202 protein-coding genes, 5 tRNA genes, 4 pseudogenes and 1 riboswitch (1 of these 212 only partly in view) are annotated in these 213,359 nt (G+C 69.8%); of the genes and pseudogenes, 88 read left to right on the top strand and 123 right to left on the bottom strand.

The window, feature by feature from the left end; translation table 11 throughout:
* The 12 genes from IEX13_RS13225 to IEX13_RS13170 all read right to left on the bottom strand — a co-directional run.
* The coding region (locus IEX13_RS13225; RefSeq protein ID WP_188665275.1) for a GTP-binding protein at positions 1-104 on the bottom strand (104 nt) is incomplete at its 3' end.
* Between the two features lie 33 nt (positions 105-137).
* Positions 138-213, bottom strand: a tRNA-Thr gene (locus IEX13_RS13220).
* A 36-nt stretch (positions 214-249) separates the two neighbouring features.
* Positions 250-323: transfer RNA gene (locus IEX13_RS13215), tRNA-Gly, on the bottom strand.
* A gap of 31 nt (positions 324-354) precedes the next feature.
* Positions 355-440: transfer RNA gene (locus IEX13_RS13210), tRNA-Tyr, on the bottom strand.
* 72 nt (positions 441-512) lie between these two features.
* Complete coding sequence (gene ychF / locus IEX13_RS13205; RefSeq protein WP_188665272.1) at positions 513-1,604, bottom strand: redox-regulated ATPase YchF; 1,092 nt, start codon at positions 1,602-1,604, stop codon at positions 513-515.
* Positions 1,605-1,619: 15 nt separating this feature from the next.
* Complete coding sequence (pth, locus tag IEX13_RS13200; RefSeq protein WP_188665270.1) at positions 1,620-2,201, bottom strand: aminoacyl-tRNA hydrolase; 582 nt, start codon at positions 2,199-2,201, stop codon at positions 1,620-1,622.
* Between the two features lie 51 nt (positions 2,202-2,252).
* Positions 2,253-2,939, bottom strand: a complete 687-nt coding sequence (locus IEX13_RS13195; RefSeq protein ID WP_188665267.1) for a 50S ribosomal protein L25/general stress protein Ctc — start codon at positions 2,937-2,939, stop codon at positions 2,253-2,255.
* Positions 2,940-3,071: 132 nt separating this feature from the next.
* Positions 3,072-4,028 (bottom strand): ribose-phosphate diphosphokinase, encoded by a 957-nt coding sequence (locus IEX13_RS13190; RefSeq protein WP_188665264.1) that lies wholly within the window; start codon positions 4,026-4,028, stop codon positions 3,072-3,074.
* A 47-nt stretch (positions 4,029-4,075) separates the two neighbouring features.
* Positions 4,076-4,153, bottom strand: a tRNA-Gln gene (locus IEX13_RS13185).
* A gap of 26 nt (positions 4,154-4,179) precedes the next feature.
* Positions 4,180-5,046 carry a 4-(cytidine 5'-diphospho)-2-C-methyl-D-erythritol kinase gene (ispE, locus tag IEX13_RS13180; protein ID WP_188665261.1) on the bottom strand — a complete coding sequence of 289 codons (867 nt, stop codon included), beginning with the start codon at positions 5,044-5,046 and terminating at the stop codon, positions 4,180-4,182.
* Positions 5,043-5,651, bottom strand: a complete 609-nt coding sequence (gene lolB, locus IEX13_RS13175; protein ID WP_188665258.1) for a lipoprotein insertase outer membrane protein LolB — start codon at positions 5,649-5,651, stop codon at positions 5,043-5,045. The genes ispE and lolB overlap by 4 nt, the downstream gene beginning before the upstream one ends.
* Complete coding sequence (locus tag IEX13_RS13170; protein WP_188665255.1) at positions 5,648-7,303, bottom strand: tetratricopeptide repeat protein; 1,656 nt, start codon at positions 7,301-7,303, stop codon at positions 5,648-5,650. Before IEX13_RS13170 ends, lolB begins: the two co-directional genes overlap by 4 nt.
* A 101-nt stretch (positions 7,304-7,404) precedes the next feature.
* Here IEX13_RS13170 and hemA point away from each other — a divergent pair, with 101 nt between their 5' ends.
* From hemA to ppk2, 4 genes are read left to right on the top strand one after another with little or no spacing between them, the layout of a single operon-like run.
* Positions 7,405-8,676: a glutamyl-tRNA reductase gene (hemA, locus tag IEX13_RS13165; protein WP_188665252.1), complete on the top strand. Its 1,272-nt coding sequence runs from the start codon at positions 7,405-7,407 to the stop codon at positions 8,674-8,676.
* Entirely contained in the window at positions 8,654-9,739 is a 1,086-nt protein-coding gene (gene prfA / locus IEX13_RS13160) for a peptide chain release factor 1 (protein WP_188665249.1), read from the top strand. The genes hemA and prfA overlap by 23 nt, the downstream gene beginning before the upstream one ends.
* Positions 9,736-10,257: a molybdenum cofactor biosynthesis protein B gene (moaB, locus tag IEX13_RS13155; RefSeq protein ID WP_188665246.1), complete on the top strand. Its 522-nt coding sequence runs from the start codon at positions 9,736-9,738 to the stop codon at positions 10,255-10,257. The genes prfA and moaB overlap by 4 nt, the downstream gene beginning before the upstream one ends.
* Positions 10,254-11,030 (top strand): polyphosphate kinase 2, encoded by a 777-nt coding sequence (ppk2, locus tag IEX13_RS13150; RefSeq protein ID WP_229668559.1) that lies wholly within the window; start codon positions 10,254-10,256, stop codon positions 11,028-11,030. The genes moaB and ppk2 overlap by 4 nt, the downstream gene beginning before the upstream one ends.
* Here ppk2 and IEX13_RS13145 read toward each other — a convergent pair.
* The 6 genes from IEX13_RS13145 to IEX13_RS13120 form a co-directional block, all read right to left on the bottom strand.
* On the bottom strand, positions 11,024-12,172 hold the full coding sequence (locus IEX13_RS13145) for an efflux RND transporter periplasmic adaptor subunit (RefSeq protein WP_188665240.1): 1,149 nt from the start codon (positions 12,170-12,172) through the stop codon (positions 11,024-11,026). The two genes, ppk2 and IEX13_RS13145, sit on opposite strands and share 7 nt — an antisense overlap.
* On the bottom strand, positions 12,169-15,291 hold the full coding sequence (locus tag IEX13_RS13140; RefSeq protein WP_188665238.1) for an efflux RND transporter permease subunit: 3,123 nt from the start codon (positions 15,289-15,291) through the stop codon (positions 12,169-12,171). The genes IEX13_RS13145 and IEX13_RS13140 overlap by 4 nt, the downstream gene beginning before the upstream one ends.
* 119 nt (positions 15,292-15,410) lie before the next feature.
* Positions 15,411-16,220, bottom strand: coding sequence for a LytR/AlgR family response regulator transcription factor (locus IEX13_RS13135; protein WP_188665235.1), 810 nt, complete (start codon positions 16,218-16,220; stop codon positions 15,411-15,413).
* Complete coding sequence (locus IEX13_RS13130; RefSeq protein ID WP_188665231.1) at positions 16,217-17,296, bottom strand: sensor histidine kinase; 1,080 nt, start codon at positions 17,294-17,296, stop codon at positions 16,217-16,219. The genes IEX13_RS13135 and IEX13_RS13130 overlap by 4 nt, the downstream gene beginning before the upstream one ends.
* 97 nt (positions 17,297-17,393) lie before the next feature.
* On the bottom strand, positions 17,394-17,960 hold the full coding sequence (locus IEX13_RS13125) for a TlpA family protein disulfide reductase (RefSeq protein ID WP_188665229.1): 567 nt from the start codon (positions 17,958-17,960) through the stop codon (positions 17,394-17,396).
* Positions 17,957-19,234, bottom strand: a complete 1,278-nt coding sequence (locus IEX13_RS13120; protein WP_188665383.1) for a YihY family inner membrane protein — start codon at positions 19,232-19,234, stop codon at positions 17,957-17,959. Before IEX13_RS13120 ends, IEX13_RS13125 begins: the two co-directional genes overlap by 4 nt.
* A gap of 81 nt (positions 19,235-19,315) precedes the next feature.
* Between IEX13_RS13120 and wrbA the strand changes: the two genes are divergently transcribed.
* Genes wrbA through IEX13_RS13105 form a run of 3 tightly spaced genes read left to right on the top strand, consistent with a single transcriptional unit; the run spans position 19,316 to position 20,785 of the window.
* Positions 19,316-19,909: an NAD(P)H:quinone oxidoreductase gene (gene wrbA / locus IEX13_RS13115; protein WP_188665225.1), complete on the top strand. Its 594-nt coding sequence runs from the start codon at positions 19,316-19,318 to the stop codon at positions 19,907-19,909.
* Entirely contained in the window at positions 19,906-20,271 is a 366-nt protein-coding gene (locus IEX13_RS13110; protein ID WP_188665222.1) for a DUF2069 domain-containing protein, read from the top strand. The genes wrbA and IEX13_RS13110 overlap by 4 nt, the downstream gene beginning before the upstream one ends.
* Before the next feature lie 22 nt (positions 20,272-20,293).
* On the top strand, positions 20,294-20,785 hold the full coding sequence (locus IEX13_RS13105) for an asparaginase domain-containing protein (protein ID WP_188665219.1): 492 nt from the start codon (positions 20,294-20,296) through the stop codon (positions 20,783-20,785).
* A 65-nt stretch (positions 20,786-20,850) separates the two neighbouring features.
* On the opposite strand, the pseudogene IEX13_RS14285 reads toward IEX13_RS13105, so the two are convergent.
* From IEX13_RS14285 to sufT, 3 genes and pseudogenes are all read right to left on the bottom strand, one after another.
* Positions 20,851-21,081 (bottom strand): annotated as a pseudogene (locus tag IEX13_RS14285) (proprotein convertase P-domain-containing protein); the annotation flags it as partial.
* 132 nt (positions 21,082-21,213) lie between these two features.
* Positions 21,214-22,974 (bottom strand): annotated as a pseudogene (locus IEX13_RS13100) (S8 family peptidase); the annotation flags it as partial.
* A 332-nt stretch (positions 22,975-23,306) separates the two neighbouring features.
* Positions 23,307-23,861 carry a putative Fe-S cluster assembly protein SufT gene (sufT, locus tag IEX13_RS13095; RefSeq protein WP_268235906.1) on the bottom strand — a complete coding sequence of 185 codons (555 nt, stop codon included), beginning with the start codon at positions 23,859-23,861 and terminating at the stop codon, positions 23,307-23,309.
* 61 nt (positions 23,862-23,922) lie between these two features.
* Here sufT and IEX13_RS13090 point away from each other — a divergent pair, with 61 nt between their 5' ends.
* A complete protein-coding gene (locus tag IEX13_RS13090) occupies positions 23,923-24,357 on the top strand; it encodes a hypothetical protein (protein ID WP_188665213.1) in 435 nt (144 codons plus the stop codon).
* A 57-nt stretch (positions 24,358-24,414) separates the two neighbouring features.
* Here the strand turns inward: IEX13_RS13090 and secF are convergent, their stop codons facing one another.
* From secF to IEX13_RS13045, 9 genes are all read right to left on the bottom strand, one after another.
* A complete protein-coding gene (secF, locus tag IEX13_RS13085; protein ID WP_188665367.1) occupies positions 24,415-25,347 on the bottom strand; it encodes a protein translocase subunit SecF in 933 nt (310 codons plus the stop codon).
* A 57-nt stretch (positions 25,348-25,404) separates the two neighbouring features.
* A complete protein-coding gene (gene secD, locus IEX13_RS13080; RefSeq protein ID WP_188665210.1) occupies positions 25,405-27,282 on the bottom strand; it encodes a protein translocase subunit SecD in 1,878 nt (625 codons plus the stop codon).
* Between the two features lie 56 nt (positions 27,283-27,338).
* Positions 27,339-27,677: a preprotein translocase subunit YajC gene (gene yajC, locus IEX13_RS13075; protein WP_188665208.1), complete on the bottom strand. Its 339-nt coding sequence runs from the start codon at positions 27,675-27,677 to the stop codon at positions 27,339-27,341.
* Positions 27,678-28,290: 613 nt separating this feature from the next.
* The gene (tgt, locus tag IEX13_RS13070; protein WP_188665206.1) at positions 28,291-29,418 is read right to left on the bottom strand and encodes a tRNA guanosine(34) transglycosylase Tgt; all 1,128 of its coding nucleotides are present in this window, start codon (positions 29,416-29,418) and stop codon (positions 28,291-28,293) included.
* A complete protein-coding gene (gene queA, locus IEX13_RS13065) occupies positions 29,415-30,449 on the bottom strand; it encodes a tRNA preQ1(34) S-adenosylmethionine ribosyltransferase-isomerase QueA (protein WP_188665204.1) in 1,035 nt (344 codons plus the stop codon). The genes tgt and queA overlap by 4 nt, the downstream gene beginning before the upstream one ends.
* Positions 30,450-30,515: 66 nt before the next feature.
* Positions 30,516-31,118, bottom strand: a complete 603-nt coding sequence (locus tag IEX13_RS13060) for a response regulator transcription factor (RefSeq protein WP_188665202.1) — start codon at positions 31,116-31,118, stop codon at positions 30,516-30,518.
* Positions 31,115-32,245: a sensor histidine kinase gene (locus IEX13_RS13055; RefSeq protein ID WP_188665200.1), complete on the bottom strand. Its 1,131-nt coding sequence runs from the start codon at positions 32,243-32,245 to the stop codon at positions 31,115-31,117. Before IEX13_RS13055 ends, IEX13_RS13060 begins: the two co-directional genes overlap by 4 nt.
* A gap of 20 nt (positions 32,246-32,265) precedes the next feature.
* Positions 32,266-33,030: an ABC transporter permease gene (locus IEX13_RS13050; RefSeq protein WP_188665198.1), complete on the bottom strand. Its 765-nt coding sequence runs from the start codon at positions 33,028-33,030 to the stop codon at positions 32,266-32,268.
* The gene (locus IEX13_RS13045; protein WP_188665194.1) at positions 33,027-33,947 is read right to left on the bottom strand and encodes an ABC transporter ATP-binding protein; all 921 of its coding nucleotides are present in this window, start codon (positions 33,945-33,947) and stop codon (positions 33,027-33,029) included. Before IEX13_RS13045 ends, IEX13_RS13050 begins: the two co-directional genes overlap by 4 nt.
* Positions 33,948-34,180: 233 nt before the next feature.
* On the opposite strand from IEX13_RS13045, the gene IEX13_RS13040 reads away from it, so the two are divergent.
* Positions 34,181-35,683 (top strand): aminotransferase class III-fold pyridoxal phosphate-dependent enzyme, encoded by a 1,503-nt coding sequence (locus tag IEX13_RS13040; RefSeq protein WP_188665191.1) that lies wholly within the window; start codon positions 34,181-34,183, stop codon positions 35,681-35,683.
* Between the two features lie 30 nt (positions 35,684-35,713).
* Here the strand turns inward: IEX13_RS13040 and IEX13_RS13035 are convergent, their stop codons facing one another.
* Positions 35,714-36,895 (bottom strand): FAD-dependent oxidoreductase, encoded by a 1,182-nt coding sequence (locus tag IEX13_RS13035; protein ID WP_188665188.1) that lies wholly within the window; start codon positions 36,893-36,895, stop codon positions 35,714-35,716.
* Positions 36,892-38,103, bottom strand: coding sequence for a 2-octaprenyl-6-methoxyphenyl hydroxylase (gene ubiH, locus IEX13_RS13030; protein ID WP_188665185.1), 1,212 nt, complete (start codon positions 38,101-38,103; stop codon positions 36,892-36,894). The genes IEX13_RS13035 and ubiH overlap by 4 nt, the downstream gene beginning before the upstream one ends.
* Before the next feature lie 97 nt (positions 38,104-38,200).
* Between ubiH and IEX13_RS13025 the strand changes: the two genes are divergently transcribed.
* The 10 genes from IEX13_RS13025 to IEX13_RS12980 all read left to right on the top strand — a co-directional run bounded on the left by IEX13_RS13025 (position 38,201) and on the right by IEX13_RS12980 (position 47,423).
* Positions 38,201-38,791, top strand: a complete 591-nt coding sequence (locus tag IEX13_RS13025; protein WP_188665183.1) for a hypothetical protein — start codon at positions 38,201-38,203, stop codon at positions 38,789-38,791.
* 7 nt (positions 38,792-38,798) lie between these two features.
* Positions 38,799-39,353 carry a cob(I)yrinic acid a,c-diamide adenosyltransferase gene (locus IEX13_RS13020; protein ID WP_188665180.1) on the top strand — a complete coding sequence of 185 codons (555 nt, stop codon included), beginning with the start codon at positions 38,799-38,801 and terminating at the stop codon, positions 39,351-39,353.
* A gap of 2 nt (positions 39,354-39,355) precedes the next feature.
* A complete protein-coding gene (locus IEX13_RS13015; RefSeq protein WP_188665178.1) occupies positions 39,356-40,273 on the top strand; it encodes a histone deacetylase family protein in 918 nt (305 codons plus the stop codon).
* A 75-nt stretch (positions 40,274-40,348) separates the two neighbouring features.
* Positions 40,349-42,562 (top strand): LPS assembly protein LptD, encoded by a 2,214-nt coding sequence (gene lptD / locus IEX13_RS13010; RefSeq protein WP_188665176.1) that lies wholly within the window; start codon positions 40,349-40,351, stop codon positions 42,560-42,562.
* A gap of 28 nt (positions 42,563-42,590) precedes the next feature.
* Positions 42,591-43,892 carry a peptidylprolyl isomerase gene (locus IEX13_RS13005; RefSeq protein WP_188665164.1) on the top strand — a complete coding sequence of 434 codons (1,302 nt, stop codon included), beginning with the start codon at positions 42,591-42,593 and terminating at the stop codon, positions 43,890-43,892.
* 3 nt (positions 43,893-43,895) lie between these two features.
* Entirely contained in the window at positions 43,896-44,867 is a 972-nt protein-coding gene (gene pdxA, locus IEX13_RS13000) for a 4-hydroxythreonine-4-phosphate dehydrogenase PdxA (RefSeq protein ID WP_188665161.1), read from the top strand.
* Positions 44,864-45,688 carry a 16S rRNA (adenine(1518)-N(6)/adenine(1519)-N(6))-dimethyltransferase RsmA gene (gene rsmA / locus IEX13_RS12995; RefSeq protein WP_188665159.1) on the top strand — a complete coding sequence of 275 codons (825 nt, stop codon included), beginning with the start codon at positions 44,864-44,866 and terminating at the stop codon, positions 45,686-45,688. The genes pdxA and rsmA overlap by 4 nt, the downstream gene beginning before the upstream one ends.
* 9 nt (positions 45,689-45,697) lie before the next feature.
* The gene (gene apaG, locus IEX13_RS12990) at positions 45,698-46,078 is read left to right on the top strand and encodes a Co2+/Mg2+ efflux protein ApaG (RefSeq protein ID WP_188665154.1); all 381 of its coding nucleotides are present in this window, start codon (positions 45,698-45,700) and stop codon (positions 46,076-46,078) included.
* Positions 46,078-46,923: a symmetrical bis(5'-nucleosyl)-tetraphosphatase gene (locus IEX13_RS12985; protein ID WP_188665151.1), complete on the top strand. Its 846-nt coding sequence runs from the start codon at positions 46,078-46,080 to the stop codon at positions 46,921-46,923. Before apaG ends, IEX13_RS12985 begins: the two co-directional genes overlap by 1 nt.
* Before the next feature lie 17 nt (positions 46,924-46,940).
* Positions 46,941-47,423 carry a hypothetical protein gene (locus IEX13_RS12980; RefSeq protein WP_188665149.1) on the top strand — a complete coding sequence of 161 codons (483 nt, stop codon included), beginning with the start codon at positions 46,941-46,943 and terminating at the stop codon, positions 47,421-47,423.
* On the opposite strand, the gene IEX13_RS12975 is transcribed toward IEX13_RS12980, so the two are convergent.
* The 5 genes from IEX13_RS12975 to IEX13_RS12955 are packed head-to-tail and all read right to left on the bottom strand — an operon-like array spanning position 47,416 to position 50,732.
* Positions 47,416-47,928 (bottom strand): dihydrofolate reductase, encoded by a 513-nt coding sequence (locus IEX13_RS12975; protein WP_425489107.1) that lies wholly within the window; start codon positions 47,926-47,928, stop codon positions 47,416-47,418. The two genes, IEX13_RS12980 and IEX13_RS12975, sit on opposite strands and share 8 nt — an antisense overlap.
* Positions 47,925-48,719, bottom strand: a complete 795-nt coding sequence (locus tag IEX13_RS12970; RefSeq protein WP_188665146.1) for a thymidylate synthase — start codon at positions 48,717-48,719, stop codon at positions 47,925-47,927. Before IEX13_RS12970 ends, IEX13_RS12975 begins: the two co-directional genes overlap by 4 nt.
* Positions 48,719-49,609 (bottom strand): prolipoprotein diacylglyceryl transferase, encoded by an 891-nt coding sequence (gene lgt / locus IEX13_RS12965; protein WP_188665144.1) that lies wholly within the window; start codon positions 49,607-49,609, stop codon positions 48,719-48,721. The genes IEX13_RS12970 and lgt overlap by 1 nt, the downstream gene beginning before the upstream one ends.
* Before the next feature lies 1 nt (position 49,610).
* Positions 49,611-50,333, bottom strand: coding sequence for a TerC family protein (locus tag IEX13_RS12960; RefSeq protein WP_188665142.1), 723 nt, complete (start codon positions 50,331-50,333; stop codon positions 49,611-49,613).
* Positions 50,334-50,348: 15 nt separating this feature from the next.
* On the bottom strand, positions 50,349-50,732 hold the full coding sequence (locus IEX13_RS12955; RefSeq protein WP_188665140.1) for a diacylglycerol kinase: 384 nt from the start codon (positions 50,730-50,732) through the stop codon (positions 50,349-50,351).
* Between the two features lie 115 nt (positions 50,733-50,847).
* Between IEX13_RS12955 and IEX13_RS12950 the strand changes: the two genes are divergently transcribed.
* Both IEX13_RS12950 and IEX13_RS12945 read left to right on the top strand, forming a co-directional pair.
* Positions 50,848-51,495: a DUF533 domain-containing protein gene (locus IEX13_RS12950; protein ID WP_188665138.1), complete on the top strand. Its 648-nt coding sequence runs from the start codon at positions 50,848-50,850 to the stop codon at positions 51,493-51,495.
* Positions 51,496-51,516: 21 nt separating this feature from the next.
* The gene (locus IEX13_RS12945) at positions 51,517-52,542 is read left to right on the top strand and encodes a TIGR00266 family protein (RefSeq protein WP_188665135.1); all 1,026 of its coding nucleotides are present in this window, start codon (positions 51,517-51,519) and stop codon (positions 52,540-52,542) included.
* Between the two features lie 48 nt (positions 52,543-52,590).
* On the opposite strand, the gene IEX13_RS12940 is transcribed toward IEX13_RS12945, so the two are convergent.
* Together IEX13_RS12940 and IEX13_RS12935 are read right to left on the bottom strand one after the other, a co-directional pair.
* Positions 52,591-52,968, bottom strand: a complete 378-nt coding sequence (locus tag IEX13_RS12940) for a VOC family protein (RefSeq protein WP_188665132.1) — start codon at positions 52,966-52,968, stop codon at positions 52,591-52,593.
* 18 nt (positions 52,969-52,986) lie between these two features.
* On the bottom strand, positions 52,987-53,619 hold the full coding sequence (locus tag IEX13_RS12935) for an RNA polymerase sigma factor (protein ID WP_188665119.1): 633 nt from the start codon (positions 53,617-53,619) through the stop codon (positions 52,987-52,989).
* Between the two features lie 67 nt (positions 53,620-53,686).
* Between IEX13_RS12935 and IEX13_RS12930 the strand changes: the two genes are divergently transcribed.
* Positions 53,687-54,103, top strand: a complete 417-nt coding sequence (locus IEX13_RS12930) for a hypothetical protein (protein WP_188665116.1) — start codon at positions 53,687-53,689, stop codon at positions 54,101-54,103.
* On the opposite strand, the gene IEX13_RS12925 is transcribed toward IEX13_RS12930, so the two are convergent.
* From IEX13_RS12925 to nudE, 10 genes are all read right to left on the bottom strand, one after another.
* Positions 54,104-55,090, bottom strand: a complete 987-nt coding sequence (locus IEX13_RS12925; protein ID WP_188665112.1) for an isoaspartyl peptidase/L-asparaginase family protein — start codon at positions 55,088-55,090, stop codon at positions 54,104-54,106.
* Positions 55,091-55,121: 31 nt separating this feature from the next.
* Positions 55,122-56,393, bottom strand: coding sequence for an ABC transporter permease (locus tag IEX13_RS12920; RefSeq protein ID WP_188665109.1), 1,272 nt, complete (start codon positions 56,391-56,393; stop codon positions 55,122-55,124).
* Complete coding sequence (locus tag IEX13_RS12915) at positions 56,390-57,103, bottom strand: ABC transporter ATP-binding protein (protein ID WP_188665106.1); 714 nt, start codon at positions 57,101-57,103, stop codon at positions 56,390-56,392. The genes IEX13_RS12920 and IEX13_RS12915 overlap by 4 nt, the downstream gene beginning before the upstream one ends.
* Positions 57,100-58,314, bottom strand: a complete 1,215-nt coding sequence (locus tag IEX13_RS12910) for an efflux RND transporter periplasmic adaptor subunit (protein WP_188665103.1) — start codon at positions 58,312-58,314, stop codon at positions 57,100-57,102. The genes IEX13_RS12915 and IEX13_RS12910 overlap by 4 nt, the downstream gene beginning before the upstream one ends.
* 97 nt (positions 58,315-58,411) lie before the next feature.
* Complete coding sequence (locus IEX13_RS12905) at positions 58,412-59,719, bottom strand: sensor histidine kinase (RefSeq protein ID WP_188665100.1); 1,308 nt, start codon at positions 59,717-59,719, stop codon at positions 58,412-58,414.
* A 4-nt stretch (positions 59,720-59,723) separates the two neighbouring features.
* Positions 59,724-60,437 carry a response regulator transcription factor gene (locus tag IEX13_RS12900; RefSeq protein WP_188665098.1) on the bottom strand — a complete coding sequence of 238 codons (714 nt, stop codon included), beginning with the start codon at positions 60,435-60,437 and terminating at the stop codon, positions 59,724-59,726.
* A gap of 110 nt (positions 60,438-60,547) precedes the next feature.
* The gene (locus tag IEX13_RS12895; RefSeq protein WP_188665095.1) at positions 60,548-60,856 is read right to left on the bottom strand and encodes an Mpo1-like protein; all 309 of its coding nucleotides are present in this window, start codon (positions 60,854-60,856) and stop codon (positions 60,548-60,550) included.
* Positions 60,857-60,882: 26 nt separating this feature from the next.
* Entirely contained in the window at positions 60,883-61,719 is an 837-nt protein-coding gene (gene mazG, locus IEX13_RS12890; RefSeq protein ID WP_188665092.1) for a nucleoside triphosphate pyrophosphohydrolase, read from the bottom strand.
* Positions 61,712-62,503: a 3'(2'),5'-bisphosphate nucleotidase CysQ gene (gene cysQ, locus IEX13_RS12885; protein WP_188665361.1), complete on the bottom strand. Its 792-nt coding sequence runs from the start codon at positions 62,501-62,503 to the stop codon at positions 61,712-61,714. The genes mazG and cysQ overlap by 8 nt, the downstream gene beginning before the upstream one ends.
* Positions 62,504-62,508: 5 nt before the next feature.
* Complete coding sequence (gene nudE, locus IEX13_RS12880; RefSeq protein WP_188665089.1) at positions 62,509-63,054, bottom strand: ADP compounds hydrolase NudE; 546 nt, start codon at positions 63,052-63,054, stop codon at positions 62,509-62,511.
* An 87-nt stretch (positions 63,055-63,141) separates the two neighbouring features.
* Between nudE and bioA the strand changes: the two genes are divergently transcribed.
* Entirely contained in the window at positions 63,142-64,518 is a 1,377-nt protein-coding gene (bioA, locus tag IEX13_RS12875; RefSeq protein WP_188665086.1) for an adenosylmethionine--8-amino-7-oxononanoate transaminase, read from the top strand.
* On the top strand, positions 64,515-65,249 hold the full coding sequence (locus IEX13_RS12870; RefSeq protein ID WP_188665082.1) for a 16S rRNA (uracil(1498)-N(3))-methyltransferase: 735 nt from the start codon (positions 64,515-64,517) through the stop codon (positions 65,247-65,249). The genes bioA and IEX13_RS12870 overlap by 4 nt, the downstream gene beginning before the upstream one ends.
* Before the next feature lie 8 nt (positions 65,250-65,257).
* Here IEX13_RS12870 and IEX13_RS12865 read toward each other — a convergent pair whose 3' ends face one another.
* From IEX13_RS12865 to pilG, 6 genes are all read right to left on the bottom strand, one after another.
* Positions 65,258-65,734, bottom strand: a complete 477-nt coding sequence (locus IEX13_RS12865; RefSeq protein WP_188665080.1) for a chemotaxis protein CheW — start codon at positions 65,732-65,734, stop codon at positions 65,258-65,260.
* A 21-nt stretch (positions 65,735-65,755) separates the two neighbouring features.
* Positions 65,756-67,384 (bottom strand): chemotaxis protein CheB, encoded by a 1,629-nt coding sequence (locus tag IEX13_RS12860; RefSeq protein WP_188665077.1) that lies wholly within the window; start codon positions 67,382-67,384, stop codon positions 65,756-65,758.
* Complete coding sequence (locus tag IEX13_RS12855) at positions 67,377-73,910, bottom strand: FimL-related protein (protein ID WP_188665074.1); 6,534 nt, start codon at positions 73,908-73,910, stop codon at positions 67,377-67,379. Before IEX13_RS12855 ends, IEX13_RS12860 begins: the two co-directional genes overlap by 8 nt.
* Positions 73,911-73,989: 79 nt before the next feature.
* Positions 73,990-76,035 (bottom strand): methyl-accepting chemotaxis protein, encoded by a 2,046-nt coding sequence (locus tag IEX13_RS12850; RefSeq protein WP_188665071.1) that lies wholly within the window; start codon positions 76,033-76,035, stop codon positions 73,990-73,992.
* A gap of 61 nt (positions 76,036-76,096) precedes the next feature.
* Positions 76,097-76,657: a chemotaxis protein CheW gene (locus tag IEX13_RS12845; RefSeq protein WP_188665068.1), complete on the bottom strand. Its 561-nt coding sequence runs from the start codon at positions 76,655-76,657 to the stop codon at positions 76,097-76,099.
* A 7-nt stretch (positions 76,658-76,664) separates the two neighbouring features.
* Positions 76,665-77,054 (bottom strand): twitching motility response regulator PilG, encoded by a 390-nt coding sequence (gene pilG / locus IEX13_RS12840; RefSeq protein ID WP_034221726.1) that lies wholly within the window; start codon positions 77,052-77,054, stop codon positions 76,665-76,667.
* 175 nt (positions 77,055-77,229) lie between these two features.
* Between pilG and gshB the strand changes: the two genes are divergently transcribed.
* Together gshB and IEX13_RS12830 are read left to right on the top strand one after the other, a co-directional pair.
* Positions 77,230-78,189 carry a glutathione synthase gene (gene gshB / locus IEX13_RS12835; RefSeq protein WP_188665065.1) on the top strand — a complete coding sequence of 320 codons (960 nt, stop codon included), beginning with the start codon at positions 77,230-77,232 and terminating at the stop codon, positions 78,187-78,189.
* A 1-nt stretch (position 78,190) separates the two neighbouring features.
* Positions 78,191-79,054 carry an energy transducer TonB gene (locus tag IEX13_RS12830; protein ID WP_188665062.1) on the top strand — a complete coding sequence of 288 codons (864 nt, stop codon included), beginning with the start codon at positions 78,191-78,193 and terminating at the stop codon, positions 79,052-79,054.
* Between the two features lie 16 nt (positions 79,055-79,070).
* Here IEX13_RS12830 and IEX13_RS12825 read toward each other — a convergent pair whose 3' ends face one another.
* The 6 genes from IEX13_RS12825 to IEX13_RS12800 form a co-directional block, all read right to left on the bottom strand.
* Positions 79,071-80,033 carry an aspartate carbamoyltransferase catalytic subunit gene (locus IEX13_RS12825; RefSeq protein WP_188665059.1) on the bottom strand — a complete coding sequence of 321 codons (963 nt, stop codon included), beginning with the start codon at positions 80,031-80,033 and terminating at the stop codon, positions 79,071-79,073.
* Positions 80,030-80,494, bottom strand: coding sequence for a Holliday junction resolvase RuvX (gene ruvX, locus IEX13_RS12820; protein ID WP_188665056.1), 465 nt, complete (start codon positions 80,492-80,494; stop codon positions 80,030-80,032). The genes IEX13_RS12825 and ruvX overlap by 4 nt, the downstream gene beginning before the upstream one ends.
* Entirely contained in the window at positions 80,491-81,054 is a 564-nt protein-coding gene (locus tag IEX13_RS12815; protein ID WP_188665053.1) for a YqgE/AlgH family protein, read from the bottom strand. The genes ruvX and IEX13_RS12815 overlap by 4 nt, the downstream gene beginning before the upstream one ends.
* Before the next feature lie 37 nt (positions 81,055-81,091).
* Positions 81,092-81,916: a hypothetical protein gene (locus IEX13_RS12810; protein WP_188665051.1), complete on the bottom strand. Its 825-nt coding sequence runs from the start codon at positions 81,914-81,916 to the stop codon at positions 81,092-81,094.
* Between the two features lie 5 nt (positions 81,917-81,921).
* The gene (locus tag IEX13_RS12805) at positions 81,922-83,052 is read right to left on the bottom strand and encodes a PilT/PilU family type 4a pilus ATPase (RefSeq protein WP_188665048.1); all 1,131 of its coding nucleotides are present in this window, start codon (positions 83,050-83,052) and stop codon (positions 81,922-81,924) included.
* An 80-nt stretch (positions 83,053-83,132) separates the two neighbouring features.
* Entirely contained in the window at positions 83,133-84,170 is a 1,038-nt protein-coding gene (locus tag IEX13_RS12800; RefSeq protein WP_188665045.1) for a type IV pilus twitching motility protein PilT, read from the bottom strand.
* 86 nt (positions 84,171-84,256) lie between these two features.
* Between IEX13_RS12800 and IEX13_RS12795 the strand changes: the two genes are divergently transcribed.
* The 6 genes from IEX13_RS12795 to IEX13_RS12770 are packed head-to-tail and all read left to right on the top strand — an operon-like array spanning position 84,257 to position 89,191.
* The gene (locus tag IEX13_RS12795) at positions 84,257-84,952 is read left to right on the top strand and encodes a YggS family pyridoxal phosphate-dependent enzyme (protein ID WP_188665042.1); all 696 of its coding nucleotides are present in this window, start codon (positions 84,257-84,259) and stop codon (positions 84,950-84,952) included.
* Between the two features lie 25 nt (positions 84,953-84,977).
* Entirely contained in the window at positions 84,978-85,796 is an 819-nt protein-coding gene (gene proC, locus IEX13_RS12790) for a pyrroline-5-carboxylate reductase (protein WP_188665039.1), read from the top strand.
* Positions 85,797-85,835: 39 nt separating this feature from the next.
* On the top strand, positions 85,836-86,267 hold the full coding sequence (locus IEX13_RS12785) for a DUF4426 domain-containing protein (RefSeq protein WP_188665036.1): 432 nt from the start codon (positions 85,836-85,838) through the stop codon (positions 86,265-86,267).
* On the top strand, positions 86,264-86,947 hold the full coding sequence (locus IEX13_RS12780) for a histidine phosphatase family protein (RefSeq protein WP_188665033.1): 684 nt from the start codon (positions 86,264-86,266) through the stop codon (positions 86,945-86,947). The genes IEX13_RS12785 and IEX13_RS12780 overlap by 4 nt, the downstream gene beginning before the upstream one ends.
* Positions 86,948-86,954: 7 nt before the next feature.
* Complete coding sequence (locus tag IEX13_RS12775; RefSeq protein ID WP_188665029.1) at positions 86,955-88,184, top strand: acyl-CoA dehydrogenase family protein; 1,230 nt, start codon at positions 86,955-86,957, stop codon at positions 88,182-88,184.
* The gene (locus IEX13_RS12770) at positions 88,181-89,191 is read left to right on the top strand and encodes a phosphotransferase (protein WP_229668548.1); all 1,011 of its coding nucleotides are present in this window, start codon (positions 88,181-88,183) and stop codon (positions 89,189-89,191) included. Before IEX13_RS12775 ends, IEX13_RS12770 begins: the two co-directional genes overlap by 4 nt.
* Here the strand turns inward: IEX13_RS12770 and IEX13_RS12765 are convergent.
* Entirely contained in the window at positions 89,188-89,988 is an 801-nt protein-coding gene (locus IEX13_RS12765) for an ABC transporter substrate-binding protein (protein ID WP_188665026.1), read from the bottom strand. The genes IEX13_RS12770 and IEX13_RS12765 overlap by 4 nt on opposite strands.
* Entirely contained in the window at positions 89,985-90,602 is a 618-nt protein-coding gene (pdxH, locus tag IEX13_RS12760; protein ID WP_188665023.1) for a pyridoxamine 5'-phosphate oxidase, read from the bottom strand. The genes IEX13_RS12765 and pdxH overlap by 4 nt, the downstream gene beginning before the upstream one ends.
* A gap of 35 nt (positions 90,603-90,637) precedes the next feature.
* Between pdxH and IEX13_RS12755 the strand changes: the two genes are divergently transcribed.
* On the top strand, positions 90,638-91,453 hold the full coding sequence (locus IEX13_RS12755; RefSeq protein ID WP_188665020.1) for a kinase: 816 nt from the start codon (positions 90,638-90,640) through the stop codon (positions 91,451-91,453).
* On the opposite strand, the gene IEX13_RS12750 is transcribed toward IEX13_RS12755, so the two are convergent.
* Positions 91,446-91,652 carry a dodecin family protein gene (locus tag IEX13_RS12750; protein WP_188665017.1) on the bottom strand — a complete coding sequence of 69 codons (207 nt, stop codon included), beginning with the start codon at positions 91,650-91,652 and terminating at the stop codon, positions 91,446-91,448. The genes IEX13_RS12755 and IEX13_RS12750 overlap by 8 nt on opposite strands.
* Before the next feature lie 49 nt (positions 91,653-91,701).
* A complete protein-coding gene (locus IEX13_RS12745) occupies positions 91,702-92,529 on the bottom strand; it encodes an NAD-dependent epimerase/dehydratase family protein (protein WP_188665014.1) in 828 nt (275 codons plus the stop codon).
* A 64-nt stretch (positions 92,530-92,593) separates the two neighbouring features.
* Between IEX13_RS12745 and IEX13_RS12740 the strand changes: the two genes are divergently transcribed.
* From IEX13_RS12740 to hemE, 4 genes are read left to right on the top strand one after another with little or no spacing between them, the layout of a single operon-like run.
* Positions 92,594-93,133 carry a shikimate kinase gene (locus IEX13_RS12740; protein WP_188665011.1) on the top strand — a complete coding sequence of 180 codons (540 nt, stop codon included), beginning with the start codon at positions 92,594-92,596 and terminating at the stop codon, positions 93,131-93,133.
* Positions 93,130-94,209: a 3-dehydroquinate synthase gene (gene aroB, locus IEX13_RS12735; RefSeq protein ID WP_188665007.1), complete on the top strand. Its 1,080-nt coding sequence runs from the start codon at positions 93,130-93,132 to the stop codon at positions 94,207-94,209. The genes IEX13_RS12740 and aroB overlap by 4 nt, the downstream gene beginning before the upstream one ends.
* 36 nt (positions 94,210-94,245) lie before the next feature.
* Positions 94,246-94,500, top strand: coding sequence for a WGR domain-containing protein (locus tag IEX13_RS12730; protein WP_188665004.1), 255 nt, complete (start codon positions 94,246-94,248; stop codon positions 94,498-94,500).
* Positions 94,501-94,525: 25 nt separating this feature from the next.
* On the top strand, positions 94,526-95,608 hold the full coding sequence (gene hemE, locus IEX13_RS12725) for a uroporphyrinogen decarboxylase (RefSeq protein WP_188665001.1): 1,083 nt from the start codon (positions 94,526-94,528) through the stop codon (positions 95,606-95,608).
* Here the strand turns inward: hemE and IEX13_RS12720 are convergent.
* Positions 95,605-97,278, bottom strand: a complete 1,674-nt coding sequence (locus IEX13_RS12720) for an ATP-binding protein (RefSeq protein WP_188664998.1) — start codon at positions 97,276-97,278, stop codon at positions 95,605-95,607. The two genes, hemE and IEX13_RS12720, sit on opposite strands and share 4 nt — an antisense overlap.
* Positions 97,279-97,374: 96 nt before the next feature.
* Between IEX13_RS12720 and IEX13_RS12715 the strand changes: the two genes are divergently transcribed.
* From IEX13_RS12715 to IEX13_RS12705, 3 genes are read left to right on the top strand one after another with little or no spacing between them, the layout of a single operon-like run.
* Positions 97,375-98,001: a YceI family protein gene (locus IEX13_RS12715; RefSeq protein WP_188664995.1), complete on the top strand. Its 627-nt coding sequence runs from the start codon at positions 97,375-97,377 to the stop codon at positions 97,999-98,001.
* Positions 97,979-98,548 (top strand): cytochrome b, encoded by a 570-nt coding sequence (locus tag IEX13_RS12710; RefSeq protein WP_188664992.1) that lies wholly within the window; start codon positions 97,979-97,981, stop codon positions 98,546-98,548. The genes IEX13_RS12715 and IEX13_RS12710 overlap by 23 nt, the downstream gene beginning before the upstream one ends.
* Positions 98,548-99,093: a YceI family protein gene (locus IEX13_RS12705; protein WP_188664989.1), complete on the top strand. Its 546-nt coding sequence runs from the start codon at positions 98,548-98,550 to the stop codon at positions 99,091-99,093. Before IEX13_RS12710 ends, IEX13_RS12705 begins: the two co-directional genes overlap by 1 nt.
* On the opposite strand, the gene IEX13_RS12700 is transcribed toward IEX13_RS12705, so the two are convergent.
* Positions 99,090-99,320: a glutaredoxin family protein gene (locus tag IEX13_RS12700; RefSeq protein WP_188664986.1), complete on the bottom strand. Its 231-nt coding sequence runs from the start codon at positions 99,318-99,320 to the stop codon at positions 99,090-99,092. The genes IEX13_RS12705 and IEX13_RS12700 overlap by 4 nt on opposite strands.
* A gap of 88 nt (positions 99,321-99,408) precedes the next feature.
* On the opposite strand from IEX13_RS12700, the gene IEX13_RS12695 reads away from it, so the two are divergent.
* The 6 genes from IEX13_RS12695 (at position 99,409) to IEX13_RS12670 (ending at position 109,956) form a co-directional block, all read left to right on the top strand.
* Positions 99,409-100,791 (top strand): L-serine ammonia-lyase, encoded by a 1,383-nt coding sequence (locus IEX13_RS12695; RefSeq protein WP_188664984.1) that lies wholly within the window; start codon positions 99,409-99,411, stop codon positions 100,789-100,791.
* A gap of 93 nt (positions 100,792-100,884) precedes the next feature.
* Positions 100,885-103,983, top strand: a complete 3,099-nt coding sequence (locus IEX13_RS12690; RefSeq protein WP_188664982.1) for a ligand-binding sensor domain-containing diguanylate cyclase — start codon at positions 100,885-100,887, stop codon at positions 103,981-103,983.
* Between the two features lie 33 nt (positions 103,984-104,016).
* Positions 104,017-106,224, top strand: a complete 2,208-nt coding sequence (locus IEX13_RS12685; RefSeq protein WP_188664980.1) for a putative bifunctional diguanylate cyclase/phosphodiesterase — start codon at positions 104,017-104,019, stop codon at positions 106,222-106,224.
* A complete protein-coding gene (locus IEX13_RS12680) occupies positions 106,221-106,994 on the top strand; it encodes a M23 family metallopeptidase (protein ID WP_188664979.1) in 774 nt (257 codons plus the stop codon). Before IEX13_RS12685 ends, IEX13_RS12680 begins: the two co-directional genes overlap by 4 nt.
* A gap of 93 nt (positions 106,995-107,087) precedes the next feature.
* Positions 107,088-108,266, top strand: coding sequence for an NHL repeat-containing protein (locus tag IEX13_RS12675; protein WP_188664976.1), 1,179 nt, complete (start codon positions 107,088-107,090; stop codon positions 108,264-108,266).
* Positions 108,267-108,399: 133 nt separating this feature from the next.
* Positions 108,400-109,956, top strand: a complete 1,557-nt coding sequence (locus IEX13_RS12670; RefSeq protein WP_188664973.1) for an inorganic phosphate transporter — start codon at positions 108,400-108,402, stop codon at positions 109,954-109,956.
* Between the two features lie 15 nt (positions 109,957-109,971).
* On the opposite strand, the gene IEX13_RS12665 is transcribed toward IEX13_RS12670, so the two are convergent.
* The 3 genes from IEX13_RS12665 to metX are packed head-to-tail and all read right to left on the bottom strand — an operon-like array spanning position 109,972 to position 113,254.
* Positions 109,972-111,054, bottom strand: coding sequence for a homoserine dehydrogenase (locus IEX13_RS12665; RefSeq protein ID WP_188664969.1), 1,083 nt, complete (start codon positions 111,052-111,054; stop codon positions 109,972-109,974).
* Positions 111,051-112,244, bottom strand: coding sequence for a cystathionine gamma-synthase (gene metB, locus IEX13_RS12660; RefSeq protein ID WP_188664966.1), 1,194 nt, complete (start codon positions 112,242-112,244; stop codon positions 111,051-111,053). Before metB ends, IEX13_RS12665 begins: the two co-directional genes overlap by 4 nt.
* Positions 112,241-113,254 (bottom strand): homoserine O-succinyltransferase MetX, encoded by a 1,014-nt coding sequence (gene metX / locus IEX13_RS12655; RefSeq protein WP_188664963.1) that lies wholly within the window; start codon positions 113,252-113,254, stop codon positions 112,241-112,243. The genes metB and metX overlap by 4 nt, the downstream gene beginning before the upstream one ends.
* A gap of 75 nt (positions 113,255-113,329) precedes the next feature.
* Positions 113,330-113,458: riboswitch (SAM riboswitch) on the bottom strand.
* 171 nt (positions 113,459-113,629) lie between these two features.
* On the opposite strand from metX, the gene IEX13_RS12650 reads away from it, so the two are divergent.
* Genes IEX13_RS12650 through trhA form a run of 3 tightly spaced genes read left to right on the top strand, consistent with a single transcriptional unit; the run spans position 113,630 to position 117,063 of the window.
* The gene (locus IEX13_RS12650; RefSeq protein WP_188664960.1) at positions 113,630-114,736 is read left to right on the top strand and encodes an NHL repeat-containing protein; all 1,107 of its coding nucleotides are present in this window, start codon (positions 113,630-113,632) and stop codon (positions 114,734-114,736) included.
* Positions 114,737-114,752: 16 nt separating this feature from the next.
* Positions 114,753-116,357 carry a peptide chain release factor 3 gene (locus tag IEX13_RS12645; RefSeq protein WP_188664957.1) on the top strand — a complete coding sequence of 535 codons (1,605 nt, stop codon included), beginning with the start codon at positions 114,753-114,755 and terminating at the stop codon, positions 116,355-116,357.
* A gap of 55 nt (positions 116,358-116,412) precedes the next feature.
* Complete coding sequence (trhA, locus tag IEX13_RS12640) at positions 116,413-117,063, top strand: PAQR family membrane homeostasis protein TrhA (protein ID WP_188664954.1); 651 nt, start codon at positions 116,413-116,415, stop codon at positions 117,061-117,063.
* Positions 117,064-117,075: 12 nt separating this feature from the next.
* Here the strand turns inward: trhA and IEX13_RS12635 are convergent, their stop codons facing one another.
* From IEX13_RS12635 to mtgA, 3 genes are read right to left on the bottom strand one after another with little or no spacing between them, the layout of a single operon-like run.
* Entirely contained in the window at positions 117,076-117,504 is a 429-nt protein-coding gene (locus IEX13_RS12635) for a CBS domain-containing protein (protein WP_188664951.1), read from the bottom strand.
* Between the two features lie 39 nt (positions 117,505-117,543).
* Positions 117,544-118,482, bottom strand: coding sequence for a glycosyltransferase family 2 protein (locus IEX13_RS12630; RefSeq protein ID WP_188664948.1), 939 nt, complete (start codon positions 118,480-118,482; stop codon positions 117,544-117,546).
* A gap of 21 nt (positions 118,483-118,503) precedes the next feature.
* Positions 118,504-119,214 (bottom strand): monofunctional biosynthetic peptidoglycan transglycosylase, encoded by a 711-nt coding sequence (mtgA, locus tag IEX13_RS12625; protein WP_188664946.1) that lies wholly within the window; start codon positions 119,212-119,214, stop codon positions 118,504-118,506.
* Positions 119,215-119,247: 33 nt separating this feature from the next.
* Between mtgA and hslO the strand changes: the two genes are divergently transcribed.
* From hslO to IEX13_RS12605, 4 genes are all read left to right on the top strand, one after another.
* Positions 119,248-120,141 carry an Hsp33 family molecular chaperone HslO gene (gene hslO / locus IEX13_RS12620; protein ID WP_188664943.1) on the top strand — a complete coding sequence of 298 codons (894 nt, stop codon included), beginning with the start codon at positions 119,248-119,250 and terminating at the stop codon, positions 120,139-120,141.
* A 108-nt stretch (positions 120,142-120,249) separates the two neighbouring features.
* A complete protein-coding gene (locus IEX13_RS12615) occupies positions 120,250-121,251 on the top strand; it encodes an XOO1806 family protein (protein ID WP_188664940.1) in 1,002 nt (333 codons plus the stop codon).
* Positions 121,252-121,362: 111 nt separating this feature from the next.
* Positions 121,363-121,533 (top strand): hypothetical protein, encoded by a 171-nt coding sequence (locus IEX13_RS12610; RefSeq protein WP_188664937.1) that lies wholly within the window; start codon positions 121,363-121,365, stop codon positions 121,531-121,533.
* Positions 121,530-122,681, top strand: a complete 1,152-nt coding sequence (locus IEX13_RS12605; protein ID WP_188664934.1) for a sensor histidine kinase — start codon at positions 121,530-121,532, stop codon at positions 122,679-122,681. Before IEX13_RS12610 ends, IEX13_RS12605 begins: the two co-directional genes overlap by 4 nt.
* On the opposite strand, the gene IEX13_RS12600 is transcribed toward IEX13_RS12605, so the two are convergent.
* The 10 genes from IEX13_RS12600 to IEX13_RS12555 all read right to left on the bottom strand — a co-directional run bounded on the left by IEX13_RS12600 (position 122,620) and on the right by IEX13_RS12555 (position 132,014).
* Complete coding sequence (locus IEX13_RS12600; protein WP_188664931.1) at positions 122,620-122,898, bottom strand: hypothetical protein; 279 nt, start codon at positions 122,896-122,898, stop codon at positions 122,620-122,622. The two genes, IEX13_RS12605 and IEX13_RS12600, sit on opposite strands and share 62 nt — an antisense overlap.
* 61 nt (positions 122,899-122,959) lie before the next feature.
* Entirely contained in the window at positions 122,960-123,970 is a 1,011-nt protein-coding gene (locus IEX13_RS12595) for an NAD-dependent epimerase (protein ID WP_188664928.1), read from the bottom strand.
* An 82-nt stretch (positions 123,971-124,052) separates the two neighbouring features.
* A complete protein-coding gene (locus IEX13_RS12590) occupies positions 124,053-125,462 on the bottom strand; it encodes a mannose-1-phosphate guanylyltransferase/mannose-6-phosphate isomerase (protein WP_188664925.1) in 1,410 nt (469 codons plus the stop codon).
* A gap of 36 nt (positions 125,463-125,498) precedes the next feature.
* Positions 125,499-126,608 carry a GGDEF domain-containing protein gene (locus tag IEX13_RS12585; protein ID WP_188664922.1) on the bottom strand — a complete coding sequence of 370 codons (1,110 nt, stop codon included), beginning with the start codon at positions 126,606-126,608 and terminating at the stop codon, positions 125,499-125,501.
* A 134-nt stretch (positions 126,609-126,742) separates the two neighbouring features.
* Positions 126,743-127,429 carry an N-acetylmuramate alpha-1-phosphate uridylyltransferase MurU gene (gene murU / locus IEX13_RS12580; protein ID WP_188664921.1) on the bottom strand — a complete coding sequence of 229 codons (687 nt, stop codon included), beginning with the start codon at positions 127,427-127,429 and terminating at the stop codon, positions 126,743-126,745.
* On the bottom strand, positions 127,426-128,424 hold the full coding sequence (locus IEX13_RS12575; protein WP_188664918.1) for an aminoglycoside phosphotransferase family protein: 999 nt from the start codon (positions 128,422-128,424) through the stop codon (positions 127,426-127,428). Before IEX13_RS12575 ends, murU begins: the two co-directional genes overlap by 4 nt.
* On the bottom strand, positions 128,421-129,113 hold the full coding sequence (hda, locus tag IEX13_RS12570) for a DnaA regulatory inactivator Hda (protein WP_188664915.1): 693 nt from the start codon (positions 129,111-129,113) through the stop codon (positions 128,421-128,423). Before hda ends, IEX13_RS12575 begins: the two co-directional genes overlap by 4 nt.
* Positions 129,110-130,273, bottom strand: a complete 1,164-nt coding sequence (locus IEX13_RS12565; protein ID WP_188664912.1) for an AI-2E family transporter — start codon at positions 130,271-130,273, stop codon at positions 129,110-129,112. Before IEX13_RS12565 ends, hda begins: the two co-directional genes overlap by 4 nt.
* The gene (locus IEX13_RS12560) at positions 130,270-130,830 is read right to left on the bottom strand and encodes a CDP-alcohol phosphatidyltransferase family protein (RefSeq protein WP_188664909.1); all 561 of its coding nucleotides are present in this window, start codon (positions 130,828-130,830) and stop codon (positions 130,270-130,272) included. The genes IEX13_RS12565 and IEX13_RS12560 overlap by 4 nt, the downstream gene beginning before the upstream one ends.
* The gene (locus tag IEX13_RS12555) at positions 130,827-132,014 is read right to left on the bottom strand and encodes a DUF2066 domain-containing protein (protein WP_188664906.1); all 1,188 of its coding nucleotides are present in this window, start codon (positions 132,012-132,014) and stop codon (positions 130,827-130,829) included. Before IEX13_RS12555 ends, IEX13_RS12560 begins: the two co-directional genes overlap by 4 nt.
* Before the next feature lie 86 nt (positions 132,015-132,100).
* Here IEX13_RS12555 and purM point away from each other — a divergent pair, with 86 nt between their 5' ends.
* The 3 genes from purM to IEX13_RS12540 are packed head-to-tail and all read left to right on the top strand — an operon-like array spanning position 132,101 to position 134,551.
* Positions 132,101-133,162: a phosphoribosylformylglycinamidine cyclo-ligase gene (gene purM / locus IEX13_RS12550; RefSeq protein WP_425489106.1), complete on the top strand. Its 1,062-nt coding sequence runs from the start codon at positions 132,101-132,103 to the stop codon at positions 133,160-133,162.
* Positions 133,163-133,164: 2 nt separating this feature from the next.
* Positions 133,165-133,842 carry a phosphoribosylglycinamide formyltransferase gene (gene purN, locus IEX13_RS12545; protein ID WP_188664900.1) on the top strand — a complete coding sequence of 226 codons (678 nt, stop codon included), beginning with the start codon at positions 133,165-133,167 and terminating at the stop codon, positions 133,840-133,842.
* Positions 133,835-134,551, top strand: a complete 717-nt coding sequence (locus IEX13_RS12540) for a DUF3108 domain-containing protein (RefSeq protein ID WP_188664897.1) — start codon at positions 133,835-133,837, stop codon at positions 134,549-134,551. Before purN ends, IEX13_RS12540 begins: the two co-directional genes overlap by 8 nt.
* Here the strand turns inward: IEX13_RS12540 and murA are convergent.
* Together murA and IEX13_RS12530 are read right to left on the bottom strand one after the other, a co-directional pair.
* On the bottom strand, positions 134,548-135,807 hold the full coding sequence (murA, locus tag IEX13_RS12535) for a UDP-N-acetylglucosamine 1-carboxyvinyltransferase (protein ID WP_188664894.1): 1,260 nt from the start codon (positions 135,805-135,807) through the stop codon (positions 134,548-134,550). The genes IEX13_RS12540 and murA overlap by 4 nt on opposite strands.
* Positions 135,808-135,820: 13 nt before the next feature.
* Positions 135,821-136,066: a BolA family protein gene (locus tag IEX13_RS12530; protein ID WP_188664890.1), complete on the bottom strand. Its 246-nt coding sequence runs from the start codon at positions 136,064-136,066 to the stop codon at positions 135,821-135,823.
* A gap of 70 nt (positions 136,067-136,136) precedes the next feature.
* Between IEX13_RS12530 and IEX13_RS12525 the strand changes: the two genes are divergently transcribed.
* From IEX13_RS12525 to IEX13_RS14420, 16 genes and pseudogenes are all read left to right on the top strand, one after another.
* Complete coding sequence (locus IEX13_RS12525; RefSeq protein ID WP_188664887.1) at positions 136,137-137,138, top strand: KpsF/GutQ family sugar-phosphate isomerase; 1,002 nt, start codon at positions 136,137-136,139, stop codon at positions 137,136-137,138.
* An 8-nt stretch (positions 137,139-137,146) separates the two neighbouring features.
* Entirely contained in the window at positions 137,147-137,686 is a 540-nt protein-coding gene (locus IEX13_RS12520; protein WP_188664884.1) for a KdsC family phosphatase, read from the top strand.
* The gene (lptC, locus tag IEX13_RS12515) at positions 137,683-138,240 is read left to right on the top strand and encodes an LPS export ABC transporter periplasmic protein LptC (protein WP_188664881.1); all 558 of its coding nucleotides are present in this window, start codon (positions 137,683-137,685) and stop codon (positions 138,238-138,240) included. The genes IEX13_RS12520 and lptC overlap by 4 nt, the downstream gene beginning before the upstream one ends.
* Entirely contained in the window at positions 138,224-138,730 is a 507-nt protein-coding gene (gene lptA, locus IEX13_RS12510) for a lipopolysaccharide transport periplasmic protein LptA (RefSeq protein ID WP_188664878.1), read from the top strand. The genes lptC and lptA overlap by 17 nt, the downstream gene beginning before the upstream one ends.
* Entirely contained in the window at positions 138,730-139,449 is a 720-nt protein-coding gene (gene lptB, locus IEX13_RS12505; RefSeq protein WP_188664875.1) for an LPS export ABC transporter ATP-binding protein, read from the top strand. The genes lptA and lptB overlap by 1 nt, the downstream gene beginning before the upstream one ends.
* A gap of 32 nt (positions 139,450-139,481) precedes the next feature.
* Complete coding sequence (locus IEX13_RS12500) at positions 139,482-140,906, top strand: RNA polymerase factor sigma-54 (RefSeq protein WP_188664872.1); 1,425 nt, start codon at positions 139,482-139,484, stop codon at positions 140,904-140,906.
* Between the two features lie 131 nt (positions 140,907-141,037).
* On the top strand, positions 141,038-141,364 hold the full coding sequence (gene hpf / locus IEX13_RS12495) for a ribosome hibernation-promoting factor, HPF/YfiA family (protein ID WP_188664869.1): 327 nt from the start codon (positions 141,038-141,040) through the stop codon (positions 141,362-141,364).
* A gap of 3 nt (positions 141,365-141,367) precedes the next feature.
* Positions 141,368-141,838 carry a PTS sugar transporter subunit IIA gene (locus IEX13_RS12490; RefSeq protein WP_188664866.1) on the top strand — a complete coding sequence of 157 codons (471 nt, stop codon included), beginning with the start codon at positions 141,368-141,370 and terminating at the stop codon, positions 141,836-141,838.
* Between the two features lie 4 nt (positions 141,839-141,842).
* On the top strand, positions 141,843-142,793 hold the full coding sequence (gene hprK / locus IEX13_RS12485) for an HPr(Ser) kinase/phosphatase (protein ID WP_188664862.1): 951 nt from the start codon (positions 141,843-141,845) through the stop codon (positions 142,791-142,793).
* The gene (gene rapZ, locus IEX13_RS12480) at positions 142,790-143,665 is read left to right on the top strand and encodes an RNase adapter RapZ (RefSeq protein WP_188664859.1); all 876 of its coding nucleotides are present in this window, start codon (positions 142,790-142,792) and stop codon (positions 143,663-143,665) included. Before hprK ends, rapZ begins: the two co-directional genes overlap by 4 nt.
* On the top strand, positions 143,665-144,057 hold the full coding sequence (locus IEX13_RS12475) for a PTS sugar transporter subunit IIA (protein WP_188664856.1): 393 nt from the start codon (positions 143,665-143,667) through the stop codon (positions 144,055-144,057). The genes rapZ and IEX13_RS12475 overlap by 1 nt, the downstream gene beginning before the upstream one ends.
* A complete protein-coding gene (locus IEX13_RS12470; RefSeq protein ID WP_188664853.1) occupies positions 144,050-144,319 on the top strand; it encodes an HPr family phosphocarrier protein in 270 nt (89 codons plus the stop codon). The genes IEX13_RS12475 and IEX13_RS12470 overlap by 8 nt, the downstream gene beginning before the upstream one ends.
* Complete coding sequence (gene ptsP / locus IEX13_RS12465) at positions 144,319-146,034, top strand: phosphoenolpyruvate--protein phosphotransferase (protein WP_188664850.1); 1,716 nt, start codon at positions 144,319-144,321, stop codon at positions 146,032-146,034. The genes IEX13_RS12470 and ptsP overlap by 1 nt, the downstream gene beginning before the upstream one ends.
* A 555-nt stretch (positions 146,035-146,589) precedes the next feature.
* A complete protein-coding gene (gene mgtE / locus IEX13_RS12460; RefSeq protein WP_188664848.1) occupies positions 146,590-147,948 on the top strand; it encodes a magnesium transporter in 1,359 nt (452 codons plus the stop codon).
* Positions 147,949-147,951: 3 nt separating this feature from the next.
* Positions 147,952-148,338, top strand: a pseudogene (locus IEX13_RS14425) (NUDIX hydrolase); the annotation flags it as partial.
* Positions 148,327-148,683, top strand: a complete 357-nt coding sequence (locus tag IEX13_RS14420; protein WP_229668556.1) for a cupin domain-containing protein — start codon at positions 148,327-148,329, stop codon at positions 148,681-148,683. The pseudogene IEX13_RS14425 and the gene IEX13_RS14420, both read left to right, overlap by 12 nt.
* A gap of 3 nt (positions 148,684-148,686) precedes the next feature.
* Here IEX13_RS14420 and tsaB read toward each other — a convergent pair whose 3' ends face one another.
* Genes tsaB through mrcB form a run of 4 tightly spaced genes read right to left on the bottom strand, consistent with a single transcriptional unit; the run spans position 148,687 to position 154,338 of the window.
* Positions 148,687-149,376 (bottom strand): tRNA (adenosine(37)-N6)-threonylcarbamoyltransferase complex dimerization subunit type 1 TsaB, encoded by a 690-nt coding sequence (gene tsaB / locus IEX13_RS12450; protein ID WP_188664842.1) that lies wholly within the window; start codon positions 149,374-149,376, stop codon positions 148,687-148,689.
* The gene (yoaA, locus tag IEX13_RS12445) at positions 149,373-151,457 is read right to left on the bottom strand and encodes a DNA repair helicase YoaA (protein ID WP_188664839.1); all 2,085 of its coding nucleotides are present in this window, start codon (positions 151,455-151,457) and stop codon (positions 149,373-149,375) included. The genes tsaB and yoaA overlap by 4 nt, the downstream gene beginning before the upstream one ends.
* Positions 151,458-151,979, bottom strand: a complete 522-nt coding sequence (locus IEX13_RS12440) for a hypothetical protein (RefSeq protein ID WP_188664836.1) — start codon at positions 151,977-151,979, stop codon at positions 151,458-151,460.
* Position 151,980: 1 nt separating this feature from the next.
* Positions 151,981-154,338 (bottom strand): penicillin-binding protein 1B, encoded by a 2,358-nt coding sequence (gene mrcB / locus IEX13_RS12435; protein ID WP_188664833.1) that lies wholly within the window; start codon positions 154,336-154,338, stop codon positions 151,981-151,983.
* 72 nt (positions 154,339-154,410) lie between these two features.
* Between mrcB and IEX13_RS14270 the strand changes: the two are divergent.
* Together IEX13_RS14270 and IEX13_RS14265 are read left to right on the top strand one after the other, a co-directional pair.
* Positions 154,411-155,967, top strand: a pseudogene (locus tag IEX13_RS14270) (glycosyltransferase); the annotation flags it as partial.
* 654 nt (positions 155,968-156,621) lie between these two features.
* Positions 156,622-158,733: a glycosyltransferase gene (locus IEX13_RS14265; protein ID WP_229668555.1), complete on the top strand. Its 2,112-nt coding sequence runs from the start codon at positions 156,622-156,624 to the stop codon at positions 158,731-158,733.
* Positions 158,734-158,740: 7 nt separating this feature from the next.
* Here IEX13_RS14265 and IEX13_RS12425 read toward each other — a convergent pair whose 3' ends face one another.
* Both IEX13_RS12425 and IEX13_RS12420 read right to left on the bottom strand, forming a co-directional pair.
* Positions 158,741-160,354 (bottom strand): hypothetical protein, encoded by a 1,614-nt coding sequence (locus tag IEX13_RS12425; protein ID WP_188664829.1) that lies wholly within the window; start codon positions 160,352-160,354, stop codon positions 158,741-158,743.
* 61 nt (positions 160,355-160,415) lie between these two features.
* A complete protein-coding gene (locus IEX13_RS12420; protein WP_188664827.1) occupies positions 160,416-162,548 on the bottom strand; it encodes a RelA/SpoT family protein in 2,133 nt (710 codons plus the stop codon).
* A 92-nt stretch (positions 162,549-162,640) separates the two neighbouring features.
* Here IEX13_RS12420 and IEX13_RS12415 point away from each other — a divergent pair, with 92 nt between their 5' ends.
* Complete coding sequence (locus tag IEX13_RS12415) at positions 162,641-163,102, top strand: hypothetical protein (RefSeq protein WP_188664825.1); 462 nt, start codon at positions 162,641-162,643, stop codon at positions 163,100-163,102.
* 18 nt (positions 163,103-163,120) lie between these two features.
* Here IEX13_RS12415 and hrpA read toward each other — a convergent pair whose 3' ends face one another.
* Entirely contained in the window at positions 163,121-167,128 is a 4,008-nt protein-coding gene (gene hrpA / locus IEX13_RS12410) for an ATP-dependent RNA helicase HrpA (RefSeq protein ID WP_188664823.1), read from the bottom strand.
* 93 nt (positions 167,129-167,221) lie between these two features.
* Here hrpA and IEX13_RS12405 point away from each other — a divergent pair, with 93 nt between their 5' ends.
* The gene (locus tag IEX13_RS12405) at positions 167,222-167,737 is read left to right on the top strand and encodes a Dps family protein (protein WP_188664821.1); all 516 of its coding nucleotides are present in this window, start codon (positions 167,222-167,224) and stop codon (positions 167,735-167,737) included.
* A 6-nt stretch (positions 167,738-167,743) separates the two neighbouring features.
* Here the strand turns inward: IEX13_RS12405 and IEX13_RS12400 are convergent, their stop codons facing one another.
* Positions 167,744-168,391 carry a YiiX/YebB-like N1pC/P60 family cysteine hydrolase gene (locus IEX13_RS12400; protein WP_188664818.1) on the bottom strand — a complete coding sequence of 216 codons (648 nt, stop codon included), beginning with the start codon at positions 168,389-168,391 and terminating at the stop codon, positions 167,744-167,746.
* A gap of 4 nt (positions 168,392-168,395) precedes the next feature.
* The gene (locus tag IEX13_RS12395; RefSeq protein ID WP_188664816.1) at positions 168,396-168,785 is read right to left on the bottom strand and encodes a DUF4878 domain-containing protein; all 390 of its coding nucleotides are present in this window, start codon (positions 168,783-168,785) and stop codon (positions 168,396-168,398) included.
* Between the two features lie 112 nt (positions 168,786-168,897).
* On the opposite strand from IEX13_RS12395, the gene recQ reads away from it, so the two are divergent.
* Both recQ and IEX13_RS12385 read left to right on the top strand, forming a co-directional pair.
* Positions 168,898-170,730, top strand: a complete 1,833-nt coding sequence (gene recQ, locus IEX13_RS12390) for a DNA helicase RecQ (protein ID WP_188664814.1) — start codon at positions 168,898-168,900, stop codon at positions 170,728-170,730.
* Between the two features lie 100 nt (positions 170,731-170,830).
* On the top strand, positions 170,831-171,832 hold the full coding sequence (locus IEX13_RS12385; protein WP_188664811.1) for a lipid A deacylase LpxR family protein: 1,002 nt from the start codon (positions 170,831-170,833) through the stop codon (positions 171,830-171,832).
* 48 nt (positions 171,833-171,880) lie between these two features.
* On the opposite strand, the gene IEX13_RS12380 is transcribed toward IEX13_RS12385, so the two are convergent.
* The 18 genes from IEX13_RS12380 to IEX13_RS12295 all read right to left on the bottom strand — a co-directional run bounded on the left by IEX13_RS12380 (position 171,881) and on the right by IEX13_RS12295 (position 185,218).
* A tRNA-Lys gene (locus IEX13_RS12380) sits at positions 171,881-171,953 on the bottom strand.
* A 32-nt stretch (positions 171,954-171,985) separates the two neighbouring features.
* Positions 171,986-172,669 (bottom strand): 7-cyano-7-deazaguanine synthase QueC, encoded by a 684-nt coding sequence (gene queC, locus IEX13_RS12375; RefSeq protein ID WP_188664810.1) that lies wholly within the window; start codon positions 172,667-172,669, stop codon positions 171,986-171,988.
* Between the two features lie 19 nt (positions 172,670-172,688).
* Positions 172,689-173,345 carry a 7-carboxy-7-deazaguanine synthase QueE gene (gene queE / locus IEX13_RS12370; protein ID WP_188664808.1) on the bottom strand — a complete coding sequence of 219 codons (657 nt, stop codon included), beginning with the start codon at positions 173,343-173,345 and terminating at the stop codon, positions 172,689-172,691.
* Between the two features lie 25 nt (positions 173,346-173,370).
* Positions 173,371-174,210 (bottom strand): tol-pal system protein YbgF, encoded by an 840-nt coding sequence (ybgF, locus tag IEX13_RS12365; protein ID WP_188664806.1) that lies wholly within the window; start codon positions 174,208-174,210, stop codon positions 173,371-173,373.
* Between the two features lie 3 nt (positions 174,211-174,213).
* On the bottom strand, positions 174,214-174,720 hold the full coding sequence (gene pal, locus IEX13_RS12360; RefSeq protein WP_188664804.1) for a peptidoglycan-associated lipoprotein Pal: 507 nt from the start codon (positions 174,718-174,720) through the stop codon (positions 174,214-174,216).
* A 71-nt stretch (positions 174,721-174,791) separates the two neighbouring features.
* Positions 174,792-176,102, bottom strand: a complete 1,311-nt coding sequence (gene tolB, locus IEX13_RS12355) for a Tol-Pal system beta propeller repeat protein TolB (protein WP_188664800.1) — start codon at positions 176,100-176,102, stop codon at positions 174,792-174,794.
* Entirely contained in the window at positions 176,099-177,052 is a 954-nt protein-coding gene (locus IEX13_RS12350; RefSeq protein WP_188664798.1) for a protein TolA, read from the bottom strand. The genes tolB and IEX13_RS12350 overlap by 4 nt, the downstream gene beginning before the upstream one ends.
* Positions 177,042-177,482: a protein TolR gene (tolR, locus tag IEX13_RS12345; protein WP_188664797.1), complete on the bottom strand. Its 441-nt coding sequence runs from the start codon at positions 177,480-177,482 to the stop codon at positions 177,042-177,044. The genes IEX13_RS12350 and tolR overlap by 11 nt, the downstream gene beginning before the upstream one ends.
* A 44-nt stretch (positions 177,483-177,526) precedes the next feature.
* Complete coding sequence (gene tolQ, locus IEX13_RS12340) at positions 177,527-178,177, bottom strand: protein TolQ (protein WP_425489112.1); 651 nt, start codon at positions 178,175-178,177, stop codon at positions 177,527-177,529.
* A gap of 141 nt (positions 178,178-178,318) precedes the next feature.
* Entirely contained in the window at positions 178,319-178,717 is a 399-nt protein-coding gene (gene ybgC / locus IEX13_RS12335) for a tol-pal system-associated acyl-CoA thioesterase (RefSeq protein ID WP_188664793.1), read from the bottom strand.
* Positions 178,714-179,751: a Holliday junction branch migration DNA helicase RuvB gene (ruvB, locus tag IEX13_RS12330; RefSeq protein WP_188664790.1), complete on the bottom strand. Its 1,038-nt coding sequence runs from the start codon at positions 179,749-179,751 to the stop codon at positions 178,714-178,716. The genes ybgC and ruvB overlap by 4 nt, the downstream gene beginning before the upstream one ends.
* A 20-nt stretch (positions 179,752-179,771) precedes the next feature.
* Positions 179,772-180,368: a Holliday junction branch migration protein RuvA gene (gene ruvA / locus IEX13_RS12325; protein WP_188664787.1), complete on the bottom strand. Its 597-nt coding sequence runs from the start codon at positions 180,366-180,368 to the stop codon at positions 179,772-179,774.
* On the bottom strand, positions 180,365-180,892 hold the full coding sequence (gene ruvC, locus IEX13_RS12320; RefSeq protein ID WP_188664785.1) for a crossover junction endodeoxyribonuclease RuvC: 528 nt from the start codon (positions 180,890-180,892) through the stop codon (positions 180,365-180,367). Before ruvC ends, ruvA begins: the two co-directional genes overlap by 4 nt.
* Positions 180,889-181,620: a YebC/PmpR family DNA-binding transcriptional regulator gene (locus tag IEX13_RS12315; protein WP_188664783.1), complete on the bottom strand. Its 732-nt coding sequence runs from the start codon at positions 181,618-181,620 to the stop codon at positions 180,889-180,891. The genes ruvC and IEX13_RS12315 overlap by 4 nt, the downstream gene beginning before the upstream one ends.
* A 65-nt stretch (positions 181,621-181,685) precedes the next feature.
* A complete protein-coding gene (locus IEX13_RS12310) occupies positions 181,686-182,285 on the bottom strand; it encodes a lipase family alpha/beta hydrolase (protein WP_268235909.1) in 600 nt (199 codons plus the stop codon).
* Positions 182,286-182,325: 40 nt separating this feature from the next.
* Entirely contained in the window at positions 182,326-184,101 is a 1,776-nt protein-coding gene (aspS, locus tag IEX13_RS12305) for an aspartate--tRNA ligase (protein ID WP_188664779.1), read from the bottom strand.
* Between the two features lie 111 nt (positions 184,102-184,212).
* Positions 184,213-184,869: a hypothetical protein gene (locus tag IEX13_RS12300; RefSeq protein ID WP_229668546.1), complete on the bottom strand. Its 657-nt coding sequence runs from the start codon at positions 184,867-184,869 to the stop codon at positions 184,213-184,215.
* A 40-nt stretch (positions 184,870-184,909) separates the two neighbouring features.
* Positions 184,910-185,218, bottom strand: a complete 309-nt coding sequence (locus IEX13_RS12295) for an FmdB family zinc ribbon protein (RefSeq protein ID WP_188664777.1) — start codon at positions 185,216-185,218, stop codon at positions 184,910-184,912.
* A gap of 131 nt (positions 185,219-185,349) precedes the next feature.
* Between IEX13_RS12295 and IEX13_RS12290 the strand changes: the two genes are divergently transcribed.
* Positions 185,350-186,606 carry an MFS transporter gene (locus IEX13_RS12290; protein ID WP_188664774.1) on the top strand — a complete coding sequence of 419 codons (1,257 nt, stop codon included), beginning with the start codon at positions 185,350-185,352 and terminating at the stop codon, positions 186,604-186,606.
* A gap of 20 nt (positions 186,607-186,626) precedes the next feature.
* Positions 186,627-188,984, top strand: a complete 2,358-nt coding sequence (gene ggpS / locus IEX13_RS12285) for a glucosylglycerol-phosphate synthase (RefSeq protein WP_229668545.1) — start codon at positions 186,627-186,629, stop codon at positions 188,982-188,984.
* Here ggpS and IEX13_RS14345 read toward each other — a convergent pair.
* Positions 188,891-189,586: a sodium:solute symporter family transporter gene (locus tag IEX13_RS14345; protein WP_268235903.1), complete on the bottom strand. Its 696-nt coding sequence runs from the start codon at positions 189,584-189,586 to the stop codon at positions 188,891-188,893. The two genes, ggpS and IEX13_RS14345, sit on opposite strands and share 94 nt — an antisense overlap.
* A 20-nt stretch (positions 189,587-189,606) precedes the next feature.
* The gene (locus IEX13_RS14340; protein WP_268235902.1) at positions 189,607-190,431 is read right to left on the bottom strand and encodes a sodium:solute symporter family transporter; all 825 of its coding nucleotides are present in this window, start codon (positions 190,429-190,431) and stop codon (positions 189,607-189,609) included.
* A 183-nt stretch (positions 190,432-190,614) separates the two neighbouring features.
* Here IEX13_RS14340 and IEX13_RS12275 point away from each other — a divergent pair, with 183 nt between their 5' ends.
* Positions 190,615-192,234, top strand: a complete 1,620-nt coding sequence (locus IEX13_RS12275; protein WP_188664771.1) for a diguanylate cyclase domain-containing protein — start codon at positions 190,615-190,617, stop codon at positions 192,232-192,234.
* Here IEX13_RS12275 and IEX13_RS12270 read toward each other — a convergent pair.
* Positions 192,231-194,099 (bottom strand): ABC-F family ATP-binding cassette domain-containing protein, encoded by a 1,869-nt coding sequence (locus IEX13_RS12270; protein WP_188664757.1) that lies wholly within the window; start codon positions 194,097-194,099, stop codon positions 192,231-192,233. The genes IEX13_RS12275 and IEX13_RS12270 overlap by 4 nt on opposite strands.
* Positions 194,100-194,156: 57 nt before the next feature.
* On the opposite strand from IEX13_RS12270, the gene ybaL reads away from it, so the two are divergent.
* A complete protein-coding gene (gene ybaL / locus IEX13_RS12265; RefSeq protein ID WP_188664742.1) occupies positions 194,157-195,845 on the top strand; it encodes a YbaL family putative K(+) efflux transporter in 1,689 nt (562 codons plus the stop codon).
* A 73-nt stretch (positions 195,846-195,918) separates the two neighbouring features.
* Here ybaL and clpB read toward each other — a convergent pair whose 3' ends face one another.
* From clpB to rluD, 4 genes are all read right to left on the bottom strand, one after another.
* Positions 195,919-198,501, bottom strand: coding sequence for an ATP-dependent chaperone ClpB (clpB, locus tag IEX13_RS12260; protein WP_188664739.1), 2,583 nt, complete (start codon positions 198,499-198,501; stop codon positions 195,919-195,921).
* A gap of 82 nt (positions 198,502-198,583) precedes the next feature.
* Positions 198,584-199,549, bottom strand: coding sequence for a tetratricopeptide repeat protein (locus tag IEX13_RS12255; protein WP_188664736.1), 966 nt, complete (start codon positions 199,547-199,549; stop codon positions 198,584-198,586).
* 76 nt (positions 199,550-199,625) lie between these two features.
* Complete coding sequence (gene pgeF, locus IEX13_RS12250) at positions 199,626-200,378, bottom strand: peptidoglycan editing factor PgeF (RefSeq protein WP_188664731.1); 753 nt, start codon at positions 200,376-200,378, stop codon at positions 199,626-199,628.
* A gap of 2 nt (positions 200,379-200,380) precedes the next feature.
* Positions 200,381-201,376 carry a 23S rRNA pseudouridine(1911/1915/1917) synthase RluD gene (rluD, locus tag IEX13_RS12245; RefSeq protein WP_188664728.1) on the bottom strand — a complete coding sequence of 332 codons (996 nt, stop codon included), beginning with the start codon at positions 201,374-201,376 and terminating at the stop codon, positions 200,381-200,383.
* Between the two features lie 112 nt (positions 201,377-201,488).
* Here rluD and IEX13_RS12240 point away from each other — a divergent pair, with 112 nt between their 5' ends.
* Positions 201,489-202,328, top strand: coding sequence for an outer membrane protein assembly factor BamD (locus IEX13_RS12240; RefSeq protein WP_188664725.1), 840 nt, complete (start codon positions 201,489-201,491; stop codon positions 202,326-202,328).
* Here IEX13_RS12240 and IEX13_RS12235 read toward each other — a convergent pair whose 3' ends face one another.
* From IEX13_RS12235 to sucC, 4 genes are read right to left on the bottom strand one after another with little or no spacing between them, the layout of a single operon-like run.
* A complete protein-coding gene (locus tag IEX13_RS12235) occupies positions 202,329-203,966 on the bottom strand; it encodes an NAD+ synthase (protein WP_188664722.1) in 1,638 nt (545 codons plus the stop codon). It lies immediately after the preceding gene.
* An 8-nt stretch (positions 203,967-203,974) separates the two neighbouring features.
* Positions 203,975-205,972, bottom strand: coding sequence for an acyltransferase family protein (locus IEX13_RS12230; RefSeq protein WP_268235900.1), 1,998 nt, complete (start codon positions 205,970-205,972; stop codon positions 203,975-203,977).
* Positions 205,973-206,024: 52 nt separating this feature from the next.
* A complete protein-coding gene (gene sucD / locus IEX13_RS12225; protein WP_188664714.1) occupies positions 206,025-206,900 on the bottom strand; it encodes a succinate--CoA ligase subunit alpha in 876 nt (291 codons plus the stop codon).
* 20 nt (positions 206,901-206,920) lie between these two features.
* Complete coding sequence (sucC, locus tag IEX13_RS12220; RefSeq protein ID WP_188664711.1) at positions 206,921-208,081, bottom strand: ADP-forming succinate--CoA ligase subunit beta; 1,161 nt, start codon at positions 208,079-208,081, stop codon at positions 206,921-206,923.
* A gap of 115 nt (positions 208,082-208,196) precedes the next feature.
* Between sucC and IEX13_RS12215 the strand changes: the two genes are divergently transcribed.
* From IEX13_RS12215 to IEX13_RS12195, 5 genes are all read left to right on the top strand, one after another.
* The gene (locus IEX13_RS12215; RefSeq protein WP_188664708.1) at positions 208,197-209,831 is read left to right on the top strand and encodes a sensor histidine kinase; all 1,635 of its coding nucleotides are present in this window, start codon (positions 208,197-208,199) and stop codon (positions 209,829-209,831) included.
* A gap of 50 nt (positions 209,832-209,881) precedes the next feature.
* Positions 209,882-211,267, top strand: a complete 1,386-nt coding sequence (locus IEX13_RS12210; protein ID WP_188664704.1) for a sigma-54-dependent transcriptional regulator — start codon at positions 209,882-209,884, stop codon at positions 211,265-211,267.
* A 282-nt stretch (positions 211,268-211,549) separates the two neighbouring features.
* Positions 211,550-211,960 carry a pilin gene (locus IEX13_RS12205; protein WP_188664703.1) on the top strand — a complete coding sequence of 137 codons (411 nt, stop codon included), beginning with the start codon at positions 211,550-211,552 and terminating at the stop codon, positions 211,958-211,960.
* 108 nt (positions 211,961-212,068) lie between these two features.
* A complete protein-coding gene (locus tag IEX13_RS12200; RefSeq protein WP_188664701.1) occupies positions 212,069-212,479 on the top strand; it encodes a pilin in 411 nt (136 codons plus the stop codon).
* Positions 212,480-212,572: 93 nt separating this feature from the next.
* On the top strand, positions 212,573-213,359 hold the 5' end (the start) of the coding sequence (locus tag IEX13_RS12195; RefSeq protein ID WP_188664699.1) for a hypothetical protein. Its footprint extends 1,103 nt past the window's final position; only the first 787 of its 1,890 coding nucleotides appear in the window; the start codon lies at positions 212,573-212,575; its stop codon lies off the right edge, out of view.

Below are 213,359 nucleotides of genomic sequence, written 5' to 3'. Positions count from 1 at the left end.
ACCTTCGTCAGCGCCGCCGTCAGCGTCGTCTTGCCGTGGTCAACGTGACCGATGGTGCCCACGTTCACGTGGGGCTTGGTGCGCTCAAACTTACCCTTGGACATTAGCGTGTACCCGGTGGATTCAAGGAGGGGTGTTGGTGCTCATGACTGGAATCGAACCAGCGACCTCTTCCTTACCAAGGAAGTGCTCTACCGACTGAGCTACATGAGCGGAATTTTGGGTCGAACGGTGAAGCTTTCAATCCAATGGAGCGGGAGACGGGAATCGAACCCGCATGATCAGCTTGGAAGGCTGAGGTTCTACCATTGAACTACTCCCGCCCTGCGGAACCGATGCACCGGCCCTGCGGAGTGGTGGAGGGAGGTGGATTCGAACCACCGAAGGCGTAAGCCAGCAGATTTACAGTCTGCCCCCGTTGGCCGCTTGGGTATCCCTCCGTCAGGGAGCCCGTAATTTTCAGGGCGCGACGCCTAAATGTCAACGCCCTTGGCACACTCTTCCCGGAATCCCTACACGTTGAAGCGGAAATGCAGGACGTCCCCCTCCTGCACCACGTAGTCCTTGCCCTCCAGGCGCAGGCGCCCGGCGTCGCGGGCCCCTGATTCGCCCCGGTACTTGATGAAGTCGTCGAAAGCGATGGTTTCGGCCCGGATGAAGCCTTTTTCGAAGTCGGTGTGGATCACCGCGGCCGCCTGCGGCGCCGTGGCGCCCTTGTGCACCTGCCAGGCCCGGACTTCCTTCACGCCCGCGGTGAAGTAGGTCTGCATGCCCAGCAGGGCGTAGCCGGCGCGGATGACCCGGTTCAGGCCAGGCTCCTCCAGGCCCATTTCGGCCAGGAACTCGGCGCGGTCGGCGTCTTCGAGCTGGGACATCTCTTCCTCGATGGCCGCGCTGACCGGCACCACCTGGGCACCCTCCTTTTCAGCCCGGGCCCGGACCAGGTCCAGCATCGGGTTGTTCTCGAAGCCGTCCTCGAGCACGTTGCACACGTACATGACCGGCTTGAGGGTCAGCAGGAACAGGTCGCGCACCACCGCCTTGTCCTCGGCCGACAGGCCCAGGGCGCGGGCCGGCTGGCCCTGGTCGAGGCCGGCGCGCACGCGCGCAAGCACCTCCTTCCGGGCGATAGCGTCCTTATTACCGGTCTTGGCCTCACGTTCGGCGCGGTTAAGCGCCTTTTCGACGGAGTCCAGGTCGGCCAGGGCCAGTTCGGTGTCGATGGTCTCGATGTCCGAGATCGGGTCCACCTTGCCGGCGACGTGCACGATGTCGGTGTGCTCGAAGCAGCGCACCACGTGGGCGATGGCGTCCACCTCGCGGATGTGGGCCAGGAACTTGTTGCCCAGGCCCTCGCCCTTGCTGGCGCCGGCGACCAGGCCGGCGATGTCCACGAACTCGAACGAGGTCGGGATCACCTTTTGCGGCTTGACGATCTCGGCCAGCTGGTTCAGGCGCGGATCCGGCACCGGCACCACGCCCGTGTTGGGCTCGATGGTGCAGAACGGGAAGTTGGCCGCGGCGATGCCCGCCTTGGTAAGCGCGTTGAACAGGGTGGACTTGCCGACGTTGGGCAGGCCGACGATGCCGCATTTGATGCCCATGATGGGGGTGTTTCCTCAGGGTTTTGGGGTGTGCAGGCGCTTCATGGCTTCGGGGAACTCCCCCGCCACCGCCAGCGGCATCACCGCCAGGGCGTCGTCGATGGCGCGCAGGATGCTCGCCTCGTCGTCCTTGCCGGGCTTGCCCAGCACCCAGGGGGTGACCTTGTCCTTGTGGCCGGGATGGCCGATACCCAGGCGCAGGCGATGGAACTTGCCGTGGCCCAGGTGCTGCATGGTGTCGCGGATGCCGTTCTGCCCGCCGTGGCCGCCGTCGAACTTCAGCCGGGCCAGGCCGGGGGCCAGGTCCAGGTCGTCGTGGGCCAGCAGGGCCTGTTCGGGTTCGATCTTCCAATAACGCAGCGCCGCGGCGACGGACCGGCCGGAGGCGTTCATGAAGGTGGCCGGGCGCAGCAGCCAGACGCTATGGCCGGCGATTTCGACCTTGGCGGTCTCGCCGTGCAGCTTCGATTCCAGGCCCAATCGCGCCCCGGCCTGCGCGGCCAGGGCGTCCAGAAACCAGAACCCGGCGTTATGCCGGGTCCGGGCGTGTTCGGCGCCGGGATTGCCCAGGCCGACGATGAGTCGTAGCGATGACACGGATGCGGTCCTCGTTTGCCGCCCCGGCACGAGCCGGGGCGGCAAAGGGGATTACTTCTTCTTCGCCGCGTCGCCGGCTTCGGGCTTGGCGACCTTGGCGGCCGGCACGTCGGCCGAAGCCTCAGGCGCGGCTTCGGACTCTTCCTCGACTTCGACGCGGGCATGGCGGGCGATGACGATCGCCAGGTCATGTTCCTTGCCGCCGTGGGCCAGGGCCGGGATCGTGACGCCCTTGGGCAGCTTGATCTGCGAGAGGTGCACGATGTCGCCGACGACCAGGTCGGCCAGGTCGATTTCCAGGAACTCCGGCAGGTCCTTGGGCAGGCAGCTGACTTCGACTTCGTTGAGCTCGTGGGTGACCACGACGCCCGCGGACTTGCCGGCCGGGGAGGTTTCCTGGTTCACGAAGTGCAGCGGCACCTTGGCGCGCAGGGCTTCGTTTTCGGAAACGCGCAGGAAGTCCAGGTGCAGGATCTGCTGCTTGAACGGATGGCGCTGCATGTCACGCAGCAGCACCTTCTGGACCTGGCCGTCGACGGCCAGGTCGACGATGGCCGAGTAGAACCATTCGTTCTGGCTGGCGATCCACAGGTGGTTGTGTTCGATCTGGATGCTCATGGGGTCCTGGTGACCGCCATAAACGATGGCCGGCACGTGACCGCTGCGACGGAGGCGGCGGCTCGCACCCTTGCCCTCGTCCTTGCGGCCGGTGGCCGTGAGATTGTGATTGGTAGCCATGTTGGTGTTGCCTTCTTCAAGTGATGCGCCCTTGAGCGCGTACCGCGATGCCCGCGACCAGGCCCCGCGTCGTTCCCGTTCCGGGAATCGGGCATCGGCGCGACACGCCGATGCCCGATGCCCCGCCCGGGGTCAATCCACGTACAGCGAACTCACCGACTCGCCGAAGGCGATGCGGCGGATGGTTTCGGCCAGCAGCTCGGCGACGCTGAGCTGGCGGATGCGCGGGCAGGCCCGCGCGGCTTCCGACAGCGGGATGGTGTCGGTGACCACCAGTTCGTCGAGCTGCGAGTTGGTGACGTTGGCGATGGCCGCGCCCGACAGCACCGGGTGGGTGCAGTAGGCCAGCACCTTCTTGGCGCCGTTGGCCTTGAGCGCGGCGGCGGCGGCGCACAGGGTACCGGCGGTGTCGACGATGTCGTCGACCAGCACGCAGGTCTTGCCTTCGACGTCACCGATGATGTTCATCACCGTGGCCACGCCGGCCTTCGGGCGGCGCTTGTCGATGATGGCCAGGTCGGCGTCGTCGAGGCGCTTGGCGATCGCGCGGGCGCGCACCACGCCGCCGACGTCGGGCGAGACCACGATCAGGTCGTCGGTGCCATGGCTGCGCCAGATGTCGGCCAGCAGCAGCGGCGACGCATAGACGTTGTCCACCGGGATGTCGAAGAAACCCTGGATCTGGTCGGCATGCAGGTCCACCGTGAGCACGCGGTCGGTGCCGACGGCGCTGAACATCTTGGCGGCCACCTTGGCGGTGATCGGCACGCGCGCCGAGCGCATGCGGCGGTCCTGGCGGGCGTAGCCGAAATACGGCACCACCGCGGTGACGCTGGCGACCGAGGCGCGCTTGAGCGCGTCGATCAGCACCAGCAGCTCCATGAAGTTCTCGGCGGTCGGCGCACTGGTGGACTGGATGACGAACACTTCCTGCCGGCGCACGTTTTCTTCGATCTCGACCTGCACCTCGCCATCGGAAAACTGCCCCACCTGGGCCTTGCCAAGCGGAATGCCCAGCTGTCGGCACACCGCCAGCGCGAGCGGCCGGTTGGCGTTGCCGGTGAAGACGAGCAGGTTCTGCTTGCTCATGGTGGCTGGCTTCCGCGTTGGAGGTGGATGACGAGCGAAACGTCGGATGGCTGGGGCGGTAGGATTCGAACCTACGAAATGCCGGGATCAAAACCCGGTGCCTTAGGCCACTTGGCGACGCCCCACCGCTGGATTTTCTTGCTTCACGGCCCTAGGCCGCGGACAGCGCCCGGTGCAGGGGCGACACGTCCACGCCATCGGCCACCCAGGCACGCATCCCGTCGGGAAGGCGCGCCAGCGCGGCCTCGGCATCGGCGCGTGCGTCGAAACGCACGAAACAGCCGCCGCCGGTCCCGGTGAGGGCCGCCGTGCCGAACTGCGCGAGGGTGTCCAGGACCGTGGCAACGGCTTCCGAACGACGACGCAGCACCGGCTCGAAGGCATTCCCGAGGCAAGGGCCTGAAGCGAAGTCGGATATTGTCGCTGGCGGCGCATCCCGGGTCAAATCAGACGCTTGGAACAACTCCACGGTGGGCACCGATTCCCCGGAATCGACCAGCAGGTAACTGGCCGGCGGCAGGGTGATCGGGCTCAGCACCTCCCCCACCCCTTCGGCCCAGGCGCTGCGGCCGCGCACGAACACCGGCACGTCGGCACCCAGCGCCAGGCCCAGCACCGCCAGCTGGTCCTGGCCCAGGCCGGTGCCCCAGAGATGGTTGAGCGCCACCAGCACGGTGGCGGCGTCGGAAGACCCACCGCCGAACCCGCCGCCTAGCGGGATGCGTTTTTCGACGACGATGTCGACACCAAGCGGTGTTTTCGACTCGTATTTAAGGAGTTTTGCCGCCCGGACCGTCAGATCCTCGACTTCGGGCACCGCATACCCTTCGGTAGCCTCGCGGCAGACCCGGCCATCGTCCCGCAGGCGCAACTGCACCGTGTCTCCCCAATCGAGAAGCTGGAAGACGGTCTGCAGCCGGTGGTAACCGTCGGGGCGGCGCCCGACGATGCGCAGGAACAGGTTGAGCTTGGCCGGGGCCGGCCAGCGGGTCCAGTCGCCGACCGCGGCCCCGGTCACGGGGCCTCCCAGGCGTCGACGGCCAGGCGCACGGAGGCGTCCTGGCGGGTGGCGAAGACCCGCTTTGGGCGCGGCGACGGGCCGGCGGTCCAACCGCGGTATTCCACCGACCAGCCCTGCTGCACGATCAGCGCCGGCAGGCCGTCGGGGCCGAACTCGATATGGGCCTGGCCCGGCGCGCGGCCGCCGCGAACCCAGTGCGACAGGGCCTGTACCGGAATGTCCCAGCCGGTGGCGTCGGCCAGCAGGCGGCGGGCATCGGGGCCGGCCAGCGGGCCGCCGTCGAGCCCGTCCAGGCGCGCCTGGGCCGGACCGCCCTGCAGGCGCCAGCTGGCACGGGTGACCGGTGCCGAAAGCTTGATGTCGTAGCTGTCGCCGCGCTGGACCCAGTCGATGCGACCACTGCCACCGTCGCCGCCGGCGCTGACCGCCAGGCGCCCCTGCAGGCGCCAGTCGGGCTCGGCCGCCAGCGCCGCTTCGTGGGCGGCCTGCCCTGCCAGCAGGCTGGCGTCGGCACCGGTCCGCACGGTTGCCGGTACGCAGGCCGCCAGGGCAAGCACCAGGCCAGCGAGCGCCAGGCAGCGCGGGAAACGGGTCGGACTCATGGGGCGTGGGACTCCAGCGCGTGCTTGAGGGAAGGATTGTCGGGATCGAGCCGCAGGCCGGCACGCCAGACCTTGCGGGCTTCGGCGCGTTCGCCGGCCTGCCAGAGCACTTCGCCCAGGTGGGCGGCGATTTCCGGGTCACGCCTGGCCGCCCAGGCCTTTCGCAGCAGTGCCAGGGCACTGTCCCGGCGGCCGAGCTTGAAATGCACCCAGCCGACACTGTCGAGGATGGCGCCTGAACCCGGCGCCAGTTCGAGCGCCCGTTCCAGGTAGGGCAAGGCTTCCGCCCAGGCTTCCCGATGGACCGCCAGGGCATAACCGTAGGCATTGAGCGCCTGGGGGCTGTCGGGGTGCTCGTCGAGGATGCGCTGCAGGTCGGCCAGGGAGGCATCGATGCGTCCGGCCCGTTCGTGCTGCATGGCACGCGCGTACAGCAGCGCCGGATCGCCTTCGAAGATGTCCAGCGCCCGGCCCAGGCTGGCGAGCGCGTCGTCGCCGCGACCACGGCGCTCGAGCAGTTCCGCCTCGAGCAGGTAGGCGTCGCGGATGTACTCACCGTCGGCGGCTTGGTCGACCTGCAGTTCGTGCAGGGTGGCCAGCGCTTGGTCCAGGCGGCCGAGCCGGCCCTCGGCGCCGGCGCGGCGCAGCATCGCCTGGTCATGCCCCGGCCCGCGCGGCACCGAGGCATACCAGGCCCGGGCTTCAGGCCAGCGCAGCAGGCTTTCGGCCAGCAGCCCCAGCAGCAGGCGGCGCTCGGGCGTGGGCGTGTCGGCCAGGCCCACCACTTCGGCGTACAGCTCGCCCAGCGCCTTGCGGTCGCCGTCGGCGATCAGCCAGCGGGCGCGCTGGCGAAGGCTGTCTTCGTCCTGCGGGCCGTGGCCGAGGGTGGCGGCGGCCGCCAGGCGGTCGCCGAGCAGCGCGTACTGGCGTGCGGCGGAGCGACGCAGCTCCGGGGCCAGGGCGGCGGGGTCACCCAGCCCGGCCAACTGCCCGCGGGCGGCCTCGTCGCGGCCCAGCTCGCGCAGGCGGGCCGCTTCGAGCAGGAGGGCGCGCGGATCGTCGGGGAAACGCTCCACCCCTTCCACCACCAGTCGTTCGGCCAACGGGCGGTCCTCGAGCCGACGGGCCAGGCCGGCCACCGCCAGCCAACCGCCGAGGGTGGCCGGCATGTGGTTGCTTTCGTACAGTCCGCGCAGCACCTTGCGGGCCACGCCGGCGCGTGTGTCGCGGGCATCGCCCAGGGCCGAAAGCAGTACCGGGAAGCCGGCGGGGCGGGCCGGGTCCATCAGCGCAACGGCTTCGGCGACCGCCCGGTCGGCATCGCCCAGGTCCAGGGCCAGCTGGATGGCTGCCGCGGCCGCCGGCAGGGAGTCGGGCGACAGTTCCCGCCAGCGGGCAATGGCCGCGGCCGCCGGCTCCGGCTGCCCGGCCAGCAGCGCGATGCGCGCCGCCCGTTCGGACAGGCCGGGATCCCGGGAGCCTTCGGCAGCCCGCAGGTAGTGGCCGGCGGCCTGGCCGAAGTCGCCGGCCTGCAAGGCGAATTCACCCGCCATCACCGGTTCAAGCACGTCCGCGGGGCGGGCGGCGGCCGGCATGGCCCCGGCAAGGGCCAGGGCGAGGACGGCGATCGGTCGGGATTTGCTCCAGATCATGGGGTTTTGGCGGGCACCGGCTAGACTATGGGCCGGAATCCACGAGAGCCCAGCCCGTCAGAGCTTAGCGCATGGCGGGCCGCCAACGACCCAAGCCAGCCATGCCCCTGCTCGCCCTAGGCCTCAACCACCAGACCGCGCCGCTGACCCTGCGCGAACGGGTGGCCTTGGACGCCGGCCAGCTGCCCGCCGCGCTGCACGGCCTGGGTGCGGTGCCCGGGGTCGCCGAAGCCGCCCTGCTTTCCACCTGCAACCGCACCGAGATCTATTGCCAGGTCGAAGACGGCGCGGAAGCGGGCGTGGCGGACTGGCTCGCGAACTACCACGGCCTGGCGCCCGCCACCTTGTCGGACTACCTGTACGTGCATCGCGACGACGACGCCGTGCGCCACCTGTTCCGGGTCGCGACCGGGCTGGACTCGCTGGTGCTGGGCGAACCGCAGATCCTGGGCCAGGTGAAGGACGCCTGGCAGGCCGCGCGTGGCCAGCAGCGCCTGCGCACGCCGCTCGACCGCCTGTTCCAGCAAAGTTTCCGGGTCGCCAAGCGCGTGCGCACCGACACGCGCATCGGCGCCCACCCCGTGTCGGTGGCCTATGCGGCCGTGCGCCTGGCGCGCCAGGTGTTCAGCGAACTCGACCGCGCGACGGTGCTGCTGGTGGGCGCCGGCGACACCATCGAACTGGCCGCCCGCCACCTGGTCGATGCCAAGGCCAAGCGCCTGCTGGTCGCCAACCGCACGCTCGAACACGCCCAGGCCCTGGCCAGCCGCTACGGCGGTTATGCCCTGCCGCTGTCCGAATTGCCGCGACACCTGCCCGAAGCCGACATCGTCATCACCGCCACTGCCTCGCGCGAACCGGTGCTGCGCCGCGACACCGTGCAGGCCGCGCTCAAGGCGCGCCGCCATCGCCCGGTGTTCATGCTCGACCTGGCGGTGCCGCGCGACATCGAAGCCAGCGTCGCTTCGCTGGCCGACGTCTACCTGTACACCGTGGACGACCTGGAACAGGTGATCGAGGAAAATCGCGCCTCGCGCCGCGAAGCCGCCGAACAGGCCCAGGCCATCATCGACCTGCAGGTCGAACACTACATGGCCTGGTGGCGCGCGCAGGGACGGCAGGACGCACTCAAGGCCCTGCGCAGCCGTGGCGAATCCGCCCGCACCGAAGCCCTGGCCCGCGCCCGCGAACAGCTCGCCGCTGGCCGCCCGCCCGAAGAAGTGCTCGACCGGCTGGCCCACCAACTGACCAACAAGCTGCTGCACGGACCGTCCAGCGCGCTGCGCCAGGCCGCGCTGGACGGCGACCTGGACCTGCTGCGCGCCGCCGAGCGCCTGTACAAGGACGACGATGACACCCGGCCTGCGCCGTAAGCTCGAAGCCCTGGCCGAGCGCCACGAAGAAGTCGGCCGCCTGCTGGCCGACCCCGGCGTGCTGGCCGACAACAACCGATTCCGCGCGCTCTCCAAGGAATACGCGCAGCTCGAACCGGTCGCCGCCGGCCTGGCCGCCTGGGCCCAGGCCCAGCGCGACCTCCAGGCTGCCGAGGGCATGCGCGACGACCCGGAGCTGCGCGAACTGGCCGACGAGGAAATCCCGGCCGCCCGCCAGCGCCTGGCCGAACTCGATCAGTCCCTGGCCCTGCTGCTGGTGCCACGCGACCCGCGCGACGAGGCCAACCTGTTCCTGGAAATCCGCGCCGGCACCGGCGGCGACGAAGCGGCGATCTTCGCCGGCGACCTGTTCCGCATGTACGCGCACTACGCAGAAAGCAAGCGCTGGAACGTGGAGGTGGTGTCGGCCAGCGAAGGCGAACACGGCGGCTACAAGGAGATCGTCGCCCGCATCGAGGGTCGCGGCGCCTATTCGCGGCTGAAGTTCGAGTCGGGCACCCATCGCGTTCAGCGCGTGCCGGCGACCGAGTCCCAGGGGCGCATCCACACCTCGGCGGCGACGGTGGCGATCCTGCCCGAACTGGACGAAGTGGACGAGATCGAACTGCGCGACGGTGACATCCGCGTCGACACCTTCCGCGCCTCCGGCGCCGGCGGCCAGCACGTGAACAAGACCGATTCGGCGATCCGCATCACCCACCTGGCCTCGGGCATCGTGGTCGAATGCCAGGACGAACGCAGCCAGCACAAGAACCGCGCCCGCGCGATGTCGCTGCTCAAGGCCAGGCTGCTCGACGAGGAACGTTCGAAGCAGGCCGCGGCGCAGGCGCAGTCACGCCGGCTGCAGGTCGGCAGCGGCGACCGCAGCCAGCGCATCCGCACCTACAACTTCCCTCAGGGCCGCATCACCGACCACCGCGTCGAGGGCCTCACCCTGTACGCGCTGCCACAGGTGATGGCCGGCGACCTGGACGACCTGGTCGACCGCCTGACCCGCGAACACCAGGCCGACGAACTCAAGCTGCTGACGGAGGCCGCATGAGCGCCGGCGAAACCTTCATCCCGCTGTCGCTGTGCGTACTGACCGTGTCCGACACCCGCGGGCCGGCCGAGGACACGTCCGGCGACTACCTTTGCGCGGCGCTGGCCGAGGCCGGCCACCGACTGCACGAACGCGCCATCGTGCGCGACGACAAGTACGCGATGCGTGCGCTGGTGTCGCGCTGGATCGCCGACGAGGCCGTGCACGGCATCCTGGTCACGGGTGGCACCGGCTTCACCGGCCGCGATTCCACGCCCGAAGCCATCGCACCGCTGCTGGACAAGGCCATGCCGGGATTCGGCGAAATGTTCCGCGTGCTCAGCTTCGACGACATCGGCACCAGCACCCTGCAATCACGCGCCTTCGCCGGCCTGGCCAACGCCACGTTCGTATTCGCCCTGCCCGGCTCCACGTCGGCCTGCCGCACCGGCTGGGAACGGCTTATCCGCGCCCAGCTCGACGCCCGCACCCGCCCCTGCAACCTCGCCAGCCTGCGTCCCCGCCTCCGGGAGTCCTGACAGCCATGAAGCGCAAGGAATACGAAAAGGAACTCGAGCCGCTGCAGGTTGAACTCAACCAGGTCGCGCGCTGGCTTGAACACACCGGCAAGCGCCTGGTGGTGCTTTTCGAAGGCCGCGACACCGCCGGCAAGGGCGGCGCCATCAACGCCATCGCGCAGACGCTCAACCCACGCCAGACCCACATCGCCGCGCTGGCCAAGCCCAGCGAACGCGAGCAGGGCCAGTGGTACTTCCAGCGTTACGTGCCGCACCTGCCGGCGGCCGGCGAGATCACCCTGTTCGACCGCAGCTGGTACAACCGCGCCGGCGTCGAGAAGGTGATGGGTTATGCCACGCCCGAGCAGGTAAAGGCCTTCCTGCGCCAGGTGCCGGTGTTCGAGAAGATGCTGGTGGACGACGGCATCCTGCTTTTGAAGTACTGGCTGGCGGTGGACCAGGAACAGCAGGAGGAGCGTTTCGCCGAACGTGCGAAGGACCCGCTCAAGCGCTGGAAGCTTTCGCCCATCGACGTCAAGGCGCGCGAGAAGTACGCCGAGTACGGCAAGGCGCGCGACGCCATGTTCAAGGCCACCCACCGCCCCGAGGCACCGTGGACGGTAGTGGACTTCAACGACCAGAAGCGCGGTCGCCTTACCCTTATCCGGCACCTGCTCGACCAGCTCCCCGACCACGACGTGCCGCGTTCGCGGATGTCGCTGCCGCCGCTGAAGTCGCGCCCGGGCAAGGAGCGCTACACCGGCCCGGTGAAACCGATCCCGATGGCCTACTGAACCGGCGCGCCCGCCAGCGCCGCCACGGGCAACTCCCTGCGGTCCGGGACCGCCACCCGTTGGCCGGGCTGCAGGCGCTCGGCGCCGCGCACCACCAGGCGGTCGCCCGGGCGCAGCGCGCCACGCACTTCAACCAGGCCCGCTTCGCTCGCGCCCAGCTCCACGGGCACGCGTTCGGCCAGGTCACCGTCACCTACCCGCATCACGTGGCTGCCTTCGGCACGCATCACCACCGCGTCGCCCGGCACCGCCAGGACCTCGCGCGGCGCCGCGCTGGGTACGCCCAACTGCACGGCGCTGCCGACCACCAGGCTGGCTTCGGCGGCGGGCCCCGGGTCCAGCGCAACCCGAAGTTCGAGCTGGCGCGAAGCCTCGTCACCCACCGGCACCAGGGTCTGCAGCGGCAGCGTGCGCACCTGGCCCTGGTGGCGCAGGCTCACCGGCACGCCCTCGCGCAGGTGCGAGACCAGGGTCACCGGGGCACGCGCCCGGATCTCCAGGGCCTGGGTGTTGACCAGGCGCGCGACCGGCGCACCCGGCACCAGGAATTCACCGAGTTCGACCGAGCGCTCGACGACGACGCCGTCGAAGGGCGCCCTTACGATCGACCGCCGCAGCGCCAGGCGCGCCTGTTCGAGCGCGACGACCGCCGAGGCCAGGTCCTGTTCGCGCATCCGGCGGTCGGCGACCACCTGGTCGAGCTGCGCGCCGGAAATGCCGGCGGCCGCGACCAGGGCCTGGTAACGCTCTTCCTGCCGCCGCGCCAGCTCGACCTGGGCGCCGAGGCGCTGGCGATCGGCCAACGCCTTGCGTTCGGCCAGTTTCAGCGCCGAATCGTCCAGGCGGGCCAGGGTATCCCCGCGACGCAGCACGGTGCCGACCTCGGCGACCGAGACCACGCGCCCCCCGGTTTCGGCGGCGACCCGCGCGTCCTCGCGGCTGGCAACACTGGCCGGCGACCAATGCAGCGGCGCGAAGTCCGCTTTCACGGCCAGGGCGAGGTCCACCGGCACCGGCGGGGGCTCCGGGGCGGCGGCTTCCTGGGACCCGGAGGTGACCGGCAGCAGCCACCCGGTCGCGACGACGGCAAGCACCAGGCCGGGCAGCCAGGCGCGGCGGGAAATCGAGGTCAGACGGGTCATGGGCGGACTCCAGTATTCCAGGCGGAATGGACAGGGACGGTGCCAGCAGGTGCCGGCGCCGGCATGGCGGCGCGTGCCGGGCGGTCGAACAGGCGCATCAGGGCCGGCACCAGAACCAGGGTGAAGACCAGGCTCAAGGCCACACCGCCGACCGCCACCGCGGCCAGTCCGCGATAAATCACCGCTCCTGGGCCCGGGTTGATGGCCATGGGCAGCGCGCCCAGGACGCCGGTGAGCGTGGCGATGAGGATCGGCCGAAGGCGCTGCGAAAGGGCCTGTGCCAGCGCCTGGTCCAGGTCCAGGCCATCCGCCTGGCCGGCACGCGCCTGCGCCACCAGCAAGATGGCGTTGTTGATCACCATGCCCAACAACATGATGAAGCCGATCATCGACAGCAGGTCCAGCGTCTGCGTGGTGAACAGCGAAACCAGCTGCAGGGCCAGCACGCCGCCGAGCACGGCCATCGGCAGCGTCGCCAGGACGAACGCACTGTCGCGCAGCGAACGGAACAGGGCAGCCATCAGCAGGAACAGCACCACCAGCGCCATCGCGAAGTTGCCCGCCATGGTCCGCACGACTTCGCCCAGGCGATCGGCGCTGCCGGAGACGCGCAGGCCGGCATCGGCGGGCAGCGCGGCGCGCAGGGCCGGCACGATCTTCTCGTCGACGATGGCCAGCGCCTCCTCCAGCGACAGCGTCGACGGCGGATCGACGGTCAGGCTGACGGTGCGCCGGCCGTCCACGCGGCGCAGCTGGTTGGGCGCCAGCGTCGTCTGGACCGCCGCCAGCTCGCCCAGGCTGAGCACGCCACCGAAAGGCGTGGCCAGCGGCGCGGCAGCGAATTCCTGCACCAGGTCGTCCGTGTCCGCGCGCCGCGACCGGAGCACGATCGGCAGGCGCCGTTCGCCATCGAAATGTTCGCCCAGCCAGGCGCCCTGCCCCAGCACCCGCACCACGGTGCCCAGCTCGGGCCGGCGCCAGCCCACTTCGGAAAGGCGGCGGTCGTCGGGCTGCACGCGCAGCTCCGGCGCGGCGCCGTCGGCATTGGGCCAGGCCTGGACGTTCGCCCCGGGGAAGTGTTCCGCCAGCAGCGCCCGGCCGGCTTGGGCCGCCCGGCCCAGGGCTTCGCCGTCACCGTGCTGCAGGTGGATGGCGATGGCGCGGCTGGAGCCGCCGAAGCCGCCGAACAGGTTGCCTTCGGCGGTGAAGGCGCGGGTGTCGGGCAGGCCCGTGACTACTTCGTCGCGAATGGCGCTTTCGAGGGCGCCGATCTGGCTTTCGTCCACGACTCGGGCGCCCAGGGTGCCGCCGTTGGGCCACAGGTTGAGATACCAGTTGCTCAGCTGGGGCGATTTTTCCCCGTCCATGTAGGGGCGCATGCGCTCCATCAGCAGCGGTCGGATCTCGCGGTCGACGGCGGCCGGACTCATGCCCGGCGGCAGGTTGAACCAGACGTCGATGGCCGCGCGCTTGACCGGCGGCAGGTAGTCCAGGCTAGGCATCAGCACCAGGGCGCCGAGCACCGGCGCCAGTACGCCACCCAGCACCCAGGCAAGCTGCCGGCGACGGCCCTGGGTGGCCCGCAGCAGCCAGGCGGTGGCCCGCGCGTAGCCGGCCGGCTGTGCCACGCGTCCGGTGGCGCGCAGCCAACCACCGGCGGCCGCGGGCAGGACCGTCAGCGCCAGCACGAGGGAAATGCCCACCGCGATCGATATCGTCAGCGCCAGGTCGGCGAACAACTGGCCTTCGACGTCGCGCATGAAGATCACCGGCAGGAAAACCGCCACCGTGGTCAGGGTCGAGGCGAACAGCGCCCCGCCAACCTGGCGCGTGCCCTCGAGCGCGGCTTCGTGCGCGGGCTTTCCGGCCTCGCGCAGGCGCAGGATGTTCTCGGCAACCACCACCGCGGCGTCCATCACCATGCCGACGGCGAAGGCCAGGCCGGCCAGGGAAATGACGTTCAGGCTGCGGCCCGTCAGCTGCAGCACGATGAAGGTGGCCAGCAGCGAGATCGGTATCGCGCTGGCCACCAGCAGGGTCGCGCGGGCATTGCGCAGGAACCACCACAGGCAGGCGACGGCCAGCAGCACGCCGGCGAACAGGCTGCCCGAGAGCAGGCCGATGGCGCGGTTGATGAACACCGAAGCGTCGAAGCTCTGTTCAATGGCAAGGCCACGCGGGGCCAGTTCGCGTTCGCGCACTTCGGCAACCGCGCGTTTGACTTCGCCCAGCACGGCCAGCACATTGGCGCCGCTTTCGCGACGGATGCGCAGGCCGATGGCGGGGTTGCCGTTCTGGTAGGCGAAAAAGACCTGCTCGGGCCGCTTCACGGCAACCGTGCCGACGTCGGCCAGCCGAACCGGCCGGCCGTCCCGCCAGGCCAGGATCAGTTCGCCCAGCTGCTCGGGCGGGTAGCGTCCGGCAAAGCGCAGCGTGTACTGCCGGCGGCCGGCATCGAAGCTACCGCCCGACACGTCGGTGGCGCGACCGGCGACGTCGGCGATCTGCGGCAGGGTGACGCCGAGCGCGGCGGCGCGGTCGAGGTCCACCTCGATCACCAGCTCCTCCGCGCCGGCGCCATTGATGTCGACGCCGGCAACGCCGTCCACGGCCATCAGCCGCGGCACCACCCGGTCTTCGATAAGACGCCGGTAGTCGTTGATGTCACCCGGCGTGCCGGGCAGCTTCTGCACGAAAAAATACGTCAGCGACTGGTTGGCGTCGTCCGAGCCCAGCGCCAGGCGCGGCGGCGTCGCGTCACGCGGCAGCGGCTGCAGTCGGTTGAGCCGCGCGAGTATTTCCACCAGCGCGGCCTGCATGTCGGTGCCGACGGCGAACGTCAGGTTGATGGCGCTGAAACCGGCGTTGACCGTCGAATCCATTTGCTCCAGGCCCGGCAGGCCTTCAAGCACGGTTTCGATCGGCTCGACGATTTCCGATTCCATTTCCTGCGGTGATGCCGCGCGCCAGAGCGTGGTCACCGACGCCTGCGGGCGGTCGATGTCCGGGAACAGCTGCAGCGGCAGGTCGAGCAGGGCCAGCAGGCCGAACAGCATGACCAGCGCAACGGCAACGGCGACGGCGGCGGGATTGGCGAGCGAAGCTTCGGTGGGTTTCATGGCGAAGGCACGGGGGACGACGGCGCCACTTTGCGCGGGCACGGTTGCCTGGCCACATGACGATGGTCACGAGTCGCGCCGGAACGTGCTGGCGCCGCGCCGGACCGTTGGCCGACGGCCTATTTCAGTACGACGATGCGATCGCGATAGCTGCGCGAAAGCTTTATTTCATGCCCGCAATCGAGCGTGAGGAACTGTTCGCCGTTCAGATGCGGGCGCATCGCGACCACGCGCGCGGCGTTGACCAGGGTGGAACGATGCACGCGCGGGAATTCGCGCGGTTCGAGCCGGTTCTCGAGTTCGCGCATGGTGGCGCGCAGGACGAAGGTTTCTTCGTCGGTGTGGATGCACATGTAATCGCCCGCCGCGTCTATCCAGCGCACGCTGGACAGTTCGATGCGCAGGGTGCGGTTGCCGTCGCGGATCGCCAGCCGGTCCTTGCCGCCCAGGCGCCGCTCGCCGGCGCCGTGCAGCGCCTCTTCAAGCCCCATCTGCGGCTTGCCGCTGAGGTCGCCGAGCAGTTTGAGCAGCCGGGCGCAATGGCCCTGCGCCTCGCGCTGGCCCAGCTGTTCGCGCACGCGATACAGGGCCTGGTGCAGGCGGCTGTCTTCCACCGGCTTGAGCAGGTAGTCCACGGCGCTCGATTCGAAGGCACGGATCGCGTAGTGGTCGTAGGCGGTGACGAACACCACCAGCGGCATCTGCGGCGCGGGTATGGCGCGCAGCGTGCCGAAGCCGTCGAGCCCCGGCATCTGCACGTCCAGGAACATCAGGTCGGGCGAGTGTTCGGACACGGCCTTCATCGCCGAAAGTCCGTCGCCGCACTGGCCCACGATCTCGACGTCCGCCTGCTCGGCCAGGCGCAGTTCCAGGCCCCGCCGGGCCAGCGGCTCGTCGTCGACGATGAGCGTACGGATCGGACGGTTCATTCGCGTGGGGCTCCGCCGGTTTCGAAGGGCAGCGTCAGTTCGACCTCCAGGCCGCCCTCGTCGCAGGCATGCACGCGCACCGACTGCGCGTCGCCGTAGAGAACGCTCAGGCGCTCGCGGGTATTCGCCAGTCCGACGCCCGTGCCATTGTTCTCGCGACCGCCGCGAAACACGTCGCCGGGTCCGTTGTCGGCGATTCCCAGCACCAGCGATTCGCCCTTGCGGCGCGCACGCACCCACAGGCGCCCGCCGGACACCCGGTGCGAGATGGCGTGTTTAATGGCGTTTTCCACCAGCGGCTGCAGCAGCAGGCTCGGCAGCAGCGCCGAATAGCAGGCCGGCTCGACCCGGGTTTCCACCTCCAGCCGCTCGGCGAAGCGTATCTTCTCGATGCCCAGGTACAGGTTCAGCGCGTCGAGCTCCTGCTTGAGGGTCACGCGCTGCATCGGGTCGCTGTCGAGCGAGTGCCGGAGGAAGGCGCTCAGGCCCTGGACCATCCGGTTGGCGATGTCGTTCTGGCGATCCAGCACCAGGGTGGAGATCGCGTTGAGGGTGTTGAACAGGAAATGGGGATTGAGCTGGTAGCGCAGCATCTTTAGCTGGGCCTGGTGTGCCATCGCGGTGGCCGCGAGCATCTGGCGGGACTGCTGCTGGAGCTGCCGGTAGTACTTGATGCCCGTGTACAAACCGACCCAGCTAAGCACCACGTACAGCTGGCCGGTGCCCGAGGCAAGATAGCCCAGGCTCGACGCCGGCCGGCACTGTTCGCCGCACCAGTCCAGCACCAGGGTGATGTAGGCCACCCCGATCAGGCCGGTGGCCAGCACCACGCAGGCACCCGCCAGCGGCAGGAAGACGCGGGGCGGCAGGCCCCAGCTTCGTTTCAGAACCTGGCGTACGCCCAGCGTGACCAGGAAACCGGCCAGCGCCACGCCGAAGCTCAGCCGCCAGTAGTCGGGGGACTTCCCATGGGCCAGCGCCTGCAGGTAGGACAGGCAGGCGTAGCCCAGCCAGCCGCCGGCCTGCAGCCACCAGAACAGGCGGCGGGAGCGAAGATCGTCGGCAAGTGGCGGCACGGGACAGTCCGGGGCGGGGTCGCCGGCATGCTACCAAGCCGGGCGCGCCTGGCCACACGGCCCGGCGCGGATAAAAAACGCTTCGTCGCAGCCCCGGTCAGGCGCCAGTGATGGCCGCGATGTCGGCGGCCAGCTCCTGGGACGTGATCGGGCCCAGGTACTTCTTCGCGACCTTGCCCTCCGGATCGACCAGGTAGGTCATCGGCAGGCCACGCGGCGTATCGAAGTCGGCCGGCGGGTCGTAGACGTCGAGCAGCGCGATCGGGTAACCCGCGGGGTGTTTTTCCAGGAACGCGCGCATGTCGGCCGGCTCGATTTCCTCGTAGGCCAGGCCGATCACCAGCACGTCGTCGCGGGCGGCGTCGAAAGCCGTCAGGTCCGGGATTTCCTTCAGGCAGGGTTTGCACCAGGTCGCCCAGAAGTTCACCACCACCCAGTGCCCGCGCTGCCGGGCCAGGTCGAAGGGGCCGTGGTCGAGCGTTTCCACCACCAGCTGCGGATGGCTGGGCATGCCGGCTTCTGCGGGCTCCGGCGCGGGCTCGGGTTCCGGGGCAGGCGCGGCGGCGGGCCCGGGCGCGGCGGCCGCGGCGGGTTCGGGATCGGCGGCTGGCTGGCAGGCGGCCAGCAGCGTCGCCACGAGCAGGGCGGGCACAAGGGTCTTCATGGCTTGGCATTGTCCGGATTGGGGGTGAAGAAACTGCCGACGCTGCGCGACAGCGGAGCGGCCAGCGGTTCCTGCAGGTTGGCCAGCGCGCGCGCGGCATCGCGACCGATGCGGTCATCGTAGCCCGGCAGGCCATGGATCGGCCCGGGCACGCGCAGGGCCAGGCCCTCGTGCAGTTCGCCCAGGCTGACGGTGTCCAGGTCGCGGGCGAGCAGCCAGGCGCCGTCCTCGGCGCGGCGCAGGATGTTCAGGCCGGACAGGCCGGCGAGCATGCGCTGGAGCAGGTCGTCGGTGAACATGGGTTCGCACGCCTGCAGTTCGGCGATGTGCAGGCCCTTCCCCTCGCGGCGCGCCTGGTTCAGCCGCCCGAGCAGGCGAAGGTAGGCATACATTTCCATGCCTTCGGGCAGCTGCAGCGCCTTGGGTTGGTATTTGAACGACGACAGCGAAGCCGCGAAGCTGGCGCCCAGCAGCACCACCACCCAGCTCAGGTACAGCCACAGCATGAAGATGGGCACCACGGCCAGCGCACCGTAGAGCTGTTCGTAGGTCGGTACGCCCAGCAGGTAGGCCGCGAAGCCTCGTTTGGCCAGTTCGAACAGCACCGTCGCGAACAGGCCGCCGGCCAATGCGTAGCGCAGCGGCACGCTGCGATGCGGGATAAGCCAATAGGCCAGAGTGAACACCGCCAGTTCGACCACGTTGGGCAGGTAGCCCAGCAAGCGCGTGCCCCAGGTGGTGGCCTCGCCCGACCACACCGGCAGCGAAAACAGGTAGGACGTGACCGCAAGGCTGGCAACGGCGCCCAGGGTGCCGAGCGTGAGCAGGGTCCAGTAGATGAGGAAACGCAGCAGGCCCGAACGCGGCGTCGGCACCCGCCAGACGCGGTTGAAGGTCGATTCGATGCTCCACATCGTCAGCAGCAGCGAGATCAGCAGCGCCACCACGCCGGTGGCGGTGAGCTGCCGGGCGCTTTGGGCGAAATCACGCAGGTGGCTTTCCACCACCCGCGCCGAACTGGGCACGAAGTTGGAGAACACGAAGTTGGTCAGCATCCCGCTCCATTCCTCGAACACCGGGAACGCCGACAGGATGCCGAAGACCACCATCGACAGCGGCACCAGGGCGAACAGGGTGGTGTAGGACAGCGCGCCGGCCGTTTCGAAGCAGCGGTCGTCCAGGAACCGGTTCCAGAGGAAGCGGAAAAAGGACTGGACCTGCTCACGGCCCAGCCGGTGCCACCATAACCGGACCGTGTGGGTGACCTGGGATATCTGCATCGGCCAAGACTAGCAAACCGGTCGGGGCGGGGAATATCCGCGATAATGGCGGCCCCTGAATCCGGCAGGACACGCATGCCCGACATCCTGGTCCTCTATTACAGCCGCGGCGGCTCGGTTGCCGCGCTTGCACGCCAGGTCGCCCGGGGCATCGGCGAAGTGCCGGGCATGCAGGCCAGGCTGCGCACGGTGCCGCCGGTGGCGCCGGTCACCGAATCCGCCGCGCCGCCCGTGCCCGACGAAGGCGCGCCCTATGCCCGCCGGGCCGACCTGGACGAATGCGTGGCCCTGGCCATGGGCAGCCCCACCCGCTTCGGCAACATGGCCGCACCGATGAAACACTTCATCGACGGCCTCGGGGCCGAATGGGCCTCGGGCACGCTGGTCGGCAAGCCTGCCGCGGTGTTCACCTCCACCGCCACCCAGCACGGCGGCCAGGAATCGACCCTGCTGAGCATGATGCTGCCGCTGCTGCACCACGGCATGCTGGTGCTGGGCATCCCGTTCACCGAGTCCGCGCTCAACACCACCGGTACCGGCGGCACGCCCTACGGCGCCAGCCACGTGGCCGGCGCCGAAGACGACCCGGGCCTGTCGGACGACGAAAAGCAGCTGGCGCGCGCCCTGGGCCGGCGCCTGGCACAAACCGCCCGGAAGCTGCAGGCATGAGCCGTTCGGGCAAGCTGGCAGCCGTGTCGATCCTGGCGCTGTTCGCGCTGCAGCTGGCCTGGCGCCTGTGGCTGGCGCCGCCGACCCAGGCCGCACCCTGGATGATGGCGCTCTATTTCAGCCTGCCGATCCTGCCGGCGGTGGTGCTGGTGCTGCTGCGGCACCGGCGTGCGGGATTCTGGGGCGCGCTGGCCGCCCTGCTCTATTTTTGCCACGGCGTGATGCTGGCCTGGTCGGCGCCGGAAGTGCGCGGGCTGGCGCTGGCCGAGACGCTGCTGTCGGCGGTGCTGGTGCTGTCGGCCAGCTGGGACGGCATGCGCGCCCGCTTCGCGGGCCGCCGCGCCGGCAAGCCGGCCGTATAATCCCGCCGCGAAGGAGAATCCCATGCAAGAACTTCTGGTGGTCACCACCGGCGGCACCATCGACAAGGTGTATTTCGACGACAAGTCCGATTTCCAGATCGGCGAGCCGCAGATCGGCAGGATCCTGCAGGAGCTGGGCGTGGCCTTCCGCTTCACGGTGATCCCGATCCTGCGCAAGGACAGCCTGCACATCACCGCGCAGGACCGCGAACTGCTGCGCGCGACCATCGCCGCCCAGCCGGCGACGCACGTGCTGGTGACCCACGGCACCGACACGATGGTGGATACGGCCAAGGTGCTGGCGGCGATCCCGGGCAAGACGATCATCCTCACCGGTGCCCTGAACCCGGCCCGCTTCCGCGGCTCGGACGCCGAGTTCAATGTCGGCACCGCCGTCGGCGCGGTGCAGTCCCTGCCGCCGGGCGTCTACATCGCCATGAACGGCCGCATCTGGGACCCGGCGGCCGTCCGCAAGAACGTCGCCGCCAATCGCTTCGAGGCGATCGGCGGCTAGCAGGCCCCGGAAAAAAAGACCCCGGCGCAAGGCCGGGGTCCAGGGGTGTTGCCTGAAGCGCTGGATCAGAAGGTGATCGACCAGCTGTTGATGTAGCCCGTGTCGCCGCGGGCATTGTCGTTGACGCGCAGCTTCCAGGTGCCGTTGAGCGCCTCGGAGGACAGGTTGACGGTGTAGGTGCCGATCACGTTGTCGGCACTGCCGCCGCTGCGGTTGTGCAGGTTGTAGGTCGAACCATCCGGGGCCACCAGGTCGACACGCAGGTCACCCTTCCAGGTGTGGCGGATGTCCACGGCCACCGAGGTGTTGTTCGGGGCGTTGCCGCTGCGGCCAGAGACCGAAATCGGGCTCTCGACGGTGGAGTTGTCGCGGATCTGGTAGTCGGCGGTGTTGCTGTAGGTCTGCGGCTGGCTGCCACCACCTTCGGTGTAGTCGCCGACCAGGCTGACGCCGGAGAAGCTGGTGTAGGCCTTCACGCGCACGTGGTAGGTACCGGCCGACGGCGCCGCGATGGTGCAGGTCTCGGTGTTGCCGTTGAGGTACGGGCGGCAGATGTACGAGCTGTCGGTCGGCTGGCTGCCGAACTGCACGTACAGGTCGGCGTCACCGGTGCCACCGGACATGTTGAAGACCAGGTTGCTGGCGCCGGCGGGCACGGACAGGGTGTAGTACAGCGAGTTGCCCTGGGTGGCCGACAGGCCGGTCACGGCCACGCCCTTGGTCAGCGAACCACCGGTCGGCGGCGGCGGCGGCGGCGGCGGGGTGCCGCCACCGGCGGCGGCCACGAGGGCGTTGGCGTCGATGATGCCGGCGCCGCAGCCACCCGAGCACGAACCGGACAGCGGGTAGGCCGTGGCCTTGAGCTGGGCCTCGACTTCCGCCGGGGTCCACAGCGACAGGCCCAGGGCCAGGCGGCGGCTCTGCGCCAGCGCGACGGCGCCGGCCACGTGCGGGGCCGCCATCGAGGTGCCGTTGTAGGACGCGTAGGACTCGCTGCCCGGCGAGGTGCTGCCGCTGTTGAGCGTGGACAGGATGTTCGAGCCCGGGGCCGAGACGTCGATCAGCGTGCCGTAGTTCGAGAAGCTCGAACGCGAGCTGGAGCTGGTGACCGAAGCAACGGCGATCACGTTGTTGCAGCTGGCCGGCGAGAAGTTGGCGACGTTGGCATTGCTGTTGCCGGCCGCCACCACGACGGTGGTGCCGCGGCTGACGGCGCTGTTGATGGCGTTCTGGGTCAGCGAATCGCAGCTGCCGCTGCCGCCCAGGGACAGGTTGATGACGTCCGCGGCCTGCGAGGCGCTCAGGGTCGGCACGCCGGAGACGCTGCCGCCCGACGCCCAGATGATCGCGTCGGCGATGTCGGAGGTGTAACCACCACCGCGGCCGAGCACGCGCACCGGCATGACGGTGGCGCCCCAGGCGGTACCGGCCACGCCCTTGGCGTTGTTGGTGACCGCAGCGACCGTGCCGGCCACGTGGGTGCCGTGCCAGCTGGACGGGTTGCCACCGTAGTAGTCGCCCGGATCGCTCGGGTCGGAGTCACGGCCGTTGCCGTCGCCGGCGACCGTGGCATCGTTGATGAAGTCGTAGCCGCCCGAGACGTTCGCGTTCAGGTCGGAGTGGCTGACGTGGCCGGTGTCGAGCACGGCGACGATGATGCCGCTGCCGTTGGCGACGTCCCAGGCCTGGTTGGCGCGGATGCCGGCGTCGGCGTCGAAGAAACCCCACTGCTGGCTGTAGCTGCTGTCGTTGGGGGTCAGGGTGTGCTGCATCAGGCGGTCAACCTGCACGAACTCGACGTTCGGGTTGGCGGCGATCTGGCGCATCAGCGCCTCGGCATCGGCCGCGCTCAGCTTCTGGGAGGTCGAGATGACGTCGGCACCCAGGGACATGCGGCGCAGGTGGCGCGCTGCCAGCGGCTTGGGCGCGCGGGCGTCGCCACGCTGGAGGCGGCTGGCCTGGATCAGCTGGTTGGCGCCGATCGACGCGACTTCCAGCGAACGGCGCAGGGCCGCGGGATTCTGCGCCTCGGGCGCGTCTTCCTTGAACTTGACCACGAATCGGTCGAACTGCTTGCCCGGCTCGAGGCCGGCGGTCTGGACCTGGGCGGCGAACGCGGAGCCGGCGAGGGCCAGCGAGGTGGCCGCGACGATTCCGCGCAGGCGGAGCTTGCGAGAGATATTGCTCACGATTTTTGGATCCCCGAAAAGGTGATGGCAACGAAGGCCGAAAAGACGGCCGTGCTTGCATCCATGCCCCGGGTCCCCTGGGAACGCCCTCCCCCGCCGGGCCATGCTTGGCCTCGAATTAATGCTGGAGGGGGTGCTTACCACCCGGATGTGTGATGAACATCTCAGGTTCATGACACCCAACCGACGCTAACGTGACGAAAGTCACGGGTCAAGCGGGCGCCCAACGAAAAACCGACCGTCCGTCGGCCAGTTTTCGATCGGTTAGGGGATGCCTACATGGCGCCGCAGGGGGACAGGATCACTGTCGCGACGCGTAAGTCACGACCAACTCAGAAGATGCCGGTTTCCAGGCGCGCGGCGTCGGACATCATGGTCTGGTTCCAGGGCGGGTCGAAAACCAGCTCGACGTCGGCTTCCGCGATCGTCGGCACCTGCTCGACCTTGTCGCGCACGTCCTGGACCAGGATGTCGCCCATGCCGCAGCCGGGCGCGGTCAGGGTCATGCGGATGTTGACGATGCGGTCGCCCTCGTCGTTGCGGCCCAGGTCGCAGTCGTAGACCAGGCCGAGCTCGACGATGTTGACCGGGATCTCGGGATCGAAGCAGGTGCGCAGCTGGTCCCAGACCAGCTTTTCGACCTCGGCGTCGCCCGCGCCTTCGGGCAGCACCAGCGGCTCGGGGCGCTCCTTGCCGATGGCGTCGGCGTCCGGGCCGGCGATCCGGAACAGGTTGCCGTCGACGAAGACGGTGAACGAGCCGCCCAGGGCCTGGGTGATGTACCCGGCGGTGCCGGCCGGCAGGGTGACTTCTTCACCCTGGGGCACCATGACGGCGGCGCAATCGCGCTCGAATTTGACCGGCTCGCTGGTTCGGGAATAACTCACTCGGGTATCGCCTGGCGGGAATCGCGGCTATTTTAGCCCGCCCTGACCCCGGTAAACCGCCTTGAGCCCGACACAGCGTTCCCGTTCCACCCTGGCGATCGTCGTCGACGGGCTGCTGCCGGCACTGGCCTGGGTGGCGGGCGTGCTGGGCATGGTGGCGCTGTGGACGGCGGTATCCCTGGCCCTGCGCAGCCCCAGCGGCTGGCTGGCGCTGGTGGCGGCGCTGGACATGGTCCTGCTGCTGCGGCTGGCGGCGATGCCGGCGGGCCCGGCGCGGGCCTGGGCGGCCGTGGCCGGCACGGCGCTGGCGATCGCGCTGGGCTACTGGTTCCATGCGGCGATCACGATGGGCGTGATGCTTGGCCTGCAGCCGGTCGAGTCGGCGCTGCGCCTGGGCCCGGTGCTGGCCGGCGAATTGCTCCGCCACACCACCAGCGCCTGGGACATCGCCTGGGCGGTGCTGGCCCTGCCGCTGGCCTGGAAACTGGCGCGCTGAGCCAAGAAAAAAGGCCCGCGCGAGGCGGGCCTTTCCGGGTGCCGCGACAGCGGATGCTCAGGGACGTCGGGCGAGTTCGGCTTCGACGTCGGCCTTGGCCTTGGGCATCAGGTCCTGCTTGGTGACGCCCAGCAGCAGCAGGATCGGGCAAGCCAGCAGGATCGAGCTGAGCGTGCCGATGACCACGCCGATCATCTGCGATTCGGCCATGCCCTTGAGCGAGTGCCCGCCGTAGACGTACAGCGCCAGCACGGTCAAGAAGGCCACGAAGGAAGTGATGATCGTGCGCGACAGGGTCTGGTTGATCGACCGGTTCAGCACTTCCTTGGGCTCGAGCTTGTTGAGCAGGCGGAAGTTCTCGCGGACGCGGTCGAAGACGACGATCGTGTCGTTGATCGAGAAACCCATCACCGACAGGATGCCGGCGAGCACGGTCAGGTCGAACTCGTGCTGGGTGATCGCGAACCAGCCGCAGACCACCAGCACGTCAGCCAGGGTGGCCAGCACCGCGGCGATGGCGAACTTGAACTCGAAGCGGATGGCGATATAGGCCAGGAAGCCCAACGCCACGAAGATGGTCGCGTAGACGCCGTTGAGCGCCAGCTCGTTGCCGATCTGCGGACCGACGAAGTCGCTGCGGATCACCTGGCCGGGATTGTCCGGCGTCTGTGCGACCTCGAGGATCGCCATGCCCGACTGCGCGGTGTTGTCGGCGTCCTGCGGCGAGCCGCCCTCTTCCATCTCAGGCGGCTGCAGGCGGATGACGATGTCGTTGCCCGAACCGAAGGTCTGCACGACCGGGCTGTCGTAGCCCGCGGCATCCAGACGCGAACGGATCTCCTCGACGTTGGCCGGCTTCTCGAACTCGATCTCCACCAGCGTGCCGCCGGTGAAGTCGAGCGCGTAGTTGAAGCCCTTGGTCGAAAGCGCGACCACGGAAACGAGCATCATCAGGACGAAGATGCCGACCGTGATGTACCGCGTCCCCATGAAGTTGATCTTGGTATTGGACGGGAAGAGTTCCACGCCGTCTCTCCTGGAAGTCGTTTAGATCGAGACCTTGGCAAGCTTCTTGCGCTTGCCATAGATCAGGGTGGCGATGCCGCGCGAGACCGAGACCGCGGTGTACATCGAGGTGCTGATGCCCAGGATCAGGGTGATGCCGAAGCCGCGGATGGGGCCGGAACCGAACACCGCCATCGCCAAGCCGGCCAGCAGGGCCGTGGTGTTGGCGTCGGTGATCGTGCCTGTGGCCTTGTCGTAGCCGTTGGCGATCGACGCGAGCGGCGTGTTGCCGTTGCGCAACTCCTCGCGTATGCGCTCGTTGATCAGCACGTTCGCATCCACCGACAGGCCGACGGTGAGCGCGATGCCCGCCAGGCCCGGCAGGGTCAGCGTGGCGCCGATGATCGACATCAGGGCCACCACCATCAGCAGGTTCAGCAGCAGGGCCATGTTGGTGACGATGCCGAAGGTCTTGTAGTAGATCAGGAAGAACACCAGCACGAACATGAAGGACCAGAACACCGCCTGCGTGCCCGCGGCGACATTCTCGGCGCCCAGGCTCGGGCCGATGATGCGTTCCTCGATGATCACCATCGGCGCCGCCAGCGAACCGGCGCGCAGCAGGCGGGCCAGGTCGGTGGCTTCCTGCTGGCTGTCCAGGCCCGTGGTCTGGAAGTTCTTGCCGAACACGCCCTGCAGGACCGCGACGTTGATGACTTCCTCGCTGACCCGCGAGGTGATCACTTCCTTGCCGTCCACCATGCGCACGTCGGGGATGGTCTCGATGTAGACCGCGGCCATGTACTGGCCGACGTTCTCACGGGTGTGGGCCAGCATGCGGTTGCCACCCGAGCTGTTGAGTTCGATCTGCACCGCCGGGCCGCCACCCTGCGGGTCGGGATTGGAGGTGGCGTTGACCAGCTGGTCGCCCGAGGCGATGACCCGGCGCGAGAGCAGGATCGGTCGGCGGTTGCCGGCGGCGTCGAGTTCGCGGCTTATGTACAGGCGCGCGTTGGGCGGCACCACGCCGGTGGCGGCGGCCTGCTGGGCCTGGTTGCCGTAGTCGATGACGTGACGGTACTCAAGCGTGGCGGTGGCGCCGATCAGCTTGCGGGCCTCGGCGGTGTCCTGCACGCCGGGCAGCTGCACGACGATGCGGCTTTCGCCCTGGCGCTGGATGACCTGCTCGCCGACGCCCAGGCTGTTGATGCGGTTGTCGAGCGTGGTGCGGTTCTGTTCGATCGCGCCGTCCATGATCGTCTGGATCAGGGTGGGCGTCAGGCGGGCCAGCAGGCGGCCGGGCTGCCTGTCGTCCACCTGGATCTGCAGCTCCGGCGCCTCGCGCTGGATGGCCGAGTACACCGCCGGCACGTCGGCCGGATCCTTGAGCAGCACCTGGATGCCGTCGGCGGTGCGCGAAACGCTGGTGTAGGCGAACTTGCCATCGCGCAACACGCCGGAAATCTCGTCGGCGAACCCGTTGCTGCGCTTTTCGATGGCGGCCTGCTGGTCGACTTCCAGCAGGAAGTGCACGCCGCCCTGCAGGTCCAGGCCCATGGACATGGACCTGGCGCCGAATGCCCCCAGCCAGTCCGGCACCGTCGAGGCCAGGTTCAGCGCCACGGTGTACTGGCTGCCCAGTGTCTCGCGAAGCGAGTCGGCCGCGACGGTCTGCTCGTCGGTGCTGTTGGTGCGCACGACCAGGCGCTCGCCCTCGATGGCGACGGACTTGGCTGCCAGGCCTTGCTGGTCCAGCGCCGCCCGGACCCGGATGACCAGGGCATCGTCGACGGCACCGCCGCGGTTGGCCGCGATCTGCACCGCCGGGTCCTGGGGGTACAGGTTTGGCAGGGAGTAAAAGGCCGAGAGTGCGATCAGGATCGCGGCGAGGACGTACTTCCAGGTGGCGTACTGAAGCATGGGCGACAACCGTTGGCGGCCCCGTCAGGGCCGTGGATGGATCGGATGGGGACGAATCAGGCCGACTTCAACGTGCCCTTGGGCAGGACGGCGGTGATGGCGCCCCGCTGGACCTTGATGCTGACCTTGTCGGCGACTTCGACGGTGACGAAGGATTCGCCCAGGTCTTCGATGCGGCCGGCCATGCCGCCGCTGGTGAGGACCTCGTCGCCCTTCTGGAGCTTGGCGATCAGTTCGCGGTGTTCCTTGGCCTTCTTCATCTGCGGGCGCAGCAGCAGGAACCAGAAGACGACGAACAGGAGGATGAGCGGCAGCAGGCTCATCAGGGGGTTGCCTTGGGCGGCGCCGCCGGCCTGGGCGGCCGCGGGTGAAACCAGGAAATCGAGCAGGTTCATGGACTTGCGTATCCGTTGGAAAAGGCCAGCGGGCAAGTATGCCACAGGCGCCCCGGGGGCCTGGGGCCCTGGGAGTCAAGCCACCTCCCGCGGGAGGGACTTCCGTCCCGAGGCCCTTGGTCTTGGCCTTCGGCCAAGTGTCGCCCCCGCTCGGTTCGCGGGTGGAGGCAGCGTGCAGTCGCCCTGTCCGACACGCCGTGAACCCATCCATGGGGGCTTCTCGTCGACATCCATGTCTCCGAGAGTCGGCCAGGGCGACTGCACGCTACCTCCTGGAATGAGCGTCGGGGCCGCCAGGAGATCAACAGCGCAACGCGCGCCCGCGCCGCAAGCTCTGGGCATCGCCCCGATTTGCCGGGGAGCCGCTCTCCCATCGGCCTCCACGTGGCGTTGAGGAGGTGTCGCGTCTTCGCCCCGGCCGACCTTCGGAGACATGGATGTCGACGAAGAGCCTACATGGACGTACTTGCGGCGTGTCGGCCGGGGCGAAGACGCGGCGCCTCCACTCGCGGCAGCTGCGACTAAGGCGCCTTGCTTGGCCGAAGGCCAAGACCAAGGGCCTCGGGACGGAAGTCCCTCCCTTAAGGCTAAAGATTCGCGCCTGAAGGCGCTGCTACAGGGGAGGGGCGGGCTGGGCGGCGCGGGCGGCGTGGAAGGCGGCGCGGAAGTCCTGGAAACGGCCGGCTTCGATGGCGGCGCGGATGTCGCGCATCAGCTGCTGGTAGTGGTGCAGGTTGTGGATGGTGGCCAGCATCGAGGCCAGGATTTCGTTGCAGCGCTCCAGGTGGCGCAGGTAGGCGCGCGAATAACCACTGCGGCAGGTATAGCAGTTGCAGCCTTCCTCGATCGGGCGCAGGTCCTTTTCGTACTGCGCGTTGCGGATGCGCACCTGGCCACCGCGTACGAAATAGTGGCCGTTGCGCGCATTGCGGGTCGGCATCACGCAGTCGAACATGTCGATGCCGCGCGCCACCGCCTCCACGATGTCCTCGGGCTTGCCCACGCCCATCAGGTAACGCGGCTTGTCGGCCGGCAGCTGCGGGCACAGCGCGTCGAGCGTCGCGTCGCGCTCCTCGGGCGGCTCGCCCACCGCCAGCCCGCCCACCGCATAACCATCGAACCCGATGTCCACCAGCCCCGCCGCCGAGCGCGACCGCAGCTCCGGCCAGGTCCCTCCCTGCACGATGCCGAACAGCGCCGCGTCGTTGCCCTCGTGCGCCCGCTTGCTGCGCTCGGCCCAGCGCAGGCTCAGCTCCATCGACGTGCGCGCCACCGGCTCGGTCGCCGGGTACGGCGTGCATTCGTCGAAGATCATCACGATGTCCGAGTCCAGCGCGCGCTGCACCTGCATGCTGACCTCGGGCGACAGGAACACCTTGGCACCGTCGGTCGGCGAAGCGAAGGCCACGCCTTCCTCGCTGATCTTGCGGCGCTTGGCCAGCGACCACACCTGGAAACCGCCGCTGTCGGTCAGGATCGGCCCGTTCCACTTGCAGAAACCGTGCAGGCCGCCATGCGCCTGGATCACCTCCATGCCCGGCCGCAGCCAAAGGTGGAAGGTATTGCCCAGGATGATCTCGGCGCCGATCTCGCGCAGGGTTTCGGGCAGCATCGCCTTGACCGTGCCGTAGGTGCCCACCGGCATGAAGGCCGGCGTTTCCACCGTGCCGCGCGGGAAATGCAGGCGGCCGCGGCGGGCCAGGCCGTCGCCGCCGAGGTGTTGAAAGCGCATGCGGCTCACTCCGCGCCCTCCGGGAACAGCAGCATGGCGTCGCCGTAGCTGAAGAAGCGGTAGCGCTCGCGCACGGCGTGGGCGTAGGCGGCCAGCACGCGCTCGCGCCCGGCGAAGGCGGAGACCAGCATCATCAGCGTGCTTTCCGGCAGGTGGAAATTGGTGACCAGCGCATCCACGGTGGTGATGCGGTGGCCCGGGAAGATGAAGATGTTGGTGTCGCCGGCGTAGGGCCTGAGGCCGCCGTCGCGGGCCGCGGTTTCCAGCGCCCGCACCACCGTCGTGCCGACCGCCACCACCCGGCCGCCGGCGGCGCGGGTGCGCGCCACCTGCTGGCACAGTTCGGCGCCAACATTGAGCCACTCGCTGTGCATCTTGTGTTCGCGCACCGACTCCACGCGCATCGGCTGGAAGGTGCCCGCGCCCACGTGCAGGGTGACGTGGCCGAAGTTCACGCCCTTGCCCTGCAGCGCCGCCAACAGCGGCTGGTCGAAGTGCAGGCCGGCGGTGGGCGCGGCCACCGCGCCGGTGTGGCGGGCGAACAGGGTCTGGTAGCGCTCGAGGTCCTCGCGGCCGGCCTCGCGCTGGATGTAGGGCGGCAGCGGCATGCGGCCGGCGCGCAGCAGCAGTTTTTCCAGCGGCTCGTCGGTGAGGAAGCGCAGGCGGTAGAACTCGCCATCGCGGCCGATCACCTCCAGCACCGTGCCTTCGTCGAGCGTGATGCGGCCACCGGGCTTGGGCGACTTGCTGGCGCCGACCTGGGCCAGCACCTCGTGCCCGCCCAGCAAGCGCTCGAGCAGGATTTCCACGCGGCCACCGCTGTCCTTGATGCCGAACAGGCGGGCCGGGATCACCCGCGTGTCGTTGAACACCAGCAGGTCGCCCGCCTGCAGGTAGTCCGGCAGGTCGCGCACCTGGCGATCTTCATAGGCGCCCTGCCCCGGCGGCACCACCAGCAGGCGGCTGGCGGAACGTTCGGCGAGCGGCGCCTGGGCGATCAGCTCGGGCGGCAGGTCGAAATGGAAATCGGACTTCTTCAAGGCGGCGTCGGGGCGTGGCGGGCCGGCATTATCGCCCAATTGGCGCGCGCGGCCCCGCCCCGGCAGCTACAGCCAGCCTTTGGCGCGGGCGCTGCGGTAGGCCTCGATGCGGTTCTCGGCGCCGAGCTTGCCGATCGCTTCGGACAGGTAATTGCGCACCGTGCCCTGGCTCAGGTGCAGGCGGTCGGCGATGTCGGCGGTCTTCACGCCCTCGCCGGCCAGGCGCAGCACCTGGCGTTCGCGTTCGGTCAGCGGGTCGTCCTCGCCCCAGGCGGCGACCGCCAGCTGCGGGTCGATGGCGCGGCCACCGGCATGCACTTCGCGCAGGGCGCGCGCCAGTTGGGCCGAAGGCGCGTCCTTCAGCAGGTAACCGCGCACGCCGGCCTCCAGCGCCCTGCGCAGGTAACCGGCGCGGGCGAACGTCGTGAGGATCACCACGCGGGTCGGCAGCTGCGCGGCCTGCAGCTTCAGGGCCAGGTCCAGGCCGGTCAGGCCGGGCATTTCGATGTCGGTGACCAGCAGGTCGGGCTGGTGCGCCTGCACCGCCTGCCAGGCGGCGTCGCCGTCGCCGGCTTCGGCCACGACCTGCAGGTCGGGCTCCAGGCCCAGCAGCGCGGCCAGCGCGCCGCGCACCATGCCCTGGTCCTCGGCCAGCACCAGGCGGATCACGGGTTCGGCCCCTGCAGGGCCGGGCGCGGCAGGCTGAGCACCAGGCGGGTGCCGGAGCCTGGCGTGGAGTCGTACTGCAGGCCACCGCCCAGGGCGACCAGGCGTTCGCGCATGCCGGCCAGGCCGGTATTGGGTTCGATGGTACCGCCGCGGCCGTCGTCGCTGATCAATAGCTGCACGCCGCCGGCATCCGCGCTCAGTTCGACGTCCACCCGTTGGGCCTGGGCGTGGCGCAGGATGTTGGTCACGGCCTCGCGCAGTCCCAGGGCCAGCACCGACTCGGCCTCGGGCGATAGCGCCACCGGCGCGATGCGCTGGTCCAGCCGCACTTCCGCCGACAGCAGGGCCAGCCGCGCCGCCGCCAGTTCGGCCTCCAGGCCGGTGGCGCGGATGCCGGCCACGGCCTCGCGCACCTGCGCCAGCGCCTTGCGCGCCACCGATTCGACCTCCGCCATTTGGGCCTTTGCCTCCAGCGGGCTGCGATCGACCAGGCGGCCGGCCAGTTCGCTCTTGATCGCCACCAGCGACAGGGTGTGCCCCAGCAGGTCGTGCAGGTCCCGGCCGATGCGTTCGCGCTCGGCCATGGCGGCCAGGCGCGCGACTTCCTGCTGGGTGAGCCGAAGCTCGGAATTGCGCCGGGATCTTTCCCGCGAATACAGGGTGCCCGCCAGCACCAGCCCGCCGACCACCGCGGCCATGCCGGCCCAGGCCACGGCCAGCCGCACCGTCGGCATCACCCACCAGAACTCCGCGGCCAGCAGCGCGACCAGCGCCGCCGCCACGAGCGCTGCGATGCGCGGGCGGAACGACCAGCCGGCCATGGCGCAGGCGTAGATGAGGAAGGTGTTGCCGCCGGGGTTGTAGGGCACCAGGCCGTAGCCAACCAGGGCCACGGCCAGCACCAGCCAGGGGCGGACCGAGGACGATGAGTGGTAGAAGCCAAAGTGCAGCGGCAGGAACACCGCGATCGCCAGTGCGCTGGCCAGCAGCGCGCGCATCGGGTCCGGCAGGAAGGCCAGCGGCACGAACACGAACAGCAGGTAGGCCAGGGTGACCCAGGGGCTGTCGTGGATGTCGTCGCTGCGACTGGGCGGCGGCGCCGATTCGTGGTGGGCCAGGCGTTCCATCAGGGGCGACCTTAGCCGATTCAAAGCCGGCGCATGCGGTACGCCGCCAGCGCCAGCAGCGCCACCGTCATGCCGGCCAGCACGACCGCGTGCAGGCCGTAGTTCACGCCTTGAATCTGGCCGATCACGCCCAGGGCCATCTGCGCCAGGTGCCAGGCCGGCCAGACCACCGCCAGCTTCTGTACCAGCACCGGGAAGGCGAACAGCGGCATCCACAGGCCCGACAGCACCGACATCGGCAGGTAGACCAGGTTGACGATGGCCACCGCCGCCTGGCCCTTGACCAGGGTGCCGATCAGCAGGCCCAGCGCGCAGAACGGCGCCGTGCCCAACAGCAGCACCGCCACCAGCTTCAGCCAGACCACCGGGTCGACGCGCACGCCGCCGAAACCGATGGCGGCGATGGACAGCAGGCACAGCACCGCCAGCCCGAACACCAGGCTCATGAATATCTTGGCCAGGAAATAGGCGAAGGCCGGCATCGGCGACACGCGCTTGAGTTCGAGCCAGCCGTTCTCTCGCTCGATCGCCAGGCCGACGCCGAAGCCGAACAGGGCCGGGCCGATCACGCCGAAGGCGCCATAAGTGGCCAGCAGGTAGGCCGACTTCTGGTAGTCGCCCCACTGCCCCGGCAGCAGGATCGCGAAAAGCACGTAGAACACCACCGGGAAGGCCAGCGACGGGATCGCGAAGGCCGGGGTGCGCAGCACGCGCAGGAATTCGAACCAGGCTTCCAGCGCCTGGATGCGCCACAGCGAAGGCGCGGCGTGGGCGAGCGTGTTCATGCGGTTTCCTCCATCGAAGACTCGGCGGTAAGCGAAAGCACGGCGTCCTCGAGCGGCAGGGGCCGCACCTCGAGGTCGGCAAGCGTGGTGTCGGCGGCCAGCCAGCGGCGCAGCAGGACTTCGGTGTCATTGCTCACCAGCTCCACGCGGCCTTCGTGTTCACGTGCGCTGGCCACGCCCGGCCACTGGCGAAGGTCGGCGGCGGCCAGGCGGCTGCGCGCGCTGATGCGTTTGCCCTCGGCGCGTGACTTGATCTGCGCAGGGCTGCCTTCGGCCAGCACCCGGCCGCCGGCCATCAACACGATGCGCTGGGCCAGGGCGTCGGCTTCTTCCAGGTAATGGGTGGTGAGCACGATCGCCGTGCCCTCGTCGCGCAGGCGCCGGATGACCGCCCAGAATCCGCGGCGCGCTTCGACGTCCAGGCCGACCGTCGGTTCGTCCACGAACAGCAGCGGCGCGCGGCCGCAGATCGCCAGCGCAAACTGCACGCGCCGCTTCTGCCCGCCCGACAGAGCGCCATAAGGGCGGCGCGCCAGGTCGGTAAGCCCGGCCAGTTCAAGGGTTTCGTCCAGGTGCCGCGGCGCCGGGTAGTAGCTCGAGTACAGGCGGATGTGTTCGGCCACGCGCAGGGTGTCGGGCAGGTCGCCGTCCTGCAGCATCACGCCGATGCCCCGGCGCACCTCCGGGCGACGCGGGTCCTGGCCGAACAGTTCGACCGTGCCGGCATCGGCGCCGATCCGGCCGGTCAGCAGGCCCAGGGCCGTGGTCTTGCCGGCGCCGTTCGCGCCCAGCACGGCCAGCACTTCGCCGGCACGCACGACCAGGTCGACCCCGGCCAGGGCCTGCACCGGGCCATAGGATTTCCGGGCACCGGCGAGGCGGGCCAGTACGGGGCGGGGAAGGGTGGAAACGGACATGGCGGGCTCCTTGGTGGCCTGCCCGCAGTCTCCGGCGCCGGCCCCGGCCGGAGCAGTGGCGGTCATCAGCCAGGCCGGGTGACAGCTGTCATCCGCGACCCGGAAATTCAAACGCCCGGGGGTTACGCGGCCCCGGGCGCGGTGGTAATATCGGCCACAAGTCTTTGATTTTCAACGCAAGACCCGACGCGCGAGGGCCCACCTCGCGTTTTGTTTTGGGTCCGGAGAACGCCATGAACGTGATCGAAATCCTCGCCCCGCTGCGCAAGCACGCCGGCACCGTCCGCACCCCCGGTCTCGACGACGAAAGCCTGCTCAGGCTCGCCGGTCGTTTCCCCGAGCTGGTGGAAGCCGCGAAGGCCGCCGTGGAAGCGCACGACGCGATCGCCGCGGAGTTCGCCGACCTGCTCGACCTCGACGAACAGGCCCAGGTGGAAGCCGTGCAGGGCAACTTCGTCAACTTCTACCCCGACGACGCCATCAACCCCTACGTCGCCCTCGCCGCGCGCGGCCCCTGGGTGGTCACGCTCAAGGGTGCGGTGGTCCACGACTCCGGTGGCTACGGCATGCTGGGCCTTGGCCACACGCCGGCGCCGCTGCTGGCGGCGATGTCGCGGCCGCAGGTCATGGCCAACATCATGACGCCGTCGCTGTCGCAGCTGCGCGCCGCGCGCGCCCTGCGCAAGGAAATCGGCCACACCCGCGGCGACTGCCCGTTCGCGAAGTTCCTGTGCCTGAACTCGGGTTCGGAATCGGTGTCGCTGGCCGGCCGCATCGCCGACGTCAACGCCAAGCTGCACACCGACGCCGGTGGCCGCCACGCCGGCAAGCGCGTCAAGCGCGTCGCGGTGAAGGGCGCCTTCCACGGCCGCACCGAACTGCCGGCGCTGTACTCCGATTCAAGCCGCAAGACCTACCTGCAGCACCTGGCCAGCTACCAGCACCACAACGACCAGCTGCTCATCGTCGAACCCTATTCCATCGAGGGCCTCAAGCAGGTCTTCGCCGACGCCGACGCCAACGGCTGGTACATCGAGGCGATGTTCCTGGAGCCGGTGATGGGCGAAGGCGACCCGGGCCGCGCCGTGCCGCCGGAGTTCTACGCCGCCGCGCGCGAACTGACCAAGGCCCACGGCACCCTGCTGCTGGTCGATTCCATCCAGGCCGGCCTGCGCGCCCACGGCGTGTTGTCCATCGTTGACTACCCGGGCTTCGAAAAACTCGAGGCACCGGACATGGAAACCTATTCCAAGGCGCTCAACGGCGGCCAGTACCCGCTGTCGGTCCTGGCCGTGAACGAACGCGCCGCCGGCCTGTACCGCAAGGGCGTGTACGGCAACACCATGACCGCCAACTCGCGCGCGCTGGACATCGCCGCGGCCATGCTCGACGCCCTGACGCCCGAGCTGCGCACCAACATCCGCGAACGCGGCCAGGAATTCCTGGACAAGCTGGCCAAGCTGCGCGACGAACTGGGCAATGGCCTGATCACCAAGGTCCAGGGCACCGGCCTGCTGTTCTCCTGCGAACTCGACCCGTCGTACAAGTGCTACGGCGCCGGTTCGACCGAAGAATTCATGCGCGAGCGCGGCATCGGCGTCATCCACGGCGGCACCAACTCGCTGCGCTTCACGCCGCACTTCGGCGTCACCAGCGAAGAAGTCGACCTGGTCATCGACCACATCCGCATCGCCCTGCTCAAGGGCCCGCGCAAGACCCAGGCCGCCGCTGCCTGATTCCTCCGGGCGCGGCGAAATCCGCCGCGCTCAGATCCCCGCCGCCCGGCGCCACAGCAGCTGGGTCAGCGGCGGGATGCGGCCGGCGAGGCCCAGGACGTGGCCGCGCAGCAGGGTCGGCAGCATCGCGTCGTTGCTGAAGGCGCGGTTGATGGTTTCGAAGGAGTAGGCCGCCAGCGTGTTTTCGCTGCGTCGCGTGCGCGCCCAGCGTGCCAGGCGGTGCGGGCTGGCGAAGTCGCTGCCGCGCGCCTGTGCCTGCCGCCACGAGGCGCGCAGGGCCGCGACGTCGCGCAGGCCCAGGTTCACGCCCTGCCCCGCCAGCGGATGCACCACGTGCGCGGCGTCGCCCGCCAGCGCGACGCGCCCGGCCACCTGCGCGCTGGCCAGCTGGCGGCGCAGCGGGAAAGCCGCGCGCGCCGACACCGAGGTCACTTCGCCCAGGCGCGCGTCGAAAGCCCGCGTGAGTTCACGGCGGAAGGATTCTTCATCGGCATCGAGCAGGCGCTGCGCCTCGGCCGCCGGCAGGCTCCAGACGATCGAACAGCGCCCGTCCGCGCACGGCAGGAAGGCCAGCGTCCCGGTCGTCAGGAACCGCTGCCAGGCCGTGTCCTCGTGCGGACGCTCGGTGCCGACGTAGGCGACCAGGCCACGCTGCCCGTAATCGTGGGCATCGGCATCGAGGCCGGCGCAGGCGCGCACTTTCGAGGCGGCGCCGTCGGCGCCCAGCACCAGCCGCGCGTGCAGCACGGTGCCGCTGGCCAGCCAGACCGCGGCCAGGTCGTCCTGCTGTTCGATCGACTCAAGCTTGTCGGGGCAATAACGGTGGATGCCGGCTTCGCTGGCGCAGGCCGCCCACAGGCGGTCGACCAGCAGCGCGTGTTCAACGATGTGGCCCAGCGCCGGACGGCCGAAGGCGTCGGCGTCGAAGCACAGCTCGCCGCCGCCGGCCGCGTCCCAGACGCGCATGCGCCGGTAGGCCATCGCACGGCTAGCGCGGATGTCGTCCCAGACGCCCAGGTCCGCCAGCAGCGCGGCATTGTCCGGCGCGAAGGCATAAACACGCAGGTCCGGTGCGTCGGCACTCCAGGCCGGCGGCGCATGCGCTTCGACCAGGGCCACGCGCAGGCCGTCGCGCGCCGCCGCCAGCGCGGCCGCCGCGCCAACCACGCCGGCACCGACCACGATGAGGTCGAAGGGATCGCGCCGGCTCATGCGGTCGGCCTCGACAGGGCCGGCACCTGGCCGCGGTAGCCCATCGCGCCGGCCGCCAGCGGCGCCGCCAGCCCCGGCACGTGGCCAAGGGCCAGCAGGCCCAGCGAACGCAGCACGTGCATCGGGAAACCGTCGTTGGCGGTGGCGCGCGCCAGCCCGTCGCTGAAGGCCAGGGTGCGCTCGCGGTCCTCGCAGCGCGCCTGCGCATAGTCGGCCAGGCGCGCGGCGTCGCCCGGGTCGCCACCGTCGAGCCGCTGGGCCAGGGCCAGCGCATCGCGCAGCCCCAGGTTGAAGCCCTGGGCGCCGATCGGGTGGATCGACTGTGCGGCGTTACCCATCAGCACCGCTCGTGGCGCGACCAGACGGTCGGCGACGATGCGCGCCAGCGGGTAGCCGCTGCGTTTGCCGACCCGGCGCACACGGCCGGCGCGCCAGCCGAAGCGCTGCTGGAAATAATCGGCGTAGGCGGCGTCGGAAAGCGCCAGCACGGCGTCTGACTGGTCGCGCGCGACCGCGCAGATCGCGCCGTAGTGGCCGCCGGCCATCGGCAGCAGCGCCACCGGCCCCTGGTCGGTGAATCGCTCCCAGGCGGTGCCGTCCGGCGCCCGCTCGGTGGCCAGGCTGCACACCACCAGGGTTTGTCCGTAATCGTGTTCGCTGGCGGCGATACCCAGGGCGGTGCGCGCCAGCGACCGGCTGCCGTCGGCGGCGACCAGCAGGCGCGTGCGCAGCTCGCGGCCACCGGAGGCCGGGTCGAGCCGCACGCGCGGGCCATCGGCATCGGGCTTCACCTCAAGTACGGTCGCGGGGCGATAACGCTCCAGTCCCTTCACGGTGGCCAGGCGCGATTCCAGCGCCTCGCCCAGTTCGCGGGCGAGCACCACGCCGCCGAAGGCTTCGTGGCCCATCTCGGCGGCTTCAAGGCGCACGGCGCCGAAGTCGCCGGCACGACTGACGTGCACGCGCCGGATCAGCGCCGGCGGCGTGGCCAGGCGCGGCAGCACGTCAAGCGCCGACAATGCATTCAGGCTGGCCGCGGCCAGCGCCAGCTTGCGCTCGTCGAAACCGGGCGCGCCCGCCGCCGGGGCGCTGGCCTCGACCTGGCCGACACGCCAGCCGCGGCCGTCGAGCGCACAGGCCAGCGCGCTCCCCACCAGGCCGCCGCCGAGGATGAGGATGTCGTGGTCGAAGCCGTCGTCGGATGACATGCCGCGCATGATACCCGCCCGGGACAAGCGCCCGGCGATGGCCGGGCACTTCCGCTAGAATGCCGGCCTGGCCGTTGCCTTCCGGAATCCTTAGCCCATGACCTCGAACACCCGCTCCCGCCTCGCCGTCTTCACCGCGCTCGCCCTGCTGATGGCCGCCACGCGGCTGAACCATTTCGGCATGGTGCCCGACGCGTCCTGGGCGGTGTTCGCGCTGGGCGGCTTCTACCTGGCCGGCAGTGTGCGCTGGGCCTTCCCGGCGCTGATGGTGCTCGCCGTGGCCGTGGACTACGTGGTCATCACCGGCACCGGCGCCAGCTTCTGGAGCCATTACTGCGTGTCCCCGGGTTACTGGATGCTGCTGCCGGCGCACTTCGCGCTGTGGGCGGCCGGCGCCGGCCTGCGCCGCTTCGGCCAGGACAAGCCACTGCGCCAGCTGGCCGGCCTGGCGCCGGCGCTGCTGCTGGGCGTGGCGGTTTGCCACCTGTTCGCGCAGGGCGGTTTCTACTGGCTGTCCGACGCCGTGGCCAACCCCAGCGTCGCCGGCTGGGCGAAAAACTATGCCGACTGGTTCATGCCCTACCTGGGCACCACCGCCCTGTACGTGGGCCTGGCCGTGGTCGCGCATGCGCTGGTAAGCCTGCTGCGCCGTGCCGGCGCCGCCAGCGCCGGCAAGCTGGCCGACTGACCCGGTCATGGGCAACCGCCTGTCAAAGATCTACACCCGCACCGGCGACGACGGCAGCACCGGCCTGGGCGACGGCACCCGCGTGGCCAAGGATTCGGCCCGCGTCACCGCCTACGGCACCGTCGACGAGGCCAATTCGGCGATCGGCATCGTGCTGGCCTGCGACATCCCCGACGACATCCGCCAGGTGCTGGTGTCGGTCCAGCACCAGCTGTTCGACCTGGGCGGCGAGCTTTGCATCCCGGGCCACGCGGCCATCCACGATGCCGACATCGACCGGCTCGAAGCGCAGCTCGACGGCTTCAATGCCGACCTGCCGCCGCTGAAGGACTTCATCCTGCCCGGCGGTGGCCTGCCGGCCGCGCACTGCCACCTGGCACGCACGATCTGCCGGCGCGCCGAGCGCGAAACGGTGACGCTGTCGCACCACGACGCGGTGCGGCCGCAGGCCATCCGCTACCTCAACCGGCTCTCGGACCTGCTCTTCGTGCTTGCCCGGGTGCTGGCCCGCGCCAGCGGCCACGGCGAGACGACCTGGAACCACGAGCGCCGCAAAGGCTGAGCGTGCTGCTCTATACCCATCCGGCCTGCCTTTCGCACGACCCCGGCGCCGGGCACCCTGAATGCCCTGCGCGGCTCGAAGCCGTGCTGCATGCCGTGCGCGCCGCCTACCCGGCCCTGCCCTGGCGCGAGGCACCGCCCGCCAGCCGCGACGCCCTGCGTCGCGTGCACGCACCGGCGCTGCTGGCCGAGGTGCTGGACGGCGACAACTCCGGCCCGCGCCGCCTGGACGAGGACACCGCCATGTCGGCCGGCTCGGCCGAAGCCGCCCTGCGCGCCGCCGGCGCCGGCGTGGCCGCCGTGGACGCGGTGATGGCCGGCGAAGGCCCGCAGGCCTTCTGCGCCGTGCGCCCGCCGGGCCACCACGCCACCCGTGGGGTCGCCATGGGCTTTTGCCTGTTCAACTCGGTGGCGGTGGCCGCCGCGCATGCCGTGCACGCGCACGGCCTGCACCGGGTCGCCATTGCCGACTTCGACGTGCACCACGGCAATGGCAGCCAGGACATATTCGCCGGCGACCCGCGGGTGATGTACCTCAGCTCGCACCAGTCGCCGCTCTATCCCAACACGGGCGACCCGGCCGAACGCGGCGTCGGCAACCTCGCGAACGCCACCCTGGCGCCCGGCGCCGACAGCAAGGCCTTCCGGGCCGTCTGGCAGGACCTGCTGCTGCCGCGCCTGGAGGACTTCCGCCCGCAGCTGCTGCTGGTTTCCGCCGGTTTCGACGGCCACCGCCTCGACCCGCTGGCCGACCTGGCGCTGGAAGCCGACGACTACCGCTGGCTGTCGGCCGAACTGGCCGCCCTGGCCGGCCGCCATGCCGGCGGACGCCTGGTGTCGCTGCTCGAGGGCGGCTACAGCCTGTCGGCGCTGCGCGCCTGCAGCGTGGCCCATCTGCAGGGCTTGCTCGACGCCGCCTGAACCCGGCAACACGGCCCGTGTTGCCCCGCCCGGCGGCATGGGCGAAGCTATCGCGTCTTTTCCCCGGAAGTCCCCGTGCGCCGCCCAGCCCTTCGCCTGCTCCCGATCTGCCTGGCCATGGCCTGCGCCGCCCGCGCCCAGGACCCCGCCCCGCCCGCCTGGGAGTTCTGTCCCGACACCGGCACGCTGCCGCTGTATCGCCCGCTGCCGGCCGAAGGCGAGGCACCGGCCAACCCGCCGACCGACGTCAGCGCCCTGCACCTGGACGTCAGCGAACAGGAAGTGACGGTGCTCACCGGCGAGGTCGAGCTGCAGCGTGGCGACCAGTGGCTGGGCACCGAGAAGCTGACCTACGACCACGGCAAGGAAACCTTCCGCACCGGAGGCCCGGCCCGCTACCAGGACCGCGGCCTGCGCCTGCGTGCGGCCGGCGTACAGGGCGACCAGCGCAGCGACGTGGTGCAGCTGCAGGACGTCGAGTACCAGTTCAACACCCAGGCCGGCAACGGTCGCGCCGACAGCATCGAACTGCGCGGCGAAGAAGGCACGCTCACGGGCGCCAGCTATTCCACCTGCCCGCCGGCACGGCGCCAGTGGGAATTCCGCGCCAGCCGCATCGACGTGGACCAGGCCGAAGGCATCGGCACCGCACGCAACGCCACCCTGCGGGTCGGCGGCGTGCCGCTGCTGTGGCTGCCCTGGGTGCGCTTCCCCATCGACGACCGTCGCCGCACCGGCCTGCTCAGCCCGACCATCGGCCACGACGACCGCAACGGGTTTGAGTACGAGCAGCCGATCTACCTGAACCTGGCGCCGAACTACGACGCCACCCTGTCGCCGCGCTGGCTGTCCGACCGCGGCCTGATGCTGGGCGCGCAGTTCCGCTACCTGGGCCGGCGCGACGCCCGCGGCGAGCTCGAAGGCACCTGGCTGCCCGACGACGACCTGACCGGCAACGACCGCGGCGTGCTGCACTGGCGCCACTTCGACCGCCTGGGCCGGCACTGGAGCCTGCGCGCCAACATCAACCACGTCAGCGACGACGACTACTTCACCGACTTCGGTGATTCCCTGCCCAATTCGACCATCACCCTGCTCGAGAGCTCGCTGGGCCTGTTCGGCCGCGGCCGCGGCTGGGACGCGAGCCTCCAGGTCCAGCGCTGGCAGATCGCCAATCCGCTGCTGCCCGACTCCGCCACGCCCTACCGGCGCCTGCCCGAGGCGCGCCTGCAGTGGTCCCGGCCCTTCGCGCGATGGATCGAAGCCGGCGTCGATGCCGAAGCGGTGCGCTTTGACTCCGAGTTCCGGGATGGCGGCAACCGCCTCGACCTGACGCCCTGGGTGGAACTGCCCTTCGGCGGCGCCGCCTGGTTCGCGACCCCACGCCTGGCCTGGCGCTACACCGCGTATTCGCTCGACCGGTCGCTGGTTCCGCCGGGGGGTGACGACAACCCGGACCGCAGCCTGCCGGTGATGAGCCTGGACATGGGCGCGTTCTTCGAGCGCGAGTTTACTTTCGGCGACGGCAACTACCTGCAGACCCTCGAGCCCCGGCTGTACTACCTGAACGTGCCTTACCGCGACCAGGACGACCTGCCGCTGTTCGACGCGCGCCCGCTCACCTTCTCCTGGCCGGGCCTGTTCCGCGACAACCGCTTCGCCGGCGCCGACCGGGTCGGCGACGCCGACCAGGTCACCGTGGCGGTCACCAGCCGGGTGCTCGATGCCGGCGACGGCCGTGAGCTGCTCAGCGTCGGCCTGGGCCGCATCCATTATTTCGAGCCGCCGCGCGTGGATTTCCGCCGGGGATCGCTGCCGCCGGAGGACGGTTCTTCCTGGGTCGCCGAGGCCAGCCTGTCCCCGAGCAGCCGCTGGTCGCTGGGCCTGGCCCACCAGTGGGACCCCGACGGCAAGCGCACCGAGCTTTCCGCCGTGCGCGGCCAGTGGCGCTTCGGCGAACGCGGCCTGGTGAACGCCGCCTACCGCTACCGCGCCGACCTCATCGAACAGACCGACCTGTCCTTCGTGCTGCCGGTCCACGACCAGTGGACGCTGCTGGGCCGCTGGAACTACTCGCTGCGCGACCGCCAGAGCCTCGAGGCCCTGGCCGGCGTCGAATGGAAGAGCTGCTGCGTCGCGGTCCGGGTGCTGGGCCGCCGCTACCTGCGTGAATTCAGCGACGAGCAGAGCACCGGCATCTATCTTGAGATCGAACTGAACGGCGTCGGCAGCTTCGGCCGCAACACGGGCCGCCTGCTTGATGATGCTATTCTTGACTATTCCCGTTGATACCCGTGGCGCCGGAGCCGCAGACTGCATGAACAACGCTTTCGCCCCCGTCCTGGCCGCCCTGCTGGCCCTGTCCACCGCCTTCGTGCCCGGCCCCGCCGCGGCCCAGGCCACCACCCCGATCGACTCGATCGCCGCCGTGGTGGACGAGGACGTCATCCTGCGCAGCGAACTCGACCGCGCCGTGGCCAACATCACCGCCCAGTACGCCAGCCAGCCCGGCCAGCTGCCGCCGCGCGACGTGCTCGAACGCCAGGTGCTCGACCGCCTGGTGCTCGCCCGCCTGCAGCTGGCGCGCGCCCGCGAGTCAGGCATCCGCGTCAGCGACGGCGAACTCGCCCAGGCCATCGAGTCGGTGGCCTCGCGCAACCGCATGACCCAGGACCAGCTGCGCGCCCGCCTGGTCCAGGACGGCCTGAGCTACGAAGAATTCCGCGACAGCCTGCGCGACGAACTGCTTCTAGAGCGCCTGCGCCAGCGCTACGTGCAGAGCCGCGTGCAGGTCAGCGAGGCCGAGATCGACCAGCTGCTGGCCGTGCGCGAAATCGGCGGCCCGGAAGTGCGCCTGGCCAACATCATCGTTGCCCTGCCCGACGGGGCCACGGCCGAAGACATAGCCACCGCCCAGAAGAAGGCGCGCGACATCAAGAGCGTGGTCGAGCGCGGCGAAATCGACTTCGCCGCCGCCGCCATCCGCTTCTCCGACGCGCCCAATGCGCTCGAAGGCGGCAACATCGGCTGGCGCGCACTCGACGCGATCCCGCCGGCCTTCGTCGGCCTCATCCAGCAACTCAAGCCCGGCGAGATCTCCGAGCCCGTGCGTGGCCCGGGCGGCTACCAGCTGATCCAGCTGGTGGAGACCCGCGAGCAGGGCACGCAGACGATGACCGAATACAACGCCCAGGGCATCCTGATCCGCGCCACCCCGACCGTGCCGTCGGAAACCGCGCGCCAGAAGGCCCAGGCGCTTCGCGACCGCATCGTCGCCGGCGAGGATTTCGCCGCGATCGCCCGCGAACATTCCGAAGACACCATGAGCCGCAACGACGGCGGCGACATGGGCTGGTTCCCGGTCAACGCCTGGGGCACCTCGGTCGGCGCGCAGCTCACCCAGCTGCGCGACGGCGAGATTTCCCAGCCCTTCCAGAGCGAAGTGGGCTGGCACGTGATCAAGCGCCTGGGCACCCGCGAACAGGACGTCACCGAACAGAACCGTCGCAACCAGGCGCGCGAAATCATCGCCCAGCGCAAGGCCGAGGAAGAATTCGAGCGTTTCCTGCGCCAGATGCGCGCCGAAGCCTTCGTCGAGAGCCGCCTGACGAAGGACTGAGCCATGCGAGCACGGCTGGCTCTCGTTCCGGGTGAGCCGGCCGGCATCGGTCCCGAACTCTGCGTCCGGCTTGCCCAGCGGCCACGCACGGCCGAACTGGTCGCCTTTGCCGACCCCGACACCCTGCTCGCCGCGGCGCAGGCCCTTGGCCTGCCGCTGCGCCTGCGCTCGCCGGGCCAGGACTGCGGCGACGGCGAACTGGCCCTGCAGCCGGTGCCACAGCCGCGCCCGGTGCACTTCGGCCAGCCCGACCCGGCCAACGCCGCCGCCGTCATTGCCTCGCTTGAACGGGGCGCGGCGGCCTGCCTGGCCGGCGACTGCCAGGGCCTGGTCACCGGCCCGGTGCACAAGGCCAGCATCAACCAGGGCGGCATCGCTTACTCCGGCACCACCGAACTGCTGGCCAGGCAGGCCGGCGTGGACGTGGTGATGATGCTGGCCCGGCCCGGGCTGCGCGTGGCGCTGGCGACCACCCACCTGCCCCTGCGCGCCGTGCCCGATGCCATCAGCCACGCATCCCTGGCGCGCTGCCTGCGCATCACCCACGCCGCCCTGCGGCGCGACTTCGGCATCGCCGCGCCGCGCATCGCCGTGCTGGGCCTGAACCCGCACGCCGGCGAAGACGGCCACCTGGGCCACGAAGAAATCGACGTCATCATTCCCTGCCTGCAGGCGCTGCGCGCCGAAGGCCTGGACCTGGTCGGCCCGCTGCCGGCCGACACCGCCTTCCTGCCGGGCAAGCTGGCCGGCTTCGACGCGGTGATGGCCATGTACCACGACCAGGGGCTGCCGGTGCTCAAGCACGGCGGCTTCGAACAGGCGGTCAACATCACCCTGGGCCTGCCCTACCCGCGGGTGGCGGTGGACCATGGCACCGCGCTCGAGCTGGCCGGCAGCGGCCGCGCCGACCCGTCCAGCCTGTTCGCCGCCACCGACCTGTGCGCCAAGCTCGCCGCCCGGAGGATTCCCGCATGAGCCCGTTCAAGGCACCGCCGAAGAAGAACCTGGGCCAGCACTTCCTCACCGACCGCCGGTTCATCGACCTGATCGTGCTGGCGGTGGACCCGCAGCCCGGCGACCGGCTGGTGGAAATCGGCCCCGGCCAGGGCGCGATCACCTTCCCGCTGCTGCGCCGGCACGGCGAGCTGACGGTGATCGAGTTCGACCGCGACCTGATCACGCCGCTGATGGAAGCCAGCGAGGGCCTGGGCCGGCTCACCGTCATCCACAAGGACGTGCTGCAGGTCGACTTCGGCAAGCTCGCCTCCGACGACGGCCACGGCGCCGGCCAGATCCGCCTGGTCGGCAACCTGCCCTACAACATTTCCTCGCCCATCCTCTTCCACGCGCTTGAACATGCCGCCGCCGTGCGCGACATGCACTTCATGCTGCAAAAGGAAGTGGTGGACCGCATGGCCTGCGGCCCGGGCAGCAAGGTCTACGGACGGCTGGGCGTGATGCTGCAGGCCTACTGCACCGTCACTTCGCTGTTCGACGTGCCGCCGGAGGCCTTCCGGCCACCGCCGAAGGTGGACTCGGCGGTGGTGCGGCTGGTGCCGCTGCCGGCCGCCGAGGTGGGCATCCACGACCACGCCCTGTACGCCCGGGTCGTGCGCGACGCCTTCGGCCAGCGCCGCAAGACCCTGCGCAACGCGCTGTCGCAGGTTTGCAGCGGCGCCGACATCGAAGAAGCCGGCCTGCGTCCCGACGCCCGCGCCGAACAGATCGCCGTGGCTGAATTCAAGCACCTGGCCAATCACCTGTCGGCGCTGCCCCCGGACCGCCGTCCTGCGTAGAATGGCGGCATGGACACGCCCCAGCACGCCATCCAGGTCGTCGTCGCCACCCGATTCCTCGAAGACCAGTCGATTCCCGAGGATGACCGCTACGTCTTCGCCTACACCATTCGCATCGAAAACGCCGGCGAGGTGCCCGCGCGCCTGATCAGCCGGCACTGGGTGATCACCGACGCCAACGGAAAGGTCCAGGAAGTACACGGCGAAGGCGTCGTCGGCGAACAGCCCTGGCTGCGTCCGGGCGAAAGCTTCGAATACACCTCGGGCGCGGTGCTCGAGACGCCGCTGGGCACCATGCACGGCAGCTACCAGATGCTCGCCGACGACGGCACCCGGTTCGACGCCGAGATCTCGCCCTTCACCCTTTCCATCCCGCGGACCCTGCACTGATGGCCACCTACGCCATCGGCGACGTCCAGGGTTGTTACGACGCGCTGCAGCGACTGCTCGAAAAGATCAGGTTCGACCCGGCGGTGGACCGCCTGTGGTTCTGCGGCGACCTGGTCAACCGCGGCGGCCAGTCGCTTGAAACCCTGCGCCTGGTGCACTCGCTGGCCATCCACAGCACCATCGTGCTGGGCAACCACGACCTGTCGCTGCTGGCCATCTCGACCCGCCGCGAAGCCGACCAGCGCAAGGTCAACCCCGACCTGCAGCGGGTGCTGTTCGCCGAAGACGCCGACGTCCTGGTGAAGTGGCTGCGCCAGCAGAAACTCTTCCACGTCGACCGCACGCTCAACTTCGCGATGGTGCACGCCGGGCTGGCGCCCAAGTGGACGATCGCCCTGGCCGAGGCGCGCGCCCGCGAAGTCGAGGAAAAGCTGCGCGGAGACGGCTTCAACAAGCTGGTCAAGATCATGTACGGCGACAAGCCGGCCTGGTCGCCCAAACTCATGGGCCCCGACCGCTACCGCGCGATCATCAACGTCTTCACCCGCATGCGTTATTGCACGCCGGGTGGCCGCATCGGCTTCGAGGACAAGGGCCGGCCCGGCACGCAGCGGCCCGGCGTCTATCCCTGGTTCGAAGTGCCCGGCCACGCCGAGCGCGAAATGCCGGTGGTGTTCGGCCACTGGTCGACGCTGGGCCTGTTCATGGGCCTGGGCGTCTACGCCATCGACACCGGCGCGGTCTGGGGCGGCAAGCTCACCGCGCTGGAGCTTGGCCCCGAACTGCGCCTGCACCAGGTGGCCGGGCGCAACCCGCCCGACAATGCGCCGCGCGGCGACGACTGAAACACAAGGAGACTCCCATGACCCGTCCCCTCATATTCCTGCTGCTGGCCACGCTCGCCCTGCCGGTCCTGGCCCAGAACACCGGCGGCGACGCCGTGGCGCGCGTGAACCAGCTCAAGGCCGCCGTCGCGCCCGGCAAGCAGATCTTCATGGCCCGCCAGCTTCAGCTTTCCAACGCCGACGATGCTGCGTTCTGGCCGGTCTACGACGCCCACCAGGCCGGCCTGGCCGACCTGGCCGAACGCCGCTCGCGCCTGTTGGCCCGGCACGCGCAACGACTCGCTGACGGCCAGGTGGACGACGGCGACATCGAGGACCTGGCCGAGGAAATGCTGGCCCTGGAAGCCGACGAAGCCGACCTGCTCGAGTCCAGCTTCGCCCGCCTGGGCCGGACCGGCCTGCCGGTGGAAAAGGCCGTGCGCTACATCCAGCTGGAAAAGGACCTGCGCGCCCTGCGCCACTTCGAGAACGGCAACGACGCCGACTACCGCTTCAACTGAGCGCTTCGCCCGCGCGCCGGTAGTCCACGAACTCGAATGCCAGCGCGTGCCGGTCGTCGGCCGCGCGGGCTTCGCGCCACACCGGCCGCCACTGGGCCGGGTCGAACGCCGGGAAGAACGCGTCGGCCCCGTCCACCACGGTGTCCACGTGGGTCAAGTGCAGCTGGCTGGCCAGCGGCAACGCCAGCGCATACACCTCGCCACCGCCGATCACCATCAGCGCCTCGTCGGCGCAGCCCGCCATCGCGTCTTCCAGCGTCGCCACCGGCTCCATGCCATCGAAGGGCACGCGACCCGAGCGGGTCAGCACCAGATTGCGCCGGCCCGGCAGCGCCCGGCCCAGCGACTCGGCGGTCTTGCGGCCCATCAGCAGCGGCCGGCCAAGGGTGAGCGCCTTGAAGCGCCTGAGGTCGTCGGGCAAGCGCCAGGGCAGCTGGTTGTCGCGGCCGATGCCGCGGGCGCGGTCGAGCGCCGCGACCAGGCGCAGCTCGGGCCGGCCGCTCACACCGCCACCGGTGCCTTGATGGCCGGGTGCGGGTCGTAACCTTCGATGGCGATGTCCTCGAAGCGCATCGCGAACAGGTCGGTTGCTTCCGGTGCCAGCACCAGCCGCGGCAGCGGCCGCGGATCGCGCGAAAGCTGCTCGCGGGCCTGGTCGACGTGGTTCGAATACAGGTGGGCATCGCCCAGCGTGTGCACGAAGTCGCCCACTTCCAGGCCGCAGTGGCGCGCCACCATGTGCGTGAGCAGCGCATAGCTGGCGATGTTGAAGGGCACGCCCAGGAAAATGTCGCCTGAACGCTGGTAGAGCTGGCAGCTGAGCCTGCCGTCGGCCACGTAGAACTGGAACATCGTATGGCAGGGCATCAGCGCCATCTGCGGCAGCTCGGCCACGTTCCAGGCACTGACCACGAGCCGGCGCGAATCGGGGTTGCGCCGGATCTGTTCGACCACCTCGCGCAGCTGGTCGATTTCGCGGCCATCGCTGCCCGTCCAGTGGCGCCACTGCCGGCCGTACACCGGGCCGAGCTCGCCGTTTTCATCGGCCCACTCGTCCCAGATGCTGACCTTGTTTTCGCGCAGGTAGGCGATGTTGGTCTCGCCGCGGATGAACCACAGCAATTCATGGATGATCGAACGCAGGTGCAGCTTCTTGGTGGTGACCAGCGGGAAGCCCTCGGCCAGGTCGAAGCGCATCTGCCAGCCAAACACGGAACGCGTGCCGGTGCCGGTGCGGTCGTCCTTGAGCGTGCCCTTTTCAAGCACGTGCCGCAGCAGGTCGAGGTAGGCGCGCATCAGGCCTCCTGCGCCGGCGGCGGCACCGGCGCCAGCGTCGGCGAGCGGTGCGAGAGCCACAGCAGGAACAGGCCGAGCGCGATCAGCGGCAGCGACAGCAGCTGGCCCATGGTCAGCCAGCCGAAGGCCAGGTAGCCCAGGTGGGCATCGGGTTCGCGCACGAATTCCACCGCGAAGCGGAACAGGCCGTAGCCCAGCGCGAACAGGCCCGACACGGCGTAGCGCGGCCGCGGCCGGCGCGAGTAGAACCACAGCACCAGCCCCAGCACCAGGCCCTCGAGCGCCGCCTGGTAGAGCTGCGACGGGTGCCGCGCGAAAGCGTCGAGCGCGCCGCTGGCGTGCAGCGCGCGAAGCTGTTCGGCGGGCAGCGCCGCGTATTCGGCCGGCAGGCTGGACGGGAACACCACGCCCCAGTCGCCGCCGGTGGGTTTGCCCCAGAGTTCGCCGCCGATGTAGTTGCCAAGGCGGCCAAAACCCAGGCCGGCCGGCACCAGCGGCGCCACGAAATCCATGGTGTCGAAAAAATGCAGGCGCTGGCGCCGCGTCCACCAGGCGGCCGCCGCCAGCACGCCCAGCAGGCCGCCGTGGAAGCTCATGCCGCCCTCGTTGACCATGAACAGCATCAGCGGGTCGGCCAGGAAGGCGTCGAAGGAATAAAACAGCACGTAGCCGACGCGCCCGCCCAGGATGACGCCCAGCATCCCGTAAAACAGCAGGTCGCCGAATCCATCCTCGTTCACCCCGGGCAGCCGCCCGGCCCGCACCCGCCGGCGGCCCAGCCACCAGGCCGTGAAGAAGGCCAGGGCGTACATCAGCCCGTACCAGTGGATGCCATGCGGCCAGAACGGCAATTCCAGCGCCAGCGGATCGATGTCGTGGAGGATGGTCATGTCAGCCCGGCCTTGGTCGCTTGCGCTTGGACAGGATGTTCAGCGCCTCGACGCCGGCCGAAAAGGCCATGGCGAAGTAGAGGAACTTGCGGTCGATGTGGAAATCGAAGCCGTCGGCCACCAGGGCCACGCCGACCAGGATGATGAAACTCAGCGCCAGCATCTTCACCGTCGGATGACGGTCGATGAAGTCGCCGATCGGGTTGGCGGCGAACAGCATCACCGCCACGGCGATCAGGATGGCCGCGACCATGACCCAGCGGTTGTCGACCATGCCCACCGCGGTAATGACCGAGTCGAGCGAGAACACGATGTCGATGATGGCGATTTGCATGATGACGTAGCCAAACACCGCCGAAGGCTTGGTGCCGATGTCTTCTTCGTCGGCCTCGCCTTCGACCGTGTCGTGGATTTCCATCGTGCCCTTGACCAGCAGGAACAGGCCGCCGGCGATCAGCACCAGGTCGCGCACCGAGAAGTCCATGCCGAACAGCGCGAACAGGTTGTTCTGCATGCTCGCCAGGAAAGCCAGCGACAGCAGCAGCATGATGCGGGTGATGCAGGCCATGGCCAGGCCGAACCGGCGCGCGCGCGGCCGCTGCTCGGGCGGCAGCTTGCTGACCGCGATCGAGATGAACACCAGGTTGTCGATGCCGAGCACGATCTCGAGCGTCGCCAGCGTAAGCAGCGCGATCCAGATTTCAGTGCTGAAGATCCAATCCATCGTCCAGGGTCCCGGTCAGAAATAACGTGGGCCGAGGATCAGTCCCCAGCAGGCCAAAACATTGAGGTCGGCCAGGAACACGGCGGCCGAGCCCATGTCCTTGGCGCGCCCGGCGAGTTCGTGGTGTTCGGCGCCCCAGCGGTCGACCACCGCCTCGACCGCCGAATTGAGCACTTCGACCACCAGCACGAGCACCATCGAGCCGACCAGGATCGAACGTTCGACCCCGTCCGCGCCCAGCCACAGCGCCAGCGGCGCCAGCAGCACGAACAGGTAAACCTCGAGCCGGAACGAGGACTCGAGCATCCACGTGGCGCGCAGCCCCTTCAGGGACCAGGTGAACGCCCGCCAGACCCGGAACGGGCTGCGGGGCACCAGGCTGTCGTAGCTGTCGGCCATCGGGACTCTTGGAGCTGCAAAGGCCGTGATTCTGCCACATCCGTGCCTTTCGGCCTTGTGCGGCCGGGCGGGCGCCCGCACCATCGAGGCCTCGGGAAATCGCCAGGAGCACCGCATGTTCAACGCCGAACGCCTGCTGGGCCAGCTGATGGGCCAGGCCATGGGAGGCCAGCTGGGGGGCCGGAGAAAGAAGCGTCGCGGGGGCCTGGGCCTGCCCAGCGGCGGCCGGATGGCCCTGGGCCTGGGCGTGCTGGGCGTGGCCATGGCCGCCTACGAACACTACAGCCAGAAGTCCGCCGCGCCGGCGGCCCTGCCGGTGGCCGGTGCCGGCCCGGGCGCCATGGTGCCGCCCCCGCCGCCGGGCCGGGCCGTGCCACCGCCGGCCCCGCCCGCCGCCGCGGACACCGCCCTGCGCACCGAGCAGGCCATGCACCTGCTGCGCTCGATGATCACCGCCGCCCACGCCGACGGCCTGATGGACGCCGATGAACGCGCCGCCATCCTCGACCGGGCCCGCGCGGCCGGCCTGGACACTGATGAACTGCAGATGCTCGACGCCGAAATGCGCGCGCCGTTCACGCTCGACCAGCTGGCGGTGCGCACGCCGGTCGCGCTGCGCCAGGAAACCTACGCCGCCGCGCTGGTGGCGATCACCGCCGACACCCAGGAGGAGCGCGCCTTCCTCGACCGCCTCGGCGCCGCCCTCGACCTGAACCAGGACACCCGCCGCGAACTGCACGATCGGCTGGGCCTGGACGCCTGACCCCCCGCAAGGAGATCTCGCATGCACCAGTGGTACCTCAGCTACGACGGCCGGCAGATGGGCCCGCTAGACCACGCCGCCGCGGTCGCCCAGGCCGGCAAGGATGCCAGTGGTCACTGCTGGCGCCAGGGTTTCGCCGAATGGATCCCGATCAGCGCCTGCGCCGAACTGCGCGCCGAATCGGCGCCGGGCAACCAGCTGGCGCCGACCCCGCCGCCGGCGACGTCGATGGCCAGCCACGGCCAGCGCGCCGACGTCATCGACTACAGGATCTTCGGCGAGGACATGCAGTTCGTCGAAGTCGAACTCGACCCGGGTGAAAGCGCGGTCGCCGAGGCCGGTTCGCTGATGTACAAGGACGCCACCGTCAGCATGGAAACCGTGTTCGGCGATGGGGCGCACTCGGCCGGCACCGGCTTCATGGACAAGCTGGTCGGCGCCGGCAAGCGCCTGATCACCGGCGAAAGCCTGTTCACCACGGTCTTCACCCACGGCGGCGGCAGCGGCAAGGCCAGGGTGGCCTTCGCCGCACCCTACCCCGGCACCATCGTGCCGATGACGCTGTCGAACTACGGCGGCACGATCATCGCCCAGAAGGACAGCTTCCTGTGCGCCGCGCGCGGCGTGCAGATCGGCCTGCACTTCCAGAAGAAGGTGATGACGGCGCTCTTCGGCGGCGAAGGTTTCATCATGCAAAAGCTCACCGGCGACGGCTTGGTCTTCGTGCATGCCGGCGGCACCATCATGGAGCGCGAGCTTCAGCCCGGCGAACGCCTGGACGTGGACACCGGCTGCGTGGTCGCGATGACCAGCACGGTGAACTTCGACATCAAGCCGGTCGGCGGCGTGAAGTCCATGCTGTTCGGCGGCGAAGGCGTGTTCCTGGCCACGCTGACCGGCCCGGGCAAGGTCTGGCTGCAGTCCCTGCCGTTCTCGCGCCTGGCCGGCCGCATGATGTCGGCCGCCTACCAGAAGGGCGGCAGCAAGGGCGAAGGCTCGGTGCTGGGCGGCCTGGGCGGCATCATCTCGGGCGACCGCGGCTTCTGAGCCGCCCACCGAAGCGTCCGGCGCAGCAAGCGCCGGACGCCTGCATCTTCAGCGTCGCCTGGGTGCTTCAGCGGGCTGGTAGAGGCTGAGCACGTTGCGATCCGGATCGACAAAATCCAGCGAAAGACCGCCATCGGGCGCTTCGCTGACCGGCACCACTATTTCCACGCCGCGCGCCGCCAGCGCCTCGGCGTAGTCGTCGATGCCGCCATCGAGGTTGAAGACCACCACCGGGCTTTCGCCGGCGCGCACCTGGCGGGCGATGAACACCAGCGTCAGTCCGCCCGCTTCGCCCACGCCAAAGGGCCCGTCATGGCCATCGACGGCCTGCACCGGCAGTCCCAGGGTGTCGCGATAAAAAGCCAGCGCCCGCTCGAGCTGGCTGACGAAAAAAACGATGGCGCCGACCTTGCAGTCCTGGAGCATGGGAGTCCTCCTTTTTGGCTATCCCACCTGGCCGTTGCCGCCGGGGGGCGTTTTGTGAGCACGCCGGTGGACCACCAGCAGGTGCCCGTCGACGTCGTGGGTGCCAAGTCCCGGCCGCAGCCCGACCACCGCCAGCAATGCCCGGCGCACGAGCCCGAACTGAAGATCGGCGCAGCGCGCCGGGTCGCGCACATAAGCCAAGGCGGCAGCCTCGGCACGCTGCGCGGGCGGGAGTTCACCCAGGGCCTTCCGGATGCGGCTCAGCCGCTGGCGGAAGGCGGTGTCCCGGATGTCCAGGATCCATCGGATCTCGTCGGCCGACAATCCGTGAAGGGCCAGCACCGCGACCCGCCGGGCGGCCGGTGGCAGCGCCGCGAGCAGGGGCAACGACGGGGCCGGGGGCGGTTCGGGGCTTGGCGGCCCGACGTCCGGGCCGTCGCCGGCCGCGTGCTCGCGGCGTCTCCGGCGGGCGTTGCTGCGCGCCGCCAGTGCCGCCAGGTTGCGCAGGGTGCCCGCCAGCCAGGCCGGATCGTCGCGACCGGCCTCCAGGCCCGCCAGCAGGGTCTGCTGCACCAGGTCCTGGGCCTCGTCGGCGCGGCGCGAGTGGCACCGGGCCTGGGCCAACAAGGAACGGTAGGTGGCGACGTCCATGACGCGAGTCTGGCAGAAGCTGGCAGGGACTGGCGATGCAGCCGCACATCTGGTCTAGTCCTCGGTCATGAACGACCCGACCCCACCCCTGCCCGCCCCGTCCGAAGACCAGCTGCGTCTGCTGTCGGTCTTCCACTACATATTCGCCGGCTTCGCCCTGCTCGGCATGGGCTTCCTGGCCCTGCACTACGGGCTGATGAGCCAGATGATGGACAGCGCCAACTGGGAAAACCAGGCCAATCCACCGCCGGAAGGTTTCTTCGACTTCTTCGTGTGGATCTACGTCGTGATGGGCCTGATGCTTCTGGCCGGACTGGTCCTGAACCTTGTCGCCGCGCGCGCTCTGCGCGCGCGCCGGTACTGGATGTTTTGCGCCGTGGTCGCGGGACTGAACTGCCTGCAGGTGCCCCTGGGCACCGTGCTGGGCGTGTTCACGCTGGTGGTGATCAACCGGGCCGAGGTGCGCGCCAGCTTCCGCGACTGATCAGTCGTCGGCGAAGATCGCGGTGCCGCGGCTGCCGTCGGGCCTGACCCAGCCGCGGTACATGCCCGAGGTGTTGAAGGGCATGGCGATGTTGCCCTTGGCGTCCAGGGCGATCGCGCCGCCATCGCCGCCGAGCTTCGGCACGATGCCGTTGATGACTTCTTCCGAGGCCGCCGCCAGCGAATCGCCGCGGTAGGCGACCCGGGCGCAGATGTCGTGCGCCGCCGCCGAACGGATGTAGAACTCGCCCCAGCCGGTGCCGGAAACGCCGCAGCCGGCATCGGCCCAGGTGCCCGAGCCGATGATCGGCGCGTCGCCGATGCGGCCCCAGCGTTTGTTGGTCATGCCGCCCGTGGAAGTGGCGGCGGCGATGTGGCCGTGTTTGTCCAGCGCCACCGCGCCGACCGTGCCGAAGTAGGTGACCGGCAGCGTCGCCTGGCCGGCCTGCTCGCGCTGCCGGGCCTTTTCCAGCTGTTCGCGGCGGCGCTCGGTGTCGAACCAGTCCGGCGCCACGCGCTCGATGTCGGGGTGTTCGTCGGCGAACTTTTCCGCACCGGCGGCGGCCAGCATGACGTGCTGCGAACGCTCCATCACCGCGCGCGCGAGCAGGATCGGGCTGCGCACGGTGCTGACGCCGGCAACGGCGCCAGCGCGGCGGGTGTGGCCCTGCATGACGGCGGCGTCGAGTTCGTGCCCGCCTTCCGCGTTGAAGACCGCGCCCTTGCCGGCGTTGAACCAGGGGGATTCTTCCAGCACGCGAACCGCGGCCGTGACCGCGTCGAGCGCCGTGCCCCCGTCGGCGAGCACCGCGTGGCCGGCGTCGAGCGCACGGTCCAGGTCGGCGCGCACGGCTTTTTCTTCTTCCGCAGACAGCGCGCTGCGTTCGATCACGCCGGCACCCCCGTGGATGACCAGGGCGGTCGGGCGCTCCTGGGCCCAGGCGGGCGCGGCGGCGATGGCGAGGGCAATCAGCAAGGAGCGGGACATGGCGAACCTCGGTTGGCGGACAGGGGCGAGTCTAACCCTGGTGGCGCAGCGCTTCGATCGGATCCAGGCGCGCGGCCTTGCGTGCCGGATAGAAGCCGAAGAACAGGCCGGTGGCGACCGAAAACGCGGTCGCCATCGCCACCACCTGCAGGTCCAGCTGCACCGGCAGTGCGCCGAACTTGCTGGCCAGCAGCGCGCCGGCCACGCCCAGGGCGATGCCGATGGCGCCGCCGCCCAGGGAAATCAGCATGGCTTCGGCCAGGAACTGCAGCTGGATCTCGCGCGGCCCGGCGCCCACCGCCATGCGCAGGCCGATCTCGCGGATGCGTTCGGTCACCGACACCAGCATGATGTTCATGATGCCGATGCCGCCGACGATGAGCGAAATGCTGGCCACCGCGCCCAGCAGCAGCGACATCAGCCGCGTGGTCTGGGTGCGGGTGGCGACGATCTCGGCGATGTTGCGCACCTGGAAATCGTCCTCGGCGCCGGGCGCGATGCGATGGCGCTGGCGCAGCAGGGCATTGATCTCGTCTTCGACGAAAGCCAGGTCTTCGGCCCGGCCGACGCCCACCGAAATGCGGTTGACGGTGTCGGCCCGGCGCGGCGTCGCCACCGCCCCAGCGGCGGGCGCGGCTTCGGGAGCCGCGGCCGCGGCCATGCGCCGTCGGCCGGTTTCCAGCGGCACCAGCATGATGTCGTCCGAATCCTGGCCCCAGTTGCCCTGGCCCTTGGCCGAAAGAACGCCCACCACCTTCAGCGGCACCCGGCCGAAACGAATGGTGGCCCCGACCGGGTCGCCGTCGCCGAACAGTTCGCGGCGCACGGTTTCGCCCAGGATCACCACCTTGTTGGCGGTGTTGTAGTCACGCGGCGAAAACTCGGCGCCCGAGGCGATCCGCCAGTCGTTTACGGGGAAATAGTCGGCGTTCACCCCTTCCCAGCGCGACGACCAGTTGTTCTCCGCGAACACCACCTGGCCGCCACCCGACACCGAGGTGGCCACGTACTGCACGCCGGGGATTTCGTTGCGGATCGCATCGGCGTCCGAATCGGTGAGGCTGGCCTGGCTGCCTGCGCCGCCGCGGGCGGGGCCGCGCGAGGCGCCGCCGAAAACCTCCAGCCGGTTCGAGCCCAGGCGCGAAATCATCTGGTCGAGCTCGGACTGCGTGCCCTGCCCGACCGACACCATGACGATGACCGCGGCGATGCCGATGATCACGCCCAGCGCGGTCAGAATGCTGCGCAGCCAGTTGCCGCGCAGCGAGGACACCGCGGAACGGAGCACGTCGGTAAGCGTCATTTGCCTATCCCCGGGGCCTGCCAGCCTTCTTCGTGCAGTTCGCCGTCGTGCATCACCACGATGCGGTCCGCGTGTTCGGCCACCGGCCGTTCGTGGGTGATGATGACGATGGTGCGGCCGCCGGCCTGCAGGCGTTCGAACAGCGCCATGATTTCCTCGCTGGTGCGCGAATCAAGCGCACCGGTGGGCTCGTCGGCGAGCAGCAACGGCGGCTGGTTGATCAGGGCACGGGCGATGGCCACGCGCTGCTGCTGGCCGCCGGAGAGTTCGCTGGGCTTGTGGCCGGCGCGGTCGGCCAGGCCCACCTGGTCCAGCGCCGCACGCCCGCGTGGTTCGCGCTCGGCCACCGGCACGCCGGCATAGACCAGCGGCATCATCACGTTTTCCAGCGCGGTCTGCCGCGACAGCAGGTTGAACCCCTGGAAGACGAAGCCGATCTTCTCCAGCCGCAGGCGCGCGCGGCCGGTCGCGTCGAGGCTGGCGACATCGATGCCGTCGCAGAGGTAACTGCCCGCGGTCGGCGTGTCCAGGCAGCCGATCAGGTTCATCATCGTCGACTTGCCCGAACCCGAGGCACCCATGATCGCCAGGAACTCGCCGTGCTCCACCCGCAGGTCGACGCCGCGCAGCGCCACCACTTCGGCGGGCGTGCCGGGCGAATAGACCTTGGTCAATCCGCTTGTCTCGATGACCGGGGCGCGGGCCGTCATTCGGTCGGGCGCTCCTGGCCGATCACCACCTGCTGGCCTTCCTGTACGCCGGTGACTTCGGTGAGCGTGCCGTCGGAAACGCCGACCTCGACCGCCACGGCGGTGGGCGCCTTGCCTTCGAGCACCCACAGGGTCCGGCGCGCACCGCCGCGACCGGCACCGGGCCGACCCGCGCCGCCCGCAGCGGCCCCCGGCGCGCCACGCTGGCGGCCTTCCCCACCGGCGCGCGCCGGCGGTGCATCCGGCGGCGTGTAGCGCAATGCCGCATTGGGCACGCGCAGCACGCCCTCGCGCCGGTCCACCACGATTTCGGCGCTGGCGGTCATGCCCGGCAGCAGGCTCAGGTCGGCGTTCTGCACCTGCACCACCACCGGGTAGGTGATCACGTTCGAGGTCGCCGTCGCCGCCAGCCGCACCTGCCGCACCTCGCCGTCGAACTGCCGGTCAGGGTAGGCATCGACGGTGAAGGACACCGGCAGGCCCTCGCGGATCTGGCCAACGTCGGCTTCGTCCACGCTCAGGTCGATCTGCATCTGCGCCAGGTCCTCGGCGATCTGGAACAGCACCGGCGTCTGGAAGCTGGCCGCCACGGTCTGGCCGGGCTCGATGTCGCGCAGCAGCACCACGCCGTCCACCGGCGAGCGGATGACGGTGTAGTCCACGTCCAGGCGGGCATTGCCGACCGCGGCCTGGCGCTGGCGCACCGAGGCTTCGGCCGACACCACGCGGGCCCGGGCCTGGTCGCGTGCGGCCAGGGCGAGGTCGGCTTCGCTGCGCGCGATCAGCTGGCGTTGCACCAGGTCGCGCTTGCGGTTGTAGTCGGCCTCGGCATTGGTCACGCCGGCGCGGGCTTCGTTCACCGACGCGCGGGCGCTGGCCAGGTCGGCCTCGGCCTGTTCGAGCCGGGTTTCCAGCGGCGCGGGATCGAGGCGGGCGATGGCCTGGCCGCGGCTGACCTGGTCGTTGTAGTCCACCAGTACTTCGAGCACCTGGCCCGACACCTGCGAGCCCACGTCCACGGTGGTGGTGGCGCGCAGCGTGCCGGTGGCCGAGATGACCACGCGCACGTCGCCGCGTTCGACCGGGGCGGTACGGTACTGGCCGGCGGCTTCGCCACCGCGCCCGAACAACCACCAGGCCGCCAGCAAGGCCAGCGCGACCACGGCGATGGCCGCGAACAGGCGGAAGGGGCGTCGGCGTTGGCTCGGCATCGTGGCTCCGTGGACTCTTGGGCGGGTCGGCAATCAGGAGGTTAACGCGGGCCCGCGTGCGCGGTTGACGCACCGGGCCCGCGGCGCGGGGCGGGGTTCAGCCAGCGGCGGTGGTGGCGTGCGGGAAACTCAGGGTGGCGGTGGTGCCCTCGCCAGGCCGGCTTTCCAGCCGCACCGGCCAGCCGTAGCGATGCGACAGGCGCTGCACGATGGACAGGCCGATGCCCTGGCCTTCCTTGCCCGGGTTGGCGGCGCGATAGAAGGGCTCGAACACCCGCGCCAGCACGGTTTCGTCCATGCCCACGCCGGTGTCGGCCACCGATATCTCGCCGTGGCGCACCGTCACCGTGACGCGGCCGGCGTCGGTGTAATTGCAGGCGTTGCGCAGCAGGTTGCTCAGCATCACCGACAGCACCCGGGCCGGCGCCTGCAGGTGGAATCCCTGCTCGACCCGGCAGCTGACCTCGACCGGCTTCGCGGCGACCAGCAGCCGGGCCTTTTCGACTTCTTCCTGCACGACCTCGGCGACGTCGAAATCCACGTCCGGCAGGCCGGTGTCGCCCTCGCGGGCCAGGATGAGGAAGGCTTCGATCAGCGCCTCCATGTCGCGGCCGGCGCCCTGGATGCGGCCCAGGGACTTGCGCGCCATGGGCGACAGGCTGTCGTCGCCGGCCATCATGTCGCCGGCCACGCGGATGACGGTGAGCGGCGTGCGCAGCTCGTGCGAGGCATCGCGGGTGAAGTCGCGCTCGCGCTGCACGAAGTTTTCGATGCGGCTGGCGAACTCGTGCAGCGACTGCGCCAGCACCAGGGTTTCGCCTTCGACGTCGGTGGGCAGGTTTTCAGGGCTCAGCAGGGCCGGCTCGGGCTGCTTGGGATCCCAGCGCTGGACCTGCGAGGCCAGCCAGATCACCGGCGACACCGCGCGCCGCGAGGCGCGGTAGGTCGTCCAGGCGATCACGTAGATAACCACCAGCACGATCGCCAGCGGCGCCATGCCGAACCAGAACGCCAGGCTGTCCACCTGTTCTTGCTTGAACAACAGGTACAGGCGGTGGCCGTGGCGGTCCTGGTCGACCAGCACCAGCGACCCGCCCTGCGCGCGCGGCAGGGCATGGAAACCCGGCGCCAGGCTGCGGATGGTTTCCGGCACGCGCTTCGGGTCGGCGCCGGCGGGAAGCAGGTAGCCGGTCATGTTGTAGGTGTCGGGCACTTCCGCGCCCGGGTTGGCCTGCATGCGCTGCCAGTAGTGCGCGGCCTCTTCCTGCAGGGCCTGCTGGATCAGCACGTGCTTGAGCACGGCCGAGGCGCCGTAGACGCCCAGCACCGCGGCGAAGCTGATCGCCGCGGCCTGCAGGATGAAGGCGGTCCAGATCTTGCGCCGCAGTCCCTTGCGATGCGGCATGGCGTCAGCCGGCCGGGGGGGCATCGAGGTCGGCGATGCGGTAGCCGGCGGTCTGCACGGTGTGCAGCAGCGGGCGGTCGAACGGCCGGTCGATGGCCTTGCGCAGGTTGTAGAGGTGGCTGCGCAGGGTGTCGGAATCGGGCAGGCCGTCGCCCCAGATCTCGCGTTCGATGTCGCGGCGGGTGACCACGCGCGGCGATTCGCGCATCAGGATGGTCAGCAGGCGCAGGCCGATGGGCGAGAGCTGGATTTCCTGGCCGGCGCGGGTGACCCGCAGGCTGGCGGTGTCGAGCACCAGGTCGGCCACCTTCAGCACCTCGGCGCTGACCTGGCGGCGGTCGCGGCGGATCAGGGCACGCACGCGGGCCTCGAGTTCCTGGATCGCGAAGGGCTTGACCAGGTAGTCGTCGGCCCCGGCCTCCAGGCCCACCACCTTGTCGTTGAGGGTGTCCCGGGCGGTCAGCATCAGCACCGGCGTGGACTTCTTGGCCTCGTTGCGCAGGCGGCGGCAGACTTCCAGGCCGTCCATGCGCGGCAGCATCAGGTCCAGCACGATCACGTCGTAGCTGTTGTCGGCGGCCAGGCGGAAGCCGTCCTGGCCGTCGGTGGCGTAGTCCACGCCAAACCCCTTGGATTCGAGGTATTCGCCAACCATCTCGGACAGGTTGCGGTTGTCTTCGACCACAAGGATCAGGCCGGCCGGGTCATCGCGTCGCATGGGGTGCTCCTTCAGGGATGTGAAGAGGGTGTCTTCAGCTTTGTGAAGATTAGACCCCGGCCCCGGTGATTCGGGCGTGAAGCCGCCGGCAAGGCGGCGTCAACGCGGGCTCAGAAGCGGATCTTTCCGGTCAGCATGTCCTTGAACATGACCCAGTCGCCGGCAAAGGAATAAAACGGGTGCTTGAAGGTCGCCGGGCGGTTGTGTTCGAAGAAGAAGTGGCCGACCCAGGCGAAGGCATACCCGCTGACCAGGGCGGCCAGCAGCCACCAGGGATTGAGCGTGGCCACCGCCGCGGCGATGAAGCCCAGCGCCACGCAGCTGCCGGCGAAGTGCAGGCGGCGGCAAGTCGGGTTGGCGTGTTCGCCCAGGTAGAAGGGGTAGAACTCGCGGAAACTGCGGAATCCGGATTCGCTCATGGCGCGCCTCTCCTGTGGGAGGGACTTTAGTCCCGATGCTTTCCGGTGGAAAGCTTCTCCTCGGCCTTGGCCCGGTTCCAGTAGGCGTCCTGGTCTTCGAGGGACAGGCTCGACAAATCCACGCCCTCCCCGGCCGCCAGCTGCTCCATGCGCCGGAACCGGCGTTCGAACTTGGCATTGGCCCGGCGCAGCGCGGCGCCGAAATCGACCTTGGCGTGGCGGGTGAGGTTGGCGACCACGAACAGCACGTCGCCCAGTTCGTCCTCGAGCCGGTCGCGGGCGGCGGCATCGGCCGGGTCGGCGGCGACGGCGTCGAACTCCACCCGCACCTCCTCGATTTCCTCGTGCAGCTTGGCGATCACCGGCGTCGGGCCCGGCCAGTCGAAGCCAAGCGTGGCGGCGCGCTTCTGCAGCTTCACGGCGCGCTGCCATTCCGGCAGGCCGCGGGTGATGCCGGCCAGCACGCTGGTGTCCTGCGTGCCGCTGGCCTGGCGCTCCTGGCGCTTGAGCTCTTCCCAGTTGGCCAGCTGCGCGTCGGCGTCCGCCTGGCAGGCGGCGTCGCCGAACACATGTGGGTGCCGGCGGACCATCTTGTCGTTGATGGCGGCGGCGACGTCGGCGAACGCGAAGTGCCCGGCCTCTTCGGCCATGCGTGCGTGGAAGACCACCTGCAGCAGCAGGTCGCCCAACTCGTCCTTGAGGTCGTGCATGTCGCCGCGCTCGATGGCATCGGCGACTTCGTAGGCTTCTTCGATGGTGTACGGCGCGACGGTCGAAAAATCCTGGGCGACGTCCCAGGGGCAACCACGCTCGGGGTCGCGCAGCCGGGCCATGATCGCCAGCAGTTCGTCGATTTCAGCCATCCACGCCCTCGTCCAGCCAATCGCGCCAGGGCAGCGACACATCACCGAGCGCGATGAAGTGCGGGTTGAGGATGTTTTCCTTGCGGTTGTAGTCCAGCGGCGTGCCGTCCAGGCGCAGCACGGCGCCACCGGCCGCCTCCAGCACGCACTGCGCCGCGGCGGTGTCCCACTCGCTGGTGGGGCCGAAGCGCGGGTAGACGTCGATGCTGCCCTCGGCGATGCGGCAGAACTTGAGCGACGAGCCCAGGCCGTGGCGTTCGGTGTCGCCCATGCGTTCGAGCGCCCGTGCGGTGCGTTCGTCCAGGTGCGAACGGCTGGCGGCGACCCGCAGCGGCGACGACGCCGGCCGCCGGGTCTGCAGGGGGATGTCCTGCCCGCGCTCGCGCAGGAAGGCGCCGACGCCGGCCTCGGCATGCAGCAGGTAGTCGGGCACCGGCGCGAACACCACGCCCAGCACCGGGCGGCCGTTTTCGACCAGCGCGATGTTGACGGTGAACTCGCCGTTCCTCTTGACGAACTCGCGGGTGCCGTCGAGCGGGTCCACCAGCCAGTGCCGCGTCCATTGGCGGCGAACGTCCCAGGGGATGTCCGCGTCTTCTTCGCTCAGCACGGGGATGTCCGGGGCCAGGCGACGCAGGCCGTCGACGATGATCCGATGCGAGGCCAGGTCGGCCTGGGTGAGCGGGGAGTCGTCGTCCTTCGTTTCCACGCTGAAATCGCGCGCATACACGGACAGGATGGCGTCGCCGGCCTCGCGGGCCAGGCCGATGCAGGCCTCGCGCATTGGATTCACTCTCGCTCCCTGAGCAGTTCGCGCACGATGAACAGGGCGGCCAGCGAGCGGCCTTCCGAACAGTCCTCGCGCAACATCAGGTCGGCCAGGCGGTCGAACTTCCAGGGCACGACCTCCAGTTCCTCGGGTTCGTCCCCGGGCAGGCGCTCGGGGTAAAGGTCTTCGGCCAGCACCAGGTGGATCTGGTGGCTCATGTAGCCGGGCGCCAGCGTGATCGAGCGCACCAGGCTGAGCTTGCGCGCGCCCATGCCCACTTCTTCCTTGAGCTCGCGGTTGGCCGCTTCCTCGACGGTTTCGCCGGCGTCCATGCGGCCCTTGGGCAGGCCCAGTTCGTAGCGGTGGGTGCCGGCGGCGTATTCGCGGATCAACAGCACGGTGCCGGGCTCGGGCACCGCGGCGATGATGACCGAGCCGTGCCCGCCGCTGACCAGTCGTTCGTAGCGGCGGCGCTCGCCGTTGCTGAACTCCAGGTGCAGGATTTCCCGGCGGCCGCTTTCCAGCGGCTGTTCTTCACGGGCGTGGATGGTCGGCAAGGGACGCATCCAGCGATTCTAGCCGCTGCCGCCGCCGGCGTCCCGGCGAACCCGCCGCGGTTGGACAGGCGGCGCCGGGCACCGGATCATCCGCGCATGGACAAACAAGCCCGGATCCACGGCCTGGACGAAGCCGCCTGGCGCCAGCGCGACCTGGACATCGTCTGGCACCCCTGCACCCAGATGAAGGAACACCCGGGCACCCTGCCCCTGGTGCCGATCCGCCGTGGCCGTGGCGCCTGGCTCGAGGGCGTGGACGGCAAACGTTACCTCGACGCCGGCAGCAGCTGGTGGACGAACCTGTTCGGGCACGGCGAAACGCGCATCGCCGAGGCCATCGGCAGGCAGGCGCTGGAGCTCGAGCACGTCATCTACGCGGGCTTCTCCCACGCCCCGGGCCTGGCCCTGGCCGAGTCCCTGCTCGAGCGCGCGCCGCCGGGCCTGGCCCGGGTGTTCTACGCCGACAACGGCTCGGCGGCGATCGAAGTGGCGCTGAAGATGAGCTTCCACAGCCACCTCAACCGGGGCGACGGCCGGCGCACCCGCTTCATTTCGCTCACCAATGGCTACCACGGCGAAACCATCGGCGCGCTGTCGATGGGCGACATCCCGCTGTACCGCCGGGTGTACGCGCCGCTGCTGCTCGAACCCCTGTTCGCGCCTTCGCCCGATGCCTACGAGGCCGAACCCGGCGAATCCGCCGAGGCCTGCGCCCTGCGCCGCGCCGATCAACTGGCCGCCCTGCTCGAGGCCAATGCCGGCAGCGTCTGCGCCCTGGTGCTCGAACCCCTGGTGCAGTGCGCCGGCGGCATGCGCATGTTCCACCCGGCCTACCTGCGCCGGGCCCGCGAACTGTGCGACGCCCATGGCGTTCACCTGATCGCCGACGAAATCGCCGTCGGCTTCGGTCGAACCGGCACGCTGTTCGCCTGCGAACAGGCCGGCATCACGCCCGACTTCCTGTGCCTGTCCAAGGGCCTGACCGGCGGCTTCCTGCCGATGTCGGCGGTGCTGACCACGGCGCATGTCTACGAAGCCTTCCTGGATGATTCGCGCGAACGCGCCTTCCTGCATTCGCACAGCTACACCGGCAACCCGCTGGGCTGCGCCGCGGCGCTGGCGTCGCTGGCGATCTTCGACAGCGACGACGTGCTGGCGCGAAACCGCGGCACGGCCGCGCGCATGGCCACGCTGGCCGCGCCCCTGGCCGCGCACCCGAACGTTGCCCAGGTGCGCCAGACCGGGATGATCCTGGCGATCGAACTGGTGGCCGACCGCCGCACCCGCGCGCCCTTCCCCGCCGCCGACCGCCGCGGCCTGCGCGCCTACCGGCACGCGCTGGAGCGCGGCGTGGTGCTGCGCCCGCTGGGCGACATCCTGTACTGGATGCCGCCCTACTGCGTCGGCGAAGAAGAACTGGCGCTGCTGGCCGACGTCACCACGACCGCCATCGAGGAGGCCTGCCGGCCATGAGGACCATTCGCTGCCACGTCGACCAGCCGCTGGCGCCCGGCGGCCTGGCCACCCTGTCGGAAACCGCCACCGGCCACCTGGTGCGCGTGCTGCGCCTGGGCGTGGGCGATACGGTGGTGCTGTTCAACGGCGACGGCCATGACTTCGTGGCCCGGCTGGTGTCGGTGGGCAAACGCGGCGCCCAGGCCGAAGTGATCGACGCGCGACCGGTGGCGAACGAATCTCCGCTGCGCATCACCCTGGCCCAGGGCATCGCCCGCGGCGACAAGATGGACCTGATCTTGCAAAAAGGCACCGAGCTGGGCGTGGCGGCCTTCGTGCCGGTCAGCACCGAACGCACCGAGGTGAAGCTCGACGCCGAACGCGCCGCCAAGCGCCTGGCGCACTGGCAGGGCATCCTGGCCGCGGCCTGCGAACAGAGCGGGCGGGCGCGCCTGCCCGGGCTGGGCGAACCGGTGTCGCTGGCGAACTATGCGGTTGCCGAAAGCGCGCCTGTGAAGCTGGCGCTCGACCCGGACGCCGACCTGGGCCTGCACGACCTGGCGCTGCCGGCTGCGGCCGAAGTCGCGCTGCTGGTCGGCCCGGAAGGTGGTCTGTCGGAACGCGATCTCGCCGCCGCCCGCGCCACCGGCTTCAGGGGACTGCGCCTGGGCCCACGCATCCTGCGCACGGAAACGGCGGGGCTGGCGGCGATCGCCGCCCTGCAGGCGCTTTACGGCGACCTGGCCTAAAGCCGGGGTCAGGCGGCGGCCTGGGCCTGGTCGAGGGCTTTCTGGATCAGCAGCTCGACGCTGAGCAGGTCGGGAACCACCGCCGGGTCGTCGTTGAGCGTGACGCGGGCCTGCACGCCCAGCGGCAGGTCCTTGATGTCGTGCGACTGCTTCAGGCCCTGGGCCGAAACCGTGACCAGACGCGGGAAGCCCTGGGACAGCACGGCGAAAAACGGCAGCTTGGCGTTGCCGCCCAGCGCCTTGAGCACGGCGACCTTGGCGCCCATCTGGCCGTCTTCCTCCGACCAGCCGGCCAGGCGCGAGAACGACAGCAGCGGCAGGCGCCAGCCACGCCAGCGCACGCGGCCAAGCAGCCACTGCGGGGCGTTGGCCAGGATCTCCGGCTCGGAATAGGTGATCACCTCGGCCACGCTGGCGTTGGGCAGCAGCAGCCGGCTACCGGTCACCGAGATCAACACGCCGCGGATATCACGCTGGGCGTTCATGCCATTCCTCCGGGAAACACGTTAATGCCACCGCTCGACGATGCGGGCGGCGAGATCGGCCGGCGCGCCCGAGGCGGCACCGGCCTGGGCCACCGCTTCGGCGGCGACCGGGTCGAAACAGCCGGACGGATCCTGGGCCAGGACCAGGCCGCCGGCGGCGTGGATTTCAAGAACCGCCGGCACCAGGCTCGCATCCGCGCCGCTGAGCACCAGCACGCCGCTGTCGGCGGGCGGCAGCGCCGCCAGCACCGCGGCCAGGTCGCCGCCGGTGAAGGCCAGGTTGCTGCCTTCCAGGCAGGCGCCCATGCCCGGCGGCAGCACCGCGACGCGGCCGGGGTAGGCCAGCTTGCCTTCCTGGGCCAGGTCGAGCGGCAGCCGGCTGGCCTTGGCCAGCTGGTCGACGAGGCGCTCGTGCTTGCCAGTGTCCAGGTGCTGGTAAAGCAGCACCGGCAGCGGCAGGTTCACCGGCAAGGCGGCCAGCAGCTGGCGCACCGCGTCGGGGCCGCCCAGGCCGGCCAGCACCAGCAGGGCACCGGCATGGGTCGCCTGGCTGGGCGGGGCGTCGTGATCGACCAGGCTCAGGCGGCTGGCCGGCTGCCCGCCACTGCCTGAAGAAGGGGCGAACGCAACGTCCACCGCGGCCTCGGGCGGCGCATCGTCCATCGGCGCCAGTTCGAGATTGCCGAAGCCGCCGAATCCACCGACCCGCGGAGCGGCGGCAGGCGGCGGGGGCGCGGGTGATTCCGGCGCGGGAGCGGCTTGCTCGGGGGCCGGTTCGACGCCGAGGTCGTATTCGGGGTCGCGGGCTTCCTGGCGCTGGTCGCTGGCTTCGAAGGCCTCGAGCTGCGCGGCCAGCGCGGCGACGTCGTCGTCGAGCGTGTCGGCGGGCGGCACGTCGTCGTCGGAAAAACTGGAGAACCTGACCGGTCCGTCGGCAAGTTCCATGTCGGCCAGCAGGGGTTCTTCGCCCGGGTCGGCCGCGCCGAGGCCGGCTTCCGGTTCTGGCTGCGCGGCGCCGTCGCCCGGGGAGCCGCCGCCGGCCAGGGCCTGTTCCAGGCCGCTGAGATCAAGGTCGAGGTCGAGGTCTTCGGCCGGCGCCTGCGCGGCACCGGGGTCCGGCGCGTCCTCGTCCCGGGGCTCGTCCGACAGCTTCGGCTGGGTCGGCACCCATTCGGACAGGTCCAGCGACTCCGAGGCGTAGTCCTCGAGCTTCGCGTCGGCCATCACGTCGGACGGCTTGGGCGGCGCGCCCGGCTCCATGCGGGAAAGGTCCATCTGCGGCAGCGGGTCGGCATCGCCCGGCACGGGTGGCAGCACGTCGGTACCGACCAGCTTGGCCGCCAGGTGGCGCGCCCAGCGGGCCAGGTCCCAGCCGTCGAGCTGGCGGGTGACTTCGGCGTCGTCGTAGAGCACCTCCACGCCGGGTTGCGCAAGCAGGTCGTCGAAACGCTCCAGGGCGTCTTCGATGGCGGGTTCCAGGCTCACCAGCACCACGCGCGGCGAATGGCCGGCGACGGTGGCGGGGTCGAGTTCGGACGGGTCGCCCTCGGCGACCAGTTCGGCGCCCAGTTCGGCCAGGGCCCGGCGCAACTGGTCGCGGGCATCACCCGGCCGGGCGAGCAGCGCAACGCGCACCGCTGCCTCAGCCATTGACCTGCTCCTGTTCGATACCCAGCATCTCGAGCACGTTCCGCATCAGCTCGACTTCCTGGTAGGGCTTGCCGAGGTAGCGGTTGACGCCGATGTCGAAGGCGCGCTGGCGATGTTTTTCACCGGTGCGCGAGGTGATCATGATGATCGGAACGTCCTTCATGCGGCCGTCCGAACGCATGTTCTGCGCCAGCTCGTAGCCGTCCATGCGCGGCATCTCGATGTCGAGCAGCATCAGGTCGGGGATGCGTTCGGCCATCTTCTCGATGGCATCGACGCCGTCCTTCGCGGTCATGACCTCAAAGTTGTGGCGCTCGAGCACGCGGCCGGTGACCTTGCGCATGGTGATCGAGTCGTCCACCACCATCACCACCGGCACGCGGTGGACCTTGGCCGGCGGCGCGGCGGCGACCGCGGCGGCCTCCGCGGCATGGTCGATCGAGGACTGGCGGCGCACCAGCGGGGCGACGTCGAGGATCACGACCACGCGGCCGTCACCCATGATGGTGGCGCCGAAGATGCCCGGGATCGAGTTGACCTGCGGACCGACCGGCTTGACCACGATTTCCTTGCTGCCCAGCACCTGGTCGATGCAGATGGCGGCGCGCAGGTCACCCGAGCGGGCCAGCAGCAGCGGCATCTGCAGGCTGTCCTGGGCCTTGGCCGTGGCATGCCCGATCAGGCGGCCCAGGTCGTGGATGGCATAGGGTTCGCCGGCGTAGCTGAAGGTGGGTTCGCCGCTGGCGAGCTGCTTGTCGAGCTCGTCGCGGGTGATGCGGCCCACGCCCTGCACCGATGCAATGGGCACCGCGTAGCTGGTGTCGCCGATCTTGACGAACACCGCCTGGGTGACCGCCAGGGTGAAGGGAAGGCGGATGGTGAAGGTGCTGCCCTTGCCCTGTTCGGAGTCGATGATGAGCGTGCCGCCAAGCTGGCGGATTTCGCTGTACACCACGTCCATGCCGACGCCACGGCCGGCCAGGCGGCTGACCGAAGCGGCGGTGGAAAAGCCGGTTTCCAGGATGAAGCCGTACAGCGCCTGGTCGGAGACTTCGGTCTCGGGCTTGAGCAGGCCACGCTCGATGGCCTTCTTGCGGATCGCTTCCTTGTCCAGGCCGCGGCCGTCGTCGCTGATCTTGAGCACGACTTCCGAACCTTCGCGCAGCACCTGCACGCGGACCGTGCCTTCCTCGGGCTTCTTGGCCTTGCGGCGGTCGGCCGGGGTTTCCAGGCCATGGGCGACGGCATTGCGCAGCATGTGTTCAAGCGGCGCGGTCATGCGGTCGAGCACGTTGCGGTCCATTTCGCCGCTGGCGCCGTCGACCTTGAGGTTGACCTGCTTGCCGGTTTCGCTGCCCGACTGGCGCAGCACGCGACGCAGGCGCGGCACCAGCGCGTCGAAGGGCACCATGCGCGTGCGCATCAGGCCTTCCTGCAGGTCCGAGCTGACGCGCGACTGCTGCAACAGCAGGGTTTCGTACTGGCGCACGAGGTCGTCGAGCGAACCCTGCAGGCTGGTCAGGTCGGCCGCGGACTCGCCCAGCGAACGCGAGAGCTGCTGCTGGGTGGTGAAGCGGTCGAGCTCGAGCGGGTCGAAGGTTTCTTCGGAGACGTCGCCTTCGCGCTGGTAGCGCGCGATGATCTGCGCTTCGGTTTCGATGTCGAGCTTTCGCAGCTGGTCGCGCAGTCGCGTGGTGGTCTGGCCGAGTTCGCCGAGGTTGCTGCGGAACGCGCCGAGCTGCTGCTCGAGGCGGGCGCGGTAGATGGCGACCTCGCCGGCGTAGTTCACCAGGCGGTCGAGCAGGTCGGCGCGGATGCGGACCTGTTCCTGCGGGGCGCGCACTCCCGACCCGTCGTCTTCCTCGCCCAGGCCTTCGATGGGCGCCGACAGCGGCGCCAGGCCGTCCGCGGACGGACCGATGGAGAACTGCGCGGCGCGGCTGATCGCCGCTTCCTCGGCTTCGGCCGCCTTGCGGTCGAGCGCCGTTTCGCGCGGCACCGCCGGCGCCTGTTCGGCGGCCGGCGCCTGTTCGGCGGCCGGTTCGCTGGCGTCGAGCGGCTTGCCCTTGGCCAGGGCATCGATTTGCGCGATCAGGTTGGCCGGCAGCGCGATGGCCTTGCGGTCGCCGACGCGGGTGACCATGACATGCAGGCGGTCGAAGGCGCGCTCGAGCACGACCACGCCGGCCGGGTCGAGTTCGCGGCGGCCTTCCGCGACGACCTCGAGCAGCGACTCCATGGCGTGGCCCAGTTCGCCGACCGGGAAGATGCCGGCCATGCGGGCGCCGCCCTTGAGCGTATGCAGGTCGCGCTGCAGGCCCACCACCAGCTCGCGGTCGGCGGGATTTTCGCGCAGGTCGGCCAGCATGCCGTCGGAATGGTCGAGCAGGTCTTCGGACTCTTCCAGGAAGATGTCCAGCAGTTCGACGTCCAGGTCGGTGGTGTCGAGCGCGGCGTCCGGGTCTTCGGGGTCCACGGCCAGGGGCACGTGGGCGCGCGAGCTGGTGTCGATTGCTTCGGCGGCTTCCGCTTCGGCTTCGGCTTCGGCAGCTTCCGGCTCGACGACCTCGGGCTCGATGACCTCGGGCTCGATGACCTCGGGTTCGATGACTTCGGGTTCGGTCACCTCGGGCTCGATGACTTCGGGCTCAGTCACCTCGGGCGCGGCGGCGTCTGCGTCGGCCGCTTCGGGCGACGTCAGCTTCTCGAGCTCTTCGAGCGACATCCCGTAGAAATCATCGGCCGGCGCGGCGGCGTCCGCCGATGCACTGGCAGCGGCTTCGGCGGCGGCAGCGGCTTCGGCAGCGGCGGCAGCTTCGGCGGCAGCGGCCTCCTCCGCCAACCGGGCTTCTTCTGCCTGGCGCGCTTCTTCGGCGGCACGGGCCTCTTCGGCGGCGCGCGCTTCTTCAGCGACACGGGCCTCTTCGGCGGCACGCGCCTCTTCGGCCAGGCGGGCTTCTTCGGCAGCGCGCGCTTCGGCTTCGGCCGCTTCGGCAGCCGCTGCTTCGGCAGCCAAACGGGCTTCTTCGGCGGCGGCCTGGGCCGCGGCTTCTTCGGCCGCACTGGCCTGGGCGGCTTCGGCTTCGCGGGCGGCCTCTTCGGCGGCTGCGGCTTCGGCGGCGGCCTCCGCGGCGGCGGATTCCGCGGCCTCGGCGTCAGCGGCCGCCTTCAGTGCGGCCTCGGCAGCCTGCAGCTCGTCGTCGGAGATCGCGTCGCCGGTGTCGGCTTCGCTGATCGAAAGCATCGGCGCCCCGCCCTCGTCGGCCGGCATGCCGGCTTCGGACAGGAAGCCTTCGAGCGAAATGCGCTCGGACTCCGGGGTTTCGCCCGGCATTTCCGCCGCTTCGCGGGTTTCGTCCCCGGTCGCGACGGAATCGTGCTCGTCGACGGGAAGGTCGAAGCTGGGCAGGCCGGACAGGTCCGGCGCCTCGAGCGCAACGGCCGTCGGCAGTTCGCCGGTGGTGTGGGCGTCGTCCGGACCCATCGGGGACAGCGGCGCCATGGCCTCGGGCATCGCATCGCGCAGCGCGGCGACCCTTGCAGCCAGTTCGGAGTAGTCGGGCATCGTCGCGCCGGGGCGCTCGAGCACTTCGATGGTCTCGCGGATGGCCGCGGCAACCTGGGACACGGTGTCCACGCCCCCCTGGTCGGGGACGACCTGGGCCGCCAGCGAGCGCTTGAGGAAGCCTTCCAGCGGCGAGGTGATGCTGGTGAGCGCGGTGACTTCGGTCATCGCGAAGGCACCGTTCATGGTGTGCACGGAGCGCAACAGCGGGTCGCTGACCGGCTGCGGCCCGCCGGCGGCGCAGGCGGCCAGCCAGGTGTCGATGGTTTCCAGGTGGCCGGCGACTTCCGGCTTGAGGATCTCGAACAGCACTGGATCGATGGCAAATCCCGAGTCCGGCGTCGGCGGCACCAGCGGGCCGGTATCTGCGTCGGCGCCTGGCACGGCGGCCTCGGCCTCGAAGACCGGCAGGTCCACCTCGGGTTCGGGCAGCACGGGCTCGACGGCGGCCGCCGGCGCTTCGACGCCGGCCGCGGACACGGGCTCGTAGAACGCTTCCTCGCCGGCCGCGACGCGTTCGGCCACGGCCTCGATGCCGGCCAGGTCGGCATGCACGGTTTCGCCCTGCAGGGCGGCACGAAGCAGCGGCAGCGTGTTGAAGGCGTTTTCGATCAGCGAGACCACCGCCGGGCTGGCGGCGCGCGTGCCGTCGAGCACGCGGTTGAGCATGGACTCGACCTTCCAGCTGAACTCGCCCAGGGTCTTGGCGCCGACCAGGCGGCCACTGCCCTTGAGGGTATGGAACACGCGGCGGATGGGCCGCAGCTGTTCCATGTTGTCCGGCTGCTTGCGCCAAGTGGGCAGCAGCTGTTCGAGGTTGCCGATTTCCTCCTGGAATTCCTCCAGGAAAACCTCGCGGATTTCGTCGTCGATCTCGTCACTGGCGCCGTCGAAACCACCGATGACGGGCAGGCCGGCGCTGGCGGTGGCGACTTCAGCTTGCGGTTCGGGTACGGGTTCGGGCGCCGGTTCCGGGGCCACGGGTTCGGGGGCCTGGGCCACGACCGGCTCGGGCTCGGGCTCGGGCTCGGGCTCGGGCTCGGGCGCAGGGGTCTCCTCGGGCGCGGAAAGCTCCGGCGGCAGCGCCAGGTCGATGCCCAGGTCGGGATAGGCGTGCTCTTCGGGCGCCACGGCTTCCGGGCCCGGGCCCGGTTCCGCTTCGGCAGCCTGCGGGACCTCCGGCTCGGCCGGCGGCGGCGCGGCTTCGACGGACGCCGTCGGCACCACCGATGCCGGCGGCGCCAGGTCTTCGGCCGGCAGCGGCCAATAACCCAGGGACTCGAGGTTCTGGCGCGCGACGTCGAGGATCTGCTCGCGCTTGGGGCGCCGGTCGCGCAGGGCTTCGAGGTAATACTCCAGGCTCGCCAGGGCGTCGGCCAGGCGGTCCATCTGCTGGCCATTGGGCACGCGGCGGCGGCGCAGCAGTTCGTTTTCGGTGAACTTGCGCACGGCGGCCAGGTACTGCGGCGCGTCCTGGATTTCCAGGATGCGCAGCGCGCCGGCGACTTCTTCGACCAGGCGCGGCACGTCGGCCAGCTGGGCGTGGTCCCAGTGCGTTTCGACGAAGGCCACGAAACACTGGCGGGCCTGGGCGAAGTTGGCGATCGCTTCCTTCACCAGCACTTCCAGCACCTGCCGCGCTTCGCTGCCGGGCAGCGTGCGTTCGGTGCTGGCCGGTTCGTCCTCGGCATCGGACTCGCCGAGGCGGGCGACCTGGTCGTCGAGCGAGGCTTCGACGTAAAGCAGGGCACCGGCGATGTCGAGCAGCGCCGATTCGTCGGCGGCGCGCTGGCCGCTGGCGATGGCGTTCATGGCGGTGCGCTGGTCCTGCACCACGCGGCGCGGCACGCCCAGGCCCAACATGCCCAGGGTGTCGGCGACGCGGTCCAGGGCCTCGGCCTGTTCGCCGAGGTCGGCCGGGGTGGCCTCCGGCGTGCGCAGGTGCAGGTCGAGTGCGTCCTTGACCCGCAGCAGGTCTTCCTTGATGGCGCCGGCGACGGTGGACAGCAGCGCCTTGTTGCGGCCGCTGAGGCTGCCCCGGGCATGCGCGAGCTCGGATTCGCTGGGCATGTACTGGCCCAGGCCGAACACTTCGCGGATCTCGCCGATGCGGCCACCTTCGGTGGGGGCATGGGCGACGAAGTACAGCAGCTGGCGGGTCAGCTCCAGCGGCGGATTGCTGCGGAAGGCGGCGTCGCCGCCCTCGGCCAGGCGCTTGATTTCCTGTTCGACCTTGGCCAGCGCCTGCTTGAGCGGCTTGCTGGCTTCGAACGCACCCTTGGCCAGGGCGTCGAGCGTGCCCGCGGCGACCCAGAACAGGCGGCGGGCGTGTTCGGCGTCGGTGATCGGCACCAGCTGTTCGCAGACGTCGGTCAGGTCGCGGATGGTGTTGGCGCTGTTGTCGTCCTTGAGCCAGCGCAGCAGCGCCGACTGGAACAGGCCGCGCATGCCGTCGGCGCGGCGGCGCAGTTCGTCTTCGGCCAGCGGTTCGGCCGGGCCTGCCGCCGACACCGGCAGCGGGCGGGAAAGGTCGGGCGAGAACAGCACCGACTCCGAGAGGCCCTTTTCGCCGCGCGGCTCGCGCAGTTCGTTGAGCAGCGGCAGCAGCACGATCGGAATGTCGCGATGGCCCGACTGCAGGCGCTCGAGGTAATCGGGCAACTGCACGATGCCGCGCATCAGCGCGGCGTAGCCCACGTCGCGGTCGGCGACCTTGCCTTCCTGCAGCGCCTTGGCCAGTTGCTCCATCTCTTCGGCCACCATGGCGGCGCCGTAGAGTTCGACCATGCGCAGGGTGCCCTGCACCTGGTGCAGGAGCGACGAGCAGGCCTTGAGCTGGCCCGGATCCTCGCCCTCTTCGACGTAGGCCTCCAGGGCCTGCCGCGCCTGGCGCAGCGTCTCGTCGAGCTCGGGCTTGACCCAGGTGAGCGTCGTGAAATCTATGTTTTCATGCAGCCTCATGCCGAGGTCCTGTCTAGGCGGGACCGTCCGGGGGGACGGCCATGCCGGTGTGTGGCCAGGGGCGGGCCGGGAAGGATGATCAACCCGGCAGCTTGAAGTCGGCGACCGAACGACGCAGGTCCGCCGCCAGCTGTGCCAGGTTTCCGATCGACTCGGCCGTCTGGTTCGCGCCCTGCGAGGTCTGGGTGGTGATCTCCTGAATCACGCTCATGGTGGCCGTGATGCTGGTCGCCGCGGTGGACTGCTGGCGGGCCGCCTGGGAGATGTTCTGGATGAGGTCGGCGAGATCGTTCGACACCTTTTCGATCTCGCCCAGGGCCAGGCCCGCGTCTTCGGCGAGTCGGGCACCGGCGACCACTTCCGCAGTCGTCTGCTCCATCGAGCTGACCGCCTCGTTGGTATCGGACTGAATGGTCTGGACCAGGGCCTCGATTCGCTTCGTGGCGTTCGAGGCGCGCTCCGCGAGTCGCTGCACTTCGTCGGCCACGACCGCGAAGCCGCGGCCCGCTTCACCGGCGGACGCCGCCTGGATGGCCGCGTTGAGCGCCAGGATGTTCGTCTGTTCGGAGATGTCGTTGATCAGTTCGACGATGGAACCAATTTCCTGGGAGCTTTCACCCAGTCGCTTGATTCGCTTCGAGGTTTCCTGGATCTGGTCACGGATGTTGTCCATGCCCTGGATCGTCTGGCGCACCACTTCGGCGCCCTTGGCGGCGATCTGCACGGAACGCTGGGCCACGTCGGCCGATTCGGCGGAGTTCTTGGAGACCTCGTCGATCGAGCCCGCGATTTCGTTGATCTGGGCCGAGGCGCTCGTGATCTGTTGCGCCTGGTGTTCCGCGGCTTCGGCCAGGTGCATGGCGGTGGCCTGCGTTTCCTGGGCCGAGGCGGCCACCTGCACGGCGGTCTCGTTGATCGTACCCACCAGTCGGCGCAGCTCGTCGACGGTAAAGTTGATCGAGTCCGCGATCGCGCCCGTGATGTCCTCGGTCACGGTCGCCTTCACGGTCAGGTCGCCTTCCGCGAGCGCGCCCATTTCGTCGAGCAGCCGCAGAATGGCTTCCTGGTTGCGCTGGTTCAGTTCCTGCGTCTCCGCGGCGCGGCGGCCCTGGTTGCGGAAGATGGTGAACAGCAGGAAGAACAGCGAAACGATGACGCCAGCGGCGCCGCCGATGGCGAAGTAGTTGTTCGGGAAGACGCGCTGGTAGTTGATGCTGTCGAAGCTGGAGAACAGCGCCTGGCTGTTTTCGAGCAGCACGTTGGATTCTTCCGAGATCTGGGTCGCCGCGCCCTGCACTTCGGCCAGGTCGGCCGAGGCGCCCAGGATGATGTCCAGGTCGGTCTGGGCTTCGGCCCAGAGCTCTTCGGCGATGCGCAGGTTTTCCCGGCCCGCGTCGGTGTTGATGCGCAGGTAGCCAGCCTCGGGGTTGCCTTCGCGGAAACCGTCGAGCACCGAGGAGAACACCGTGGCGTCGCGCGACAGCGCGTCGGCCGCGGACACCGTGCCTTCGCCGCCGGCGACGATTTCCGTCACGCGGCGCGACATGCGGTCGGCCAGCACGATCTGGCGGTTGGCGATGGAGATCTGCGAGGCCGATGCGTTGGCGTCCGACAGCGAGCGCACCACCTCGTCGAGCTGGAAGGCCAGTCGCGGCACGCGCGAAATGAACTGGTTGGCGGTGTCGGTGAGGTTGAGCACCTGATCTTCGGAGGCGTTGATGGTCTCGGCCGCCTGGGACATCGGTTCCCAGGTGTCGGTCACCTTCTCGAGCGCACTGGCGACGCCGCGGGCGTTGGGGTCGCCTTCGTAGCCCGGCACGCCCTCGGTGGTCGAGCCGGTGCGCAGGGCGGCGACGATTTCGTCGACGCGGGCCTTGGTGGCCTTGAACTCGGCGAAGGCGTCGGCGTTGCCGTCCACGGCCTCCTGGGCGTACTTCGCAAGCTGCTGCGAAAGCACCTGCAGGTCGGCGGTGAGGCCTCGCGCGTTGTTTTCCTGCTCGTTGAGGTAGCCGGCGTAGATGAAGTTGGCACCGAACAAGGCCAGCGAAATGATCAGGATGATGGTCCAGAATCGAATGCCGAAGTTGGTGAACTTGTCGGTGATCGAGCGCGAGTTAGTGCTCATGACTGAACCTCATCCCCTGATTTGAAAAACTGCAAGAACAATCTGGTTTCGTATGGCCGCGTCAGGCGGTGGCCTGGCGGAATTCGGGCGTGCGCGTCAGCAGCGACATGTTGAACACGCCCCAGGTCTGGTCGGCCAGGCGATAGGCCTGGCCAACGAAGTGGCCGTAGCGGCCGTCGACGTGGCCGGCCGCCTCGGCCCGGTGCGAATCGTTGAAGGTGCGCTGGCCGAAGAGTTCGTCGATGGTGACCGCGACGTTGCCGCCGGCCTGGCGAACGACCAGCACCCGCTGGCCCTCGTGCACGACCGTGCGCTCGCCTTCCAGGAACATCTTCAGGTCGACGACCGGCAGCAGGCTGCCGCGTACGTTGGCAACGCCCATCATCCAGTTCTGCGCCCCCGGCACCGGGGTGACCGGCGGCAGCGGCAGGATTTCGACCACTTCGTCGAAGGACGAGACCAGCCGGCGCTTGCCGAGCCGGAAGCCGACGCCGCGCCAGTGCCCCGGCGCTTCGATCATTTCGGGGCGACCTGCCTCGTGGGCCAGCGAGCGCTCTTCGTAGTCGAGCAGGACCTCGAAGGGTCCGGGGCGCTTGTTCTGGTTGGAGGAGTTCTTGGCCATGGCCGCCTCAGCCACCCGGGACGTAGGTGCGGATGGCCGAGAGCAGCTCATCGCGGGTGAAGGGCTTGGTGAGGTATTGCTCGGAGCCGACGATGCGGCCCCGCGCCTTGTCGAACAGGCCGTCCTTCGAGGACAGCATGATCACCGGCGTCTGCTTGAACATCTGGTTGTTCTTGATCAGCGCGCAGGTCTGGTAGCCATCCAGGCGCGGCATCATGATGTCCACAAAGACGATCTGGGGCTGGTGGTCGGCGATCTTGGCCAGGGCCTCGAAGCCGTCTGTTGCCGTCACGACGTCGCAGCCCTCCTTCTTGAGCAGGGTCTCGGCGGTGCGCCGGATGGTCTTGGAATCGTCGATGACCATGACCCGCAAGCCGGCCAGGCTGTTGTCGTCCATCTCACTCCCCATAACGATGCTGTCCCTGGCAATACGGGCCTCCGGGAAGCCCGCAGAATGACAGCTTATATCCCAGCCAGCGCCGAATGTGTCAAGCCGGCCGCGGATTGCGACATGGATCACGCCGTCGTCCTGCTAGTCTAGTAGCTCCCCGACGACAATGATGCAGGCGCCGATGTCCCTGGACGTGGCCGTGGTGATGGACCCGATCGGCAAGATCAAGATCGGCAAGGATTCGACCTTCGCGATGCTGCTGGAAGCCGCCAGGCGCGGGCACCGGCTGCATTACGTGCTGCCGGGCGGGCTGTGGCTCGACGCAGAGCGCCCCATGGCGCGCATGGCGCCGTTGCAGGTGCGGGACGACCCGGCGGACTGGTTCGGGCTCGGCGAGGCCGTCTCGCGGCCCCTGGCGGCCCTGGACGTGGTGCTGATGCGCACCGATCCGCCCGTGGACGCCAATTACCTGCACGACACCCTGGTGCTGTCCCTGGCCCAGGCCGCGGGCGTGCTGGTGGTCAACGACCCGGCCGGCCTGCGCGACCTGAACGAAAAACTGGCCGCCCTGCTCTTCCCCCAGTGCTGCCCGCCCACCCGGGTGGCCCGGGACCCGGCGGTGCTCAAGTCCTTCGTGACCGAACACGACCAGGTGGTGCTCAAGCCCCTGGACGGCATGGGCGGCCGCTCGATTTTCCGGGCCTCGGCCGCCGACCCGAACCTGAACGTGATCCTGGAAACCCTGACCCAGGGCGGCCGCGACCTGGCCCTGGCGCAGCGCTTCATCCCGGAAATCAAGGACGGCGACAAGCGCATCCTGCTGGTGGACGGCGAGCCGGTGCCCTACTGCCTGGCCCGCATCCCCCAAGGCGGCGAGTTCCGCGGCAACCTGGCCGCCGGTGGCCGCGGCGAGGGCCGCCCGCTGACCGACCGTGACCGCTGGATCGCCGCCCAGGTCGGCCCGGAGCTAAAGCGCCGGGGCATGATCTTCGTGGGCCTGGACGTCATTGGCGACTACCTGACCGAAGTGAACGTCACCAGCCCGACCTGCATCCGGGAAATCGACGCCCAGTTCGGCCTGAACATCGCCGGCCTGCTGTTCGACGCCATCGAGGCCCGCCGGGCCGCCGCCCGGGCCTGAGATGGCCGCCCGACCCGGCACCGGCCCCGGAGACCGGCTTGGCGCCACCCTGGCGCTGTCGGCGATCCTGTTCGGGGTGCTCATCCTGGGCGTGGGCTTCGCGCTGGACCCACCGGCGCCGGTGGCACCGACCCTGGACGTCATCCTGACCGAAACGCGCAGCGACACGCCGCCCAGGGACGCCGACTTCATCGCCCAGGCCAACAACCAGGGCGGCGGCGACAGCGACCGGGCCGAGCGGCCGCGCGAGGAACAACTGGCCCCGGTGCCCAAGCCCGACCAGGGCCTGGCCCCGGAACCCCTGGTGGCCCAGGCGCCGCCGCCCGAGCCCGAGCCGGTGCCGCGCCTGCTCACCACCACCGGCCCCAGCACCGAGGTGCTGCCCCGGCCCGAAGACCAGCGCGAAACCCCCACCGAGCCCCTGCCGACCGGCCAGGAGCTGGTGGAACAAAGCCTGGAGATGGCCCGGCTGGCGGCCGAGATCGAGCGCCGGCAGCAGCTGCTGGCCAAGCGCCCGAAGCGCAAGTTCGTGTCGGCCAGCACCCGGGAATATGAATACGCGGCCTACCTGCGCGCCTGGGTGGCCCGGGTCGAACGCGTGGGCAACCTCAACTACCCGGAAGAAGCCCGCAGCCGCGGGCTGTCGGGCCGGCTGGTGATGACGGTGGCGGTGCGCCGCGACGGCAGCATCGAAAACGTGCTGCTCAACAGTTCGTCGGGCCTGGGCATCCTGGACCAGGCGGCGATGCGCATCGTGCGCCTGGCCGAACCCTACCCGCCCCTGCCCGAAACCAGCGAACGCGTGGACGTGCTGCACATCACCCGCACCTGGCAGTTCCAGAACGGCAACGTGCTCTCGGACTGAAGTCCGTCCTGCAGATCTAGCGGGAGTCGGCGCCGAGGAGGAGGTCGATGGCGGCCATGCGGACGGGGACGCCGTTGGCGACCTGCTGGAGGATCACCGACTGCGGGCCGTCGGCGACGCCGCCGTCGATTTCGACGCCGCGGTTCATCGGGCCCGGGTGCATAACGATCGCGTCCGGGGCCGCGCGCGCCAGGCGGTCCGGGGACAGGCCGAAGTCGCGGTAATAGCCTTCCAGCGACGGCACCAGGCCCTGTTCCATGCGCTCGCGCTGCAGTCGCAGCATGATCACCGCGTCGACCCCGGCCACCGCCTCGTCGAAGTCGTGCAGCACCCGGCAGCCGGCCAGTTCCGCCTCGCCCGGCAGCAGGTTCGCCGGGCCGCAGACCCGGATTTCGCCGCAGCCCAGCGCCCGCAGCGCGTGCAGGTCCGAGCGCGCCACCCGCGAATGTTTGACGTCGCCGGCCACCAGCACCTTCAGCGCGCTGAAGTCGTCGCCCTTGAGCTGCCGCAGGGTCAGCATGTCCAGCAGCCCCTGGGTCGGGTGCGCCGCCCGGCCGTCGCCGGCGTTGATGACCCGGGTGCCCGGATTGGCGCCGGCCGCCAGGGCGGCCACCGCGCCGTCGTCGGCGTGGCGGATCACGAACAGGTCCACGCCCATCGCCTCGATGGTCTTGAGCGTGTCGAGCGCGGATTCGCCCTTCTTGGTCGACGACGTCGCCACGTCGAAGTTCAGCACGTCCATGCCCAGCCGGGTCGCGGCCAGCTGGAAGCTGCTGCGGGTGCGGGTGGACGGCTCGAAGAACAGCGTGCAGCAGGTCCGTCCCGGGTGCCGGCTGCGTGCGCCGGTGCCGGCGTGCGCGTGCGGGCGCAAGAGTTCGGCCTGGTCGAGCAGCTGGCGCAACAGCGGCGCCGGCAGGCCGTCGAGGCTCAGAAGGTGGCGCAGGCGACCATCGGACGTCAGCTGGAAATCGTGGTTCATGAGTGGGCTTCAGGCATCGGGGGAAGGTGGGAACCGGGGTCGGCCAGCCAGCGTTCGAGGATGATCACGGCGGCCAGGGCGTCGATCTGTTCGGCCTGGTGGCGCTTGCGGGTGCCGGCGGCGCGACCCGCGGCGAAGCGACGGCTGGCTTCCTTCGACGTGCTGCGCTCGTCCACCGGGTGCACCGGCAGGCCGTATCGCCGGCCCAGTTCGCGCGCGAATCCGCGGGCGCGCTGCCGGGCCGGCTGGTCGCCGCCGTCGAGCGTGGCCGGGTCGCCGACCACCAGGGCGTCGGGGCGCCATTCCCTGAGCCACTGGTCCAGGCGGGCCCAGTCCGGACCCGCCTCGCGCACGTCCAGCACGCCCAGCTCCCGCGCGGTGCCCGACAGGGTATTGCCAAGCGCCACGCCGATGCGGCGGGCGCCGACGTCGAAGGCCAGCAGGGTCACGGGGCCGGTCATGCGTGGCCGGCGTAGTCGGCAAGGCGGTCGATGTCCACGCCCAGGCAGCGCGCGGCGGCGTGCCAGCGCCCGGCCATCGGCGTGCCGAACAGCACCGCCTTCTCCGCCGGCACCGTCAGCCAGCTGTTGGCGGCCAGTTCGTCTTCCAGCTGGCCGGCTTCCCAGCCGGCGTAACCCAGGGCCACCAGCAGGTTCGCCGGCCCTTCTCCCCTGGCCGTGGACTCGAGGATCTCGCGCGAGGTGGTGACCGCCAGGCCGTTGGCCAGCCGCAGCGTCGAGGGCCAGTCGCGCGGGTCGTCGTGCAGCACGAAACCGCGGTCGGGCTGCACCGGGCCGCCGGCCAGGACATCCTGGGAGGCCAGCACGAGGTCGGCGGTCGGCAGATGCATCTGCGCCAGCATCTCGCCCAGGCTGAAATCGGAGGGCAGGTTCACCACCAGGCCCATGGCGCCGTCCTGGTCGTGCTGGCAAACCAGGGTGACCGAGCGGGAAAAATTCGGGTCGTCCAGCGCCGGCATGGCGATCAGGAAGTGCTCGGCGAGGGACCGGGGCGCGGACATGCGCGCATTCTAACGTGCGGCCGGCGCCCGCCGGCGCTCAGCGCAGGCGCAGCAGCAGCGACGGGCCGCGCAGCTTCAGGTCGAGGCGGGCATCGAGCCGGCCCGCCTCGCCATCCCGGCGGCGATCGAGCCGGATCTGGGTGCCGCCGTACTCCAGCGCCAGGCCCAGGCGCTCGAAGGGAAACCATTCCAGGCCCAGCGAGGTATCGACGATGTGTCCGCTGAGCCGGCCGCCATTGCGGGCCACCCCGGAAATCTCCGCGTACAGGCGCAGCCGGTCGTTCACGGCGTGCCGCCAGCCCAGGGTCAGCAGCGGGGCGAAGGCTCGGTCGTCGCTGGCCACCCGCCCGTCCACCATCACTCCGTCGACGCTGGCTTCGCCCTCGAAGAGGGTGCGCACCCGGTAGTGCGCGACGCCCAGTCCAAGCCCCCAGACCATTTCGCCCTCGCCCAGCCACCAGCGCCAGGTGGCGCTGGAGAAGTCGTAGTCGAAGCGGCTGCTCAGTTCGGCGGCGGCGGCGTAGGTGCGGCCGTCGTACTGGATTTCCCGGGCCAGGCGCATGCGGTTGCCGCGCTCGAAGCCGAAATATTCAAGGCCAAACCCGCTGTGCTCGCCCACCAGCAGGTCCAGCCGTGCCTGGGTGACCGGCTGGCGCCTGTCCAGGCCGAGGTCGCGCTCGAGGTTGACGCGCCCGCCGGCGCTGTAGTCGCCGCTCTGGGCACGCGCTCGCAGCGTGGTGTCGGTGTGGGTGTCGAAGACCCCCAGGGACAGGCTCCATGCGTCGAGCGGACGCAGGGTCGCGGCGCCGGACGAACCCGACGCCGCCAGCGCGAGGGCAAGGACCGCCGTCCTGGCAGGCAAGACGACTATTTGACTTCGGACAGCTCCACGCCGTCCAGGCCCTGGCTGAGGGTGCGGGCATCGCCACCCTGTGCCAGCTTGATCTTCAGGCGGACTTCGTTGGCCGAGTCGGCGAAGCGCAGGGCGTCTTCGTAGCTGATCTCGCCGGCCTGGTAGAGCTCGAACAGCGCCTGGTCGAAGGTCTTCATGCCCAGGTTGGTCGACTCCTTCATGACGTCCTTGATCTTGTGGATCTCGCCGTCGCGGATGTAGTCCTGGACCAGCGGCGTGCCAAGCAGGATTTCCATCGCGACCCGGCGCGCCTTGCCATCGGGGGTGGGAATGAGCTGCTGGGCGACCACGCCCTTGAGGTTCATCGAAAGGTCCATCAGCAGCTGGCTGCGGCGGTCTTCCGGGAAGAAGTTGATGATGCGGTCCATCGCCTGGTTGGCGTTGTTGGCGTGCAGGGTGCACAGCACCAGGTGGCCGGTTTCGGCGAAGGCGATGGCGTGGTCCATGCCTTCGCGGGTGCGTACCTCACCGATCATGATGACGTCGGGCGCCTGGCGCAGGGTGTTCTTGAGCGCGGCCTCCCAGCTGTCGGTGTCGATGCCGACTTCACGCTGGGTGATGATGCAGCCCTCGTGCTTGTGCACGAACTCGATCGGGTCTTCGATGGTGATGATGTGGCCCGAGGAGTTCATGTTGCGGTAGCCGATCATGGCCGCCAGCGAAGTGGACTTGCCGGTGCCGGTGGCGCCGACGAACAGGATGATGCCACGCTTGGTCATCGCCAGGGTCTTGATGACCGGCGGCAGCGACAGTTCTTCCACCGTCGGGATGCGCGTTTCGATGCGGCGCAGGACCATGCCGACCTGGTTGCGCTGGTAGAAGCACGACACGCGGAAGCGGCCGACGCCGGACACGCCGATGGCGAAGTTGCACTCGTGGGTCTTTTCGAACTCCTCGCGCTGCGAGGGGTTCATCACGTTGAGCACCAGGTCGCGGGACTGCTGCGGCGTGAGCGGGTTCTGGGTGATGGGCGAAAGCTTGCCGTTGACCTTCATTGACGGCGGCACGCCCGCCGTGATGAACAGGTCGGACGCCTTCTTGTGCGCCATCAGTTTCAGGAAGGAGGTGAAATCAATGCTGCTCATGCTAGCTCCTGATTGCCCCCGGGCCTTGGCCCGGGGAACGTGTCACGCGGCGTCCTGCCAGCCCCCTTCCGGCGGGGACGTCAGTCGAAAAGCTTCTTTTCCTTGGCGTAGTCGCGCGCCTGCATCTTGGTGACCAGGCCGCGCTTGACGATGTCCTGCAGGCACTGGTCGAGGGTCTGCATGCCGTACTGCTGGCCGGTCTGGATGGACGAGTACATCTGCGCGACCTTGTCCTCGCGGATAAGGTTTCGGATGGCCGGCGTGGCCACCATGATCTCGTGCGCCGCCATGCGGCCGCCGCCCACCTTCTTGAGCAGCGACTGCGAGATGACCGCGCGCAGCGACTCGGAAAGCATGGAACGCACCATCGGCTTCTCGCCCGCGGGGAAGACGTCGATGATGCGGTCGATGGTCTTGGCCGCCGATGAGGTGTGCAGGGTGCCGAACACCAGGTGGCCGGTTTCCGCCGCGGTGAGCGCCAGGCGGATGGTTTCCAGGTCGCGCATTTCGCCGACCAGGATGTAGTCGGGATCTTCGCGCAGCGCCGAACGCAGGGCTTCGTTGAAGCCGTGGGTGTCGCGGTGCACTTCGCGCTGGTTGACCAGGCACTTCTGCGAGGTGTGCACGAATTCGATCGGGTCCTCGACGGTGAGGATGTGGCCGAACTCGTTCTTGTTGATGTGGTCGACCATCGCGGCCAGCGTGGTGGACTTGCCCGAACCGGTCGGACCGGTCACCAGGATCAGGCCCTGGGGCTGGTTGATCAGCTCGGTGAAGATCTTGGGCGTGGCCAGCTCCTCGAGCGAGAGGATCTGGCTGGGGATGGTGCGGAACACGGCGCCGGCGCCGCGGTTCTGGTTGAAGGCATTGACGCGGAAGCGCGCCAGGCCGGGGATTTCGAAGGAGAAGTCGACCTCGAGGAATTCCTCGAAATCGCGCCGCTGCTTGTCCGACATGATGTCGTAGACCAGCGCGTGCACCTGCTTGTGGTCCAGCGCCGGGATGTTGATGCGGCGGACGTCGCCGTCCACGCGGATCATGGGCGGCAGGCCGGCCGACAGGTGCAGGTCGGAGGCCTTGTTCTTTACCGAGAATGCCAGAAGTTCGGCGATGTCCATTACTGTGTCCCCTTGGCGCTTGATCGGATGGGCGACCGCACGTTCCCGGGGCAGTATAGCGCCAACCACAGAAGGCAATGCCACCCATGGAAACGCCGGAACAGACCCTACGCGGTGTCCTGCAAACCATTGAAAACGCGGCAAAGCTGGCGGGCCGGCCACGGGCCGTCCGGCTGCTGGCCGTCTCCAAGACCCGGACCGCCGGCGAGGTGCGTGCCCTGGCCGCCGCCGGCCAGCGCGCCTTTGGCGAGAATTACGTGCGTGAAGGCGCGGACAAGGCCGCCGAACTGGCCGCGCTGGGCCTGGAGTGGCATCTGATCGGCCACCTGCAGTCGAACAAGTGCCGCGAGGCCGCCGGGGCCTTCGACTGGGTGCAGTCGCTGGACCGGCCCAAGCTGGTGGCGGGCCTGGACCGGGCCCGCCCCGCCGGCAGGCCGCCGCTGAACGTCCTGGTGCAGGTGAACGTGGACGGCGAAGCCAGCAAGTCCGGCTGCGCGCCCGAAGACGTCGGGGCCCTCGCCGGGCTGGTGGCGGGCGCATCGAACCTTCGCCTGCGCGGCCTGATGGCCATCCCGGAACCGCATCCGGATCCGGCGCGGCGACGCGCCACGCTGCGGCGACTGCGCGCCCTGTTCGACCAGCTTGCCGCCGACCACCCCGGCGTCGATACCCTGTCGATGGGCATGAGCGACGATTTCGAGCTCGCCATCGCCGAAGGCGCGACCATGGTGCGCATCGGCACCGCGCTGTTCGGGCCGCGCCCGACGCCTGCCCACGACTGACCCCATCCAAGGACAAGGAGCCCCCATGACCCACGACACCCTGGCCTTCATCGGCGGCGGAAACATGGCCCGCAGCCTCATCGGCGGCCTGGTCGCCCGCGGCCGGCCGGCCGCATCCATCCACGTCGCCGAACCGCAGGAAGCACTTCGCCAGGCGCTGGCCGGGGACTTCGGCGTGCAGGTGCACGCCACCGCCAGCGACGCCGCACGCGACGCCGGCACCTGGGTGCTTTCGGTCAAGCCGCAGGTGATGCGCAGCGTCTGCGCCGAGCTGGCCGCCCTGGCCGCCCGTTCGAAACCGCTGGTGGTGTCCATCGCCGCCGGCGTCACCACCGCCCGGATCGACCAGTGGCTGGGCGGCGGCCAGGCCGTGGTCCGCACGATGCCCAATACCCCGTCGTTGCTTGGCGCCGGCGCCACCGGCCTGTACGCCAACCCGCGCGTCACCGCCGCCGGCAGGGAACTGGCCGGCTCGCTGATGTCGGCGGTTAGCCTGGCGGCCTGGATCCCGGACGAAGCCCAGATGGACGCCGTCACCGCCGTGTCGGGCAGCGGCCCGGCCTATGTGTTCCTGCTGGCCGAAGCCATGCAGGCCGCCGGCGTGGCCCAGGGCCTGGACGCGGACACCGCCCGCGACCTGGCCAACCAGACCCTGCTTGGCGCGGCCCGCATGCTGGTGGAAACCGGTGAGGACGCGGCCACCCTGCGCAAGCGGGTCACCTCGCCCGGCGGCACCACCCAGGCGGCCATCGAGAGTTTCGAAGCCAACGGCCTGCGCCGGCTGGTGCACGATGCCGTCGCCGCGGCCGCCCGGCGCGGCCGCGAGTTGTCGGAAGGCTCATAGGAGCGCGATGATGCAGGCCCGTCTGCAAGGAGCACGACCATGCGCCTGAGGTCCTGGCTTGCCGTTGCCCTCCTGTTCACGCTGTCGCTGCCCGCCGCCGCCAACTCGAAGCGCGTGGGCGACCTGCGCGTGTACTTCAATGCCCTGCCCACCACCGAACTGACGCCCGAGGTCGCGCGCCAGTACGGCATCACCCGTTCGGCCAACCGCGCCTTGCTGAACGTCTCGGTGCGCCGCGGCGAACCGGGTGCCGACGTCGCCGTGCCGGCGAAGGTGCTGGCCGTGGCCACCAACCTGGCCGGCCAGCGCAACGGCGTGTCGTTGCGCGAGGTGCGTGACGGCGAGGCCCTGTACTACCTGGGCAACGTCCCCATCAATGGCCAGGACACGCTCACGTTCGAGATCGAGGTCATCGTCCAGGGCCAGGCGCCGATCAAGGCGTCCTTCAGGCAGGAGTTTTTCCCCCAGTGAGCCTGCTGCTGGTTCGCCACGGACAGGCGAGCTTCGGGGCCGCCGACTACGACCAGCTCTCCGAACGCGGGCAGGTTCAGTCGCGGCGCCTGGGCGACTGGCTCGCCCAGGGCGGGCACCGCTTCGAGGCGGTGGTGGTGGGCGGCATGCGCCGGCACGCCCAGACCGCGCAAGGCGTGATCGACGCCTTCGCCGAACGTGGGCTGCCCCTGCCTGAAGCCGTCAGTGACCCCGGCTTCGCCGAATTCGACCACCAGGCGGTGTTCGGCGCCTTCGTCGAACGCAACGCCGGCAGCCCGGTGGTGCTGGCCAGCCGCAGCGGCCAGCCGCGCGACGTCGCCGCCATGCTGCAGGCGGCGCTGCTGGCCTGGGCCCGCGATGAACTGCCGGGCATGCCGGAAACCTGGCAGGCCTTTGGCGACCGCGTGCGCCGGGCGGGGCAGGGCCTGCAGGCGCTGGCCGGCGACGGCGAGGTGCTGGTGCTCAGCTCGGGTGGTGTGATTTCGCGCCTGGCGCAGATGGCGCTGGACGTGCCCGTCGAACGCGCGGTCGAACTGAACCTGTCGCTGCGCAACAGCGCGGTGAGCGAATTCCATCCGCATGGCCCGCGCTTGCGCCTGGGCAGCTGGAACGCCCTGCCGCACCTGCACGGCCAGCGCGAACTGTGGACCTACTATTGAGGCCGGCATGAAGCAGACGTCGTCGCTGTTCACGTTTTCCGACCGGTCGCTGCAGCTGCAGGCGGACGTCGCGCGATTCGTCGCCGACCGCATCCTGCCGGCCGAAGCGGGTTTCGCCGCCCACGCCGCCGACCCGGCCACGCGTTGGTCGATCCCGCCGCAGCTCGAAGCCCTGAAGGCCGACGCGCGGGCGCTGGGGCTGTGGAACCTGTTCCTGCCCGACGCCGACCGCGGCGCTGGCCTGAGCAACCTCGACTACGCCCCCATCGCCGAACTCACCGGCCGTTCCCTGCACGCGCCCGAAGTCTTCAATTGCAGCGCGCCCGACACCGGCAACATGGAAGTGCTGATGCACTTCGCCACGCCGGAACAGCAGGAACCCTGGCTGCCGCGCCTGCTGGCGGGCGAGATCCGCTCGGCCTTCGCCATGACCGAACCGGACGTGGCCAGTTCCGATGCCACCAACATCGCCCTGCCGATCGTGCGCGAGGGCGACCACTACGTCATCAGCGGCCGCAAGTGGTGGACCACCGGCGCCGCCGACCCACGCTGCGCCATCCTCATCGTCATGGGCGTCACCGAGCCCGACGCGCCGGCGCACAAGCGCCAGTCCATGGTGCTGGTGCCGATGGATACGCCGGGCGTGCGCATCGTGCGGCCGCTGACGGTATTCGGCTACGACGATGCGCCGCACGGCCACGTCGAGCTGGCCTTCGACAAGGTGCGCGTGCCGGTGGTCAACCGCCTGGGCGCGCCAGGCAGCGGCTTCGAGATCGCGCAGGCACGGCTGGGGCCGGGCCGCATCCACCACTGCATGCGGCTGATCGGCCTGGCCCAGCGCGCGCTGGAAGCCATGGTCGAACGTGCGCGCCAGCGCGAGGCCTTCGGCAAGCCGCTGGGCGGCCACGGCATGGCCCAGGAAGCCATCGCGCTGAGCCGCTGCGAGATCGAACAGGCGCGCCTGCTCACCCTGCAGGCGGCCGCGGCGCTGGACGCGCACGGCAACAAGGGTGCGAAGGACCTGATCGGCATGATCAAGATCGTCGCGCCGCGCATGGCCTGCCAGGTGATCGACCGCGCTATCCAGATCCACGGCGGCGGCGGCCTGTGCCAGGACCATTTCCTCGCCCAGGCCTACGCCGGCGCCCGCAGCCTGCGCCTGGCCGACGGCCCCGACGAAGTGCACATCGCCTCGCTCGCCCGATCAATGCTGCGCACGCCGAAGGGCGAATCGTGAGCTTTCCGGAACAGGCGCTGGCCACCTACCTGGAATCGGCGGTCGCCGGCTTCCGGGGGCCGGTGGTGGCGACGAAGTTCAAGGGCGGGCAGTCGAATCCGACCTATCTGATCGAAGCGGGCAGCGGGAAGTACGTGCTGCGGCGCAAGCCCTCGGGAAAGCTGCTGCCGTCGGCGCATGCGGTGGACCGCGAGTTCCGCGTGCTGCAGGCGCTGCACGGTGGACCGGTGCCGGTGGCCGAGCCGCTGCACCTTTGCACCGACGAATCGGTCATCGGTTCGGTGTTCTACCTGATGGCCTTCGTGCCCGGGCAGGTGCACTGGGATCCGTCGCTGCCGGAAATGACGCCGCAACAGCGCGCGGCGCACTACGAAGCGATCATCGCCGCGCTGGCGGCCCTGCATGCCCTGGACCCGGCGGCGATCGGCCTGGGCGACTACGGCAAGCCCGGAAACTATTTCAGCCGCCAGATCCATCGCTGGTCCGAACAGTACCGCGCCAGTGAAATCCAGCCGATCCCCGACATGGACGCGCTGATGGCGGCGCTTGAACAGAGCTGCCCGGCCGACGACGGCCGGGTTGCGCTGGTGCACGGCGACTTCCGCATCGACAACCTGATGTTCGCGCCCGGCGAAGCGCGCCTGCTGGCCGTGGTGGACTGGGAGCTGAGCACCCTGGGCCATCCGCTGGCGGACCTGGGTTATTTCTGCATGGCGCTGCGCCTGCCGCGCAACCCCGCCCTGCCCGGCCTGGCCGGCATGGACCGCACTGCGCTGGGCATCCCGGAGGAAACGGCGCTGCTGGCGCGCTATTGTGAGCTGAGCGGCCAGCCGGTGCCCGCCGACTGGCCCTTCGTGCTCGCCTTCAGCTTCTTCCGCCTCGCGGCCATTGCCCAGGGTGTCGCCAAGCGCGCCCAGCAAGGCAATGCCTCGAGCGAACAAGCCGCCCAGGCCGGCCAGATGACCGCCCTGCTGGCCAAACTCGGCGTGCAGGCGCTTCGGACTTAGTTTTTCGATCCCGCCCAGGCGTGGATGTGGCGCGCCATTTCGTTCAGGCCGTCGGTGAGGGCGGCCGGGCCGGGCTGGAGGATGATGGGCGACTTGATTTCGTGCAGCTGGCCGTCGCGTACCGCCGGCACGTTTTCCCAGCCGGGACGCTCGGCCACCTTGCGGGGCTGGAATTTCTTGCCGCACCAGGAACCGAAGACGATGTCGGGGGCGCGCGCGATGATCTGCGCGTCGTCGGCAAGGATGCGGTGTTTGGCCAGCGACTGCGCGGCCAGCTCCGGGAAGATGTCGTCGCCACCGGCGATGCGCACCAGTTCGGCCACCCAGCGGATGCCGCTGATGCGCGGCTCGTCCCACTCCTCGAAATACACCTTCGGCCGGCGCGGCAGCGTCGCCGCCTGCGCCGCGACGGCATCAATGCCGGCCTGCAGCCGGTCGGCGTAGGCCACCGCCATGTCGGCCGCGCCGACCATCGCGCCCAGGCGGCGCACGTAGTCGACGATGCCTGCGACGCTGCGGTGGTTGCTTATCCAGACCTCGACGCCCTGGCGGATCAGCTCGGCGGCGATGTCGGCCTGGATGTCGGAAAACCCGATCACCAGGTCCGGGTGCAGCTTCAGGATTTCGCCGACCTTGGCGCTGGTGAAGGCGCTGACCTTCGGTTTTTCCTTGCGCGCCCGCGCCGGCCGCACCGTGAAACCGCTGATGCCGACGATGCGGTCCTGTTCGCCCAGGGCGTACAGGACTTCGGTGGGCTCCTCGGTGAGGCAGACGATGCGGCGCGGACCGGTGCTCATGGATACAGCAGCCGCTTGGTCCAGGCCTCGCCGATGCGTTCGTAGTGGTGGCGTTCGTGCAGGCGGTAGCGCGCGCCGTACCAGAACTCGATGCGCTCGGGCACCACGCGGAAGCCCGACCAGTGCGGGGGACGCGGCACGTCGCCGCCCTCGAACTTCTTTTCGAAGGCCGCCACCCGTGCTTCGAAGGTTTCCCGGGACGGCATGGTCTGCGACTGCAGCGACGCCCAGGCACCAATCTGGCTGGGTCGCGGCCGGCTGGCGAAATAAGCGTCGGCCTCGGCCAGGGACACCGGTTCCACCGTTCCTTCGACCTTCACCTGGACCTGGTCGCGCAGGGTCTTCCACAGCAACAGCAGGGCCGCGTTCGGGTTGTGCGTAAGCTGCTGGCCCTTGCGGCTGTCGAAGTTGGTGTAGAAGACGAAGCCACGCCCGTCGAATGCCTTCAGCAGGACCGTGCGCGCCGACGGCCTGCCTTCGGCATCGGCGGTGGCCAGGGTCATGGCTGTCGGCTCGGGGTCGCCGGCCTCGGTGGCTTCGGCCAGCAGCGTGGTGAAGGTGGCCATCGCCTCGGCCAGCAGCGGATCGGTGGCGGTCTGGGTCGCGTCGGTCATCGTGGGTTCCTCGGGCTTGGCGTATTGTCGCGCCGATGAGTCCTCCTTCCCAGCCCATCGCCGGCCACCATCACCCCGACTTCATCGCGGCGCGCCTGGCCGATGGCCTCGCCCTGCCCGCGCGCATTCCCGTTTATGGCCTGACCGGCCTGCAGGGCACGGGCAAGTCCACCCTGGCCGCCGACATGGCTGCGATGGCGCGCCGGCGCGGCCTGCCCGTGGTGGTGCTGTCGATCGACGACTTCTACCTGGGCCGGCGCGAACGCCAGCGCCTGGCCCGCCAGGTGCACCCGCTGCTGGCCACGCGCGGCCCGCCGGGCAGCCACGACCTGGCCCTGCTGGTGGAAACCCTGGACGGCCTGCGCGCTGGCCGGCGGGTCGCGCTGCCGCGCTTTGACAAGATCGCCGACCGCCGCCTGCCGCCATCGCGCTGGCCGCGGGCGCCGGCGGGTGCAAGGCTGGTGGTGTTCGAAGGCTGGTTCCACAAGGTGCCGGCCGAAGTCGAGGCGGCGCTGGCGGAACCGATCAATGCGCTCGAGCGCGATGAAGACCCCGACGGCAGCTGGCGGCGCTACTGCAACCAGGCGCTGGCCGCTTACGGTCCCGTCTGGGAACGCATCGACCACCTGGCCTGGCTGCGCGGACCTGGTTTCGAGGTGGTGCCGGAATGGCGCTGGCAGCAGGAATGCACGCTGCAGGCCGCCAACCCGGGACGCCGCGCGATGACACGGGCCCAGGTCGAACGGTTCGTGCTGTTTTTCGAACGGGTCAGCCGTCAGGCGCTACGCACGCTGCCGGCCATCGCGGACGAGCTATTCACGCTCGACGCCGCGCGTCGCCTGGTCAGCTGACAACGAAACTCACGCGCATGTTCACGCGCCACTCGGTGATGCTGCCATCGTCGCTGGTGATGACCTTGACCTCGTTCACCCAGGCACCCTTGATGCCCTTGACGGTGCTGGCGACCTTCTTGAGGCCCAGCTGCACGGCATCCTCGACGCTCTTGCCGGAAGACGACGAGACTTCGATCACTTTGGTTACGGTACCCATGGTGCTTCTCCTCTTACATGAGTGAAACGCCCTCATCAGGCCCGGCCGACTATACCCCCGGCCCGAGTAACGGCCGGTAACCCGACCGATAGTCCGGGTACGCCGGCTGCCAACCCGTGGCGCGCAGCGCCGCATTGCGTACGCGGCGGCCCTGGATGGGCCCTTCGGCGGGCGCCTCGACCGGCAATTGCCCTGCCGTTTCCCGCAGCCAGGCCAGTACTTCGGTGTCCAGCGCAGGCAGATCGTCGCTGCCCAGGTACAGCGGCGCGGGGGTTTCCAGGGCCAGCAGGTGGGCCAGGGCGCCGGCGGCGTCTTCAACGTGGATGCGGTTGCCCCAGCGCCGGCTGCCGGGATCGCCGGTCAGCGCGCGCCGTATCAGGGACGTGCGGCCCGGGCCGTACAGCCCGGACAAGCGGAGCGTGCTGGCGCCGGCGCGCCCATCGAGCAGGCGTTCAGCCTGGCGCAGCACCCGGCCATTGAAGGCCACCGGGCTGGCCGGCGTCCGTTCGTCCACCCACTCGCCGCGGTGTTGGGCGTATACGGCGGTTGAGGACACGAACAGGATGCGCGGCGCCTCGCAGGCCGCCATCAGCCGGGCCAGGCCGTCGACGTACAGCGCCCGGTAGGCCGTTTCGTCGCGCTGGTCGGGCGCGGCGCAGAACACCAGCGCCGCGGCCTGGCGCGGCAGGGCCGCCAGGCCCTGGCCGGATACCAGGTCCACCGCCATCGCGCGCACGCCGTCGGGCACCTGCCCGGGCAGGCGGCGACGCAGCGCCAGCACTTCGGTGCCCTCGCCGGCAAGCCGCGCGGCCAGGCGCCCGCCGACGTCGCCGGCGCCCGCCACCACCACCGGACCCGCCTGCCCGACACCCGCCATCACCGCTCCTTGCGCACCGGGCGACCCGCGGCCGCCACTGCGCCGGATGCTAGCATCGCGTCCCATGAACCCTGCGCCAAACCTCGTGCTCGTCGGCCCCATGGGCGCGGGCAAGACCTCGATCGGAAGGAAGCTGGCCGAACGGCTTGGACTGGTTTTCGTCGACTGCGACCACGCCCTCGAAGCACGCACGGGCGCCACCGTTCCGGTGATCTTCGAACTCGAGGGCGAACCAGGCTTTCGCGCACGCGAGGCGGCGCTTATCGCCGAGGTGATGCAGGGCAAGGACCAGGTCGTGGCCACCGGCGGCGGCGCGGTGCTCGACCCGGGCAATCGCCGCAGGCTGTGCGAACGCGGCTTCGTCGTCTACCTGCAGGCGAGCGTGCAGCAACAGCTCGAACGCCTGGCGCGTGATCGCAGCCGGCCGCTGCTCGCGGTGCCCGACCGGCGTGAACGGCTCGAGGCCCTGGCCGCGCAGCGCGGACCGATCTACGCCGGCATGGCCGACTTGCCCTTCAATGCCGACGGCCTGGCCGTGGCCACGGCGGCCGAACGTCTTTTCACCGAGGTGGGCAGCCAGTGGCGCCGCCCGGAGGCCGCATGAACACGCAGCATGAACTCGAGGTCGCGCTGGGGGACCGGCGTTACCCGATCCGCATCGGACGTGGCCTGCTCGACCAGCCCGGGGCACTGGCGGCCCTGGTCACCGGCCGGCACGCCCTGGTGCTGACCGACGTCAACGTCGCCCCGCACTACCTGGCCCCCGTTCAGGCGGCCCTGCGCGGCAAGCAGGTGCAAACCTGCGTGCTGCCGCCGGGCGAACAGGAAAAGACCCTGGCGCGCTTCGCCGAAGTGATGGCCGTGCTGGCCGGCATGGGCGCCAGCCGCGACACCACCGTGCTGGCCCTGGGCGGTGGCGTGGTCGGCGACCTGGCCGGGTTCGCCGCCGCCTGCTGGATGCGCGGCGTGCGTTTCGTGCAACTGCCGACCACCCTGCTGGCGATGGTGGACAGCGCGGTCGGCGGCAAGACCGCGGTAGACCTGCCGCAGGGCAAGAACCTGGTCGGCGCCTTCCACCAGCCGTCGGCGGTGCTGGCCGACGTGGCCACGCTCGACACCCTGCCCGACCGCGAACTGCGCGCCGGCCTGGCCGAAGTCGTGAAATACGGCGCGCTCGGCGATGCCGGCTTCTTCGCCTGGCTCGAAGACCAGGCCGAGGCCCTGCTGGCACGTGAGCCGGCGGCGCTGGCCGAAGCCATCGCCCGCTGCTGTGCGCACAAGGCGGCGATCGTGGCCCGTGACGAAACCGAACAGGGCGAGCGCATGCTGCTCAACCTGGGCCATACCTTCGGCCATGCGATCGAAACCGAACAGGGCTACGGCGGCCTGCTGCACGGCGAGGCCGTGGCCGTGGGCATGGTGCTGGCGGCGCGGCTGTCGGCCGAACTGGGCCGGGCGCCCTGGCCCGACGCCGCGCGCCTGGCGGCCCTGCTCGAACGCCTGGGCCTGCCGGTCGCCCTTCCGCCGGGACTGGCCCCGGACGCCCTGCTGGACCGCATGCGCCTGGACAAGAAGGCCGTGTCAGGCGCGCTGCGGCTGGTGCTGTGGCGGGGCATCGGCCAGGCCGAGGTGGTGGACGGCGTCACCGACGAGGCCATCCTGGCCGTGCTCGACGCCTGACCCGCGGCGCGTGGGAGCGGCTACAATTGCGGTCTTATGCGCCTGTTGCTACAGCAAAAACCCAATGCGGGCGAAGCGCCCAAGTTCGTGCAGCTGACCCTGCAGCAGGACTTGCTGGGCGGCTGGACCCTGCTGCGCGAAGCCGGCCAGATCGGCGGCAAGACGCAGCTCCGCCGCGAACAGTTCCTGGAACGCGATGCCGCCGTGTCGGCCTTCGAGAAGGCCCGCGATACGCAAGTGCGCAAGGGTTTCCAGGTGATGTTCGCCCAGGGTGCCCATGCGCCCAGGTAATGACGGGCGCCTGCGCGCCCCGCTGATGGATGATCCCGTGAGCCTCAAAAACGACCGTTTCCTGCGCGCGCTTCGATCCGAACCCGTTGACTGCACCCCGGTGTGGCTGATGCGCCAGGCCGGGCGCTACCTGCCCGAGTACCGTGCCACCCGCCAGCAGGCCGGTAGTTTCATGGGCCTGGCCACCAATCCCGAACTGGCCTGCGAAGTCACGCTGCAGCCGCTGCGGCGCTATGCGCTGGACGCGGCGATCCTGTTTTCGGACATCCTCACCGTGCCCGACGCCATGGGCCTGGGCCTGTACTTCGTCGAAGGCGAGGGCCCGAAGTTCAAGGACCCGGTGCGCAGCGAAGCCGACATCGCCAAGCTGGCCGTGCCCGACATGGGCAGCGAGCTGCGCTACGTGATGGACGCGGTGGCGCTGATCCGCCGCGAACTGGACGGCTCGGTGCCGCTGATCGGTTTTTCCGGCAGCCCCTGGACGCTGGCCTGCTACATGGTCGAAGGCGGCGGCAGCAAGGACTTCGCGCGCATCAAGTCGCTGGCGCTCAACAACCCGGCGGCGCTGCACCGGCTGTTGGAAGTCACCACCGATGCGGTCATCGCCTACCTGGCCGCCCAGCATGCAGCCGGTGCGCAGGCCCTGCAGGTGTTCGACACCTGGGGCGGCGTGATGGCGCCGCATCTTTACCGCGAATTTTCGCTGCGCTACCTGCAGCGCATCGCCGCCGAACTGCCGCGCGGCGAAGGCAAGTCGCGCGCGCCGCTGATCCTGTTCGGCAAGGGCAACGCGCCCTATCTTGAAGAACTGGCCGCCAGCGGCACCGAAGGACTGGGCGTGGACTGGACCGTGGGCCTGGGCGAAGCCCGCCGGCGGATCGGCAAGCAGGTGGCGCTGCAGGGCAACCTCGACCCGGCGACGCTTTACGCGTCGCCGGAGGTGATTCGCGCCGAAGCCGCGCGTGCGCTGGATGACTACGCCGCCGCCAATGGCGGTTCCCGCGAAGGCCATGTGTTCAACCTCGGCCACGGCATGTCCCCGGACATGGATCCCGAGCACGTGCGCGTGCTGGTGGACGCCGTGCACCAGCACAGCCGCCGCGGCTAGGCCACCGGCACCGGCGCTGCCGCCAACGCCTCGGCCAACATCGCACCGGTCACCGGCTTGCGCAGGAACCCGTCCATGCCGGCGGCCAGCGCCTGGCGCTCGGCCTCGCCGTCGGCACGCGCGGTCAGCGCCAGTAGCGGCAGCTTCTCGCCCCGCGAGCGAAGCAGGCGCGCCAGCTCGAATCCATCCAGGCCCGGCAGGTCGAGGTCCAGCAGGGCCAGGTCGAAGCGGCCGGCCGCCAGCGCGGCCATAGCCGCCAGGCCATGCGCGGCGTGCACCACCGCGTGCCCCTGCTGGCGCAGCAGGTCCTGCACCACCGCCGCCACCACCGGGTCGTCTTCCACCAGCAGGACCCGCCGGCCGGGCAGCACCAGCACCGGTGCCACATCCGCCGGTGCGGCCGCGGCCGCGGCCGGCAAGGGCAGCTCGACGCGGAAGCTGGCGCCGCGGCCCGGCTCGCTGCGCACCGAAATCGAGCCCCCCATCGCCGCCGCCAGTTCCTGGCTGATCGCCAGGCCCAGGCCGCTGCCGCCATAGCGGCTGCCGCTGGCCGCATCCGTGCCCTGTTCGAAGCGCCGGAACAGCCGCGCCTGCTGGTCGGCCGCCAGGCCCGGGCCGGTGTCGCGCACGAGGATCACCACGCCGACGGGATCGCGCCGGCTGCAGTGGATGACCAGTTCGCCTTGCTCGCAGAACTTGATGGCATTGCTGGCCAGGTTGAGCAGGATCTGGCGCACGCGGGTGGCGTCGCCGCGCAAGCCCGGCGGCACGTCGTCGTCGCAGTGCAGGTGGAAGGCCAGTCCCTTGGCCTCGGCCAGCGGCCGCAGCAGTCCGGCAAGTTCGTCGAGCAGGCGGCGCAGCGCGAAAGGCGCGGCGTCGAGCACCAGCTTGCCGGCCTCGATGCGCGCCAGGTCCAGGGTGTCGTTGACCAGCCGGAGCAGATGCCGGCCGGCACCCTGGATGGCGTCCACGCGCGCACGCTGCTCGGCGTCCAGGGCGCTGCCCTGCAGGAGTTCGGCCATGCCCAGCACGCCGGTCATCGGCGTGCGGATCTCATGGCCCAGCGCAGCCAGGAAGCGGGTCTTGGCCTCTGAATGCTGCTCCGCCAGCTGCTGGCGGGCGCGCGCAAGCCGCCAGGCTTCCCGGCGGCGCACGCGGGCGCGATGGACCAGGGCCAGCACCGACAGCGCCAGCATCAGGGCCACGCCAAAGCCTGCCAGCGCGCCGCGCGTGGCCCACCAGGGCGGGTCGACCAGCACGGTGAGGCGGCGTGCCTCGGACCATTCGCCGGGTGCCGCTGCCCCGCTGACGTGCAATACGTAGTTCCCGGGCGCCAGGCTCGGAAGAACACGGATGCCGTCCGCGCCCAGTTCGACCCAGCCCGGGTCGTGGCCTTCGAGCAGGAAGCGGAATCGCTGCGTGGACGGATCGCCGGTCGCCGCCAGCCGTACGCCCAGGCGCAGTTCGCGGTCGTCCGGGCGCAGGCGAACCAGCGCGCCGCTTGTCGGCAGGTTCAGCCGGGGGCCGCCCCGGAGCTGCGCCGTTTCGATCGCCGGCGCCGAGGGCGCGGCACCATGCAGTCCGCCAGCCGCCCCCGCCAGGCCCGGGATCCCTGCCCGGGCAAGGCCAGGCAGCCACAGCCCCGCCAGCAGGGCCACCGTGAGGGCCACGCAATGTTGCAGTGGTGAAGACGGCCGCATCGCCCCTCCGGGAGTGGATGCGGCCTAGACTAAACACCTGCCCGACGCACAGAGGTCCGAAAACGGATGAATCGAGTTCGGAAAACGCTGGTCTGTCTACTCCTGCTAAGCGGCGCCGCCCCCGCTGTCGCCGAGGTCGAGGCCTGGCGACTGGACCCGGTGCACACGCGCGTGCTGTTCCGGGTCGAACACGCGGGCTTCTCGCAGGCCCTGGGCATCTTCCCCGACGTACAGGGCGAGCTTTACTTCGACCCGGACGACTGGACCAGCGCCCGCCTGGCCGTCGACATCGAGCTGGCAAAGCTCGAGATCGGCGACACCAACTGGCGCGACAAACTGCTCTCGTCCACCTGGCTGCACGCGCAGGAGCAGCCCGTCGCGCGCTTCCGCTCCACCCGGGTCGAGGCCACCGGCACGGACCATGGCCGGGTTTTCGGGAAGCTCACGCTCAAGGGTGCAAGCCATGACGTGACGCTCGACGTGCGCCTGAACAAGCTGGCCCGCAACCCGCTCACCTTCAAGCGCACCGCCGGCTTCAGCGCCACCGCGGTGCTCGACCGCCGCGATTTCGGCATGGCGGAATGGCCCAACGTGGTTGGCCGGCAGGTGCAGCTCGAAATCCAGGCCGAAGCCGTGCGCCACACCCCGTCCCCCGACCAGGAGAACGACGATGCCGATCCGCAACACGACTGAACGCTGGGGCTGGGTAAGCATTTCCATCCACTGGCTGACCGTTCTGATGGTGCTTTCGCTGGTCGTGGTAGGCCTGGTGATGCAGGAGCTGGCCAATTCGCCCACCAAGATCGAGGTGTACGCGCTGCACAAGAGTTTCGGCCTGACCGTGTTTGCCCTGACCGTGCTGCGCCTGCTCTGGCGCCTGTTCGCAGGCACCCCGGCGGCGGCGGCCGGCGTGCCTCGCTGGCAGCAGCTCGCGGCGCAGGCTTCGCATGCCGCGCTTTACGTCATCCTGCTGGCGATGCCGCTCAGCGGCTGGCTGTACAACTCGGCCTCGGGCTTTCCGCTCAAGTGGTTCGGCCTGTTCGGCCTGCCCAAGCTCAGCGGCTACGACCCCGATGTGAAGGCCTTCGCCCTGGCCATGCACGAATGGCTGTTCATCGCGCTGGCGGTCATCGTCACGGTGCACGCGGCGGCGGCGCTCAAGCACCACTACTTCGACCGCGACGCCACCCTGTCGCGCATGTTGCCCGGCCTGCCCCCGCCCGACACCAAGGACACCTGATGAAGTTCCTGATCCTGCTGCTGGCCGCGCTGGCCGGCACCACCGCCAACGCCACCGACTACCGCGCCGGGGAAGACTCGACGCTGGGCTTCAAGGCCGTTTACATGGGCGACACCTTCGAGGGCCGCTTCGCGCGGTTCACGCCGGCCATCCGCTTCGACCCCGCCGACCTGGCCGGCAGCCGGTTCGACGTGCGCATCGACCTGGCCAGCGCCAGCACCGACAACCAGGAACGCGACGAAATGCTGGTGGGTCCGGACTTCTTCAACGCCGGTGCGCAGCCCGAGGCGCGTTACCAGGCCAGCCGGTTCACCGCGCTGGGTGGCAACCGGTTCCGGGCCGAGGGCACGCTGACGCTCAACGGCGACAGCCGGCCGGTGGTCCTGGACTTCACCTGGACGGCGGGCGCGCCCGCCGTGCTCGAAGGCCGGGCCACCCTGAAGCGGCTTGATTTCGGCGTCGGTGAAGGCGACTGGGCCGACACCGACCTGCTGCCCGACGAAGTCGAGGTGTTCACCCGCCTCGCGCTCCAGCCCGGCGGCTAGGCCAGGAAGGCGCGCAGGCGGTCCACGTCGAAGGGCCAGTCGAGCTCGGCGCCGCTGTCCTCGCGCCGAAGTACGGGGATGCGTTCCCCGTAGCGGGCCTGCAGGCCCAGGTCGTCGTCGATCCACAGCGGGTCGAAATCGGGCACGCCGGCGGCGGCCATCACGTCCCAGGCCTGGTCGCACAGGTGGCAGTCGTCGCGCTGGATGAGGGTGAGGGACGGGGGCATCAATTCGGAGCCGTACAGTCGCCCGACGGGCAAGGCGCATAGAATACGGCCTGCACGCGCCCCCCACCGAAACGGAACCCGACCCGACATGGCAGTCAGCGTCTTCGACCTCTTCAAGATCGGCATCGGCCCCTCGTCCTCGCACACGGTCGGGCCCATGCGCGCGGCTGCGCGCTTCACCAGCCATTGGCTGGAAGAAAAGGGCGTGCTCGAACGCACCGCGCGCGTGCGCGCCGAGGTCTTCGGCTCGCTGGCGCTGACCGGCCGCGGCCACGGCACCGACAAGGCGGTGCTGATGGGCCTGGAAGGGCACTGGCCCAACCAGATCGACCCCGACGTCATCCCGGCGGCACTCGAACGCATCCGCAAGCAAAAGAAGATCAACCTGCTGGGCAAACACGAGATCCGCTTCGACGAAAAGCAGGACCTGGTCCTGAACAAGCGCCAGAAGCTGCCCTTCCACACCAACGGCATGCGCTTCACCGCCTACGACGCCGACGGTGCCGAACTCGCCAGCCGCGACTACTACTCGGTGGGCGGCGGCTTCGTGGTCAATCCGGAAGAGGCCGCCGAAGACCGCATCGTCGCCGACACCACCGCGCTTGCGTACCCCTTCCACTCCGGCGATGAACTGCTGCGCCGCTGCGAGGAAAGTGGCCTGGGCATCGCCGCGCTGATGCTGGCCAACGAAACCGCCTGGCGCCCCGAGGCCGAGGTGCTGCAGGGCCTGCGCGAACTGTGGCAGGCCATGCAGGACTGCACGGCGCGCGGCATTCGCGAAAAGGGCACCCTGCCCGGCGGCCTGCACGTGGCCCGGCGCGCACCCAGCCTGCACGCCGAGCTGTCGTCCAAGCCCGAAGCCGGCATGCGCGACCCGCTGACCGTGCTCGACTGGGTGAACCTCTACGCCCTGGCCGTGAACGAAGAGAACGCCGCCGGCGGCCGGGTCGTCACCGCGCCCACCAACGGCGCCGCCGGCATCATCCCGGCCGTGCTGCACTACTACGATCGCTTCTGCCCCGGCTCGAACGAGAAGGGCATCTTCGATTTCCTGCTCACCGCCGCGGCGATCGGCATCCTGTACAAGGAAAACGCCTCCATATCGGGCGCCGAGGTTGGCTGCCAGGGCGAGGTCGGCGTGGCGTGCTCGATGGCCGCCGGTGGCTTGGTCGCGGCCCTGGGCGGCAGCCCGGGCCAGGTCGAGAACGCCGCGGAGATCGGCATGGAACACAACCTGGGCCTGACCTGCGACCCGATCGGCGGCCTGGTGCAGATTCCCTGCATCGAACGCAATGCCATGGGCGCCGTGAAGGCCATCAATGCCTCGCGCATGGCCCTGCGCGGCGACGGCAAGCACAAGGTGTCGCTGGACAAGGTCATCAAGACCATGCGCGACACCGGCCGCGACATGCAGGACAAGTACAAGGAAACCTCGCGCGGCGGCCTGGCGGTCAACGTCATCGAGTGCTGACGGTGCCTGAAAGCGGCCCCGCAAGGGGAGAGAGGTCACGAAAGTGGCAATGAACGCTTGCCCTGCCCATGCCCGGGGCGTAATAGTCGGTCCATGCCCGCCCCGGACCCCGCCGTGCCCTCCATGCGCCGTGTCCCGAAGCTGACCGCCCTGCTCGCGCTCTTGCTGCTGGCGGGCAATGTGCTGGCCCTGGACCCCGACAAGTCCTTCCACCACTACGTCCGCAACAACTGGAGCATCGAGGAAGGGCTGCCGCAGATCAGCGCCCTGGCCATCACCCAGGACCGCACCGGCTACCTGTGGGTGGGCACCCAGGCCGGCCTGGCCCGGTTCGATGGCATCCGCTTCCAGGCGTTCAATCCCGAAACCACCCCGGGCCTGCGCGGCATCTGGATCCACGACCTGCACGTCGATCCGGCCAACCGGATCTGGATCGCCACCTACCGGGGCCTGAGTGTCTACGAAGACGGCCAGTTCCGGGCGGTCCCCGTGGCCGGCGACGAACCCGGCCGCGCGCTCGACACCACCGACATCGAGGCCATGCCCTCCGGCGACCTGATGGTCGCCGCGCCCGATGGCGTCTATCGCGCCACCGGCAAGGAACTGGCGCTGCTGCACCCGCTGCCGCGCCCGGCCACCGCCCTGCTCGCGCGCGGCGCTGACCTGTGGGTCGGCAGCCGCGGCCGGGTTTACCGCATCTCCGAAGGGGACACCCAGCTGCTGCCGATGCCCGACGGCGACGACGACACCGTGGTGACCCAGCTGCTCGACGCCCACGGGCGGCTGTGGGCGGCGACCAGCAACGGCCTGTTCTTCCGGGAAGGCGACCAGTGGCTCCGCTACGAAGGCGACCCGCGCCTGGCCAACACCCCGATCGAATCGATGTACGAGGACCGCGACGGCAACCTGTGGATCGGCATGGTCGACGACCTGGCGCGGCTGCGCGCCGGCCGGGTCACCGAAGTGGTCCGCAACGACCCCATGGGCTCGGCCGTGCGCGCTATGTTCGAGGACCGCGAAGGCAACCTGTGGCTGGGGTCGCAGTGGGAGGGCATCACCCGGGTCTGGAATGGCTGGACCCGTCGCTACAGCAGCTTCGAGGGCCTGCAGGACCAGATCGTGTGGTCGGTGGCGCGTGGCCAGGAAGGCGAGCTGTGGGTCGGCACCAACAGCGGCCTGAGCGTGATGCAGGACGGCGACTTCCGGGAAGTGATCGCCGGTGCCGACCTGCCCCACCCCAACGCCTACACCCTGCTGCCCGAACGCGACGCCATCTGGATCGGCACCCGGCGCGGCGTCGCCGTGCTGCGCAACGGCGCGGACCTGGAGCTTCCGGCCGTGCTGGCGCCGATGCGCAGCGCCCAGGTCAACGGCATCCTGCGTGACCAGCGCGGTGCGCTGTGGTTTGCCAGCACCGCCGGCCTGTTCCGGCTGACCCGCGACGGCCTGACCGGTTTCGGCGCGGCCCAGGGCCTGCGCGACCCGCGTACCCGGGTGCTGCACGAAACCCGCGACGGCCGCCTGCTGGTGGGTACCCAGTCGGGCCTGTACGAGCTGCAGGGCAACAAGCTTGAACCGCTTGGCCTCGAGGCCGGCCTGCGCAGCGACCTGGACGTGACGGCCATCCACGAGTTGCCCGATGGACGCCTGGTCATCGGCGCCTTGTCCGAGGAAATCTTCCTGGAGCAGGATGGCCGCTGGCATGCGTTCGACGCCGGCCTGGGCATGCCGGTGAACTCGCCGTTCTTCATCACCCACGGCCAGGACGGTTACCTGTGGGTGGCCGGCATCCGCGGCGTGCACCGCGTGCTGCTGCAGGACATGACCGACGTCGCCGCCGGCAACCGCGAGGACGTGCGCGGCGAGATGCTGCTCAATGAACGCGGCGACCGTCGCGGGGGCCAGAAGGGCTTTTGCTGCAACGGCGCCGGCAACGCCAAGGGTTTCATCGAACGCGGCGAACTGTGGCTGCCCACCCGCGACGGCGTCGTCGCCATGGCCACCCGCGGCATCGTCAAGAACGCCACGGCGCCGCGCACGGTGATCGAGCGCATCCAGGTCGGCGGCGAGTGGCGCCCGGCCGACGCCAGCGCCGATTGGCAACTCGCGCCCAACCAGCGCGACCTGGCCTTCGAGTTCACCGTGCTCAGCCTGCAGGACCCCAAGAGCGTCGAACTGCGCTACCGGCTGGTCGGCTACGACGCCGACTGGCGCACGCTCGACGACCCGACCCGGCGCAACGTCAACTACACGAACCTGCCGCCCGGCGCCTACGTGTTCGAGGCCGAAGGGTCCAACAATGCCGACACCTGGAGCCCGGCACCGGCCCAGGTGGGCTTCCGGATCCAGCCCAAGTTCCACGAGACGCCGCTGTTCTACTGGCTGCTGGCGGGACTGGGCGCAAGCATCGTCTATGCCGGCTACCGGCGGCAGCTGGGCAAGCACCGCCGCCAGCGCGAGGCGCTGGAACTGCTGGTGAGCCAGCGCACCGAAGCACTGGAGGTGGCCAACCACCGCCTGGAGGAAGCCAGCCAGACCGATCCGCTCACCGGCCTGCGCAACCGGCGCTACCTGGCCAACCAGATCCCCGCCGACATCGCCTACTACGACCGCGAAACGGTGCGTCGCGGCTCGGCCGACGAAGTGATGGTCTTCGCGCTGATCGACATCGACCACTTCAAGGACGTCAACGACACCCACGGCCACCAGGCCGGCGACCGGGTGCTGCAGCAGGTGGCGCAGGTGCTGGGCCAGATGGTGCGCACCGGCGACTACATCGCGCGCTGGGGCGGCGAAGAGTTCCTCATCGTGTTCCGGCCCATGCCCAACCGGCACCTGCCGATGCTGGGCGACCGCATCTGCGCCTGCGTGTCCGAACACCGCTTCGACATCGGCGGCACCGAGCCCCTGCGCATCACCTGCTCGGTGGGCTTCATCGAATGTCCGCTGTTCCGCGACGCCCGCGGTGGCCTGGGCTGGGAACAGATGATCGAGATGGCCGACCGGGCCCTGTATTACGTCAAGGCACACGGCCGCAACGGCTGGGCTGCCTATCGTGCCCGTGAAGACACCGACCTGGCGCACCTGCAGGAAGCGCTGCGCGGCGACCCCGACGTCCTGCTCGAAGCCGGCCGGCTGGCCCTGCTGACTTCGGACAAGCTCACGCCGCCTCCGGGCGGCCCCGGCCACTAGTCCCGGGCGGGCAGCCGGCCTATGCTCCCGGACATGCCCGCTTCGCTGCGCCGGATAACCATCTTACTGGTCCTGCTGGCGCTTTACGTCGCCGGCGGCGCCTATTCCAGCCTGTTGCGCGGCGGGCCCGACGAAGTAGCCCTGTTCTGGCCCGCGGCCGGTATCGGCCTGGCCGGCGTCCTGCGCTACGGGCTGCGGGTGGCCTGGTTCGTGCCGCTGGGCACCTTGCTGGTGCACGTCCTGTTCGAACCGGTGCCGCGCAGCTTCGTGCCCTGGTCCATGGCCTCGAACTTCCTGGGCGTTATGGCCGGGGCCTGGCTGATGCGCCGGCAGCCCATGGACGACCTGCTGACGGTGCGCTTCGGCCTGCATGCCCTGGGCGGGTCGCTGGTGATGGCGACGGTCAGCGCAATCATCGGAACCACCGGCATGTTGCATGCCGGCATGATCGTCACCGAACAACTGCCCGCCTCGGCCGGGCGCTGGCTGCTGGGCGACCTGCTGGGCGCCACCAGCATCGCGCCGGCCGTGATGCTGCTGCTGCCGGGCCGCGCCGGCCAGCGCCGGCGTTTCGCCGACAGCGAATACGCCTCGGAAGCCGAACGGCTGGGCTGGAACATCGCCCTGATGGCCAGCTACCTGCTGATGGCCTGGGGCGGCAGCTACGGCGGCAACTACGCCCTGGGCCTGGTGGCGCTGCCGCTGGGCGTCATGGTCTGGAGCGCGGTGCGCCTGCCGCCTCGTTTCACTGCCATCGCCAGCGCCCTGACCATGCTGCTCATCGCCGGACTCGCGGGCTTCGGCACCGCCGGCTACCCGCGCGCCACCGACCCGCTCGACAGCCTCTACCTGCTGGTGTTCCTGGTCGAGGTGGCGGCGCTGCCGCTGATGCTGGCCTTCGCCATGCACCAGCAGCGGGTCGCGGCCAGCGTGCTCAAGCACCGCGCCAACATCGACCCGCTGACCGGCCTGGAAAACCGCAACGCCTTCGAGGAAGGCATGCGGCCGGTGCTGGCCGAAACCTCAACCGTACCGATGGCGCTGGCCTACCTCGACCTGGACCACCTCAAACTGATCAACGACACCGCCAGCCACGCCGCCGGCGACCAGCTCATCCGCGGCGTCGCCGGCGTGATTTCGGCGCACATGCGATCCGAGGACCGGGTCGCGCGCACCGGCGGCGACGAGTTCGCGCTGCTGCTGCGCAACTGCACGCCGATGGTGGCCGAAGACCGCATGCGTGCCCTGCTGCGCGCCATCGAAGGTTACCGCTGTGGGTGGAACGGCCAGATGCTGGGCACCACGGCCAGCGTCGGCATCGTCACCTTCCTGCCCGGCCAGGCCGACTATGCGCAGCTGCTTTCGCAGGCCGACGCGGCCTGCTTCACCGCCAAGGAACAGGGGGGCAACCGGGTCTGCCTGGCCAGCCTGGACGCCGGCGAACTGCTGGACCGCACCGCGGCCATGCGCTGGGTGGTGCGCATCCGTGAAGCGCTGGAGAAGAACACCCTGGCCCTGTACTGCCAGTCCATCGTGCCGCTGCAGCCGGGTGCCGGCTCGGGCCGGCATTTCGAGGTCCTGCTGCGCCTGCACGACCCCCGCACCGGCGAACGCCTGGAGCCCGCCCAGTTCATGCCCGCGGCCGAACGATTCCGCCTGGGCACGCGCATCGACCGCGAAGTGATCAGCCAGACCCTGGCCTGGCTGGAATCCCACCCCGAGGCCGCCGCCACGGTCGAGTCGTGCTGCATCAACCTGTCCGGCGAAGCGGTGATTGACGAGGGCTTCATCGGCTTCGTGGCCGAACGGCTGCGCCGCAGCAGTTTCCCCGCCAGGCACCTGTGCTTCGAACTGACCGAAACCAGCGCCGTGCGCGACCTGGCCCGGGCCCAGCGGTTCATCAACCAGCTGCGCGAACTGGGCTGCCGGTTCGCCCTGGATGATTTCGGCACGGGCTTTTGTTCCTTCAACTACCTGCGCGCGCTGGACGTGGACTACTTCAAGATCGACGGCAGCTTCGTGCGCGACATGCACCATTCGCCGATGGCCGAGGCGGTGGTGCGGTCGATCAACGAAATCGCCCACGTGCTGGACAAGAAGTCCATCGCCGAACACACCGAAACCGAAGCCCAGCGGCAGGCACTGCAGGCGCTGGGCGTGGATTTCGGCCAGGGCTTCACCTTCGACGCGCCCACGCCCATCGACGAATATTTCGGTTTGGCGGAAACTGGCGGCCGATGAAACCCGCCCTGGCCCTGCTCGCCCTGCTTTCCCTGCCCGTCGGCGCGGCCGAACTGGCGCAGCTGTCCGTGCACCGCCAGGGCGGCGAACAGGTCGCCGTGGCCGTCAACCGGAGCGCCGGCCCGATTGAAGTCGAACTGCTGGCCGACCAATGGCAGGGCATGGCCAGCGAACCGGGCCTTCCGTACCGGCGCGTGCTCGGGCCGGGCGAACAGGCCACCATGGCGCGCCTTTGGCCCGTGGCCGAAGGCGGCCGGCACGAACTGCGGCTGCTGGCGGTGCCGGGCCCGCCGCATGCCCAGGCGCGCGACGTGGTTTATTCGCTGCCGGTGGAAGAATCGGATTTCGAACTTGGCCAGGGTTTCCACGGCGGCTGGAGCCACGGCGACGAAGCCAACCGCTACGCCGTCGACCTGATCGTCGCCGAAGGCACGCCGGTGCTGGCCGCCCGCGACGGCACGGTGGTGGCGACGATGGCGGGCCACGCCGAGGGCGGTGCCGACCGCTCGCTCGCCGCCCAGGCCAACTTCGTACGCGTGCTGCACGACGACGGTTCGATGGCGCTCTACGCCCACCTGCAGGAAAGCGGCGTCAACGTTCGCACCGGCGACCGCGTGCACCTGGGCCAGGTGCTGGGGTATGCCGGCAGCACCGGCTTTTCCAGCGGTCCGCACCTGCACTTCGCCATCCAGGTGAACGGCGGCATGCGCCTGGTGTCGGTGCCCTTCCGCATGATCGGCCCCAACGGCTACCTCCCGCTGAAACGGTAGAGATGCACTCTGAGCCCGTTTTTCGGGTGTCATGGGTGCGTCATTCTTGGGCTGCAGACTCCACGGCTTGTTGCCTGCGCCGGGAGAACCCGCATGACGTCGCCTCGCCTCGCCTTTCCCCTGCTTGCCGCCTGCCTGGCCCTGGCGGCTTGCCAGCCCGGCGCACCCTCGTCGCAAGACCCGGTCGCGGCGGATACCGATGCCAGGCCTTCCCACGAACGCGAGCCGGATGAACTGGACAAGGACGCGCTGCTGGCCGAAGCCGGCACGCCGCACCAGGTGGTGGCCGAGGCTTTCAGCAGCGTCGACGTGCCCGAGGACAACGTCGATTCGCTGGCCAGCTGGGTGGCCGGCGACGGCACGACCTGGCTGATCGCCACCGCCAAGGAAGGCGACCACGGCCTGGTGGTCTACGACGGCGAAACCGGCGAACGCCTGCGCGGCGTCGGCACCGTGGGCGGTGACCTGGGCCAGTTCAGGCGCCCGAACGGCATCTTCGTGCACGGCGACTACCTGTTCGTGGTCGAGCGCGACAACCAGCGCGTGCAGGTGCTGGCCCTGCCCGGCTTCGAGGCCCTGGGCAGCTTCGGCGAGGCCGTGCTGGAAAAACCCTACGGGCTGTGGCTGCGACCGCTGCCGGACAACACCCTGGAAGTGCTGGTGACCGACGCCTACATGGCTGGTGAAGACGCCATGGGCGAAGACATCGTGCCGCCCGTGGTCGAACTCGACCGGCGCATCCGGCGCTTCATCGTCACCACCAATGCCGGCGCCGTGACCGCGCGCCACGAAGGCGCCATCGGCGACACCAGCGAGGCCGGCGCCATCCGCATCCCCGAATCGCTTTGGGGCGACGTGGCCAATGACCGCCTGCTGGTGGCCGAAGAGGACGAGCACACCGGCACCGCCCTGCGCGAATACAGCCTCGACGGGCGGTTCCAGGGGAGCAGCCACGGGCTGGGCCTGTTCGGCGCCCAGGCCGAAGGCATCGCGCTGTGGGCCTGCGCCGACGGCAGCGGCTACTGGATCGCCACCGACCAGTTCAAGGACCGCAGCCTGTTCCACGTGTTCGATCGCCTGGACCTGGCCTACCGGGGCGCCTTCGCCGGCGAAAAGACCGCCAACACCGACGGTGTCTGGCTGCACCAGGCCCCGACCGCCCGCTTCCCGGCCGGCGTCTTCTACGCCGTGCACGACGACATGGGCGTGGCCGCGTTCGACTGGCGCGACGTGGCCGCGGCCCTGGACCTGCGGGTGGCCTGCGGCACCTGACAAAAACCGGGGTCAGGGTCGACTTTTCCCCGGCGGCGGCGGCAAATCGGGCGGGCGCGGGAAAGGTCGACTCTGACTCCGGCTCCGGGATTCTGGCATCCTGTGTGAACCTTTTTTTACACTTGCCGCCCGCATGAACCCCGACAACGCCCCCGCCTCCTCACGCATCAGCACCGTCCGGCTGGCCCTGGCCATCCTGTTCGTGGTGCTCAGCACCGCCTATGTCTGGTGGCAGTTCGGCCACATCAGCCTGACCCTGGTGGTGGCGGCGGCGTTCGGCGCCTACATGGCGATGAACATCGGCGCCAACGACGTCGCCAACAACGTCGGCCCGGCGGTCGGCGCCCGGGCGATGAGCCTGGCGACGGCCATCGCGATCGCCGCGGTCTTCGAGGCGGCCGGCGCGATCATCGCCGGTGGCGAAGTGGTCGGCACCATCAAGGGCGGCATCATCGACCCGGCGAACATCGCCGACGCCGGCGCCTTCGTCTGGCTGATGATGTCGGCCTTGCTGGCGGCCGCGCTGTGGCTGAACCTGGCCACCGCCATCGGCGCGCCGGTTTCAACGACCCATTCCATCGTCGGCGGCGTGCTCGGCGGCGGCATCGCCGCGGCCGGCTGGGGCGTCGCCAACTGGGGCACGATGGTCAGCATCGTCGCCAGCTGGGTGGTTTCGCCGGTGCTGGGCGGCCTGATCGCCGCCGGCCTGCTGTACCTGATCAAGCGCCGCATCACCTACCGCACCGACCTGGTGGCGGCGTCCGGGCAGACGGTTCCCGTGCTGCTGGCGCTTATGGCCTGGTCCTTCGTGACCTATCTTTGCGTGAAGGGCCTGGGCGCCCTGGTCAAGCTGGACATCCTTCCGGCCCTGGCCATCGGCGCCGTCGCCGGCGCGGTGGCCTACGTCTGGGTGAAGTCGGCCATCTCCAGGCGCGCGGCGTCGATGCAAAACCACCGCGACTCGGTCAACCGGCTGTTCACCCTGCCGCTGATGGCCGCGGCGGCCCTGCTCAGCTTCGCCCATGGTTCCAACGACGTGGCCAATGCCATCGGCCCGCTGGCGGCCATCCACGATGCGCTGATCAGCCAAGGCGTGCACGGCAAGGTCGCGGTGCCGCTGTGGGTGATGCTGCTGGGCGCCATCGGCCTGTCGGTGGGCCTGGCGCTTTACGGGCCGCGCCTGATCAAGACGGTCGGCGACGAAATCACCGAAATCGACCCGATGCGCGCCTACTGCATCGCCATGGCGGCGACGCTGACGGTGATCGTGGCTTCGCAGCTGGGCCTGCCGATCTCCACCACCCACGTCACCATCGGCGCGGTGTTCGGCGTCGGCTTCCTGCGTGAATACCTCAAGGCCAACTACCAGCGCATCATCGCCGAGATCGAAGCCCACCACGCCGCCCACGAGACCGAACGGCACGAGGTGGAAGCCTTCTTCGCCCGGTTCGAAGCCGCGTCGCGCGCCGAAAAATCGGAAATGATCAAGAAGCTCAAGCGCGAGGTCAAAGCCGGCCTCACCCCGATCTCCAAGCAGGAACGCAAGAGCCTGCGGCGCTACCACAAGCAGGCCCTGGTCAAGCGCTCGATCATGCTCAAGGTGGTCGCCGCCTGGATCGTCACCGTGCCGGCGTCTGCGCTGATGGCCGCGGGCATCTTCTTCATGATCCGCGGCGTCGCCCTGGGCTGACCGCGCCTGCGAGCGTCAGGTGGTTGCGCGGCGGATGTCGTCGAGCAGCGCCGCCGCGGTGACCCCGGCGCCGGCGCCTGGCCCCTGGATCACCAACGGGCGTTGATCGTAGCGACAGCTCCAGATCGCCACGCGGTTGTCGCAGGCACCGCCCTGGGCCAGGGCGTGGCCCAGCGGCAGGGATTCGAGGCCGATGCGCGCGTGCGCACCGTCGAGCCTGGCGACGTAGCGCAGCACGTTTCCCCTGGCAGCCGCATCGCGGGCACGGACTGACAGCGCGTGGTCCAGTGACACCAGCGCGGCGTCCGTGGACGCGGCGTCCCGCGCCCCGAGCAGCGCCGGCGTAAGCAGCGACTCGACCTGTACATCACCGGCGTCCAGCGGCTGGCCCGCGGCCCGCGCCAGGATCAGCAGCTTGCGCCGCACGTCCTCGCCGGAAAGGTCCACGCGCGGGTCGGGTTCGGCGTAGCCCAGGGCCACCGCTTCGCGCACGCGCGCGGAGAACGGCGTGCTGCCATCGTAGCCATCGAACAACCAGGCCAGCGTGCCCGACAGCACCCCGGCCAGCGCGCTTACCCGGTCGCCTCCGGCACGCAGGTCGCGGACGCAACGCAGCAAGGGCAGGCCGGCACCGACGGTGGCGGCGTCGCCGTACCAGGCACCGTTTTCGACCTGGCGACGCACCTGCTGGTGGCGGATCAGCGGCCCACCGACACCGAGCTTGTTCGCCGTCACCACGCGCAGGCCGCGCTGCAGCCAGCGTGCGTGCCGGGCCGCGAGCGCTTCGCTGGCCGTGGCGTCCACCAGCACGTCGCCGGGGCCGAACCAGGCAGGCAGGTCGCCGCTGCCGTCGTGGGCCTGGACGGTATCGGGCGCGGCGTCCGGCCCGGCCTGCGCAAGGGCGATGGCGGCAAGCGCAGCGCCGGCCGGCAATCCCTCGGGATCGGCACAGCGCCAGCGTGACGTGGCCAGCAGGCACAAGGACAGCGTCGGTTCAAGCGCGGCCAGCCGCGGCAGCAGCGCCCTGCCGACGGTGCCGGCGCCAAGCACGGCCAGCCGGCGCGGGCGGTCCGGCAGCAGATCCAGGAACGCGCTCATGCCAGGTCTCCGGCGACCGCGGCTTCGGCCGTGCGACCGGCGGCATCGAGCGCGCGCAGCAGGTCGGCCTCCAGGTCATCGAGCGCTTCGATACCGACCGACAGGCGCAGCAAGCCGTCGCCGATGCCGGCCGCGCGACGGGCCTCGGCCGACATGGCCGCATGGGTCATGGTCGCCGGGTGCGCGACCAGGCTTTCGACGCCGCCCAGGGATTCGGCCAGGGTGACGTTGCGCAGCGGACCCAGGAAGGCGCGCACGGCCTGCACGCCGCCGTGCAGCTCGAACGACAGCATCGCGCCGAAGCCGCGCTGCTGGCGCGTCGCCAGCCGGTGGCCGGGATGGCCGGCCAGGCCGGGATAGTGCGTGGCGCGTACCGCCGGATGGCCTGCGAAACGTTCGGCCAGCGCCGCGGCGTTTTCCTGGTGCACGCGCAGGCGGGCGTCGAGGGTGCGCAGGCCGCGCAGCGTCAGGAAACTGTCGAAGGGAGAGCCGGTGACGCCCAAGGCGTTCGCCCACCAGGCCAGCGTATCGAGCAGCGCCGGGTCGCGGGCGACCACGGCGCCGCCGACGACGTCGCTGTGGCCGTTGATGTATTTGGTGGTCGAGTGCAGCACCAGGTCGGCACCGAAATCGAAGGGACGCTGCAGGGCCGGCGACAGGAAGGTGTTGTCCACCAGCAGCAGCGCGCCGTTGGCGTGCGCCGCCAGCGCCGCCGCACGCAGGTCGGTGATGCGCAGCAGCGGGTTCGAGGGCGTTTCCACCCAGACCAGCCGCGCCGGACGTGAAAGCGCCTCGGCGAGCGCCACGGGGTCACCCAGGTCCACCAGCTCCAGTTCGAAGCGGCCCTTGCGCGCCAATGCATCGAACAAGCGCCAGCTGCCGCCGTAGCAGTCGCGCGTCACCACCAGGCGGTCCCCCGGCTGCAGCAGCGCTTCGGCGACCAGCGCCACCGCCGCCATGCCGGTGGCCGTGACCACGGCGCCGGCGCCGCCTTCGAGCTCGGCCAGGGCACCGGCCAGCAGGTCACGGGTGGGATTGCCGCTGCGGGTGTAATCGTAGCGGCGCTTGGCGTCGAAGCCGGCGAAGCTGAAATTGCTCGACAGCACCAGCGGCGGCGTGACGGCGCCGAAGGCGGTGTCGGCGTCGATGCCGGCGCGCACGGCCGTGGTGGCGGGGCAACAGGCGCTCATGCCGGCACCTCCAGGCTGTCGCGCAGGATCCGGGTGATGGCGGGGCCCTCCTTCAGGAATGCGTCGTGGCCAAAGGGCGAACGCAGTACGCGCAGGCGGGCCGGTCCGCCCAGGGCTTCCACCAGGGCCTGCAGGTCGGAAAGCGGCACCAGCCGGTCTTCGGCGACGGCGACGACGGTGGTGGGTACGGTGATGGCACCGGGGTCGAGCTGCTGCAGGTCGATCGATTCGGACAGCCGCAGGAAGGCGGTGCTGCACCAGCGTGCCGCATAGCGCTGGCCGCAGTGGGTCAGGTAGTCCTCGGCGGCGACGCGGGCGCGTTGGCCATCAAGCACCGCCGGGCTGTCGAAGCGGGCGGCGAACTCTTCCGGGGTGCGGTAGCTAAGCATCGCCCACTGGCGCGCCAGCGACAGGGCCCGCGACACCTGCCCTTCCTCCCGGCCCAGGGCAACGACCTGCCGCTGCAGCGCGCGCCACGCACTGGCGTAGGGGTGCGGGCGGTGCGCCCCGGAAATCGCCACCAGGCGATCAAGCCGGTCGCCATGGCGGGCGGCGAACTGCAGCCCGACCATGGCCCCGTAGCTGGCGCCGACGAAGGCCGCGACGCGGCCGGCTTCGAGACGATCCAGCACGACGGCCAGTGCGTCGGCCTGGTCCGCGGGGTCGATGGGCTGGTCCAGGCAGCCGTCGGCGCCGATCCAGTCGATGGCCAGCACGCGCCGGCGGGCGGTGTCGACGGCGCGGCCCGGCCCCACCTGGGCCGGCCACCAGCCTTCGCCGCGTTCGTCGCTGGCCAGCTTGCAGCCGGCGGAAATGCCGCCCGCCACCACGACCCAGGGCGCGTCCGCCGGACCTCGCCACTCACCCCGGACGCGCACGCGGCGCAGGCCGGCATGTCGCATCGGCAGGTCCAGTTCCAGCAGGAACCGCCGCGCGGATGGCGGCGAAAGGGAAAACGCCGCGGCCAGGGGCGCGGCTTCGACGTGGACCTGGGGGGAACTGAGGGACATGGCGGGCTCCTTGGGGCAAACCCAGGGAGTCCGGCGGTGAAAGAAGTCGGGCAGCCCCCTTCGCGGGGGAAACACGACCCATCTTTCGGCGAGCACCGGACCATCCGGACGCCCCCGCAGGAATTGGCACCTTCATGCGTGATTGCTCGCGCATGGGTTGCCCCGGCGTCATTGGGCCTACCCCTCAGCCGGTCTCGATGGGATTGCGAGGCCGACTTTGCCCGGACCGTCAGGACTTGTCAATCGCTTCATGCCGATGAAGCGATGCCTGGAATGGAGTCCCCCTGAAACGGGGTCAGAGAACATCAGCACTTAAAACCACAGATTCAAACGCCAATGTTCTCTGACCCCATTTTCGACGCATACTTTGGGGCTATGCGCACCCTCCTCGCCCCCCTCGCCTTCGCCCTGCTGCTGGCCGGCTGCGCCAGCGTGCCCGCCCCGCCACAGCCGGATCCGTCGTCCAAGCCGATGCCCGATGTCTTCGGCGCCGATTCGGTGCCGGTGCCCGAGGCTTTCCTCAGCCCGGAAATGCCCGAGCACGAGATCGACTCGGTGGCCAGCTGGACCACGCCCGAGGGCCATACCTGGCTGATCGCCACCGGCAAGGAGAGCCACCAGCTGGTGGTTTTCGACGGTGACGACGGCGAGTACCGCCTGGCCTTCGGCGAACGCGGCGACCGCCCCGGGCAATTCAACCGGCCCAACGGCATCGCGGTATTCGGCGACCTGGTGTTCGTGGTCGAGCGCGACAACCACCGGGTCCAGGTCCTGCGGCTGCCCGACTTCGACCCCGTTGCCATGGTCGGCCAGGACGTACTGCGCAGCCCCTACGGACTGTGGTTGAACGAAACCGCGCCGGGCGAGCTTCAGCTGCTGGTGACCGACAGCTTCATGGCCGATTACCGCACCGAAACCCTGCCGCCGATGCACGAGCTGGACCAGCGCGTGAAACGCTTCCGGCTGCGCATGCCGCCGATGGGCGGGCTGGAAAGCGAGTACCAGGGCCATTTCGGCGACACCACCGAGGCCGGTGCGCTGCGCATGGTCGAATCGATCGCCGGCGACCCCCTGCACGACCGCCTGCTGATTGCCGAGGAAGACCTCCGCGTGGGCACGACGCTGCGCGTCTACGACCTGTCGGGCAACTACGCCGGCACCAACCTGCCCCGCGAACGCTTCCGGGCACAGGCCGAAGGCGTGGCCCTGTGGGCCTGTTCCGACGGCAGCGGCTACTGGATCGCCACCGACCAGGCCCGCGACCTGACGGTGTTCCACGTCTTCGACCGCCGCGAACTGGGCTACCTGGGCAGTTTCACCGGCGAAAACACCGCCATGACCGACGGCATCTGGCTGCATGCCTCCGCGACCCGGCGTTTCCCCTACGGCGCGCTCTATGCCGCCCATGACGACGCCGGCATCGCCGCGTTCGACTGGCAGGACATCGCCCGGGTGCTTTCAATCCGCCGAAGCTGCGAGTAGCTATAATGTCGGGCTTATGTCCGACCATCTGACTGAAACCCGCCGCCGCCGCACGTTTGCGATCATTTCGCACCCCGACGCCGGCAAGACCACGCTGACCGAAAAGCTGCTGCTGTTCGGTGGCGCCATCCAGATGGCCGGCTCGGTGAAGGGCCGCAAGGCCGCCCGCCACGCCACGTCCGACTGGATGGCGCTGGAAAAGGAGCGTGGCATCTCGGTCACCAGCTCGGTGATGCAGTTCCCCTACGAGGGCCGCATCGTCAACCTGCTCGACACCCCCGGCCACGCCGACTTCGGCGAAGACACCTACCGCGTGCTCACCGCGGTGGACAGCGCGCTGATGGTGATCGACGTCGCCAAGGGCGTCGAGGACCGCACGATCAAGCTGATGGAGGTCTGCCGGCTGCGCGACACGCCGATCATGAGCTTCATCAACAAGCTCGACCGGGAAGGCAAGGAACCGATCGAATTGCTCGACGAAGTCGAAAGCGTGCTGGGCATCCAGTGCGCGCCCATCACCTGGCCGATCGGCATGGGCCAGCGCCTCAAGGGCGTGGTGCACCTGATCAGCGGCGAAGTGCACCTGTACGAACAGGGCCGCAACTTCACGCGCCAGGACAGCACCATCTTCCCCTCCATCGACGCACCCGGCCTGGCCGAACGCATCGGCGGGAAGATGCTGGCCGACCTGCGCGACGAACTCGAGCTGGTGCAGGGCGCGTCCCATCCGTTCGACAAGCAGGCCTATCTGGAAGGCAGGCAGACGCCGGTGTTCTTCGGCTCGGCGGTCAACAACTTCGGCGTGCAGCCGCTGCTCGACTTCTTCGTCGAACACGCGCCGTCACCGCGGCCGCGCGGCACCACCACGCGCGAGGTAATGCCCGAGGAAGAAACCTTCAGCGGGTTCGTGTTCAAGATCCAGGCCAACATGGACCCGCAGCACCGCGACCGCGTGGCCTTCCTGCGCGTGTGTTCGGGCCGCTACGTCAGCGGCATGAAGGCCTTCCACGTTCGCAGCGGCAAGGACCACAAGCTGGCCAACGCACTGACCTTCATGGCCAGCGACCGCGAGATCGCGGAAACCGCCTACCCGGGCGACGTGATCGGCCTGCACAACCACGGCACGATCTCGATCGGCGACACCTTCAGCACCGGCGAATCGATGGGCTTCACCGGCATCCCCAACTTCGCGCCCGAACTGTTCCGCCGCGCCCGCCTGCGCGACCCGCTCAAGCTCAAGCAGCTGCAGAAGGGCCTGGCCCAGCTTTCCGAAGAAGGCGCCACCCAGTTCTTCCGGCCGCTGATGTCCAACGACCTCATCCTGGGCGCGGTGGGCATGCTGCAGTTCGACGTGGTGGCCTACCGCCTGAAGGACGAATACAGCGTCGATGCCAGCTTCGAGCCGGTGTCGGTCGCCACCGCGCGCTGGGTGAAGGGCGGCACGCCGAAGAAGCTCGAAGAGTTCCGCGAGAAAAACGCCAGCCACCTGGCCGTGGATGCCGCCGGCCAGCTGGTCTACCTGGCGCCTTCCCGCGTGAACCTGCAGCTGACCCAGGAACGCTGGCCCGACTTCGAGTTCGCCGCCACGCGCGAGCATGCGCAGGCCCTGGCCGTCGACTGAGGCCGCCCCACGAAATTGGAGCGCCAGCTCCAGACTGCAGGCGCATGCTCGAGCCATGACCGAATACGAAAAAGACCACGAATCCCCGCGCGAGGAACTCGCCAACGCCATCAGCCACGGGCTGGGCGCGCTGGCGGCGCTCGCCGGCGGTTCGGTACTGGTCACGCTTTCGGCGTCCTTCGGCAATGGCTGGCAGCTGGCCGGGGCGATCGTGTTCAGCGCCTCGCTGTTCGTGCTGTACCTGGCGTCCACGCTGTACCACATGACCAGCAACCTGGAATGGCGCGGCCGGCTGAAGGTGTTCGACCACTGCGCGATCTTCATCCTGATCGCCGGCACCTATACGCCCTTCACCCTGGTCGGCCTGCGCCAGGACGGCGGCTGGTGGCTGTTCGCGGCCATCTGGACACTGGCCATTGCCGGGGTGGTGTTCAAGCTGTTCTTCACCGGCCGGTTCAAGGGGCTTTCAACCGCCATCTACCTGGGCATGGGCTGGATGCTGGTCACCGCACTGGGTCCCTTCCTGCGCCAGGTGCCCATGGAAACCATCCTGTGGCTGCTGGCCGGCGGCCTGTCCTACACCGCCGGCACGTACTTCTACATGCACAAGCGCATCCCGTTCGCGCATGCGATCTGGCATGGCTTCGTCTTGGGCGGCAGTGCCTGCCACTTCGTCGCGGTCACCCAGCACGTCGTGCCCGGCTAGCCGGGCACGCGCCTAACTGGCGATGTATTGCTGCAGCTGTTCGATCTCGAGGCGCTGGTCCTCGATGACGGCCTTGACCAAGTCGCCGATGGACACCATGCCGACCACCCTCTCGCCGTCGATCACCGGCAGGTGGCGGATGCGGCGATCGGTCATGACGGCCATGCAGGTCTGGGCGGTGTCGGTGGGCCCGACGGTCACCACCGGATGCGACATGATTTCGCCGACCGGCGTCTGCGCCGATGAACGGCCCTGCAGGATGACCTTGCGGGCGTAATCACGCTCGGTGGCGATGCCGACAAGTTCGTCGCCCTGCATCACCAGCACCGAACCGATATGGTTTTCGGCCATGAGCCGGATGACCTCGAGCACCGGCGCCTCCCGGGGCACGGTGATCAGGCGGTCGGCCTTGCCGGCCAGGATCTGGTTGACGTTGCGCATGCACCGGCCCTCCGTGATTCCCTGGGCCGACTATACCCCTCAGCGGGGCAGCTTGGCTTCCGAAACCAGGTACAGGGGCCGCTGCTTAACCTCGAGGTAGAGCCGCCCCAGGTACTCGCCGACGATGCCCAGCGCCACCAGCTGGATGCCCCCCAGGAACAGCACCACCGTCATCAGCGACGGCCAGCCTTCCACCGGGTCGCCCCACAGCACCGTGCGCGCGACAATCCACAGGCCCCAGCCGAACGCACCCAGCGCCGTCAGCAGCCCGACATAGGTGGCCAGGCGCAGCGGCACCGTGGAGAAACTGGTGATGCCTTCCAGCGCCAGGTTCCACAGCCGCCAATAATTGAACTTGCTGCCGCCGGCCAGGCGCGGCGCGCGTTGGTAGGGCAGCGACACCTGGCGGAAACCCACCCAGGTGAACAGGCCCTTCATGAAACGCTGGCGCTCGCGCAGCTGGCGAAGCGCGTCGAGCACCGGCCTGGACATCAGCCGGAAATCACCGGTGTCGGGCGGGATGGGCGTATGCGACAGCCGTGACATCACCCGGTAGAAGGCGGCGGCGGTGAAGCGCTTGAGCCAGCTTTCGCCGTCGCGTTGGGTGCGCGTGCCGTAGACCACGTCGAAACCTTCGCGCCACCTGGCCACGAACTGCGGGATGAGTTCGGGCGGATCCTGGCCGTCGGCGTCGATCACCAGCGCGGCATCGGCGTCGACGTGGTCCAGGCCGGCGGTCAGGGCCAGCTCCTTGCCGAAATTACGGGCAAGCCGCAGCAGCTGCACGCGCGGGTCGTCGCTGGCCAGGGACTGCAGCACCTGCCAGGTGCCGTCGCGGCTGCCGTCGTCGACGTACAGCACCGACGTGTCGGCATCGAGCCCGTCCAGCACGGCACGCAGGCGCCGGTGCATTTCAGGCAGGGACGCCTCCTCGTTGAAGGCGGCGATGACGATGGTCAGGGTTTGGCGGGATGGCATCGGCCCAGTTTACCCAAGCCACTAACGATCAGGGGCGAGATAGGCCGGACCGCCGAGCTGTCGCACCTGCCGCTGGATCCAGGCGGCCCGCCGCTGCACGTAGGGTCCCGGCCGGGCCGCGCTGTAGCGCTTTGGATTGGGCAGCACCGCCGCCAGCAGGGCGCATTCGGACGAGGACAAGGCGCTGGCGGGCTTGCCGAAGAAGGCCTGGGCAGCTGCTTCGGCCCCGTAGATGCCGTCACCGAACTCGGCGATGTTCACGTACACCTCGAGGATGCGCTGCTTGGACCAGAACGCTTCTATCAGCACCGTGTACACCGCCTCGATGCCCTTGCGCAGGTAGCCGCCGCCACCCCACAGGTACAGGTTCTTGGCGACCTGCTGGCTGATCGTGCTGGCGCCGCGCACCCGGCCGCCTTCGGCATTGGAATCGAGCGCCTTTTCGATGGCGCGCAGGTCGAAACCCGCGTGTTGCGGAAAAGTCTGGTCCTCGGCCGCGACCACCGAAATCGGCAGGCAGCTGGCGATCGCGCCGGCGTCGCGCCATTCCTGGCGCAGAGTGAAACCCGGTTCGCCCAGGCCCTCGACCTGCCGGATCAGCATGAACATGGACGTCGGCGGGTCCAGCCAGCGCAGGGGCGCCACCTGCAGCAGCATGAACGTGGCCAGCCAGACCGGCAGCCACAGCAGCCGCCTTGGCCAACGCCGTTTTCGTTTTCCCGCCTGGACCATGTTTTGACTCCTCGGACAGTTAAAATAGCAGGCATGGACAATCACCCCGACGCCGACACCCTGACCCGCTTCGTGCTCGAACGCTCCGGCGTGCGCGGCATCGTCGTGCACCTGGACGAGGCCTGGCAGCAGATCGCCGGCCGCGCCCACTACCCGGCGCAAGTGGCCGCCCGCCTGGGCGAAACCTGCGCCGCCGCGGCGCTGTTCACCGGCCACGCCAAGATCAATGGCCGGCTCAGCGTGCAGCTGCGCGGCACCGGCGCCCTGCGCACGCTGTTCGCCGAGTGCACCGCCCAGGACACCGTACGCGGCATCGCCCACTTCGAAGAACCCGTGCCCGAGCCGCTGACCCCGCGCGCCTTCGGCGAGGGCTCGGTGCTGGCCATCACCATCGAATCCACCCCGCCCGGCAGCCGCGAGCCCACCCGCTACCAGGGCCTGGTGGGCCTGGACGCCGACAGCCTGGCCGGCGCCTTCGAGGGCTATTTCGAGCAGTCCGAACAGCTGCCCACCCGCGTCCTGCTGGCCACCGGCGACGGCCGCGCCGCCGGCCTGATGCTGCAGCAGCTGCCCGGTGGTCACGGCGACCCCGATGGCTGGGCGCGCGTACAGGCCCTGTTCGAGACCCTGGCCGGCCCCGAACTGGCGCAGACCCCGGTCGAAACCCTGCTCTGGCGCCTGTTCCATGAAGAACAGGTGCGGGTGCTCGATACCCGGCCCCTGGCTTTCGCCTGCAGCTGTTCGCGCGAGCGGGTGGCCGACATGCTGCGCGGGCTGGGCGCCGACGAGGCCCGGGCCGCCCTGCAGGACGGCGTGGCCGAGGTGCACTGCGATTTCTGCGGCCAGGGCTACCGGTTTGAACCTGAACAGATTGAAGCCTTGTTCAGCCCGAAGCCCACGGCCCCGGGCCCCACCCGCCTGCAATAGCGGCCGCCCCCTTTGCCACCCTGTTAAAAAGTGGTAAATTCGCCGCTAACCGTCCGGGAACTTTCCCGCCGGAGCCTGCCCTAAGCAGGGTCAACAAGGACGCCCCCCATGTCGCCGCTGCTGCGCCCCATCGCCGGATTCATGCTTGCCCTCGCGGCGGCTTCGGCGTTCGCGCAGACGCCGCCGCCGCTGTATATCCCGCAGGCCAACGCGCAGGAAGCAGACGAAGCCGCCAACACCACCGCGCTGCCCATCCTGAACAACGTCAGCGGGCAGCTGGAAGGCTTCCTTCTCATCGACCGGGGCACCGGCAACAACACCTCGCTGGACCGCCTGCTGGGCCGAAATGCCGCGCCCGCTGCCGGTGCCGGCGTGGTGCTGCCGATGGACAACGGGCGCCGCGTGGGCGCCAGCCTGCAGCTTGAAGCCAATCCCACGCTGGGCCTGCTTTGCGACAACAGCGCCGTCGCGCGCAGCGTCGGCCAGCTGGCGCAGCACTGCCTGGCCGCCAACCTGGCCAACAGCGGCACCGCCATCCCGCTGGCGCTTTCGCGCCCCGGGCTGCGCGCCAACGCCACGCTGGAAGGCAACCGCAGCCGCCTCACCGCCAGCATCGGCCTGAACCAGTTCGACACCCAGGCGCCGCTGCTGCTGCCGGGCGCTCGTTTCGGCGGTGCCCAGAGCGACCTCATCCTCAGCCTCGCCGGCGCCAACGTCGAAGAAACCGACATCGGCCTGCTGGGCGAAATGCAGGTCGGCCAGACCGGCTGGGTCAGCATCGGCGGCACCCTGGCCCGCGCGCGCATCGTTGGCGCGAACCAGCTCCCCGGCGGCGTGCGCCCCGAGTGGAACACCGGCACGCTGCGCCTGGAAGCCGGCTTTGGCGACTTCGGCGGCGAGATCGTCGGCCGCATCATCGAACTCCCGGGCAGCCCCACCACCTACAGCGACGTCGGCATCGGCGTCACCTGGCGTGCCCCGTGGCAGGCCCGCCTCAGCGTCGGCGCCGCCAGCGTCGTCAGCCGGGGCCAGAACCCCTTCAGCAACACCACGGACGACGACGAAGAGTCGACCCGCGTCCCGTACATCCGCTACGAGCAAGATCTCTGATCGAGCTCGATCTGTGATCCAGTTCCTCGGCCTTCACGCGCCTTCCACGTAGCATCCCGGTCAGCCCGCGCACCCTGTGTCCGCGGCCCGTCGCCTTGCCTCCGGACCGCGATGACCCTGGCCCTGACCCCCGCCCAAGACTTCCTGGCCCGCCACCGCATGGTGCTGTTCGACGTCCATCTCGAGCACGCACAACCCGACGACCCGTACCGCGCCGCCGACTTCCAGGCCCGCCCTCGCCACCACGATACGCGCGCCCTGCGCGAGAGCCTTGCCGCATGAACCGCGCCCTCGACCGCCCCACCGAGGACGTGCTCGACACCCTGCCCTGCGCGCTGCTGTGCTTCGACGCCTCCGGGCGCGTGTGCGCGAGCAATGCCCGCCTGCTGGCGCTGGTGGGCCGGAACCGCCGCCAGGTAATGGGCGGTCGCGTGGAAACCCTGCTGACCGCCGGCAGCGCGATGTTCCTGCGCACCTATGTGCTGCCGCTGCTGATGGGCCACGGCCAGGCCGATGAAATCGCGCTGGACCTGCAGCATGTCGACGGCAGTGAACTGCCCGTGCTTATTTCCGCCCGCCGCGAGGGCCAGGGCGCCGACGCCATCGTGCGCTGCGCCATCCTGCCGGCGCCGCGCCGCACCGACCACGAACGCGAACTGCAGCGCGCCCGCCGCGAAGCCGAACATGCCCGCAGCCACCTCGAGCGCGCCAATGCCGACCTGGACCGCTTCGCCGCCAGTGCCGCGCACGATCTTTCCGAGCCCACCCGCAAGGTGCGCGCCTTCGGCGACCGCCTGCTGCACAGCCAGCGCAGCCAGCTGCACCCGAGCGACCGTGACTACGTGGCGCGCATGCTGGCCGCGGCCGAGCGCATGCAGGGCATGATCGACGGCCTGCTGCAGCTGGCCCGCACCGGCCAGGCCCACGAAGACGGCCCGCGCAAGCCGCTGGCCCGGGTCGTCGAACAGGTGCTGGCCGACTTCGACCGCCACATCGCCGCGGCGGCGGCCGAAGTGATCCTGGGCGAGCTGCCGGAAGTGGACGTGGACGCCACCGCCGTCGGCCAGGTGCTGCAGAACCTGCTGGGCAACGCCATCAAGTATCGCCGCGACGGCGTGGTGCCCGAGTTGCACATCGAAGGCGGCAGGCTCGAGCCTGCCGACGTCCCGACCTGGTGGCTGCGCGTACGCGACAACGGCACCGGCTTCGCTCCCGAGCATGCAAGCCGCTTGTTCGAACCCTTCATGCGCCTGCACGACAAACACAAATACCCCGGCGCCGGCCTGGGCCTGGCCACCAGCCAGCGCCTGGCCCAGGGCCTGGGCGGCAGCCTGCGCGCGGAAGGACGGCCCAATGAAGGCGCCAGCTTTACGCTGACGCTGCCAGCCTCACCCGCCGCACCTGCACGCCGAAGCCCTGGTCGGCCATAGAACTGGCCAGCGGCTCCACTTTTAGCCGCGGACCGGAACGCACCACCACCGGGCGCCCGGCACGTAGTTCGGCATAAACCTGCGCGGCTTGCCCGCGCAGGAAGATGCGCAGCGATTCCAGCGTATGCGCCGGCTTGTCGCGCAGCCGCGAGTGCGACAACACCACCAGCGCGACCTCCTCCACGGCGCTGCCGTGGTCCCGCTCATTTCCGTCCATGCCTCATACAACGCAGCTTCGGGCAACCGCGGGACACGGCGCCAGGCCCGCTGCCCGCGTTTCAGCTGCCGTAGTACTCCCGGTACCACGCCACGAACCTGGCCACGCCCTCCTCGACCGACACGACCGGCCGGTAGCCGATGTCGGCAATCAGGTCGGACACGTCGGCCTCGGTGTCGGGAACGTCGCCCGCCTGCAGGGGCAGCATCTCCATCACCGCCTTGCGGCCCAGGTTGCGTTCGAGCAGTTCAATGAAATGAAGCAGCTGCACCGGCTGTTCGTGGCCGATGTTGTAGATCCGATAGGGCGCGACGCCACTTGTCGCGGGGTCGGGGTCGCGGCTGCTCCACCCGGCGTTCCGGCCGGGCGGGACATCCAGGGTGCGCACGACCCCTTCGACGATGTCGTCGATGAAGGTGAAGCTGCGCGAATGCTGGCCGTGGTTGAACACCTTGATCGGCCGGCCTTCCGAGATCGCCCTGGCAAAAAGGATGGGCGCCATGTCCGGCCGGCCCCAGGGCCCGTAGACGGTGAAAAAGCGCAGCCCCGTGCACGGGATGCCGTACAGGTGGGCATAACTGTGCGCCATCTGCTCGTTGGCCTTCTTGGTGGCCGCGTACAGGGTGAGCGGGTGCTCGGTGGAGTCGTGTTCGGAGAACGGCAGCGTGCTGTTGGCGCCGTACACCGAACTGGTGGATGCATAGACCAGGTGTTGGACCTGGTGGCTGCGGCACGCCTCGAGAACATGGAGGAAGCCCACGACATTGCTCGAGACGTAGGCATGCGGGTTGGTGGCGGCATAGCGCACTCCCGCCTGCGCGGCCAGGTGCACCACGCGGCTGGGCCGCGCCTTCGCGAACAGGTCCTCGATCGCGGTCCTGTCGGCCAGGTCGGCGGTGACATGTGCATAACCCGGCAGCCCCTCGAGCCGGGCGAGGCGCGCGCGCTTGAGCGAGGGGTCGTAATAGTCGTTGAGGTTGTCGACGCCGACCACCTGCGCGCCCCGGCCCAGCAGGGCCTTGGCAACGTGGAAGCCGATGAAACCCGCCGTTCCGCTGACAACAATGGTCATGGGCTTACCCTGGCGCGACCGATGCAACCCAGGCCCGCCATCGCAACCCGGGCCTGCCGCGGACCCTGTTTCCAAAGACTTGTCATCGCCCGTACACGTCCTCGAAACGCACGATGTCGTCTTCACCCAGGTAGCTGCCCGACTGCACCTCGATCAGTTCCAGCGGTACTTTCCCGGGGTTTTCCAGCCGGTGCTTGCTGCCCAGCGGAATGTAGGTGCTCTGGTTCTCGGACAGCAGGAAGACTTCGTCGCCGCAGGTGACGCGGGCGGAGCCGCTGACCACGATCCAGTGTTCGGCGCGGTGGTGGTGCATCTGCAGGCTGAGCGCCGCGCCGGGCTTGACCACGATGCGCTTGACCTGGAAACGTTCGCCGCCATCAATGCCGTCGTAGCTGCCCCAGGGCCGGTAGACCTTGCGGTGGATGCTGGCCTGGGGCCTGCCCTCGTCCTTCAGGCGGGCGACGATCGCCTTCACTTCCTGCACCTGGTCGCGCGCCGCCACCAGCAGCGCGTCGTCGGTGTCCACCACGATCACGTCGTCCAGCCCGAGCAGGCTGACCAGCCTGCGGCCGCCCCAGGCCAGGGTGTTGCGGCAATCAAGCGCGATCACGTCGCCGTGGTGGGCATTGCCGTCGGCATCCTGGTCGGCGATTTCCCACAGGGCCTTCCAGCTGCCCACGTCGTTCCAGCCCACGCTGATGGGCAGCACGGCGGCCTTGTCGGTCTTTTCCATCACGGCGTAGTCGATGGAATCGGCCGGACAGGCCTCGAACGCGTCGCGGTCCAGGCGCAGGAAATCGACGTCGCGCTTCGCCTTTTCAAGCGATTCGCTGGCGGCGGCGACCATGGCCGGCGCGTGTTTTTCCAGTTCGGCCAGGTAGCTCGAGGCGCGGAAAAGGAACATGCCGGAGTTCCAGAAATAGTCCCCGCTGGCGACGTAGGTTTCCGCGGTGGCCTTGTCGGGTTTTTCGACGAAGGCTTCGACCTTCTGCACGTTCGACCCCGCGGAGCCGGCCTTGATGTAGCCGTAGCCGGTTTCCGGGCCGGTGGGCACGATGCCGAACGTGACCAGCGCGCCCTCGCCCGCCGCCGCACACGCGGCCTGCACGGCGGCGCGGAAACCGGCTTGGTCGGCGATGACATGGTCCGAAGGCAGCACCAGCAGCAGCGGATCGGCACCGCCGGCTCGGGCCTGCAGCGCGGCAACGGCAATCGCCGGGGCGGTGTTGCGGCCCACCGGTTCGAGCACGATGGCCGAAGGCACCGCGCCGGCCTGGCGCAGCTGTTCGGCCACCATGAAGCGGTGTTCTTCGTTCGCCACCACGATGGGCGCGGCCAGCCCGTCCAGGCCCTCGAGGCGTTCCCAGGTGGCCTGCAGCAGCGACTTTTCACCCACCAGCGGCTGGAACTGCTTGGGATGGGTTTCGCGCGACAGCGGCCACAGTCGGGTGCCGGAGCCGCCGGAAAGCAGGACGGGGACAAGTTCGGTCATGGCCGACATCTTGCCACGGTCGCCTGGGACAGGCACTCAGCGGCCGAAGACCACCTGGTCGCGGCCGCAACGTTTGGCCTGGTAAAGCGCCGCGTCGGCGCGGGCCAGCAGGTCGTTGAGCACGTCGCCATCTTCGTGGGTGGCGATGCCGATGCTCAGGGTGGAATTGTAGTCGCGGGCCCGCAGGCGGTAGTCGCCGGCCAGGCGTTCGGCGAAGCGCCGGGCGTCTTCCACCGACGAGTCGGGCAGCAGGCAGGCGAACTCTTCGCCGCCCAGCCGGGCGCAGTATTCGCCCGGGCCGATGCGGGCGTCGATGATCTGGCCCAGGGCACGCAGCAGGTCGTCTCCGGCCAGGTGGCCGTGTTCGTCGTTGGTGCGCTTGAAGTGGTCGACGTCGATGAAAAGCACCGCCGGCTGCTTGCCTTCGCCCAGGGCTTCGGCCATGGCGGTGCCGGCGAGGTTCAGCCAGCCCTGGCGGTTGAGCAGGCCGGTCAGTGGGTCGCTGACGGCGCGCTGCCACAGGGATTCAACCTGCCTGTCCAGGCGGGCGGCCAGGTTGCTGCGTGCGCGGCGCAGCACCAGGCCGGCGCCGGTGCTGAGCAGGTAATAGAACCCGAACAGCCGCACTTCGCCCCCCGGTGCCGAGGATTCCAGCAGCAGGGCGACCACCACCGCGGTGCACAGCGCCAGGCCACCGAAGGTGATGGGCGGCTTCACCAGCAGCGGCAGCCAGGTGACCGGCAGCAGCAGGAATACCGCCATGGGCAGGAGCGAGGGCCCGGTCCACTCCAAGGCAGCCATGGCCAGGCAGGCCAGCAGCAGCGCGAGGAAAACAAGGCCCAGCGCGCGGCGGCGGCGGATGGACACCACCGTGCGATAACGCACCGCCATGGCCACCAGCAGCGCCACGCCGCCCGCCTGCAGCACAAGCCGCGACGGCAGCGACGGCAGCACGAAGGCTTCGTAGGCCAGGACCAGGGCCGCCAGGACAGCCATGGCCAGCAGCAGCTTGCTCATTGCCCCGTGCAGCATCTGGATCTGGCGGCGGTACTGTTCGCGCCGCTCGTGCGCGGGCAAACCCGCCAGGTCGCCCTCGAGGACGTGGCAGAGCATCAGCTGCGCGGAGCGGGCGGTGGTCTTGAGCATCCTTTGCATTAGCGGCGATTTCGCGGACCGGTTCAAGGAAACAAGTCACAGGAAGGCCGGCCAGCCTGACCCGGCGCTAAACCAGGCCCGGTGCACGTGCCGGTTCGTGACCGGCTGCGCGGATCGGCGCTGGCCTAGCCCAGGGCAGCCAGCCGCTCGGGGGTGCCGACGTCGGTCCAGGTGCCGCGGTGGTGCTCGCCGGTGACCTGGCCCGCACGCATCGCGGCGCGAAGCAGGGGGGCCAGGCGGAATCGCGGGGGCTCGAGCTCGGCCCCGGCTGCGGCACCGATGACGCTGCGCCAGTTGGCGAACAGCGCCGGCCGGTACAGGCCAATGCCCGAGAAGGTGAGCCGCTGGTGGCCCGCGGGCTGCATGCTGCCATCGTCGAGCAGGGCGAAGTCGCCCTCGGGGTTGTGCGCGGGGTTGTCCACCAGGACCAGGTGGGCCAGGCCGGCGGGTTCGCGTGGCAGGCGCGCGAAATCGTAGTCGCACCAGATGTCGGCGTTCACCGCCAGGAAAGGTTCGCTGCCCAGGCGCGGCAGGGCGTGCAGCATGCCACCGCCGGTTTCCAGCGGCTCGGGGCCTTCGTGCGAATAGTGCAGGCGCAGTCCCCAGCGCTCGCCCTGCCCCAGCGCCGGCTCGAAGGCCTCGGCCAGCCACGAGGTGTTGACGACCACGTCGTGCACGCCCAGCGCTGCGAGTTTTTCCAGGTGCCACGCGATCAGCGGTTTGCCGCGCACGGGCAGCAGCGGCTTTGGCGTGGTGTCGGTCAGCGGGCGCATGCGCTCGCCCTTGCCGGCGGCGAAGACCAGGGCCTTCATGCGGGTTGGGTGATGTCGCGATCGCCGATGGCGCTTTCTATCAGCGCCACCAGCGGGGCGGTTTCGGGATGGCGCAGGCCGACCTCGCGGGTGTATTTCCACACCAGCGGCAGGTCCTGCAGGTATCCGGCCTTGCCGTCGCGGTACCAGAGCCGGCAGAAGATGCCCAGCACCTTGATGTGGCGCTGAAGGCCCATCAGGTCGAAGGCGCGTTGGAAGGTTTTTGCGTCGGGCACCTGCACGCCGGCCGCGGCGAGTCTTTCGCGGTACTCGCCGGCCCAGCGTTCGACGCGATCGTTGGGCCATTCGACGTAGCTGTCGCGCAGCAGCGAGACAAGGTCGTAGGTGATCGGGCCGCGCACGGCGTCCTGGAAATCGATGACGCCCGGCGAGTGGTCTTCGGTGACCAACAGGTTGCGCGAGTGGTAGTCGCGGTGCACGAACACCTGTGGCTGCGCCTGGGCGCTGGTCACCAGCGCGCGGAAGGCGGACTCAATGATGTCCCACTGTTCGCACTCCGCCACGAAGCCCAGGTGGCGCTTGAGGAACCATTCCGGCATCAGCTCCATCTCGGCCACCAGGCGCGCCTCGTCGTAGTCGGGCAGCCCTGCGGTGTCCGCCTTCTGCTGCATGGCCAGCAGCGCGTCCATGGCCTCGCCGTAGAGGCGGTCCACCGTGGTGGGGTTGAGTTCGGGCAGCACGATGCGGTCGCCGAGGTCTTCCATCAGCACGAAACCACGCTGCGGGTCGGCGGCCTGGACGTCGGGCACGTGCAGGCCGGCGCGCGCCAGGCGCTGGGCGACTTCCAGCCACGGCTTGATGTCTTCCTTGTCCGGCGGCGCATCCATCACGATCCAGGCGCGCCCCGCCGACTGCGTCCGCCAGTAGCTGCGGAAACTCGCGTCATTGGAGGCGCGCTCCAGCGGCGCGTCCGGATCCGCCAGCGCCTGGCGGGTCCACTGCAGCCGCAACTCACTGCGATCAGGCAGGCTCATGCGCGTTCCAGGTGTTGGCGGAGGAAGGGGATGGTGATGCGGCGCTGGGCGGCGAGGCTGGCGCGGTCGAGCTGGTCGAGCAGGCGGGTAAGGCTGGCGATGTCGCGGTCGACGCGCCGAAGCAGGTAGTCCAGCACGGCGTCGTCGAGCTCCAGGCCGCGGCGGGCGGCGCGCTGGCGCAACAGGTCACGACGGCCGGCTTCGTCCAGGGCGTCCAGGGTGATGCGCGCGCACTGGCCCAGGCGCGTTTGCAGGTCGCGCAGCTCGAGGCCGATGTCGCCCGGGTTGGCGCGCGCGGCATAAACCACCGCGCCGGCATCGGCACGGGCGCGGTTGTGGAAATGGAACAAGGCCTCTTCGTCTTCGGCGTGGCCCGCGATCGCCTCCAGTCCGTCCAGGCACAGCAGGTCGGCGTTTTCCTGCTGGGCCAGGCCGGCGGCCAGGCGGCCGGCGAAGGCCGCCATGGGCAGGTAGGCGGCGCGGCGGCCGGCGGCCACGGCCTCGGCGCAGGCGGCCAGCAGCAGGTGGCTCTTGCCGCTGCCGGCGGGTCCGGCCAGGTACAGCCATTCCTGCGACGCCCCGGTCGCAGCGGCGTGCATGGCCGCGCGTGCGGCGGCGTTGCCCAAGAAGGCGTCGAGGCGCTGGTCCGGCGGCGCACGCAGGCCCAGCGGCAACTGCGGGGTATTCATTTGTCTTGGGTGGGAGGGACTTCAGTCCCGGCGTCCGTCGGGACCGAGGTCGCGCCCACGACGACCACGGGCGAGTCGTCGGCACCGTAAAGCTTGCTGTGCGTGTAACGCTCGTGCAGGTAACGGCCGACCACCACCGCCACCGCCGCCACCGGCAGCGCCAGCAGCACGCCCAGGAAGCCGAACAACTGGCCACCGGCCATGATCGCGAAAATCACCGCCACCGGATGCAGGCCGATCTTGTCGCCCACCAGCCACGGCGTCAGCCAGAAGCTTTCCAGCAGCTGGCCCAGGCCGAACACGCCCAGCACCAGCGCCAGGTGCATCAGGTCGCCGTGCTGGACCAGGGTGGCGATGACCGCCGCGCCCAGGCCGACGATGGCGCCCAGGTAGGGCACGAAGCTGACCAGGCCGGCGACCAGGCCGATCAGGATGCCCAGGTCGACGCCCACGGCGGTCAGGCCGATCGCATAGATGGTGCCCAGCGCGATCATCACGCTCAGCTGGCCGCGGATGAAGCCACCCAGCACCTGGTCCGATTCGTGCGCCAGCTTGGTCACGGTGGGCTCCACCGGGCGCGGCAGCAGCTCCTGCACGCGGGCCAGCATCGCCGAGCCGTCGCGCATGAAGTAGAAGGTCACCACCGGGATAAGCGCCAGGTTCACCAGCCAGCTGACCAGGGCCATGCCCGACTTGGACAGTTCGCCCATCACCGTGGCGGCGATGCCGCCGGCCTGGCGCCAGTGTTCCTTGAACAGTTCGATCAGCTGGCTCGGATCGATGTATCCCGCCAGCTCGACGTTGAAGCGGCCCTCCGCCCAGGGCACGGCGGTACCGGTAAGCCACTGGCCAAAGCGCGGCAGCCAGTCGATGAACTTCGAAACCTGGCTTTCGATCAGCGGCACCAGCAGCAGCACCGCCAGCACCAGCACCAGGGTCATCAGGGTGAACACCAGCAACACCGCGGCGGTGCGCGACCGGCCGGTGCGTTCGATCCTGCGCACCAGCGGCTCGCCCAGCCAGGCCAGCAGGGCCGAAATGACGAAGGGGGTGAGGATCGGGCTGAGCAGCCACACCAGCACGCCCACCACCACGGCCAGGGCCAGCCACTGCCAGCGGCGGCGGTCGCTGAAGGGGTCGGGCAAACGGGTCGTGTTCATTCGGCGGGCTTTCCTCGGTGCTGCCAGGCCTTCACACCATAGCGGACAACATAATCCACGCCACTGAGGAAAGTAAGGAAGGCCACGGCCAGCGTCACGTCCATCAGCCGGTTCAGCGGCACCGCCCCGATGGCGCGGTCGACCAGGCACACCAGCACAAGGACGATTTGCGCCACGGTGGTGGCCTTGCCCAGCCAGCTGGGTTCGCCGTCGTAGGGACCGGCCAGGCGCCACCAGACCACGGCGCCGGCAAGGATCACCAGGTCGCGGGCCAGCACCAGGGCGACCAGCCACGCCGGCAGGACCCCGGCCAGCCAGAGGCCGACGAAGGCACAGCCAAGCAGCAGCTTGTCGGCCACCGGGTCGAGCAGGCTGCCCAGCCGGCTTTGCCAGCCGAATCGTTTGGCCAGCAGGCCGTCAATCGCGTCACTGGCGCCGGCCACCACCGCCACCCATAGGGCCTCCCGGAAGTACCCGGCCCACAGCAGCCACAGCAGCACCGGCGCCATCGCCAGGCGCAGGCCGGTGATGGCGTTGGGCAGGTGCCTGAGCGTCATGGGCGCAGGCGGTAGCGGGCCACGGCCGGCTCAGCCATGCCGGGCACGGGCGCGGCGGCCTGGCCTTCGGACTCGAGCACGTCGCCCGCGGCCAGGAAGGCCTCGAAGGCCGGCACCCCGACCGCCAGGTCCAGGCGCAGGCGCAGGCTGTCGGGCGTGGCTTCCTCGACGTTCAGGTTGCGGACCACCGGCAGGGTCTGCAGGTAGCCCATGGCGCGGGTGAAGTCGTCGGCCAGGCGCATGCCGGTGATCAGCACGTGGTGCACGGCCGGTTCACCGACGTCGGCGCGGGTGGCATCGCGGCGGGCGATGGCGTCGGCGGCGCCGTCCGCGCCCGAGGCCAGGGCGCGCTGGGCGCTGGGGTCGGAAAACGACCAGCGGGACAGCTCGGTGTCGCCACGGGTCAGCACCCAATCGGCGGTCCAGCCCTGGCCTTCGCGGAACAGGCGGCCCAGCAGTTGGGTCTGGTGGCCGTAGCGTTCGGTCAGGGCCATCATCGGGCCGGGATTGCGGGCCCAGATGGTGTCCACGGCGGCCTGTTCGACCGCGCTGCCCGCGGGCAGGCCGAAGCTCAGGCCGCGTTCGGTGCCGCGGGTCGCCAGCGGCTTGACCACGTTGATCTGGCTGGCATTGACCAGCCGGGCGCCGCGGCCGTCGTCGATCGCCAGCCACAGGATCGGGCTGGGGCGGTCCGACCCCCAGAAGGGAAGGCCGGCGCCCACGACCAGCGCGTCCACCCGGTTGGGGTCGAACTGCACCTGCAGCGTGGTCTTGTAGACCGGGGCGCCGCCGATGGCGGTATTGCCCTGCTGGTCGGACGCGCCTTCGGAGGTGCGTTCCTCGCGCACGAAGCTGGCGGCCTTGGGCAGGGCGCGGCGCACCACCGGGTTGGCGGCGGCCAGCGGGTTGCCGGTCACCTTCACCAGCACCTGGGCCAGGGCCCGGGCGGTGGCGGCCCGGCGTTCACCGGCCGACTGGCCCAGCAGCTCGCTTTCACCGGTGTACAGCGCCATGTCGCGCGGGGCTTGGGTGTCGGCCAGCAGGTCGGCCGCGCTGGCAGGGGCCCCGGCGGCGGACTCTTCGGGCAGCGGCAGCTCGGGAACCTGCGCCCGGACGACCGCGAACGGCACGGCCAGCAGGACAATCAGGGCGACGAACAAACGGGCGTGGGGGCGTGGGCGCATGGACTCGGGGCGTGCGGGGCAGGCTGGAATGGTGCCGGATAGGCGTCGGCGCGTCCATGTCGGCCGCGCCATGGCCGGCTGGTAGAATGCCCGCCTTTCCCAGCGCCGGACCTGCCGTGACCACGCCCACTCCCCTCACCTACCGCGACGCGGGTGTTGATATCGACGCCGGCAATGAACTCGTCGAGCGCATCAAACCCCTGGTCAAGCGCACTTTCCGGCCGGAAGTGATGGGCGGGCTGGGCGGTTTCGGCGCCCTGTTCGACCTGGCCGGCAAGTACCGCGAACCCGTGCTGGTGTCGGGCACCGACGGCGTCGGCACCAAGCTCAAGCTGGCCCAGCAGCTGGGCCGCCACGACAGCATCGGCATCGACCTGGTCGGCATGTGCGTGAACGACGTGCTGGTGCAGGGCGCCGAGCCGCTGTTCTTCCTGGACTATTTCGCCACCGGCAAACTCGACGTCGACACCACGGTCGCCGTCGTTTCGGGCATCGCCAAGGGCTGCGAACTCGCCGGCTGCGCCCTGATCGGCGGCGAAACCGCGGAAATGCCCGACATGTACGGCCCGGGCGAATACGACCTGGCCGGCTTCACCGTCGGCGCTGTGGAAAAGTCGCAGCTGCTCGACGGCGCGAAGGTGCGCGAAGGCGACGTACTGCTGGGCATCGCCTCGTCCGGCCCGCACTCGAACGGCTACTCGCTGATCCGCCGCATCTACGACCGCGCCGGTCGCCCGGCCGACCTCGACGTCGGCGGCGTCAAACTGGTGGACGCGCTGATGGCACCCACCACCCTGTACGTGAAGCCGGTGCTGGACCTGCTGGGCAAGCACGCGCTGCACGCCATGGCCCACATCACCGGCGGCGGCCTCACCGAAAACATCATCCGCGTCATCCCCGACGGACTGGGCCTGGACATCGAGGCTTCGGCGATCGAACTGCCGCCGGTGTTCGACTGGCTGCAGCGCGAAGGCGCGGTGGCGCGCGAGGAAATGTGGCGCACCTTCAACTGCGGCATCGGCTTCGTGCTGGTGCTGTCGCCGGGCGACGTCGCCGCCGTGTCGGCGGACCTGCAGCGCCATGGCCTGGCGCACCGCGCCATCGGCAAGGTGGTGAAGGCCGGCGCCGAGCGCGTGCGCATCGGCTGACGATGCCCGGATTCCGGATCGCGGTACTGGCCTCGGGCCGCGGCAGCAACCTGGCCGCGCTGCTGCGCGCGATCGGCGACGGCCGCCTGCCCGCCAGCATCGTCGGCGTGTTTTCGGACAAACCCGGCTGCGGCGCCATCGCCATCGCCCGCGAACGCGGCCTGCACGCCGTCGCCCTGAGGCCACGCGACTACGCCGACAGGGCCGCCCACGATGAAGCGCTGTTCAGCGCCGTGGGGGATGTTCAGCCCGACCTCATCGTATGTGCGGGATACCTACGCATCATCACCGACACCACGGTGCGCCGATTCGAGGACCGCATGATCAACCTGCACCCATCCCTGCTGCCCCGCCATCCGGGCCTGGACACCCACGCCCGCGTCCTGGCCGCCGGGGAAGCCGAGCACGGGGCCAGCGTGCACGCCGTCATCCCGGCGCTGGACGCCGGCCCGGTACTGGCGCAGGTGCGCCTGGACGTGGGCGTCGGCGACACACCCGAATCGCTGGCCGACCGCCTGTCGCCGCGTGAACATGCCCTGCTGGTGGCCTGCACGACCGCGATTGCCGGCGGCCGCGCCCGGCTGGCCGGTGGCCGCTGGCTGTTTGACGGCCAGGCGCTCGACCAGCCCCTGCGGCTGGATGCCCTCGACCAGCTGCAGCGGGAGACGGCGCATGCGTAAGTTCCTGCGCGGCGCATTCGCCGTCTGCGCCCTGGCCCTGCCGCTGCTGGCCAGCGCCGTGTCGCCTCCCAAGCCTTTCAGCGCCGACTACGAAGTGCGCCGCAACGACCAGCGCATCGGCACCGGCCAGGTGTCGCTGCAGCGCGTGGGCGACGATGTCTACGAACTGGTGACACGCAGCCAGGCCACCGAGGGCCTCGCGGCACTGGCCGGCATTGAGCGCGAAGAGCGTTCGCGGCTTCGCTGGACCGGCAATGGCCTGGAGCTGGTGGCCTACCGCATGCAGCAGCAGGCCGGCTGGAAGAACCGCGAGGAGCAGCTTTCGGTGGACCGCGCCACCGGCCAGGTGAACAGCCGCTGGAAGGACCAGTCGGCGACCTACGCGGCCCCGGCCGGCCTGCTTGACGCACACGGCACCACCGCGGCGATCATGGCGGCGCTGGCGGCGGGTGAACGCGGCTCGATGGTGTTCCCGGTCGCCGGCCGCCGTGGCGTTGAAACCCAGACCTACCGCGTCGCCGCCGCGGTGCGCCTGCGCACCGCCATCGGCACGCAGCGCGCGCTTCGGGTGGAACGCCAGCGAAGCGCCGACAATGGCCGCATCACCAAACTCTGGTTCGCCCGCAACCACGGCTGGCTGCCGCTGCGCATCAAACAATACGAAACCGACGGCGAAACCCTGGACCTGCGGATCACCGCGATCCGTTAGCTCGGCAGGCGCCGGATCTTGGCGCCCAGGGTGCCGAGCTTTTCTTCGATGTTCTCGTAGCCGCGGTCGATGTGGTAGATCCGGTCGACCACGGTTTCGCCCTTGGCGACCAGGCCGGCGAGCACCAGCGACGCCGAGGCGCGCAGGTCGGTGGCCATCATCGGCGCGCCGGTCATCTGGGCGACGCCGCGGATGATGGCGGTGTTGCCCTCGATGCGGATGTCGGCGCCCAGGCGCTGCAGTTCGTTGAGGTGCATGAACCGGTTTTCGAAGATCGTTTCCGTGATCACGCCGACGCCGTCGGCGATGGTGTTCAGGGCCGCGAACTGCGCCTGCATGTCGGTCGGGAAGGCCGGGTACGGCGCCGTGGTCAGGTTCACCGACCTGGGCCGCTTGCCGCGCATGTCGACGGTGATCGAATCGGCGGTCACCGTGAGGTGGGCGCCGGCTTCTTCGAGCTTCACCAGCACCGCGTCCATGGTGTCGGCGCGGGTGCGGCGGGCGGTGACCCGGCCGCCGGTCATGGCGCCGGCCACCAGGAAGGTGCCGGCTTCGATGCGGTCGGGCAGCACGTCGTAGTGGATGCCGGCCAGGCGATCCACGCCATGAACGACAATCCGGTTGGTGCCGGCGCCTTCGATGTCGGCGCCCATGGCGATCAGGCAGTTGGCCAGGTCGACGACTTCCGGCTCCATCGCGCAGTTCTCCAGCACGGTGGTGCCCTTGGCCAGGGCCGCGGCCATCAGCACGTTCTCGGTGCCGGTGACGGTGATCATGTCGAATACGTAGCGGCCGCCGCGCAGGCGTTCGGCGCGGGCCTTGATGAAGCCGTTCTCCACGCTGACCTCGGCGCCCAGCGCCTGCAGGCCGCGGATGTGCTGTTCGACCGGGCGCGAACCGATCGCGCAGCCACCGGGCAGCGACACTTCGGCGTGGCCGAAGCGGGCCAGCAGCGGACCCAGCACCAGGATCGAGGCGCGCATGGTCTTCACCAGCTCGTAGGGCGCCACGGTGGAGGTGATGAAGCGCGGGTCGGCGGTGATGGTGAGCTTTTCATCCACCATCAGCTGCACGCCCATCGCGCCCAGCAGTTCCATGGTGGTGGTGACGTCGTGCAGGTGCGGCACGTTGCCGATCGAGATCGGGCCGTCGGCCAGCAGGGTGGCGGCCAGGATGGGCAGCACGGCGTTCTTGGCGCCGGAAATCTGCACGTCCCCGTTTAGCGGCTCGCCGCCGGTGATTACGATCTTTGCCATGTGGTCTGGGGTCTCAGGCCTGGGCGGCCTTGTCGGCTTCTTCGGGAGTCAGGGTGCGCAGGGCCAGGGCGTGGATCTCGCCGCCCATCTTTTCGCCCAGCGTGGCATAGACCATGCGGTGGCGCGCCAGCGGCATCTTGCCGGCGAAGGCATCGGACACCACGGTGGCCTCGAAATGCACCCCGTCGTCGCCGCGCACCTGGGCACTGGCGCCGGGCAGGCCGGTTTCGATGAGTTCCTGGATGATCTGGGGATTCATGGGCGAGCGGGGCGCGGCGGGCGCGCAGGCCTTACAATGCGGCCCCGCATCATACTCCCTGCGCCCGCCCATGAATGCCCCCCCAGCCGCCCTGGCAGTCACCGACGAGGCCCTGATCGCCAGTGGCCGCGCCGTCATCGACATCGAGGCACAGGCCCTGGAAGCCGTGAAAGGCGGCCTGGGCGCCGACTTCGCCGCCGCCTGCCGGCATATCCTGGCCTGCACCGGCCGGGTGGTCTGCACCGGCATGGGCAAGTCCGGCCATATCGCCACCAAGATCGCCGCCACCCTGGCTTCCACCGGCACGCCGGCGTTCTTCATGCACCCGGGCGAAGCCAACCACGGCGACCTGGGCATGGTGACCGACGCCGACGTGGTGCTGGCGCTGTCCAATTCCGGCGAAAGCGACGAAATCCTGTCCATCGTCCCCTCGCTCAAGCGCCAGGGCAACGTGCTGATCTCGATGACCGGCCGACCCGCCTCCAGCCTGGCCCGCCTGGCCGAGGTGCACCTGGACGCCAGCGTGCCGGCCGAGGCCTGCCCGCTGGGCCTGGCGCCGACCTCGTCCACCACCGCCGCCCTGGCCCTGGGCGACGCGCTGGCGGTGGCCCTGCTGGAGGCCCGCGGGTTCACCGCCGAGGACTTCGCCCGCTCGCACCCGGCCGGTGCGCTGGGCCGCCGCCTGCTGCTGCGCATTCGCGACGTCATGCACACCGGCGACGACGTCCCGGTGGTGCACGTGCACGCCAGTACCTCCGAGGCGCTGCTGGAAATGACCCGCAAGCGCCTGGGCATGACCGCCGTCGTGGACGCCGACGGCGTGCTGCAGGGCGTGTTCACCGACGGCGACCTGCGCCGCTGCCTGGACGACGAGGACACCGACCTCAAGGCCACGCCGGTCAGCCAGCTGATGGGCCGCTCGCCCAAGGCCATCGGCGCCGACGCCCTGGCGGTCGAGGCGGCGCACCTCATGGAGGAGCACAAGATCAGCGCGCTGGTCGTGCTGGACGCCCAGCGGCGGGTGATCGGCGCCCTGAACATTCATGACCTGTTGCGCGCACGCGTGGTGTGATCCCGACGATGATCCTTTCCGAATCCGACCTCCGCGACCGCGCCGGCCGCATCCGCCTCGCCTGTTTCGACGTGGATGGCACGCTCACCGATGGCCGCCTCATCTATGACGGCGAAGGCCGGGAATCCAAGGCCTTCCACGTGCTCGACGGCCAGGGCATCAAACTGCTCGAGGAAAACGGCGTCACCGTCGCGCTGGTCACCGCCCGCCGCAATGCCGCGGTGCAGGCGCGCGCCCGCGACCTGGGCCTGCAGCATGTGTTCGCCGGGGTGAAGGACAAGGGCGCGGTGCTGCTGCAGCTGTGCGAAACGCTGGAGCTGACGCCCGCGCAAGCCACCCACATGGGCGACGACCTGCCCGACCTGCCCGCCCTGCTGCAGGTCGGCCTGGCCGCCGCGCCGGCCAACGCCCATCCCTGGGTGGCCGAGCGCGTGCACTGGCAGTCGCGCGCCCGCGGTGGCGAAGGCGCCGTCCGGGAACTGTGCGACCTGATCCTGGACGCCAAGGGTCTGCGACAAGCCGTGCTGGACCGGTTCGGCGTGGCATGAGCCGCCAGGCGCTCAACGTGCTGCTGTTCGTGTTCGCCATCGGCCTGGGCGGCTACGCCGCCTGGCAGTGGCAGCGCAACCGCGTGCCGCCGCCGGAGCCCACCCAGCGCTCGGACTACGTGTTGCGGGAATTCGAGCTGACGGCGCTCGACGACAACGGCGGCGAGTCGTTCACCCTGCGTTCGCCCTACCTGGAACGTGATCGGGATGGCAAAAGCCTGACCATCCGCCGGCCGCGCTTCACGTTCCCCAGCGATTCCGGCCGCTGGCAGGTCCGCTCGGACACGGCCTGGGTCAGCCCCAAGGCCAACGAAGTGCAGCTGCTTGGCGGCGTCAACATGGTCGGCCCGACCGAACCGTCGGGGCTGCGGACGCGGTTTGGCACCGACACCCTGTCGATCTTCCCCAACGACCAGCGCGCCAGCACGGACGACCGGGTTAACATCACCCAGGGCGACTCCGCCGTCGCCGGCATCGGCCTGCGGGTGGACCTGGCCGCCAAGCGTTTCCAGTTGCTCAACGACGTCAAGGGACACTATGCGCCACGCCAGTGAACTGCCTATCGGACTCATCTTCCTCGCCGCCCTCGTGCTGGCGCCGCCCGCGCTGGCCAAGTCCGGCGACCGCAACCAGCCGATGGACATCAGCGCCGACCGCACCGATGCCCTGCTCGGCGACGACAGCGTGTCCACGCTCGAAGGCAACGTGCGCATCCGCCAGGGCACGCTGGAGGTGGACGCCGAACGCGCCGAAGTGCATCGCGCCGCGGGCGACATCAACCGGATCGTGCTGACCGGCAGCCCGGCGCGCCTGCGCCAGGTGTCCGACGCCGGCGAACCGATGGACGCGCGGGCCAATCGCGTGGTCTACCTGCTGGGCGACGAATCCATGATGCTCACCGGCAACGTCGTCATCACCCAGCCACGCGGCAACCTGCGCGGCGAAACGGTCAAGTACGACATCAACACCGGCCGCATCGACGGCGGTGGCGACGGCGCCCGGGTGTCCATGCGCATCCTGCCCAAGTCCGCCGCGGCCGACTGATGCTCACCGCCACGGGCCTGGCCAAGCGCTACCGCTCGCGCCAGGTGGTGCAGGACTTCGCCATGGAGGTGCGGCCCGGCGAGGTGGTCGGCCTGCTGGGCCCCAACGGCGCCGGCAAGACCACCTGCTTCTACATGATCGTCGGCCTGGTCGGCCCCGACGCGGGCCGCATCACGCTCGACGGCAGGGACATCACCGCCCTGCCCATGCACGAACGCGCCCGCCTGGGCCTGGGCTACCTGCCGCAGGAAGCCTCGGTGTTCCGCAAGCTCAGCGTCGCCGACAACATCCACGCCGTGCTGGAACTGCGCAAGGACCTCGATGCCACCGGCCGCGCCGACGAACTGGCGGCGCTGATGGAGGAACTGCAGGTCGGCCACGTGGCCGAACAGCCGGGTGCCAGCCTGTCGGGCGGCGAACGCCGCCGGGTCGAGATCGCCCGCGCCCTGGCCGCCCGGCCACGCTTCATGCTGCTCGACGAACCCTTCGCCGGCGTCGACCCGATTTCGGTCGGCGACATCCAGAAGATCGTGCGCCACCTCAAGGCCCGGGGCATCGGCGTGCTGATCACCGACCACAATGTCCGCGAAACCTTGGGCATTTGCGACCACGCGTATATCCTCAATGCCGGCAGCGTGCTCGCCCGGGGAACGCCCGACGAGGTGCTGGCCAATCCCGACGTGCGTCGCGTCTACCTCGGCGATTCCTTCCGCCTGTAGCCGCGGCCCCGCCGCCCCCCCAGCGGACCGCCATGAAACCATCCCTCCAGACCCGACTTGGCCAGCAGCTGTCCCTGACGCCCCAGCTGCGCCAGGCGATCCGGCTGCTGCAGCTGTCGGCGCTGGAACTGGAAACCGAGCTCAACCAGGCCCTGGAGTCGAACCCGCTGCTCGAACGCGGCGACGAAGACCAGGGCGACGACCGCCCCGAGGGCGAAAAGCCCGAGGAGCCGAGCCAGGAAGACACCCCCGGCGATGCCCCGGAGCCCGACGAATTCGAGCGCGCGGAGGTCGACGAGTGGTACGAGGCCCCCGCCGGTGACCGCCGCCACAGCGACGGCGGCGAACCCGACGAACTCAGCGCCGCCGCGCCGATCGACCTCCACGCCCACCTGGTCTGGCAGCTGCAGCTGAGCCACCTGGGCCCGCGCGACCTGGCGATCGGCCAGGCCGTGATTGAAGCCATCAATGACGACGGCTACCTCGAAGGCCCGCTGGCCGACATCCAGGCCGCCCTGCAGCCCGAGCTCGACGTCTCCGACGCCGAGATCGAAACCGTGCTGCACATCGTCCAGCATTTCGACCCGGTCGGCGCGGGCGCCCGCTGCCTGTCCGAATGCCTGTGCGTCCAGCTGAGCCTGCTAAGCGACGACACCCCGGGCCTGGACCTGGCCACCCGGCTCAGCAAGGACCACCTCGATGCCCTGGCCCGCCTGGGCGCCGACCGCCTGGGCGGGCAGCTGGGCGAGTCCGCCGAGGACATGGCCACGGCCGTGGCCCTGCTGCGCACGCTCGACCCCAAGCCCGGCGCCCAGATCGGCGGCAGCGAACCCGAATATATCGCCCCCGACGCCATCGCCTATCGCCAGAACGGCGTCTGGAAGGTCCGGCTGGCCGCCGGCAGCCGGCCCCGGCTGGCGATCAATCGCCACTATGAAAGCCTGATCGGCAAGGCCAGCCGCGAGGACGACAGCTACCTGCGCGGCCAGCTGCAGGAGGCCCGGTGGCTCATTAAGAGCCTGGAAACCCGCGCCGACACCGTCGAACGGGTGGCCCGGGCGATCGTTCGCCAGCAGTCGGCCTTCCTGGACCATGGCAACGAGGCCATGCGCCCGCTGACCCTGCGCGAAGTGGCCGAAGAACTGGGCCTGCACGAGTCCACCGTGTCGCGGGCGACCACCCGCAAGTACCTGCGCACGCCGCGTGGCACCTTTGAATTCAAGCACTTCTTCGGCTCGGGCATCGCCACCGACCATGGCGGCTCGGCCTCGTCCACGGCCATCCAGGCCATGATCCGCAAGCTGATCGAGGGCGAAAGCCCGCGCTCGCCGCTTTCGGACCAGAAACTGGCCGAAAGCCTTAAGGCCGAAGGCATCCCCGTGGCCCGGCGAACCGTGGCAAAATACCGTGAATCCATGAACATCCCCGCCTCCAACGAGCGGCAGCGGCTGGCCTGAGGGCAAACCAATGGCCCATGCCAGCCCCGGCGCGCAGATGCGCAGACTCCCCCAAGACTTGACCTCGGTCACGCCTCGTTATCACCGGGCGTGATTACCTGTAGTTGTACCCACCAAGGAGGATCGTGACCATGCGGATCGACATCAGCGGCCACCAGATGGACGTCACCCCGGCCCTTCGCGACTACGTCAACGACAAGTTCGCGCGCGTCAACCGCCACTACGACCACCACGCCGAGGCCCGGGTCATCCTCTCGGTCGACAAGCTCGACCAGCGGGCCGAAGCCACCGTGGGCACCGCCGGCAAGACCGTGCATGCCGACGCCGTGGCCCCCGACATGTACGCCGCCATCGACATGCTCGCCGACAAGCTCGACCGCCTGCTGCTCAAGCAGAAGGAAAAGATGACCGACCACCACCGCGGCGAATCCGCCGCCCGTTCGGACAGCTTCGGCTAGGCCGTGCATCTGCTCGACCTGCTAAGCCCGGGGCGCGTCGTCGCCCCGGGCCCGATCCCCGGCAAGAAGCGACTGCTCGAGAAGGCATCCGGCCTGCTCGCCGAGGGCAATGCGGATCTCGAGCGCGCCGTATTCGACAGCCTGGTCGGCCGCGAACGCCTGGGCAGCACCGGCCTGGGCCATGGCGTCGCCATCCCGCATGGCCGCAGCGCCAAGGTCGCCACCGCCGTCGGCTGCTTCCTGCGCCTCGCCGAACCGGTGGATTTCGGCTCCCCCGACGGCATGCCGGTGGACCTGGTGTTCGCCCTGGTCGTGCCCGAGCATTTTTCCTCGCAGCACCTGATGCTGCTTTCGCAGCTGGCCGAAATGTTCGGCGACGCCGATTTCCGCGACCAGCTGCGCGCCGCCCGCGACGCCGCCGTCCTGCATGGCCTGCTGGCGGACTGGCAGGCCAGCCACCCCGAGGCCGGCTGAGCCCATGACCGACCGCCTGAGCGCCCGCGAACTTTTCGACGAACTGGGCGACCGGCTCGAGATGCGCTGGCTTTCCGGCCAGCGCGGCGGCGAACGGCTCATCGAACGCGGCGAACACCTCTCGCGGCGACCGTCGCTGGCCGGCTATCTCAACGTCATCCACCCGAACAAGGTGCAGATCATCGGCTCGGCCGAACTGGCCTGGCTCGACGGCCTGGACGCACGCACGCGCTGGGAAGTGCTGCTCAAGATCATGGAATCGCGGCCGCTGGCGATGGTGATCACCCAGAACCAGTCCTGCCCCGCCGACCTGCGCGACGCCGCCGAAGAAAGCGAGACCCCGCTGTGGGTGTCGCCCCGGCGCGGCTACGAACTGCTCAACCTGCTGCAGTACCACCTGGCCCGTTCGCTGGCGCCGCGGATCACGCTGCACGGCGTGTTCATGGAGATCTATTCGATCGGCGTGCTGGTCACCGGCGACTCCGGCGCCGGCAAGAGCGAACTGGCGCTGGAACTGATCAGCCGCGGCCACCGCCTGGTCGCCGACGATGCCCCCGAATTCACCCAGATCGCGCCCGACGTGCTCGACGGCACCTGCCCCGAACTCCTGCAGGACCTGCTGGAAGTACGCGGACTGGGCGTGCTCAACATCCGGGAAATGTTCGGCGACACCGCCGTGAAGCGGAACAAGTACCTGCGCCTGGTCGTGCACCTGGAACAGACCCCGCAGCAGAGCGACGAAGCCATGGCCCGCATCACCGGCGAATCCGGCAGCCGCAAGGTGCTGGACCTGGACGTGCCCGTGGTCGAACTGCCCGTGGCCGCCGGCCGCAACCTGGCGGTGCTGACCGAAGCCGCCGTGCGCCTGCACCTGCTGCGCAGCAAGGGCATGGACCCGGCGGCGGCCTTCCTGGCACGCCACAGCGCCTTCCTGCAGCAGGGGGAAAAACAATGAGCGCCGACCCGTCGCGTCCGTTGCTTTACGTCATCACCGGCCTGTCGGGTTCGGGCAAGTCGGTCGCGCTCAAGACGCTTGAAGACCTGGACGTCCACTGCACCGACAACCTGCCGGTGGAACTGCTGCCGCAATTCGTGCGCTCGGTGACGGGCGGCGAAGGTGGCGCCAGCCGGCTGGCGGTGGGCATCGACGTGCGCAATGCCTCGGACCTGGCTCGCATCCCGGAGTGGCTGTCGGCGCTGGGCGAAATGGGCATCGACCACCAGCTGGTGTTTTTCGAAACCCGTGACGACACCCTGCTCAAGCGCTATTCCGATACGCGCCGCAAGCACCCGCTCAGCCACGACGGCCTGGCCCTGGCCGACGCCATCGAACTCGAGCGCGTGCGCCTGCGCCCGCTCAAGGCCATCGCCGACCTGGTGATGGACACCTCGGACATGAACGTGCACCAGATGCGCCGCGAGGTGATCACCGCGCTGGGCGTGGGCACCCACCAGGACATGTCGCTGCTGTTCGAATCCTTCGCCTACAAGCGGGGCCTGCCTGCGGACGCGGACTTCGTGTTCGATGCCCGCGCCCTGCCCAATCCGCACTGGGATGCCCGCCTGCGCCCGCTGTCGGGCCGCGACGCCTCGGTGCGCGAGTACCTCGAAGTCGATCCCCAGGTGCAGGAATTCGTGGCCCAGGTCGAAGCTTTCCTCGACACCTGGGTGCCACGCTTCGAGGCCGGCACCCGCAGCTACCTCACCATCGCCTTCGGCTGCACCGGCGGCCGGCACCGGTCGGTCTACCTGGCCGAACGCCTGGCCGCGCATTGCCGCGAAAAAGGCCGGGACGGCGTGCTCACCTTCCATCGCGAGCTCGACTGATGTCGGTTGGCGTGCTGCTGCTGAGCCATCCCGGGGTCGGCAGCGCCGTGCTGTCGGCGGCGCGCGGGCTGCTGGGCAGCCTGCCGCTGGCCACCGAAGCCTTCGAAGTGCCATGGGAAGCCGAACCCGAGCAACTGCTGGCCGCCGCCAGCCGCGCGATGCGCAAGGTCGACGCCGGCGACGGCGTGCTGCTGCTGACCGACCTGTACGGCGCCAGCCCGGCCAGGCTGGCCGAAAGACTGGTGCACCTGGGCACGCCCGCCCGGCGGGTGAGCGGCCTGGGCCTGCCCATGCTGCTGCGGGTGCAGAATTACCCCGAGCACGACCTGGAAGAACTGACGCGCACGGCGGCCGCCGGCGCCCGCAACGGAGTGGTGGTGGACGATGCTTGAGCGCGAACTGCAGGTGACCAACAAACTCGGCCTGCACGCGCGCGCGGCGGCCAAGCTGGTGCAGCTGCTTTCGGGCTACCGGTGCCAGGCCACCCTGCTCGGCCGCGGCCGGGAAGTGAACGCCAAGTCCATCATGGGCGTGCTGCTGCTGGCCGCGGCGCCCGGAGCCACCCTGCTCATGCGGGTGGAGGGCGAGGACGAGGCCGAAGCCCTGGCCGCCGCCGCCGCGCTGTTCGAGCGCGGATTCGACGAGCAAGGCTGATGCGCCGCCAGCTGCGTGGCGTCACTGCCTCGCGTGGCCTGGCCCTGGGTCGCGCCCGCGTGCTGCATCCGCAGGCGCTGGTGGTGGAAGAAACGCGGATCAGCGCCGACCAGGTCGAGGCCGAGCTGGCCCGCCTGCACGCGGCCCTGGACGCCACCCGCGGCGAGCTGCGCGCCCTGCGCGACCGCCTGCACGGCGCCCTGGCCCAGGAAGTGGGTGAGTTCATTGACCTGCACGCCATGATCCTGGACGACCCGGAGCTGCTGCAGGGCCTGGACGACCTGGTGCGCACCGGCCGCTACGGCGCCGACTATGCCCTGAAGCTGCAGCGCGATCGGCTGGCGGCGGTGTTCGAGGGCATGGACGACGACTACTTCCGCAGTCGCCTCGAGGACCTCGACCACGTGGTCGGCCGCATACACGCCGCCCTGCACCGCCGCGGCGACGACGCGGTGGAAGGCCTGGCCGGCGAAATCCTGGTCTGTGAAACCGTGGCGCCGGCGGAACTTGCCGCCTGGCAGGCCCGCGGCGTGGTCGCGGTGGCCACGACCACCGGCAGCCCGCTTTCGCACAGCGCCATCCTGGCCCGCAGCCTGCACCTGCCGCTGCTGGTGAACGTGTCCGACCTGCTGGCGCACGCCAACGACGGCGACGCGCTGATGATCGACGCCAGCCACGGCGAGCTGGTGCTCGAACCCGGGCCCGGCGACCTGGCCCACTACCACGCCCGCCAGGCCCAGATCGGCCGCGAGCGCGCCCAGCTGGCCCGGCTGCGCCGCCAGCCCACGCGCACCAAGGACGGCGTGGACATCCGCCTTTACGCCAACGCCGAGTCGCGCGAGGACGTCGCCGAAGCGCACGCCCTGGGCGCCGACGGCGTCGGCCTGTATCGCACCGAGTTCCTGTTCCTCAAGCGCAACGAGCTGCCGACCGAAGAAGAACAGTTCCTGGCCTACCGCGACCTGGTGCTGGGACTGGCCGGCCGGGTGGCGACCATCCGCACCCTGGACCTGGGCGCCGACAAGGCCGACCGCACCGGACTGGCGCTGCGCAGCGAACCCAACCCGGCGCTGGGCCTGCGCGGCGTGCGGCTGTCGCTGGCGCATCCGGACCTGTTCCTGACCCAGCTGCGGGCGATCCTGCGCGCCAGCGCCTACGGGCCGGTGCGCATCCTGGTGCCGATGGTCAGCGGCCGTGAAGAAATGCAGCAGGTGTGCGACCTGCTCGATCGCGCCCGGACCTCGCTGCAGGACGAGGGCCGCCAGGTCGGCCCGGTGGCCGAGCTGGGCGCCATGATCGAAGTGCCGGCGGCCGCCCTGGGCCTGGGCGACATCGTCGACCTGGTGGACTTCGTTTCGGTCGGCACCAACGACCTGGTGCAGTACCTGCTGGCCACCGACCGCAACCACGAAGCCCTGGCGGAACTGTATTCGCCGCGGCACCCGTCGGTGCTGCGCCTGCTGTCCGAAGTCTTCGCCTTCGGCCGCCGCAACGGCATCCCGGTGGCGGTCTGCGGGGAAATGGCCAGCGAAGCGGCCAACGTGCCGCTGCTGCTGGCCCTGGGCCTGCGCGACTTCAGCCTGCATCCCTCGACCCTGCTGGAAGTGCGCAAGGCCGTGCGCGAGGCCGACCTCGGCAGCCTGCGCCGGCGCGCCACCACCCTGCTGCGCTGCCACGACCGCGCCGCCATCGACCGCTGGCTGCAACGCTGCTGACCCTCCTGTAGGAGCACCTCCCGGCGCGAATCTTTTGCCCTTGGCCTTCCGGCCAAGCACAGCGCCGTAGTTGCAGCAACCGCGGGTGGAGGCGCCGCGCCTTCGCCCCGGCCGACACGCCGCAAGTACGTCCATGTAGGCTCATCGTCGACATCCATGTCTCCGATGGTCGACCGGGGCGAAGGCGCGACACCTCCTCAACGCCACGTGGTGGCCGATGGGAAAGCGGCTTCCCGGCAACTCGGGGCGATAGCCAGAGCTGACGGCGCGAGCACACGTTGCGCTCTTGATCTCCCGGCGGCCCCGACGTTCCTTCCAGGAGGTAGCGTGCGTCTGCCCTGGCCGACTCTCAGAGACATGGATGTCGACGAGAAGCCCCCTGCAATGCGTTCACGGTCGCGGTCAGGGCAGATGCACGCTGCCTCCACCCGCGACACCTGCGGGGGCGACGCATTGCTTGGCCGGAAGGCCAAGGGCAGAAGATTCGCGCCTGGAAGCGCTCCAACAAGACGGCGGTTGCCGTCATAATGCCGGGGCCTGTTCCGGAGCCCGCCGATGGCCGACGCCGCGCACCACGACAAGACCGCCCGGCAGCTTCGGCTGCTGTCGGACGCGCTCGACTCTGGCCGGCTGGGGCCGGTGCGGCGGCTGGTGAATTCGCTGTCGCCGGCCGAAATCGGCAACCTGCTCGAATCGCTGCCGCCGGCCAAGCGCAACATCGTCTGGGGCCTGGTCGATCCCGAGGACGACGGCGAAGTGCTGGTGCACGTCGGCGATGACGTCCGCGAAAGCCTGCTGGCCGAGATGGACACCGACGAAATCGTCGCGGCCGTCGAAGACCTGGACATCGACGACCTGGCCGAACTGGCCGAAGACCTGCCCGACACGGTCATCGAGGAAGTGCTCAAGTCGATGGACCGGGAGAACCGGGAACGGCTCGAGCAGGTGCTGTCCTACGAAGAGGACAGCGCCGGCCGCCTGATGAACCCGGACGTGATCACGGTGCGCACGGACGTCACCGTGGACGTGGTGCTGCGCTACCTGCGCCTGCGCGGCGAAATCCCCGAACACACCGACCACCTGTTCGTGGTCAGCCGGCGGCACCAGTACCTGGGCCGCGTGTCCGTGGCGTCGCTGCTGACCCACGACGCCAGCACGCCGATCAACGAACTCTTCGACGACGAACAGCCGGCCATCCCGGTCGACACGCCGGCGCACGACGTCGCCAGCCAGTTCTCGGACCACGACTGGGTTTCCGCGCCGGTGGTGGACCACAACAACATCCTGCTCGGCCGCATCACCATCGACGACGTGGTGGACATCATCCGCGACCACGCCGCGCACCAGGCGCTCAGCGCCGCCGGCCTGGACGAGGACGAGGACATGTTCAGCCCGGTCGCGCGCGCGGCGCGGCGGCGGGCGCTTTGGCTGGGCATCAACCTGCTTACCGCCTTCCTGGCCTCCTGGGTCATCGGCCGCTTCGAAGGCACCATCGAACGCCTGGTGGCGCTGGCCGTGCTGATGCCCATTGTCGCCAGCATGGGCGGCGTCGCCGGCACCCAGACGCTCACCCTGATGGTTCGCGGCATGGCCCTGGGCCAGGTCGGCATGGGCAACGTCGGCGCCCTGCTCAACAAGGAAGTGATGGTCGGCCTGCTCAATGGCCTGGCCTGGGCGATGGTCGTGGGCGTGGTGGCGGCGCTTTGGTTCGGCGACTGGCCGCTGGGCGGCGTCATCGCCGCGGCGATGGTGATCAACCTGGTCACCGCGGCCCTGGCCGGCGTCGGCGTGCCGCTGCTGCTGCGGCGACTGCGCATTGATCCGGCCCTGGCCGGCGGCGTGGTGCTGACCACGGTCACCGACGTGATGGGCTTTTTCTCCTTCCTGGGCCTGGCGACGCTGGTCCTGCTTTAGGCCATGGCGCTTATCCGCACCGTCGCGGCCGTGCTGTGCAATGACCAGGGCCAGGTGCTGCTGGTGCGCAAGACAGGCACCGACACCTTCATCCAGCCCGGTGGCAAGCGCGAACCGGGCGAGGACGCGCTGCAGACCCTGGCGCGCGAACTGGCCGAGGAAATCGGCGTGGCCCTGCGGCCGGGCGCCGTTCGCCTGGGCGAATTCGAGGACGTCGCGGTGAACGAACCGGGCACCCGCGTGCAGGCGGAGGTTTTCCTGGCCAGCGCCGACGGCACGCCCGCGGCCGGCGCCGAGATCCAGGAACTGGCCTGGGTGGACCCGGCGGCACCGGGCGATCGCAGGATCGCGCCGCTGTCGCGCTGGCAGATCCTGCCGATGCTGGCCTCGCTGTGGAAACCGGCGGTGCGCGAAGCCGACCGGCACTACCTCTGGGGTGGCAACAACGACGGCTGGCACCTGCTGCAGCGCCACGACCTGTCGGTGATCGCCGAACACGTGCCGCCCGGCGGCCGCGAACACCGGCACCGCCACGGGCAGGCGCGGCAGTTCTTCTACATCCTTTCCGGCCGCGCGATGATCGAACTGGCGGGGCGCGAGGTGGCGCTCGCCGCGGGCCAGGGCCTGGAGGTGCCGCCGGGGTTGCCGCACCAGTTCAGCAACCCGTTCGACGAGGCCGTGGACTTCCTGGTGGTGTCGCAGCCCAGCGCGCGCGGCGACCGCAAGGACGATTGAGTCTCAGCGCGGAACCGGCTTGCCTTGCTCGGCCAGGGTCAGCGCGACCTTGTCGCGCAGGTAGGCGGGTTCCAGCGCGTCGGCGGCGATGGCCTCGCCGCGCTGCCAGGCGCGCACGGCCAGGCGGGCGAGATCGCGCGCGTGCGGCAGCGCGCCGGCATCGAAACCGGAAAGCCGGTCGCCCAGGCGGGCGACCAGCGCAGCGTCGCCGGCCGCGAAGCCGGAGCCGACGCCCTGCAGCGACGTGCCGGGAGGCGGCGCTTCGGAAGGGGCGCACAGGGTTTCCGGGCCGGCGGCGCTGACCAGGCCGTCGGCATCGCGCACGAACGCACCCAGGTAGATCTCGCCCATGCGCGCGTCGATGGCGGCAAGGATGTTTTCGCCCTGCCCCTGCATCGCCAGCACCGCCAGCGTGGACACCGGCAGCACCGGCCGGTCGAGCGCCAGCGCCAGGCCCTGCACCAGCGCGATGGCCAGGCGCACGCCGGTGAAGGCACCGGGGCCGCGGCCGACGGCGATCGCGTCGAGCTGCGACTTGGCCAGGCCGGCTTCGGCCAGCAGTTCATCGGCCCAGGGCAGCACCAGCTGGGTATGCCGGCGCGGCGCCAGTTCGTGGCGCGCGAACACCTGGCCGTCGGCGTACACGGCGACGGAGCAGGCTTCGGTGCTGGTTTCGATGGCCAGGAGCTTCATGGCGTGGATTGTGCCGCAAGCGATGCGGCGTTCGCGCTGGCGCCCGGATCCGCGTCGGCAGCGGCGAAAAAGCGCTGCACGTCTTCGATGTCGCGGGTGCGCGGGAACGGCGGCAGGCTGGCCAGGAAGCTGCGGCCATAGGGTTTGCCGAGCAGGCGCGGGTCGCACAGCACCAGCACGCCGCGGTCGTGGTCGCTGCGGATCAGCCGGCCGACGCCCTGCTTGAGCGCGATCACCGCCTGCGGCAGCTGTTCGTCGCGGAAGGGGTTGCCGCCGCGGCGGCGCACGGCCTCGAGCCGGGCTTCGAGCACGGGGTCGTCGGGCGCGGCGAAGGGCAGGCGGTCGATGACCACCACGCTGAGCGCCTCGCCGGCGACGTCCACGCCTTCCCAGAAACTGGCGGCGCCCAGCAGCACGCCGTTGCCCGAAGCGCGGAAACGTTCCAGCAGCACGCTGCGCGGCGCGGTGCCCTGCACGAACAGCGGCCAGGGTGCGTCGCGCAGTTCTTCGGCGGCCTCGCGCAGGGCGCGGTGCGAGGTGAACAGCAGGAAGGCGCGTCCCTTGGAGGCTTCCAGCACCGGCCAGGCGACGTCGAGCACGGCGCCGACGTACTCGCGGCTGTTGGGCTCGGGCATGCCACGCGGCAGGTAACACAGGGCCTGGTTGGGCCAGTCGAAGGGGCTGGGCTGGAGCAGCTCGCGCGGCTCGTCCAGGCCCAGGCGCCGGCCCAGGTGGGCGAAGTGGCCGTCCACCGCCATCGTTGCCGACGTGAAGATCCAGGCGGCGCGACTTCTTTCGCGGTACTCGCGCAGCGGGCCCGACACATCCAGCGGCGTGCGCTGCAGGGTGAAGCCACGCTGGGTGAGTTCGTACCACTTCACCGAGAAGTTGTCGGCAAGACCGGGGTCAGAAGAACCGGGGTCAGAGTCGCCTTTTCCCGGGGCATCGTCGGTCGCCGATTCAACGTCGGGGAAAGTCGACTCTGACCCCGGTTTTTCCGCCGGCTTCTCGCCGAGCCATGCGGCGAGGCGGCGGCGAAGTTCGACCGCCCGGTCGCAGCAGGCCGCGAATCCCGGGGCGGCATCCGACAGCGGGCCGAGCACGCGCTGCAGTTCGGCCAGGGTGTGTTGCAGGTGCTGTAGCGCCGCCGGCGCGCCGGCCACGGCCAGCAGCCGCGCCTGCGGGCCGCGCTGGGGCAGCTTGTCCAGGGCCAGGCGCAGGTCGCGCATGGCCTGTTCCAGCGCGCGCGCCGGGCCCATCACCGTGGCCAGGGACGCGGTGACGTTCTTGCACTCGGCCAGGCAATCGCGGGCCAGGTCCAGCAGCTGCCGCGCCGAAATGCCTTCGCCGAAAAACTGCGCGGCCAGTTCCGGCAGCTGGTGCGCTTCGTCCAGGACGAAGGCCGACGCGCCGGGCAGGATTTCGCCGAACCCTTCCTGCTTGATCGCCAGGTCGGCGAGCAGCAGGTGGTGGTTGACCACCACCAGGTCGGCGGCCTGCGCCTGCTGGCGGGCCTTGGCCACGAAACACTCGTCCCAGAACGGGCACTCGCTGCCCAGGCAGTTGTCGGCCGTGGAGGTGACCTGCGGCCACAGCGGCGAATCCTCGGGCAGGTCGGCCAGTTCGGCCAGGTCGCCGCGCATCGTTCGGCCGGCCCAGGCGACCACGCGCTGGAAATGACCGACCACTTCGCGCGACTGGAATTTTTCCCCCTTGGCCTGTTCAAGCCGGTACAGGCACAGGTAGTTGGCCCGGCCCTTGAGCAGCGCGGTCTTGATGCCGGCGCCCAGGGCCTGGCGCACGCGCGGCAGGTCGCGGTGGTAGAGCTGGTCCTGCAGCGCCCGCGTGCCGGTGGACAGGATCACGCGCTGGCCCGACAGCAGCGCCGGCACCAGGTAGGCGTAGGTCTTGCCGGTGCCGGTGCCCGCCTCGGCGACCAGGGTGGCGCGGTCGTCAATGGCGTCGGCGACCGACTGGGCCAGCTGGTTCTGCGCCGACCGCGGCACGAAGCCCTCCAGACCGGTCGCCAGCGGCCCGTCCGGCGCCAGCGCGGCCAGCGTGCGTTCGGCCAGGTCGCCCACTTACATGCGGACCGGCGGCGACACCGTGCAGGACTCGCCCTGGCGGTGGGCGACACCGGCCGCCTCGTGCGCGCCGCGCATGGCGCGGGCGTGGCCGATGGTGGCCCAGTTGCGGCGGCACAGTCCGCCCAGCTTCGGACCCAGCTCGAAGGACTGCGCGGCCAGGGTTTCGGCCTGCTTCCAGGCGCGGCGCAGCAGCGCCAGTTCGGCCTGCCACTGCAGCAGGTCAGGATCACCGGGGCTGATGACCAGTGCCCGGGCCAGGGTGTCGAACGCGGCCTTGGGCTCGCCGGCCGCTTCCTGGGCCTGGGCTTGCGTGCGCAGGTCCTCGACCTGGGGGTCGCGCAGCGGCTGCACCTCGAGTTCGTGGCCGTGTTCGCCAAGGGCGCGCACCTGCGCCACCAGTTCGGCCGGCGAGGCCTCCGCAGCAGCGGTGCGTGCAGGTGCCACCGGACCCACTGGCGTGGAAGCACAGGCGGCCAGCAGCAGGGCCAGGGCGACGGCGGCAAGGCGGGAAAACATGTCAGTCGGTCCTTCTGTCACGGTCGTCACGGCGGTCGCGGCGATCGTCGTCGCCGCGGCGGAACCAGTCCAGCCAGCTGTTCTTGCGGCAGCTGACATGTTCGGTCGGCAGGTAGCCACCAACGAACGCATAGCGCCGGGCGCCTTCGCAGTCCTGTTCGGTGGTGGCGAACACCTCGGCGTCCACCCAGCCCCACTCCAGGCCCTGCGCGCCGACGTCCAGCGGCGCGGTGGGCAGGCCCTTGAAAAGCGAGGACCACACGCGCATCGCACCGGTGGATCCGTAAAGCCCGGTGGGTTCATTGCGGTCGTTGCCGACCCACACCACCGCCAGGTGACTACCGGTATAGCCGGCGAACCAGCTGTCGCGGCTGTCGTTGCTGGTGCCGGTCTTGCCGGCGGGCTTCAGATGCCCCAGGCCATCGCGCACCAGCTGGCTGGCGGTGCCGCGGGTGACCGTGTCCTGCAACGCCAGCGTGACCAGGCGCGCGGCGATCGCATCGCCTTCCTGCGCCGGCGCCGCCTTGAAGTCGTACTCGCTGATCGCCTCGCCCTTGGCGTCGATGACGCCGCGCACCGCACGCAGCGGCTGGATTTCGCCGCCCGAGGCCAGGAACTGGTAAACCTGCGCCATCGAAAACGGGCTCAGGTCGACCGACCCCAGGATCAGCGACGGGTTGGGTTCGGCGCGCAGGCCGGCGAGCACCTTGAGCAGTTCGGCCAGCCGCTCGGGGCCAACGTCCATGCCCACGCGCACCGTCGCCTGGTTGTACGAATGCACCAGCGCGTCGGCCAGGCTGACCCGGCCATGGCTGCGGCCGTCGGAGTTTTCCGGGTTCCAGCGTTTGCCGTTGGGCAGCACGAGGTTCACCGGCGCATCGTCCACCGGCGTCGCCAGCGACCAGCGGTCGGGCTGGGCCAGCGCCAGCAGGTAGACCATGGGCTTGAGCAGGGAGCCCACCGGCCGCTGCGCTTCGAGCGCGCGGTTGAAGCCCGGCTGGTCGGTGTCGCGGTTGCCGACCATGGCCAGCACTTCGCCGCTTTGCGTGTCGGTAAGCACCAATCCCGCCTGCAGGGCCGGCCCCTCCTTGCGCTGCACCTGGTCGAGCGTGCCGGTGACGGCCTGTTCGGCGCGCAGCTGCGCCGAAGGCGACAGCGTCGTGACCACCACCAGCCCGGCGCCACGCAGCGCGTCGGCCGGGTAGTCGCGCGCCAGCTGGCGGCGCACCAGGTCCATGAAGGCCGGATTGCGGTTCGAAGCCACGCCCGGACGCGCGCTGACGCCCAGCGGGGACGCCATGGCCTTTTCCGCGTCGGCGGCGGTGATCAGGCCGGTGTCGCGCCAGACCGCCAGCACCAGGTTGCGGCGCTTGAGCGCCGCTTCCGGCCGGCGCCGCGGGTCGTACACCGACGGCCCCTGGATCATGCCCACCAGCAGGGCCATGTCCTGGGTGCGCAGCGCCGAAAGGTCGCGTCCGAACCAGAACTCGGCACCCGCGCCGATGCCGTGGATGGCCTGGTTGCCGTGCTGGCCGAGGTAAACCTCGTTGAAGTAGGCCTCGAGGATGCGCTGCTTGTCGTAGCGCGCCTCGATGATGATCGAGTAGCTGGCCTCCTTGATCTTTCGGGTCCAGGCCACTTCGCGGCTGAGGAACAGGTTCCGCACCAACTGCTGGGTCAGCGTGCTGGCGCCCTGCTCGATCTCGCCCTCGCGGGTGTTCACCCAGGCGGCGCGCAGGATGCCCCAGGGGTCGATGCCGTGGTGGTGCTTGAAGTTGCGGTCCTCCACCGCCTGCAGGCCGGTGACCAGCAGTGAAGGCACGTCCTTGAGCTGCACCAGCCGGCGCTCTTCGGTGACGTCGCCATACAGGGTGGCGATGCGCGCCGGGTCCAGGCGGGCGTCCTGGACCGGCTTGCCGGACGCGCGATCGGTGACCGTGGCCACGCGACCGCCGTCGATCACCACCGACAGCCGGCGCGCCGGCACCGGACCTTCAAGGCCGAAGAAGGCGCGGGTGGCGATGTCAAACCGCTTGCCCTCGCGGGCCCAGGTGCCGGACAGGTCGCCGCCGTCTTCGCGATAACCGGCCGCGGCCAGTTCCAGCATCAGGGTGTCGGCATCCAGGCGGGTTCCCGGCGCCAGGGCCTGTGGCCGGGCGTAAACGCGGGTGGGCACCTGCCAGACCAGCGCCTCGAATTCCGCGCGCACCCGCTTGTCGAGCACGTAGAACAGCGGCACCCCCACGCCCACGACCAGGCCCAGCGCAAGCAGTGCGCCGCGGAAGAGCCAGGTGCGCCAGCGGGAACGGGCGGAAGGAGGGCCTGAGGATTTGGGGGAAGCGTTTCGGGGCACGGACATGGATAATCCCGGGGTGCGGCGAGTCTAGCAGGCCGCCGTCGCCCCGCCCCCACCCGAGACTGAACACTCCGCATGGATGCCACTTCCCGACCGGTCACGTGCCGCTGGGCCGATTCGCCGGCCAAGGCGCTGCAACGCGCCCGCGCCGAGCACCCCGGCCGGGACGTGCTGTTGCTGCGCGAAGGGATCGAGCCGGACGCGCCGGCGCTCGAGCGTTTGCTGGCCGCGTGGCGCGAGGCGGACTGGGACGTGCTCTCGCCCCTGGACGGGCGCTGGCCCCTGGGCGACGACGGCGACACGCTGGCCTGGACCTTCGGCGAACACGCTGCGTTCGCCTGGAATGGCTGGTCTGCGGAATGTTCGCTGTGGCGCGCGGGTGCCGCGACCCGCCCCGAAGACTTCGAAGCCGGCGTGACCGGTCGTTGCGGCCTGCTGCCCTGCGCGCAGGTGGGACGGGCCGAGCCGACGTCCGAACCCCCGCCCCTGCCCGTGCGCGCCCTGCTGGCGCGGAGCAAGGCGCCCGGCCGCCGGGTCCGCCCCGGGCGCCCGGCCGTGCTGCACGTACTGCATGCCTGGGGCGGCGGCGCGGAACGATTCGTGCGCGACCTGATGCAGGCCGATGGGTCGCGCGAACACCTGGTGCTGGTGGCCCGCGGCGCCGACGACCGGCCGCCGTTCGGCCGCGAACTGTGCCTGCACGCTGACCTGGACGCGCCGCCCCTGCAGACCTGGACGCTGGCCGCGCCCATCGCCGACTGCAGCGCCAGGTCGACGGAGGTCGAGGCCGTGCTGGCGCTGCTGGTTTCCCGCTGGAACGTCGGCGCCGTGCTGGTGTCGTCGCTGATCGGCCATTCCCTCGACGTGCTGCGCACGGGCCTGCCGACGGCGCTTTGCGCGCATGACCTGTTCCCGGCGTGGCCGCTGCTGCACGAAACGCGCGATCCGGCCGTGGATGCCTTCGACGAGGCCACGCTGGCGCGCAGGATCGCGGAAGCCGGGCCGGGCTTCCTTTTTTCCGAGCGGGAGGCCTCTCGCTGGTGGGCGCTGCGCTCGGAGCTGTTCGCAAGCATCGGGCAGCACGACGTGGTGCTGGTCGCGCCCAGCACCTTTGCCCGCGACCGCTTCCGGGCCCTGGCGCCCGCCCTGTCGGCACGCCCGTGGACGGTCATCAACCACGGGCTGGCGCCATTCGCGGACAGGCCGGCCCGGTCGAAACCCCGGCCCGGCGCGGCGCTGCGGGTGCTGGTGCCTGGTCGCGTGCATGGCGCCAAGGGCAGCGCGCTGCTCGACGAACTGGTCAAGGTGCTGCCGCCCGGCGTCGAACTGGTCCTGCTGGGAACCGGGCCGCAGGGCCACCGTTACCTGGGTCGTCCGGGCATCCACGTCAGGAAGGAGTACCGGCGCGAAGACCTCCCGCGCTGGCTGGCGTCGCTGTCCCCGGACCTGGCCCTGCTGCCTTCCACGGTGCCGGAAACCTGGTCCTATACGCTGTCGGAAATGTGGGCGCTTGGCCTGCCGGTGCTGTGCGCCGACGCCGGCGCCCTGGCCGAACGCCTCGCGGACACGGGGGCCGGCTGGTGCATCGCCGGCGGCGCCGCGGCATTCGCCCGGGCCCTGTCCGAACTGGACGCGGACCGGGATCGCATCGAAGCCGCGCGCGCGCGCATCCCCGCCCAGGACGAAGGGCTCGCGCCCATGGCCGCCGCCTGGGCGCGGGCGCTGCCAAGCCAGCCCGAAACCCTGCTGCTGCCGGCCGCCGACCCTGACGGCATCGCGCGGCTGGCCCTGGCCGAAAGCCTCGCCATGCGCGACCAAGCACTGCGGGAAAAACAGGAATCGATGGCACGGCAACACGAAGAACTGGCACGCCGAGCCGACTGGGCGTTCGACCTCAAGGCCCAGCTTGCGCGCCTGACCTCCGGCAAGGCCGGCGCGGACCGTGAGCTGGCCAGGATCACGACCGAACTGCAGAACGAACGCGCCGAGCTCGAAGCAGCACGCCGGCTCGGCGAAAGGCAGCTCGATTCGATCGCGCAACTGCGCGCCACGGTCGAACGCAACAGCCGCGCCGTCGAAGAAGCCGCAGGCCATGTCGAACAGATCGCCCGCCTTGAGCAGCAGCTCGCCGACGCGCACGGCTACTACCAGCGCGACTGCGGCGACCTGGCCCGCCAACGCGACGTCGCCCTGGCCCAGCGCGACGAACTGCACAAGGCGCATGCGCGCCTGCAGTCCTCGTTCGCCTGGCGCCTGGCCCGGCGTCCCCAGCAGGCGCTCGATGCGCTGCGCGCCGGCCTGCAGGGCCTGGCCTTCCGGCTGCGCCAGCTGCGTTCGCTCGGCAGTCGCGGCATCACCAGCCTGCGCGTGCGCGGCTGGACCGGCACCCTGGAACGCTGGCGCCAGCGCCGCGCCGCCCCTTCCGGCGAAAGCCGGCTGGTGCCGCCGCCCTCAGCCTCGGCCAGCGGTGCCGCACTGCGCCTGCCGCGCCCCGTGGCGCCGCGCGCAAGCATCGTCGTGCCGGTCTACAACCAGCTGCACATGACCCTGGCCTGCCTGCGTGCGCTGGCCGATTCCGGCGACGCCACGGCTTTCGAGGTCATCGTGGTGGACGACGGTTCGTCGGACGCCACGGCCGAACTCCTGCCGACGATCCCGGGCCTGGTCTTCCACCGAAATCCGAAGAACCTGGGTTTCATCGGTGCCTGCAACGCCGGGGCCACGAAGGCGCGCGGTGAGTTCCTGGTCTTCCTCAACAACGACACCACGGTGCAGCCGGGCTGGCTCGATGCGCTGCTGGCCACCTTCGAACGCTACCCGGACACTGGCCTGGCCGGCAGCAAGCTGGTGTATCCGGACGGTCGCCTGCAGGAAGCCGGCGGCATCATCTTCGCCGACGGCTCGTGCTGGAACTACGGGCGCTTCGAGGACCCCGCGCACCCACGCTGCAACTTCGTGCGCGAGGTGGACTATTGCTCGGGGGCTTCGATCGCGATCCGGCGCGACCTGTTCGAGGACCTGGACGGTTTCGACGGGCTTTATTCGCCCGCCTACTACGAAGACACCGACCTGGCCATGCGCGTGCGTCGCCAGGGCCTGAAGGTGCGCTACCAGCCGGCGTCCGTCGTGGTGCACCACGAGGGCGCGACCTCGGGCACCGACACCGGCAGCGGCGTGAAGGCCTACCAGGTCGCCAACCAGATCAAGTTCGTCGAGCGCTGGCGCGAGGTGCTGGCACGCGACCACCGGCCACCTTCGGCGGGTGCCGAGGTCGCCAGCGAGCGGGGCCGCAACCGCCGCGTGCTGGTGCTCGATGCCTGCACGCCGACCCCGGATCGCGACTCCGGGTCGCTGCGTATGACCGCCCTGCTCCGGCTGCTGCGCGAGGAAGGCTGCTCGGTGGTGTTCTTCCCCGAGAACCGTGCCCATGACGGCGCCTACACCGAAGCCCTGCAACAGCTGGGGGTCGAAGCCTGGTGGCATCCCTGGCTGGCCGACGTCCCGCGCTGGCTGGCCCAGCACGGTGACCGTTTCGACCTGGTCATCGGCAGCCGGCACTACGTGCTGGGGCCGGTGCTGCCGCTGCTGCGCTTGCAGGCACCGCGCGCGCGCGTGGTGTTCGACACCGTGGACCTGCACTTCCTGCGCGAACAGCGCGAGGCCGAACTTGCCGGCGACGCCGCCGGCCTGCGCACGGCCGCGCGCACCCGCAAGGCCGAACTGGCCCTGGTGGCCCAGGCCGACCTGACCTGGGTCGTTAGCGAAGCCGAACGCGTGCTGCTTGCCAGCGAAGCGCCGGGCGCACGCGTGGACGTGGTGTCAAACATCCATGACATCGCCGAACCGGGCCCGGGCTTCGCCGGCCGCGAAGGCCTGCTCTTCGTCGGGGGTTTCAGGCACCCGCCGAACGTGGATGCGGCGCTGTGGCTGGCCGAGGACATCCTGCCGCGCATCCACGCCCGGCATCCGGGCCTGCCCCTGCACCTGGTCGGCGGCGACTCCTCGCCGGCCGTGAAGGCGCTGGGCCAGCGCGCCGGCATCCACTTCCACGGTTACGTGCCCGACCTTGGGCCGCTGCTGCGCGAAGTGCGCGTGTCGGTGGCGCCGCTGCGCTATGGCGCCGGGGTCAAGGGCAAGGTGAACCAGGCGCTGGCGCACGGCCTGCCGGTGGTGGCCACGACCTGCGCGGTCGAGGGCATGCACCTGGTGGACGGCCAGGACGTGCTGGTGGCCGATGACGCCGAAGCGTTCGCCGACGCCGTCCTGCGCCTGCACGACGACGCCACGCTATGGTCGCGCCTGTCGGAGGGCGGCCTGGAAAACACCCGCCGGCACTTCTCCCCGGACGTGGTGCGGGCGCCGCTGCGTCGCCTGCTGGACGAACTGCCGGGCCGCTGAGGCGCGTTCAGCCGCCGGCGCGCTGCAGGCGCTCGGCGAAGGTTTCCAGGCGCGGATTGGACGGGTCCACGTCGCGTGCCGCCGCCAGCGCACGGCGCGCCAGCGCGAACTCGCCGGCCCCGAGCCGCTCTTCGCCGAAGGCCAGCCAGCGGTCGGCCAGGCGCCGGCGATCATCCGCCAGTTCGTCGCCGCCGCGGTCCTGCACGACCAGTGCGTCCAGGCAGGCCTGGGCGGCGCCGAGGCGGTTGCCGGCCAGTTCGTCTTCGAAGCATGCGCGAGCGCGACGGCTGTACTCCACGAAGGCACGGCGCACGGCGCCGTTGTCCGGCGCTATCGCCTGTGCGCGGCGCAGCAGGTCCCAGGCGCTGGCGCCGGGCGGGTCGACCAGGTCGCCGGCACGCATCGCGGCCGCGGCTTCGTCGAGCAGGGAATCGAACTCATCCGGATCCAGGGCCTGCCCCGGCACTTCGTCGCGCGCCTCGCGCGCCTGTTCAAGGCGCCGTTCGGCGGCGGCCAGGGCCGGCGAGCCGGGCGCCCATTCGCGGGCGCGGTTGATGGCCTCGGCGGCAGCGTCGAATTCGAAATCGGCGGCCAGGCGGCTGGCGCGCGCGGCCAGCATCGCCGCGGCATCGTCCATGCCCTGGCGCGCCTCGACGTCGTCGGGCCGTTCCGCCAGCAGCGCCTGGAAGCCCAGCGCGGCGGCTTCGATGCGGCCCGCGCGCAGCTCGGCCTGGGCCGCCTTGAGCGCGCTTTCGCGGGCGCTTTCGCCTTCGGCGCGGGCTTCGCCCAGGCGCGCCTGCACCGCGGGCAGGCCAAGGTGGCTTGGATCGGCTTTCACCACGCGATCGACCAGGGCCCCGGCCGTGCGCAGGTCACCGTCGGCCAGCGCCCGCTCGGCGTCGCGCAGCAGGCCGGCCAGCAGGCTGCGCCGGCCTTCGAGCGCGATGGCGTTGTCGGGCTGCAGGCGCAGGATGTCCTCGTAAAGCGCCAGCGCACCGTCGCCCTGCTGTTCGATGCGGCCCTGGGCTTGCGCATCACGCGCCGCCTGCAGGCGTTGCGCGATGTCGGCGTCGGCGGACTGGCGCGCGACGAGCTCGGCTTCGATGCCCGCCAGGGCGTCCGCCGGTGCCGCCATCGCACGCGCCAGTGCGAGGTGCTGGCGGGCGGCGTCGAAATCGCCGCCGGCAAGCGCGGCGCGCGCATGCACCAGCGCGGCTTCGCGCACGGCGACCAGGCCGCTGCGCGCGGCCGGATGGTCCGGATCGCGGGCCAGCACGGCCTGGAAACGTTCGCGTGCGCCCTGGCCGTCGGCGCGGCTGAGCTCGCCGCGGGCCAGGGCCAGCTGCGCGGCTTCTATTTCGCGGTTGAGTTCGGACGAAGGAATCAGCGCCTGGCTCAGGCTGTCGCGCCAGGTGCCCAGGGCCAGCAGCAGGCACACCGCCGCGACGAACGTGGCCAGGATGACCCAGGCCCAGAACGAGGGCCGGGGCGGGCGCGCACGCGGCGGCGGGCCCGGCGGCGGCGGGTCGTCGGACCCTGCGCGGCTGCGCGGGCGGTCCAGGTCGAGTTGGTCCAGCGCGCCCAGCGACGGGGTCGCACCGGGGTCCTTGCGATGGTTCATGCCTTGCCCTTGTCCATGCGCGGCAGAATAGCAGCGCAAGGTGAACGGACCCCGGCCAGGCTCAGCCCAGGCGGTGCGCCTCGCGCACGCCCGGCACCGCGCTCAGGCGCCCCAGCAGGTCGCTGAGCTGGCCGAAGTCGGCCACGCGAACTGCCAGCCGCAGTTCTGCCAGGCCCTTGTCGTCGTCCACCCGCGACTGCAGGCCCAGGATGTTCACGCCCTGCTGGGCGATGGTGTTGGTGAGGTCCTTGAGCAGCCACTTGCGGTCGAAGGCGTGAACCTGGATATCCACGTCGTAGCTGCCGCGGCTGCCGCGGCCCCATTCGACCGGCAGCAGGCGTTCGGGGTTGCGTGCTTCGAGCCGTTGCAGGGCCGGGCAGCCGGCGCGATGGATGCTGACGCCGCGGCCGCGGGTGAGGTAACCGACGATCGGATCACCCGGCACCGGCTGGCAGCAGCGTGCGATCTGGCTGAGTAGGTTGCCGACGCCTTCGACCGTGAACGGCGCGTTCGGCGGCGGCGGCGCGCTGCGCCGGGTCAGCGGCGCCGGTTCGGCCGGTTCCTTCTCGGCCTGCGCGTGGTCGTGCAGGCAGCGCGTGACCTGGCTCGGGCCCAGGTCGCCCAGGGCCAGCGCCAGGTGCAGGTCTTCGATGGATTCGAGCTTGAACTTCGCCAGCACCGGCGCCAGGTCGGCCTGGGTCAGCGCCATGCGCCGCAGCTCCTTTTCCAGCAGGTCCTTGCCGGCGTGCAGGTTGCGGGCGCGGTCGATGCGGTGGAACCAGGCGCGCACCTTGTCGCGGGCGCGGCCGGTGGCCAGGAAGCCGTTGCTGGCCAGCAGCCAGTCCCGGCGCGGTTCGGCGGTCTTGCCGGTGAGGATCTCGACCTGGTCGCCGGTGGCGGGCTGGTGGTCGAGCGGCACGATGCGGCCGTTTACCTTGGCGCCGCGGCAGCGATGGCCGACCTCGGTGTGCACCGCGTAGGCGAAATCCAGCACGGTGGCGCCGCGCGGCAGGTCGACCACCTCGCCGCGCGGGGTGATGGCGTAAACCCGATCTTCGACCAGTTCGGTGGAAAAACCCTGCACCAGGGTTTCGTCGCGGTCGTCGCGGGCCTCGAGCAGCTGGCGCATCCAGGCGACCTTGCGTTCGAAGCTGGCGTCGGCGCCGCCGCCTTCCTTGTAGCGCCAGTGCGCGGCCACGCCCAGTTCGGCATGTTCGTGCATCTGGTGGGTGCGGATCTGCACTTCCAGCGTGCGTCCGCCGGGGCCGATGACCGCGGTGTGCAGCGACCGGTAGTCGTTGCCCTTGGGGTGGGCGATGTAATCGTCGAACTCGGACGGAATGGAGGGCCACAGCTGGTGCACCACGCCCAGCACGGCGTAGCAGCTGGGGATGTCGTCCACCAGCACGCGCACCGCGCGGATGTCGTAGAGCTCGCTGAAGGGCACGCCCTTGCGCTGCATTTTCCGGAAGATGCTGTAGATGTGCTTGGGCCGGCCGGCGACGTCGGCGTTGCGCACGCCGGCCTCGGCGAGGGCGCCGCGGATGCGGGCCATGGCGTCGTCGATGAAACGTTCGCGGTCGCCGCGCTTTTCATCCAGCAGGCGGGCGATGCGCTGGTAGGTCTCCGGCTGCAGCCAGCGGAAGGCCAGGTCCTCGAGCTCCCACTTGAGCTGCCAGATGCCCAGCCGGTTGGCCAGCGGCGCGTGGATGTCGCGGGCGAGTTCGGCCAGGGCGCGGCGCTCGTCCTCGGGCAGGGCGGCGGCGTCACGCAGGCGCACCAGCTGCACGGCCAGCAGCACCAGCACCGCGCGCAGGTCGCGCACCAGGGCCAGCAGCAGCCGGCGCAGGCCTTCGGCACTGCCCTGCCCGGGCCGGTGCTGGTGCAGGTCGTCGACCTGGCCGGCGGCGACCAGGCCTTCGAGCAGGCGCTTGAGGCGCGGCGCCTGGGCGAGCACCGGGTCCGGCAGCGCGGCGCGCAGGGCCGGCCACTGGTGCAGGCAGGCGGCGGCCAGCACCTCGGGGTCGGCGCGCAGGGGGCGCAGGGTCTCGAACACGGCCAGGGCGCGGTTCTGGTCGGCATCGGCAGGCAGCCGGGCTGCCGTTTCCACCAGGGCCGGCCACCAGGCGGCGCCGGCCTCGACACTGGCCAGGGCTTGCTGCAAACGCGCGTGTGGGGGGGTGGCGGTGTTCAAGTGGCGCCTGCATTGGCCGGGGAGTTAGACTGCCCCGCGATTGCTGGCAGTTCAACCAGTACGGATCAAAACTCATGCGCCGAATGTTGCTTGTGTCCCTCGTCCTGTCCGCCGTGATGGCCGGCAGCGCCCTGGCCCAGTCGTTCTCCTCGGTGGAGGAGCGCATGACCGAGGCCGAGTTCAAGGCCGCGGGCCTGGACAAACTGACGCCGGAAGAACTGGCCCGGCTCAACGCGTTCATTGCCGCCGAGACGGGCAAGGTCGCGTCCACGCTGCCGGCCGCAACGCCGGCGGTGGACAACCGCGGCTTCCACACCCAGACCGGACCCGACGGCGCGATCTTCTCGTCGATCAGCGGCGAATTCCGCGGCTGGGACAAGGGCACGCGGGTGAAGCTCGACAACGGCCAGGTCTGGGAAGTCACCGATTCCACGGCCCGCCTGCGGGTCCGGCTGACCGACCCGAAGGTGACCATCGAGCCGGGCGCGTTCGGGGCCTGGTTCCTGAAGGTCGAGGGCTATAACTCGCGCGCGGGCGTCAAGCGGATCAAATAAGCCCAGGCTTGCCCGCGCCTACAGGTTCTGCAGGGTGCGGGCGAGTTTCTTGGCGGAGACCTGGCGGCGGGTGCCCAGCTCCTGGGCGAACAGCGACACGCGCAGTTCTTCCAGGTCCCAACGCAGGGACTGCCAGGCCGGCAGCGACGCCTCGCCGGTGGCGCGGGCGCGCTCGAGTGCATCGGCGAAGGGCTTGAGTTCAAGCATGCGGGCCTGGTCGCGCACCGGGTCGCGCAGCGCGCGTTCGGCGCGCAGCGACAGCGCCTTGAGGTAGCGCGGGTACTCCGCCAGCGCATCGGCGGGCGTTTCACGCAGGAAGCCGGGCGGCACCAGCCCCGCCAGCTGCGCCTTTAGGTCGTCGAGATTGCCCTTGGCCCAGCCCAGCAGCGGCGATTCAAGCCGCGGCTTGATGTCGGCCACCAGGCCCAGGATCTGTTCGGCCAGCTGCAGCCGCCCCATCGCTTCCGGAAACAGGCGTTTGCCCGCTTCGAGCAGCTGCGCGTTGAAGGCCGCCGGGTCGCGCACCGCCCCCAGGTCGCCGTCGGTCACCGCCAGCAGCGCCGCGTCGGCGAGATCGCTGCGCAGGTGTTCGTGGGCCGGGCCCTGCCCGGGGGCCTGCTGGAAGCCTTCGATGGTGGCGTACAGCAGCGCCAGTTTCGGGCTGACCGGCAGCTGCTTGCGCGCCTGCCGCAGCCTGTCGGCCAGCGCCAGGCGCAGCAGGCGGTGCACGCCGGCGGCGTGTTCGCGCGCGGCTTCGTCGCGGTCGGCGAAAACGCTCAGCGACACGGTGCCGCCTTCGTCCACCAGCGCCGGGAACGCCGGCACCCCCGCGGCGCCAGGCACCTGCACCGGGATCGGCGCGTCCGGGAAACGGGTCAGGCCTTCCTGCGCCAGGTCCTCACCGGCGCGTTCGGCGAAAGCCTGCTCGGCGCGGTCGCCGAAGCGTGCCTTCAAGGCATCGAGGTCGCGGGAAAGCGCCAGCACCGGTCCGTCGCGTTCGGCCAGGCGCAGGTTCATGCGCAGGTGCGGTTCCAGTGCCGGTTCGTCGAAGTCCAATGCCGTCACCGGCGCACCGGTGGCCTTGCTCAGGAAACGCGCCAGGGTGCCGGGCAGGCTGTCGGCTTCGGGTTTTGGATAGGCCTGGGCAAAGGCACGTGCGAAGTCCGGCGCCGGCACGTAGTTGCGGCGTTGGGCCTTGGGCAGGCCGCGGATGAGCGCAGTGGCCTTTTCTTCGACCAGGCCCGGCACCAGCCAGCCCAGGCGCGTGGCGTCGAGCGCCATCAGCAGGTGCAGCGGCACGTCGAGGGTGACGCCGTCCTCGGCGTGCCCGGGCTCGAAGCGATAGTGCAGCGCCAGGCGGGTGTCGCCGATCGGGAAATATTTCGGAAAGCGCTCGGCTTCGCTGCCCTCGCCCGGAAGCAGTTCAGCCAGCGGCCACTCCAGGATCTTCTTCTGCTCCGGCGCGAGCTTGCCGTACCAGGCGTCGAGGCCGGCGACCGAGTTGAGCTCGGGCGGCAGGCGGTCGAGGTACCAGCGCGCCTGCCAGTCCTCGTCGGCCACCAGGCCGGCGCGGCGAAGCTTGGCTTCTTCCTCGCGGGCCTTTTCCAGCGTGGCCAGGTTGCGCTTGAGGAAAGGCGCGCGGCAGTCCACCTCGCCGGGCACCAGGCCCTGGCGCACGAACAGGTCGCGTGCCTCGGCCGGATACAGGCCGCCGTAGTGCACCGGTTTTTTTGGTGCAAGCACCAGGCCGAACAGGCTGACCTGCTCGCTGCCCAGCACCCGGCCCTGGCTGCGCGACCAGTGCGGGTCGAAATGTTTGCGCGCCAGCAGGTGCGGCAGTTCGGCGATGACCCAGTCGGGCTCGATCTTCGCGGCCATCAGGCCCCAGACCTTCTGGGTGTCGAGCAGGGTGGCCACCAATACCCACGCCGGAGGCAACTTGGCCAGCGACGAACCGGGAAATAGCTGGAACTTGCGCTGGCGCGGCGCGTCGTAGAGGCCTTTTTCGGTGCGGTGGCCGATCTGCGTGGGCAGGCCGGCGATCAGGGCGCGGTGCAGCTGGCGGTAGGCGGGGTCGGGGGCGTTCTTGCGTCCGCGCTGGCCGGCCGTCGGCGCAGGCCCGGCGGAAAACGACAGCTGGCCCTTTGCCGGAACGTCCCAGCCGAGCTCCTCGCAGGCCAGGCGCAGCTGGCGGTGCAGCTCGCGCCACTCGCGCATGCGCAGGAACGCCAGGAACCGCTTTTCGCACCAACTGCGCAGCTTCGACTGCGTCAGGTCTTCGTGGGCCTCGCGGTAGGACTCCCAGAGCTTGAGGATTCCGACGAACTCCGAATTCGGGTCGGCAAATTCCGCGTGCGCGTTGTCGGCCTTCTCGCGCGCGTCGGCCGGGCGTTCACGCGGGTCCTGGATGCCCAGGAAGCTGGCGATGACCAGCAGTTCGTGCAGCACGCCGTGGCCGCGCGCGGCGACCAGCATGCGCGCGAGCTTGGGGTCCACCGGCAGCCGCGCCATTTCGCGACCGATGCCGGTCAGGTGGCGCTGGTCGTCGACGGCGCCCAGTTCGCCCAGCGTCTGCCAGCCATCGGCGATCGCCCGCGGGTCGGGCGGGTCGATGAAGGGGAAGTCCTCGACCCGGCCAAGTCCCAGCGTCAGCATGCGCAGGATCACGCCGGCCAGGGAGGCGCGCAGGATTTCCGGGTCGGTGAAGCGCGGGCGCGCGGCGAAGTCGTCTTCGCTGTAGAGCCGGTAACAGACGCCGGCGGCGATGCGACCGCAGCGGCCCTTGCGCTGGTCGGCGCTGGCCTGGCTGACCGGTTCGATGTGCAGGCGGTCGAGCTTGCCGCGCGGGCTGTAGCGCTTTACCCGCGCCAGGCCGGGATCGATGACGTAGCGGATGCGGGGCACCGTCAGCGAGGTTTCCGCGACATTGGTCGCCAGCACGATGCGCCGGCCCGGCCCCGGGTTGAACACCTTGTCCTGGTCGCGCACCGAAAGCCGCGCGTACAGCGGAATCACTTCGGTCGAGCGGTACTTGCGCCGGTTCAGCGCCGCATGCGCGTCGCGGATCTCGCGCTCGCCCGGCAGGAACACCAGGATGTCGCCCTGCGGGTCCTGGCGGGTGATGTCGTCCGCCGCGGCGACGATGGCCTCCGCCAGCGGCAAATCAATGGGGTCAGACCCCGTTTCACCCTTCGACGCCTGGTTTCCCGCCGCTGCCCCGGGAAGTGGGGTCTGACCCCTTTTTTCTTGGCGTCCGGGCGTGAAGTAGCGCACGTCCACCGGATAACCACGGCCTTCGACATTGACCACGGGGGCGTCGCCGAAGTGCTTCGCAAACCGGTCGGTGTCGATGGTGGCCGAGGTGATGACCAGCTTCAGGTCCGGGCGTTTGGCAACTAGTTGCCTGAGGTAACCGAGCAGGAAGTCGATGTTGAGGCTGCGCTCGTGCGCCTCGTCGATGATCAGCGTGTCGTACTTCGACAGCCAGCGGTCGGACTGGATTTCCGCCAGCAGGATGCCGTCGGTCATGAACTTGATGAAGGTGTCCTCGCCGACGTTGTCGGTGAAGCGCACCTGGTAGCCCACTGCGCCGCCCATCGGCACCTGCAGCTCCTCGGCCACGCGCCGGGCGACCGCGCGCGCGGCGATGCGCCGCGGCTGGGTGCAGCCGACCAGCCCGGCGGCGCCGCGGCCGGCGGCCAGGCACAGTTTCGGCAGTTGGGTGGTCTTGCCCGAGCCGGTTTCGCCGGCCACCACCACCACGGGGTGCTTGCGGATCAGCTCGACCAGGGTGTCGGCCGCCCGCGACACCGGCAGGCTGTCGTCGAAGCGCGGCACCGGCCGCTTCGCCTGCCGGGCGGCGAACGTGGCTTTCGCGGCGGCCAGGGCGGTTTCATAGGCCTCGCGCTTGCCGGCGTCGCCCGGCGCCTTGTGCGCGGCGCCGCGCAGGCGCAGCAGCCGGCCGCGTTCGCGGCTGGGCACGGCGTCATCGGGAAGGGGTGGAAGCGGGGCCGGTCGGACGGGCATATAACGCCATTCTAACGTCGGGCCGGGGGTTCATCCGACTTCAACCTTCACCGGGGTAGGCTTGGAGCATCGCCTTCACCGAGGAGTCCCGACATGGCATCAAAATCGAAGAAGCCCGCCGCCGCCGCTTCCGCGCCCAGGATCGACATCGGCATCAGCGAGAAGGACCGGAGGAAGGTGGCCCAGGGGCTTTCGGCGTTCCTGTCCGACAGCTACACCCTGTACCTCAAGACCCATAATTTCCACTGGAACGTCACCGGGCCGATGTTCAACAGCCTGCACGCGATGTTCATGACCCAGTACACCGAACAGTGGACGGCGCTGGATGAAATCGCCGAACGCATCCGCGCGCTGGGTTTCACCGCGCCGGGCTCCTACGCCGAGTTCGTCAGACTCTCGTCGATCAAGGAAGAACAGTCGCCGGGTGGCCTGGACTGGCAGGGCATGGTGCGCCAGCTGGTCAGCGGCAACGAGGCCGTGTGCCGGACCGCCCGCAAGGTCATCAAGACCGCTGAAGCCGGCGGCGACGACCCGACCGTGGACCTGGCCACCCAGCGCCTGCAGGTCCACGAAAAATACGCCTGGATGCTGCGTTCGCTGCTCGAATGAGCCCCGTCAGCGGCCCGGGGCCGCCAGCCGGTGGTCGAACACCGGCTCGACCCGGGCGCTGAGCCGCAGGTCGTCGATGCTGATGATCTTGATGCGGCCGAAGCGGCTGCGCGGCCGGGCGATGTCCTCGCCGGTCGCGGCCAGCACCAGGGCCTGGATCCATTCGGTGCAATACATGGCCTCGCCGCCGTCGTCGAGCCGGAAGCGGGCGTCGAAGGGAATCGCTTGCCAAACCGGGTCGTGGGCCAGCTCCACCGCCCGCGCGGCCTGGGCCGGCTCCAGCCGGGGCCGGACCACCGCCACGCCGTGGGCATCGGCCAGGAAATGCCGCAGGCTGTCGGTGCGCACGCCACCGACGCCGGTGCGGTCATCGGCTTCGGTATGCACGACCCGCCAGTCGTCGCCGTCGCGCACCAGCAGGCCGACGTGGCTGAAGAAGCCGTCGTCGCCGGAAGCCCCCGCGAAATAGCCGCTCCACAGGCCGTTTCCGCGGCGGAACACAAGGTCGCCCGGCCGCAGCCCGCCCTGCCAGTCGGCCAGGGGGGCCACGTCGAGCAAGGCGGGCAGCGCCGGCGGCGCCGGCAGCCGCGCCGCGCCGGGCCCGGCCAGGGCCACCGCCAGCACGGCGGCGGCCAGGGGACCGGTCAGGCGCATGGCCTTATTTGTCCATGTTGAAGTCCAGCTTCCACTCGCCGTCTTCCTTCACCAGGGTGTCGGTTTCTTCCTTGCCCTCGGGATTGCGGTAGCGGACGGTGGCCTTGTCGCCTTCGATCTTGGTCTCGAGGATCTCGATCGCACCGGCCGTCTCGCATTCTTCCTTGATCTGGGCCTTCATCTGCTCGGCCTTGGCGGGCTCGGACATCACCGCCGTGATCATGCCCACCGCGGGCTGGGACTTCTTGGACACGTACTTCTGCATCACCGACGGGTCGCCCGTGGCGCAGACGTCGGCCTGCATGTCGATGATGGTGTCGCCGGGCTGCTTGCCGCCGCAGGCGGAGAGGGCCAGCACGGCCGCGGCGAGAAGGGAGATCCGGATCGTATTCATGTCGTTCCTTTGTGGTTTTGGTCTTGGTCGAACGCAGCGATAGCGTCCCGAGTTTAACCAACGTGAAGAAGACGTGGGTCCGGACCCCGCCGGCACCGGCTAAAATGCCGGCATGAACTCCCCCGCCCTCGATCTGCTGCGCCGCGTCTTCGGCCACGCCGAATTCCGCGGCCAGCAGGCCGCCGTGGTCGAGCACCTGGTCGACGGCGGCGACTGCCTGGTGCTGATGCCCACCGGCGCCGGAAAATCCCTTTGTTACCAAGTACCTGCATTACTTCGCGAAGGCACGGGAATCATCATCTCGCCGCTCATCGCGCTGATGCAGGACCAGGTGGAGGCGCTCGAACAGCTCGGCGTGCGGGCCGCCTGCCTCAACTCCTCGCTGCCCGGCGACCAGGCCGCCCGGGTCGAGGCCCAGCTGGTCGCCGGCGAGCTGGACCTGCTGTACGTGGCCCCGGAGCGGCTGCTGACCGAACGTTTCCTGGCGCTGCTGGGCCGCAGCCGGCTGGCGCTGTTCGCCATCGACGAAGCGCACTGCGTTTCGCAGTGGGGCCACGACTTCCGGCCCGAATACCGCGAACTGAACCTGCTGCACGAACGCTGGCCGCAGGTGCCGCGCATCGCGCTCACGGCCACCGCCGACCCGCCGACCCGGCGCGAAATCGCCGAACGCCTGGACCTGGCCGACGCGCCGTGTTTCATCACGTCCTTCGACCGGCCGAACATCCGCTACCGGGTGGTGCTCAAGGACAACGCCCGCCAGCAGCTGCTCGATTTCCTGCAGCCACGTCCCGGCCAGGCCGGCATCGTCTATTGCCTGTCGCGGCGCAAGGTCGAAGAAACCGCGGCCTTCCTGTGCGCGCGCGGCATCCAGGCCCTGCCCTACCACGCCGGCCTCGACGCCGGCGTGCGCGCGGCCAACCAGCGGCGATTCCTGCGCGAGGAAGGCATCGTCATGGTCGCCACGATCGCGTTCGGCATGGGTATCGACAAACCCGACGTGCGCTTCGTCGCCCACCTGGACCTGCCCAAGTCGGTGGAAGGCTATTACCAGGAAACCGGCCGCGCCGGCCGCGACGGCGACCCCGCCGAAGCCTGGCTGTGTTACGGCATGGGCGACGTGGTGACCCTGGGCCAGATGATCGCCCAGTCCGGCGCGGGCGAAGAGCGCCAGCGGCTCGAGCGCCGCAAGCTCGACCTGCTGCTGGGCTACTGCGAATCCACCCGCTGTCGTCGCCAGTCGCTGCTGGCGGCGTTCGGCGAAGACCACCCCGGCGGCTGCGGCAACTGCGACAACTGCCTGGAGCCGCCCAGGACCTGGGACGGCACGGTGGCGGCGCAGAAGGCCCTGTCCTGTGTCTATCGCACCGGCCAGCGTTTTGGCGTCACCCACCTGGTGGACGTGCTGCGCGGCGCCGACACCGAGCGCATGCGCCAGCTGGGCCACGACCAGCTGTCGACCTACGGCATCGGCACCGAGCTCAGTGCCCAGCAGTGGAAGGGCGTGTTCCGGCAGCTGGTGGCCCTGGGCCTGCTCGACGTGGACATCGAGGGCCATGGCAGCCTGCGATTGACCGCCGACAGCCGCGCCGTGCTGCGCGGCGAACAGGCCGTGAGCCTGCGCGAGGAAGTGGTGCGGAAGCGCGAGCGTGAACGTTCGGCCCGGACCGCCCCGGCGGCGGTGCAGCTGGCGCCGGCCGACCAGCCGGTGTTCGAGGCCCTGCGCGAACTGCGCGCCGCCCTGGCGCGCGAACAGGCGGTGCCGGCCTACGTGATCTTCCACGACGCCACCCTGCGCACCATTGCCGAACGCCGCCCGGGCTCGCTGGCCGAACTGGGCACCGTCGGCGGCGTCGGCGCCGCCAAGCTCGAACGCTACGGCCCGCGCGTGCTCGAAGTCCTCGACGACGCGCAGGAGCACCGCCTTCAGGCGCGGGTCGATTGACGCCCGGGAAAGGGCTCCCTTCCCGGCGGAGTGGTACCGGCCCCTTATCCAGGGCAGCAGGGCGGTTAAACTGGCACGCCCCGCGTTCCAGGTTCCCCACATGCTTCGCCAGACCCTGCTCGCCACCGCCCTGCTTTGTTTCGCCTCGCTGGCCCAGGCTACCTGCGGCGGCACCGCCACCGCGCGCTCGGACAACGATGTCTACGGGCAGGCCGGACAGGACCAGGGCTATTCCGCCGGCTTTGCCTTCGCCTGGACCACGCCCACCGTGGCCCGTGAAGACGCCGGCTGCCTGGCCGGCCTGGATCGCGCCACGCGCTGGCTGGCCTGGGGCCCCGGCACGCACCGCAACCTGGTGCTGACCTGGCACCACTCGATCTACACGCCCACCGACGGTACGCGCGCCGACCTGATAACGGACGACCGCCCCTACGCCGGCACCCTGGTGGTCGGCATCGGCCAGCAGGTGCGCGATGAAGACAGCATGGCGGCGACCCACCTGCGACTGGGCATCGTCGGGCCCTCGGCCCAGGGCGAAGCGGCGCAGGACAGCTTCCACCACCTCTTCGGCCGGGCGCGCTTCCGGGGCTGGGACAACCAGCTGCGCGACGAACCCCTGCTGCAGCTGGCGCACGAACGCGCCTGGCGCCACCAGCCCGAGGCCAGCACCCACGGCCTGGGCTGGGACCGGACCTGGTTCGCGGGCGGCGCCATCGGCAGCCCGTCGACGTATGCGAATGCCGGCGTCGAGTTCCGCTTCGGCAAGAACCTGCCCGACGACTTCGGCTCCAACCCCATGCGCCTTGCCGGCGACGGCAGCTCGCCCGTGCTGCGGTCGTCGGGCGGCAGCGGCTGGGATTGGCACTTCTTCGCCAGCCTCGAGGCGCGCGCGGTGGCGCACGAGGTCACCCTGGACGGCACGCTCACACGCGACAGCCACGCCGTGGACCGGCGCGCCGCGTTCGCGGAGCTGGGCCTGGGCGTGGTGCTGACCCACGGCCCCTGGCGCCTGGCCGGTGGCCACTATCGCCGCAGCCGCGAATTCAGCGGCCAGCGCGAGGCGCCGGTGTACGGCAGCCTCAGCCTCGCCCGACGCTTCTGAAACAAAAAAGAGACAGGCGCAGCGGCACCTGTCCCCTTCTATTTGATGTGGGCCGTGAAGGATTCGAACCTTCGACCAAAAGATTAAAAGTCTTCTGCTCTACCAACTGAGCTAACGGCCCACCGGGAAAAACAAGGCGCGCAGTTTACCGCATCAGGCGCGCGGCGCGTAGCTCGTGGGGTCGGGCAGGCCGGCGGCGGCGAAACCCTCGGCCCGCAGGCGGCAGGCATCACAATGGGCGCAGGCGCGGCCCTGGTCGTCGGCCCGGTAACACGACACCGTGCGCGAGAAGTCCACGCCCAGACGGCCGCCCTCGCGGGCGATGTCGGCCTTGGACAGGCGCATCAAGGGGGCATGCACGCGCAGGGCATGGCCCTCGACGCCGGCCTTGGTGGCCAGGTTGGCCAGGCGCTCGAAGGCTTCGATGAAGGCCGGGCGGCAATCCGGGTAGCCGCTGTAGTCCACGGCGTTGACGCCGCAGAACAGGTCGTCGGCGCCCAGCACCTCCGCCCAGCCCAGCGCGATCGACAGCATGATGGTGTTGCGCGCCGGCACGTAGGTGACCGGGATGCCCTGCCCGCCCTGTTCGGGCACGTCGATGTCGGCGGTGAGCGCCGAGCCACCGATGCTGCGCAGGTCCACGGTGACCACCTTGTGCTCGGCACCGACGGCCTTCGCCAGCTCCGCCGCGGCGGCCAGTTCCGAAGTGTGGCGCTGGCCGTAGGACACGCTGAGCGCATGGCAGTAAAAACCCTGTTCCCGCGCCATCGCCAGCACCACCGCCGAGTCCATCCCCCCGGACACCAATACGACGGCACGCTTCTTGTTCTGGTTCATCGCGGATCCAATCTCGATTTCACTTGCCGGCGACATCGCCCCACAGGACCTTGTGCAGCTGGAGCTGGAAGCGGACCGGGAGTTTATCGGCGAGCAGCCAGTCGGCCAGTTCGGCCGGGGATTGCTGGCCCTGGCTGGGCGAGAACAGCACGTCGCAGCGGTCGGCCAGCTGGTGTTCGACCAGCATGGCCCTGGCCCAGTCGTAGTCGGCGCGGTCGCAAATGACGAACTTGACCTGGTCGTGCGGCGTCAGCAGCGGGATGTTGTCGAGCAGGTTGCGGTGCATTTCCTTCGAACCCGGCGTCTTGAGGTCCAGCACGCGACTGACGCGCGGATCGACGCCGGCGATGTCCATGGCGCCCGAGGTTTCCAGCGAAACCTCGTAGCCGGCGTCGCAGAGTTTTTCCAGCAGCACCAGGCAGCGCTTCTGGGCCAGCGGCTCGCCGCCGGTGACGCAGACGTGGCGGGCGCCGTGGCGGGCGACTTCGGCCAGGATGGTTTCGATTTCCCACCACTCGCCGCCGTGGAAGGCGTAGGCGGTGTCGCAGTACTGGCAACGCAGCGGACAGCCGGTGAGGCGCACGAACACCGTCGGCCAGCCCACCGAGCGCGCTTCGCCCTGCACGGAGAGGAAGATTTCGGTCAGGCGCAGGCGTTCGGCGGCCGGGGTGTCCATGGCGGTGTCCGGCCTGGCGCCGGGATCAGCGGTTTTCGAGCGCGAGCGTGCGCAGGCGACTTTGTGCCTTGGCGGCGGCTTCCGAGCCCGGGAAACGGACCGAGACGTCGCGCAGGGTGTCTTCGCCGGTGGCACGCTGGCCCAGTGCCACCTGGCAATAGCCGACCTTGAGCAGCGCATCGGCTTCCTTGCGCGAGCCCGGGTAGCCGGCCAGCAGGGACTGGAAGGCTTCCAGCGCCAGGTCGTAGTTCTGGGTGACGTAATAACTTTCGCCCAGCCAGTACCAGGCATTGGGCACCAGCGGGCTGGCCGGGTAGTCGCGGATGAAGGCCTCGAACTGGCGCGCCGACTGGTCGGCTTCGAAGCGTTCCACCAGCGCGTCGAGCGCGGCCTGGTAGGCGGCCTCTTCGGCGGCCGGGTCGGCCGGGGCGCTGGCGTCCGCGCCGGCGTTGGCCGATGCGGAGACAGGCGCGGCATCGGCCTGTGCCGGAGCGGCCGGCGTCGCCGGGGCCGCAACCGGGGAATTCGGGGTGGCAGCCACGGGCGCGCCGCCCTCGAGCCGCTGCAGGCGGCTGTCGAGGTCTACGTACTGGTCGCGGTTGCGCTGCTTGAGCTGCTCGATTTCGTGCGTGAGCGTCTCGATCTGGTTGCGCAGGCCCGACACTTCGGCCTGCAGCTGGGTGATGCGGTTCTGTGCCTCGAGGTTGGCCTGGCCGGCGCTGCGGTTCTCCGCATTGGCCTGGTTCTCGAGCAGGGTGACGCGTTCGGCCAGGCTAAGGCGCTGGGCCTGGGCCGGGGTGGCCGAAGTGGCCGCCACGAGGGCGGCCACCACGGCCAGCACGCAGACAATGTGCTGGCGGGCCATCACTTACTTGGCGGTGTAGACGATTTCGACGCGACGGTTCTGCTGCCAGCAGGACTCGTTGGACGTGTTGCAGGTCGGACGCTCTTCACCGTAGGAAACGACGGTGATCTGGCCGGCCGAACCACCCGCACCCTGCAGGGCGCCGGAGACGGCGTTGCCGCGACGCTCGCCCAGGCCCAGGTTGTATTCGCGGGTGCCGCGCTCGTCGGCATTGCCCTCGAGCGTGACGCGGGCCTGGGAACGGTCGTTCAGGTACTTGGCGTGGCAGGCCATGATGGCCTGGAACTCCGGACGCAGGGTGTCCTGGTCGAAGTCGAAGTAGACGGTACGCTGGCGCAGGCAGGAATCGGAGTCCAGGTCGGCCGGGGTGTAACGACCGTCGGAAACCGGCGCCGTGGTGGCCGGGGTGGTGTCTACCGGCGCCGTATCTTCTTCCTTGACCTTCTTGGTGCAGGCGGCGAGGGCGACACAGATCGAAGCGGCGAGCAGCACGCGGGTGGTGGTATTCATGGCAAAGCCTCTTGGGGTTCTCGGATGCAGTGGTGGTGCTTATTTTTTGGAAGGGCCCGTCCTACTCTCTCTTACCTCTGCCGGTACGGTGACCAGGCGGGCTCCCGGACGTCACCATCGGCCAAAACCAAACGCTGCCTCACCCGACCGTCCGCCGATACGGCGTACAGCACGCCACGGGACCCTTCCTTCGTGGCATACAGCAGCATGCTGGCGTTGGGGGCAAAACTGGGAGACTCGTCGAGGTTGCCCGGCGACAGGGTCTGCCAGCGCCCCGACCCGCCGAAGCTGCGGTCAAGAACGGCAATACGATAAACGTTTCCATTGCCCTGTGCCATAGCTATCTTCTTGCCGTCAAAGGAAATACTGGCCTTGGCATTGGAGTCGCCCTGGAAGCTGACGCGGGTGGCCTCGCCGCCGCCGGCCGGCACCTGGTAGAGCTGCGGCTTGCCGGCGCGGTCCGAGGTGAAGACCAGGGACTGGCCGTCGGCGGTCCACACGGCCTCGGTGTCGATGCCCCAGTGACGGGTCACCTGGGTGAGGTTCTTGCTGGCCAGGTCCATCACGTAGATCTCGGGATTGCCCGAGCGCGAGAGGGTCAGGGCCAGGCGCCGACCGTCCGGCGAGAACGAGGGCGCGCCGTTGATGCCCTTGAAGCTGGCGACCACTTCGCGGGCGCCGGTGGCGATTTCCTGGATGTAGATGGTGGAGTTGCCGCGCTCGAAGCTGACGTAGGCCAGCTTGCGGCCGTCCGGGCTCCAGGCCGCCGACAGCAGCGGCTCGCGCGAGCGCACCACGGTCTGCGGGTTGAAGCCGTCGGAGTCGGCGATCATCAGCGAATACTGGGTGTTCGCGCCGACGCCGTTGGCGGTGACATAGGCGATGCGGGTCCAGAATGCGCCACGCACGCCCAGGATCTTTTCGTAGATCTGGTCGGCGATCTGGTGGGCGACGTCGCGCATGCCGCGGGCGCGGCCACCGACGGCCAGGCCCAGCAGGCGTTCCTGCTTGGCCACGTCCCACAGTTCGTATTCGACGCGGTAGCCGCCGTCGGGGTTGTCGAGCACGCGGCCGACCACCACGAAGTCCTGGCGCAGCACGCGCCAGGTGGGGAACTTGATCTCGGAGCCGCGCAGCGGCTTTTCGATCACGTCCTGCTCGGCCAGGGCGCGGAACTGCCCCGAGCGGTTGAGGTCGGCGCGGATAACCGCGGCGATGTCGGTATCGGGTGCGACCGAAGTGCCCAGGTAGGGCATCGGCACGACGGCGATCGGCAGCGCGGCTTCGTTGCCGGTGACCACGCCGATGTCCAGGCCCTGGGCCCGGGCCTGGCCGAAGGGAAGCAGCAGCGCGAGCGCCAGGAAAGTAAGGAAACGCATCATCGGCAGGCCTCTTCGGGGTAGCAGAACGTCAGGGTAACTTGTCGCTCGAACACGGGTTTGAACTCTTCATAGGGCATCGGCGAACGGCGCAGGGCGCGTTCCACCGATTCCCGGCCCTGGGCGTCGAATGGACAGCTCAGGAATGCCACATCAATAACCTCTCCGCCGGGTATTTGGGTGAAGCGCACCTGACAGCGGGTGCGTTCGGGCGCCAGAACCCGGTTCCAGTTCTGCTGGGCGGTCTGCAGCATGGCCAGGGCGTAGCGGGCCTTGAGGTCGGTGTCGGTGCCATTGTTGCCACCGCTGGCCTGGGCCGGCGCCGGCGTCGGGCGGGGCTGCGGGGCCGGCGTGGCCTCGCGGTCGGCCAGCTGGCGCAGGCGCTGCTCTTCGAGCCGGGTACGGCGCTCGGCGGCCTCGCGCTCGGCGCGCAGGGCTTCAAGCTGCTGGCGGCGCTGGCGCTGGCGTTCCTCGACTTCCTGCTGGCGTTCGCGTTCGGTCAGGTCGATCTGCTCCTGGATGCGGCGCGCCTCCTGTTCCTCTTTCTCGCGGGCCTGTTCCTGCTCCAGGGCCAGGCGGGCGACGGCTTCCTGCTCGCGGGTGTCGGGCTTGGGGATCGGGGCCTGCGGCGCCGGCTGGGTTTCGATGGGGGCGTCCTGGGGGCGCGGCACCGGCACCGGCTGCGGCGGCGGGGCCATCTCCAGCTCGGCGCGCGGAGCCGGTTTCGGGGCGGCTTCGGCGGTCTGCTCGGCGGCGCTGATGTCGGCCGTGGAGATGATCAGCGTGGCGTCGAGCACCGGGCCAGCCACCGACACCGCTTCGGGCGGGCGCTGTAGCCAGCCGCCGACCAGCAGCAACAGGGCCACGCCCACGTGCAGGGCCAGCGCCATCAAAAGCGGCCCGCCCAGGCCTTCGTCCCGGGGGTCGCGAAGGGGAATGGCTTCAGCGTGCATCACGTTCCGGCGGCTGGCCCATCAGGCCCACGCGTGGCACGCCGGCCTGCTGCAGCAGCACCATGGTGTCGAACACCAGCGCGTATTCGGCGTCGCGGGCGCCGGCGACGAACACCGGCACGTCGGGGTTCTGGGCCACGAAGGCGCGCAGCTTGGCCTGCAGCGTGGCGGCGTCGATCGGCTCGGCATCGGCCGATTCGAGCTTCAGCGAATAGGCGCCGGTCGCATCCACGGTGACCACCACCGGCTCCTTCTGCTGTTCGATCGGCTTGGCCTGCGCCTGCGGCAGCTCCACGTCCACGCCCAGGCTCAGCAGCGGCGCGGTGACCATGAAGATGATCAGCAGCACCAGCATGACGTCGATGTAGGGCACGACGTTGATGTCGGCCTTGAGCTTGCGCTTGTGGCGGCGGGTGATGGTGGCGGACATGCGTCAGTACCTAACGTGGGACCGGGGGAAACGGGGTTGCCCGCTTATTCCTCGATGTGGGTCTGTCGCTGCAGGATCGAGGAAAACTCCTCGGCGAAGGATTCGTAGCGCACGCTCAGGCGCTCGACCCGGGTGGCGAAGCGGTTGTAGGCCCAGACCGCCGGGATAGCCACGAACAGGCCGATGGCGGTGGCGAACAGGGCCTCGGAGATGCCCGGCGCGACGGCCGCGATGGAGGCGCTTTGTTCGGTCGACAGGCCGTGCATCGTGACCATGATGCCGAACACCGTGCCGACCAGGCCGACGTAGGGCGCGGTGGAACCGATGTTGGCCAGCAGCTCGAGGTTGTGTTCCAGGCGGTCGACTTCGCGGGCAAAGGTGGCCCGCATGGCGCGCTGGGCGCCCTCGAGCTGGGTGCGGCCGTCCAGGCCCTTCTTCTGGCGCAGGCGGGCGAATTCGCGGAAACCGGCCTCGAAGATGGCCTCCAGGCCCGACACCACCCGGTTGCGGTCGGTGGCGCTGCGGTAGAGCTGGGTCAGGTCGACGCCCGACCAGAAACGCGATTCGAACTCGTCGGCTTCGTCGGTGGCCTTCGAGTACACCCGGTTCTTGCGGAAGATGATGACCCAGCTCAGCACCGAGCCCAGCAGCAGGAGCAGCACGATCAGCTGCACCGGCAGGCTGGCGTGCAGCATCAGCTGCAGGTAGCTCAGCCCGGCGCCGGAACTGGCGGCCGCCGCCTCGGTGGCGGCCGGCACGGCCTCCACGGGCAGTTCGGTCACCGGGGCGGCGGCAAGGATCAGGGCGGTGGCTAGCGACATCGGCAGGACTCCGGATCAGGGGGTGTCCGCGAGCAGCCACTCGGGCAGCGCGCGGGGTTTGAAGCTCGAGGCCACCAGGCAGGCGGCGCGCACTTTCGCGCCGACCAGCACCTGATTGCCTCGGGTAATCTTCTGCGCGAACAGCAGGCTGGCGCGCCGGCGTTCAAGCAGTTCGACGCTGGCCTGCAGTTCATCGTCCAGGCGCGCCGGTTTGTGGAAATCCAGGCTCATGTCGCGGATCACCAGCACCAGGTCCTCACGGTCCTTCAGTGCCTGCTGGCCCAGGCCCATGGCGCGCAGCCACTCGGTGCGGGCGCGCTCCAGGAACCGGACGTAGCTGGCGTGGTAGACCACCCCGCCAGCATCGGTATCCTCCCAATAAACCCTTATCGGGAAGCTGAACGCCGGTTTCATGGGGCTTCGAACAGGTCGTCGGGCGCCGGGGCCTTGCGGGGGGACTTCAGCCCCAGGTGGGTATACGCCTTGTGGGTGGCCATGCGGCCGCGGGCCGAACGCACCAGGTAACCCTGCTGGATCAGGTAGGGCTCGATGACGTCCTCGAGCGTGCCCCGCTCTTCGCTCAGGGCCGCGGCCAGGGATTCCACGCCCACCGGGCCGCCGTCGAAGTTTTCGATGATCATCTGCAGCATGCGCCGGTCGAGCTGGTCGAAGCCCTCGGCGTCGATCTTGAGCATCGCCATGGCCTCGTCGGCCACCGGGCGGGTGATGACGCCGCCGGCGCGCACCTGGGCGAAGTCGCGCACGCGCCGCAGCAGGCGGTTGGCGATGCGCGGGGTGCCGCGGCTGCGGCGGGCGATTTCGCCGGCGCCGTCGGGGGCGCATTCGATGCCCAGGATGGTGGCCGAGCGGCGCACGATGCGGGTCAGTTCCTCGGCGCTGTAGAACTCCAGGCGCTGGACGATGCCGAAGCGGTCGCGCAGGGGCGCGGTCAGCAGGCCGGCGCGCGTGGTGGCGCCGATCAGCGTGAAGGGCGGCAGGTCGAGCTTGATCGAACGGGCCGCGGGCCCCTCGCCGATCATGATGTCGATCTGGAAGTCTTCCATGGCCGGGTAAAGGACTTCCTCGACCACCGGCGACAGGCGATGGATTTCGTCCACGAACAGCACGTCGTGCGGCTGCAGGTTGGTCAGCAGCGCGGCCAGGTCGCCGGCGCGTTCGATCACCGGGCCGGAGGTCTGGCGCAGGTTGACGCCCAGTTCGTTGGCGATGACGTGGCTGAGCGTGGTCTTGCCCAGGCCCGGCGGTCCGAAGATGAGCACGTGGTCCATGGCCTCGGACCGGCCCTTGGCGGCCTCGATGGCGATCTTGAGCTGTTCCCGGACCGGCTGCTGGCCAAGGTAGTCGTCCAGCCGCCGGGGCCGGATGCTGGCCTCGGCGAGGTCATCTTCACGGGTGGCGGCGGGGGCGATGACGCGGGTGTCTTCCATGGGCAGCCATTATGCAGGCTCTAGCCCCTCAGAACGGACCTGAGGGCCTTGCGGATGATGTCTTCGGCAGAGTCGCCCGGTTCGGCCTGCTTGAGCATGCGCTGGACTTCGGCGGGCTTGTAGCCCAGCTGCTGCAGGGCCACCGAGGCCTCGGAGGCCGGGTCGGCGGGGACCGCGCCGCCGGTGCCGCTGAGCACCGCGCCGCCCCCGGCGAAGTCGGCCGCGCGGTCGCGCAGCTCGACCACCATGCGTTCGGCGGTCTTTTTGCCGATGCCCGGGATGCGGGTCAGCGCGGTGATGTCGCCGGACTGCACCAGGCGCGCGAAGTCGTCGACGCTGGCGCCCGAGAGCACCGCCAGGGCGATCTTGGCGCCGACGCCGGTGACCTTCTGCACCTCGCGGAACAGGCGGCGTTCGGCTTCGGTCAGGAAGCCGTAAAGCGCCACGCCGTCTTCCTTCACCGCGTAGTGCGTGGACAGCGTGACCTCGCGCCCCACTTCCGGCAGGTCGTAGAAGGTGCTCATCGGCGCCGAGAGTTCGTAGCCGACGCCGTTGACGTCCACCATCAGCTGCGGCGGCGACTTGTACACCAGGATGCCTTTCAGGCGACCGATCATCGGCGTCTCCTTAGCAGGGCCGCGGCCAGGCCGGTGCGGCCGGCCGTGGCGCTGGTATGTGCGTGGGTCAGGGCCACCGCCAGGGCGTCGGCGGCGTCGGCCTGCAGCTTTTTTTCCGGCAGCGAAAGCAGCAGCCGCACCATGTGCTGGACCTGGTCCTTGTCGGCGGCGCCGGTGCCCACCAGCGATTGTTTGATCTGCCGCGGCGCGTATTCGTGCACCGGCAGGCCATGGCGAACCACCGTCGCGATCGCCGCGCCGCGGGCGTGGCCCAGCTTCAGCGCCGAGGTGGCCGACTTGGCCATGAACACCGACTCGATCGCCACCACCGTGGGCTTCCACTCGGCCAGGATGTCCTCGAGGTCGAACACCAGCTTGCCCAGCCGCGCCGGGAAATCGTCGGTGTCGAGCAGCAGGTTCAGCGCCTGGCAGTGCACGTAGGTGCTCTTGCCCGACGCATCCACGTCCACCAGGCCGATGCCGGTGCGCTGCGAGCCCGGGTCGATGCCTAGGATGCGGGTCACGTCCAGGCGGCGTCGCCCAGGTCGGCGTTGTGGTAGACGTCCTGCACGTCGTCCAGGTCCTCGAGCATGTCGAGCATCTTCTTGACCTGCAGCGCGACCTCGCCTTCGACCTTGCTGTCGTTCTCCGCGCGCATCGTCACCTGCGCATCCAGGGCGACGTGGCCGGCCGCAGCCATGGCCGCCTTCACTTCCTCGAAGGCCTCGGGCGCGGTCAGCACCTCGATGACGCCGTCGTCGGGGTAGCTGGCGACATCGTCGGCGCCGGCTTCGATGGCGGCTTCGGTGATGGCGTCTTCGCTGCTTTCGGGCCCGAAGCTGAGCACGCCGAGCTTGCGGAACATGAAGGCCACCGAGCCGTCGGTGCCCAGGTTGCCGCCGCACTTGTTGAAGGCGTGGCGCACGTCGGCCACGGTGCGCACCTTGTTGTCGGTCAGGCAGTCGACGATGACCGCGACGCCGCCGGGCGCGTAACCCTCGTAGCGGATTTCCTCGTAGCTGACGCCTTCGAGTTCGCCGGTGGCCTTCTTGATGGCGCGGTCGATCACGTCGCGGGTCATGTTCACCGCCAGCGCCTTGTCCACCGCCACGCGCAGGCGCGGGTTGGCCTTGGGGTCGCCGCCGCCCAGGCGCGCAGCGGTGGAAATCTCGCGGATGACCTTGGTGAAGACCTTGCCGCGCTTGGCGTCCTGGGCGTTCTTGCGCCCTTCGATGGCCATCAATCTGCCCATGAACCCGACTCTTTGTGCTGTGGCGAAGCCGTGATTATACGGCCGGGCCCCGACCGCAGCCGTCTTCAGGCCGGGAAGCGGCCGTCGCGAAGGAATCCCGCCGCCAGGTCGCCCACGCGCGGGTCGAGCAGCAGGCCGGTGTGGCTGTCGGGCAGCACCCGGTGGTCGGCCAGGCCGGGCAGCCGGGTTTCCCACACCGCCACGGTGCCGTCGCTGAGGCCGTCGAAGTCGCCGAAGTACTTGCCCAGGCCCATGGCCTTGCTGCCGGCGATCACAGCCACTTCCCGGCCTTCGGGCAGGGCATGCAGGCCGCTGCGCAGCAGGGTGCCGCTGCGGCCCAGCCAGAAACCCAGGTGGTGGCGGGCCAGGCCGCGGGCGGCGCTGGAACCCGCCAGCGGCGAGCCCAGGCACAGCACCCGCCCCGGCGGCAGGCCCGCATAGCTGGCCACGGTTTCCAGGGCCACCAGGCCGCCCAGGCTGTGGCCGACCAGGTGCACCGGGCCGTCGGCCAGCGCCTGCAGGCGACTGGCCAGCTTGTCGACGCTGGGCGCCGGCCCGCGCAGCAGGCTGGCGTAGTCGAAAACCTCGGCGCGGTAGCCAAAGCGGCGCAGCCGCCTTGCCAGCGGCCACAGCGTCAGCCCGCGCATCCACACCCCGTGGAGCAGGATGACGCGGTCGCCGGTGGGGGCCGCGGTCGCCAGGGTCCTAGTCCTTCGCGGCCGGGGCCTTGGGCACGGCGCGCACGTGCACTTCGGCCAGCTGCGCTTCGGGCACCGGCGACGGCGCGCCGGTCATCAGGCACTGGGCCGTGGTGGTCTTGGGGAAGGCGATGACGTCGCGGATCGATTCGGTGCCGGCCATGAGCGCGGCGATGCGGTCGATGCCGAACGCGATGCCACCGTGCGGCGGGGCGCCGTAGCGCAGGGCGTCGAGCAGGAAACCGAACTTGGCCTCGGCTTCCTCCGCACCGATGCCCAGCAGGTCGAAGACCGCGCTTTGCATGTCGGAACGGTGGATGCGGATCGAGCCGCCGCCGATTTCGTTGCCGTTGAGCACCATGTCGTAACCACGCGACACCGCGATGCGGGCATTGGCCTTGAGCTCGGCGATGTCGTCGATGGCCGGCGCGGTGAACGGGTGGTGCAGCGCGACGTAACGGCTTTGATCCTCGTCCCACTCGAACATCGGGAAGTCGGTGACCCACAGCGGCTTCCAGGCATGCTGGACCAGGCCGAAGTCCTTGCCGGCCTTCAGGCGCACCGCGCCCATGAAGTCGCAGACCTTGTTGTAGGCGCCCGCGCCAAAGAAGACCATGTCGCCCGCCCGGGCGCCGGTGGCCTGCAGCAGCGCGGTGAAGGCGGCTTCGTCGAAGAACTTGGCGATCGGCGAGTTCACCGCGCCGGCCTCGTCGAGCTTGGCGTAGGCCAGGCCCTTGGCGCCGTACTTGGCGGCGTGGGCGGCGTATTCGTCGATCTGCTTGCGGCTGAGCGTGGCGCCGCCGGGAATGCGCAGCGCGGCAACGCGGCCGCCGTCTTCGCCGGCGGCGTCGGCGAAGACCTTGAAGCCGCAGTCCCTCACCAGTTCGGCCACGTCCACCAGTTCCAGCGGGTTGCGCAGGTCGGGCTTGTCGGAACCAAAGCGGCGCATGGCCTCGGCCCAGGTGAGGCGCGGGAACGTGGCGTCGAGTTCAACGTCGATCACTTCCTTGAAGACTTCGCGGATCATGCCTTCCACCGCGTCCTGCACGTCGCGTTCGGACACCCAGGCGAACTCCATGTCGAGCTGGGTGAATTCAAGCTGGCGGTCGGCGCGCAGGGCCTCGTCGCGGAAGCAGCGGGCGATCTGGTAGTAACGGTCGAAGCCGGCCACCATCAGGATCTGCTTGAACAGCTGCGGCGACTGCGGCAGCGCGTAGAACTCGCCCGCGTGCAAACGTGCCGGCACCAGGAAGTCGCGCGCGCCCTCGGGCGTGGCCTTGGTGAGGATGGGCGTTTCGATGTCCTGGAAACCGCGCGCGTCCAGCCAGCGGCGCAGCGACTGCACCAGGCGGATGCGGGTGCGCATCATCTTCTGCATTTCCGGGCGGCGCAGGTCGAGGTAGCGGTACTTGAGGCGGATGTCCTCGCCGGCGTTTTCATGCGCGTGGAAGGGCAGCGGCTCGGCCTTGTTCAGCACTTCGATGGCGGTGGCCACCACTTCGACCTTGCCGGTGCGGATGCGGTCGTTGACCGAATGGCGGGCGCGCACGGTGCCGCTGACGCGCAGGCAGTCTTCGTAGCCAACCGCGGCGGCGGCCTTCACCACCGCTGCGTTGCCCTGCGTATCGGACGGTTCGGCCACGACCTGGACGATGCCTTCGTGGTCACGCAGGTCGATGAAGCAGACGCCGCCCAGGTCGCGGGCGACATCGGCCCAGCCGCAAAGGGTGACGGTCTGGCCGATCATGGACTCGTCCACGAGGCCGCAGAAATGGCTGCGCATGCTGGCTCCGGAAATCATGGCGCGGGGGCGGGAATCCGACCCCGGAAAAGCCCGTAATGGTAGGTCCTGGGGGATTGCCGGGCAAATCGGGCCAGTGCGGAGCAGGCGCTGCTAGTCGTGCCCCCAGGGCGCCGGCGGCGGCTCGACCGGCTGGCTCAGGTCGAACTCGACCTGGAACAGCCGTCCGCCCGGGCGGGAGAGTTCGTAAAGGAAGCGCTTGCCGGGCTCGATTTCCATGGCCCAGGTGTTCTGGATCGAGGCCTTCAGGCCTTCGCGGCCGAACATGGCCACCGAGTCGGCGTCCACCGGGAAGCTCTGGCGTACGGCGGTGCCTTCGCCGTCGGTGTCGCCGCCGTACATCGTCACGGCGTCCGGGCTGCCGTCGGCGTGCCGGTGGTCGTGCTTGAGGCGCAGGCCGGAGTCGGTACGGGTGATCACCCAGGTGCGCGAGTGGTCGTCGCCCACGTGGAAGGGCACCTTGAGCTCACCTGCGCTGCAATCGCGCACGTGCATCACCAGCGGCTTGCCGGCGAAGGGGTCGTCACCCTCGGGCGGCGGCAGGTCGGTGACGATGCGGCCGGCAAAGGCTTCGCCGCAGTGTTCGGCCAGGCGGGCCAGGAAGGCGTCGGCCGGCGCAAGGGGTTCCGGGGCGGAAGCCGCCGCTTCGGCGACCGGCGACGATGCCGGGGCGGCGGGGGCCTGGGGCTCGCCGGCGCAGGCGGCCAGCATCACGAATGAACAAAGCAGCAGCGCGGTCTGGGTCTTCATGCGGCGACCCTACCCCGCGACCGGGAAACCCGGCAAGGGCTCAGGCGGCGGGCTTGGCGTCCGGCTTGGCCGGCGCGGGCTTGGCCTCGGGCTTCGACTCGGTCTTGGCCCCGGGCGTGCTGGCCGGCTTGTCGCCGCCGTCGGCGAGGTTGCGCTTCTTGTCGCCGTCCTTCTTGAAATCGGTCTCGTACCAGCCGCTGCCGGCCAGCCGGAAGCTGGGCGCGGTGAGCTGGCGGCGGACCTGCGCCTGGCCGCATTCGGGGCAGTCGGTGGGGTCGGCGTCGGACAGCTTCTGCAGCCGGTCGAAGGCGTGGCCGCAGGCGCTGCATTCGAAGGCGTAGATGGGCATGGACGGGTTCCGTGGAAGCACGATGGGGACCGGGCATTAGTGGGGGGACGCGGCCCGGATTCAAGGCCTGACATTTTTCCCATTCAGATCAATGTGTTACAATCGCACACTTGCTTGCACCGGGAGTAACGATGATCCGCGTCGTCCTGCCGCTGGCCGCCCTGCTGGCGGGCGTGGCGCTGCTGCTGGCCGGCAGCGGCCTGCTGGGTACCCTGCTGGCGGTGCGCGGTGGCATCGAGGGATTCGACGACCGGACCCTGGGCCTGGTGATGTCGGGCTATTTCGCCGGGTTCTTCATTGGCACCTTCCTGGCGCCGCCCCTGGTGCGCCGGATCGGCCACGTACGCACCTTCGCCTTCTTCACCGGGTTGGCCGCCATCGCGGTGCTGATGCACCCGATCTTCGTCAACCCCTTCGCCTGGTTCGGCCTGCGCCTGGCCACCGGCATCGCCCTGGTCGGCCTGTACACCGTGATCGAAAGCTGGCTCAACGCCCAGCCCGACCCGGCCCTGCGCGGCCGCATCTTCACCGTGTACATGGCGGTTAACCTGGGTGCCCTGGCCGCGGGCCAGCTGCTGCTGGGCCTGGGCGTGGACGGCGGCTTCATGCTGTTCAGCCTGGTCGCGATCCTCATTTGCGCCTCGGCACTGCCGGTCACGCTGACCCGCCTGGCCCAGCCCAGCATCCCGCCCAATGCCCGGCTGGGGCTGCGCAAGCTCTACGCCATGGCGCCGGCGGCAACGCTGGCCGCCGGCATTTCCGGACTGGCGATGGGCGCGTTCTGGGGCCTGGGGCCGGTGTACGCCGGGCAGCTGGGCTTCGACCGCGACGGCGTGTCGCATTTCATGGTCGCCACCATCCTGGGCGGCGCCCTGCTGCAGTGGCCGGTGGGCCGGCTGTCGGACCGGGTGGACCGGCGCATCGGCCTGGCCCTGGCCTGCCTGGCGGCCGCCGGCGTGTCGGTGCTGGCCCTGTTCGCCGGCGGCTGGGGCCCGTGGCCGGTGTATGCGCTGTTTTTCGCCTTCGGCGGGCTGGCGTTTTCCATCTACCCGATGAGCGTGGCGCACATGCTGGACACCCTTGAGCCCGAAGACCTGCTGTCGGGCTGTTCAAGCCTGCTGCTGGTGCACGGCATCGGCGCCGCCCTGGGCCCGGCGATCGCCGGCGAACTGATGGGCCGGTACGGGCCGGGCGCCCTGCCCGCCTATTTCGCGGCGGTGCTGGCGGCGCTGGCGGCATTCCTGCTGCTGCGCCTGGCCGCGCGCCGTGGCCGCGCCCACCCGAGCCCGTTCCACCCGATGCTGCGCACCACCCCGGCGGCGCTTGAGCTGCTGCCTGAAACCCAGACCGAAGCCAACCTGGCGTCGAGCAACAAGGAAACCCATTGAGCAACCAGAAAGGCGAATCCATGAACTCCCCCACCCAAACACCCGCCCTGGTGCTGGCCACCGACCTGGACGGCACCTTCCTGGCCGGCGAACCCGGCCACCGCCAGCGGCTCTACCGCCTGGTCGACCAGCATCCGGGCATCCGCCTGGTCTGGGTCACCGGCCGCAGCCTCGAGGCCGTGATCCCCCTGCTTTCCGACCCTTCGCTGCCCCGCCCGGACTACCTGGTCTGCGACGTCGGCGCGACGGTCGCCTGCGGCCGCACCCTGCAGCCGCTGCAGCCGCTGCAGTCGGGCATCGACGCACGCTGGCCCGGTGAACACGTCGTGGCCGAAGCCATGCGCCGGTTCCCGGCCCTGCAGCGCCAGGACGTTCCGCAGGAGCGGCGCTGTTCCTATTTCTGCGACCCCGACGTGCTGGCGCGCCACCGCGACGACATCGAAGCCGTCGCCCGCGAACTGGGCTGCGACGTGCTCTATTCCGCCGACCGCTACCTCGACATCCTGCCGCCGCGCACCGACAAGGGCCGCACCCTGCTCGCGCTGGCCGAGCAGCTGGACATGGGCCGCGACCGCATCCTGGTCGCCGGCGACACGCTCAACGACCTGTCGATGTTCGACGCCGGCTTCAAGGGCGTGTGCGTGGGCCGCTCCGAGCCGGCCCTGCTCGAGGCCACCGAGCGCCACGAGCGCGTGCTGCACGCCGACGACGCCGGCTGTGGCGGCATCCTCGAGGCCATCGAACACTTCGCCTTCCTGCCGGCGAACGACCCCTACATCGACAAGCCCGCCTGCACCGGCCAGGGCAAGTCCGACCTGGTGATGGTCTACCACCGCCTGCCCTTCGACGAGTCGGTGGAAGACGGCAAGCGCGTGCAGAAACGCCATGCATCCCCGAACGGCATCATCCCGAGCCTGCTGAGCTTCTTCGCCGGCGGGCAGTCGGGTTCATGGGTGGCCTGGACGCTCGACGACGCGAAGCGACCGGGCTTCCAGGCGCGCACCCCGGTGGACACGGACCGCTACCCGAACCTGACGGCCGCGCGCGTGCCGCTGGCCAAATCGGAAGTGGATGCGTTCTACAAGCGTTTTTCGAAGGAAGCGTTCTGGCCGATGCTGCACACCTTCTGGGAGCGTGCGCGTTTCCGCGAGGACGACTGGAAGGTGTTCCTGAAGGTGAACCGCAAGTTTGCCGAGGCCGCCGCCGCGGAGGCCGCGCCCGGCGCCACCGTCTGGCTGCACGACTACAACCTGTGGATGGTGCCGGCGCGCCTGCGCGAACTGCGGCCGGACCTGAAGATCGCCTTCTTCCACCACACCTATTTCCCGTCGGCCGACATCTTCAACGTGGTGCCCTGGCGGCGGGAGATCCTGGGCAGCCTGCTGAGCTGCGACTACATCGGCTTCCACATCCCGCGCCAGGTCGAGAACTTCGTCGACGTGGTGCGCGGCGCGATGCCGGTGGAAGTGCTGGAACGCGAAGGCTGCGCGCCGCGCTTCCTGACCTACGGCTGCGCGGTGGGCCTGGAGTCGATGGTCACGCGCATGCGCGTGGGCGACCGCGAGGTTGGCCTGGGCGCGCACCCGGTCGGCACCGACCTGGGCCGGATACGCGACGTGCTGGCGCAGCGCGGCACCCGCGCCACCCTGGAAAAGCTGCGCCGGGAGATCAGCCCGCGCAAGCTCGTGCTGTCGATCGAACGCCTGGATTACACCAAGGGCATCCTGGAGAAGCTGAACGCCTTCGAACGCCTGCTCGAAGCGCAGCCGCAGCTGGCCGGCAAGGTCACGCTGCTGATGATCTGCGTGCCGGCGGCCAAGGAGATGACGATCTACCAGAAGCTGCAGACCCAGATCGAACAGGCCGTGGGCCGCATCAACGGCAAACATTCGCGCCTGGACTGGACGCCGGTGCGCTTCTTCGCCCGCAGCCTGCCCTTCGAGGAAGTGGTGGCGCACTACGCCGCCTCGGACGTGATGTGGATCACGCCGCTGCGCGACGGCCTGAACCTGGTGGCCAAGGAGTTCGTCGCCACCCAGGGCATCGAGGGCGGCAAGGGCGTGCTGGTGCTGTCGGAGTTCGCCGGCGCCGCCGCCGAGATGAAGGGCGCGGTGCTGACCAACCCGCACGACCCGGCGGACCTGAGCGCAGCCCTGGGCCAGGCGCTGGCCATGGATTCGGACGAAGCCGAAGGCCGGCTGCGCCAGCTCTACGGCATCGTCGAAAACTACGACGTGGACCGCTGGGGCAAGGATTTCCTGGCCGCCGTGCGCGGCCCGGGCGGTCACCAGAAGGCCAGCACCAGGGCCGCGGTCGCCACCGTCATGGCCAAGGCCGCCGGCCGCAACCAGGCCGGCGAGGCCGACGCCGCGGCCTGATCGAGCACCGCCAGCGCGGCGGGCGCGGGGGTTTCCCCGGTGACCCGCCGCCAGGCGAACGCGAACAGCACGGTCACGGCGAACAGCAGGCCGGCGACGAGGGTGAAGTGCAGGTCCAGCCAGCCCAGCTGGGTGGCGACGAACCAGGCGGCGCTGAAGACATGGCCGCTGGCGGTGGCGTACAGCGCCGCGCGCGGGCCCAGCCCTTTGTCCAGGAAGGCCAGCGCGAACACCGCCACCAGCGGCGGCGTCACATAGGCGAAGGCCTGCTGCAGGTAGGAAAACAGGCCCGGGAAGGAGTCGATCATCGGGGCCCACAGCGCCGCCAACGCCATCAGCCCCAGCGTGATCCAGCGGCCCAGGCGCGCCAGCGCACGGGTGTCGAGGCCGGGGCGCCGGGGCTGCACGAAATCGAGCGTGATCAGCGTGGACGCCGAGTTCAGCGCCGAATCGACGCTGGACATGATCGCCGCCAGCAGCGCCGCCAGCACCAGCCCGACCAGGCCGGCCGGGGCGTATTCGGCCAGCAGGCGCGGAAACACCTCGTCGCCGCGCTGCAGGTCGGGCAGCAGCGAAATCGCCATCGCGCCAGGCAGCACCATCAGGAACAGCGGCAGCAGCTTCAGCCCGCCGCCAGCAGGGCGCCGCCGCCGGCGGCCTTCATGTCGCGTGCGCCCAGCAGGCGCTGCGAGACGTACTGGTTCATCGTCCAGTAGTAGAAGCCCAGCACCGGCAGGCCGATCAAGGTGCCCAACCAGGGCAGGTTCGGATCGTCCATCGGGCGGACCAGGCTCAGGTGGTCGGCCGGCATCGACGCCTTCACCGCCGCCCAGGAAAAATCGAACTCGGCGAACACCAGCCAGGCCAACATGGCCGAACCCGCCAGCAGGACGACCGACTGCAGCACGTCGGTGTAGACCACGGCGCGCAGGCCGCCGGCGGCGGTGTAGAGGCCGGCGAACACCGCCAGCGCGGCGATGGTGCCGCCCAGCGGCAGGCCCGGGAAGAACACCTGCAGCACCAGCGCCCCGGCGAACAGGCTGCCGGCGGTGTCGAGCACGATGGAAAGGAACACCGACACGCCCGACAAGTACTTGCGCATGCGCGCGTCGAATCGGCGCTCCAGGAACTCGGGCAGCGTGGTGATGCGGTTACCCAGCAGCGTCGGCGCCACGAACACCGCCGTGAACACCAGCACCAGCGCCGCCATCCATTCGTAGTTGGCGACCGCGATGCCGCTGCCCCAGGCGGCACCGGGCAATCCGATAAGAGTGGTGGACGAGATGTTGGACGCGAACAGCGACAGGCCGACGACGCCGGCACCGAGCGTGCGCCCGGCCAGGAACAGTTCGTCGCTGTCCGGGCTGCGCCGGCTGACGCGCACGCAGACGGCGACAAGCACCAGCAGGTAGATGCCCAGCACCACGTAATCGAGCGTTGCCAGCACGCCGCCGCCCCCTTGGTCAGACCAACGCCTGTTTTCAGGGAAACATGGATCAAGCACGGGGCTCAACCCGCGCCCGACGCCGGCAATGCGGCACCGCGGCTGAACGAAGGCCATGCTCCTCAGGGTGGGTGCATTGCCCGGCTGCGAGAGTCGAGGACACTCGCGTCATCCTTGGACCACGCCATGCCACCCATTCACGTCGCGCTCGATCCGCATGCCGCGGACCCGGCGCTCGCATCCCGACCGGCCAGCATGACGGATGCCGACGACCTGCGCGAAGAACTCGTGCGCTTCCGGCGGGACCTCGAACAGGTACCGCAGGACTACAACGGCATGAGCGACGACCAGCGCCAGCTGGCCTACCAGCGCCTGAACCTGGCGGCGGCGCAGGCCGCACAGATCGCCGAAACCGCGATGAGCAACCTCGACCAGCTGGTCAAGGCCGCCCAGCGCGACCCGCTGACCGACACGCCCAACCGGACGCTCATGCTCGACCGCATGGGCAGCGCGCTGACGATGGCGCGCCGGCGGGCGTCACTGTTGGCGGTGATGTTCCTGGACCTTGACCACTTCAAGCACGTCAATGATTCATGGGGACACGCCCACGGCGACGAGGTGCTCAAGCGGGTGGCGCGCCGGCTTGAATCGGTGGTCCGCGATTCGGATACGGTCAGCCGCTTCGGCGGCGACGAATTCGTGGTGCTGCTGCCGGAGATCGCCAAGGCGTCCGACGCCGGGGTGATCGCCGCCAAGATCCTGGACGTGCTGGCCGCCGAGGACAGCCTGCCGCACGCCCTCAACGGCGTGCGCGCCAGCATCGGCATCAGTCTGTTTCCCGACGATGGCGACGCCGTGCCGGACCTGCTTGAATCCGCCGATGCCGCCATGTATCGCGCCAAGAAGGTGCAGGGCAGCAGCTACCTGTTCAGCTCGGATCCGACCGGAGGCCTGGCGGCGCCGGTCGTCCCGGCGGGCGACGGTGGCAAGGGCGCCGACCGGGCGCAGGACCTGCGCCAGGCCAACGAACGCCTGGTGCTGTCGGTGCTGGGCAAACAAACGCCGGCCCCGGACGACGAGTCCGGCGCCATGCACGCGCGGCGGGTGCGTTTCCTGGCGATGGTGGCGCACGAACTTCGCCACCCCCTGGCGCCCATCCGCACCGCCGCCGACCTGGTGCGCCAGGCCAGGGGTGACGAGGCGGCCCTGGAACGCATGCACCAGGTGATCGAGAAGCAGGTGACGCACATGGCGCGGCTCGTGGACGACCTGCTGGACGAAACCCGGGCCGGCAGCGGCAAGTTCCGGATGGAGTCGGTGCCGGTGGACGTTGCCGGCATCGTCAGGCAGGTATGCGACGACTGGCAGCCGGCGATCGCGGCCAAGCGCCAGTCCCTGGCGCTGCGACTGCCCGGAGCCGGGCTCTGGGTCCTGGGGGACGGCAACCGCCTGGCCCAGGTCCTGGTCAACCTGCTCGACAACGCCAATCGCTACACCCCGGAGGGCGGGCACGTCCGGCTGCTGGCATGCCAGGTCGGCGACGAGGCGGTCATCCGGGTTTCCGACTCGGGCATGGGCCTGCCCGATGACATCCTGGACTGCATCTTCGACCTGTTCGCGCGCGGTCCCGAGGCCATGGCCGTGCACAAGGGCGGACTTGGCATCGGCCTGGCGGTGGCGCGCGAACTGGTGGAGGCCCACGGCGGCAGGATCAGCGCCCGCAGCTTCGGGGAAAACCGCGGCAGCCGCTTCGAGGTGGCGTTGCCGCGCATGACCGGACCCACCCGGGCGGCGGCCCGCGGCTAGGCCTCGGCGATCTCCAGCTGGGCCAGCCACTCGGCTTCCAGCGCATCCTTCTCGGCGGCCAGCTTTTGCTGGCGCTGGGTCAGCTGGCCGACCTCGGAACCACCGTCGTTGCCGTAGATCGCCGGGTCGGCGAGCTGCGCTTCGACCTGCGCCAGCTGCCCGGCCAGTTCGGCGACGCGGGTTTCTAGCTGGCGGGCGCGGCGCGCGGCCGTGTCCTGTTCGTGCTTGCTGCGCACGACCTTGGCCGGCTTGGCCGGCGCGGCCGGCGCGGCCTTGGGCGCCTTGGGTTCGTTGCCGCGTGAGCGCAGCCAGGCGGCGTATTCGTCCAGGTCGCCGTTGAATTCTTCGACGTGGCCGTCGGCGACGCGCCAGAAAGTTTCGCAGACCAGGCCGATCAGGTGCCGGTCGTGCGACACCAGCACGATCGCGCCGGGGAAGTCGGACAGGGCCTCGGCCAGCGCTTCGCGCATGTCCAGGTCGAGGTGGTTGGTGGGTTCGTCGAGCAGCAGCACGTTCGGTTCGCGGTAGGCGATCATGGCCAGCGCCAGGCGCGCGCGTTCGCCGCCGGAAAAACCGTCCACGTTCTCGAAGGCGCGGTCGCCGACGAAGTTCCAGCGGCCCAGGAAGTTGCGCAGCTGCTGTTCGCCGGCGTTGGGGGCGATTTCCTTCAGGTGCCACAGCGGACTCTGGCCTTCGTGCAGGCTTTCGACCGTGTGCTGGGCGAAGTAGCCGATGCGCATGTCGGGGTGGGCCACGCGTTCGCCGCCCAGCAGCGGCAGTTCACCGACCAGGGTCTTGACCAGCGTGGATTTGCCGGCGCCGTTGGGGCCGAGCAGGCCAACGCGGTCGCCGGCCTCCAGGCCGAAGCCGACGTCGTGCAGGATCACCGCGTCGGCGCCATAACCGGCCTCGCCGTGGTTGATGCGGATGATCGAATGCGGCAGCCGCGCCGGCTCGGCGAAGGTGATGTTGAAGGCGCGTTCGGCGCGCACGGCTTCGGTGCCGGCCAGCTTGGCCAGGCGCTTCATCCGGCTCTGCGCCTGCTTGGCCTTGCTGGCCTTGGCCTTGAATCGGTCGATGAAGCTTTGCAGGTGGGCGCGTTCGACCTGTTCCTTGTCGTGGGCGATCTGCTGCTGGCGCAGGTGTTCGGCGCGCTGGCGCTCGAAGCTGGTGTAGTCACCGACGTAGAGCTTGGCCCGGCCTTCGTGCAGGTGCAGGGTGTGGGTGCTCAGGCCGTCGAGGAACTCGCGGTCGTGCGAGATCATCAGCAGCGTGCCCGGGTACTTGAGCAGCCATTGCTCGAGCCACAGCACGGCGTCGAGGTCGAGGTGGTTGGTGGGCTCGTCGAGCAGCAGCAGGTCGGACGGCATCATCAGCGCCCGGGCCAGGTTCAGGCGCACGCGCCAGCCGCCCGAGAAGTCGGACACCGGCTTGCCGTGGGTTTCCGGCGGAAAGCCCAGGCCGTGCAGCAGGCGGCCGGCGCGGGCGGTGGCGTCGTAGCCGTTGATTTCGGCCAGGCGCTGGTGCGCTTCGGCCACCGCGTCCCAGTCCTCGGCTTCGGTGGCGGCCGCTTCGGCCTGCAGCACCGCGTGCACCTCGGTGTCGCCGGCCAGCACGTAGTCGATGGCCGGGTCGGGCAGCGACGGGGTTTCCTGCGCGACCCAGGCGATGCGCACCTTGCCGGGCAGGTCGATGTCGCCCTTGTCGGCTTCCACTTCGCCCAGGACCGCGGCGAACAGGCTGGACTTGCCGCAGCCATTGCGGCCGATCACGCCAACCCGCCAGCCGGCGTGCAGGGCCAGGTCGACCTGCGACAGGAGCAGGTGTTCCCCGCGGCGCAGGGCGAAATTGCGGAAGGCGATCATGACGGGCGCTGCTTGAAAGGTCGGGTAGTCTATCAGTCCCCCCGGCGAGGACTGCGCATGCCCCATGACACGCCGCTGATTGCCCTGCTGGCCATGGGACTGGTGCTGGCTTTCGTGCTGGGCACCCTGGCCCACCGCCTGAAGCTGTCGCCGATCGTCGGCTACCTGGTCGCCGGCATCCTGGTCGGGCCGTTCACCCCGGGCTTCGTGGCCGATCCGTCCCTGGCGGTCGAGCTGTCGGAAATCGGCGTGATCCTGCTGATGTTCGGCGTCGGCCTGCACTTCTCGGTCGAAGACCTGCTGGAAGTGAAGGCCATCGCCATTCCCGGCGCGATCGCGCAGATCTCGGTGGCCACGGTGCTGGGCTGGGGCCTGGCCTGGTTCATGGGCTGGCCCACCCTGCATGGCCTGGTGTTCGGCCTGGCGCTGTCGGTGGCCAGCACCGTGGTGCTGCTGCGCGCGATGGAAGACCGGCGCCTGCTGGAAACCCGGCGCGGCAGGATCGCGGTGGGCTGGCTGATCGTGGAAGACCTGGTCATGGTCGCCGCCCTGGTGCTGCTGCCGGCCCTGGCCGACGCAATGGGCGCGGGGGACGGCGACGGGGCGGGCACGGGATCGATCATGGGCTCGCTGGGCTGGACCTTCCTGAAGGTCAGCGCCTTCGTGGCGGTGATGATGCTGGTGGGCAAACGCGCCATCCCGTGGATGCTGGAGAAGGTCGCGGGCTTTGGCTCGCGCGAGCTGTTCACGCTGTCGGTGCTGGCGATCGCGCTGGGCGTGGCCTTCGGGTCGGCGAAGCTGTTCGGCGTGTCGTTCGCGCTGGGCGCGTTTTTCGCCGGCATGCTGCTCAACGGCGACCTGAGCCACAAGGCGGCCTCCGATTCCCTGCCGCTGCGCGACGCGTTCGCGGTGCTGTTTTTCGTTGCCGTCGGCATGCTGTTCGACCCGATGATCCTGGTCGAGCAGCCGATCCCGGTGGTGGCGACCTTCCTGATCATCGTGGTCGGCAAGTCCGCGGCCGCCTACCTGATCGTGCGCGCCTTCAGGCACCCCAGCGATACCGCGCTGACGATTTCCGCCAGCCTGGCGCAGATCGGCGAGTTCTCCTTCATCCTGGCCGCGCTGGGTGTTTCCCTCGGCATCCTGCCCGAAGAAGGCCGCGACCTGGTGCTGGCCGGCTCACTGCTTTCGATCATCGCCAACCCGCTGATCTTCGGCTGGCTGGATCTGTGGCAGGCGCGCCGTGCGCAAGAGGCCGCCGACGCCGCGCCGGAGCCGCGCAAGCCGCGCTGGATTGGCCCCCCGATGCCGGAAGGCGAACACGCCATCCTGATCGGCTTCGGCCGCGTCGGCAGCGAGATCGCCAAGCTGCTGCGCGAACGCGCGGTGCCGCTGGTGGTGATAGACGACGACGCCGACCTGGTGCAGCAGGCCCGCGACGAAGGCTTTCCCGCCATCCGGGGCAACGCCGCCAACCACAAGGTGCTCGACGAAGCGGCGCCGCAGAAGGCCACGCTGGTGGTGCTGGCCATCCCGCAGGCGCTGGAGGCCGGCGAGGTCGTGGCGCGGCTGCGCGCGATCAAACCCGACATGACCATCCTGGCCCGCGCGCACAGCGACGGCGAGGTCAAGCACCTGCTCAAGCACGGCGCCGACGGCGCGGTGCTGGCCGAAAAGGAGCTGGCGCACTCCATGGCCGAGATGGCGCTGTCCGCGCCGCCGTTCCGCAAACACCGCGCGACCTGAGCCGTCTTCGGTGGGAGGGACTTCAGTCCCGATTCGGGCAAATCGGGACTGAAGTCCCTCCCACGGTGTTGGCTCAGGACTTGGTGAAGGTAAGGGTGCCGGCGTCGGCACCCACGCGCACCGTGTCGCCCTGGCCGAATCCACCGGCCAGGATCTTCTGGGCCAGCGGGTTTTCCAACTGTTGCTGGATCGCGCGCTTGAGCGGCCGGGCGCCGTAGACCGGGTCGAAGCCGACGTTGCCCAGCAAGGCCAGCGCCGATTCGTCGATTTCCAGGGCGATCTGCCGTTCGGCCAGGCGCTTGGACAGGTAGGCGGTCTGGATGCGGGCGATGGCCTGGATCTGGTCGCGGCCCAGCGGGTGGAAGACCACGATCTCGTCGAGGCGGTTGATGAACTCCGGGCGGAAGTGCGACTGCACCACGCCCATCACCGCGGCCTTCATCTGCACGTATGCCGCGTCGCCTTCGCCGCTCAGTTCCTGGATGTGCTGGCTGCCCAGGTTCGAGGTCATCACGATCACGGTGTTGCGGAAATCCACCGTGCGGCCCTGGCCGTCGGTCAGGCGGCCGTCGTCGAGCACCTGCAGCAGGATGTTGAACACGTCCGGATGCGCCTTCTCGACCTCGTCGAGCAGCAGCACGCTGTAGGGCCGGCGCCGCACGGCTTCGGTGAGGTAGCCGCCCTCTTCGTAGCCGACGTAACCCGGGGGCGCGCCGATGAGGCGGGCCACGGAATGTTTTTCCATGAACTCGCTCATGTCGATGCGCACCATCGCGTCTTCGGTGTCGAACAGGAAGCCGGCCAGCGCCTTGCACAGCTCGGTCTTGCCCACGCCCGTGGGGCCCAGGAACAGGAAACTGCCATTGGGACGGTTGGGGTCGGACAGGCCGGCGCGGCTGCGGCGGATGGCGTCGGACACGGCCTTCACGGCCTCGTGCTGGCCGACCACGCGCCCGTGCAGCGCGTCCTCCATCTTGAGCAGCTTCTCGCGCTCGCCTTCGAGCATCTTGCTGACCGGGATGCCGGTCCAGCGCGACACGACCTCGGCGATCTCCTCGGCGGTGACCTTGTCCTGCAGCAGCTGGAAGCCCTTGGTCTCGACTTCCTGCGCGGCGGCGAGCTGCTTTTCCAGCGCCGGGATGCGCCCGTACTGGATTTCGCTGGCCTTGGCGAAGTCCTGGTGGCGGTGCGCGGCGTCGAGTTCCTGGCGCGCCTGTTCAAGCTGTTCCTTGAGCTTCGTGGCGCCGGTCAGCGTGGCCTTTTCGGCCTTCCAGATTTCCTCGAGGTCGTTGAAGTCGCGCTCGAGCGTGGCGATCTCGTCCTCGAGGTCGGCCAGGCGCTGCTTCGATTCCTTGTCCTTCTCCTTCTTCAGCGCCTCGCGCTGGATCTTTAGCTGGATCAGGCGGCGCTCCTTGCGGTCCATTTCCTCCGGCTTGGAGTCGATTTCCATGCGGATGCGGCTGGCCGCCTCGTCCATCAGGTCGATGGCCTTGTCGGGCAGCTGGCGGTCGGCGATGTAGCGGTGCGACAGCGTCGCCGCGGCGACGATCGCCGGGTCGGTGATCTCGACGCCGTGGTGCACCGCGTAGCGCTCCTTCAGGCCGCGCAGGATGGCGATGGTGTCTTCGACGCTCGGCTCGCCCACGAACACCTTCTGGAAACGGCGCTCGAGCGCGGCGTCCTTTTCCACGTACTTTCGGTACTCATCCAGCGTGGTGGCGCCGATGCAGTGCAGTTCTCCGCGGGCGAGCGCGGGCTTGAGCATGTTGCCCGCGTCCATCGAACCCTCGGCCTTGCCGGCGCCGACCATGGTGTGCAGTTCGTCGATGAACAGGATCACCTGCCCTTCCTGCTTGGACAGGTCGCTGAGCACGCCCTTGAGGCGTTCTTCGAACTCGCCGCGGAACTTGGCGCCGGCGATCAGCGAACCCATGTCCAGCGACAGCACGCGGCGGCCACGCAGGCCCTCGGGCACTTCGCCGTTGATGATGCGCTGGGCCAGGCCCTCGACGATGGCGGTCTTGCCCACGCCGGGCTCGCCGATCAGCACCGGGTTGTTCTTGGTGCGCCGCTGCAGCACCTGGATGGTGCGGCGGATTTCCTCATCGCGGCCGATCACCGGGTCGAGTTTGCCGGCTTCGGCGCGCGCGGTCAGGTCGATGGTGTATTTCTCCAGTGCCTGGCGGTTTTCCTCGGCGTTGGCGTCGTCCACCTTTTCGCCGCCGCGCAGGCCTTCGATGGCTTTCTCCAGCGCGTCCTTCTTCGCGCCGGCGGCCTTGAGCGCCTGGCCGGCTTCCCCCTTGTCGTCCAGGCAGGCCAGCACGAACAGCTCGCTGGCGATGAAGGCGTCGCCGCGCTGCTGGGCCAGCTTGTCGCTGAGGTTGAGCAGGCGCGAGAGGTCGTTGCCGATCGACAGGTTGCCTTCCTGGCCGGTGACCTTGGGCAGCTTGTCCAGGGCCTCGACCAGGCGCTGGCGCAGGGCGGCGACATTGACGCCGGCCTGGGCCAGGGTGGGCCGGGTGCTGCCGCCGGACTGGTCCAGCAGCGCCAGCAGCACGTGGGCGGGCTCGATGAGGTTGTGGTCGCGGCCGACGGCCAGCGACTGGGCGTCGCTGAGGGCCTGCTGGAAGCGCGAGGTCAGTTTGTCCATCCGCATGGGGAAGTCCTTGCAAGGCAGGGGGCGGCGATGCGCCGCCCGATGCCTTCCAGATGGACGCCCCGGCGGGGGAATTCAAGCGCTAGAGCTTGGCCAGTTCAGCCTTGGCTTCGGCCAGGTCCGGGTCCAGGGACAGCGACTTCTCCAGTGCCTGCCGCGCCGCCGCCTTGTCGCCGGCCAGCGCCAGGGCCTGGCCCATGCGGTACCAGGCGTGTTTGTGCTCGGGCTGGCCGGGCTGCTCGGGCAGCGCCAGGAAACGTTTGAACGCCGCCACGCCCTCATCCAGGCGCTGGCCCGACAGCACCGCGGTGCGGCCCAGCTGGTACCAGGCGCCGGCGGCCTTGGGCTCTTCGTGGGTCCACTGGTCGAAAACCGCGAAGGCCTTGTCCCAGTCCTTGGCGTCCTGGTGGATGATGCCGGCGGTCATGCGATAGACCGCATTGGACGGCCGCGCGGCGAAGGCCGCCAGGTAATGGCGGCGTGCGTCGTCCAGGCGCTCCTCGTACTGGGCAAGGCGGCCCTGGCCGTAGTGGCCGCGCGGCGGGTCCCGGCGCTGGAGTTCGGCGATCTGGGCCCTGGCCTTTTCGACGCTGCCGCCGACGATGCCCGGCGCCTGCAGGTAGTACTCCAGCAGCGAACTGCGCGCCTCGTGCAGGTCCGGGTCCAGTTCCAGCGCACGCTCCAGCGCCCGGCGCAGCTTCGGCGCCATCGTGGCCTGGCTGAACCGGCCGACCCGGCCGATGCGGTTGGCGTAGGCATTGCTCAGCCAAAGATGGGCAGGCGCGTAATCGGGCTCGTCATCGACAAGGTCCTCGGCCATGTCCAACGCCTGTTCGGTGCGGTCCGGATCCTGGAGCAGCACGCGAAGCTGCAGCACGCGCACCTCGCGGTCCTGCGGCCGCGCCTTGGCCAGGGCGGCGACCACCTGGGCCGCGCGCGGGTCGCGGTCCTTGAGCAAGGCCTCGGCTTCGTCCACGGTACCGGCGGTGGCGGTCGCCGGTAGCGCCAGGGCGAGACCAAGCAGCAGCGGCAGGAAGGATCGGGACATCGGCATGGCTCCGGTTGGGGGGGGACGGCGGGGGCACCTTCGCATGCCCGGTGGCCGGTGCGCAGCCTGCCGGAAGTCAGGTCCCGCTGCGCCAGGCCAGGGTAAGCAGGCGCCCGCTGGAGCCGTCGCGGCGGTGGGAATAAAAGCGAGCCGCGTCGGCGATGGTGCACAGGCCGCCGCCGTGCAGGTCATCCACGCCCAGGGCCGCCAGGCGCCGTCGCGCGAGGGCGAACAGATCAACCCGCCAATGGCCGGGACGGGAGGGCAGGAAGGCCAGCGCCGCACCCTCGTCTTCGCCGACGAATGCGTCGCGCACTTGCGCGTCGATTTCGTAGTGGTCCGGGCCCGCGGCCGGACCAAGCCAGGCGCGCAGTCGCGCCGGCGGCGTGTGCATGGCCGCGACCGTGGCCTCCAGGACGCCGGCGGCCAACCCGCGCCAACCGGCGTGGGCTACGCCGACTTCGCTGCCGTCCTTGGCCGCGAAGACGACCGGCAGGCAGTCGGCGGTGAGGATGGCCAGCACGGTGCCGGCTTGCGAGGTTACGGCGGCGTCGGCCTCGGGTGGGCCGTCGCCACGCGGACCGTCCACCCGCAGCACCCCGGTCCCGTGCACCTGCTTGAGCCAGACCGGTTCCGACGGCAAGGCCAGCCACTGGCGAAAAAGCCGGCGGTTCTCGAGCACCGCCACCGGGTCGTCACCGCAGTTCAAACCGAAATTGAGCCGGTCGAAAGGCGGCGCCGACACCCCGTCGCCGCAGCGCAGGCTGGTGACCGCCCTCACCCCGGGCGGCGCGGGCCAGTCGGCGTCCAGCCAGGCCGGCGCCGGCATCGTCAGCCCTTGAAGGCCGCGGTGTCTTCGCGCAGGTCGCGCACCAGGGCCTGCATGTCCTCGGGCATCGGCGCCTCGTGGGCCACGGGTTCGCCGGTGGACGGGTGCGCGAAGGTCAGCTGTTCGGCATGCAGGGCCTGCCGCCGGAACCCGTGCAGCCGGGCCACCAGGGCCTCGGTGGCGGCCTTGGGCAGGCGGAAGGCGCCGCCGTAGAGCGGGTCGCCGACGATCTGGTGGCGCACGTGGGCCATGTGCACGCGGATCTGGTGGGTGCGGCCGGTTTCAAGCCGGCATTCGACCAGGGTGTGGGCGCGGAACTTCTCGCGCAGCCGGTAATGGGTGATGGCGTCGCGGCCGCCTTCCTTCACCACCGCCATGCGCACGCGGTCGGTGGGATGGCGGCCGATGGGGGCATTGATGGTGTTGCCGGCGACCATGGTGCCCTGCACCACGGCCAGGTACTGGCGGTGCACTTCGCGGCCGGACAGCTGTTCAACCAGCGAGGTGTGGGCGCGCAGTGTGCGCGCGACCACCATCAGGCCGGAGGTGTCCTTGTCGAGCCGGTGCACGATGCCGGCGCGCGGCAGCTCGGCCAGGCTCGCGTCGAAATGCAGCAGCGCGTTGACCAGGGTGCCGCGCGGGTTGCCGGCGCCGGGGTGCACCACCAGGCCGGCGGGCTTGTTGACCACCAGCACGTCCTGATCCTGGTAGACCAGGTCCAGGGCGATGGCTTCGGGCAGGGCGTGGGTTTCCACTTCCATGCGCACCGAAACGGTGACCGGCTCGCCGCCGCGCACGGCTTCCTTGGGCTTGACCAGGCGCCCGTCGAGCAGGGCGTCGCCGGACTTGATCCATTCGGACAGGCGAGATCGGGAGAAATCGGGGAAAAGTTCGGCCAGCACCTGGTCGAACCGGCGGCCGGCCGCCTGCAGGGGAATGCTGGCTTCGAGCAGCTCGCGGTCGTTTTCGTCGGTTTCGGGGGTCTGGGTCGGGGTCATGCGGGGTCCTGGGGCCTGCGGAGGGGGTCGCGCCGGGTTCATGGAGGCGACAGCGGGCTTTCCGGTATTATCCCTGAACTTGCTGCCCGCAGCGCCCGAACCCGCTCCCCTGATGACCCGACCGACCGGCCTGATCCGTATTTCCGCCCTCCTGGTGATGATCCTCGCCCTCGCCGGCTGCAAGACCGTCGGCGGCTGGTTCGACGGCGACAAGGAAAAACCCACCGAATCGCTGCCGGTCGAAGAGATGTACCGGGTCGGCAAGTCGGCGATGGAAAAGAACAACTGGAACCGGTCGGAGCTGTACTTCCAGCGCCTGGTCGCCCGCTTCCCGTACGGCCCCTACAGCGAACAGGCGCAGCTGGAAGTGGCCTACGTGCTCTACAAGCAGAGCAAGAACGAAGAAGCCACCTCGGCGGTCAACCGCTTCATCCGCACCTATCCGACGCACCGGCATATTGATTACGCCTATTACCTCAAGGCGCTGATCAACTTCGACCAGGGCCGCGCCACGCTGCTGCGCATCGCCAACCAGGACATGGCCAAGCGCGACCTGGGCGCGCCCACGCAGTCCCTGAACGACTTCGCCGAGGTCCTGCGCCGCTACCCCAACAGCCGCTACGCGCCCGATTCGCGCCAGCGCATGATCTACCTGCGCAACCTGATGGCGCGCCACGAACTCCAGGTCGGCCTGTACTACCTGCGCCGCGACGCCTACGTGGCGGCCGCCAACCGCGGCAAGTACATCCTGCAGACCTACCCGCAGAGCGAACACGACGGTGACGCCCTGGCGCTGATGGCCTCGGCTTACACCGAACTGGGCCAGGACGAACTGGCCGCCAACAGCCGCAAGGTGCTCGAAGCCAACTACCCGCAGCACCCCTACCTGACCGGCGACTGGCCCGATGGCCAGGGGTTCTTCAGCAAGCTCAACCCGTTTTCGGGGCAATGATCAGTCGCGCCAGCCCGAACTGATCGGGTAACGGCGTTCGCGCCCGAAGGCGCGATGCGAAAGCTTTGGACCCGGCGCCGATTGGCGCCGTTTCCATTCATTGACCCGCAAAAGCCGCAGCACCCGCTCGACCGTGCCGGCGTCGAAGCCGTCGGCGACGATCTCTTCCGGCGACCGGTCCTGGTCGACGTAGCGAAGCAGGATGCCGTCGAGCACCTCGTAGGGCGGCAGCGAGTCCTGGTCGGTCTGGTTTTCGCGCAGCTCGGCCGAGGGCGGGCGCGTGATCACTTCTTCCGGGATCACCCGCGACCGGGCGTTGCGCCAGTGGCACAGGGCCACGACCTCGGTCTTGTACAGGTCCTTGATGGGCGCGAAGCCGCCGCACATGTCGCCGTAGATGGTGGCGTAACCCACGGCGTATTCGCTCTTGTTGCCGGTGGTCAGCAACAGGCCACCGAACTTGTTCGACAGCGCCATCATCAGCGCACCGCGGCAGCGCGACTGCAGGTTTTCTTCGGCGATTCCCGGCTCCTGGCCTTCGAAAATCGGCCCCAGCGCCTGCAGGAAGCCTTCGAACGGGGCTTCGATGGCCACGGTCTCCAGGCGGATGCCCAGCAGCCTGGCCTGCTCGTCGGCCAGGTCGTTGCTCAGGTCGGAGGTGTAGCGCGACGGCAAGCGCACGGCCGTGACGTTGCCGGCGCCCAGGGCGTCCACCGCCAGGGCCGCGACCAGGCCTGAATCGATGCCGCCCGACAGGCCCAGCCAGACCTTGTCGAAACCGTTCTTGCCGCAGTAGTCGCGGATTCCGCGCACGATGGCGCGCCAGGCCTGGGACTGCCAGGACTCGTCGTCTTCGGTGGCCCAGTGCACGCGGGTGAACTGGCCGTCACCGGCGTCGAAGTCGGCCACCAGCCAGTGGTCCACGAAGGCCTCGGCGGCCTCGTGCAGGGTGCCGTCGGCATCGGCCAGCACCGAGGCGCCGTCGAACACCAGTTCGTCCTGGCCGCCGACCACGTTGAGGTAGGCCAGGCCGATGCCGGCTTCCTGCACGCGCATCTCCAGCAGGCTGTCGCGCCGGGCGGTCTTGCCGCGCTCGAAGGGCGAGGCATTGGGCACCACCACCAGTTTCGCGCCCATCGCCACGGTTTCGGCCAGGGGCTCGGGGAACCACAGGTCCTCGCAGATCACCAGCCCGACCGGCACGCCCTTGACGGTGAAGACGCAGGCGCCGCCGTCGGGATCGACGTCGAAATAGCGGCGCTCGTCGAACACCGCGTAATTGGGCAGCTCGCGCTTGCGATAGGTGGCCGCCACCTTGCCGTCGCGCAGCACGCTGGCGGCGTTGTAGACGATCGACCCCGCCGCCTGCGGCCAGCCGACCACGGCGACGATGCCGGTGCAGGCCTTCGCAAGCCCGGCCAGGGCTTCCTCGCAGGCCTGCAGGAAGGCCGGCCGGTGCACCAGGTCTTCGGGCGGATAGCCGCTGAGCGCCAGCTCCGGGAACAGCACCAGGTCGGCGCCGTGCACGTCGCGCGCCTCGGCCACCCAGGCCGCCATGCGCGCCGCGTTGCCGGCGACGTCGCCGACGGGGAAGTCGAACTGGGCCAGGGCGATGCGCAATCGGCGGGGCTGGGACATGGGATGCCTCACTTGGCGTTGTTGGCAGGGACGGGAACGCCCCCGAGTTCGAAGCGGGCCGGCTCCGCAGCCAGTTCGGCCGCGAACGCTTTCGCGGCCGTGGACGACACATGGTCATCATCCCAGAACAGTCCGTAACCATCCTTCACTGCGGGACATTCGGTCGCCGAGCAGAAGAAGTCCGTCGGGTCGATTACCTGCACGTTCGGCAGTCCGGCCGCGGCCGTCAACAGCGCCTGCCGGGCCGGCAGGACCAGGCGCTCGTATTCATCGCGCGGACGCGTGCACTCGGAAAGCCGCGAGGTCCCGATGCAGTCGGGTGCGTCGAAGCGCAGCACCGGCGTCGGACCGATGACCAGCACCCGGCGCGCATGCCTTGACGCCATCGCGAGGGTATCGCGCAGGCCCACCGTGATTTCGGACGGCGACGGTGATTCGGCCACGGTGCGTGACCGCCGCGCGAGCTCGTGTTCGGAGAACAGGGCGATGTCCAGGTGGGCCGGCCACCGGGCCGCGAGGATCAGTGTGTCGTACTGCCGGGCCTCGATGCGTTGGCGGACGAGCGCGTTGAACGCCGCGCAGTTTTCGCCGAAACCGGGCGCCGCCGGAAGGTGTCCGCGGTAACCCGGCACCGGCGGGCAGGCATCCATCGTGTGGGCCTCCGCGGCGACGCCCGCCTGTTGCGCAAGCAACCACGCCAGCGGCTTCCAGGCCAGGGCGTGCGAATCTCCCCAGATGGCCAGCCGGGCGTCCCGGCCGGGCTGCGAGCCGCACGACCCCGGTGACAGGTGCGTGATCGTGTCGCTTTGGTCGAAGTGGCAGCGGGCCATGTCGGCGGGACGATCCTGCCGCGTCCGCGTCACAAGGTCCGATCCTTCCGCCCCGAGATTGATCGTCGTCAGCCCGAGTATGGCCACCAGCACGGCGGTCGAACCCAGCGTTCCGCGCCGCAGCACGGCTCCGGCGGTCCAGTTGCTGCGGCGGACCGGCATTTCGACGAAACGGTAGGTCAGCCAGGCCAGCAACACCGCCACGAGGCACAACATCAACCTCCAACCGGTGTCGGCCGGCGCCAGCCGGGTTTCCTGGTCAAGCGTCAGGATCGGCCAGTGCCACAGGTAGAGCGGGTAGGACACCAGGCCCAGCAACACCATCGGCCGCAAGGAAAGCATGCGGCCGACGATTCCCAGCCGCGGCGAATGATGCACGGCGTGGAGCACCAGGCCGGCCCCCGCCACCGACGACAGGGCCCCCAGCCCGGGGAAGCGCCAGCCCTGCTGCAGCAGCGAGGCCGACAGCACGATCAGGGCCAGACCCAGTCCGGCCTGTATCGTCGCCCTGCGCTCGCCCTGCGTCTGGCTGGCGCCCAGCGCGATCATGCCGCCGACGGCGAGCTCCCAGAACCTGGCCGGCATCTGGTAGAAGGCGGTGTCCGGCGACACGCCCAGCCAGTACTCGGCCACGAACAGGGAAACCAGGGACAGGACGCCCAGGACGACCAGGGGCCGGACCCGGACCAGACGAAACAGGCCGGCCAGCAGCAGCGGATAGACCAGGTAGAACTGCTCCTCGACCGCCAGCGACCACAGATGCAGCAACGGCTGGCTGTCCATGGCGGGATCGAAATACCCGCCGGCCCGAAGGTCGAAGTAGATGTTGGCGATGAACAGGACGGACGCGATCGCGGATTCGGCGAACTCCTGGAACCGACCGAGCCGTGGCAGCAACACGGCGGCAACCGCCACCGTCGCCACCAGCACCACCGCCAGGGCGGGGAGCAGGCGGCGCACGCGCCGGGCATAAAACGCCAGCAGGTCGATCCGGCCGGTGCCGCGCCATTCCTGGACCAGGATCGACGTGATCAGGTAACCGGAGATGACGAAAAAGACGTCAACCCCGATGAACCCGCCGGGCAGCAGCCCGGCGCTTGCGTGGTAAAGCACCACCGCCGTTACCGCGATGGCCCGCAGGCCATCGATTTCCGGGCGGTAGGCGGTCCCGCTCATCCCGGGTCCCTGGACGATCGACGCGACGCCGGCTGGCCCCGCATGGCCGGCCCTACTTCTTCAGCTTCGCCGCGATCGCCGCGCCCAGGTCACCGGGCGACTTGACGGTGGTGACGCCGGCCTTTTCCAGGGCCTCGAACTTGCCGGCCGCGGTGCCCTTGCCGCCGGAGGCGATGGCGCCGGCGTGGCCCATGCGCTTGCCGGCCGGGGCCGAGGCGCCGGCGATGAAGCCGACCACGGGCTTGGTCACGTACTGGGCGATGAACTCGGCCGCTTCCTCTTCGGCGCTGCCGCCGATTTCGCCGACCAGGATGATGCCTTCGGTCTGCGGGTCGTCCTGGAACAGCTTCAGGGCGTCGATGAAGTTGGTGCCGTTGATCGGGTCGCCGCCGATGCCGATGCAGGTGGACTGGCCCAGGCCGGCGTCGGTGGTCTGCTTCACGGCTTCATAGGTAAGCGTGCCCGAGCGCGAGACGATGCCGATCTTGCCGGGCATGTGGATGTGGCCCGGCATGATGCCGATCTTGCACTCGCCCGGGGTGATGACGCCGGGGCAGTTCGGGCCGACCAGCACGACGTCGTCGTAGCCGGCCAGGGTGTTTTTGACCCGCAGCATGTCCAGCACCGGGATGCCTTCGGTGATGCAGACGATGACCCGGATGCCGGCATCGGCCGCTTCCAGGATGGCGTCGGCCGCGAACGGCGGCGGCACGTAGATGACCGAAGCATCGGCGCCGGTTTCGGCCACGGCCTCGGACACGGTGTTGAAGACCGGCAGGCCGATGTGGGTGCTGCCACCCTTGCCCGGGGTGACGCCGCCAACGACCTTGGTGCCGTACTCGAGCATCTGCTCGGCGTGGAAGGTGCCCTGCTGGCCGGTGAAGCCCTGGACGATGACCTTGGTGTTCTTGTCGATCAAAACGCTCATGGAATGATTGTCCTTGGGGATCAGGCGGCGGCCGCGACGGCCTTCTTGGCGCCGTCGTTGATGTCGTCGGCGGGCTGGATGGCCAGGCCGGAGTTCTTGAGGATCTCCTTGCCCTTGTCCACGTTGGTGCCTTCCAGGCGCACGATGACCGGCACCTTGACGTCCACTTCCTTGACCGCGGCGATGATGCCCTCGGCGATCATGTCGCAGCGCACGATGCCGCCGAAGATGTTGACGAAGATGGCCTTGACGTCCGGGTCGCGCAGGATCAGCTTGAACGCCTCGGTGACGCGCTCCTTGTTGGCGCCGCCGCCGACGTCGAGGAAGTTCGCCGGCTCGCCGCCGTTGAGCTTGATCACGTCCATCGTGGCCATGGCCAGGCCGGCGCCGTTGACCATGCAGCCGATGTTGCCGTCCATGGTGACGTAGTTGAGGTCGTGCTGGCTGGCCAGCACCTCGGTTTCGTCTTCCTGGCGGATGTCGCGCATGGCCAGCAGGTCGGCGTGGCGGTAGCCGGCGTTGTCGTCGGAATTGATCTTGCCGTCGAGCACGGCCAGGTCGCCGTTGGTCAGGATGGCCAGCGGGTTGAGTTCGACCAGGGCCAGGTCCTTTTCGTTGAACAGCTTGTACAGGCCCATCATGATCTTGGTCAGCTGGCCCACCTGCTTGGCGGTCAGGCCCAGGCTGAAGCCCAGCTCGCGGCACTGGTAGGGCTGCAGGCCCTGCACGTAGTTGACGTTGAGCGACTTGATGGCGTCCGGGTTGGTTTCGGCGACCTTTTCGATCTCGACGCCGCCCTCGGCGGAGGCGATGAAGGTGATGGACCGCGTGGCCCGGTCGACCAGCACCGACAGGTACAGTTCCTTGTCGATGTCGGTGGCCTGGGTCACCAGCACGCTGTCGACCGGCAGCTCGACGCCGGCGGTCTGGTAGGTGGACATCTTCGTGCCCAGCATGCCCTTGGCGTAGGCGCGGACCTCGTCCAGGGTCTTGGCCAGCTTGACGCCGCCGGCCTTGCCGCGCCCACCGGCGTGGATCTGCGCCTTGACGACCCAGAAGTCGCCGCCAATGGCCTTGGCCGCGTCCACGGCCTCGTCGGAAGTGCGCGCAACGCGGCCGGCCGGGACGGCGATGCCGTAGTCACCGAACAGCTGCTTGGCCTGGTATTCGTGGAAGTTCATGCCGATACCTGTATGGGGAGGGGGTCGCGAACGGGGGCGGTATTGTCGCCGACCCGGCCCACCCAACGCAAAAGCCCCTGCGCCAGGCGGCCGGCCGCGAGGCATACTGGGCGCCATGGCCCCTGCCCCCCGCAAATCGCCCGGACCCAGCCCCCAGCGCCGCGAGCTCTATTTTTTCAACCTGTATCGCATGCTGGAGGCGGCCCTGCTGGCCCTGGTCGCCTTCAGCCCGGCCGGGGAATACCTGCTGCAGATCCGCCAGCCGGCCCTGCTGCAGTCGGTGGTGGTGCTTTACACGGTGGCGGCCATCACCCTGCTGGTGGCCGGCTACCGGAGCGAGCTGCCGCCCTCGCGGCAGGCGGCGATCGGCCTGGGCATCGACATCGCCGTGGCCGCGGCGGTGTTCAGCACCACGTCCGGCAGCCAGGGCGGCGTGGCGCTGCTGCTGCTGTTCAACGTCGGCGCCGGCGCCCTGATCCTGTCCCAGCGCCTGGGCCTGGGTTTCGCGCTGGCGGCCTGCCTGGTGGTGCTGCTCGACAGCCTGTGGCTGCGCACGGTGGACATCGCCAATGCCCGGCCCCTGGCCGAATCGGTGATGTTCTCGGTGACCTACCTGGCCACGGCCGTGCTGTGCGAACTGCTCAGCCGGCAGGTGCTGGAATCGCAGGCCCTGGCCGAACAACGCGGTGAAGAACTGGCCAACCAGGCCGAAATCAACGAACTGGTGATCCGGCGCATGCGCACCGGCATCCTGGTGGTGGACGGCGAGCACCGGGTGAAGGTCTGCAACGAAGCCGCCTGGGGCCTGCTGGGCAAGCCTTCGCCGGACCGCCGGCAACTGGCCGACATCGCCATGAGCCTGCACCGGGCCCTGCTTGCCTGGCGCCAGGGCCGCGGCGAAACCCCCAAGGCCATGACCCTGGGCGAAGGCGCGCCCGAGGTGCTGCCGCGCTTCGTTTCGCTCAGCCTCACCGACAACCTGTTCCTGATCTTCCTCGACGACAGCCGGCTGTACTCGGACCGGGCCGAAGAGCTGACCCTGGCCACCCTGGGCCGGCTGTCGGCCTCGATCGCCCACGAGATCCGCAACCCCCTGGCGGCGATCATGTATTCGGTGCAGTTGCTGGAGGAAACCGCCCAGCTGCCCGAAGCCGACCAGCGCCTGCTGGAAATCATCCACACCCAGTGCCAGCGCATGAACGGCATCGTCCAGGACATCCTGGGCCTGGCCCGGCGCGAGCGCAGCCAGCCCGAGTCGATCGACATCAGCCAGTTCGCCCGGCGCTTCGTGGACGAGTACCGGGCCAGCCACCCCCTGGAGACCGACGTGCTGCAGGCCGTCAGCGAGCGCAGCGTGCTGGCCATGGCCGACCCGCGCCACCTGCACCAGGTGCTGACGATCCTGGTGCAGAACGCCCTGACCTATGGCCGCCTGCCCGGCGAGCCGGCCAAGGTCACCGTATCGGTGCGCAGCGCCCCGCCCGGGGCCCCGCCGGAACTGAACGTGATCGACCGCGGCCCGGGCATCCCGGCGCCGGTGGCCGCGCAGATCTTCACTCCTTTCTATACGACCAGCGAACACGGGACCGGCCTGGGCCTCTACATCGCCCAGCAATTGTGCGAGGCCAACCAGTGCAGCCTGAGCTACCAGCCGGTGCCCGGCGGGGGCAGCTGCTTCCGCATCATCTTGCCGCCGGGCATGACCCTGATGCAGCACGACACCAGCCCGGACCGGCTAAATCTGGCCTGAAACACCCGGCATCGGCTAATGTACGGGTGTCCCCAGCCCCCCGAACCCGCATGGCCACCGCCCGCAGCGCCCTGGTAGTAGATGACGAGCGCGACATCCGGGAACTGCTTGTCCTGACCCTGGGCCGCATGGGCCTGCGGGTGGACACCGCGGCGGACCTGGCGTCGGCCCGTGCGCAGCTGGCCCAGGCAAGCTACGACCTGTGCCTGACCGACATGCGCCTGCCCGACGGTTCGGGCCAGGAGCTGATCGAACACATCGCGCAGAAGTACGCCGACATCCCCGTGGCCATGATCACCGCCTTCGGCAACGTCGAGGCCGCGGTGACGGCCCTGAAGGCCGGAGCCTTCGACTTCGTCACCAAACCGGTGGACCTTGCCGTGCTGCGGCGCCTGGTGCAGCACGCGCTGGACCTGAACCAGCAGCGCAAGACCGCGCCGGCCAGCGCCCGCCTGCTGGGCGACTCGGCGCGCATGCAGCAACTTCGCCAGACCATCGGGCGCGTCGCGCGCAGCCAGGCGCCGGTGTACATCAGCGGCGAATCGGGCGTCGGCAAGGAACTGGTCGCCCGGCTTATCCACGAACAAGGCTCGCGCGCCGGCGGCGCCTTCGTGCCGGTGAACTGCGGCGCCATTCCTTCCGACCTGATGGAAAGCGAGCTCTTCGGCCACAAGAAGGGCAGCTTCACCGGCGCCCACGTGGACAAGGAGGGCCTGTTCCAGGCGGCGCAGGGCGGCACGCTGTTCCTGGACGAAGTCGCCGAACTGCCCCTGCACATGCAGGTGAAGCTGCTGCGCGTTATCCAGGAAAAATGCGTGCGCCCGGTCGGAGCACCGGCGGAGCTGCCCGTGGACGTGCGCATCCTCTCGGCCACGCACAAGAACCTGGCCAAGCTGGTCGAAGAAGGCCGCTTCCGCCAGGACCTGTACTACCGCATCAACGTGATCGAACTGGCCGTGCCGCCGCTGCGCCAGCGCCGCGAGGACATCCCGCAGCTGGCCGAAGCCATCCTCAAGCGCCTGGCCGGCGAAACCGCCGACACCCTGCCGGCGCTGAGCGAAGAAGCCGAAGCGGCCCTGACCGCCTACCCCTTCCCAGGCAACGTGCGCGAGCTCGAGAACATCCTCGAGCGCGCGGTGGCCCTGTGCGACGGCCAGAGCATCGAAGTGGCCGACCTCTACCTGCCGCAGGTGGACAGCCTGATCGGTACCGAGGACGACATGCCGCTGCGGCCCGTCGCCGCCGCGCCCTCGCCCGCCGTGCCGCCCGGCATGGCCGATGGCACCGCTCTGCCCGACGCCATCGAGCAGATGGAGCGCGAAACCATCCAGAAGGCGCTGGAAGCGAACCGCTACAACAAGACCAAGACGGCGGCGCAGCTGGGCATCACGTTCCGGGCGCTGCGCTACAAGCTCAAGAAGCTGGGGATGGAGTGACGCGCGGCCAGGGCCAAGCGTGAAGCCCGTCACAGTCTCGATTGGCAGAAACTGACGCCCCGCGTCACATTCTGACCCTTGCAGCGAAAAGCGTGCGAAATGTCCCGTTTCTGTCTGGCCTTGCGTTGAACCTTGTGCCTATATTCCGGCCTGTGCCGCACCCTCCGGGGACTGGCACAGTTGATGCTTCACTAACAAAGCACGTGCTTCGGTGCGGCAGCCCAAGGACGGGGTCAACCGTCCGGACACGTGACAATCACAATCCACCTAGGGGATTTACCCATGAAGAACATCCAGAAAGGCTTCACCCTGATCGAACTGATGATCGTGGTTGCGATCATCGCGATCCTGGCCGCCATCGCCCTGCCGCTGTACCAGGACTACATCGCCCGTTCGCAGGCGACTGCCGGCCTGGCCGACATCCGTGGCGGCGTGACCGCGTTCGAAGAGTACGTCCAGCGTGGTAGCGGCGCCGCCGTCACCAACAACATCGTTGGCCTGCGCTCCTCGACCCCGCGTTGCTCGGCCATCACCACCACCGCCGGCAACAACGGCAGCATCGCCTGCACCATCCGTGGCAACCCGAGCGTGAACGGCTTCGCCGTCACCCTGACCCGCGTGTCCGCCAGCGGCGCCTGGAACTGCTCCAGCTCCATCCCGCTGACCAAGCACCGTCCGGGCAACTGCCAGTAATACCGCTGCATCGCGTCAAAACAGGGGGCGGCATTCGCCGCCCCCTGCTCCGCCCCCCCCCGCCTCTGCCCCCCAGCCCCCGTCTCAACTCCAGACCGCAGGTGGGTTATGCACAAGCGTTCCCAAGGCTTCACCCTCATCGAACTGATGATCGTCGTTGCGATCATCGCCATCCTCGCCGCCATTGCCGGCGCGACCTACCGCGATTACGTGATCCGGGCGCAGCTTACCGGCGGCCTCGCTGACATCACCGCGGGCCGAGTCACCTTCGAATCCCGCCTGGTGGCGGACGGCAGCGCGACCTTCACCGTGTCCGACCTCGGGCTGACGAGCCGCACCCCGCGCTGCAACCCGATCAACATCAACGCCTCGCCGACCGGCTTCATCGAGTGTGTCCTGGTGGGCCATCCCTCCATCAACGGCGGCGCCCTGCGCCTGACCCGGGACTCGACCGGCACCTGGCGTTGCGTCGCACCGGCGGGCACGTCGAACCGCCACAAACCGCCCACCTGCGCCTGATACGCGGGCGCCGGCAATTCGCCGGTCCCGGGCCGCAACCGTAGCGGCGGAAATCCGTACACTGGGGCCTTCGCCCGAGATGAACGCGCCCTGATGACACCGAAATCCTACGCAAGCGCCCTTTTCCCCCTGGCACTTGCGGTGCTCACGCTGCTGGCCTTCTGGCCCGGGCTCACCGGCGGCTTCATGTTCGACGACTTCTCGAACATCGTCCGCGACGAGATGGTGCACGCCGAAACGATAGACCTCGATTCCCTGCAGCGGGCGGCGAAAGCCTACCCGGGCCCACCCGGGCGTCCGCTCGCGACCATGTCGCTCGCCGTTGACTACTCGCTGTGGGGCCTCAACCCCTGGGGCTTCAAGCTCACCAACCTGTTCCTGCACGTGCTCAATGCGCTGCTGGTGTTCGCCCTGCTGCGCCGGCTGCTTCCGCTCTCGAACGCACCCGCAAGATGGGGCGCCGCGGCGGCCTTCGCCATCGCCACGTTCTGGGCCATCCACCCGCTGCAGGTTTCGACGGTCATGTACGTGGTGCAGCGCATGGAAATGCTGTCGCTGACCTTCGTGCTGCTGGCCCTGCTGGCCTACCTGCGCGGGCGCCGGAACCAGATCGCCGGGCAATCGGGCTGGCTCTGGCTGTCCGCCAGCGCGGCCCTGGCGCTGGTTGGCCTGTTCGCCAAGGAAACGGCGGTGCTGTTCCCGGCCTACGCCCTGGCCCTGGAGCTTACGGTGCTCCAGTTCCGGGCCAGCCAACCGCGCACGACCCGGCTGCTGCGTTTGGCTTTCGCAACGGGCGTGGCGGTGGCCGTCGCGCTGTTCGTGTTCTGGGTCATCCCGAAATACGCCAGCGCCGAGGCCTACAACATCCGCGACTTCAGCC

It is taken from the genome of Arenimonas soli, assembly GCF_014643775.1.
GTDB lineage: Bacteria > Pseudomonadota > Gammaproteobacteria > Xanthomonadales > Xanthomonadaceae > Arenimonas > Arenimonas soli.
Note: the sequence above shows the minus strand (reverse complement) of the source record. Positions and strands in the feature narration are given on the sequence as shown.

Bases quoted from the DNA above. Each gene is read 5' to 3' on its own strand.
- ychF (WP_188665272.1), bottom strand. From the start codon at position 1,604: ATGGGCATCAAATGCGGCATCGTCGGCCTGCCCAACGTCGGCAAGTCC.
- IEX13_RS13195 (WP_188665267.1), bottom strand. From the start codon at position 2,939: ATGGCTACCAATCACAATCTCACGGCCACCGGCCGCAAGGACGAGGGC.
- IEX13_RS13190 (WP_188665264.1), bottom strand. From the start codon at position 4,028: ATGAGCAAGCAGAACCTGCTCGTCTTCACCGGCAACGCCAACCGGCCG.
- lolB (WP_188665258.1), bottom strand. From the start codon at position 5,651: ATGAGTCCGACCCGTTTCCCGCGCTGCCTGGCGCTCGCTGGCCTGGTG.
- IEX13_RS13170 (WP_188665255.1), bottom strand. From the start codon at position 7,303: ATGATCTGGAGCAAATCCCGACCGATCGCCGTCCTCGCCCTGGCCCTT.
- hemA (WP_188665252.1), top strand. From the start codon at position 7,405: ATGCCCCTGCTCGCCCTAGGCCTCAACCACCAGACCGCGCCGCTGACC.
- prfA (WP_188665249.1), top strand. From the start codon at position 8,654: ATGACACCCGGCCTGCGCCGTAAGCTCGAAGCCCTGGCCGAGCGCCAC.
- moaB (WP_188665246.1), top strand. From the start codon at position 9,736: ATGAGCGCCGGCGAAACCTTCATCCCGCTGTCGCTGTGCGTACTGACC.
- IEX13_RS13145 (WP_188665240.1), bottom strand. From the start codon at position 12,172: ATGACCCGTCTGACCTCGATTTCCCGCCGCGCCTGGCTGCCCGGCCTG.
- IEX13_RS13140 (WP_188665238.1), bottom strand. From the start codon at position 15,291: ATGAAACCCACCGAAGCTTCGCTCGCCAATCCCGCCGCCGTCGCCGTT.
- IEX13_RS13135 (WP_188665235.1), bottom strand. From the start codon at position 16,220: ATGAACCGTCCGATCCGTACGCTCATCGTCGACGACGAGCCGCTGGCC.
- IEX13_RS13125 (WP_188665229.1), bottom strand. From the start codon at position 17,960: ATGAAGACCCTTGTGCCCGCCCTGCTCGTGGCGACGCTGCTGGCCGCC.
- wrbA (WP_188665225.1), top strand. From the start codon at position 19,316: ATGCCCGACATCCTGGTCCTCTATTACAGCCGCGGCGGCTCGGTTGCC.
- IEX13_RS13110 (WP_188665222.1), top strand. From the start codon at position 19,906: ATGAGCCGTTCGGGCAAGCTGGCAGCCGTGTCGATCCTGGCGCTGTTC.
- IEX13_RS13105 (WP_188665219.1), top strand. From the start codon at position 20,294: ATGCAAGAACTTCTGGTGGTCACCACCGGCGGCACCATCGACAAGGTG.
- secF (WP_188665367.1), bottom strand. From the start codon at position 25,347: ATGGGGACGCGGTACATCACGGTCGGCATCTTCGTCCTGATGATGCTC.
- secD (WP_188665210.1), bottom strand. From the start codon at position 27,282: ATGCTTCAGTACGCCACCTGGAAGTACGTCCTCGCCGCGATCCTGATC.
- yajC (WP_188665208.1), bottom strand. From the start codon at position 27,677: ATGAACCTGCTCGATTTCCTGGTTTCACCCGCGGCCGCCCAGGCCGGC.
- IEX13_RS13055 (WP_188665200.1), bottom strand. From the start codon at position 32,245: ATGGAACGCCTGGCCCACCACGAATCGGCGCCGCCGCCCAGTCGCAGC.
- IEX13_RS13050 (WP_188665198.1), bottom strand. From the start codon at position 33,030: ATGAACACGCTCGCCCACGCCGCGCCTTCGCTGTGGCGCATCCAGGCG.
- IEX13_RS13045 (WP_188665194.1), bottom strand. From the start codon at position 33,947: ATGTCCGTTTCCACCCTTCCCCGCCCCGTACTGGCCCGCCTCGCCGGT.
- IEX13_RS13040 (WP_188665191.1), top strand. From the start codon at position 34,181: ATGAACGTGATCGAAATCCTCGCCCCGCTGCGCAAGCACGCCGGCACC.
- IEX13_RS13035 (WP_188665188.1), bottom strand. From the start codon at position 36,895: ATGAGCCGGCGCGATCCCTTCGACCTCATCGTGGTCGGTGCCGGCGTG.
- ubiH (WP_188665185.1), bottom strand. From the start codon at position 38,103: ATGTCATCCGACGACGGCTTCGACCACGACATCCTCATCCTCGGCGGC.
- IEX13_RS13025 (WP_188665183.1), top strand. From the start codon at position 38,201: ATGACCTCGAACACCCGCTCCCGCCTCGCCGTCTTCACCGCGCTCGCC.
- IEX13_RS13020 (WP_188665180.1), top strand. From the start codon at position 38,799: ATGGGCAACCGCCTGTCAAAGATCTACACCCGCACCGGCGACGACGGC.
- IEX13_RS13005 (WP_188665164.1), top strand. From the start codon at position 42,591: ATGAACAACGCTTTCGCCCCCGTCCTGGCCGCCCTGCTGGCCCTGTCC.
- pdxA (WP_188665161.1), top strand. From the start codon at position 43,896: ATGCGAGCACGGCTGGCTCTCGTTCCGGGTGAGCCGGCCGGCATCGGT.
- rsmA (WP_188665159.1), top strand. From the start codon at position 44,864: ATGAGCCCGTTCAAGGCACCGCCGAAGAAGAACCTGGGCCAGCACTTC.
- apaG (WP_188665154.1), top strand. From the start codon at position 45,698: ATGGACACGCCCCAGCACGCCATCCAGGTCGTCGTCGCCACCCGATTC.
- IEX13_RS12985 (WP_188665151.1), top strand. From the start codon at position 46,078: ATGGCCACCTACGCCATCGGCGACGTCCAGGGTTGTTACGACGCGCTG.
- IEX13_RS12980 (WP_188665149.1), top strand. From the start codon at position 46,941: ATGACCCGTCCCCTCATATTCCTGCTGCTGGCCACGCTCGCCCTGCCG.
- IEX13_RS12970 (WP_188665146.1), bottom strand. From the start codon at position 48,719: ATGCGCGCCTACCTCGACCTGCTGCGGCACGTGCTTGAAAAGGGCACG.
- lgt (WP_188665144.1), bottom strand. From the start codon at position 49,609: ATGACCATCCTCCACGACATCGATCCGCTGGCGCTGGAATTGCCGTTC.
- IEX13_RS12960 (WP_188665142.1), bottom strand. From the start codon at position 50,333: ATGGATTGGATCTTCAGCACTGAAATCTGGATCGCGCTGCTTACGCTG.
- IEX13_RS12955 (WP_188665140.1), bottom strand. From the start codon at position 50,732: ATGGCCGACAGCTACGACAGCCTGGTGCCCCGCAGCCCGTTCCGGGTC.
- IEX13_RS12950 (WP_188665138.1), top strand. From the start codon at position 50,848: ATGTTCAACGCCGAACGCCTGCTGGGCCAGCTGATGGGCCAGGCCATG.
- IEX13_RS12945 (WP_188665135.1), top strand. From the start codon at position 51,517: ATGCACCAGTGGTACCTCAGCTACGACGGCCGGCAGATGGGCCCGCTA.
- IEX13_RS12940 (WP_188665132.1), bottom strand. From the start codon at position 52,968: ATGCTCCAGGACTGCAAGGTCGGCGCCATCGTTTTTTTCGTCAGCCAG.
- IEX13_RS12935 (WP_188665119.1), bottom strand. From the start codon at position 53,619: ATGGACGTCGCCACCTACCGTTCCTTGTTGGCCCAGGCCCGGTGCCAC.
- IEX13_RS12930 (WP_188665116.1), top strand. From the start codon at position 53,687: ATGAACGACCCGACCCCACCCCTGCCCGCCCCGTCCGAAGACCAGCTG.
- IEX13_RS12925 (WP_188665112.1), bottom strand. From the start codon at position 55,090: ATGTCCCGCTCCTTGCTGATTGCCCTCGCCATCGCCGCCGCGCCCGCC.
- IEX13_RS12920 (WP_188665109.1), bottom strand. From the start codon at position 56,393: ATGACGCTTACCGACGTGCTCCGTTCCGCGGTGTCCTCGCTGCGCGGC.
- IEX13_RS12915 (WP_188665106.1), bottom strand. From the start codon at position 57,103: ATGACGGCCCGCGCCCCGGTCATCGAGACAAGCGGATTGACCAAGGTC.
- IEX13_RS12910 (WP_188665103.1), bottom strand. From the start codon at position 58,314: ATGCCGAGCCAACGCCGACGCCCCTTCCGCCTGTTCGCGGCCATCGCC.
- IEX13_RS12905 (WP_188665100.1), bottom strand. From the start codon at position 59,719: ATGCCGCATCGCAAGGGACTGCGGCGCAAGATCTGGACCGCCTTCATC.
- IEX13_RS12900 (WP_188665098.1), bottom strand. From the start codon at position 60,437: ATGCGACGCGATGACCCGGCCGGCCTGATCCTTGTGGTCGAAGACAAC.
- IEX13_RS12895 (WP_188665095.1), bottom strand. From the start codon at position 60,856: ATGAGCGAATCCGGATTCCGCAGTTTCCGCGAGTTCTACCCCTTCTAC.
- mazG (WP_188665092.1), bottom strand. From the start codon at position 61,719: ATGGCTGAAATCGACGAACTGCTGGCGATCATGGCCCGGCTGCGCGAC.
- cysQ (WP_188665361.1), bottom strand. From the start codon at position 62,503: ATGCGCGAGGCCTGCATCGGCCTGGCCCGCGAGGCCGGCGACGCCATC.
- nudE (WP_188665089.1), bottom strand. From the start codon at position 63,054: ATGCGTCCCTTGCCGACCATCCACGCCCGTGAAGAACAGCCGCTGGAA.
- bioA (WP_188665086.1), top strand. From the start codon at position 63,142: ATGGACAAACAAGCCCGGATCCACGGCCTGGACGAAGCCGCCTGGCGC.
- IEX13_RS12870 (WP_188665082.1), top strand. From the start codon at position 64,515: ATGAGGACCATTCGCTGCCACGTCGACCAGCCGCTGGCGCCCGGCGGC.
- IEX13_RS12865 (WP_188665080.1), bottom strand. From the start codon at position 65,734: ATGAACGCCCAGCGTGATATCCGCGGCGTGTTGATCTCGGTGACCGGT.
- IEX13_RS12860 (WP_188665077.1), bottom strand. From the start codon at position 67,384: ATGGCTGAGGCAGCGGTGCGCGTTGCGCTGCTCGCCCGGCCGGGTGAT.
- IEX13_RS12855 (WP_188665074.1), bottom strand. From the start codon at position 73,910: ATGAGGCTGCATGAAAACATAGATTTCACGACGCTCACCTGGGTCAAG.
- IEX13_RS12850 (WP_188665071.1), bottom strand. From the start codon at position 76,035: ATGAGCACTAACTCGCGCTCGATCACCGACAAGTTCACCAACTTCGGC.
- IEX13_RS12845 (WP_188665068.1), bottom strand. From the start codon at position 76,657: ATGGCCAAGAACTCCTCCAACCAGAACAAGCGCCCCGGACCCTTCGAG.
- pilG (WP_034221726.1), bottom strand. From the start codon at position 77,054: ATGGACGACAACAGCCTGGCCGGCTTGCGGGTCATGGTCATCGACGAT.
- gshB (WP_188665065.1), top strand. From the start codon at position 77,230: ATGTCCCTGGACGTGGCCGTGGTGATGGACCCGATCGGCAAGATCAAG.
- IEX13_RS12830 (WP_188665062.1), top strand. From the start codon at position 78,191: ATGGCCGCCCGACCCGGCACCGGCCCCGGAGACCGGCTTGGCGCCACC.
- IEX13_RS12825 (WP_188665059.1), bottom strand. From the start codon at position 80,033: ATGAACCACGATTTCCAGCTGACGTCCGATGGTCGCCTGCGCCACCTT.
- ruvX (WP_188665056.1), bottom strand. From the start codon at position 80,494: ATGACCGGCCCCGTGACCCTGCTGGCCTTCGACGTCGGCGCCCGCCGC.
- IEX13_RS12815 (WP_188665053.1), bottom strand. From the start codon at position 81,054: ATGTCCGCGCCCCGGTCCCTCGCCGAGCACTTCCTGATCGCCATGCCG.
- IEX13_RS12805 (WP_188665048.1), bottom strand. From the start codon at position 83,052: ATGAGCAGCATTGATTTCACCTCCTTCCTGAAACTGATGGCGCACAAG.
- IEX13_RS12800 (WP_188665045.1), bottom strand. From the start codon at position 84,170: ATGGACATCGCCGAACTTCTGGCATTCTCGGTAAAGAACAAGGCCTCC.
- IEX13_RS12795 (WP_188665042.1), top strand. From the start codon at position 84,257: ATGGAAACGCCGGAACAGACCCTACGCGGTGTCCTGCAAACCATTGAA.
- proC (WP_188665039.1), top strand. From the start codon at position 84,978: ATGACCCACGACACCCTGGCCTTCATCGGCGGCGGAAACATGGCCCGC.
- IEX13_RS12785 (WP_188665036.1), top strand. From the start codon at position 85,836: ATGCGCCTGAGGTCCTGGCTTGCCGTTGCCCTCCTGTTCACGCTGTCG.
- IEX13_RS12775 (WP_188665029.1), top strand. From the start codon at position 86,955: ATGAAGCAGACGTCGTCGCTGTTCACGTTTTCCGACCGGTCGCTGCAG.
- IEX13_RS12765 (WP_188665026.1), bottom strand. From the start codon at position 89,988: ATGAGCACCGGTCCGCGCCGCATCGTCTGCCTCACCGAGGAGCCCACC.
- pdxH (WP_188665023.1), bottom strand. From the start codon at position 90,602: ATGACCGACGCGACCCAGACCGCCACCGATCCGCTGCTGGCCGAGGCG.
- IEX13_RS12755 (WP_188665020.1), top strand. From the start codon at position 90,638: ATGAGTCCTCCTTCCCAGCCCATCGCCGGCCACCATCACCCCGACTTC.
- IEX13_RS12750 (WP_188665017.1), bottom strand. From the start codon at position 91,652: ATGGGTACCGTAACCAAAGTGATCGAAGTCTCGTCGTCTTCCGGCAAG.
- IEX13_RS12745 (WP_188665014.1), bottom strand. From the start codon at position 92,529: ATGGCGGGTGTCGGGCAGGCGGGTCCGGTGGTGGTGGCGGGCGCCGGC.
- IEX13_RS12740 (WP_188665011.1), top strand. From the start codon at position 92,594: ATGAACCCTGCGCCAAACCTCGTGCTCGTCGGCCCCATGGGCGCGGGC.
- aroB (WP_188665007.1), top strand. From the start codon at position 93,130: ATGAACACGCAGCATGAACTCGAGGTCGCGCTGGGGGACCGGCGTTAC.
- IEX13_RS12730 (WP_188665004.1), top strand. From the start codon at position 94,246: ATGCGCCTGTTGCTACAGCAAAAACCCAATGCGGGCGAAGCGCCCAAG.
- hemE (WP_188665001.1), top strand. From the start codon at position 94,526: ATGGATGATCCCGTGAGCCTCAAAAACGACCGTTTCCTGCGCGCGCTT.
- IEX13_RS12715 (WP_188664995.1), top strand. From the start codon at position 97,375: ATGAATCGAGTTCGGAAAACGCTGGTCTGTCTACTCCTGCTAAGCGGC.
- IEX13_RS12710 (WP_188664992.1), top strand. From the start codon at position 97,979: ATGCCGATCCGCAACACGACTGAACGCTGGGGCTGGGTAAGCATTTCC.
- IEX13_RS12705 (WP_188664989.1), top strand. From the start codon at position 98,548: ATGAAGTTCCTGATCCTGCTGCTGGCCGCGCTGGCCGGCACCACCGCC.
- IEX13_RS12700 (WP_188664986.1), bottom strand. From the start codon at position 99,320: ATGCCCCCGTCCCTCACCCTCATCCAGCGCGACGACTGCCACCTGTGC.
- IEX13_RS12695 (WP_188664984.1), top strand. From the start codon at position 99,409: ATGGCAGTCAGCGTCTTCGACCTCTTCAAGATCGGCATCGGCCCCTCG.
- IEX13_RS12690 (WP_188664982.1), top strand. From the start codon at position 100,885: ATGCCCGCCCCGGACCCCGCCGTGCCCTCCATGCGCCGTGTCCCGAAG.
- IEX13_RS12685 (WP_188664980.1), top strand. From the start codon at position 104,017: ATGCCCGCTTCGCTGCGCCGGATAACCATCTTACTGGTCCTGCTGGCG.
- IEX13_RS12680 (WP_188664979.1), top strand. From the start codon at position 106,221: ATGAAACCCGCCCTGGCCCTGCTCGCCCTGCTTTCCCTGCCCGTCGGC.
- IEX13_RS12675 (WP_188664976.1), top strand. From the start codon at position 107,088: ATGACGTCGCCTCGCCTCGCCTTTCCCCTGCTTGCCGCCTGCCTGGCC.
- IEX13_RS12670 (WP_188664973.1), top strand. From the start codon at position 108,400: ATGAACCCCGACAACGCCCCCGCCTCCTCACGCATCAGCACCGTCCGG.
- IEX13_RS12665 (WP_188664969.1), bottom strand. From the start codon at position 111,054: ATGAGCGCGTTCCTGGATCTGCTGCCGGACCGCCCGCGCCGGCTGGCC.
- metB (WP_188664966.1), bottom strand. From the start codon at position 112,244: ATGAGCGCCTGTTGCCCCGCCACCACGGCCGTGCGCGCCGGCATCGAC.
- metX (WP_188664963.1), bottom strand. From the start codon at position 113,254: ATGTCCCTCAGTTCCCCCCAGGTCCACGTCGAAGCCGCGCCCCTGGCC.
- IEX13_RS12650 (WP_188664960.1), top strand. From the start codon at position 113,630: ATGCGCACCCTCCTCGCCCCCCTCGCCTTCGCCCTGCTGCTGGCCGGC.
- IEX13_RS12645 (WP_188664957.1), top strand. From the start codon at position 114,753: ATGTCCGACCATCTGACTGAAACCCGCCGCCGCCGCACGTTTGCGATC.
- trhA (WP_188664954.1), top strand. From the start codon at position 116,413: ATGACCGAATACGAAAAAGACCACGAATCCCCGCGCGAGGAACTCGCC.
- IEX13_RS12635 (WP_188664951.1), bottom strand. From the start codon at position 117,504: ATGCGCAACGTCAACCAGATCCTGGCCGGCAAGGCCGACCGCCTGATC.
- IEX13_RS12630 (WP_188664948.1), bottom strand. From the start codon at position 118,482: ATGCCATCCCGCCAAACCCTGACCATCGTCATCGCCGCCTTCAACGAG.
- mtgA (WP_188664946.1), bottom strand. From the start codon at position 119,214: ATGGTCCAGGCGGGAAAACGAAAACGGCGTTGGCCAAGGCGGCTGCTG.
- hslO (WP_188664943.1), top strand. From the start codon at position 119,248: ATGGACAATCACCCCGACGCCGACACCCTGACCCGCTTCGTGCTCGAA.
- IEX13_RS12615 (WP_188664940.1), top strand. From the start codon at position 120,250: ATGTCGCCGCTGCTGCGCCCCATCGCCGGATTCATGCTTGCCCTCGCG.
- IEX13_RS12610 (WP_188664937.1), top strand. From the start codon at position 121,363: ATGACCCTGGCCCTGACCCCCGCCCAAGACTTCCTGGCCCGCCACCGC.
- IEX13_RS12605 (WP_188664934.1), top strand. From the start codon at position 121,530: ATGAACCGCGCCCTCGACCGCCCCACCGAGGACGTGCTCGACACCCTG.
- IEX13_RS12600 (WP_188664931.1), bottom strand. From the start codon at position 122,898: ATGGACGGAAATGAGCGGGACCACGGCAGCGCCGTGGAGGAGGTCGCG.
- IEX13_RS12595 (WP_188664928.1), bottom strand. From the start codon at position 123,970: ATGACCATTGTTGTCAGCGGAACGGCGGGTTTCATCGGCTTCCACGTT.
- IEX13_RS12590 (WP_188664925.1), bottom strand. From the start codon at position 125,462: ATGACCGAACTTGTCCCCGTCCTGCTTTCCGGCGGCTCCGGCACCCGA.
- IEX13_RS12585 (WP_188664922.1), bottom strand. From the start codon at position 126,608: ATGCTCAAGACCACCGCCCGCTCCGCGCAGCTGATGCTCTGCCACGTC.
- murU (WP_188664921.1), bottom strand. From the start codon at position 127,429: ATGAAGGCCCTGGTCTTCGCCGCCGGCAAGGGCGAGCGCATGCGCCCG.
- IEX13_RS12575 (WP_188664918.1), bottom strand. From the start codon at position 128,424: ATGAGCCTGCCTGATCGCAGTGAGTTGCGGCTGCAGTGGACCCGCCAG.
- hda (WP_188664915.1), bottom strand. From the start codon at position 129,113: ATGAATACCCCGCAGTTGCCGCTGGGCCTGCGTGCGCCGCCGGACCAG.
- IEX13_RS12565 (WP_188664912.1), bottom strand. From the start codon at position 130,273: ATGAACACGACCCGTTTGCCCGACCCCTTCAGCGACCGCCGCCGCTGG.
- IEX13_RS12560 (WP_188664909.1), bottom strand. From the start codon at position 130,830: ATGACGCTCAGGCACCTGCCCAACGCCATCACCGGCCTGCGCCTGGCG.
- IEX13_RS12555 (WP_188664906.1), bottom strand. From the start codon at position 132,014: ATGCGCCCACGCCCCCACGCCCGTTTGTTCGTCGCCCTGATTGTCCTG.
- purM (WP_425489106.1), top strand. From the start codon at position 132,101: ATGCCCGCCTTTCCCAGCGCCGGACCTGCCGTGACCACGCCCACTCCC.
- purN (WP_188664900.1), top strand. From the start codon at position 133,165: ATGCCCGGATTCCGGATCGCGGTACTGGCCTCGGGCCGCGGCAGCAAC.
- IEX13_RS12540 (WP_188664897.1), top strand. From the start codon at position 133,835: ATGCGTAAGTTCCTGCGCGGCGCATTCGCCGTCTGCGCCCTGGCCCTG.
- murA (WP_188664894.1), bottom strand. From the start codon at position 135,807: ATGGCAAAGATCGTAATCACCGGCGGCGAGCCGCTAAACGGGGACGTG.
- IEX13_RS12530 (WP_188664890.1), bottom strand. From the start codon at position 136,066: ATGAATCCCCAGATCATCCAGGAACTCATCGAAACCGGCCTGCCCGGC.
- IEX13_RS12525 (WP_188664887.1), top strand. From the start codon at position 136,137: ATGAATGCCCCCCCAGCCGCCCTGGCAGTCACCGACGAGGCCCTGATC.
- IEX13_RS12520 (WP_188664884.1), top strand. From the start codon at position 137,147: ATGATCCTTTCCGAATCCGACCTCCGCGACCGCGCCGGCCGCATCCGC.
- lptC (WP_188664881.1), top strand. From the start codon at position 137,683: ATGAGCCGCCAGGCGCTCAACGTGCTGCTGTTCGTGTTCGCCATCGGC.
- lptA (WP_188664878.1), top strand. From the start codon at position 138,224: ATGCGCCACGCCAGTGAACTGCCTATCGGACTCATCTTCCTCGCCGCC.
- lptB (WP_188664875.1), top strand. From the start codon at position 138,730: ATGCTCACCGCCACGGGCCTGGCCAAGCGCTACCGCTCGCGCCAGGTG.
- IEX13_RS12500 (WP_188664872.1), top strand. From the start codon at position 139,482: ATGAAACCATCCCTCCAGACCCGACTTGGCCAGCAGCTGTCCCTGACG.
- hpf (WP_188664869.1), top strand. From the start codon at position 141,038: ATGCGGATCGACATCAGCGGCCACCAGATGGACGTCACCCCGGCCCTT.
- hprK (WP_188664862.1), top strand. From the start codon at position 141,843: ATGACCGACCGCCTGAGCGCCCGCGAACTTTTCGACGAACTGGGCGAC.
- rapZ (WP_188664859.1), top strand. From the start codon at position 142,790: ATGAGCGCCGACCCGTCGCGTCCGTTGCTTTACGTCATCACCGGCCTG.
- IEX13_RS12475 (WP_188664856.1), top strand. From the start codon at position 143,665: ATGTCGGTTGGCGTGCTGCTGCTGAGCCATCCCGGGGTCGGCAGCGCC.
- IEX13_RS12470 (WP_188664853.1), top strand. From the start codon at position 144,050: ATGCTTGAGCGCGAACTGCAGGTGACCAACAAACTCGGCCTGCACGCG.
- ptsP (WP_188664850.1), top strand. From the start codon at position 144,319: ATGCGCCGCCAGCTGCGTGGCGTCACTGCCTCGCGTGGCCTGGCCCTG.
- mgtE (WP_188664848.1), top strand. From the start codon at position 146,590: ATGGCCGACGCCGCGCACCACGACAAGACCGCCCGGCAGCTTCGGCTG.
- IEX13_RS14420 (WP_229668556.1), top strand. From the start codon at position 148,327: ATGCTGGCCTCGCTGTGGAAACCGGCGGTGCGCGAAGCCGACCGGCAC.
- tsaB (WP_188664842.1), bottom strand. From the start codon at position 149,376: ATGAAGCTCCTGGCCATCGAAACCAGCACCGAAGCCTGCTCCGTCGCC.
- IEX13_RS12440 (WP_188664836.1), bottom strand. From the start codon at position 151,979: ATGTTTTCCCGCCTTGCCGCCGTCGCCCTGGCCCTGCTGCTGGCCGCC.
- mrcB (WP_188664833.1), bottom strand. From the start codon at position 154,338: ATGTCCGTGCCCCGAAACGCTTCCCCCAAATCCTCAGGCCCTCCTTCC.
- IEX13_RS12425 (WP_188664829.1), bottom strand. From the start codon at position 160,354: ATGAACCATCGCAAGGACCCCGGTGCGACCCCGTCGCTGGGCGCGCTG.
- hrpA (WP_188664823.1), bottom strand. From the start codon at position 167,128: ATGCCCGTCCGACCGGCCCCGCTTCCACCCCTTCCCGATGACGCCGTG.
- IEX13_RS12405 (WP_188664821.1), top strand. From the start codon at position 167,222: ATGGCATCAAAATCGAAGAAGCCCGCCGCCGCCGCTTCCGCGCCCAGG.
- IEX13_RS12400 (WP_188664818.1), bottom strand. From the start codon at position 168,391: ATGCGCCTGACCGGTCCCCTGGCCGCCGCCGTGCTGGCGGTGGCCCTG.
- IEX13_RS12395 (WP_188664816.1), bottom strand. From the start codon at position 168,785: ATGAATACGATCCGGATCTCCCTTCTCGCCGCGGCCGTGCTGGCCCTC.
- recQ (WP_188664814.1), top strand. From the start codon at position 168,898: ATGAACTCCCCCGCCCTCGATCTGCTGCGCCGCGTCTTCGGCCACGCC.
- IEX13_RS12385 (WP_188664811.1), top strand. From the start codon at position 170,831: ATGCTTCGCCAGACCCTGCTCGCCACCGCCCTGCTTTGTTTCGCCTCG.
- queC (WP_188664810.1), bottom strand. From the start codon at position 172,669: ATGAACCAGAACAAGAAGCGTGCCGTCGTATTGGTGTCCGGGGGGATG.
- queE (WP_188664808.1), bottom strand. From the start codon at position 173,345: ATGGACACCCCGGCCGCCGAACGCCTGCGCCTGACCGAAATCTTCCTC.
- ybgF (WP_188664806.1), bottom strand. From the start codon at position 174,210: ATGGCCCGCCAGCACATTGTCTGCGTGCTGGCCGTGGTGGCCGCCCTC.
- pal (WP_188664804.1), bottom strand. From the start codon at position 174,720: ATGAATACCACCACCCGCGTGCTGCTCGCCGCTTCGATCTGTGTCGCC.
- tolB (WP_188664800.1), bottom strand. From the start codon at position 176,102: ATGATGCGTTTCCTTACTTTCCTGGCGCTCGCGCTGCTGCTTCCCTTC.
- IEX13_RS12350 (WP_188664798.1), bottom strand. From the start codon at position 177,052: ATGCACGCTGAAGCCATTCCCCTTCGCGACCCCCGGGACGAAGGCCTG.
- tolR (WP_188664797.1), bottom strand. From the start codon at position 177,482: ATGTCCGCCACCATCACCCGCCGCCACAAGCGCAAGCTCAAGGCCGAC.
- tolQ (WP_425489112.1), bottom strand. From the start codon at position 178,177: ATGCTGCACGCCAGCCTGCCGGTGCAGCTGATCGTGCTGCTCCTGCTG.
- ybgC (WP_188664793.1), bottom strand. From the start codon at position 178,717: ATGAAACCGGCGTTCAGCTTCCCGATAAGGGTTTATTGGGAGGATACC.
- ruvB (WP_188664790.1), bottom strand. From the start codon at position 179,751: ATGGAAGACACCCGCGTCATCGCCCCCGCCGCCACCCGTGAAGATGAC.
- ruvA (WP_188664787.1), bottom strand. From the start codon at position 180,368: ATGATCGGTCGCCTGAAAGGCATCCTGGTGTACAAGTCGCCGCCGCAG.
- IEX13_RS12315 (WP_188664783.1), bottom strand. From the start codon at position 181,620: ATGGGCAGATTGATGGCCATCGAAGGGCGCAAGAACGCCCAGGACGCC.
- aspS (WP_188664779.1), bottom strand. From the start codon at position 184,101: ATGCGCAGCCATTTCTGCGGCCTCGTGGACGAGTCCATGATCGGCCAG.
- IEX13_RS12300 (WP_229668546.1), bottom strand. From the start codon at position 184,869: ATGAAGACCCAGACCGCGCTGCTGCTTTGTTCATTCGTGATGCTGGCC.
- IEX13_RS12295 (WP_188664777.1), bottom strand. From the start codon at position 185,218: ATGCCCATCTACGCCTTCGAATGCAGCGCCTGCGGCCACGCCTTCGAC.
- IEX13_RS12290 (WP_188664774.1), top strand. From the start codon at position 185,350: ATGATCCGCGTCGTCCTGCCGCTGGCCGCCCTGCTGGCGGGCGTGGCG.
- ggpS (WP_229668545.1), top strand. From the start codon at position 186,627: ATGAACTCCCCCACCCAAACACCCGCCCTGGTGCTGGCCACCGACCTG.
- IEX13_RS14345 (WP_268235903.1), bottom strand. From the start codon at position 189,586: ATGGTGCTGCCTGGCGCGATGGCGATTTCGCTGCTGCCCGACCTGCAG.
- IEX13_RS12275 (WP_188664771.1), top strand. From the start codon at position 190,615: ATGCCACCCATTCACGTCGCGCTCGATCCGCATGCCGCGGACCCGGCG.
- IEX13_RS12270 (WP_188664757.1), bottom strand. From the start codon at position 194,099: ATGATCGCCTTCCGCAATTTCGCCCTGCGCCGCGGGGAACACCTGCTC.
- ybaL (WP_188664742.1), top strand. From the start codon at position 194,157: ATGCCCCATGACACGCCGCTGATTGCCCTGCTGGCCATGGGACTGGTG.
- clpB (WP_188664739.1), bottom strand. From the start codon at position 198,501: ATGCGGATGGACAAACTGACCTCGCGCTTCCAGCAGGCCCTCAGCGAC.
- IEX13_RS12255 (WP_188664736.1), bottom strand. From the start codon at position 199,549: ATGTCCCGATCCTTCCTGCCGCTGCTGCTTGGTCTCGCCCTGGCGCTA.
- pgeF (WP_188664731.1), bottom strand. From the start codon at position 200,378: ATGCCGGCGCCGGCCTGGCTGGACGCCGACTGGCCCGCGCCGCCCGGG.
- rluD (WP_188664728.1), bottom strand. From the start codon at position 201,376: ATGACCCCGACCCAGACCCCCGAAACCGACGAAAACGACCGCGAGCTG.
- IEX13_RS12240 (WP_188664725.1), top strand. From the start codon at position 201,489: ATGACCCGACCGACCGGCCTGATCCGTATTTCCGCCCTCCTGGTGATG.
- IEX13_RS12235 (WP_188664722.1), bottom strand. From the start codon at position 203,966: ATGTCCCAGCCCCGCCGATTGCGCATCGCCCTGGCCCAGTTCGACTTC.
- IEX13_RS12230 (WP_268235900.1), bottom strand. From the start codon at position 205,972: ATGAGCGGGACCGCCTACCGCCCGGAAATCGATGGCCTGCGGGCCATC.
- sucD (WP_188664714.1), bottom strand. From the start codon at position 206,900: ATGAGCGTTTTGATCGACAAGAACACCAAGGTCATCGTCCAGGGCTTC.
- sucC (WP_188664711.1), bottom strand. From the start codon at position 208,081: ATGAACTTCCACGAATACCAGGCCAAGCAGCTGTTCGGTGACTACGGC.
- IEX13_RS12215 (WP_188664708.1), top strand. From the start codon at position 208,197: ATGGCCCCTGCCCCCCGCAAATCGCCCGGACCCAGCCCCCAGCGCCGC.
- IEX13_RS12210 (WP_188664704.1), top strand. From the start codon at position 209,882: ATGGCCACCGCCCGCAGCGCCCTGGTAGTAGATGACGAGCGCGACATC.
- IEX13_RS12205 (WP_188664703.1), top strand. From the start codon at position 211,550: ATGAAGAACATCCAGAAAGGCTTCACCCTGATCGAACTGATGATCGTG.
- IEX13_RS12200 (WP_188664701.1), top strand. From the start codon at position 212,069: ATGCACAAGCGTTCCCAAGGCTTCACCCTCATCGAACTGATGATCGTC.